Below are 169,446 nucleotides of genomic sequence, written 5' to 3' on the forward strand. Positions count from 1 at the left end.
GCTAATTATTTGGTCTGGTTCGAAATTGGTAGAACAGCATTTATTGATGCGCTTGGTCTATCATATGCAGCAATGGAAAAGGCGGGCGTGGTTTCTCCTGTTACCCATGTTGAAGTGGATTATAAGCAACCGATTCGTTATGGTGAAGCTGCTTTTGTAGAAACGTGGCTGGTAAGTTATGACGGTTTACGAACGACCTATGGCTATCAAGTCCTAAATAAAGCCGGAGAAGTGGCTGTTTCAGGTAAGTCAGATCATGTTGTTGTGAAAAAAGAGAATTTTCGCCCTATTTCTGTGCGACGCATGTTTCCAGAATGGCATCAAAGTTACTTTGATGCGCTAGGTGAAAAAGCATAATGGCTTTTGGTGTAGATAGACAAGAATTAATAAACTGGAAGAAACGTGTGAAGGCAGGAGAAATTGCGTTCCTTACCCACTATTGGCAAGATCCTCGTTTTCCTAACTGCACAAGTGTAACTAAAGTAGGGTGTGCAGATGTAAAAAGATTAATAAAGTGGGGAGAGAACTATCAATTGAAACAGGAATGGATTCATTTTGATCAAGATTATCCACACTATGATTTATTTGCGCCGCGCCAAGCTGAAATATTAAGAACAGAAGGGATAATTGATCAAATACAACGCTTTAATTTAATAGATGGTTATAAATCCTCATGCCAAATTAATAAGACTAACTAAGTTAGTCTTATTAATTGTTGTTCTTATTTTTCTTTTCTGGCACGGGATCAAATCCACCTGGGTGAAAGGGCTGGCATTTGAAGATACGAATCATCGTGAGCCATCCTCCTTTAATTGCACCAAATCGAGTAATAGCTTCTTTTCCATACTGTGAACAGGTCGGTTGAAATCGACAACTTGGCTGTTTATGCGGGCTAATGTATTTTCGATAGAAATTAATAAGAGCCAACAATAAGTGTTTCATTTTTAGTCCACCCGCTTATCAAAGCTAATTGATGCAAGTGCATCATGCAAATGAATGGATTCTTCATTCTGACAAGTAACTTTAAAAGCAACGATATCTTCAGATTCATATAGATCAGCTGCTACAAGTCTGACCATATCTTCAACAAAACGTGGATTTTCATAGGCTTGCTCCGTAACCATTTTTTCATCAGGTCTTTTTAAAACCGGGTGAATGCGGGCACTAGCATTGCTTTCCGCTGCTTCTAGTAATAATACTTTCCAATCAGAGTGTTGTTCATCAAAATCATCAGCGAGCTCAATCTCCATTTGTACTTGCCCACGTTGATTATGGGCACTATATTCACTAATTTCCTTTGAACATGGACAGAGTGTAGTAACGGTTCCAGTTAATCCGACTTTAATTTGATAGTAATGAGGTTCGGTAAAGTGTATGCTTACCATCAACTTGGCATGATTTAAGCCAGCTAAATCTGAATTGGGTCCACGGCGCTCATAAAACCATGGGACGTCCACTTTTAAAAACGCATCAGAGCTGTGTAGACGCTCTGCCAAATCTTTTGTAAATCTCTTCAGTAAATGGAGGTCCAATGTTAATTTCTCGTTATTATAATAGTCTTGTAATTGCTCAGTAAATCTGCTCATATTTGTTCCTTTACTATCTTGCTTGACAGATGAAGAGAATGTGAAAACACCAAGTGAACTTTGTTGATTTGGTTTGTATTTACTATTTATTTGAATCGGATGTTTCACGTTTGTTATACCAACTGCATCTAATTTAAATAAGAAGTCGTTTTGTGTGTTTTGTAAGTCTGGCATATCTTCTTTTTTTGTTGGTTTATTTTTTTCTCCAGGTTCAACTGAACCAAATAGACGATGTCTGTCTGTTTTATTAGGCAAATTTCGATAGTTTGATTGATGATTCGTCATGGATTATAAACCCCTTTCGCATCTTTATTAGTTCAAAGTATACTGAACTCTGTGTGATGATTCAATTTATTTAACTTATCTAAATACGTTAACAACAATCTTACTGCTTATCGCATTGTAAAAAGACTGTATCGAAACGTGGAATCAAAGAAATTCAAGCGTGTTTACGAATGGCTGGAGATTTTGTCGCGTTTTGGCATTTTACAACAAACTATCATGCTTATTATCCGACAAACCGTATAATAGGCCAATAAAAAAACACTTTAAGCTATGCTCAAAGTGAAAATAAATTAAATCCAAGGCACTTTAGGTTCTGATCTGTTCACTATTCGCTTAATATTTGGTATGTGACGATAGATAATAAATAAAGCTAAGATACTTGTTAAAATTAACGATCCGTAATCTTTTAATAAGAAGGAAGTGATGACAGCGATTATACTAGTCAGCATGGACGAGAGTGAAACATATTTGCTGATATATAAAACAATGAGAAATGTGATTAAAATTATTAAAAATAAAAGCGGATTAACACCTAAAATCATCCCCCCAGAAGTGGCAACGGCTTTTCCTCCTCTAAAGTTAGCAAATACAGGATACATATGACCAATAACAGCAAAAATCCCGATAACTAAAGCGCTCAACTCAGGTTGATTAAACAGGAAAGGTAAGCTAGCTGCCAATGTACCTTTTAATATGTCAGCAAATGTTACAACGATGCCCGCTTTTTTACCTAGTACACGAAAAGCATTAGTCGCGCCTAAATTTCCACTTCCATGTTCTCGTATGTCCTTTTGGAAAAAGACTTTTCCAACAATGAGTCCTGATGGAAACGACCCTAATAAATAAGCAATTAATATAAATAGTAGATATGTCCACATGTTATTTGTTCCTCATTTCTATTAAACGATATAGTCCAGTCGATTTATTTTAACATGAATTCAAATAATATTAAATATTTTTAGGACCAGGTTTTAATACAATGTTATTTGACCCGAGTCAATAAAAAAGCGTAAACTATAAAATAATGGACGAGATAATGAAGGGCGGAACATGATTATGAGTTATTCACATCCAAATCCGGAAAGATTGAAAGATATATTTAATCAAGCGAAGACTATTGCTGTTGTAGGGCTATCAGATCAATCGAATCGAGTGTCGTATCAAGTTAGCCAAGTGATGAAACAAGCTGGCTTTAAAATCATTCCCGTTAACCCTAATATTCAATCATCTCTTGGTGAAAAAGCTTATCATCACCTTTCTGAAATTCCAGGTCCTATTGATATTGTTAATGTATTTCGAAAATCGATATTTTTAAAGGACATAGCCGAAGAAGCTGTTGGAATTGGTGCTAATGTACTATGGGCGCAACAAGGTGTGGTTGATGAAGCTGTCTATGAATTGTATAATAAGGACTTGTTCGTTGTTATGGATTTATGTATTAAAGTAGCTTATCAATATAACAGCTGATGACTTTATAGAAGTATTACTAATCTGTTCTTAAAAGTTGGATCAATCGGGTTCTATTGACTAGCTTAGTTAAGTTAGGTACAAATGGAGACTATTTTAGCTATTTCACATTTAATAAACACATGCTATACTTACTAAATAACTATGACAAACGTAGGTTCGCTCTTGTTGGAATGTTGAGATATATGGAAGGGGCAAGATGAGTTTGACTAATCAAGATACGATGTATACAGATGATTCGATTCAAGTATTAGAAGGACTAGAAGCGGTTAGAAAACGTCCAGGTATGTATATAGGTTCAACAGACGCTAGAGGGCTACACCACCTGGTCTATGAAATTGTAGACAACGCTGTGGATGAAGCATTATCTGGCTTTGGTGAGAAAATAACTGTTATGATTCATAACGATAATAGTATTACTGTTACGGATGAAGCACGAGGAATGCCGATTGGGATGCATCAATCTGGAAAGTCTACACCAGAAGTTATCCTTACCGTTTTACATGCTGGTGGTAAATTTGGTCAAGGTGGTTATAAAACATCTGGTGGACTTCATGGTGTTGGCGCATCAGTCGTTAATGCGCTCTCAGAAGAATTAATCGTTACGATTCATCGTGATGGAAAAATAATGGAACAATCATTTTCAAATGGTGGTATAGCCACTGGTCCTTTGACGCAAATCGGTACCACTAAAAAAACGGGAACTTCTATTCATTTTAAACCTGATTCTCGGATTTTTTCTACCACAACTTTTCAATTTGATATCCTCTCTGAACGTTTAAGAGAAGCAGCTTTTTTGTTGAAAGGTTTAGAGATTACCTTAGTTGATGAAAGGCAAGGACTTAAAGAATCGTATAAATATCCTGATGGCTTAAAATCATTTGTTGATTATTTAAATGAAGAGAAAGATGTGTTACATGGTGTTGTTTCGTTCGAGGGTGATCAACAAGATATAGAAGTTGACTTTGCTTTCCAATTTAATGATGGCTATGCCGAAAGTATGCTATCCTTTGTTAATAACGTTCGGACCAAAGATGGTGGAACCCATGAATCGGGTGCTCGAACAGCAATTACCAGAGTATTTAATGAATATGCTAGAAAAAATAATTTGTTGAAGGATAAGGATAAAAATTTAGAAGGTAATGATATCCGAGAAGGTTTCACTGCAATTGTTTCGGTTCGAATTCCAGAAGAAAAGTTACAATTTGAAGGACAAACAAAGGGCAAATTAGGGACTTCTGAGGCAAGGTCAGCAGTTGATGCCGTTGTGTCAGAACACCTGGCTTATTTTCTTGAAGAAAATGCGGAAGTAGCCACAATGTTATTAAAGAAAGCAGTTAGGGCGAAAGAAGCACGAGAGGCGGCACGAAAAGCGCGTGAAGATGCTCGGACAGGTAAACAGAAAAGAAGAAAAGATGCTTTACTGAGTGGTAAGCTTACACCCGCCCAATCACGCAAACCCGATCGCAATGAACTCTATCTAGTTGAGGGTGACTCAGCAGGTGGATCAGCCAAACAAGGACGTGACCGTAAGTTTCAAGCGGTATTACCATTACGTGGTAAGGTAATTAATACAGAGAAAGCTAAGCTTGAAGATGTACTTAAAAATGAAGAAATCTCAACCATTATTCATACAATTGGTGCTGGCGTTGGCGGTGATTTTAATTTAGATGACGTTCAGTACAATAAAATTGTAATTATGACAGATGCTGATACGGATGGCGCTCATATTCAAGTTCTCTTGTTAACCTTTTTCTATCGATATATGCGTCCACTAATTGAGGCTGGAAAGATTTACATTGCTCTCCCTCCGCTTTACAAGGTTTCAAAAGGTAAAGGGAAAAATGAAAAAATTCGCTATGCTTGGAACGAAGAGGAGATGAAACAAGCGACTCAACAGTTGAAAAGCGGTTATATCTTGCAACGTTATAAAGGGCTCGGTGAGATGAATGCCGATCAGTTGTGGGAGACAACGATGAATCCAGAGACAAGAACGTTGATTCGTGTCACCATTGATGATTTAGCAAGAGCAGAACGAAGGGTAACAACATTAATGGGAGATAAAGTAGCGCCACGACGTAAATGGATTGAATCGCATGTTGCCTTTGGCCTTGATGAAGAGACGAATATCATTGACAATGAGAATATTCATGGTTAGTTTTGAGGAGGAAATACTTTGGCTTCACAAGAGAAATATTTAGATTTACCATTAGAAGAAGTAATTGGTGATCGATTTGGTCGCTATAGTAAATACATCATACAAGATCGCGCTTTACCTGATGCTCGAGATGGTTTGAAGCCGGTTCAACGTCGAATTCTTTATGCGATGCATGAAGAAAAGAATACACACGAAAAAGGTTTTCGTAAATCTGCAAAAACGGTTGGTACAGTAATAGGAAACTACCATCCACATGGTGATAGTTCTGTATATGAAGCAATGGTTCGTTTAAGTCAAGAATGGAAAGTGCGTAACGTCCTTGTTGAAATGCATGGTAATAATGGTAGTGTTGACGGAGATCCGCCAGCAGCAATGCGTTATACTGAGGCTCGACTTTCTGCGATTTCTAGTGAGTTATTACGTGATATTGACAAAGAAACGGTTGATTATATTCCGAATTTTGATGATACCATTAATGAACCTGTTGTCTTACCTGCACGATTTCCAAATTTACTTGTCAATGGTTCAACAGGTATTTCAGCTGGTTACGCAACAGATATTCCTCCACATAACTTAACTGAAGTGATTGATGCAGTGATTAAGAAAATTGATCAACCAGATGTCACGATTGATCAATTGCTCGGGATCATGAAGGGGCCGGACTTTCCAACAGGCGGTATTATTCAAGGCGAAGAGGGACTGAAACAGGCATACCGTACGGGTAAAGGTAAGGTGATTGTAAGAGGACGTGCAGAAATTGAATCAATTAGAGGAAATCGTGAACAAATTGTGATCGATGAAATTCCTTATGAAGTTAATAAGGCAGTATTGGTAAAGCGAATCGACGAATTAAAACTCGATCGCAAAGTTGAGGGAATTGCTGAAGTACGTGATGAAACAGATCGAACAGGGATGCGAATTGTTATTGAATTGCGTAAAGAAGCGGACAGTGAAGGGATTTTAAATTACTTATATAAACATACTGATTTACAAATTGCTTATCACTTTAACATGGTTGCAATTAAGGATAAAACGCCGACACAACTCAATTTAATACAATTATTAGATGCTTATATTAATCATCAAAAAGAGGTTGTTCTTAGACAATCGCATTATGATTTGAAGCGCGCTAATGACAGAGCACATATTCTGGAAGGGTTAATTAAGGCAATTTCTGTTTTAGATCAACTGATTACAACCATTCGAGCGAGTAAAGATAAAGCCGATGCGAAAAGCCGAATTGAAGAACAGTTTGGTTTCTCTGAAAAGCAAGCAGAAGCTATTGTGAATTTACAATTATATCGCTTAACAAATACCGATATCACATCATTAGAAAAAGAAGCTGATGAACTAAAACAAACAATTATCGAGCTGAGCAGTATTATTGCTGATCCGAAAAAATTAGCCCATGTAATAAAAAGCGATTTGCGTCAGATTAAGAAAAAATTCAACACGCCAAGACTGACCTCTATTGAAGCTGAAGTCGAAGAGTTAAAAATAAATCTCGAGGTCATGGTAGCTAGTGAAGATGTTCTCGTTTCTGTTACCTATGATGGCTATCTTAAACGAACAAGTTTACGATCATATGCTGCATCGAATGGTGAAGATTTAGCCATGAAAGATAATGATCGACTTGTTGGGCTTTTTGAAATAAACACAACGGATACCTTATTATTATTTACGAATAAGGGGCGATATATTTATGCGCCTGTGCACCTTTTACCTGATATTAGATGGAAGGATTTGGCTCAACATATTTCTAATGTAGTAGCGATTGATAACGGTGAAAAAATCATTAGAGCGATACCGATTCGTGATTTTAAAGCCCCGCAATATTTGATCTTCTTTACTCGAAATGGCATGGTTAAACGTAGTGAACTTAGTTTATATGAAGCACAGAGATATTCAAAGCCACTCGTCGCCATTAACTTAAAAGGCAATGATCAACTTGTTAATGTGTCCTTATCTAATGGGCTACAGGACGTATTTGTCGTCTGCAATAGAGGCTATGGATTGCGTTATAACGAGGCAGAAGTTTCGCCAGTGGGGCAACGCGCTGCTGGAGTGAAAGCAATGAATTTAAAAAAAGAAGAGTACGTGGTTAATGGATTTGTGATGGACGGTGATAAACAAGATGAAACTTACTTCACGCTTGTCACACAACGCGGAGCAATGAAACGCATGCAGATTACAGAGTTTGAACAATCGACACGCGCTAAACGCGGACAAATAATGTTAAGAGAACTAAAAGGTAAGCCTCATCGTGTAGTTGGATTTACTGAAGTATTTCCAGAAGAACGTGTAACTATTCTGACCGATAATGGTCAAGTGACGACCGTACATCCGATGGAATTAAGCATCAGTGATCGCTACAGTAATGGATCTTTTGTTTTAGATACAGATGAAATGGGAGAAGTAGCAACCATTTGGAAAGAAATTGTTTATCAAACACCATTTAAAACAGAATAACTTCAAACTAAATCAGTAAGGATAGATGATTATCCTTGCTGATTTTTAACATACTTACATAAAACGAACCTTCAATCAGTGGGCAGTCCCATTCTTTGACCAATAATTGTGAGTTGAGTGAATCAGAATGGTTAGCGGTGATAAATACTTAAAAACCAATTTAATAAGATTAGTATGCATAATGGTAATTGGTGAAATATTATTCAATGTTAAGCTAATTTTTTTACATGCAAATTAATTTTGTCCTATTCACGGGCATGCTATGCTGTGAATAGTTTGATAAAAAGGGGTTTTGTAACTTATGACTGACACACAATTATTTCGCCAAGCGATGGGGCAATTTTCCACGGGAATAACCGTAATCACGGCAAAAAATAATTTAAATAATGAGATACGAGGGATCACAGTTAACGCTTTTATGTCATTATCACTTGATCCGATGTTAATTGCTATCTCACTTCGTAATCAAGCTTCGATGATTAGTACCATACAACAAACCGACCACTTTGGCATTAGTATATTAGCTGAAAGTCAAAAAGACCTCTCAATGATTTTCGCCAATCAGAAGAAAAATAGTGAACCGGTTTCTTTTGATTATATTGAAAAGGTACCTGTTATTCCTGGTGCACTCGTGCATTTAATTTGTGAAAAAGAAAATCAAGTAGTTGCAGGTGACCATACGATATTTATTGCAAAAGTAAACCAGATTGACCTCAAACCAGGCAAGCCGCTTGTTTACTATGGTGGATCATATCATCGATTAACACCTGAAAATTAAAAACATGCCTCCTAAATGGACAGGAGGCATGTTTTTATAGTTTAATTAGCTCACTAATCTGATCAAAACCGCGTCCGATTGTTGTTGATTCGTGGCTATCGGAACCAGGTAAAAGTCTAATTCCCATGGCCTTAGCTTTATGTGCCACCTCAAGCTTTGGATAAATCGATAGACAATCTGGTTTGTATAATCCAGCCGTATTAAGATCAAGCGAATACTTTTTTTCTTTTATTTTATCCAGTGTTTCATCGAGTACTTGATTACTAAAAGAGATGGGGTATTGACCAATAAATTTTTCAATTAACGTTAAATGTCCAATCCTTTGTGGTTTATACACACCTAAATCGGCTTCTATTGATGAGATAATGGTTTGGTAATAGTGTTGATATACCTTCTCTATTGATTGAAATTGTCTAATGATTTTTCCGAATTCAGTCGCGCTGTAATCTAAGCAAACATAGTTATTGTCTTTTGTTCTTAACATATGTACTGAAAGAATGGAATCATCAATTTGACTACCGTATTGGTCAAGAAATGATTGAATGTCAACTTGATAGCCGTCAATATAATCAACTTCGAAACCTATATTAATTTTGATATCATCTTTATATTGTAGCTTTAGTTGTTCACCTTTTTTTAAATACATGTCTAAATCTGACCAAGCCATTGCGCTATCTTGGTTTGGAACCGGATCATGAAATGACATTGGCAGCGGGGCGTGCTCGGTAAAACTGATTTCAGACAATCCTAATTTGATTGCATTTAGAATATAGTGCTCCCATTGATCATTTGATCCGTGTGGACAATACGGCGTGTGTACATGAAAATCCCCATAAGCGATCATTGCATTTCCTCCTTGTCTATTTAATGATAAAGTTAAAATGATGAATTGAAAAGGATTTTTTGTTGACTTTATTAAAGATTGCATGTTATTGTAAGTACAATAAAACACTTTACTTAGATAAAGCGGTAGAGTGATAAAGAAACGGAAGTGATACGCGTGTTTTTACCTGCTGGAAGTCAAGATCAGATTGGTGAAAAATTGAATAATCAAGCACATGTTAATCAAATGTTTAGAACAGTTGTTCAACGCAGAGATTATAAAGCGATAGAAACCCCTGTCGTGGAATATGCAGAAACCTTTACCAATCCGCATGTTGGGATGGATTTTAGCAAACTATTAAAATGGTTTGACAGAGAAGGGGAAATCGAAGTTCTTAGACCAGATTGGACAACCGCAATTGCCAGAGCATTAATGAAGCAACATCGCTCACAATTAAAATGGTTTTATCAAGGATCTATTTTTCGACAAGATAAAAACGGGATTGAGAGTAGGCAAGCGGGGATCGAGATTATCAGAACAGATGCCCTACTTGGAGAAATGGAATCATTATTTACGGCGGTTGATTTTTTGTCTACTCTATCTATAGACAATTATATGATTGAATTGGGTCATACAGGGATATTTGAGTATTTAACGACACCACTTGAATTAGATGAAAAAGAAGAAGGTTTGCTAAGATCAGCGATGCATGATAAAAAGAAAGATGTTGTCTACCGTTTGGTCTTGGAGAAAGGACACGAAGAAATTGCCGAGCAACTAGTTACTTTAACACAAGCTTTTGGTGGAATAAGTGTATTAGACGATTACATGGAAAAATGGCAGGATGTTCATGAACTTAAGGAAATCGTCTGTTTGTTAAAAAAGTTATTTAATGCCTTAGAAGAGCTTGGAGATATTGATGTGACTGTAGACCTTGGTCGTGTTAGGCAACTCCCTTATTACAGTGGTACGATGTTTCGTGGCTATTTAACAAACTCTGGAGAGATTTGTTTTTCTGGTGGACGCTACGATAAGTTATATAAACAATTTAATCAAAATATTTCTGCGGTCGGTTTAGCCTTTGACGTTGATCAATTAGCGAAAATTATCGAACCACAATTAGAAGCCAAACGTCTTTGCATTGTAGCATCTCCAAACACGCATATTAAAGCAGAAAAAATGAGACGAGATTACCCGGAGTGTCGTGTTGATATTCAATATGAAGTGCCACAAGTAGGCGAATATGATCAAATCATCAACTTAGCAAATGAGGTGACAGGATGAAGCCGGTAATTGCATTAACTAAAGGACGTCTAGAAAAACAATTTTTAAGTTTTTTTGCTTCCTTAGGATATGATATTGATCCACTAACAGAGAAAGGGCGTAAATTACGTGTTGAGACCGATGAATTTGCTTTTATTTTTGCTAAAGGACCTGATGTTACTACATATGTTCAATATGGTATTGCTGACCTCGGTATTGTTGGTGGAGACATATTGGCCGAAATTCAACCTGATGTGTATGATCTCTTGCCACTCCCTTTCGGTCAGTGTCGTATGGCTGTAGCAACAGAAAAAGGGAAAAGCTGGTCAAATCAAAAAAAATATATTGCGAGTAAATATACAGCAATAACCAAAGCGTTTTTTAAAGATAAAGGAGAGTCGGTAGAAATTATAAAATTAGAAGGATCGGTAGAACTCGCTCCGATATTAGGTTTAGCAGATGCAATTGTGGATATTGTTGAAACCGGCACAACATTAAAAGAAAACGGTTTGGTTATCGATGAAGAATTTATGGAATTTAGTGCGCGGCTAATAGCTAATCGTTCATCATTAAAGATCAAACGGAAACAACTTAACCCAATCATTGAAAAACTACAGCAAAAGGAGAATGAATAAGTCATGATATCTACTTATCTTGCGTCTGAATTTGAAGCGATGTTGCACGCGCAAAAAAAACAAAGCAATCAGACCAGCGAAGCTTATCAAGTCGCAAAAGAAGTGATTGCTGAGGTTCAAGCAGATGGAGATCGTGCACTAGCGAAGTATGTAAAGAAGTTTGATGGCGTTATACCTGATCGTTATCTTGTTTCTAAACAGGAACGTGAACAAGCTTGGCAACAAGTTGATGACCAAACCATTCAAGCATTAAAAAATGCAGCTGAAAATATTAGGGCGTTTCATGCTAAGCAGATTAAACAATCAAAATTTATGCAAGATGAACTTGATATCGTTTCTGGTCAACTGTATCGAGCGATTGATAAAGTGGGCATTTATGTACCTGGTGGTACCGCTTGTTATCCATCATCAGTACTTATGAATGCCATACCTGCCGTGCTTGCAGGGGTGGAAGAGGTTATAATGGTTACACCAGCACGCCACGGCGCTGAGATCGCACCGATTTTATCTGTAGCCGCTGATATTGCCGGTGTAAGTTCAATCTATAAAATAGGTGGCATCCAAGCGGTTGCCGCATTGGCATATGGCACGGAGTCGATCCCTTCTGTTGATAAGATTGTCGGGCCTGGTAATGCTTATGTAGCGGCCGCTAAAGCACTTGTCTATGGCGATGTAGGTATTGATATGATTGCTGGACCATCGGAAGTGGCGGTTATTGCCGATCAGACTGCTAATCCAGCCCATGTGGCGGCAGATCTCATTGCACAAGCAGAACACGATACTAACGCACGTGCATTCTTATTCACACCTTCACAGCAATTAATTGACGAAACTAAAGCGGAGTTGAGTAAACAAACTGAACGACTACCAAGAGCTGAAATTGCTACGTCAGCCTTAAAAGCTAATGGTGCGCTTGTGATAGTCGAACATTTAGACGAAGCGTTTAGACTGTCTAACATGTTAGCACCTGAGCATTTAGAAATTCAAGTTGACCATGCGTTAGATTATTTGAAGTATGTTAAACATGCCGGGTCTGTTTTTTTAGGTCATTATACACCTGAATCATTGGGAGACTATTATGCTGGTCCTAATCATGTCTTGCCGACATCAGGAACGGCTAAATTTTCTTCTGGACTGTCTGTTGATGATTTCGTTAAAAAAACAACTTTTTTATATTACTCTAAAACCGCTTTGCAAAATGCTGCTCAGGATGTGATCACGATCGCTGAAGAAGAGCAATTAGCTGGACACGCTCGAGCGGTATCGCAACGATTAATGAACAAATGAGAAAAGAGGGACTAGCATGCGACACGCTAAAAAAATGAGACAAACCTTTGAAACGAAAATCGAAGTGAGCCTAAATTTAGATGATCCAAATGAAGTGAACATTGACACAGGCGTTGGCTTTTTCGATCATATGTTGACGTTATTTGCTAAACACGGGAGAATAGGATTGGTCGTTAAAGCAGATGGCGATTTGTACATTGATAGTCATCATACCGTTGAAGATGTTGGTATTGTTATCGGGCAATTAATCAAAGAAGCATTAGGTGATAAGCAACAAATTAATCGTTATGGGACGGCTTATGTACCGATGGATGAAGCTTTAGGGTTTGTATCGCTCGATATTAGTGGCCGGCCATACCTTGTTTTAGATGCTGATTTTAAAAATGATAAGCTTGGTAACTTTGATACGGAGCTTGTCCGCGAATTTTTACAAGCATTTATGGTTCATGGTGGCATAACCTTGCATGCCCGCGTCTTATATGGTATTAATACACATCATAAAATTGAAGCGATTTTTAAAGCATTAGGTCGAGCATTTGGAGAAGCGATAAAAATTAATCCAGAAATTGAAGGGATTAATTCAACAAAGGGGTTGCTTGAATGATTGCCATTATTGATTATGGTATGGGAAATGTTGCAAGTGTTCAAACTGCCTTTGAGAATTTAGGCTATCAAGTTGTGCTGACCGATGACCATGCGACATTACGTAAGGCTTCTCACATTATTTTACCCGGTGTTGGTTCTTTTCAAGCTGCAATGGATGAAATTGAAGCACGAGATTTGAAACAAATTCTAATTGAATTGGCGGAAACCAAACCATTTTTAGGTATTTGTTTAGGAATGCAACTTTTGTTTACTGAAGGTACTGAAGGAGGATTAACTAAAGGTCTTGACCTTATACCTGGAAGCGTTGATCGGATTGATACGACTCATTTATTACCGCATATTGGATGGAATCAACTGCAAGTGACTGATCTTGTTCCAAGCTTTAAAGCGTTTAATAATGAATTTGTTTATTTTGTCCATACATTTGCTGCTAACACCATGGCAAAATACATTGTTGCAACAGCGAACTATGGTGTAGAGGTTACCGCTATTGTTCGAAAAGGTAATGTATTCGGTATCCAATTCCATCCAGAAAAAAGTGCAACCATAGGTGGAGAAATATTGAAAACATTTTTAGAAGAGGTGAAGAAATGAAAATATTACCGGCGATTGATTTGATGGATGGTCAATGTGTCCGCCTTTACCAAGGTGACTTTAATCAATCAGAACAAGTAGCAAATGATCCGTTTGAGCAACTAGATAGCTTTATAAAAGACGGGGCGGAAATTGTTCATATCGTTGATTTGGATGGTGCAAGGAATAGTAATGAAAGACAAATTGAATTAATTGAGGCGCTTTGTTCACGATCAACAGTGCCGATTCAAGTTGGTGGGGGCATTCGTTCAATTGTAACTGTTGATCAACTAATAAAGGCCGGGGCTGAACGTTTAGTGGTAGGTACAGCCGCAATAGAAAATGTTAATTTTTTAAAAGAGGCTTTAGCTAAATACCCAGAAAACATTGTGGTTGGTATTGATGCCAAAAATGGTAAAGTGGCTACCCATGGGTGGGAAAACCTATCTGAACTTGATTATCTTGCATTTGCAAAGGAAATTGAGCAACTTGGTGTTCAAATCATCGTGTTTACAGATATATCAAAGGACGGAACCATGCAAGGTCCTAATTTAGAACAGTTACGCGCATTAAATGATGCAGTATCCTGTAAAGTCGTTGCTTCAGGTGGGATTAGTCACGATCAAGATATTAGGGATTTAGCCACGATTGGTATTGAGGAAGCTATTGTTGGAAAAGCCATTTATCAAGGTACGGTTACATTAAAAGGGGCACAAGCGTTATGATTGCTAAACGTATTATCCCATGTCTAGATGTCAAAGATGGAAAAGTGGTTAAAGGAACTAATTTTATTGGTTTAAGAGAACTTGGTGATCCAGTTGAAATGGCTAAGACATATTCTGAAGCAGGTGCTGATGAAATTGTCTTTCTTGATATATCAGCAACACATGAAGCAAGAGAAACGATTGTAGATATCGTTAAAGAAACCGCTCGAAATGTACATGTGCCTTTTACGGTAGGCGGTGGGGTGCGTTCAATAGATGATATGACGCGATTGTTACAAGCGGGTGCTGATAAAGTAGGTATTAATTCAGCAGCTGTAACTGACCCGCAATTAATTACAGCAGGAGCGACTCGTTTCGGTTCACAATGTATCGTCGTAGCTATTGATGCTAAGAAAGTAGCTGATCGGTGGCATGTAATGACACATGGTGGGCGAAAAGATACCGGTATTGATGCGGTAGAGTGGGCTCAAGAAGCAGAACAGCGTGGGGCGGGCGAAATTTTGTTAACTAGCGTCGATACAGATGGCGTGAAAAATGGTTTTGATCTGGCGTTAACAGAAGCTATCGTTAAAGTTGTTCGTATACCAGTGATTGCCTCAGGTGGTGTGGGGCATCCAGATCACTTTGCTGAAGTATTTGATGCAACAAACGTTTCAGCTGGTTTAGCAGCATCAATTTTTCATGAGAATACCTATACAATACAAGCGGTTAAAGCAGCCTGTAAAGCGAAAGGAGTGATCGTTCGTGAAGCCTGATTTCACAAAGGGACTTATTCCAGCGATTGTCGTTGATGCAGCTACGAAAATGGTATTGATGTTGGCTTATATGAACGAAACAGCATATGAAAAAACGTTACAAACACGAGAGACTTGGTTTTACTCTCGATCAAGACAGCAATTGTGGCATAAAGGGGCGACGTCTGGGAATACTCAGAAGGTTGTCTCAATAGTACTTGATTGTGATCAAGATACACTTCTTATTGAAGTAAATCCAAACGGTCCAGCATGTCATACAGGAGCCACTACGTGTTTCTTTAATGAAGTGCAAAACGATTCAAGGTCTAAAGATTTTGACCCGACCATTTTCGACAGAGTATTCCATGAAATTTTGACACGAAAGACAAGTCCTCAAGAAGGGTCTTATACCAATTATTTGTTTGATAAAGGTACTGATAAAATCGGCAAAAAAATTATTGAAGAAGCTGGCGAAGTCGTTATTGCTTCTAAGAATAATGCTAAAGAAGAATTAACCTTAGAAGTGAGTGATTTACTTTACCATACCTTTGTGATGTTAGCCGAGAAGGATGTTGATTTAGCTGATATAAAGGCAGAATTAACAAAAAGATTTAGTAAAAAAGGCAACAGTAAGGGTGATCGTCCAAGCATTGATCAGTGGTAACAACTTATTAGTTAACGATAATAATATTATGTAAACTAGAAAGTGTATTGAAATGGCGCGATAACCCTTAAGACATTGTTAAAGGATATGAAATTTAAAATCTCCAAACGAATTAAACCATCGTTTGGAGATTTTAAATTTGTTTATTACAGATAGCCGTCCGAAAAATGCCCACCTTAAAATAGAGAGTAGATAGGAGTTAACGGACGCTAATGATTCACTCAACGATCAATCAGTGGGGGGACAACAAAATCGCCCATTGATTGAAGTTTCGTTTTATGACCAATTTGTTTTAATAAACGCATCTCTACCTGACTTTGTACGGTCTTCTTTATAGTGCTGTGTGTTCGTTTTGTAGTAATCCTGATGGTAGTCTTCCGCTGGATAGAAAGGGCTAGCGGGGAGGATTTCTGTTACGATGGGTTTATTAAACCGCCCGCTTTCAGCAATAGCTTGCTTTGTTGCTTCAGCTAAGCGCTTTTGTTCTTCGTTATGATAAAAGATCGCTGTACGATATTGTGGACCCCGATCATGAAATTGACCATCTGGATCGGTTGGATCAATTTGTGGCCAATATAAATCTAAGATTTGTTGATAAGTTATTTTGTCCGGATCATAGGTTATTTGTACAGCTTCATAATGGCCAGTTTCACCCGTTTTTACTTGTTGATAAGTAGGATACTCTATATCTCCTCCGGTATATCCAGAAATTACAGCATCTACACCATCCCATTGGTCAAACGGTTTTACCATACACCAAAAGCAACCACCAGCAAAAGTAGCATAAGCTTTTGTCTTCATACTCATTTCCCCTTTTTTTAAAATTCTCTGTCTAATGTTGGGTGATGTTTACTAAAATAATTAATGACAAATTGATAAAATACTTTCTCAGATGGAGCTAAATCGCGATGCTTAGGGGTAATCATCCCTACACTTCTTTTTAAATCAGGACTGCTAATTGGAATTCTTACAGTGTAATTCGATTGATATTCAGCAATGGCACTTTCAGGCAAAACGGTAATACCTATACCTGCAGCCACCATCCCTTTAATCGCATCTAAATCTTCGCCTTGTGTAGTTACATGTGGCTCAAATCCAACTGAATAACAAGCATCAATAACAAGCTTCTCGAAAATATATCCCCTAGGGAATAAAACAAAATCTTCCTCTTTCAATTCTGTTAAATAAACACTTTTTCGTTTAGAAAGCCGATGGTTATTCGGTGTTAAAAGATACATCTTTTCGTGAAAGAGGATATCACCATTAATATGGGGATCATCTGTTATAACTGGACCAATAAATGCAATGTCGAGTTCTCTTTCCTTAATAGCTTCAATAAGAAAATGGTAAGCGCCTTGTCTTAATTGAAAATGGATATTAGGATAAGCGTTCTTGAACTCGGCTAAAAGATGGGGTAGTAAACTGCTCGCCAAACTAGTGGGAAAGCCAATCTTAATTGATCCCCGTTCAGGGTCGATATATTCGTCCATTTGTTTTTTGGCATAATCAATCGCCTTCATCGCTTCTTTAGCATGTGTTAAAAAAATCTTACCGATCGGTAACAATTTAACATTTCGGCCTTCTCTTTCAAAAAGTTGCACGCCTAGTTCATTTTCTAAATTGGCGATCTGTCGGCTAATTGCGGATTGAGCAACATGGAGATGCACAGCTGCTTCCGATACATGTTCTCGCTCTGCTACCTCGATAAAATATTTCAATTGCCTAAATTCCATCATCATTCCCCCAAAAGATTAATCTATATTTTAGATTATATTCATTATTATTATATATTGTATATATAAATCATAAAAACTACAATAGTAATAGACACAAAAATCTTATTTTTGGGGGCGTGTTTCATGAAATATAACCAAATGCCTGAAACGCAAGGGTTATATCAGTCGCAGTTTGAACGTGATAACTGCGGGATAGGCTTGTATGCCCATATTAAAGGCTTACGAACACATGATATTGTTAAAAAAGGTATTGAAATGTTAATTAAATTGGATCATCGTGGTGGTCAAGGTAGTGAACCGGATACAGGTGATGGCGCCGGTCTAATGGTACAACTACCAGATGCCTTCTTTAGAAAAGAACTTCCAAACTTCAATTTACCAGAGGAAGGTAAATATGGTGTTGGGATGGTGTTTTTTTCTCAAAATGATCCGAAGCAAAGGGAATGGGAAGAGCAAATTAACGCCTTAGTTAAAGCAGAAGGGCAAGAGGTGCTTGGATGGAGAACCGTGCCAACCGATTTCAGAAAAGTCGGAAAAAAAGCTCAAGCGTCAGCTCCTTTTGTTCGACAAGTTTTCGTCAAGGCGAATCAGGAGTTCACAGACACACTTGGTTTTGAGCGTAAGTTGTATTTGATTAGAAAACAAGCTGAAAAAATAGCCAGAGACAGTGAAGATGCATTTTATTTCCCTAGTTTTTCAAGTCAGACCATTGTTTATAAAGGTTTGTTAACCCCTGAGCAAGTGGATCGATTTTATTTGGATTTACAAGATCCTGCTTTTGTCTCAGCATTCTCACTGGTTCATTCACGATTCAGTACAAATACATTTCCGAGTTGGGAAAGAGCACATCCAAATCGATATTTAATCCATAATGGAGAAATAAATACATTACGTGGGAATATTAATTGGATGCGAGCGCGTGAAAAACAATTTGTTTCTGATGCTTTTGGTGATGATTTGGAGAAAGTTATCCCAATCTTAAATGCAGATGGCAGTGATTCATCTGTTTTAGATAATGCATTGGAGTTCTTTATTTTAGCCGGTCGTAAACCAGCTCATGCAGCAATGATGTTAATTCCAGAACCTTGGGAACAAAATCCTGAGATGTCTAATGAAAAGCGGGCCTTTTACAAATACCATAGTTGTTTAATGGAACAATGGGATGGTCCAACATCAATTACCTTTACTAATGGTAAACAAATTGGTGCTATTCTAGATCGAAATGGTTTGAGACCAGCCCGTTACTATGTAACAAAAGATGATTACATTATCTATTCTTCTGAGACCGGGGTTGTTGATGTTGATGAAGCAAATGTATTATTAAAAGATCGCTTAAGTCCTGGAAAGATGTTATTGGTTGATTTGGAAGAAGGTCGAATTGTTTCGGATCAAGAAATAAAAGATGACATCGTTAATGATGCACCTTATCAAAAATGGCTGGACGAACAAGTCATGACGCTGGACGGACCAAAAGTTGAATCCAACCCTAAGCAAATAAACCAATTGCTTGAGCGACAAGTCGCATTTGGATATACGACAGAGGATATCGAAAAGTATTTAAATCCATTGATTATTAATGGTAAAGATCCTATTGGTGCAATGGGTAATGACACACCGCTAGCGGTACTATCAAATCGAGCGCAATCCTTATTCAATTATTTCAAACAATTATTTGCTCAAGTAACCAATCCGCCAATTGATGCTTATCGAGAAAAGCTTGTGACGTCAACGTTAACATGGTTAGGTTCGGAAGGGGATATATTAAATCCATCTGAAAAAAACAGCCATCGGATTCGTTTAAAAACGCCGATTTTATCGAATGCACAGCATCAGGAACTCTTGAATAAAGAAAATGAAGGATTTATAGCCTCTGAGATAGATAGCCTATTCACAGACGATTTAGCTTTAGGATTAAAGCAATTGTATCAACAAGCAGAGACAGCTATTAATGATGGGGCAAATTTAATTGTATTGACAGATCGAAATATGGATGAAAAACAAACAGCTATACCTGCTTTACTAGCCATAAGTAGCTTACATCAATATCTCGTTAGACAAGGAATCCGTACAAAGGCAAGTATTATTGTAGAATCAGGTGAAGCTCGAGAAGTTCATCATTTTGCAGCCTTGATTGGTTACGGTGCTGATGCTATTACACCTTATCTTGTTTACGAGACTTACTTGTCGGAAATTTTGTCAGATAATCTGACATTCACGTATCAAGAAGCGGTTTCTCGCTATATTGATATCGTAACAGAGGGCGTTATTAAAGTGATGTCAAAAATGGGGATTTCAACAATCCAAAGCTATCGCGGTGCTCAAATATTTGAAGCGGTCGGCATTAGTCAAGCGGTTATCGATGAGCACTTTACTGGGACATCATCGCAAATCGACGGGATTGACTTAAAGACTATAGCAGTTGAAGCTAAAATGAGGCATGAACAAGGTTATCGTGATGAAGTGAATAAATCACTTGATTCAGGTAGCGACTTTCAATGGAGAAAAACAGGTGAACATCATGCCTATAACCCGTTAACCTTGCATAAACTTCAGTGGGCTACTCGCCGTGGAGATTACAGTCTATTTAAAGAATTTACACAAGCGGTCAACGATGAACAAATTGGCTTTTTGAGAAATTTATTTACTTTTAATAAAAGAGACGCCATTGACATTGATGAAGTAGAATCTGTTGACGCCATTGTGAAACGTTTTAAGACAGGGGCAATGTCATTTGGGTCGATCAGTCAAGAGGCTCACGAGGCTTTAGCCATTGCTATGAACCGATTAGGTGGCAAAAGTAATAGTGGGGAGGGTGGAGAAGACCCGCGTCGATTTGAACCGGATGAGAACGGCGAGCTTAGAAGGAGTGCTATTAAACAAATCGCATCAGCCCGCTTTGGCGTAGATAGTCATTATTTGGTGAATGCAGAGGAATTACAAATTAAGATGGCTCAAGGTGCTAAACCAGGTGAAGGTGGCCATTTACCAGGACAGAAAGTGTATCCGTGGGTCGCAAATGTACGAAATTCGACGACGGGTGTTGACTTGATTTCACCACCACCACATCATGATATATATTCTATTGAAGATTTGGCTCAGTTAATTCATGATTTAAAAAATGCCAATCGAGATGCCCGAATTAGTGTGAAATTAGTAGCTAAGGCTGGAGTTGGAACGATTGCTTCTGGTGTTGCCAAAGGAAATGCTGATGTTATCTCTGTTGTTGGTTATGATGGTGGAACGGGTGCTTCACCGAAAACGAGCATTAAACATGCAGGTTTGCCTTGGGAACTTGGTTTAGCTGAAGCACATCAAACCTTATTAATTAATGATTTGCGTGAGCGTGTTGTTTTAGAAACAGACGGAAAGCTCTTAACAGGGCGTGACGTTGTTTTAGCTACATTACTAGGTGCAGAAGAATATGGATTTGCCACCGCTCCGCTCGTCATTCTTGGGTGTGTAATGATGCGTGTTTGTCATCTTGATACTTGCCCTGTTGGTGTAGCAACACAAAACCCGGAACTACGCAAAAAGTTTACTGGCGATCCTGACCATGTCGTTAACTTTATGCGTTTTGTTGCACAAGAGGTTCGCGAAATCATGGCAGAACTAGGCTTTAAAACACTTGAAGAAATGGTAGGGCGTACAGATATATTAACCATTAATGACAAAGCTAAAAAGCATTGGAAAGCAAGCCAGTTAGATTTGGCTCGTATCGTTTACCAACCTAAAGGTGTATTTAAACTTAATAAGACAAATCAAGATCATAAAATAGACCAATCTTTGGATATGACTACACTATTACCTGCCGTTAAAGATGCGATTGCAACTGGTCAACCGGTGGAAGTGAATAGCAAGATTACAAATATTAATCGTGTGGTGGGAACGGTTATTGGCAGTGAAATCTCGAGAAAATATGGAGCAGAAGGTCTACCAGAAGATACTATTAAACTGAATTTCACAGGTTCTGCTGGTCAAAGCTTTGGTGCTTTTATACCTCGCGGAATGACACTGACTTTAGACGGTGATGCTAATGATTATGTAGGAAAAGGTCTTTCAGGTGGAAAAGTAATCGTTAAAGCACCTAAACAGGTCACATTTAATGCAAGTGACAATGTCATTGCTGGTAACGTATCGTTCTATGGTGCGACTAAAGGAGAAGCTTATATAAATGGCTATGCAGGCGAGCGATTCGCAGTAAGAAATAGTGGTGCGAAAATTGTAGTAGAGGGCGTTGGTGATCATGGGTGCGAATACATGACTGGTGGTCGTGTTGTCATACTCGGTGACGTAGGTAAAAACTTTGGTGCTGGGATGTCAGGTGGGATAGCCTATGTGTTTAGTGAAGATCATCAAGCTTTTAAATCCCAAGCTAATTCAGAATTAGTAGGATTTGAGTCAGTAACGGATCCAGATGAGATACTTGAGCTTAAAACGATGATTCAAAAACATCTGGCATATACAAATTCTAAACGTGCTCAGTACATTTTAACAAATTGGGATACAGCTGTAGAAAGGTTTATAAAGATTATTCCACATGATTATAAGCAAATTACAGCAAAAATTGATGCGTTAGTATCTGCAGGTTATACGGAAGAACAAGCAAAAATGAAGGCATTTCAGTTGAAGAAGGCTGATCAACTAGCTGATTATGTTGATGACCAAAAAGTTATTGCGCAATAGAAAGGAGACATGAATATGGGAAAAGCGACTGGGTTTATGGAAATTAAACGGGAGCAGGCAATCGAACGCGATCCGAAAAAGCGCACAAATGATTGGAAAGAATATTCTGCTCCTTTCTCTGATGAAATGATGCAACGCCAAGGTGCCCGCTGTATGGATTGTGCAACACCCTTTTGTCACATTGGGATGGAGATTGATGGGGCAACATCTGGCTGTCCCATTCATAACCTTATTCCTGAATGGAATGACTTAGTCTATAAAGGAAAGTGGAAAGAAGCGCTGGAACGTTTAATGAAGACAAATAATTTCCCGGAATTTACAGGACGTGTTTGTCCGGCGCCGTGCGAAGGATCTTGTACAGTAGCCATATCTGACCCAGCGGTAGCGATCAAAAATATTGAGCGGGCGATTATTGATAAAGGTTTTGAAATGGGCTGGATTAAACCGCGCATTCCAAAAGCCCGTACACAAAAAAGCGTGGCCATTATAGGTTCAGGTCCGGCTGGCCTTTCAGCAGCAGATCAATTGAATCAAGCTGGCCATAAAGTAACGGTTTATGAGCGCTCTGATCGTGCAGGTGGTTTGTTGATGTATGGTATTCCAAATATGAAGTTAGAAAAAGAGGTTGTCCAGCGACGTATTGACCTTCTTGAACAGGAAGGGGTATCATTTATCCTTAATACGGAAGTAGGCAAAGATATCTCGCCAGATCAGCTGAAAGAAGATTTTGATTCGGTTATTCTTTGTACGGGTTCACAGAAGCCTAGAGATTTACCGATTCCAGGTCGCGAACTAAAAGGCGTTCATTTTGCGATGGATTACTTGACACAAGCAACAAAAAATTTATTAGATAAAGAAGAAAATCCGGCATTAAATGCTCATGGTAAAGACGTTATTGTAATTGGCGGGGGAGATACGGGAGCCGATTGTGTGGCTACCGCACTACGCCAAGGTGCCAAATCTATTAATCAGTTTGCAATCAATCCACAATTGCCATTTAAGCGAGCCGAAGATAATCAATGGCCAGCTTATCCTAAAGTGTTTAGCTTAGAGTATGCTCATAAAGAAGCTAAAGAACAATTTGGGGAAGATATTCGTCATCATTCTATTCAAACCAAAGCCTTTATTACAGATGGTGAAGATGGCCTACAGGCATTGTATACGGTGGAGATGGGCAAAACAAGAGATGAGAACGGTATGTTTGTTTATGATGAAGTCGCAGGAACTGAAGAAGTTTGGCCGGCTCAACTTGTCATTATTGCTATTGGTTTTGAAGGTGCAGAAGAGCCTCTATTACATGCATTTGGTGTAGAAGCACAGCGAAATAAAATTGATGCAGCCTATGGTGATTTTAGAACAAATATTGAAGGTGTATTTGCTGCTGGAGATGCAAGGCGTGGCCAAAGTCTTATTGTTTGGGCAATTAATGAAGGAAGAGAAGTTGCCCATGCTGTCGATCATTATTTAATGGGGCAAACAACATTACCATCTGTCCATGCTGTATAACTGTGTAAGCAGATGCGAGGGTACAAGATAAGTTAATCAATAAATCTAATCTCCGAACAATCAAAAACACATTGTTTGGAGATTCTTTTTTAACACGTTTTTTGTTAATATTCACACGTCGATTAGGACAAGAGAAAGATCATCAAAGTTCCAGTCATCAGCAACTAAAACCGTTCATGTTGTCAGATGATAGCTAATGTATATCTTTTTTTCTCGAAAAATGACTTGTCAGTTTATATGTTTACATAATAAAATAGATATATTATTTAAAATTTGTTCGCAGAAATATATATTGAGGGGGAGAAGGATGGTTAACTATGATTTTACAGTAACCAAGGTGATGACAGAAAAGACAAAACCGGCAAGTGATCAATTAGCATTTGGCAAGCATTTTACCGATCATATGTTTGTTATCGATTATCACATTGATAAAGGTTGGTATGATGGCCGAATTGTGCCTTATCAACCACTAACATTAGATCCAGCTTCAATGGTCTTCCATTATGGACAAACCGTTTTTGAAGGCCTAAAGGCTTATGCTACACCTCAAGGTGATATTCAATTATTCAGGCCTGAAGAAAATATTTTACGTTTAAATCGTTCGAATGCGCGTATGTGTATCCCGGAAATTGAACCAGAATTAGCTCTAGCAGCAATCAAAAAACTGGTTCAGATAGAGAAAAATTGGGTGCCACGAGCTGAAGGGACTTCGTTATATATTCGACCATTTGTTATTGCTACTGAACCATACTTAGGTGTTGCTCCTTCTAAACAGTATAAGTTCATCATCATCTTGTCCCCAGTAGGTGCATACTATAAAGAGGGAATTAACCCGGTTAAGATAGCAGTAGAAAATCAATATATTCGAGCCATAGAAGGTGGAACCGGGGAGGCGAAGACCGCAGGAAATTATGCTGGTAGTTTAATCGCGCAAGAGAAAGTAGCTGACCATGGTTATGCCCAAGTTTTATGGTTAGATGGTCATGAAAAGAAATATATTGAAGAAGTCGGCAGTATGAACGTTTTTTTCAAAATTAATGGTGAAGTCATTACGCCTGCATTAAATGGAAGTATATTACCTGGTGTGACAAGGAAATCCGTTATTCAGTTACTTAAACATTGGAATATAGAAGTTTCAGAGCGTAGAATCGCTTTAGATGAAATTATACAAGCTTATCGACGTGGCGAATTGGAAGAAGCCTTTGGAGCGGGAACTGCAGCAGTTATTTCGCCAATTGGAATGTTAGCTTACAATGGTGAGGAAATGGCGATTAATGACCAGCAAACCGGACACCTTTCAAAAAAGTTATATGAAACGTTAACGGGCATTCAATATGGAAAAATAGACGATCCATTTGATTGGATTAAAGAAATATAAAAGTTGTCATCACATGGTGAAGAGTAGTTGATCAAAATCAACTACTCTTCATTGTGAAGTGAAGGATTGGTACTAATGATTGAAAACAGATTTATCATATTTTTCTTAATCAGCTACCCATTGTGGCTTTTTTTACGAAGAAGACATGTGATTAAACGCAAAAAAAGCATCGGATTAACAGAAGAAATTGTGTTACAAACTTTTGCTGTTTATATCTTGGCTGTTATTTATTTAACAATGGAGCCTTTTTACTTTCAATTACCTATTGTGGGGGAACGAGCTTTTTCATTTGATATGGATTTATTTTATCAATTGACGCATATGGCTGAGGGTTATCTGCATCTACAATTATTGTATACAGTTGGGAATATTTTATTATTTGTCCCCTTTGGTATGTTAGCTCCAATAGTATTCAAGAAAATGCGTCATCCTTTGCTTTTAATAAGCATGACTTTTTTATTTTCTTTAACGATTGAACTTAGTCAAGCTTTATTCACTTTAACTAGAACAGGCACTGTCGATGATTTATTCTTTAATACACTAGGTGGATTGTGTGGTTATTTTGTTTATTTATATGCAAGGTCAATCGGCAACCGAAAATGAAAGTTTTCTTTTAGGCATCAGTGAAAACAACAGCAATTGCTAAACTAGAATGTACAGATTTTTCTGATAAAAAACTTGACATTAGCTATTGGCTTATGGATAATAGAAACAAATTCATATCAGCAAAAATAATGATAAGGATCAAGTAGATGGATGATGTAAGAACAGAGATTGGAATGCACTGGCTGAAACGTTTCAACATAACCGCTCGCTATCGAAACCTGCCCTTTGAATTGTTAAGTGAAAACCTTGACCGCTCACCATAAGAGCGTTAACAAAAAAAACAAGAGGATATTTATCGTTTATCAAATCATGGTGGTACCGCGGAAAACTGCTTTTCGTCCATTACAGTATATGTGTAGTGGCTGAAAAGCAGTTTTTCTTATCTTCAATACAGTGTGTTGGTTAATGGAAAGTAGGTGTTAATGTGTCAAAAGAAAATCGTATGGTTGTTAAAATTGGGAGTAGCTCTTTAACAGAGAAAGACGGAACGTTAAGCTTATTAAAACTAAAATCCCATAGCGAAGCAATTGTGAAACTGATCAATCAGGGGACCGAAGTGATTTTAATCTCTTCAGGAGCTATATCAGCTGGTTTTAGAGACCTGGGGTATTCTAGTCGCCCTGTAACAGTGCAAGGAAAACAAGCTGCAGCAGCAGTTGGTCAAGGACTATTGATTGAAGCATATAACCACATATTTAAGTCGTATGGTTATGTATCTGCTCAGCTTCTGCTAACGCGAGATGTTTTCAAAGATGAAATGCAATTTTCTAATGTATATCAAACGATCACCGAGTTGTTGAAGCGCAGGATCATTCCGATTATTAATGAAAATGACTCTGTAGCCACTGACGAACTGACATTTGGTGATAATGATATGTTATCTGCATTAGTAAGTGGTCTGGTAAACGCAGATATGTTAGTAATGCTTACAGATATTGATGGAATTTATGATCAAAACCCTAATAAAGTTCCAGATGCCAAACGTTATCATCATTTGCCTCATATATCGGACCAATTAGTCGAACAGACCAGCCAGTACGCCGGTTCGAAAGTAGGTACAGGTGGGATGAAATCTAAGTTACTTGCTGCTCAAATGGCTACAACTTTAGGGGTTAACTGTTTTGTAGGGAATGGAGAAGGTGCAGGAAAACTTATGGCTATACAAGATGGTAAAGGGAGTGGAACCTATATTGGGGATAAGCATACGTCGCATGTTAGAAAGCATAAGCAATGGATTGCTTTTCACTCTGAAGTAAAAGGTCGGATTTTAGTTGATGATGGGGCTAAAGATGCACTATTATCTGAAGGTCGAAGTCTTTTAGCAGTAGGCGTTATTGCTATTGAAAATCAGTTTGAACAAGAAGATGTCGTTGAAATATATTATAACAAAGAAATGATTGGAAAGGGTCAGGTTAACTATACTGCCGATCAATTAAGGCGTGTTAAAGGGTTGAGTAGTAAAGAGGTAATGGAATTAACTGGATCTAACAAACCAGAAGTCATTCATAGGAATAAATTAATTATTACTGTTCAGGAGGTAGATGTATGAGTAATTTAGAAGAAATGGGATTAAAGGCGAAGCGGGCAAGTAACGATTTAGCTCAGGCATCAACTAAAGACAAAAATGAAGCACTTGCTTTAATAGCTGAGCAACTATTAGATTCACAAGGGCAAATCTTAAAAGCGAATGCAATTGACATCGATTTGGCAAAGAAAAATAAAATATCGGATGCAATTATTGATCGTATTCGCTTAACTGAAAGTAGAATTAAAGCTATTAGTGATGCGTTATTGCAACTTATTGAGTTACAAGATCCAATTGGTGAGCAATTAGAAGAATGGATACGTCCAAATGATTTAAAGATAAGAAAAGTAGCTGTTCCTATCGGCGTTATTGGAATTATATATGAAGCACGTCCAAATGTGACGGTTGATGCAGCCAGTCTATGTTTAAAAACAGGTAATGCTGTGATTTTACGTGGCAGTTCTTCAGCAATACAATCTAACCAGGCGATTGTTCAAGTGATTCGCAAAGCACTATCAAACTCGAATTTACCAACGGATAGTGTCCAATTAATTGAGGATACCGATCGGAAAACAGCAGAAAAAATGTTCCGTATGAATAAATATTTAGATGTACTCATTCCACGTGGCAGTAAAAAGTTGATTGATACGGTTGTTGCAAATGCTTCAGTTCCTGTTTTAGAAACGGGAGCCGGTAATTGTCACATGTATATCGATTATAATGCAGAAAAAGACATGGCAATCAACTTAGTCATTAATGCAAAAACGCAGCGACCTTCCGTATGTAATGCGATTGAAACTGTAATAGTACAGGAAGATTGGTTTGAAGTAAATGGTCATGCATTAATTCAAGCATTAAAACATGCTGGGGTAGAAATACATGGTGACTTAAATATTAAAGCATGTGACAACGCCATTATTGAAGCAGATGAAGAAGATTGGTATACAGAGTATTTAGATGATGTTGTTGCTATGAAAGTCGTCACTACGTTAGATGAAGCGATCGCACATATTAATCAATATGGTACGAAGCATTCTGAAGCCATTATTACAGAGGATGAGCAGCATGCTAGCCAATTTATGAATCAAGTAGATGCGGCATGTGTATATCATAATGCATCAACACGCTTTACAGATGGATTTGAATTTGGCTTTGGTGCTGAGATTGGTATAAGTACACAAAAATTGCACAGTCGAGGTCCAATGGGGTTAAAAGCTTTAACATCAACGAAATATCAATTATTTGGGACAGGTCAATTTAAACAGTAATTTTTTAATGAAAGATCTCGTTTTTTGCGTTACAATTAAACATGGATTTATTAAACTGTATAACGATAAAAGGAGCGATATTGTGAGTAAAACATTAATATTTGGACATAAAAATCCGGATACAGACACGATTACCTCAGCGATTGTATATGCGTATTTAAAAGGGCAATTAGGGGATCAAGTAGAGGCTGTTGCTTTAGGAGAAGTTAATAATGAAACGAAGTTTGCTCTCGATTACTTTAATGTTGAAGCACCTCGTATAGTGAACGAAGTGGCTAAAGAGACAAAAGAAGTTATTTTGGTTGATCATAATGAGAAGCAACAAAGTGTAGCTGATATCGATCAAGTCAAAGTTAAAGAAGTGATCGATCATCATCGCATCTCTAACTTTGAAACATCAGACCCGCTCTATTATCGAGCAGAACCAGTAGGGTGTACAGCGACCATTCTAAACAAATTATTTAAAGAGCACCACGTCCGTATTCCGAAAGATATGGCAGGGTTAATGCTTTCTGCGATTATTTCAGATTCATTACTTTTTAAGTCTCCGACGTGTACAAATGAAGATATTGAGGCAGCAAAGCAACTGGCCGAGCTTGCAGAGGTCGATTCGGAAATTTACGGTTTAGAGATGCTAAAGGCAGGCGCTGACTTAAGTGAGAAAACGGTTGAGGAATTATTAGCACTAGATGCTAAAGCGTTCGATATTGGCACAAATCACATAGAAGTAGCGCAAGTGAATACAGTCGATCCGGAAGAACTATTACAACAAGAAACTAGCATAAAAGATGCGATTACAGCGGTAATTGAACATCGCAAATTAAACTTGTTTGTTTTTGTCATCACTGATATTTTGGCTAACGATTCAACCATAATTGCAATAGGTGAAAAAGCAGATGCTATTAATCAGGCGTTTAATGTTGAACTTACTGATGATAAAGCAGAACTTAAAGGTGTTGTATCACGCAAAAAACAAATTATACCACAGTTAACAGATGCACTTTCTTAGATAAAATCTATGGCGTTAAGGGAGCGGGGTGCTATTGCCCTATTTAGGATTAATTATCGATAGCTAGCATATCTTAACTAGATAATAAATTTAAAATACTTTAACATAAAGTATTTTAAACTAAAGTAAAACTAGTCAGATATGCTTAAATGGCCCTTTGTGGCACCCGCTCTAATGACGGAGAAAAATTCATCTTAGTCTATTGTTTGTTGGATAGAATAAAATACTATTAATCTTAGCAAAGAAGGGATCCAGGACAATGAGTACGCAATTACAATCGATAGCTGTCAAAGACATTGTCATCGCCCATCAGATGATTAAAGATGTCGTAACAAAAACACCATTACAAAGAGATCCGATACTCTCTGAAAAATATCAGTGTAATGTTTATTTAAAACGTGAAGATTTACAAGTCGTCCGTTCTTTTAAAATACGGGGTGCTTATAATTTTATGCAGAGCTTGAGTAAAGACGAACTGAGAAATGGTGTCGTTTGTGCTAGTGCAGGCAACCATGCTCAAGGTGTCGCTTATTCATGCCAAGCATTAAAAGTAAAAGGAAAGATCTTTATGCCAACGACCACACCAAGGCAAAAAGTCAATCGTGTTGCCTTTTTTGGTGGAGACTACGTCGATATTGTTTTAACGGGCGACACATTTGATGATGCCTCTGATCAGTCAAAAAAATATTGCGAAGAGCACGAAATGGCATTTATTCATCCGTTTGATGATTACCGTACGATAGTTGGACAAGGAACTGTAGGCTTAGAAATATTGGAAACAATGGAGCAACCCATCTCACATATATTTATGTCAGTTGGTGGAGGTGGTCTGATTTCTGGTGTAGGGTCTTATATAAAAAGTATTAGTCCTGAAACCCAGGTGATCGGCGTAGAACCAGCAGGTGCAGCTTCAATGCAAGCCTCAATGAAAGAAAATAAGGTGGTTAAACTTGACCATGTTGATAAATTTGTCGATGGTGCAAGTGTCAAGCGAATTGGTGACCTAACCTTTGAAATAGCTAAACAAGTGGTCGATGGCTTTGCAACAATACCCGAAGGCAAAATATGTACAACGATGTTAAATCTCTATAATGAAAATGCTATAGTTGTTGAACCAGCTGGGGCGCTTCCAATTTCTGCATTAGATGATTACAAAGATCAAATAAAAGGGAAGAATGTTGTCGTTGTAGTAAGTGGTGGAAATAATGATATTGATCGTATGCAAGATATTAAAGAACGATCATTGATTTATGAAGGCTACAAGCATTATTTCATTGTTAGTTTTCCACAAAGAGCAGGTGCGCTGCGTGAATTTTTGATTAATGTATTGGGAGAGAATGATGATATTACAAGATTTGAGTACACTAAGAAGAACAATCGTGATCGTGGCCCCGTTTTAGTAGGGATTGAGTTACAAAACAAAGAAGATTATCGACCTTTAATTGATCGAATGGAGGAGAAAGGATTCTCTTATATTGAGATCAATAAAGATAAAGATTTATTTCAATTACTTATCTAATCATTGGTAATAAAGGGTAGAGAGGATTAGCGTCTTTCCTCTCTATCTTTTTCCTATTCTCACGCCATCAGTATTGAAAGGTAATAGCGTTATCAAGCTGTTGATTAAAGTTAGTTAGTGGGCTGACAAAGAAGCCTAAACATATAATATGGGGAGTGACACTGTTGAAAGTAAAGATGTTAATCCAAACACAGTATAAAAATGCTCTACTCCGTGCGGATAAAATTTATGTTGTACCTGATTCAACAGCGCAAAGATGGCATCAAAGCAAAATAGCTGTTATTGTGGATGAAGAACAAATACAATTAAATGATCGTATTTAGCAATTTGTTAAATGCCGCCTGAAATCGCTCGTGATCTGCTAGAAGAAAGGGTTTTGGTCCCTTGGTTCGTCCCCCTTGTTTTCTTAGTTGCGCATTGTGATAACGGGATGCTAATAGTTGGTTTATATTTTCAGCTGTGTATTGAAACCCTTTTGGGTGTATAACATAACATGACTTTTGTAATGCTAAAGAAGCTAAACCATAATCTTGTGTGACAAGGACATCACCTTTGTTAATCATACTTAATATCTTGTAATCAACCGCTTCTTTCTCACTATCCACGTATATTTCTTTTATCCACTCGTGGTATAGTCGATGTGAGAAGTGCGCATAGCTCTTAACTAAAATAATGGTTAATGGATAAGGTTCACATACCTTAATAATGTCTTCTGTCACTGGACAGGCATCTGCGTCAATATAAATAATCATTTTAACCTCCATTATTGTTATATAACAGTTTTAAGCTTATATTGTATTTTATCATAAAGAGTAAGGAGAATCCACATATGACGAAGATCCAACCCGGTCAAGTTATGACACTGACCGTTTTAAGAGAAATTGAAACGGGTTATGTATTAACCGATCATTCGAATGAGATACTACTCCATAAAAACGAAACCACACATGCATTAAAGGAATCAGAAGAAGTTGAAGTTTTTGTTTATCATGATAAACAAAAACAATTAATTGCAACAATGGTCCTTCCTAATGTGCGCTATGATCTATTTGATTGGGCCGAAGTGACCGAAATCAAAGAAGGGCTAGGCGTGTTTGTTAATATTGGTACAACAAAAGATGTCCTCGTATCAGTTGATGACTTACCATTGTTACGTACGGTTTGGCCTGAAATCGGCGACCAACTTTATGTGACATTAAAACAAGACAAAAAAGGACGATTATTAGCGGACCCTGTTTCAGAAGCGGATTTTGAGGGGAATTGGGACGTAGCACCTGAATCCATGTTAAATAATGATATTTCAGGGCGTGTCTTTCGATCTGGTAGAGAAGGGGCTGTCGTTATTACTGAAGAAGGCTATCGAGGGTTCATTCACCATACCCAACGTAAACAGGAGTTGCGTTTAGGAGAATGGGTAAAAGGACGGGTGATCAAGGTTAAAGCTGATGGTAGCTTAAATATATCATTAATCCCTAGAAAAAAAGATGCACAGGCATTGGATGCTGAGACTATTTTATCCCACCTAAAAGCACATCAAGGCGTGATGGATCTCGACAATCAATCTGATCCTGAAGCAATAAAAAGCACCTTTAACATAAGTAAATCCGCTTTCAAACGAGCACTTGGGAAATTATACAAAGAGCGATTGATTAAACAAGAAGATGGAAAAACGTATTTATTGGAAGGAAAGGATTAGTCCAAAAGTCCTTTTTCCGACTAGGGAAAAGGTGCTTTTTTTATAAAAATAAAAATTATTTCTTCCTATTAAATATAGCTATAAATCGATATGGCTGATTGACGCAAGCTAGTTAAAAAGATTTGAACAGCTGATCTATAAAAGATATAATAGGATTACTTGGAGCTTTTTAAATCTTTAGACTATGCTTGCTGTATGATTGGGGGTGCTAATGGAATGAGCTTGAAGACCATAGACGAAGTTAAAAGAATAGAACGTCAGGCTGAAGAGCTTGAACGCGACTATGAAGAGAAGCTACAAAAAATGAAACAAGAAACAAAAGAAACCATTGCAGAGATGGAAGAGAAAGTTGAAAGTGAGTTAGAAGCTTTCAAAAAGAAAGAATCTGCAACTAAAGATGAAAAGCTGCAGGCATTAAAGACGTCTTACCAAGAACAGTTAGAAAAAGACTTAAACCATCTTGAAACTAACTTTACAGATAAGAGCGATCAATTGATTAATGCAGTCATTGAGGAGGTAATGAGGAAGTATGGCAATAGCTAAGATGAAAAAACTGACACTCATATCTTTTCATGAAAAGAAAGATCAGTTGTTGCAGTCGATTCAAGCGTTGCAAAGGTTTGAAGTTGTTGATCTACCATCATCTGACTTAGGGGATTATCAAGTGTCTGCCTATGAGGTCGATAGCTTAGAAACCATTATTAAAAAATTTGAAACGCGAATTGACCAAGTGCAAGCTGTTCTGTCATTTATTCAGCCTCACTTGCCAAAAACATCAATGGTGAAGAAGTTAAAAGAGAAGAAAAAAGAATATTCTCTTGAAGAGCTTGAACAAGAAATTTTCAAATTTTCACCACATGAATTAGTTTCTAACCTTTTAAATAAACAACAACAACTTGAAAGTCTTGCTGAAGAGCAGAAACGTTTAATTGAAGAAGAAATGTTTTTGTCAAATTGGAAAAAGTTGAATTTCAAACAAGCTGATGTGCAACAAATGCAACACGTGACTGGAAGTGTCGGTACCGTACCACAAAATGTTCAAAATGCATACATTAATCAACTCAAAGAAAGTGAGCTTCTGTTCGCTGAAGAAGTTTATCAAAATAAAGATGAACATGGGGTAGCCATTTTCTATGACAAGCAAAATGAACAAGCAATTAAACAATTACTTAACGACAGTCATTTCGAAAATTTAACAGAAAGATTTAAACAAACACCAAGTGATCAGTTGACAGCCGTTCAACAGCAACAAAAAGAATTGAAAAAACGCAAATCCAATATTAAACGCGAGCTTGAACAAATGACTACTGAAGAGTGGCAATTAATGCTGACTGAAGAGTATTATGAAGCTAAACTTCAACGAGAACGCAGTAAATTATTACTTGTAGATGAAAAGCATTTGTTTATCATGGAAGGTTGGCTGGAAGAGGAAAAAGTTTCCTCTATCAAATTAGCTTTGACGGATAACTTTTCAGAAGATGATTTTGCTTTAATCGTTGATGATGTCAAAGAAGAAGAATATGATCAAGTTCCTATTGTTCTGAAGAATAATGGTTATGTTTCACCATTTGAAAGTATTACATCAATGTACAATCTACCTAAGTATAATGAGATTGATCCGACGCCATTTTTAGCACCGTTTTACTTGTTGTTTTTCGGTATGATGGCTGCTGACCTCGGCTATGGATTGTTACTGTGGGTGGCAACCTTTGTTGCATTAAATTACTTTAATTTTGATGGTGGAATGAAGAAAAATTTAAGATTTTTCCACTTGTTGTCGTATCCAACCATGCTTTGGGGAATACTATACGGGACTTTCTTTGGTGCTCCATTACCATTTATTATTCTATCAACAACAGATGATGTTATTACGATTTTAATCATCTCAGTGGTGTTGGGTGTCGTTCAAATATTCTTCGGCTTAGGTATTAATACATACCTTAAATGGAGAAGCCAAGATAAATATGGAGCCTTTGCTGATGGAATAGGTTGGATTGGTATATTTGCAGGCCTTATTCTCTTATTAGCAGGTAATATGCTGTTAGAGAATGAACTACTAGGTACAATCGGTGGGATTATCGCTGTTCTCAGTGCTTTAGGTATTATACTTGCTACAACATTAGGTACCGAAAACAAAGGACTTGGTATTGGCTTAGGTGTTTATAATCTATACGGTATTACAGGATATGTTGGTGATATTGTTAGTTATACACGTTTAATGGCTTTAGGTGTTTCAAGTGCAAGTATTGCTTTAGCATTTAATATGATTATCGGATTTATCCCTGTGTGGGGCAGGTTCACGGTTGGTATTCTTTTATTCCTTGTCCTTCATGCAGTCAATATTGGTTTAACGATGCTAAGTGCATATGTGCATGGCGCACGTTTAATCTTTGTTGAATTTTTTGGTAAATTCTATGAAGGTGGCGGAAAGGCACTAGCGCCACTAAAAGCATCTGAGAAATATATTCAATTAAAAAATCAAAAAGAATCATAAACGAGATGGAGGAATTACATTATGGAAAGCTGGTTACAATTTTTTATGGAAAATAACGGAGGATTTATCTTTGCTGCACTAGGTATTGGTGTTGCAGTTATTTTTGCAGGTATGGGTTCTGCTAAAGGTGTTGGGATGACAGGTGAAGCTGCGGCTTCATTAATCAAAGAACAACCTGAAAAATTTGGTAAGTCTTTAATTCTTCAATTATTACCGGGTACACAAGGTTTATACGGATTCGTTATCGGTTTCTTGATCTACTTAAACATGACACCAGATATGGCTTTAGCTGATGGTTTCTATATGTTTATGGCTGCACTACCTATTGCATTTACAGGTTTAACTGCGGGTGTAGCACAAGGGCGTGTATCAACTGCAGCTGTTCAAATCTTGGCAAAAAGAGAAGATCAAAACTCAAAAGGTATCATTTATTCAGCAATGGTTGAAACTTATGCAATCTTAGGGTTCGTTATCTCCTTCTTACTTGTTTTAGCATAAAATAAAAAATAGTGAGAGGATGGGGACTATGAAAGATTTACAAGCTTTGTCCACACAAATTTTGGCTAAAACCAAACAAGAAGGACAAGCCAAACTAGATGAGTACGAAAAAGTTGCTAATGACAAAATGGAAGAACAACGTCAAAAGCTTGTGGAAAGTCAAAAAAATCGTGAGGCGTCAATTGTGCGTCAAATGAAGAACGACTACGAACGAGAAGCACAGACATTAGCTAACACCCAAAGAAACACGGTCCTTGCCAAAAAACAGTCACTTCTAAATTCAGTATTTACTGAGGCTACGAATAAAATGGCGCAATGGGATGGCGAACAATTTTCTGTGTTCTTAAATGGTGTACTGTCTCAATTAGATGCGAGTAGTCAATGGACACTTGTTCCGGGTGAAAAATCAACTGACCTTTTTAAAACAAATCAAGTTCAGTCTGTAGTTAATGACTATTCATTTGTGACAGTGTCAAATGACGTCGTTAAACAAAAAGCTGGTTTCATTGTACAACAAGGTGGCATTGACTATAATTTCTGCTTTGATGTACTGGTAGCTGAGCTTAAAAAAGAATTTTCTCCACAACTTGCAACCTTAGCATTTAAAAGTAATGAATAAGGGGGGAGAATAAATGCAAGACACTCAATATAAGGGCGTCAATACACTGTTGCGTGTTTATGAAACAAGGCTTTTAACATCTGAAGATTACGAAAAGATGATTCGTGCTGAAGATTTAAAGGAAGCATTGGAAGTATTGAAAAGCACAGAATATCATATTAATGATTCTGAGATTCTAGAAGATAAAAATTTCGATGCGTTTCTTATGCATCGTCTAAAGGATATTTATGAGGAACTGTATAGTGTAACACCTGATTCTGAGTTGATCCAAATTTACACATTACGTTATTCATATCACAACTTAAAAGTATTGTTAAAGCAACGCTTTAAAGATTTAGAGCTTGAACATTTGCTAATTCCAATTGGCAAATATCCATTAACTACATTAAGAAATTTGGTTAATACGGAGCAATCTGAAGAGTTAAATCCAATTATGGTCGAAGCTGTACAAGAAGCAATTGCTGATTATGAGATATACGGCCGCATTGAAGCAGCTGATGTGTTTATGGATACGTATTACTATAAACATATGCGAGCGATAACCAACCGTCTGGATAATGATACGATTACACGGATGGCAGATGTCATGATTGATTTAGATAACCTATCAACTGTAGTAAGAAGTATTAACCAAGGTAAATCTCGGTCATTTTTGCATACGGTATTATCGAGTTCTGGGTCTATATCAAAACATGCAATTATTGAAGCAGCTGATCAAGGTGCAGTCAATGTCATGCAACAACTCTTTTTAGATAAACCATATGCTAAACAATTGGAAGCTGTACTAGCAGACTCAAAAGACAGTATAAATTCAATGGTGTTGGATAAAGTGATTGATGAAATCATTCATGAACTCATGGAGGAAGGTAAGTATCAACCGTTTGGTCCAATGCCTGTGATGGCTTTTATGTTTGCTATAGAAAAAGAAGTAACAAATATCCGTTTAATTCTTGTCGGAAAAGACAATCAAATCGAAGAAGAGATCATTAGAGAAAGGATGCGACCCATTTATGGCTCATAAAATTGCTGTAGTAGGAGATAAAGATTCGGTGCTTCCTTTTAAGATTCTTGGTTTTGATGTTTTTGCTGCTTCTACACCTCAAAAAGCGCGTGAAACAATTGATTCACTAGCTGATAAAGATTATGGTGTTATTTACTTAACAGAAGCAATGGCAAAGGAAATACCGGATACGATTAAACGTTATGATGCTGAAGTTCAACCAGCTATTATCTTAATACCGAACCATAAGGGTTCACTCAATATCGGTAAAGATCGTATTCAAGATAATGTAGAAAAAGCGGTTGGACAGAACATCTTATAATTAGGAGGGGACTTATTTGAAGAAAGGGAATATTATCAAAGTTTCCGGTCCTTTAGTAATGGCAGAGGCAATGGAACATGCGAATATCCAAGACCTTTGCTACGTAGGGGACATGAGATTAGTAGGTGAGATCATTGAAATGCGTAATGATGTTGCTTCAATCCAAGTATATGAAGAAACCTCTGGTTTAGGTCCAGGTGAACCTGTAGAGACAACGGGTGAGGCTCTGTCTGTTGAACTAGGACCTGGTATCGTTTCGCAGATGTTTGATGGGATTCAACGCCCACTTGATACATTTAAAGCGAAGACAGATAGTAACTTTTTAGTTAGAGGTGTAAATATTTCAGCGCTTGATCGTGATAAGAAATGGGCGTTTACAGCAACAAAAGCTGTCGGAGATCAAGTAGAAGCTGGTGACATTGTAGGTACAGTTCAAGAAACTAAAGTTATTGAACATCGTATTATGGTACCTCATGGTGTTAAAGGTACGATCAAATCCATCGAAAATGGCGAATTCGCCCTGAATGACGTGGTTTACACCATTGAAACTGAAGATGGTGTAAAAGAACAAACACTCTTGCAAAGATGGCCTGTTCGTCGTGGACGTCCATTTAAACGAAAGTTAAACCCAGATAAACCAATGCTAACCGGACAACGTGTCATTGACACCTTTTTCCCAATTACTAAAGGTGGAGCTGCAGCTGTCCCTGGGCCATTCGGTGCGGGTAAAACAGTTGTGCAACACCAAATAGCTAAATTTAGTGATGTGGATCTTGTGGTTTATGTTGGTTGTGGTGAACGTGGAAATGAAATGACAGACGTATTAAATGAATTCCCAGAATTGATTGATCCAAATACTGGGGAGTCTTTAATGGAACGTACGATTTTAATTGCCAATACATCAAACATGCCTGTTGCGGCCCGTGAAGCATCTATTTATACAGGGATTACAATTGCTGAGTATTTCCGTGATATGGGGTATAGTGTTGCAATCATGGCCGACTCGACATCCCGTTGGGCAGAAGCGCTCCGTGAAATGTCTGGTCGTTTAGAAGAAATGCCTGGTGATGAAGGTTATCCTGCATACTTAGGTAGCCGAATTGCTGAATATTACGAGCGTGCGGGTCGAACACTTTCAATTGGTTCAGAAGACCGTGAAGGAAGTATTACGGCAATTGGAGCGGTATCGCCTCCTGGTGGGGATACATCAGAGCCGGTTACGCAAAATACATTGCGTGTTGTAAAAGTGTATTGGGCGCTTGATTCATCACTTGCTCAAAAGCGCCACTTCCCGTCAGTAAACTGGTTAACATCCTATTCACTTTATTTAAGTGAAGTAGGTCAATTCATGAATGAAGAGTTGAAACAAGATTGGTCAAATATGGTGCAGCATGCCATGAATATTTTACAAGAGGAATCTGAATTACAGGAGATTGTTCGTCTTGTCGGTATTGAGTCATTATCAGAAAAAGACCGCATTACAATGGTTATTGCTCAATCATTGAGAGAAGATTACTTACAACAAAATGCATTCGATGATGTGGATACTTATACATCAAGACAGAAACAATTCTTAATGCTTGATTTAATCCTTTCACTCGAAACAGAGGCGAGAGAAGCGATGCGTTTGGGCGCTTACTTCAAAGAGATTATCGATGGAACAGAAGACTTACGCGATAAGATTGCTCGAGCGAAGTATATTTCTGAAGATAACCTAGATGAAATTAGTGCAATTAAACAAGAAATTAAAGATAAAGTACATGATATTGTTGCCGAGGGAGGTATGACGCAAAATGCTTAAGGAATACAAAACAGTTAGCGAAGTCGTTGGACCTCTGATGGCAGTCGAGCAAGTTGAAGGTGTTAAATTTGATGAGCTTGTTGAAGTTCAAATGCAGACCGGTGAAATTCGACATGGTCAAGTGTTAGAAGTTGAAGGCGACAAAGCGATGGTTCAGATTTTTGAAGGACCTAGTGGTATTAATATTAAGGATACAAAAGTACGATTCAGAGGGAAGCCTCTTTCACTTGATGTGTCTGAAGATATGGTCGGTCGTGTTTTCAACGGGATGGGTGAGCCGATTGATAATGGTCCTGAGATCATCCCAGAGTCAAGTTTAGATGTGAATGGCCAAGCGATTAATCCGATTGCACGTGATTATCCTGATGAGTTTATTCAAACGGGAATATCGGCTATTGACCACTTGAACACATTGGTTCGTGGACAAAAGTTGCCTGTGTTTTCTGGATCTGGTTTACCGCATAAAGAGTTAGCCGCTCAAATTGCTCGTCAAGCATCTGTATTAAATAGCGATGAAAAATTTGCGGTTGTTTTTGCAGCGATGGGGATTACCTTCGATGAAGCTGAGTATTTTATGGAAGATTTCCGTAAAACGGGCGCGATTGATCGCTCTGTTATGTTTATTAACTTGGCCAATGACCCTGCCATTGAACGTATTGCCACACCTAAAATGGCACTAACAACTGCTGAATACCTAGCCTTTGAAAAAGACATGCACGTCCTTGTTATTATGACAGACATGACTTATTATTGTGAGGCATTACGTGAAATTTCAGCAGCACGACGTGAAGTACCTGGACGTCGTGGTTATCCTGGTTATCTTTATACAAACTTATCTACACTTTATGAACGTGCAGGACGCTTAGTTGGTAAAAAAGGTTCAGTAACTCAAATTCCAATTTTGTCAATGCCAGAGGATGATATTACTCACCCAATACCTGATTTAACAGGTTATATTACTGAGGGACAAATTATCCTTTCCCGTGATTTAGATAAAGCTGGATATAAACCACCAATCAACGTGTTGCCGTCCTTATCGCGTTTGAAAGATAAAGGGACAGGTGAAGGTAAAACAAGAAAAGATCATGCACCAACCATGAACCAGTTATTTGCTGCTTATGCTAAAGGTAAAGAAGCTAAAGAACTTGCTGTGGTACTTGGTGAGTCTGCATTATCTAAAACAGATAAGTTATATGTTGAATTTACTGATCGATTTGAGAAAGAATATATTAATCAAGGTTTCTACAAAAATCGCTCAATTGAAGATACGTTAGAACTTGGCTGGCAATTACTTTCTATTTTACCGCGCACTGAATTAAAACGAATTAAGAGTGAATTGATCGAAGAGTATATGCCGGAAGGAGAGTGATCGGCCCATGGCGAGATTAAATGTCAAGCCAACACGGATGGAGCTATCTAACCTTAAAGACCGTTTAGCCATTTCTACTCGAGGTCATAAGCTGTTAAAGGACAAACAGGATGAGTTAATGCGTCAGTTCATTGACTTGATTCGTGAAAATAACAAGTTAAGAGATGAAGTGGAAAAAGAACTGACCGAAGCAATGCGTGCTTTTGTTGTTGCTAAGTCACTTTTGAATGAATCATTTATTGAAGAACTATTTGCTATACCTGATAAATCTGTTTCTTTAAATATTGAAGAAAAGAATATCATGAGTGTTATGGTTCCTGAAATGAATTTTTCTGTTAATGAAGATGAAAAAGAATCTGAGATGCAGTATGGTCTGCTAAATTCAAATAGTGAATTAGATGATTCCATTGATCGTATTAGCAATATTCTGCCAAAACTCTTAAAGCTTTCTGAAATCGAAAAAACGTGTCAGTTGATGGCTGATGAAATTGAGAAGACAAGAAGGCGTGTCAATGCACTTGAATACTTGAAGATTCCTCAATTGAAGGAAACGATTCACTATATTCAAATGAAGCTCGAAGAAAATGAGAGAGCAAGTATTACACGTATTATGAAAGTTAAAGATATGGGCACGTAAGTAAAAAGCTATTCGTTATATAACGGATAGCTTTTTTATATGTGAGGAAAGTAAAAATTTGGCTCTATACTGAATGTGGTGGTGTCCTCTATCGTGATAGTGTGCAAAAAAACACACTCATTCTCCCTCTCTTTGTTATCCTAAAGTTGTCGAGACAATAGAAAAAGAGAGGGGCTATGAGTGCGGATTCATATGAAATGGAGTAAGAAGTCATTGTGGAAGTCCCCTTATAAATTGTCAGGGAAAGGACGAGAAAAGGTTGAGAAGCTTTTACAAATGGATCCACGCTTAAAAGAAGCGTATGAGTTAAAGAACAAATTAGATGAATGGTTTAAGACAAGTGATGAGAAGACAGCTAGAAAAGGAATGGCGGCATGTCTAGAATGGAAGCGTGCTTCTAACATTAATGCATTTCACCGCGTAAGAAAAACGTTTATACGTTGGAAACAAGCGATCTTACAATCGTTCATGTATCCATTTAATAATGGTTATATCGAAGGCATAAACAATACGATAAAGGTTTTAAAGCGAGACTCTTGGCATCAAAAATTTTCAACGTTTGAAACATAAAATATTATGGCAACAAGAGGTTAAAAAGGCTCTCGTTTGAAATAGTACATAGCAGAGGAAATATGCGAGACTCCTGCGGAAAAACGGGCGACCGAGACCCCACAGCTGTCTTTGCGAGGAGGCTTGGGCGTTCGTCCGCGGAAAGCGAGTATATTTCCTCTGCGGCTTAGTAAGCTTTTAACAAAGATGAACGGTGGAGTGAACATTACACCACCACATTTGAGAGAGAACCAATTTTAATTAGGAAGATGGTTAGGTCTAAATACATAAAAAACTAACACATCGCTTGTACTTTAGCAAGATGCATTAGTTTTTTATTGTAGATTATCCGACTTTCTTAGTTTTAATCATGCGTAGCGCTTCTTTTACTATGCTATATTCTACTTCATTTAAAGGCACGAGTGGAAGACGTACGGTTCCGACATTAAAACCGTTTAAAGTTAAAGCTGCTTTTACAGCTGTTGGATTAGGAGCAATAAACAATGCCTTTATCAATGGTGCCAACTGTTGTTGAATCATATTCGCATGTTTAATATCTCCTCGATTATAGGTACTGATCATATCCTGCATCTGATCACCAGCGATATGTGATGTAACGGATACAGCCCCATGCCCACCGATAGATAGAATGGGTAATAATAAATCGTCATCACCACTATAAATATAAAAATCATCAGCTGTACTTGCAATCACTTGACTGATTGCATCTAAGTCCCCAGTAGCTTCTTTTATAGCTACAATATTATCAATCTCAGCTAGACGTAAAATCGTGTCTACATCTAGCTTTACAACCGTTCTGCCAGGTATATTATAAAGCATTACTGGGAGACAAGTCGATTGAGCGATCGCTCGAAAATGTTGAAACATACCTTCTTGAGACGGCTTGTTATAATATGGTGTAACGAGCATGACACCATCTGCTCCAAGCGTTTCTGCTTGTTGAGTCATAAAGATTGACGCTTGGGTGTTATTAGAACCAGTTCCAGCAATAACAGGAACGCGATGATTGACTTGTTTAATAACAAATTGAAGAAACTCGGCTTTCTCCTCTGATGTTAAAGTTGGTGATTCACCTGTTGTTCCATTAACAACAAAACCATCTGTTCCGTTTTCAAGTAAGTGCTCGATGAGCTGCGTAGTCAATTGATAGTTGATCGTCCCATTGTTGTTAAATGGTGTAACCAATGCAGTTAATAACCTTCCAAAATTCATAAAAATTCACCTCTTATTCGTATTTGAAACCGTCATGAACGAATGAGAGGCTACCTCAGAAAACCATCAATAAAGCACAAAAAACAGCGCACGAAAGCAATCGGCAGCTGCATCAATAAAATGACTCATCTATGATGCGTGAGATAGCCCTCCATATAGTTAACAACTATATGACAGTATAGTATTTGTTCAACCCTATACCAGCGAAATAAAGGATAAGCCTTATTTTACTTCGGCAAACAAGCCTTTTCATGATGTTCATCGATACTTACCTATCTCATCATCATGTACTAATCTTAATTTGCACCTCTATACCCACTTCAATAATTGATTGAAGTAAATGTGATTATACTATACCAAAAATGTCATGCACTGACAATAACGTTTATTCAAAAAATGATATTGAGTGAAATAAAGTCAAGCTTATCTATTTAGGGGAGAGGTAACGGCTGTAATGGCCTGATTCACGCAACGATCAATCAGTGGAAGAAGAACACAAAAACACACTTATTAAAAGAAGAATTTGTGCAATACTATTGACATAAATACTTTTTATGCATAAAATAACTATTAACTATTTTAATTGATGATTCGAACTATTCTGTCAATTATATAGGGAATACACATTTTACAATAAAGGTGGTGTCAAAGCATGGGAACGCAAAACAAGCAACAAGTGCAAATTGGTGATTGGGTTAAATTGCAATCGAGTAAAGGTGAACGTATTCATGGTTATGTTGAAAAGCACACAGGGAATAATCAGGTGTTACAACTTCGTGTCGTAACAAGTGATAATCATTTGCTGGCTGGTCATAGCATTCAAGTACAATTAGACAAACTTGAAAGAGAAACACCTTTTACACGCTATACACTAGCGGAACTAGAGCAATTGATCGACCTTGCCTTGTTAACAAATGACAAAGCATGGTTTGACGCATTATCTACACAATATAAACACTTACATTCGGAATTAACTGAAATCATAACTTAGGTTGTACAGCTTCACAGCATTAACTATAAAAATCATCATTTCCCGCTTAGTCAGGAGATGATGATTTTTTGTTGACTTAGAACCATTTTAATCGTGTTGAACATTGACAAGCCTGTTATTCTATGTTAAAAAATATATGTTAGCACTCAGTACTTTAAAGTGCTAATTCAATATTTTATTTTGAAAGGGAGATTGAAATGGCTAAACAGCAATTTGAAGCAGAATCAAAGCGTTTGTTAGATATGATGATTAATTCAATTTATTCTAAACGAGAAGTTTTTTTACGAGAATTAATTTCAAATGCAAGTGATGCAATTGATAAAATGTACTACCGTGCTTTAACCGATGAGTCTATTACATTTAATCAATCGGATTATTACATAAGAATCGACGTCGACAAAGAGAAGCGTCAGTTAACGGTTTCTGATACAGGTGTAGGGATGACCAAGGACGAATTAGAAAGCAACTTAGGTATTATTGCAAAAAGTGGTTCGTTAGCTTTTAAAAATGAGAATGAAATTAAAGATGGCCATGATATTATTGGACAATTTGGTGTCGGCTTCTATGCTGCTTTTATGGTGGCAGATGAAGTCTCTGTTAAATCAAAAGCACTGGGAGATAGCCAGGCTTATTTATGGCATTCTGAAGGTGCGGATGGGTATAGTATCGAATCATGCGATAAGGAAACGATCGGTACAGATATTACATTGACCATTAAACAAAGCGAAGATGACGATGACTTTGATCAGTTTCTTGATCCTCATCAACTTCAGACCATTGTTAAAAAATACTCTGATTTCATACGTTACCCTATTAAGATGGAAGTGTCAGAGCAAAGACTTAAAGAAGGTTCCGAAGATGATTATGAAACGGTGATTGAAGATAAAACGATTAATAGTATGGTTCCTATTTGGAAAAAGAATAAAGCTGAACTAACTGATGAAGATTATCATCAATTTTATAATGAAAAACATTATGGATTCGATCAACCACTAGAGTATATTCATGTAAGTGTCGACGGTAACGTTAGATATCAGGCCATTTTGTATATTCCTGAATCAGCTCCTTACAACTATTATTCTGCTGAATACGAAAAAGGATTGGAACTATATTCAAATGGTGTTTTAATTATGAATAAAGCCCCTGAATTACTACCTGATTATTTCAGCTTTGTGAAGGGCTTAGTTGATTCAGAAGATCTGTCGTTAAATATTTCTAGAGAGATGCTTCAACACGATCGACAATTAAAGTTAATTGAAAAAAATCTTGTTAAAAAGATTAAGCAAGAATTAACTAAAATGCTTCGTAATGAACGTGAAAAGTATGAGAAGTTTTATCAAGCATTTGGTCGCCAACTTAAATATGGAGTTTATAGTGATTTTGGGCAAAATAAAGAGACATTAAAAGATCTATTACTTTTTTATTCATCAACCGAAGAAAAATTAGTGACGCTAGCAGAATATGTAGAAAGAATGAAAGAAGAGCAGCCATTTATTTATTATGCTACTGGTGAAACTAATGCTCGAATCGAAAGATTACCACAAACAGAAATAGTTAAAGATAAAGGATATGAAATTTTATATTTCACAGACGATATTGACGAATTTGCGATTAAAATGCTTGCTGAATATGAAGGCAAGTCATTTAAATCTGTATCAAGTGGTGATCTTGGCTTAGAAGATGATGATAAAGATGAAGAACAATCTGTTTCAGAAACAGATCAAGCTATTTTTGATAAAATGAAAGATATACTTTCGAATAAAGTTAGTGATGTTCGTCGATCTAAACGATTGAAAACACATCCTGTTTGTTTAAGTAATGAAGGTGATATTTCAATTGAGATGGAGAAAGTTTTAAGTATGATGCCTGATAATCAAGGTATTCAAGCAGATAAAGTATTAGAAATTAATACAAACCATGAAATCTTCCAATCGGTTAAAGCTGCTTTTGAAACAGATCAAGATAAGGTTGAATCATATACCAATATTTTATATAACCAAGCTTTATTGATTGAAGGTTTACCAGTAGAGGACCCAATCAGCTACACAAATGATGTCTGGAAAGTTATGAAATAGGGCTTGACATTTATTGCCGTCATGTTATGGTGTAAATAGTGAAAAAATTAATAGAGCAATTACCACTAGGGGTGTCACCTTTGTAGTGACTGAGATTGAAGTAATGCTTCGAGACCCTTGGAACCTGATCTAGTTTAGGCTAGCGTAGGGAAGTGGCGGGTCACCTTGTTTGATCCTTGTTATATCACCACTTTTCTTACGTTTGTAGGGGGAGTGGTTTTTGTCATTTATGGGAGGAGAAGGACAATGAAATTTTCAGAAGAAATTAGACAGGAAGCCGATCCAATTTGGCAAGCTAGCTTTGATCATCCATTTGTACAAGGTGTTGGAGATGGAACTTTACCATTAGATCGCTTTCGGTATTACGTGATGCAGGATTCTTACTATCTATCCACCTTTGCTCGCGTTCAATCTTTAGGTGGGGCTATGGCAGATTCTTTAGAAGTCACCCATCGAATGGCTATTCACGCTCAAGGCACTTATGAAGCTGAGATGGCTTTACATCGTACCTTTTCAAAATTATTAAAGATTACCGAAGAAGAGCAAAAAACATTTAAGCCTGCACCCACGGCATATGCTTATAGTTCTCATATGTATCGTGCAGCGCAATTTGGTCACCTAGGGGATGTAATTGCTGCTATCTTGCCTTGTTATTGGCTCTATTATGAGATAGGGGAACAACTAAAAGATAAACAACCGAATGAACCGATTTATCAAGAATGGATTAAAACATATGGATCTGACTGGTTCAAAGAATTAGTAGAGGAGCAAATTAACCGATTAGATGAGATTGCTGAACATGTATCAACTGCTGATCGTCATCGAATGAAAGAGCATTTTATGATAAGTAGTCAATATGAATATTTGTTTTGGGAAATGGCGTATACGCTAGAAAAGTGGCCAATCGATTATTTGAACATTTAACAGGTTATGATTGATAAAAAACGAGTCAGTTAATAGATCTGACTCGTTTTTTAGTTAATCGAGTGCAGGTGCTTTAATGTGTAGAGGAGGTAGCACAATCCAACCTTTTTCTTTATTTAATCGTAATACTTTCGCACCCATTTGCGCTTTATTCATATGGAATTGGCCGAAAAGCGTGGCGATGTCTTCGCGTAAACATTGTCCCATGATCGTGCTGCAACTAATTAAACCTTGAGCAATGTTAGCTGAGATGGCTGCACTAATTTCTGGATCATTAAAACGAGCACCACTAGGGATGTCTTCAAGATCAGCATAAGCGCGTTCCGGTGGTGTAGGCGGCAAACTAACACCGTTAATTTTCAAAATTTCTTCGGTACTTTCAATTTCTTGTTGTAGACCACGGATAAGATCATCTAATAATTTGTACAAATCTTGATCACCAGTATGGTTGCTCAACGTTTGATAAGTAACATAGTTTCCTTTTGCAGCTAATAGGAAGGACCATATGCTAAATACCTCTCCATAATGTAATGGATCCTTCTTTGGATTCCCACGCATAATACCCATAAAAACACTCCTTATCGTTTATTCAAGCTTTATTCTTTTATAAACACGACTATTTTATACATTAAATTGCAAACAAGTATAAACATTATTTTCTATATAAAGATGTATAAATAAAGGATTGAATCACATACTAGTCATGGAGGTGTTGGTATGGAACATGTTAAATTAATCGTGATTAAATTTATTGCGTCATTTGTTCTCTTATATTTAGTTTTAGGCATTGGTTATGGTATGGCGGTGGGCTCCATCTTAGCCATTAACGTGGTTAGTCTTATTGCTTACTATATTGGAGATTTAGTTATCTTGAAGCGAACAAATAACTTAATAGCAGCACTGGCTGATTTTGCTATTGCATTTGCTGTTATTTATCTACTCGCTGATCTATTAACGGTTGGTGGTGACCCGTTAACAGCGTCTTTCCTTTCAGCGGTTGCTATTGGTATTTACGAATTGTTTTTTCATCCCTATGTGGCTGAAGTATTAGATTACCAAGATGACGAACCGGTGAATTTAACACAATATGATTATAGTATGGAGGCTTCAGATGAATTTGAACCCTACCTCAATGACTTTGATGATGAAGATATATGATAAAGTATAAAGCTAGATAGAAAGTGCCTAATCAACTCTAATATTAATAAATGAAAGCCATGGTTTAAACATACAAATCGTTTAAATCATGGCTTTTATATCGCACAAAATTTAATCGTTTTACTATACTAGTACTAGCAATAGCTTAGACATGATTGCGGTTATGCCTTTTGAAAGGAAGGTGGCCAACATGACGGTTTATGAATGTTTAGTCATCATGATTAGCTTTGCTACCCTAGTTTTTATTATATCAAATAAGAATAAGGGTGATTAAAAGCTCCTGAATCAATGAAACCTTCTCGTTAAGTACAGGAGTCTGATAAAAAAGGTATAATCACTATAAACATGATCTGCTATTGCATAAGGTCGTTTGACGATTATATGTTAAGCGGCCTTTTTTTATTGCATATTAAGTTTTAGGTAGAAAAACTTGTTGTTTTTAGATGGACTCTATTTATTACAGATAAGTGTTCTTAAAAAACGTCCGTCTCAAAATAGAGAGAAGGTTCTGTTTATTTGATTGACAATAAGCTAAACCCACTATAAGATTATATATATCAAAAAAGTATACTGAATCGATAAAATATATTATATAAGTATATCTAAAGGGGTGGTTTGTTGAAAGATTTATTTGAACTTTTTATAACGTTTGCTCGGATAGGTGGATTAACATTTGGTGGAGGCTATGCGATGCTCCCGATCTTACAAAGAGAGGTCGTGGAAATAAAAAAATGGGCAACAACTGAAGAATTAATGGACTATTATGCAATTGGGCAAACAACACCTGGTATTATAGCTGTTAATACAGCTACTTTTATTGGGCAAAGGCATCGAGGTACCTTAGGTGGGATCGCAGCGACTTTTGGCGTTATTTTTCCTTCACTTATCATTATTAGTATTATTGCCATGTTTATGAATAATATTGAAGATTCTATCGTTTTGCAAAATGCTTTTGCTGGCATTCGAGTTAGCGTCTATGTGCTAATTCTTAATGCAGTCATTAAGTTGTGGAAAAAATCAGTTGTTGATAAGACCGGTTTACTTATCTTTTTACTTATTTTCACTTTATCTATATTTACAAGTTTGTCTCCCGTCCTATTTGTTATTGGTGCAGGTGTTATCGGATTATTGACAAAAACACAAAGAGGTGAGCGATTAAAATGATTTACTTGCAATTATATTATGAGTTCTTACAAGTGGGTTTATTTGCTGTCGGAGGTGGTTTAGCTACATTACCTTTCTTATATGATATCTCAGATCGAACAGGTTGGTTTACTTATGAGCAATTGGCTGATATGATTGCGATTTCTGAATCAACGCCTGGTGCAATTGGTATTAATATGTCAACATATGCAGGGTACATGGCAGCTGGTATACCCGGTGGCATTGTCGCTTCGCTTGGTTTGATTACACCAGCAGTAATTATTATTGTTGTCGTTGCTCAATTTTTAAATAAATTCAAAGATAATCAGTATATTCAAGCTACCTTTCACGGTTTAAGACCAGCATCAACAGCACTTATTGCCTCAGCAGGTTTTGCGGTTGTTATGATTGATTTAGTTCATGTTGACTTATTTCGAATCACCGGATCGTTTATTGATTTGATCAATTGGCGAGCATTACTACTAGCGATTGTGTTGTTTTATTTGTCTAATCATGTTCGATTAATTAAAAATCTCCATCCGGTTGTGTTTATTGCTTTCGCTGCCGCTATAGGTATGATATTTAATTTTGCTGAGGTCGCACTATGAATATTAAACAATTGCAATATTTTATTGCCGTAGCAGAGAATGGTACCATATCTGCTGCAGCTAAAAAACTTGGTATCTCACAGCCGCCGTTAAGTGTACAATTGAAACAGTTAGAAGATAGCTTGCATGTTCAGTTGTTTGAACGAGGAGCACGCAAGGTGAAATTAACAGAGGCTGGAAAAATTCTGTACAAACGAGCAAATAGCATTGTTGCCCTTTCACGCATGACGATTCATGAACTTGATCATTTTCAAAATAATCAATCAGGTACGTTAAGAATAGGAACTATTTCATCGGTTGGTGCTTCTTTGTATCATAATAGATTACAAGTTTTTAATCGTATGTATCCTGACCTTACCTATGATTTACATGAGGGCAATACATACGAATTATTAGAAAAGCTAAATCGAGACGAAATTGATTTAGCTATCGTACGCACGCCATTTCAGGCTGATGATGTCATTTGTCACAACCTAAAAGAAGAGCCGATGCTTGCAGTGACAACCAAACATTATTTAATGGGTAAACATGGTAAGATCTCAATTAATCAATTGAAAGATCAACCACTTATTTACTATCGAAGAATGGAACATGTCATTACATCAGCTTTTCAAAAGCATGGACTTGAACCGGTTATCAAGTGTCTTAATGATGACGCACGAACGTCAATGATGTGGGCAGAAGCGGGGATTGGAATTGCATTAGTTCCTGAATCGATTGTTAAGCTTTACTGGCCTGATCACATCACTTCTTATCAAATTGACGAACCAGATCTTTTTACACAAGTAACAGCGATTAGAAAAAGAAATGCATCTTGTTCACCAATCGTTTCATCCTTTCTTGACTTATTTTAATGAATAAAATTGAGGTTTTTTATAAGAAACTATTTCCGATAGATTGAGTATTAATTATTGGTCGGATAAGGTTAATCGATTGGAATCAGATGTCGAATGATGGCTAATCTATTAAATTTTAATGACAAATCTTTTTAAGCTAATAGTGGCATTTGAATTTATGTTAAAATGAATCCATTATGAAAGGAGTGTGTTAGATTGTCTAATAAAAAACTTTATTATTATATATTCACATCATTGGTCGTATTATTAATCGCCGGTAGTGTCTATTTATTTATGTTTGACAAAGACGATGATCGGGTGTTAGAAGCAGAAGAGATTAAGGAACTGGTCTCAGATTATAGTTTAGGGCGTCATGATGATCAAGATGCTTCAATCACATCACATGAACTTATTGTGAATGACCAAGATGATAATGAACGTGTCTATCAATTACCAAAAGAGCGTTTTTTTGTTTCTATTGCTCCTTATGCCGACGAGACACATCCTTGTGCAGTGCATAGCCTGACAGGTTGCCAAGGTGAGCTTGTCAATCAAACATTTGACTTATCTATTGAGGACCAAAAAGGAGAGGTCATTGTTAATGACAAAGTCACTTCAATGGAGAATGGTTTCATCGATATATGGTTGCCACGTGATGAGACCTATCATGTTACGATAGCTAAGGATGGTAAAACCGTTGAGCAGGAAATCTCAACTTTCGAAGGTGACAATACATGTATAACAACCATGCAATTACAGTAAAACAAACTTTTTAAATGTAAGGGGGAGATAAGGTGGGAGAAAGTGATAGTAGAGCTGTTTACTATAGTTCCTTTACGTTCAAAGAAGCGGTGTACTTTATTGTAGCAACCAGTAAAGGTCTATGTTATGTTGGTTCGCCCAATCAACCAATTGATGAAATTATCATTTGGTTAAATAAACATTTGCCTGACTACGATTTGGTTGAAGACCATCAACATTTAACGAGATACAAGCAGGCGCTCATTAGGTATTTATCTGGAAACTTGTTAACATTTACGTTTGAAATTGATCCAATGGGTACGGCTTTTCAACAATCAGTTTGGCGTGCCCTGCAAGATATCCCCTATGGACATACGATGACCTATGGTGAAGTAGCTAAAATGATTAATCGTCCCACAGCGGTAAGGGCAGTAGGAAGAGCGATTGGAGCAAATCCACTGTTAATTGTTATACCTTGTCACAGGGTGATCAGAAAAGGTGGTCAATTATCAGGTTTTCGAGCTGGATTAGCTATGAAGAGGATGTTATTAACGCTAGAACAAACAGAGACAGCTTAGTTGCTATCTCTGTTTGTTATTTTAAAAAAAGTTTTATTTTATCAAAGACCGCTGTCTATAAAAGATCATTCTTAAACGAGAAAGCATATCTAATGTTTTGAGTTAAGCGCTTGAAGGTTCGTTTTTACCTCTTAATGAACATCTGTGTCCAATGATAACCTTCTTCAATAAATCCTACTCCAATATGCGTGAAATCTTCGTTTAAAATATTGGCACGATGTCCTTCACTGTTCATCCAAGCTTGAACAACATCGTCAGGTGTCTGTTGACCTTTCGCAATATTTTCTCCAGCCGCTAGATAACTTATATCAAATGCTTGCATCATATCAAAGGGTGATCCATAAGTTGGGCTGTGATGAGAAAAATAATTATTAACTGCCATGTCATTCGATTTCTCTCGGGCAACTGAACTAAGTGATTGATCTACAACGAGTGGATCTAGGCCTTGATCTGTCCGTTCTTGATTTGTCAGCTCTATTATTTCCTCTTCAAAAGCCTCTAATTCACTTGCGTCTTGTTCTACATCTTCATCTACCGATGCTTTTTTCTTATCATTAGATTGATTAGAATCAGAGTGTTCTTGTTTGTCTTCATCAACAACAACGACTTCATTTTCCTGTAGATCATTAAAATAAATGTGAAACGATTCTTTCCAATTATTTAACTGATCAAAATCACTATAGCTCAAATGATTTGATTGAGATGCTACGACTGGGTTCTGTGAAAACCCTAGTATTACTATTGTTGCTACAATAACTCCTGCAATTTTTCTTAACATATGCTACACTCCTTTATATTTTGATTCGATTACATCATAGCATGGCATTTTTGTAACACAGATTGAATATTTTACCATATAGCTATTTCTGTACCAAAAGTCATGGTTTTTATATGAAAATAGTTATAGTTAAGTTCTATTTATAAAGAGAAAATATATGTATTTTCCTATTGACGGTTTTTAAAATCATGGGTTTGTGTAATATAATGTCATAACATGTAACAGAAAAGTTGTCGTTTTGAGTAACTGCATATGAAAAATATGTAAAAAACCGTTTGTTTATGTTATTATAATATATATATTTGTTCAAGGAATGATGAAATGAAAGTAGTTAGGAATCCTCAAGACGTACATAATCCTGTTGCAGCCTATGTTCATCAAATTGAAGTAACCGGACCTCAACAGTGGCTAACTTTATCTGGCCAATTAGGTATGGCTGCCGATGGTCGCTTGCCTGAAGATCCGATTGAGCAACTTCAGATAGCGCTTGATAATATAAAGAAAAACTTACGTGCTGCCAATATGGAGATTACAGATTTAACTAAACTTGTCTTTTACTTAGTAGGGGATATTGATACAGATAAGAGAAGGGAAGTTGTTAGTCAGTTCTTGGGTGATCATATACCTTGTACAACGATGTTGTATGTTGTCGCTTTAGCTGCTCCAAACTTCAAAGTTGAAATTGATGCATGGGCTTGTCGAGATATTTAAATAGTCATCAGCTCATTCAAGATTAGGTATGAAGTTTTCAATTATGCTAAGAATAGAAACAGGATAATTGAAAAGCTATGGAATGGATGGAAATGATGAAAGATAAAAAATTAGATTTACTTGCACTTGCGTCAATCCCGTTAGTTATGACATTAGGGAATTCGATGCTAATCCCAGTTTTGCCAATCATTGAGAAAGAGTTGGATATATCGAGTTTTCAATCCAGTCTCATTATTACGGTTTACTCTGTAGTTGCCATTTTTCTGATTCCTATTGCCGGTTATTTATCAGATAAGGTTGGTCGTAAAAAAGTTATGATACCAAGTATAATAATTACAGGTATAGGAGGTGCCGTATCGGCTATTGCAGCTTGGTTGATGGCATCCCCTTACATCGTTATACTTATTGGACGATTTTTACAAGGAATCGGGGCGGCAGGGGCATTTCCTGTTGTTATACCAACTGTTGGTGATATGTATAAAGATGAAAAAGATGTCAGTGTGGGCTTAGGTATTATTGAAACGTCAAACACATTTGGTAAAGTCCTAAGTCCAATTATTGGTGCATTACTGGCCATGGTGATTTGGTATTTACCCTTTATTTTTATTCCGGCTTTTTCTTTCATTGCTGTATTACTTGTGTTATTTTTAGTTAAAGCACCAAAGGATAATAAGGCGGAGCAACAGACTTTTGCAACTTTTATCAACTCATTAAAAGCTGTTTTAAAAACAAATGGACGTTGGTTGGTCGCTACATTTATTATCGGATGTATCAACATGTTTGTCTTATTTGGTGTATTATTTCATTTTTCATCATTACTTGAATCACAATATAAGATAGAAGGTGTCTATAAAGGTTTATTATTGGCCATTCCATTGTTATCGCTCTGTATAGCATCGTATGTGACAGGGAAAAAGATTGGTGAAAATAAGGTTATAATGAAGTGGTTAATTTTGATTGGAAATCTCGCATCTACTGTACCGTTGCTGTTTATTACTAATGAACAAATTAGTATTGTTTTCATTACGGTACTTTTATCTATAGCCGGATTAGGTATTGGTTTGTCTCTACCGTGTTTAGATGCATTGATTACTGAAGGGGTAGAAAAAGATATACGAGGAACAGTGACCTCATTATATAGTAGTATGCGCTTTCTAGGAGTGGCTGCAGGGCCTCCCATTATTGCACTAATCATGAAACAGATTCACATGCTATATATTATACTTGCTTCACTTAGCGCACTTGCGGTAGTGATTACTTTTTTTGCAATAAAGCCTACAAAAGATGATGATAAGAACATTAAATAAACACCCCAAAAGTTAGAATAACAAATCTAGCTTTTGAGGTGTTTATTTATCACAGATAACCATTCGTAAAACACTCACCTCAAAATAGAGAACAAAGGTAAAGGAGGAAGGAAAGAAGGGGAGTTATTTTGTTCAATTTAATCGAGATGTATTAAGCAGGACCTACGGTGACAGAAATAGTTCTTTAACATAAAATTGGTAAACATATTCAAACATTAGCCGATATAAAAATAAAATAAGGAAATGATCCTGAAAGGAGATCCCATGAATATCAGAGACAAGGTAAAGCTTTCATTTTATTCAGACCAATTGTTGAAATCGGCTACCATGAATAGACCAGTAAAGGCAAAAGTTTCACAGGCACAAGTCGTCAAACATAATGACAGCCTTTCCATAAGCAAACAAGCTGAAGCTGCCCAAAAAAACGCAGTGTCATTACGGTCGCAAATGAACGGTGTTCAATTTGAAATTTACAATCTTTATATGGACAGGCAACGTCTGAACAACCAGATCAACGAGGCGTTGAGTGAAAGTGGCATTTCCCTTTCTCAACATGAAAATCTAACGTTACATGTCGACGGAAATAATAGCATTCGCGTTGAAGGAATTGAAGATGAGCAAAAACGAGCACAGATCGAAGCCGTTTTAAATGACGACGATAAACGATTCGGTGCGCGCCTTTTAAGCCACGCGGAGTTGGTCGGTGAACAAAACGGAATACCATTGGACAGAGAGGCGTACGAAAAATGGCATGTAAATGCGTTTTTGAAAACAGTTGCTGGACTGTCATTATCAGATGTCAGCTTGAATGAAATCGGAGAGATTACAGGTGGAAATGAACGGCTTGAGCGAGTGATTGAAGCGTCCATTGATCCGAAAAGCGACTTAGCGAATAGTTTTCAAAGTATGTTGAAAAAGTTGAAAAATGTCCTATTAAAAGGGCCCGACACCATAGCAGATAGATCGGCTTCTTTCGGCTACTCTGGTGGTACGCTTGTCGACCTCAATGTTTCAAAAGGATTCTCCACAGGCCAGTTAAACGAATGGTTGAATGATTCATTTCTTAAAGAAGTCTTGTTTGAGCAAGGGTTATAATTAATAATTTATTTAAGAAATCTTAAGGAGTACGCTTTTTTGTGCATCGATTTAAACATAACTCTACATGTGTTTAAGGAGACGTTTATTATTAACAGGAAGATCAAGAAACAGTTATCAAATACCTACATTTATTTAATTTGAGATATAACTAGATACCCCTGCCTATATTGATTTTCTATCTTAACGACGATCCGAAGTGAACTTTGTACATTGTCATGAAAGTGATCATCTCAAATTTCAACCGGAGGCGATAAATTGGATGCTTTATTCTTGTTCAACGCCAAGTATTATTGACATATCAAGTATTTAATGGTATAATAAGTAAAAATATTGGAGGAGTGATAGAATTAGAAATGTAATGCTTTTGTTTTCCATGTTAGCCTTTCTTTGTATTACCATACTTCCTAGTGCTCAAGTTTTAGCAGCAAACTCTTTGTCGGAAAAAACTGAAAATTCAGAAGTGACTGATCTTTTTGTTGAATTTATTGATCTGATGTTTGAACATGAAGATAATATCTTAGTAACAGACATATTTGGTTCTAATGTGACGCAATGGTTTAAAGAAGATGCCAATATAATGTTACAGCAAGATGATTATCAAAGTATTCATGAATTGGTAATTCAAAATAACTGGATAATAGGCTACTCTGAAACAGAAAATTTAACTAAAAAAAATGATTTTAGTGTGATGAATGATATTAGAAGTAGATCGGTTAGTTATAATTTTTATGGTTATGGTACTAATAGTACAACGACTAATTCTTTTCCAAAAGAATGGGTAGTTACACTTAGTGGGACATTTAGTTATAACATCAACACATATAGAATTACATCAGCTCCGGAACCTAATCTTACAATTCGAACCGCAAACTGGGGAGCCTCATTTAGTCCGTTTTTAGAAAATGTATCAACTTCAAGTTCGATTTCAGGATCTACAGTAAACCATTCGGCTAGTTATAAAATGGGTGGTACTTTAGCACTTCCGATTGGTTCTATACCAATTGGTCATCCACTTGATTATGGAAGACACCATCACACAATTACTCATGGGATAAACTAGGTGGTATTAAAAGATGCAAGTTATTTTAGATATAATTCAGAAAAAAAACTTTCAAATTATAGTTACAATACTAATTTCGGTTACCTTTATTACTTACGTATTCATTGATAAGCGCGCTCATATGTACTCTCGTATGTTAGCAGGGCAAACGCTAATTACTGAAGACAATATAGCAAGATTTACACAGTTGAGAGATGCAACTTCGATTATTGAGCTCATTCTCTTGATGTTGTTTGTACTACCAATTATCATATTTTTTTTAGCAAAAGGAGATAAGAGGGACTTGATATCTCTAGTTGTTAAAAGTTCATTATTGCTCGGCATTCATATACTGCTGGCGTATGTCATATCAGAGATAATAGATGTACCCTCAGGAAACTTGTTAACCCCATTACTGCCGCCGTTTTCATTTCTAATGACAGTGTGGCTTATACTGTGTATCTTGGGGATAGTGAACTTTTTTAAAAAGATTAGAGTAAATCATTAGCCGTCAGAAGAACCATTTTTCATTAGTAGAAATGGTTCTTCATTTTGATATACATTGTTTAGACGCATAAAAGGGATAGAAAAGAAGATATGTCGAATGTGACTTTATGTATGATATAGTAGTATGCGTTATGTTAGCGTTATAGTGGTGATATTATTGTTAGCATAAACTATTTTAATTATCGAAAGTAAATCCGCATTCTTTAAAGGCATCGCTTATTGGTGAATAATTTAATTTTTCTTTAGCCTTTTGAATGTCCAACCTTTTATATTTATTATTTGAAATTGCATTAATAATTTCAAAAGTATTTCCAATATCGATTGAAATGCACTTATCAACTAATTGAACAAGGTCCTCAGGGCTTAGATATGCACTCATATCTCTAGCATTTAAACTTTTATTATATTTCTTCACTTCATCAAACGCACCTATTCTTAATGCTATAAAGGGAATATGATATTCATAAGAAAAATAAGAGGCTAGAGATTCACAGAAAACTTTACTGACGCCATATAAATTTTTGGGTCGAACGGGGTCGTTTTCGCTTAATTGCACATCTACGGGATATGCTTCAATAGTTTGAGCGCTGCTTGCAAATATAACTTTTTTAACTTTATTATCTACAGCTGCTTTAAATACGTTGTATGTTCCTTTTATATTGCTTTCTAATATTGATTCGAAATTCTGTTCAGGATTAGGATTTCCTGCTAAGTGAATAACAACATCTATACCTGAAAACAATGATTTACAAGCCTGAGCATCATTTATATCTAATTCTTCAATTAGAAAATTATTATTCAATTTTGTTAGCTTTTTCTTGTCTATATCTGTTAACGTTAGTGAATATTTATCTTTCAATCCATATGTCAAAGAGCTTCCTATTGCTCCAGCAGCACCCGTTAGTAAAATTTCCACTCAAATCATCTCCCATCATGCATGTTATACATTCAATATACAGGGAATAATGTAAATTTACAATTTAGTTGACTTTAAGGGCTTGATCGTTGATTCCATTCGACTAGGATTTCTTAAAGTCTGCAGCTGATCAAAGCTGGCAGACGAGTTTATCTTAAAGTAGCTAGCTATCATGTTTATCAATGTAAGTTCTACGCTGTCTTTGAGACTAGTGTGGTCTAGGCAATGGATTTGAACTAGATGTTCGACCCAATACACTTATTTATGGGGTACCACCAACATTTTGACATAAAACCCACGTTAATACATTTTATGGAATTAAAGATACGGCATTCCTTTTCTAAAGGGAGCCGTCTTTTTATATGCACTTAAAATCTCAAAAAGAAGAACACAGTATAGGTTACAATATAAATGTACGAATTAGCACAAATTATCAAAAAATTCTTTTGTTTAAATTATAAAATGAATATACAGAGGTGTTGAGGAATGGATTACTTTGAAAGAATACAAAAATCGATTGAATACATTGAAAGGAACTTACAAGACGAATTGAATATTACTGAAGTTTCCTCAAAATCTTGTTTTTCAGTTTTTCATTTTCAGCGACTTTTCCAAGCAATTACGGGATTTTCTGTGCAGCAGTACATAAGAGACAGAAGACTTTCTGAAGCTGCGAAATTACTGAAGGAAACGGAAAAGAACATATTAGAAATAGCAATATCTTTTCAATATGGTTCCCAAGAAGCATTTACGCGCGCTTTTGTAAATTGTTTTGGTATAACCCCAGCTAAATATCGAAAAGAAGAAACTATTATAAGCCAGCAAATCAAAATTAACTTTTTGGATTATAAAAATAGAATGAAAGGAGATATAAGTATGAACAAACCTGAAATAACCTTACTGAACAAGAAACATATTATCGGTTACGAGTACAAAACAAATTTAAATAACGAAAAATATTTTGCAGAAGTTCCGGGATTTTATATTGATTTTGGAAGAAATGAATATTATCAGCGAATTCCTAAGAAAATTACACCTAATATGTCATACGGTATATCAACTAACTTTCATGATGATGGTCATTTTTCGTTTATTGTTGGTGAAGAAGTTCAAGAATCTAATACAGAATTAGAAAATGGTTTTGTGAATTTTGAAATTCCAGGGGGTAAATATGCTGAATTCAAAGTCAACGGCACCACTGATTTAGTTCAAAACACTAGAAGATACATCTATGGGACATGGCTACCTAATTCTAATTATGAAAGAAAAGATGGACCAGATTTTGAAGTTACAGATGTCTTAAATTCAACATTTCCAAATGAAATGAAAATGAAGATTTACATACCCATTAAGGAATAGCCTAAGGAGAGAATAGCATGAATTTAGAAATGGTTTTTGGAAATTTTCCAATATTGGAATCAGAGAATCTAGTATTAAGAAAGATTGAAGAAGTACACTTACAGGAAGTATATACGATCTACGACAACGACAAAATATTTGAATATTGTGGGATCATTCCTAAACATAACGTACAAACGGTAAGTAAGATGATTGGCCATTTTGATAGGGATTTCCATAAAAAAAGTAGAGTTAAATGGGGTATCTTTCAGAAGAATCAAAGTAATAAATTGGTGGGAATTATAGAAGCTATGGATTTTAACCAAAAAGTGGATATGGTGTCTATTGGTTACTTTTTGACAGAAGACGATTGGGGAAAGGGCATTGCAACTGAATCCGTTCGTAAGCTAGTAAAATTTTTATTTGAAGAAGTTAATGTAAACAGAATTCAAGCAGAGGTCATGCCTGCAAACGAGGTTTCAAAGAAGGTCCTCTTAAAAAACGGTTTTATAAAAGAAGGATTGTTAAGACAAGCTTCTTTATGGTCTGGTAAAGGAGTAATTGATTTAGAAATATACGGCATCCTTAGAGAAGACTATATACATTTAAAGTAAAATAATACATCTATGTTAATTTTTAATCCGTTCTCTTCTGAACGGGTTTCTATGTTAAATAAAATAGAAGATTTTTTGCTATTGTATCTCAAGATCTACCAAGCACTTAATTGAACTAGCAGAAACATTTGAGGAAAGAAAGGTTAATTTCATTTCTATAAGGGACAGTATTGATACATCGACTGCAATGGGGCGTTTTTTCTTTCGTACAATGGCAAGTATTGATGAATTAGAGAGGGACATCATCAGTGAACGTACGAAAGCAGGTTTACAATCTGCTAGAAGTAGAGGTAGGAAAGGCGGAAGGCCAACTAAGGAATAAACTCTTTAAGACCCTTAAACCGATAAATTCTTGTGCCGGTACCCTTAAAGTAAGGTTTACCGGTTTTTTTATAGTAAAAAATGTATTAGTGTGGGTTTTACGTCAAAATGTTGGAGGTATCCCTTTATTGAATAGATCTAATATAAACTAGCTTTTATGATGTGAGCTATACATACGGCGTGAAGTCATTTTGTCGTTCAAAAAGAAATAGCAAAGAGCGTGTGTAAGAGGCGGTGAGAACGATGATTATGAATGTTAATAGTTATAATCAAATCAAACAAAGCAGTAGGTCAGGTGAGAAGTCAATCAAAGATGGAGAACAGAATATAGTTTAGTCAAATTTAATATTCTAGTTTACATAATATATATTATCGGAAGTTATGAGTGAATATAGATCATTCATCTCATTAAAGAAGTATACTTATGATAGTGAGACAGAATAAAAAATTAGATATGATAATCGATAAATGCTCTTATTAAATGATTAAATGCTTCTGCTTTTTTGGGCGGAATTTGGTGTGTCCCGTCTTCTACATAAGCTAATTGAATAAACGTATTCTCTTGATAATACCTTCGATAATAATGTGTAAAGTCCGTGACATTGCCATAGATAAATAAGCTTTTACAGTTTATTTTATTGATATAATGTCTAATATCTACCCGATGTGTGCTCAAATAATATTGATACCATTTATTTGGGTTTGATTGATGAATGTGCTTTAATAGTTTCTTTCGATCACTATCATTTGTTGTATTACTAGCTGCTAGCCTATTTGATAAGAAATTTCTGGAAACCCGTAATGTAAACATACCTGCTAAATATATAAGATGTAACGCTGAAGTTTTAACGTTTGGATAGCCTCCAGCAATGATTAATGCTTCGATTCGATCTGGATAGTGACAAGCAAAGATTTGTCCAACTACGCCTCCAGCTGAGTATGCACATATAATAACTTTGTTAATGTCTTCTTTATCCAAGATGGCTTCAATCTCTTTACAATATTGATCGATAATATGTAGCCGATACTGAGCTGTGGATTGCCCGTGTCCACTAAAATCAGGCATAATTAATTGATAGTATTTAGCTAATGATAATTGTGTTTGAAAAACAATTCGGCCTAAACCTGGAGGATGAATGAAAAGTATCGGTAAACCTTCACCAATTACTTCATAATAGATTTCATTTTGTTCAAACTTGACGGTTTTCATAGTACCCTCCCCTTTACTATTTTGGTTTGCCCTTGTTTCTTTACCTTTATACAAAATAATACAGTAAAAAAGTAAAAGATTAGAGGTTAACCCTCTAATCTTTTACTTTTGTTTCCGCATCATATCATAATATTTTAAAGGTTGATCAACTTTTATTTTTGTGGTCATCATCGCATGTTTGGCCCGATCTATCGATTCACCTTGTTCATCCCATAACTCAGTGATGGTTTGTTTAAAATGATAGAAATGGGGTCCGAAAAATTCAACTTCATCACCGACACCAAAGCTATTTCGCTGTTGAATTGTTGCAATTTGTGTCTGTTGATCATAGTCAAGTACTAAACCAGCAAAATCATATTTAGGGATCCGATCTGGTTTGCCGAATAATTGATCCTTATCTGTCGGTTCATTATAATAAAAAGCTGTTGATAAGGAACGCTGTGCAGCTTTCCATATTTCATCAATCCACGCTGGATCAATTTGATAATGATCCGGATCTTCAAAATATGTATCAATGATTTTTCGATATACATTTACGACTGTTGCAACATAGTGGATGCTTTTCATGCGCCCCTCAATTTTTAGTGAATCAACACCAGCCTCAATTAAGTCCGGTAAGTGTTCAACCATGCTTAAATCTTGGGCACTCATTGTATATTTCTCATCTGCTTGCTCTGATAAAGAGATGTCATCATCGTTACCATCTTCAAATAAATCATACTTCCAACGACAAGATTGAGCACATCCTCCGCGATTCGCGTCACGCGATGTCATATGATTGGAAAGTACACACCGTCCAGAGTAAGAAATGCACATCGCACCATGGATAAATGCTTCAATTTCAATATCTACTTTTTCCTTCATTTCCCGAATTTCTTCAACAGATACTTCACGTGCTAAGACCACGCGTGGAATCCCTTCATTTTTCCAAAATTGTGCTGTTCTCCAATTGGCAATGGATGCTTGTGTACTAATGTGTATTTCTAAATCTGGTGCAGCTTCACGACAAGATTGAATCAGTGCAGGATCGGCAGCAATAACAGCTGAGACACCAACTTCATAGAGGTTTTTAAAATACTCATGTGCCCCCTCTAAGTTTTCATTATGAGCAATAATATTAGTGGCAACATATACTTTTGCTCCGTACTTATTTGCAAACGCAACACCTTCACGCATTTCATCAAAGGTGAAATTCCCCGCCTTAGAACGGAGCCCAAATTGTCTTCCGCCAATGTAAACAGCGTCAGCTCCATAGTGAATTGCAAATTTTAATTTTTCAAGATTACCTGCGGGTGCAAGCAATTCTGGTTTTTGTCTTGTTGTCATAACCCATACACCTCTTGTTAATATATCTGTTCTTTAAAGTAAAAACCGGTATTCATCGCGCGTTGCTCAGGTTGAATATCTTCAATAGCCTGTCTCCACCCTGACTTCTTTATTTGGTAATGGCGGGGATTGTTTAAGTAGGTATCAATAGCTTCTCGGTAAATAGAAACAATTTTTTCATTATAAGATTTTGTCTTTAATATGCCATTAATCAGTAAGCCATCAATTTCTGCTTCTAGTATTTGATCTAGATATTCAATCATCACTAAATCTTCGTTACTCATAATATGGGTACCATTCCCATCTTCAAAGATCGGATAGTGTGTATCATCTTTCTTATCTTCTTTAATAAAACGCATTTGCTCGGGATTATAGTCCTCTTTTATATGATTGTAATAATTACGGATCAGTTTACGTTTTGATTGAAAAATACACGTCATACCATGTACTTGTATTTCTATTGGAAATGCAACCTTTTGTTTTATTTCAATAACGGCATCAAGTGATAATTCATTTGATAGTGTCGCACGTTTTAGCCCGCGTTGATGCCAAAAATTTAAAGTCTGATAATTTGTTGATAATGTAGCTGGATTCCATGTTAAAGGGAGCGTTAAATTGAGCTCGTCTAGTAGCTGAAAAATCGCTTGATCGCCAGCAATAATACCATCTACTCCAAATGTTTCAAGCGTCTTTAAATAATCGGGTAGTTGTTTTAAGTGGTCATTATGAAAAATAGCGTTAACCATGATATAGATGCGCTTTCCTTCTAAATGCAGCCAATCTGTCGCCGATTTCACTTGATCTAAAGTAAAATCACCACAAACACGATTTCCAAATTGTTGATTCCCTAATACAATAGCATCTGCACCAGCTTTTGTTAAAGCTTTAACTTCGTCTAAATCTTTTGCAGTGGCTTGGAGTTCAGGTTTATATAAACACATCATTGTTCACCTCAAAAAAATACAGTCTAATGTTTATTATGAAGCAAATAATCAAAAAAGCAGTGATAAAAATCACAGTTTTTTATACTTTATAATATATTTTCTAACTAAAGCGATCCCTAACGTCTTGATAGCTTGGATAACTTTCGACTGACTGAGCAGATTTAATCGCGTTGATGATCGCTTTTTCAACTACAGTAGTAGCCAACATGGAAATTACATTTAAATCTACTTCTTCCTCGTTACTGCTTAAAGTAAATAACGTATCACCATCGACAAAGCTGTGTGACGGTCGCATCGTTCTTGCTAGACCATCATGAGCTACACTAGCTATTTTATTCATTTGTGCTTTCGTAGCTTTGGCATTAGTCATAACGACACCAATCGTCGTATTGCCAGAAAAACGATTAGTCGATTGAGTCATTTGATTGCATAACTGTTGCTCACTATCCAAAAACATGTGTTGCCCCCTATCATAAGCACCTGCCAATACTTTTCCTGTTGTTGGATTAATAATATCGCCAAAGCTATTAACAGCAATTAATGCTGCTATCTTAACCCCACTTAACTCTACTGCATAGTACCCTATCCCACCTTTCATTGCATAATCAGGTCCACAACATTTACCTACAGTTGCACCTAATCCGGCACCGACATTCCCAACTAACCCTTTTGCTGTCCCTGCATTTAAGCAGGCTTGATAACCCAACTCGGCGTCTGGGCGCACGGAAGGATTACCGATCATTAAGTCAAAAAGAACTGCACCAGGAACAATAGGGATATGGGCAGCTGGTGTGCTAAATCCAATTTGTTTCTTTTCTAAATAACGCATGATACCTGTAGCAACATCCAAGCCATACGCACTTCCGCCTGTCAAAAAGATGGCGTGCACCTTGTCTATTAGATTCTCTGATTTCAGTAAATCTGTTTCGCGCGTCCCTGGTGATCCGCCGCGTACATCAACGCCTGCGATAGCCCCATTAGGAGCGAGAACAACTGAGCACCCTGTTAAACCGTTTGGATAGGTTGCATGGCCGATTTGAAAATGTGGAAAGGCTGACGGTGTAATTTCTTTTAACAAAGTGATGTCCTCCTTATGTTGGTTTAGTATAATATGAACGAGGGAACGAAATATATAGATAATGAATAAAGGAGTGATGTGATATGTCCCGTTTACGCGCTCATATGATTGTTTCGGGTAGAGTTCAAGGGGTTGGTTTTCGATATACCACGCAAATGAAAGCGAAGGAAATAGGCGTGTGCGGTTGGGTGAAAAATTTACCTGATGATACGGTTGAAATTGAAGGTGAAGGTGAAGTTGATAAATTATATCAGTTTATTGATGCGATCAAAGCTGGGCCAAGCCCATCTGCTCAAGTTGAAGATGTTGATCTGAATATTTACGAAGAACTTAAAGCGTACCAGTCCTTTGATGTCGTTTACTGATTTTGCTATTAAAATGAAAAAAGTCGTGTATTTATTAAACAAATATACACGACTTTCTTATTCATTACAGATAACTATCGGTAAAACGTCCACTGATTAAAGGACATTTTATTTTTCTTCAAAAAAACGACGGTTTAATGCAATGTATTCATGCTCTTCTTCTGGAACTTCATCCTCCATAAAAATAGCTTCAACAGGACAAACCGCTTCACAAGCACCACAGTCAATACAAATATCAGGATCAATATAAAACATATCGTCTCCCTCTTCTATACAATCAACAGGGCATACCTCTTCACATTCCCCAGCCTTTTCTCCAATACATGGAGATGTTATAACAAACGCCACTCTAAATGCCTCCCTCAAAAATAGTGTAAATGCTTTTACCAAATATGTTGAAGTTGATAAAAGTCTTGCTCATGTTCAATAATGAAAATATCAGGATTTTTTAATAATCGCCATTGTGTAAAACCATAGCCCTCCTCAAACTGAGAGAGCAGGAGCATAAGTAAGTTACCGTGAGTCACCATCGCAATTTGTTGATGATTTGGATCTTCCATTGCTTCTTTAATGACTTGAAGCCCACGTTGTAATGCATCATTGGATGACTCGCCACCAGGTAGTCGATAATCCATATCTTTAAATGATGTCTCAACAACATCAAACCAATCATCAACAGGCTGATCACTTAAGATACGTTCTTGTAATCGAGAGTCTGTTTCAATATCAATCTCATTTTGTCTTGCATAAGGCTTTATTGTTTCGACAGCTCTCATATATGGGCTGGAAATAATTCTATCCAATTTTAATCCCTTTGAATTTAAGAATTCAGCTAATCGTCTTGCTTGATTAACGCCGTTATTCGTCAAAGGAGAATCTTTATGTTGACCTTCTGCTTGACAATGTCGAATAAGAATGAGCTTTTTCATTGGATCATCTCCTGATTAGGCTAAGAGTCAATAGGGTTACCTACCATATAAAGCTGATATTAGGGCAATTATTATTTGAATTCCTCAGTAAAATATGTTTTTCGGAATCCACCAATACGATTTGAATTATCAATAATAAAATAAAACTCGTCTGTCTCATTTTTTACATCATATACCTTCTCTGGTGTTAGCATATTATTAACAACAAATTTTTTAGCATTCGTGTGAACACATTTTATTTGTTTAATGGTTTCATTTTCTTCCCAGTATTTATGGATCAAGGTAATTCTTCCTCCCTTTTCCTTTCCTATTAAACTTATCTTATATTTTAGCACGTTTCTACAAAAAAAATAACCATTGTATATAAAAAAGTTCAATTCATGTTATATAGAAGGTTTATTAGTTAATACGAAGGTTAAAATAATCATTTTCACCTTCACGTTCTTTTGTATTATGACTGATTAAACAACTGCTTATATGCACCATAACCTTCAGCTTCTAATTCATGTTTTGGAATAAATCTTAGAGCGGCTGAGTTAATGCAATAACGCGTGCCACCAAATTCAGTAGGACCATCATCGAATACATGTCCTAAATGACTATCTGCACCTTTACTTCTTACTTCAATACGTCTCATGCCATGAGAGGTGTCAAGGGATTCTTCAATTTCATTACGATTTATGGGTTTCGTAAAGCTTGGCCATCCACAACCAGCATCATATTTATCTAATGAAGAAAATAAAGGTTCTCCACTAACAATATCTACATAAATCCCTTCGTCTTCAGTTGCATAGTAATCATTCTGAAACGGTTTTTCTGTACCGTTTTCTTGGGTCACGTGGTATTGAAGTGATGTTAACTTGGATTTTAATTCTTCCTTAGAATAGGAAGGTTTCCAATGGTTTTTGATGAAAGCTTCTCTACCAGAACCTTGTTTATATAAGCGGTAATGAAAGCTGTTTTTTTGATAATAATTTTGATGTTTCTCTTCTGCTCGATAAAACGTTTTTGCCGGTAAAATTTCAGTTACAATAGGCTTATCGAACTTATTTGATTTACTTAATGCATGTTTAGACGCTTCGGCTATTTCTCTTTGTTCGCTATTGTGATAAAAAATGGCTGATTTATATGATGAGCCTCTATCGTTAAATTGTCCACCTCTATCAGTTGGATCGATTTGTTTCCAAAAAAGATCGACTAATTTTTCATAGGGGAATATATTAGGATCATAGGTGATTTGTACAGCTTCGTAATGCCCCGTTGTATCTGAACAAACTTCTTCATAAGTTGGATTGTCTTTATGTCCGCCAGTATAGCCAGAGACAACAGATATAATACCTGGTTGTTGATCGAAAGGCTCCACCATACACCAAAAACAACCTCCTGCGAATGTAGCTAGCGCTTGATCTGAATGTACCAAATGAATATCTCCTCACTTATTTAGTATATCCTCTATTTTAAATGCGATTACAATGATTATCAAATATAGAGCTTCGGTTTATTATATTCAGTTTGATTTTGGTCTGCTAATGTTTCAATGCGATATAGATTTTTTGAATGATTACTTGTTTCTCTGATTTGGTCATTGGATTCTATCTTCACCTGGTGTTCTTGTTGTTGATTGTCATCTTCAACTGCTAAGATATCTGATAAATCACTTGGCTCGTCATCTTCTTTTTTCGCTTCATCAGTAGACGAGTCAGTTGCATCGTCGTCACTTTCATTAAATTCCTTCATCAGTGCTAGCATACCAGGTAAATTCTTTAACAATGGACCATATTGTTGAAGTGTTGGTGTGAAAGAGTGAGCCATTTTTAAAACATTCTGCAATTGATCAAGCGTTTGTGTTAAATTACCACCTGCGGGGATGAATTTTTGAAGTAGACCCGTAAGCCCTGTTTTAGGTGCGGCTTGAGCCGCCATATAAGGTTGTTGGATATTTGGCATATTAGACATCCAAGGAGCGGCTTGGAAGGTTTGATTAAAAGGATAACCACTTGTATAGTTGGAAGGCATTTGCTTCATTTTATTCCCCTCTTTTCTCTGCTTCTTACTTAATAGCTTACGCTGGGCAGATAAAATTGTGATTCAAGATCAACAAAATGGCAAGATTATTTATAATGCTAAAGTGTGGTGTTCGAGAGCCATATTTACAGAAATGCGCAACACCTATTAACCCGACTGATAATCACAGCTTGATCACAAAAAATCGGCGATAATAGCTTGTCTCAAAATAGACAGTAGTGATTTTCTATTTTAAGTCGGGAGTACGTTGAAATACAAAAAGTACACCCCTCTTTAGTAGACAGATAATCTTTATGTTTCAATCTGTCTACCTAAAGGGATGTACATCATTTACTCACCAAGTTGGTTTACTAAACCATTTGGTATCTATCGTTTTTCTTACTGTGCTTCGGTACTGCGAATCACTATGCTTTAATCTTCTTTGGTGTTTTGCTTATAGTTTTTCGCTAAGTCATCTGCTTCGCTACTTCCAAAAGTATTTAAAGGTTTATTTAACATTTCTTCAGTTTGCTTCGCTTCTTCATTTTTTTGCTTTTGCTTATGCTTCCACCATTTGAATAAAATAAAGATAAGCGCCACGATAGCAATAAGTATCCAAACGGTAATCCATGGTGAGCGCGTTACTTCCATTATTCGATCAGCTGTCTGCTGGAATGAACGACTGAAAAATTCTGCATCTGTCAAATTATCATCAAAGTAATAGCGATTAACATAATCAAGCAAGATAGCTGCTGCTTCGTTATCAATAACACTTCTTGCTTGTGATCCCACCACATAGTAAGTCATATATTCGTTTGCTCGAGGCTCAAAGAATATCAATAATAAATGCGCTTCATCTGTGAATAATTGGTCATATAAATCATGGCTATATTCTTCTATTTCTGTTTCTGACGGGTTTTTACTTCCATCTATTTCATCAACTATGTAAACATGTGGTTGAACGCCTGTCTCATTATAAAAATGACGGAGCCCATCGATCATTACCGTGTGATTGTCAATCCAACCTACATTGTCGGTGTAGTAGTCTGTTTCGTCTACAGATCCGTCTGGTAGAGCTTCTCTTTCTACAGTGGATTGCTGTACATTACTTGAAAAAAGGTTACTAGAAAAACCATTATTGAAATTCAAGAAAAAATTAGGGATAGGTGAAAAAACCATTAATCCTAATAGAATAAAAATAATAATAATAGCAAAACCACAACCTGATCCACCACACCCAGGTGCGCCATAATAACCTCTACGTCGCCATGGTCGACGATAAAAAGGTCTGCCATAGAATCCGCCTGTTCTCGGTCGATAGCCACCACCTCTAGGTCTGTTTGCAGAAGGCTGAGCACCTCCTCTTTTCTTACCTGGTCCAAACGAGTTGCCAACACGACTTCGACCGCCGCTTCCTCGGCCGCCACCGAAAGCACCGCCCCGTTTACCAGAACCTCCGCCTCCTCGACCGCCGGAAGCACCGCCTCGTTTACCAGAACCTCCACCTCTTCCCATATCTCTGTCACTCCTTAATTTTGTAATAGTTCTTTGCATTTTTAAAATCTAGCATAGGAAATTTAGTATGTCAATGATTAGAAAGTATGGTGAGTTTATGTTTAGATGTAGTGTAATAATAAAAATACCCTTTTGATTAAACAATTAAAATCAAAAGGGTAAAAGAAATGGATCGATTGAATTGAGGTGGGACATATCTAACGCTCATGTCTTGATTCACTTAAAGACCAATCAGTGGGAACGCCCATTGGTTGAAGGCGTGTTATATTTCCTGGGTAACCGCAATGTAATGGATAATCTGACAATCGATGCATTTAATTGACACTGTATAATGAATCGAGTTGATAGATGCAAAAAGTTCGATTGTCTCGCCAGGTTAGTTCTATTATTCTTCCGAAGCCAATTTGATCAGAATCTTTGTGTCTTCTAATTTCAATCTGGTCCTGGATCGGATATAATCGATAACCATCAATTGACATTTTAAATAGATTATTTTGATCTTCAACGCGTTCTTCTTGGCCTTCAGTAACTAAAGTCCATTCTAAGGTTAAAGGCATAGTCATTGGTAAGCACTCCCTTCTTAAATTAGTATATCGCCAAGTAAAAAATATTAACTTATAAGCTAAAGTTAGCAGTTGAACCTTGCGGTGTAACGTTAATTTGTAGTTTAGCATATATTTCTTCTTTAAGTTGAGGTACATGAGAAATAATACCTAATACACGATTAGAATGTTGTAAGGTTTTTAGCGTTTCGATCGCTTGCTCTAATGAAATTTCATCCAATGTGCCGAAACCTTCATCAATAAACAACGTATCAAGCTGTACCCCACCAGCATGTGCTTGGACGACATCAGCCATCCCTAGCGCTAAACTTAACGAAGCTTTAAAACCTTCACCACCTGATAATGTCTTTACTGAGCGCTTTTTACCTGTTTGCTGATCAAGCACCTCGATATCAAGACCGCTTTGAGCTCCGCGTTTGGCTAATTGATCACTTCTTAATAATTGATAACGGTGCTCACTGAGTTGATCAAATCTTAAATTTGCTTGTAATAAAATTTCATCTAGGAAAGACGTTAACACATAGCGCTCAAAAGATAACTTTAGATGATTGTCACCCCTAGCTAAATCTGATAATGCCGTCACATCAACGAAATCTTGTTGAAGTTTGTTATAGGCTTTTAATTGCTTGTTCGTATGATGATAAATTTTCTTATCATGTTCTAACTGATACTCTTGCTGTTCTAATTCGCGAATGAGTTGTTCGTACTCTTGTTGAATGACATCCGCTTTGTCTTGCCACTCCTGGAGATTTGGCCTTTGTTTGTCTCTTAATTGAGTAGTTAATTGCTCTGATCTTACCGCTACATTATTCACTTGGTCTTGATAGCTTTGAATTCGATCGGTTAGCTCTTGTTGCTGTGCTGCTGAGATTTTGGCTTCTTGGTACGTTTGCAAATCTTCAAATGATGTCTCCGCTCGTTTTTCATGGAATGTTTTGCTAGCTTCATTATAATAATCTTTTAATTTTTCTGTAAAGGATAAAATCGATGTGAAATGGACACGCTCCGTTTCAATCCGATTACTTAAGTCAGTAAGTTCCTGTTCTTGCTCATTATACCGCATTAGCCATTGTTCTAAATGTTTTTTTTCACTTTCTAGGTGATCAGCCCATTCTTGATAAGTCAAATCAGTATCTGGTAAGTCTTTCTGGTAAATAACACGTTGACCATGTAAATGCGTGATTTGATCACTTTTGTGCTGTAGTTGATAGCTAATTTTTTCAAGCTCTGCTTCGATAGCTTTTAGTTGGTCTTTAAGTTGATCCTTCTTTGTTTTATAATCTTGAATCTTCTGTTGTTCTTGTTTTAATGCTTGCTCACGATTGAGAAGTTGTTGGTATTCTGTTTGATAATTGTTTTCCACTTCGTTAATTCGCCCATTATTTAACAAGTCAAAAGGTATATCTAATTTACTTGCCAATTCTTCTACAAGATGCAACTGTGTTTGTCGACTTGCTTTCGCTTCAATCAATTGGTCACGTGTATCTGCTAGTTTTAGTTCTATCTCATCAATTTTTGAGACATAAAAGGATTTATCTGCTTGATTTAATGCCTGTACATGATCATTAGCTTTATTTGGGTGTGTCGTTGAGCCACATACTGGACAAGGAGATCCAGCAGATAAATATTTTGCTAATTGTGTGGCTTGATATTGGATGTTGTTATTTTCATGTTGTTGTAATTGTTGTTTTATTTTAAGTAACTGTTGATCTAACTCTTTATAATTTGACTCAACTGTATGATAAGTCTCGCTGGTTTCATTCCATGTCTGAAAGGCTTTTTGTAGTTTTTTAGCCTGCTTGTGTTTTTCCTCCAGCTCATTCATTTTTATTTTTAATTGATAAGTTTGGGTCGACCACTGATTTTCAAGTTTTAACTCCATTTCTATGCGTTCAAGTTGTTTTTGTTTGGTTAGCATATGATCTTTTTTGTCATTATATTCTTGCGCTATGATCTCTTTATCTTTGTTTGCTTGGCTTATCGCTTGATCAAATTGAAGAACTTGCTCCCAAGCTTGACGTTTCATTTCGAGTTTCTCTTGTGTTTTAAATTGTGTCGCATTCACTTCATATAATGGTTCTAACTCAGCTAATTGCTCTTGCTGCTCAGAAAACTGTTGTTTTAGTAAGTCAAGTTCTTTTACTTTCTGATCTTTTATTTGCTTTTGCTCTAGCCATTCTTGATAGCGCCTTTGTAAATCTGCTTCATAAGGTTCAAGTGATTTGGCTTGGACTGCTTTTGCTAACTTGTTTTGCTGTTCTTGAATGATTGGCTGTTGTTTTTCAAGCACTTGTTTCTCTTCTAATAGTTGATCGTATGTATGAAATAGATCGGCTAATTGTTCGGCTTGTCTTAATTGAGATTGTGCAACTGCTAAGTTTTTTTGTCTTTGTATTTGTTGTTGTTGTTTATCATCAATCCTTGCTGATGATCTAGCTATTTTATTTTCCAGTGCTTCAATGTAGTTGTTCCTTGTCCAATTTTCTCTTTGTTGTTCCGTTTCCAACCACTCAACTTGTTCAAATCCATGGTCAATATCATGATTAAGCCTCTCAAGTTTTGATTTTACTTGTGTTGCCTTTTCTTTTAATTGATCAATGATATCCCGATAAAAATAAGTGTGGAATATTTTTTGCAAGATCTTCTCACGCTCATTACTATTTTCAGTAATTAATTTTCTGAATTCTCCTTGAGGTATCATAATCATTTTTAAAAATTGATTATAATCAAGACCGAGCATCATTTCAATTGTTTCGTTTACTTCTTTCACTTTACTATAAAGGAGCTGCTGTTCCCCATTTTTAAGTTGGTATAAACTAGCTATGGCAGGCTCTTCACGTGTACCATCCCCTCGTTCTTTAGGCCGTTCTTGCTTTGGTCGACGAATAATTAAATATTCATTTCCCTTCAATTCAAAAGAAAAGCTCACTTCAGTTGGCTCTAATAAGTCAGCAAAGTCACTACGTAACGTATCATGATCACGATCACTGCCACTAGCTCTGCCGTATAAGGCAAAGCAAATCGCATCGAAAATCGTTGTTTTTCCAGCTCCAGTAGGACCAGTGATCAGAAAAATAGATTCTTTACCTAGTTGCTTGAAATCCAATATTTGTTGACTTCGATAGGGTCCAAATGCTGTCATCGTTAAAGTTAAAGCCCGCATATTATTGTCTCCTTTTTTGCAACATGAGTTGTTCGATGATCTCATTAATCATCTTTTCTCTTGCTTCAGGTATCGCTTCACCTTTGATTTCTTTATAAAAATTATGAAACAATTCTTGATGTGATAAATGCTGTTTTTCTTTAACCTGTAGAAGTTGCTCTAGACGCTGATTCGATTGTTTAACTTTTCTTTCTAACCTTAAAATATTAGGGAATTTTTTTCTTAATTGACTTACGGGATCAAGGACTTGTCCGTCATCTAATAAACAAATTTGGACATAGTCGTCACTCGGTTTATAATATGCATCGGAGATAAGCTGTTCGAAATAGCCTTCTATTATGCGCATCTCTCTCCTTGGTGTTAGCGGCACCCTCGTTATTTTCGTTTGCTTATCCGCTACGAGATCAATGATTGTCACCGATTTTTGTTGGCGCGCTTCGGAAAATGAATATTTCAATAAGGACCCACTATATTGAACGGTATCTCGCTTTACTCTTTGGGGCTGATGAAGGTGACCAAGTGCAACATAATCGAAAGCATTAAAAATATCAACATCAACGTAGGGGTTACCACCAATCATGGATAAACGATCCTCTGATTCTGACGCCATCCCTCCTGCTAAAAAAGCATGGGCAATACAAACATGGCGCTCTTGTTTATTTAAGCGAGCTTCAATTGATTGGACAATAACGGCCATTGCATCTTGATGTGATTGTATTTTATGATTAGGAAAAAGTGCTTTAATATCAGCAGGTTCAAAATATGGGATCAAATAAAAGTTAACCGGCCCCTGTTGATCTGTGAAAGTCAAATGTTCTACGGGTAATGTTATTTTCGATTCAATAAAGAGTTGATTTTTCCGAAATAATCGACTTCCAAAATGCAAGCGATCAGGACTGTCATGATTTCCAGATGTGACAAGCACAGGTGTTGAGTAGTCTGTTATTAATCTAGTAAAAGTTTGATCCAATAGATCTACGGCTTCTTTTGGCGGTATCGAACGATCATATATATCGCCTGCAATAATAATTACATCAGGTTTTTGATCATTAATAATTTCAAAAAATTGGTCTAGTATATAACTTTGATCTTCCGTCATATAGACGTTATTTACAAGTTTACCTAGGTGCCAATCGGCAGTATGCAATATTCTCATATGTTTGATCCTCCAATCTACTGCGTCCTATTCCCTATCCAACTTTCAATCAATGCGAATTTGTGTTTCTCGCGCTGATGACGAGTTGAGTGAATTAGGACATTAGTACCCGCTCATTCCGTCTAAAGAGATGAGCGCTGCCCTATATTTTTAGCTGGCTTTATGGACGGTTATCTATGATAAAAGTAATGAAGACTCTAGCAAAGCTAGAGTCTATTATCGTGTTTCTAAATAGTCATCCCACAATTGATCAAATATATTAACGGCATTTGTAAAAGGGATGTTCCATTCTAAGTAACGGCTAATCTCATCATAGGAAGAGCTGTGTTTTGGAAAGTCATGATCGTGAAAGATCCACTCAGCTAATTTTTGTTCATCTGTTTGTTGCTTGGTACCTCGATAACGCATGATATACTGATGAAAAGATTGCATAATAAAACTCCTTTATACTAACGGCGATCGTATTGTAGGAAATAGTAATCATAAGGGTTTTCTTTATTTTTTATTCCTTTTTCTTTGGTCGTTAGCGTCCAATCGGCTAAATCATATGCTGGGAAAAATGTATCACCCTCAAATGTATCGTCAATATAGGTAATATAGAGGCGGTCAGCATAAGGGAGAAAAAACTTATAAATCTCTCCCCCTCCAATAATAATCACTTCATTATCACCATTATGCTGTAAACGTTCAAGTAATGCATTGATATCATGATAAACCTCACAACCAGTTGCTTGAAAATGTTTATCACGTGTTAAGACAATATTATGTCGGTTAGGAAGTGGTTTGCCAAATGACTCAAACGTTTTTCTCCCCATAATAATTGTTTTACCCGTTGTCATTGCTTTGAAGTAACCTAAGTCATTCGGGATATCCCAAGGCATCCAGTTGTCTTCACCAATTAATCGGTTTTGATCGTGTGCAGCAATCATTGAAATCAAAAATATCCCTCCATTATACAGCAATAGGCGCTTTTATTGCTGGATGTGATTGATAGTTGTCTATGCTTATATCTGCTAACTCAATATCAAATATTGAAGAAAGTTTGTCGTTAATAGTTAGTGTTGGTAATGGAAAACAGTCACGTGTAAGTTGGGTCTTCACTTGGTCAACATGGTTTTGATAAATATGAGCATCACCTAACGTATGAACAAACTCACCCACAGCTAATCCACACTCATGTGCAATCAAATGCGTAAGTAACGCATAACTAGCAATGTTAAATGGAACCCCTAGAAAGACATCTGCACTACGCTGATAAAGCTGACATGACAATTTACCATCTGCCACATAAAATTGAAAAAGTGCGTGACATGGTGGCAACGCCATATTTTTCGGGACATCTTCTGGATTCCATGCCGAGACAATATGGCGACGTGAATCAGGATGATGTTTTATTGATTCAATAACATTAGCTATTTGATCAATGGTTTCTCCTTTTGATGATTGCCATGCTCGCCATTGCTTACCATAAACGGGACCAAGCTCACCATATTTTTTAGCAAAATCATTATTATTAATAATTTGTTGTTTGAATTTCTCCATTTCAAGTTGATATTGAGCATTGAATTCTGGATCAACCAAACTTCTATTACCAAAATCAGTCATATCTGGCCCTTGATAATCACTACTTTCCATCCAACGTTTAAACGCCCACTCATTCCATATGTTGTTATTGTTTTTCAGTAAATATTGAATGTTAGTGTCACCGCGAAGAAACCAGATAAGCTCAGATGCAATTAATTTAAAATTAACTTTTTTTGTTGTTAGTAATGGAAATCCTTTTGATAAATCAAAACGCATTTGTGCACCAAAAATCGAGTATGTACCAGTATTTGTACGGTCGTTCTTCTTATAACCTTCATTTAAGATTGACTGACATAAATTTAAATATTCTTGTTCACTATTTGACATTGGATCACTCTCCACTTTATAACTTATTTCCTGTTTAATATTACAGAATAATAACAACAGGTTCAATACACATTTATTGATTATTTAGTGAATACACTTTTAAAAACAACATTATAATGATAAGGAGGCGTTTGATTGTTAGCTCAAGCAGATATTACTCATCTTGTTAAGCAGTCAGTTGCCTATGGTTATATTGCCAGTCAACCCTTTACTTTTTATGTCGATGCTTATCCACTTTTGCAAAATCAATGGTTAATAACCGAAAAAGAAGAATTTATTGCATTTGGTGATCATAGTCCAACTATACGTATTATACAACAAAAGTTAAATAACCTAAATTATTTTGATGAGACCATTGATGGTGAATTTGGTTTATTTACAGAGTATGCATTGAAAAAATTTCAAATTGATCACAATATCGATTCGAATGGTGCGTTGAATACAGAAACACTAGAGTCCATTATGAAAGCGGAGCGACGTCATTACCTCGACCAGTTGACAGCTATCGATCATCCATTACAATATGGTGAAAAAAGTGAAGAAATTAAAGCGTTGCAAAAAGCCCTCTCTTATTTTGGCTATTACAGTGATGAGCTAGATAGTATTTATGGGCCGATTACAGAAGAAGCTTTGTTACAAGCGCAACGAGCGTTTGGGCTACCAGAAACCCCACATGTAACAACTGAGTTTGTAAATAACATGGAAGAAGAAACAGAAATACAAGTACTTGAGACACCAAACGATCAACAAGAAGAGGAAAAAGAAGATGTCGCACAATCGATCGAAAAAGATCAAACCAATACACAGGTAGAATCGATTATACAAACAGCTAAATCTCAAATTGGATCTCGCTATCAATGGGGTGGTACTTCCCCTTCCGGTTTCGATTGTAGTGGTTTTATTCAATTTGCTTTTGACCAACACGATGTGACACTACCAAGAACAGTATCAGACATGTGGCATCGAACGATTAAGGTTGATCAACCCTCAATTGGTGATCTTGTCTTTTTTGAGACATATAAGAAGGGTCCCTCCCATGCCGGGATATATTTAGGTAACAATCAGTTTATCCATGCAAGTGAATCGCAAGGGGTCTCTATTACTGAATTGACAAAAGAATATTGGCAATCGAGGTATTTAGGCAGTCGTCGTGTTTCACTAAACTAATTTTAATTAATGTCTGGCCACTCTTTTAAAAATTGTTGATAAAACAATTCAAGAAATTGATGACGTTCTGTCGCTAATTGCTTCGCATAGGTTGTGTGCAATTGATCTTTAATCTTAAATAATTTGTGATCAAAATGTTCAATAGTGGACTGACCATTCGTACCATAGAGTGGTCGTCCTCTTGAAGCGCCAAAACTAAACGCACGTGCTACCCCGATAGCTCCAATAGCATCTAAACGATCAGCATCTTGAACGATTTGACCGATCTTACTAGTTGGCAGAACACCTTTACTAAAAGACACCGTGTCAATGGCCTCGATGACAGCTTGGATCTGCTTATCTGATAATTTAATCTTACTTAATAGGTTGGTTAACGCTTTTTTATTTTTTGCTACATCATCTGTCAATTTGTGATCAATCAGGTCATGTACCCAACCAGCTACTTCACAAAGATGTACATCACTTGCTTCTTTTTCTGCAATTTTACGAGATAATTGTGCAACACGATGCATATGTTCATAATCATGTCCACTAACGTCATGACTAAATGTTTCAAAGACATAGTGTTTAATTTCATGTAATTGTTTTTCGATAATTTCCATATTCCCCACCTTTTCAGAAACGCTTTAATTATAGTGTTCATTGATGAATTGAGAAGCTGCAAGGCTTGACGCCTTTTGAAAAATGCGCTATCATTTACTTAAGCAAAGAAGATGTTTGGATCTATATGCAAGTAGCCTTAATTGAAGTGATGCAGGTACGATCCTACACTTCTCATGAGGCTACTTTTTTCATTTTCATCTTGTTTGTATTTTAATCACGTTTTATTGTGAATATCTAGGAGGATTATGTACAAATGCAAAACGGTATTGTAAAATGGTTTAATGCAGAGAAAGGTTACGGCTTCATCCAATTAGAAGAAGGCGATGACGTCTTCGTACATTATTCTGCAATCCAAGAAGAAGGCTTTAAGACTTTGGAAGAAGGTCAAGCAGTCACATTTGAAATTATTGAAGGTGACCGAGGACCACAAGCTACTAACGTTGAGAAAAAATAATCATTCAAACGGTGACGGTTGTGTCACCGTTTTTTATCACAAATAAACGTCCGTCTTAAAATAGAGCGTTGAGCAAACTTGTTTAGGTCGAAGTTAACGGACGATAATATCCTGATCCACTCAGCTAACAAGCGGTGGAAAACGCCTAACGATTGAACGTTCGTTTTATACAAAAAAGTATGATTTATTATCTCATTAACAAACAACATAAACATAAATAAAAGGAAGTGGAAGTGTTGTTAACAGTTTATATTGATGGTGCTACAGCAGGTTATCCAGGTCCCAGTGGGACAAGTTTCATTATTAAAAATAAGGATAATTGTCAGCAAGGGTACACCTATATTGGAATAACTACGAATCATGAGGCGGAATTTAAAGCATTGATCAACGCTTTGCAATACTGTCACCTTCATTATCCTGACCAAATTTTATCTATCCGTTCAGATTCCAAGCTAGTCGTTGATGCTGTTGAGAGAGGCTATGTTAAAAATAAGCAATTTCAACCATTATTACAGAAGGCACAGCCCCTTATCGATTCATTTCCACATTGCTTTATCAAATGGATACCGGATAATCAAAATAAGCAAGCGGATCACTTGGCCAAACTTGCCATTCAAACAAAAGAAGAAGCAGTTACTGAATGCCTTTCGCTTTAAATAGTTGACGAGCATCAGTCCAAGTGGTAATGCGATGCTCTTTTAATAATTCTAGCAAACTAATGTAAAAGGATCGGTCAAAATGAAACTGTAATCTAAGTGTCGCTTCCAATGCAGCTTTAGTAATTTCTTCGTTAGCATCGGTATATTTTTTTCCAAAGTAAATAAACCTCACTTGTTCATCTGTTAATTTAAACCCCTTGTCCCACAAACTTTCAATATAGTCAGCTAGTGTTTGGCTAAGACGCATATAGATCCCTTCTTCCCACTACCCGTATCTTTTCGATGTTCCTTTCACTCTATTATAGTATAGTCTAGGATAAAATAAAAGTACAAAAAGAACATTTGTTCTATCGGGATGGGATGGTACACTTGCTAATTTTGAAGGCTTTGAAGTGTAGAAGTCAATTTGAAGAAAGCTGTCCTAATTAAAAGACAGCTTCTAATCGATTTATCCTCTATATTAAACAATGCTTGCACTAATGACCTTCCAACATAACAACAGGTATAGTTGTAGTTTTCGACCAGGTACTTAGAAATTAAAATTTGTAGATCGTTTTGTATTTATCAGTTAAATAGTTAATTAGATAATCCGGGTTTAGCCCCTCGCCTGTTACATCGTTTATAATTTCAAGTGGCTTTTTCATTTTACCGTGTCGATGCACGTGTTCAGTCATCCATGCTTTTATTGGCTCAAAATCTCCAGATTTAATAATTGCTTCTATGTCTATGTCTTGCTTTAGCTTATGATTGAGTTGTGCCGCATACATATAACCCAGTGCGTAGGTAGGAAAGTAACCAAAATCTCCAGCAGCCCAATGTATATCCTGTAAAACCCCTTGTTGATCGTTCGTTGGTTTTATCCCTAAGTAGTCTTCCATTTTCTGATTCCAAGCTTCTGGAAGGTCCTTGGTATCTAGATCACCATTAATTAAAGCTTTTTCGAGTTCGTAACGTATAATAATATGTAAGGAATAAGTTAGTTCATCTGCTTCAATACGAATATAACTCGGTTTAACTTCATTGATTGCTTTGAAAAATGATTCAAACGGTATCGATTGAAATGAGACTGGGGCTATTTTTCTAAATAAATCAAAATGATTTTCCCAAAAATGCCGACTTCGTCCGACAAAATTCTCCCAAAATAGCGATTGCGATTCATGAATTCCCATTGAGGTTGCGTTGGCTAAAATAGTTTGATAAAGGTCTGGATCAAAATTTTGTTCATAAAGCGCATGCCCACCTTCGTGAATGGTTCCAAATATAGCCGTTCTAAAATCATTTTCATCATAGCGTGTGGTTACTCGAACATCTTTAGGGTTTATACCAATTGCAAAAGGATGAATCGTTTCATCTAGTCTTCCTGCATCAAAATCATACCCCATTTTATCAAGGATCGCTAAACTGAATTGTTCTTGGTCGGTTTTAGGAAAATGGTGTAACAATTGGCTTGCATCGACTTCTATTTTTGATTCAGCAATATTTTTAACAAGGTCACTTAATGCATGTTTAAGTTTATCGAATACCTTATCTAAAATGCTGGTTGTTAAGCCAGGTTCATAATTATTAAGTAGTCCATCATATTTGTTTGCATGATAACCCCAGTAAGTAGCAAATTTTTTGTTGTAATTCACTAATTCTTCCAAATAAGGCTGGAGTAATGCAAAATTATTTTCTGATCTTGCCTCTTGCCAAACCGTTTCTGATTTTGAGCGTAGCGTTACGTATGCTTTGAATTCTTCAACTGGTATTTTACTGCTTTTATTATATTCCTCTTCACATACCTCTACAGCTTTTTCGATTATTGGGTCTTTCGTTACCCCTTTTAACTGATCAATCAATGCTTTCATTTGATCTGATGTGTTTAGTTGATGTATTTTTTCTGAAAGTAGCCCGATAACCTGTGCACGTTGCTCCATCCCTTTTTTAGGGATTTTGGTTCTCAAATCCCAATGGATTAGTGCCAGTGCTTCAGTATACCCTTTAATCTCCTTCATCAACTCAATAAACTGATTTTCCACTGATGTCATCACAACACACTCCTTCATAAATTTCGTTGGTTAATGGCTAAGCATTTAGACATGAATAAGAATAAATTAACATATTAATGTTGATCCTTAATATGTTTGCCAAAGTACTGATAATAGTCTACTTTAATAAAACCATTGAAAAGCTTTCTTTTCTTCGTCGCCTGCTTACCGAATAACACCTCAAAATCTTCATGTGATGTTAATATATAGTTGCTCCAGCTCGTGTTTTGATGCATGGATTGTCCGAGCTCACGGTACATTTGTTCAACTTCTGATTGTTGGTTCAAACGTTCACCATATGGTGGATTAGTAATCAAATAACCATTATTTTGTTTAGGAAAAAAGTCAGCTGCTTTCATCTGTTTCCATGTGATCAAATCAGCAAGCCCCGCCTCCATGGCATTTTGCTTGGCTATTTGGATCAATTTAGGATTTAAATCACTACCCGTAATGGTTAATGGTTGATCATAGTTGGCCAGTTGTTCCGCTTCTTGAAATGCTTGATCCCATGCTTCGTTAGAAATCAAGTGCCAATTTTCACTAGCAAATTCACGATTGAATCCTGGTGCAATATTTTGACCGATTAAAGCAGCTTCAATTAAAATCGTACCTGATCCGCAAAACAAGTCAACAAGTGGATATTCTGATTTCCAGTTGGTTAACTGGACAAGAGCAGCAGCTAATGTTTCTTTCAACGGCGCTTCTCCTTGTCCAACACGATAGCCACGCTTATGTAATCCAGATCCAGATGTATCTATCGTTAAAGTAACACGATCCTTAAGAATAGCTACTTCAATTCGATATAACGCCCCTGTCTCAGGCATCTTACTAGCAACTCCATGTTTTTGTTTTAATTTATCGACTACGGCTTTTTTTACAATAGCTTGACAATCAGGCACACTGTAAAGCTTTGACTTGACGGATTTTCCTATAACGGGGAATTGACCATCTTCTGGTATGAATAGATGCCAATCAAGTGCTTTTGTTTGTTCAAACAATTGATCAAACGTTGTTGCGGCAAATTCACCAACAATTAATTTAACGCGATCAGCTGTGCGTAACCATAAATTGCACCGTGGGATGGCGTCGGGAGTTGCTGTAAAAATCACCTTGCCATTATCGACTTGAGTAGTTTCATATCCCAAAGCTCGTACTTCGTTTGCTACTACGGATTCTAACCCCATGGCTGCGGTTGCTAATAGCTTTACAGTTGATTCAGTCATTTTTTCACTCCTTATCATGGGATTTAATACTTGGGTAATATAAACGTTGTTAACATAAATAACCTTCCTAAAGACAGAATTGCCTTCGGAAGGTTTGATCATACATCTTAACCAATGAATGTTTTATAAGCCATGTTCTGTACTAAAGTACTACAAATGGTGGTTAGCCTCGTACCTTAGTCGTAATCATCTATCTGCTGTTTATCGATAAACAGCCCTTATTTCGGTTGATTTCCCTACTCAAAGATGCCCCTACCAAAATTTGGGTTGCTCACTCGCGGGGTTTACCTCGTTCCACTCAAATTGTTTCCAATTTGACTACGTCACTGTGGCACTTTCAAGGTATTCGAAACATATCAAAAATGACTTAGCTTCTTTTCCTGCCGTAAGTTGATTAAATCAACTCCCTTGATTTATGAATTCATCAAGCACGAACACTACAAGCATCTCAGCTTGTGTGAGCATGGACTTTCCTCTACAAATTGAAGTTTGCAGCGATTACAAAAACATTCATTATTATATTGATGTTATTAAACTCTAATGGTTAGTATAGCATATAATAACCATATTATCATCCATCAAAGTTTACCAGTTCAACGATCAGGCATCTGTATATTTTTTACCGAAAACTGCTTTTTCTAGATTAGATAGTCTTTTTAAGATGTCATAATTAACTTGATGATTAGACGTTTGTGCTCGCGATCTAGGTTGCTCTTTTTGTACTTTTAATCTTTCATTTTCTTGAGCTAATTGCTCAATTTTCTTGTTGAAAAATTCATAGTCCTGAATAATTTTATCAAGAAATTCATCTACTTCTTCTTGATTATAGCCCCTCATCGATGTTTTAAATTGTTTATCTAAAATGTCTTTTGTTTGCAATATGCTATTTTGCAATTCTGTCATTATTTTTCACCTCATATTTAGCAACACTTAATATGTATTTTTTCAAATTTTGTGCCAAATGTCAATCCGTAAGTGGTTTATAACATCGCTTAATAATGATTCATTGAAGCATTGTCTATTATTACGAAGAAGCGCTAAAATGATTGTTTGGCTTCATTTACAAGCATCATTTGTTTGTAAAACAGAACAAATCTCAATGTCAGATCTGTTTGAAAATTGATATTTTAATCCATGACTCATGGTATTAATATTATTATGTAGGATTGATAATTAGAAGATCAAATTTTGATTTGTATTTTTTAAAATGCTGCCTGGTGACGAATTTCAATTGTTTTTATCACAGAAAAGGTCTACTGATTGAATGGTTGTTTTATCTTTTCGGCTATATCCTGTTGACAGTGCTAAGTATAGGACATTTTAAAATCATGTTACTGTTCTGGATTAATTTCTTGCCATTGCCTCACAATCTCCTCTAAGTCAAATGGTGTAATATAATAAATCGAAAAGTTCTGTTCAACAACTTGCTCTTTTGCTTTATTAAGAAAATAGTGCACACTTCCGGGGTATTGTTCATCAGTTAAAATTAAACAGCAGTCGCTTTTATTAAGTAACCAATGATCCTTAGCCGTATATTGATAAGCCCCTTTATATTTACCTTTGTATATTACATCGTAAAAGTCAGCCTGTTCGATTATTTGTTGATAATCTTGTTGATCTGATTCACTCCAGCGGTCTTGCTGGTTCTCAAATGGCGGTATAATAGCATATTTAATCGGATAATCCTTGGAAAGCTCTTGAACTACTTGACAAGCCCAAATCTCCACGCCTATCTGTCCGGAGGTAAGTATCCACTCCCCCCCATTTTCTACAAAAGCTGTAATCGATTGTTTTAAGGCGTACTTAATGATATCGACACGTATATCTTGGCTCGTCCTAATATTTAATTCATACGATTTATATCCTGTAATGGTCATGACTTTTTCCACTGTATCCAATCCTTTATGACAATAATTAAATTTATCACAGATAACCATCTGTATAGTATCCGCCTAAAAATAGAGAAGGACATTCATCTATTTATGCGTGAGCTAACGAACGCTAATCTCCTGATTCATGTAACGAGCAATTAGCGGGCAAAGAATGAAACGCCCACTGATTGAAAATTCCTTTTATTACTAGAATGATTCATACGCTATTGGCCAAAATGAAAAGGCTGGTTATCCAGCCCTTCCATTTAATCAAATTAGCGCCAACGATTATATCTTGGAGGCCAATTTGGTCCACCATAAACATTTGTTTGATTCACAGTTTGCCCCCATGAAGTTGATTGTGGATAAAAATGTGTATTTTGAATCGTATGATGATTCATAACAGAAGTATGCGTTGGGTGTACATAATTAACTTGACTTTGACTGCATGTGTTCACATGATGGTGTTTTGTAGGGCAAACGATTGTTTCAACCGGTCCGGTATGACAACATGGTCTTCTTCGCATAGTGATCCCCTTTCCTATTTATGATTCATATTAGCTTATGAACAAATATCTAAGAGGTGGCGGGCATCTGACCATGGTTTTAATATTTTTTTGCTAAAGTATCTATTATCATTTGACAAACGTAGTCAATCGCCTGATGTAATTCCATATATCGTTTCTGTTTAATGTCAATGTAATAACTGTGTAATATAATAAGTTCAAAATTTTCCCTTGTTGATTGTACTTGTTGTGGGTGGACAGCAATCTCTCTATCCTTAACTGCTTTAAGTGCAAGTTCTTCCCACTTTCCAATTAATTCGAATAGGGGTTCCGTTTCGTTCTTTACCATATTAAAGAAATCTCTATCTTTTTTGTTGTCAGGTTTATCATTTGTTAAATACCTTTGTTTTAACTGAAGACGTGCTTGTTGGACTTTATCTGTTAAATTGAATAGCATACGTTGTTTCACCTCTTTAAAACCTTACCATGTGGTGGTGTTTTGGTAAACAGCTAAGCTCTTCTTAGACGCCAATTTTGTGTAGAACAACGCTTGTTTTTTAAATTGATATGACGCCTTTTTAAAATTTTCAACTGATCTTGATAGATGAAAAGTTTTTTCGCATAGTTTTGGTGGCGCGTACAGATTTGATAATTACATTCCCAAGTGATTTTCTTTTCAATTTTAATTAATTGTGTATTTAAATGAAATAACTGTTCTTGAAATTTCTCAATATTCTTTTGTGCTGTCATAAGACCATCTCCTTTAAATTTTCTATATATTAATTTTATACATGATCGATTAAATCCTGTGCGCTAGACAAAAGTAGTGTCGGATGAACAAAACTTCTTAATTTTCGTCTATTAAAATATTAGAATAGCTAATTTTGCACTTATAGATTTTCTAAGAGTTGTTTATAATAGTTGTAGGGTGATAGGAAGGCTTCAGCTTATATTAAGATACAAATCAAGCTTTTCGTTTATCTTTTTAGTTCTCAAATCAGTCTGTAATCTGGTATGATACAGTCATGCAGGAGGGAATTAATGTGATGAAGTATCCAAATGGTCAAAAACGTGCAGTTAGAGTAAATAAAACAAAAGCAGAGCGCCAACGGAATTTTAGCAATCGTGGTATGACGTTAGAAGAGGACATAAATCAAACAAATCTTTATTATTTAGCGCATCAAGTTTGTGTAGTGCATAAGAAACCGACACCTGTTCAAATCGTTAAGGTAGACTACCCTAAACGTAGCGCAGCTGTTATTAAGGAAGGTTATTTCAAACAACCCTCTACAACTGACTACAATGGCGTTTACCGTGGGCGATATATTGACTTTGAAGCTAAAGAAACAAATAACAAAACGTCATTCCCACTTAACAACTTTCATAATCATCAGATTGAGCATATGAAAGCCGTTGAACAACATGGAGGTATTGCTTTTGTTATTATTCGATTTGCAGCACATGACCAAACTTTTCTATTTACTGCAATGAAACTTTTCCCGTTATGGGAACGTCAATTTAATAATAAAGGTAGAAAGTCAATCTCTTATCAAGAGATTGTAGAAGAAGGTATTGAAATACCTAAGGGCTATCCTGCTATCATTGACTACATTAAAGTCATTGATCAAGTGTTTTTTTAAGAATGGAGGAAGATGACAATGGCAGAACAAGGCCAGTCACGTACTGCAAGACGACAACAACAAAAGAAATTGAAAAAAAATAAATCTTCAATTTGGAAGAAAATCGGTCTATCATTATTAGCAGTTACTTTAGTTGCTTTAATTGGAACGGGCGCTGTATTTGGCTATTATATTATATCAGCACCTGACTTAGATCATGACTTACTAGGGGCACCAGCCTCAACAAGAGTGTACGATACAAATGGAGAGCTTTTTGCTGAACTTGGTCAAGAAAGACGTACAACAATTAGCTATGATGACCTTCCAGATATAATGATTGATGCGGTCTTAGCAACAGAAGACAATCGTTTTTTTGACCATTCAGGGGTTGATCTTCGTCGAAGTGCTGCCGCAATTTTAGCAAACTTCTCCCGTGGTTTCGGAGCTGAAGGTGGTAGTACCATTACACAGCAAGTCGTTAAAAGTTCGCTTTTATCTCCTGATCAAACGATGGAGCGTAAAATTCAAGAACAATGGTTAGCATTACAAGTAGAACGTGCTTATGAAAAAGAAGAAATTTTAGAAATGTATTTAAATAAAATTTATTATGGTGCTGGATCTTATGGTGTAGCAACAGCAGCTGAAACTTATTTTGGGATTACAGATTTAGATGAATTGACCTTAGCCCAAGCTGCATTATTAGCAGGTTTGCCTCAGCGGCCTTCAGCATATGATCCAACTGTAAATCCTGATCTTGCTCAAGAAAGAATGAATACGGTATTAGGCTTAATGGTTCGACATGATAAGATCACGGAAGAGGAAGCAGATGAAGCAGCTTCGGAAAATGTGGAAGACATGTTAAATATAACCGAATCAGAAGGTACGCCTTATCATGCCTTCTTAGATCAAGTAAGGATTGAAATCGAAGAGAAGTTAGATGTGGATATGTACAATGACGGACTTGAAATTCACACCACACTTGATCCAGATGCTCAAGAACATGTTGAATATGTGTTATCGGATCAAAGTCCGGTAAGCTTTCCTGATGATGAGCTTCAATCTGGTTTAACTGTTGTGGATACACAAACTGGTGCGATCAGAGCGATTGGTGGTGGACGTAATCGTGAAGTTGGCGGTTTTAATATGGCAATTCAAGCGAAGCGGCAACCAGGATCAGCCATTAAACCAGTTCTTGATTATGGACCAGCTATTGAGCATTTAAATTGGTCTACACACCAACAAATTAATAATGACGCACCTTATGAAACACAAGGTGGAAATATTGGGAATTGGAACAATGAATATCAAGGCTATGTTAGTGCGCGTTATGCGATGCAACAGTCTTTAAATGTCCCTGCCGTCAAAACTTTAGAAGAAGTGGGAATAGCTCAAGCAACTGAATTTGCTGAAGGGATTGGTGTCCCTATCCCTGAAGATGGTCTTAATATTCGTGACGGTATTGGTGGTTCAACGTTAAGCATGTCATCATTAGATATGGCTGGAGCTTATTCGGCATTTGGTAATGGTGGTATTTATAATGAGCCTTATGCGGTTACTGAAGTTGTTTTTAGCGATGGAAATACACAAACACTTAAATCGGATCCTGTTGCAGCAATGTCAGACGCTACGGCATATATGATCACTGATATGCTAAAGACTGTAGTTAACAGTGGAACAGGTACCACTGCAAATGTTTCCGGTTTACCAATGGCGGGAAAAACGGGGTCAACTAATGATTATGTTGACGTTTGGTTTGCTGGCTATACGACTAATTATACTATAGCGGTATGGAGTGGTTATCAAGATGATGCGACCCGGGCAGTTACCCAAACGAGAATATCTCAAGAAATTTTCCGTCATGTAATGAGCGAGATATCTGTTGGAATTGACACTGCTGATTTTGAAATGCCAAACTCAGTTGTTCGTGTCGATGTCGAGCGGGGTTCAAATCCAGCTAGGCTACCTAGCCAATATACCCCCGATTCTCAAATTGTTTCTGAATTATTTAAACGTGGCCATGAGCCTACTGAACAATCAGAAACCTTTGAGCGCCTTGATCCAGTCAGTGGTTTAAACGCTCAATTTAACGAAGAGCAAAATCAAATTGAAGTAAGCTGGTCTGATTCTAATGATCAAGATGTTCGTTTTAACATTGCCTATGGCACAAATGGATCGACCAATAATGAATCTTCGACTTCTGATACTTCATTTACGATTCAAAGTGTTGAGCGTGGTGCAGTTTACACAATCGAGGTAACGGCAGTAAGTGATGAAAATAGTGATCTTCAAAGTGAATCAAGGCGGGTAGAAATTAGGATTCCTGATCAAGAGACAGACGATGAGCCTGATGAACCTGATGAACCTGATGAAAGCGAGGAGCCAGATCAGCCTGAGGATAATGGTGATGATCAAGTAGATGATCCACCAGTCTCTGATGATTCTGATCAAGACCCTGACGAAGATTCTGATCAAGATCCCAATAACGGGAATGGCGGACAAGAAGATAATGATGAAAATCAAGATTAGTATCAAGAGGTCGGGACAAAACTAGCCTCAATGGGCAAAAAGGTTCAATTTACGAAAAAACCGTAAATTGAACCTTTTTATTTGTACAATGGATTGTTTGATATTAATTTATAATTATTCGTTTTAAAAAAGGAATCCAGTCTCGATTAAATTTCTTTTTTAGTTTACTTTGTTTACTTTATAGCCAATAAACCATTCTGTTAGTATTTATAAATATGCTTTCAATCATGATTCTTTTTGTAAAGCTCAAGAACTTCAACTTTAGCATATAATTTTTCTAATTCTTCATACAAAGCATCTAATTGGATATAAGCGTGATACTGACTTAAATTAGATGCAATATAATGAACACGCTCTCCAATATTAATAGGTTTATGTTCAAGACAATCTAGCGTTTGATATAGAGTGTCTTTTGACCAGGCCTGTTTATTCAAATCATATAAAGCATCTGTAAAAAGATTTAAGGATGTAGCCATAGGACGCATTGCTTCTTGGTAACGCTTATTATGAAATAAACCTGATAATTTGGGAGATTGTGCTTTCCATGTTTCAATCCAGTCTTCTTTTTTCATATACTTCTTCTCCCCTTTTGTTTCATGCGCTTTTTGCCTTCACGACAAATATCTAACAATTTACAGTTTTCACAGTTTGGATTTCTTGCTTTACAATGGTAACGCCCGAAAAAAATCATCCGATGATGGGTGTCGCTCCATGCTTGTTTTGGTACTTTACGCATTAATGTTTTCTCGACTTCTAACGGGCTATCCTTCCACTTGCATATCCCTAAACGTTTAGATACGCGCTCCACGTGTGTGTCGACGGCAATGGCAGGTTGGCCAAATGCAACTGATGTTACAACATTTGCTGTTTTTCTACCTACTCCAGCTAAAGTCTCTAATTCCTCCTTTGTCTCTGGTACAACACCATTAAAGTCATCGATTAGTGAACGGGATAACTTTTGAATATTTTTTGCTTTGTTACGGTAGAGACCGATTGAGCGAATATCATTTTGCAATTCCTCTAAAGGAACTGATAAGTAGTCTTCTGGCGTTTTATACTTTTTAAATAAATCTTTCGTTACTTTATTGACGAGTTGATCGGTACATTGAGCTGAGAGTGCCACGGCAATAACAAGTTCAAACGGATTCTCATGGACCAATTCGCATGCTGCATCAGGATACATCTCTTCCATTACAGCTAAGACGTCATATATTTGTTTTTTGTTTAACATTACTAGACCGCCCCCCTCTATTCATCTTCCTCTAACCAATTATAGTATACAGATGTATCCCGTTTGGTTGGTCTACTGCTTTCAGTTGATCGTTTGCTGTTGTGAAAGGCCTTTGATTCGGCTCTTGCATCGCTAACCGTACGAATGCCTTTACGTTTCCATTCACGTAATATACGATCAATATATTTAAAATTAAGTTTACTCATTAATACAGATTCTCTTAACGCGGCTTTAATAAGTGAAGGCTCAAACACCTCTTCATCCAGCCATATGTTGATCGTTTCAATTTCAAATGGTGACAAGGGACGTCCAAATTCTTGTTCAAATAATATAAAGATATTCATGGAAGATTGCTTTTCATCGTTTTTTGGTTCAGTTTTTTTACTGTATAGTAATTCCCACAATGGTTCTAATGAATAGCATTCATCAACAACGCCTTGATTATCTTTTGTCTCAATAATAGTTAAGAGATTTTTTTGCATAAGCTGTCTTAACAGTTGACTACATGTTTGTTCATCGAAAGTTGATAATTCAGCAATTTCAAAAGGCGTGGGAAAATACTTCCCCCTAAGAAAAGCATGGTGAATATGTAAAATAACAATTAGTTCTTGCTCGGTTATAGATAGCGTATGATATTGACTAAGTAACCGGGAAGGTAGTGTTATTTGCTCGCTTAAAAATAATTGATAATTTTGATGTTTTTTCATCTCAGTCACCCCTGTTATTATTCTAACATATATATTGATCGTTAGAGATAGAAAGAGCCCTCGATGCTATTCGAGGGCTTTTATTACACAGCTAACCGTCTATAAAACGGTTGTACAATAAATGACGTTGGTGAGTAAAAAAAGCACTAACGTCATTTTTCAGTTCTATGTTTCAAGTGATCGTTTTGATCTTCATTTCAACATCGTTAAAGGATAACCGAATGATGCTTGAACCGCAGAGGAAAAAGATTCGCTTTCCGCAGGCACGGCTTCAGCTAACTTGGAAAAGAAGATCACTTTGCCAAGTTGATCTTCAGACCATGCTGTTCCTGCAGGAGTCTCGCCTATTCCCTCTGCTCAGCGCCTTTCAGCCTTAGAGATTTGGTTTGAGAATGGTGTCATCATTTAAATATCGACATTGTTTTATTTATGATCGCTTATTTGGTCAACGATTAGAGGCATTTATTGCACAAGAAATATTAGCCTGCGATTCCAGCTTATTAGTTATCAATCAGTGGAAGAAGAACACAAACGCCACTGAGTTCAAGTTCGTTTTATGGAAATATCAATTTCTCTCGCTATCAACAGGTAGAAGGTCCTGGTAGTTAGGGAAGACTTCAGATTTTGTCAATCCCCTTCACCCATCTACTATGGATATAATCGATTTAATAATCTTGGAAATGGAATCGTCTCACGAACATGTTCAACACCGGCAAACCAAGCAACTGTTCGTTCAAGGCCCAGCCCAAAACCTGAATGAGGAACACTACCATATTGTCTTAATTCTAAATACCATTGATAAGCGTCACCAGATAGTTGATGTTCTTGATAGCGTTGTTTCATCAGTTCTAAGTCATCAATACGCTGTGATCCACCAATAATTTCACCATAGCCTTCAGGCGCAATTAAATCAGCACATAATACAACTTCTGGACGCTTTGGATCTGGTTTCATATAAAATGCTTTTATGTTAGCTGGGTAGTGGGTAATAAATACTGGTTTATCGAAACTTTCTGCAATAGCTGTTTCATGAGGTGCACCAAAATCTTCTCCCCATTCAATATCATCAAAACCTTTTTCCTTTAGTAAAACAATAGCTTCATCATATGTAATACGAGGAAATGGTGCTTGTATTTTTTCTAGCTTTGCAATATCTCGGTCAAGTGTTGTTAGCTCAAGTTTGCAATTTGTTAAAACAGCTTTTGCTAAATAGCTTACATAAGCTTCTTGGATAGCTAAACTTTCGTCATGATCGGTAAAGGCCATTTCAGGTTCAATCATCCAGAATTCAATCAGGTGTCGACGTGTTTTTGATTTTTCTGCCCGGAACGTTGGGCCAAAGGAGAACACTTTTCCAAAAGCCATAGCAGCCGCTTCCATATATAATTGGCCACTTTGAGATAAATAGGCTTCTTCATCAAAATACTGTGTATGAAATAATTCTGTTGTTCCTTCAGCTGCTGATCCAGTTAAAATAGGTGGATCTATTTTTATGTAATCATTGTCGTTAAAGAATTGATAGGTTGCTCGAATGATTTCATTACGAATTTTCATCACTGCATGTTGACGTTTTGAACGCAACCATAAATGTCGATGATCCATTAGAAATTCAGTTCCATGTTCTTTAGGCGTTATCGGAAAATCAACGGATTCATGAATCATTTCTAGTGCACTCACTTGCATTTCAAATCCAAATGGTGACCGTGCGTCTTCTACGATAGTACCAGTTACCCATATCGAGGATTCTTGTGTTAATGCTTTCGCTTGGCTGAATACCTCTTCATCTACTTCCGCTTTAACGACGACACCTTGAATAAAACCTGTTCCATCACGTAATTGTAGGAAAGCAATTTTCCCGCTAGAGCGTTTATTGGCAAGCCAGGCACCAATGGTTACTTCCTTGCCCACATAGTTTTTTACTTTATTTATCGTTGTCTTCAATGATAACCCTCCAAAGCTCTCTTTTATATTTGTTGGTGTTTGTTAATAAAATGTTGAATCCGATCAATGGCTTTCTCTAATTGATCAAGTTCAATAGCATAAGATAATCTGACATTATTCGGGGCGCCAAATCCGCTACCTGGTACAAGTGCCACTTTTTCTTCTTCTAATATCGCAGTCACCCACGCTTCAATAGAATCGAATCCCGTTTTTTTCATTGCTTCTGATACATTCGGAAATAGGTAGAAGGCGCCCATTGGTTTAAGGCAACTTATTCCTGGTACTTGAGTAAGTAACTCATACGTACGGTCGAGTCTAGTCTTAAAAGCTTGTTTCATCTTAATAATTTCATCATCACTCGCTTGATAGGCTGCAAGTGCACCATACTGAGCTATTGTTGTCGGATTAGATGTTGAATGCGAAATAAGATTACTCATTGCTTTAATAATTGTCTTACTCCCAACGGCGTACCCAATACGCCAGCCTGTCATAGCATGTGATTTTGATACACCATTAATAATTACTGTCTGTTCCTTTAATTGACTTGAAAGTTGACTAATGGATATATGCTCTTGGTCAGTATAAGTTAATTTTTCATAAATTTCATCAGAAACAATTAATAAGTTATGTTTAAGACATACGTCACCAATTGCTTTCAATTCTTCTTTTGTATACATCATACCTGTTGGATTACTAGGCGAATTAATAATAACTGCTTTTGTCTTGGAAGTAATTGCTTCATCTAATTGTTTTGCTGTTAATTTAAAATGATTTTTTTCTTCTCCAGTCACAAAAACGGGTTTTCCTTCTGCTAATTTAATCTGCTCGGGATAGCTTACCCAATATGGAGCTGGGACAATGACTTCATCCCCCTTATTAAGTAAAACCTGAAATAATGTAAATAATGCATGCTTTGCTCCTGTTGTCACGACAACTTGATCAGGTTGATAGGAAAGTTGGTGATCACGGTACATTTTATTTGTAATCGCTTCTTTTAGCTCTAGTATCCCCCCTGCTGGTGTATATCGCGTTAGTCCCGTGTTCATCGCGTGTTCAGCCGCGTTAATAATAAAATTTGGTGTATTGAAGTCTGGCTCACCAGCACCTAACCCTATGACATCATGGCCAGCTTGCTTAAGCGCCTTTGCTTTTGCCGTTATTGCCAAGGTTGAGGATGGCGTTAATGTTTGTACTCGATTTGCTAGTTGCATGTTATCACCTTTCTTTCAGTTAATGGTTTGCAAATGATATACCACTATCATACTCTCCATTATCTAAGCGATAGTAATCATAGCTTAGTCTACCTGATTCATCAAGATAGACAATCTCCAAAAGAGGGGTTTCATGACGTAACCCTATTTGGGTATGGTATACATCTTGGTAAACAGTTTGGTTGCGCCATTCGTCTAAAATGTGATCAATTTCAATCCAATCTTGTTTATAGTAAGTTATCAATTCAGCATCTTCGTCAATCTGATCAACAAAAATGACTAGATCTTCATCCGAAGTTGATGTCGCTTCTACAACATGAAAATACCTTGCCCCGTGATAGCGCGAAATGTCGTCAATCGAAGCAATCTCTAGTTGTTGCTCAACACGTTCCCTTGTATCAGAAAAGCCTTTTGTTCTTTCCATATTAACGCTTTGATACAAATAAACTGAAAAACCAATTATAAGTAGGATAGCAAGGATAAATAGAAATAAGACGACTTTTAGCCAACTAAGTTCGATAAATGGTGAAGACTGCCGTCTCATTGTCCACCTCATCTAATGCTAAGCCAAACATTAAATCGTCATCTTTAAGTGTTCGGTTTAAGCTATCAACTATTTTATATAGTTCAGGATTGTGTTGTAATCTTACGGTTGATAGCGTTTCAATTTGTTCTTTTCTCATTTTATCCCAGCCTTTTCTATCGAATAATCCATATCGCACAACGATATATGGGAATCCTGTATACATTATAACAGGTTTTTAGTCAAAATTAATATGATGCTTCACATTTTTTGTATGAAATTGTACCTCTATATCATAATCGGAATCTTTAAAGATGGCAATAAGAGAGCCAATATCTTCTAAAAAATACGGTTCAATCCAGTGTTCTTCAAGATAATATAATAATTCGTTGTTTGCTTCATTTTGTGCAGAAGTGAAAAAAATGGCTGCATCTGGATTGATTTTTGTTAATATATTTCGATCCGGCAAAAATGTTTCGCCAAAATGTGCGGTTTTAACAATTTGAAAATCATACTTGTCAAGATTTGTTAAATCTTTTTCAGTGATGCTCGTTCTCCCCATAAAAAGAATTGCTTGATTATTATATGTGAGCACGTTGGTTGAAGCGCGCGGTTGATTTGAAACAGCCAAAACATGAAAGGTTAACCCATCACCTAAGTGAATGCTTGCAGGCTCTTTACTCAATGTTAATTGCGTCCTTTGATAATGCGATGTTTCATTAATATCTATTATTTGTCTAACGTCAAAATTGTTAATGATCAAGTCTTTATTCGCGCGATATCTTTGATCTTCATCTGTTATGATGAGATGATTAATGGTATCAACCTCTAATGTTTCCAATAATTTAATTAAATAAATTCCACTTGCTTTTGATCCGGTATTAATTAGAGTATATTGCTGATTGGTTCCTTGTACTAGTGTTGCTTCCCCATCTGGAAGGTCAAGGAAATACACAACTATTTCTGACTGATTAGAGAAAGATACAAGTATGGACATTGTGAGTAAGAGTAGCCCAAATAGCCAAGCTATCTTCATTTTAACACCACCTAAATAATGTTTGGTTATTATCCCACAATATGAAGGTGTTACTAAACCCAATTATTGGCTATCTCTAATAGTTCATTTGTTCTCCGGTGAAAAGTAGGCACGTTCGCAATCGAATTTAGAAATGTCTGTCCATAATGTTTTGTCATAATACGATCATCACAGATAAATATTATTCCTTTATCCGTGTGAGAACGTATGAGACGACCGAAACCTTGTTTGAACCGAAGAACGGCATTAGGCAGTGACAAGGATAGAAATGGATTTTCCCCACTTGCTTCTATGTCTGAATATTTTGCTTTAAATACAGGATGGTTGGGATTATCGAATGGTAATCTAACCATAACTACACACGTTAAATCACTACCAGGTATATCTAACCCCTCCCAAAAAGCGTTCGTGCCAAATAATATTGCTTGATTAAAGCTTTGAAAGTTTTTCTTTAATCGTTCATGACTTCCACTTGAAATGCCTTGCGCAATTAGGACATAATCATCATTAAATAACTCTTTTAACAGATAATACGCTTTTTTTAACATATCATATGAATTAAATAAAATTAACATACGCCCTCGGGTGATTTCTGCCAAAGTAAAGATAGCCTCACAGCTTGCTTCAATAAAAGGGTCCATTTCCTTATAGCGGGCTAGAGGAAAATCGTTTGGGATCAGCACTTTTACTTGACTTTGATAAGCATATGGTGATGGAATCTTTCGTTCGACTATAACATCACAATCTAGGCCGATTTGCTTTTTGAAAAATTCGAATTGATCATCTGTAGTGATTGAAGCACTCGTTAGAATAACACTATTTGTCTCCTTAAATAAAGTTGATCTTAACAATTGGTTAATTTGTAATGGCTCTTGGTATAAATAAACAGCATTTTTAGCACCATAAGATTCGATTTCAATCCATTTTACACTTTGATCATCCTCATTTGGTGTAAAAAATCGTTTTAATCTATCTTTCATTTCTTTTAGATCGTTCGCATGATGGTCAATTAACAATTTTTCTTGTTGGGTCGTTTGAATCTCGTTCAATTGGTTTAACAGATCATTAATGAACAGGATTAATCGATTTGCCATTTCTTCTGTTGTTTGCCAATCTGCTTGATAGGGATGCTCAATTACACATTGATAACGTCCAACATCGTTTTTATTAATCTCCCTGCTTCTACGGGCGTTTACATAATGATAAATATACCTGAAAAACATATCATTTTCTTCTAAAAGTGTTGTAATGAGTTGATTTGTTTTATGATTTAAATGATGATTATGTAGCCCTTTTAGCATGTGGCTAAGTGAGATAATCCTCTTTTGGAAGCTAAGATAATTGATTTGCATCCCCGCTTTATTAGCAAATACACGTTCTAATTGATGAGCTTCATCTATAATAATTTTATGGATACCATGAATGGGTGACCGTTTCCGAATAGTATAATCTGCTAATAACGCATGGTTAATAATGATTAAGTCAGCTTGTTGGCTTTGTTGAAGCGCAAACGCATAAAATGATTCACCATGATTGTTTACCTTTACTTGTAAAGCGTGTTCAGTGGCAACCGAAACCTGCTTAAAGAAGTGATCCCCACCTGAAGGCAACTGTAATTCAGCGATATCCCCTGTTTCAGTTTCTGTCAACCAAACGGTAATCATTGCTTTAATTAATACTTCGTCATAATTTCTGTAGGGTTGTTCTTGTAAGGCTTTTTTAAATAGAGATAAACTTAAATAGTGTTGTTTACCCTTTAATATAGTTGCTCGAAAAGAAAAAGGTAATACATTCCTTAGGCGTGGTATCTCTTCTTGCAATAATTGTTTTTGGAGCTGGGTTAAGTGTGTACTTACCATAATTTGCTCATGCTGGTGCTTTGCTTGATAAAGAGCTGCGATAAGATAAGCCATCGATTTGCCAATCCCGGTACCAGCTTCAATAATTCCATGTTGATGACTTTGGAAAGCATGGTAGATATACTCAATCATTTCTCGCTGACCGGGGCGATCTTCATATTTTTCAAAGGCTTTTTTAAAGGGGGTATTATCCTGAAAAAGCATGTCTAATAACTCGCCAAATGGTAGATCAGTTTCTCTGGATTGTTGTTGTGCTGAGACCATCGGTTTAATAGCCAAACCAAAGGGATAGTCATAAGATCGATTAATCTGTTCTTGGCATTTTGCCTTTTCTTCTTTTTCAATCAATATATCGCTTAAGTTACTTTTTAAATAAGGTTCTAATTGCCGTAATTGTTTAATTGTCGTTGATGGTAAGCTATCTAATTTTACAAATAGTTGATCAAGCAGTTTAGCAGTTACGTATGCATCAGACAAGGCTCTATGGGGATCATTGTGCTCAAGCTTTAACCATTGAGATAGATGGGCTAATTTAAAACTTGTTGCTTTGGGAAATAACACTCGACTTAACTCTACTGTGTCGATAATAGGTTGTTTAAGTGGCGAATAACCAGCATTTTTTAATTCAACATTTAAAAAACCTAAGTCAAATGGTACATTGTGTGCCACAAAATAGACGTTTTCAAAAAAAGCAATAATATCACCAGCAACCTCTTCAAAGCTAGGCTTATCAATAATCATTTCATTGGTTATTCCGGTCAAATGTGAAATAAAGCGAGAGATATGCTTATTCGGGTTGATTAATTGATTGTATTGGTTAATAATTTCTCCATCTTGATAAATGACAATCCCAATTTCAATAATGCGATCCCCTTTGTTAGGCGTATTTCCTGTTGTCTCTAAATCTATAACTGCAAATTTATTCATAAATATCATCCTTATCTTTTTGTGCTAGATAAAACGATGTTCATTTATCACAGCTAACCGTCCGTAAACACCCACTTCAAAATAATGAATAGAGTAATTGGTTAGGGTGCTGTCCTAATTCATTCAACTAACAATCCGTGCGTGGATAAGATCGTAGACTAAAACCGCCACGTCCTGTGGCAACGTCTGCATGACCTACACCCTGTGCCCCTCCGCCCGCGGATTGAAGTTTTTTTAAAAATAGATAAACACTTACCGCTACGAGGTAAGTGTTTATCTATTTATACACGGTTAGAGGCGGCTCTTGTTCTAGTATTTCAACAATGTTATTTTGATCATCCATTAGTGCCACCCTAGGTTTAAACGACAATAATTCATCATCAGAAACCGCTGCATAAGAAACAACAATAATGATGTCATCAACTTGAACGTGTCTAGCTGCTGCTCCGTTTAGACAAACCATTTTACTTCCACGTTCACCAGAAATAACATATGTTTCTAATCGGGCACCGTTATTATTATTAACAATCTGAACTTTTTCATGAGGTAATATATCGACTGCCTCAAGGATATCCGGATCAATCGTAATACTGCCAACATAATTTAAGTTCGCTTCTGTTACACGAGCGCGATGTAATTTCGCTTTCATCATTGTTCGGTACATGTAAGCCACCCCCTCTTTATTTAATACAGGGAATCGACGGGTTCACCTCTACTATCAATAATAATATTATCAATTAAGCGTGCATGACTAAACTGCACGGCTAATGCAATAATTATTGTTCGATCACATTCGCTGACTATTTCTAGTTCTGGAAAGGATAGTATCTCCACATAATCGATTTGTCCTGAAGTTTTTTTGTTAATATGATCTTTAACTTCATTCACTATATTAACAGGATTTTTTTCCCCGTCAATGATTTTATTTCTGGCCAATTGTAAAGCTTGATGCAATTGAGGTGCTTCCTCCCTCTCATGGTCAAGAAGATTCGTATTACGACTACTTTTAGCCAAACCATCGTCATCTCGAACTGTTGCAACCATTTTTAGTGAAATTGGGAAATTAAAATCTTTAATTAATAAGTCTACAATAGCTACTTGTTGGGCATCTTTACTACCCAAATAGACATAATTTGGTTCGATGATATGAAAAAGCTTGGTTAATACCGTAAGTACACCCCCGAAATGCCCCGGTCTCGATCGATCACAAAGTACACCTATTCTCTTTTCTGCAACCATGGTCACACCCATAGTTGAAGGATACATTTGATCAGCACTTGGAATAAAAAGGTAATCAACTTGTTTATTTTCAAGAAAATTTTCATCTTTTTGTTGATTTCTTGGATAGTTGTCGAAATCTTCATTTACCCCGAATTGAAGAGGATTGACAAAGATACTTACAATAATAATATCCGCATCTTCATAGGCGTGGTCGATTAAAGCCCCATGACCTTCATGTAAATACCCCATGGTAGGGACGAACCCTATCGATTGACCTGTTTTTTTAATCTGCTGAATCTCATCTTGCATTTCTTTAATCGAACGAATCGTTTTCATTATATATTCACCTACTTTTTTTCCTCAGGTAAACCAACCGTTGATTCTGTCAAATAACTGTGCTTACCTTCTGGAAATTGCGCTGTTTTAACATCTTCTATAAATGAAGTTAACGCTTTATGACCGATAGTGTTGAAGTTTGCATATGTTTTAACAAAGCGTGGGAAACGATCGACACCATATTGTAGAAGGTCGTGGTAAACAAGAACTTGACCGTCACAATCAATCCCCGCTCCTATCCCGATGGTGGGAATTGATAACTTATTAGTGATAAGGTGGGATAATGTTTTAGGTACACCTTCTAAGACACAAGCGATTACCCCGCTGTTTTCAAGGGCTTGTGCCTGTTTAACAATCCTTTCGGCACTCTCTTGATCCTTTCCTTGTACTTTAAAACCTCCAAATACATTAACCAATTGTGGTGTTAAACCAACATGGCCAATCACTGGAATTCCAGCATGTGTTAAACGATGAACCAATTCATAAATCTCATCAGTCCCACCTTCTACTTTGATCGCTTGAGCCCCCGTTTCTTGGTACAGACGTTTGGCATTTTCTAAAGATCTTTCCATTGAAATATGATAAGACATAAAAGGCATATCAACGACAATAAATGTATTAGGCGCACCTCTACGTGCGGCTTTGCCATGATGAATCATGTCTTCCATTGTGACGTTAATGGTTGACTCGTACCCGAGCACAACCATCCCTAAAGAATCACCTACCAAAATAATATCTGCTTTGGCTTGTTCAACTGATTTAGCAGACGGATAGTCATAAGCAGTGACCATCGTTATCTTATCACTGTCCTGTTTCATTTTTAAGAAATCTAATCTTGTCTTCAAGTATAGAACCTCCTAAAACCATTCTATTTCAGCAGAGTATAGTTTTTTCGTTTTATGACCATGCACATCTTCAATGATTAGTGCCCCATCATCGGCAATGCCTATCATTTTACCTTGACTCCTTTGCTTTCCGCTACGATAAGTCAATATTTCACCAAGTTTATAGGCGTAGCTCTCCCATTTGCTCTTAATCATTTTAAAGCCATCGGTTAAATAGTTTTGATAATAAGTCTCAAACCTCATTAAAAGATCTCGAATAATTTCTTGTTTATGAAATTCTTGGTTAGCTACTGTAGCTAATGATGTAGCAATATTCCCCAGACCACTTGGAAAATCTGATTGATTTTGATTAACATTTAATCCGATCCCAATTACCAGGTAATGGATTTGATCTTGTTCAGCTTGCATTTCTGTTAATATACCGGCAATTTTCTTTTCATTAATTAACAAATCATTCGGCCATTTGATCGACGGTTCTACATTTGTTAATGATTTTATTGTATCAGCTAAACAAATTGCGGTTAATAAAGTTAACTGAGGCGCCTCTGATGGCAATAATTTTGGACGCAAAATAAAGCTTAGCCATATCCCCTTAGCATTATCAGAATCCCAGTTGCGATCAAGACGTCCTTTTCCTTTTGTTTGTCGATCTGATACAATAACAAGCCCCTCTTGCGCCCCAACTTGTGCTTTTTGATTAGCTAAGCGTTGAGTAGAATCTATCTCTTCGTAATGTTCTAATGTTTTTCCCAACCAATTTGTATTTAACCCCCAATAGATCGTGTTTTCGCTAACTTTGTCGGGCTGCGAAATCAACCGATAGCCCTTATTAGGTACCGCTTCAAATTGATAACCATCACTTTTTAATTGCTTAATTTGTTTCCAAATGGCTGTTCGTGATATGTCCAATTGCTCTGACAACCATTGACCTGATACAAAGGTATGCATGTGCGCTGATAATAGTTGTATTAATTTTTCTCGGGAGGATGACACTTTAGGACCCACTCCTTTATTTCTTTAATCTGATTAGTTACTTTTGCTTCAACAACTGCCCTTTCAATGTCTTTAAGGTAATCATGAATCCAAGGTCCTCTTTCTCGTAGAGGATACCATTTTATAAGGTCACTTCCACTAATTTTTATATCTTTTTGATTTGCGATCGGAATTGATCTTCGTAGCACCTGGACACGCTTCCTATCAATACATTCATATGCTAGCGCCTCGATTAACCGGATAAAACGTTGCTCCAGATTTTCAGGCAATTGATAAATTAACCAATTACTCCATCCTTCTCCTTCAAATAAATTAACTAAATAGCTAAGATGTTTAGCATTATTAAGCGCTCGATTGGACAAACGATAGGCCTTAGTCCATGTTGTTATCGATGGACTCTGCGGTGATGTTCTATTTAAAAAAACAATAACATCAATTAAATGTTTAAAAGGCTTGTTAATGCTTTTAAGTTTATCAACAATATCCGAGTGATCCTGAAAAATAGGTAGATGGGAAAATAAATGCACATCGAAACAACACTTCAGTCCATAGTCAACATAGTCACCATTGAATAGTTTAGTTAATTCGACTGTCACGCGTTCTATGGATAGTTTTTCAACCATATTAATCAAACGTTTGATTGCTGTATAGGTGTACTCATCAAATCGAAAATTTAATTGGCTGGCAAATCTGAGTGCTCGTAAGATTCGTAATGGATCTTCTGTAAAGCGTTGGTTTGGAGACCCTACAGCTCTAATTGTATATTGATCTAAATCATGTTTACCTTTATAAGGATCAATTAAATGATCGGTACTTGTTAATGCCATTGCATTAATTGTAAAATCACGTCTTGAGAGATCAATATCAATGGAATCAACGAAGCTGACGTGATCAGGACGACGATAATCAGAATAGCCAGATTCAGATCTAAAAGTTGTTACCTCAAAAGATTCCCCCTTATATCTGACGATCACTGTTCCGTGCTTAATACCAACGGGGATTACTTTTTCAAAAATAGCTTGAATTTGATAAGGCGTGGCAGATGTTGCTATATCAATATCGTTTATTTGATGGCCTAGAAAATGATCACGCACAGCGCCACCAACGATATAAGCCTGGTACCCTTTATCTGTTATAATATTGATGAGTTCTTTTGCTTTTTTAAAATGATCAACCTGCATCTTTTAATCCTCATCCTCAAGTATTCGTTGATAAATCTGTTCATACTTAGCGATAATTACTGACGGTGTGAAATGTGCTTGCACAGATGATAAGGCCTGTTTAGCAAAACGTTGGTGCATCTCTTGATTCGTTAATAACTCTAGCGCAATTTCACTTGCTTTTTTCGTATCACCTAAAGGAACAATAAAGCCATTATTATTATCTTTAATCACTTCGGGAATACCACCAACATCTGTTCCAATACAAGGCACTTGGCACGCCATTGCTTCTATCAATACAAGTCCGAAGCTTTCCTTTTCCGACATTAGTAGATTTAAATCAGCAATTGAGAAAAGATCAGCCATATTTTGTTGATTTCCTAGAAAAAGAACACGATCCTTTATCTTTAATTGATCGACAAGTTCAACCATTGCATTATATTCTGGTCCGTCCCCTACTAATAATAACTTTACAGCTAATTGCTTTGAGATTTCTGCGAATGTAATGATCACATCCTCGATGCGTTTTACTTTTCTGAAATTTGAAACATGTACGATTATTTTTTCTGATTCGTTTATTTGAAAAGCTTTTTTCAATTTCTTTTGATACGAACGATAATAATCATTCGTATCAATAAAATTGTAAACAACATCGATTGCTTTGTTAACATTAATAATTTGATATGTTTCTTCTGCGAGACTTGTTGATACTGATGTTACAGCATCAGATTGTTCAATACCATAACGAATCATTTTTGTTAGGCTTTTATCAATACCTAAGACCGTAATATCTGTACCATGTAATGTCGTAACGACTTTAACATGATGGTTAGCCATTTGTTTTGCTAGGATGGCACAGATCGCATGAGGCATTGCATAGTGAACATGCAAAATATCAAGTTGTTCTCGATCAATTACTTCAGCCATTTTGTTAGCTAAAGCCAAGTCGTGCGGTGGATATTGAAAGACCGGATAATGACTAATTTCCACTTGGTGATAAAATATGCGAGCTGAGACATGATCGAGTCGAAAAGGCATATCTGTCGTAATAAAATGGACTTCATGCCCTTTATTGGCAAGTTGCTTACCTAGCTCTGTTGCGACGATGCCAGAGCCACCAATAGAAGGATAACAAGTGATACCAATTTTTAAAGCTTTCATCATTCTGTCTCTTCTTTAATTAAATCTCGCCATGCAAAAAAATTGGCATCAAGTGCTCTTATCATAATTTCAGCACCAGCAAGGTTTGTCACTAGTGGAATTTGGTGAACATCACATAAACGCATTAACGCACTAATATCTGGTTCATGAGGTTGAGCTGTTAATGGATCTCTAAAAAAGATGACTAAATCCATGCTATCTTCAGCAATTTTGGCACCGATTTGTTGATCTCCACCTATAGGACCAGATTGAAAACGATGAATAGGTAAATCTGTAGCTTCACTTATTTTTTGTCCTGTTGTCCCGGTAGCAAAGAGTTCATGTTTCTCTAAAATATGTTGATAGGACTTCGCAAACTCAATAATAGATTCCTTTTTCTTATCGTGTGCAATCAGGGAAATTTTCATTAGTCTCCAACTCCTTCGGCGATTATTCATTTGTTTTACTTAGTCTAACATTAAATGCTCTAGACCATATACTAATTCTTTCATATTTATGACATGATCAATAGCAAATTTAATACCAGACATAAAAGATTCTCGATGAAAGGAATCATGTTGAATTTTAAGATTCTCACCAGGTCCAGCAAAAATAACTTCTTGGTGGGCAACTAATCCTGGTAAACGAACACTGTGAATCCGCATGCCATCAACGTTTGCTCCCCTAGCCCCAGTAATTGTTTCTTCTTCTTCTAGATGCCCTTGCGCTTTGGATTGGCGATTTTCCTGAATCAGCTCTGCTGTTTTAACAGCCGTTCCGGAGGGAGCATCCAATTTTTGATCATGATGCTTTTCAATAATTTCAATATCAGGGAAATATTTAGCAGCTAATTTTGAGAATTGCATCATTAATACAGCACCCATTGCAAAATTAGGTGCAATAACGGCCCCTATACCTTTGTCTTTTGCTAAAGTCGTTAATTCTTCTAACTCTTTAGGCGTAAAACCCGTTGTTCCAACTACCGGTCTCACACCATGAATAAGCGCAGATTTAGTGTGTTTGAACCCTACTTTGGGACTTGTTAAATCAACTAAGACATCAGCATTAACTTCATCTAGACAGAGATCAATATCATTATAGAATTTCGCGTCGAAATTAGGTAAGCCTTCTACTTCATTGACTCTTTTTCCAGTGTGTTTCATATCAATACATGCCACCAAATTTAATTCAGCATGTTTTTTAATCATTCTGAGCGCTTCACTCCCCATTTTACCACTTGCACCTGCTACGACTACATTAATTTTACTCATTATATTCACGCTCCGTTTCTTTTTTTGTCCAACGATCTTTATCTCTTGTTTCAATTTTGGTCATCGCCTGATCAAAAGCATCTGAAAGATCAATATCAAGGGAATTTGCAAACGAAAGTATGACAAACAATAAATCACCTAATTCATTCTCAATGGTATTTTTGTCTTCTGATTTTTTTTTAGGCTTTTCCCCATAGAGATGATTTACTTCTCGTGCAAGTTCTCCAATTTCTTCAGTAAATCGTGCCATCATCGCTAAAGGACTAAAGTAACCTTCCTTAAATTGTGATATATATGTATCAACACGTTGTTGCATAGATTGAATGCTTTCAGCGCGGCTTGTTGACATGTTTGTCCCTCTCTCTCTTATAATAAAGTCTTTTTTATTATGGTAGCGAAAACAACATCGTTTGACAAATTTCTTAACTTATTATCCATTATAAGCTTTTCTAAAATATTGTACAAAAAAAGACACCGCCTGACAATCAGGCCGTGTTTAAAGGGGTGTACAATACATAACATAGGTGAGCTGAAAAAATATTTAAATGAGGTTGGGACAAAAGTAAAAGACGTAAGATCAGTTGCGAATGATCCGTTTGTTTTGTGAATGGATTATTCGTCTTTATTATATTAAAACGAATGATACCAAATAGCTGAGGAAATATGCGACACTCTAGCGGGAACAGCACGAGCTGAAGATCCATTCAGTAAAGCGCTTTTGGCTTTACTGAATTAGCTGAAGCCGTGCCCGCAGAAAGGGAGTATATTTCCTCTGCGGGTATGTGATAAACCTACACATTCTAACACCATTCGTATTTGGAAAGCATATTTTTGTTATGTCCCGGCCTCATTCATCATAGATAAGCCTCCTTATAACGCCGACCTACAAATAGCGCGTCTTGCTTAGCTATTTAGACGGAAGCTAACGGAGGCTAATGTCTTGATTCACTCAACGGTCAATTAGCAGCAGAAGAGCGAAAACGTTCACTGATTGAAGGTTCGCTTTATCCACCCAGCTATCTATAAATTGGATCACCATTACGTGTAAAAAAAGAATATTTATTCTATTTAATTTCAATTTTTTTAGGCTTGGATGCTTGATTGGTTCTTTTATTCGCTCGATACATTCTAAAAATAACATATCCTAAACAAATAATGATTAAAACGCTCATAATGACTAATGATTTTACCAACTGAATAGAATGAAATTGATTGATTTGAGCTAAAGTAAAATTTAACGAGAGCTGATAAGAAAGCAGAATAAGCCCAAGCATATCATCGGCCTCCTACCTTTTTACTGTAGCCTATGCTAATTCTTTGAACTTGGTGTCTGATTTTGATTTTTTTCTAATTGTTAAATAGTAAGTTAATCCAATCGAAGCTATGCTTAACCAAAAAGTGAAATAACCAATTTCATTCATGTATATATCTAAAGAACGATAACGTGGCATCATACCAAATATATAATCAATAAAATCATTATGTATTGTCCACAAACCAGCGACAACAAGATGCTTTAATTTAATCTTGTAATGGGAAGCATATAAAAGGCCTTGAATAGCCATTGCCCCATGTGAAATAATAAGCATGTAAGCCTCAGGAGCTAAGGAGCCATCAGTGAAATAGGTTAAAATATTCATTACCACTGCCCATATGCCATACTTAAATAGCGTAACGATTGCTAGGGCTTCAATATAAGGAACATGTTTACCAAAAATATAGAAACCTAAAAATATAGTAAAGAACAAACTAGCTGTTGGACTGTCTGGAACAAATATTAAAAAAATAGCAGGTGTATTGGCAAGTTGATTGCCATACCATATATAACCATATATTGTGCCGATTAAATTAATGAAAAATAAAGCAGTTAAAAATAAACGATGTCTAAGTATGATGTGGATATATGACAATGATAAAACCCTTCCTAAATTGTTTTCTGGATCTCTTGTTTTATTGTATTTATCAATTATAGCTCAAAACTTTCACACTCGATAGCACATCATTCTATTTACAGGTCATTTCGTAAACATTGAATGAACCGAATGATAAGGGATTTTATCAGTTATCATCCGGCTTTTTCTTTTCTATATTTATTTTGCTTGACGGAGATCAATGATCATCAATACTAAATAAGGGATCTGTGTCATAAGCGTCATTTAATTGTTCGAGTGCCATTGTATATTTGTTAAAGTTCTCTTTATCATGATGATCAAGCGCTTGATCTATTTTTTTCAATAATTGATTTTTCCTAGCCTTGAATAGTGTGTAATTTAGAAATTCACTTGCTAACATTTTCTCTCTTTTCGTTATAAAAAAATCATCAGGTAAAAACGGATTATCTTCTAAAACTGCGCTATATTCAGCGCTTTGGTGAGCATTTTCAAAAGAAAGCTGTATATATATTGGATCTTGCCTATTTAACCTTATGTCATGAAAAGATTTCTCTGCATCGGTTGTGACAATATGATCTTTATAAAAACGAAATGGAACATCGTTTGAACATTGAGCAGAGATAATGATGCCCCGAGGACAAAAACGTGCTTCTCTTATAAAATGAACATTTGCCAATAAACTCTCGTGGTTGGTTAAGTAATTTAAGATCCAAACGCTCTCTCTTTTTTTTAACTTATAATGTTCTAAAAACCAAAGAATAAATGCCTTTTTGTCGTGCGTGGATACAGACGTATTCAACAAGCTTCCCTCCCGATCATTCCTTAGGAAAGTTATTATGACACGACTCAACTATTAAGACGTATCAGGTAATTCTCAATTTCACTATCACTGGGCTCAATGGCTAGATAACAATTAAATATACGAATCGCTGCTTCCTTTCTCCCCTCCTCGACTAAAAAGTAACCATATGCTTTAAGGAAATCACTATCTTCTTTAAAATCGTCATAGGCTTCTTGATATGCATGAAGTGCTAAATCGTATTGCTCTTCTTCTACATATGCTTTAGCTAATTCCCATTTATAATAACCATCTTGCTCTCCTTGATCTATAATATGAGAAAGCAGATCAATTATTGCTTGAAAATCATCATCAGATCGATAATTTTCAACTAAGAATAAGACCGCTTCTTTATATCCAGGATCAATAGCTACGGCCTCTCTTGCTAAACGATAGCTAGATTCATTATTTCCGGAACGACGCGCTAAAGCTGCTCCAGTTAAGAGTAGCTCTTTATTTAGTGGATCAAACTTCAAACCATCTTGTACGGTTTGATAACCTTGATCAACTAACCCTTCTTCATCGTACGCATGAGCTAAATAACTATAAACAGAAGCATATTCTTTGTCACGTTCAATAAGCTCCTCCCAAACCTTGATAGCTATATCTAATCGCTTAGCTTGATATGCAATAAATCCGTATCGGAAAAGCGTGTCTTCATCTTCTTTCTCTGCCTTTTGGTAAAAGGATAATGATTGTTCAAATTCGCCAATAGCTGCTAGTGATTCAGCAAGCCTTAAGGAGATATCAATTTCAGCGATACTTGATTGCGTTTGGTGCACCTTCTGGTAATGTGTAACCGCTTTTTGATATTCTCCTAATGAAAAGGCTAATTCTGCTCTGGCAAAATCGATTAACGGTTCATGAGGAGCCGATTGTTTGGCTTCAATGAGCTTTTGCTCTGCTACTTCAAACAACCCTTGCGTCTGATACAGATCAGCAGAGGCCAGAAGTGCAGGCAGATAATGATCGCTAGATGGCTCGATTTGTTCCAGAAGACTTAATGCTTTATCATCTTGCTCCAAATCAATATATATTTCGGCGAGTGTTAAATGGAGCTCTGTTTCGTGTGGATATGCTTCTCTTAATGGCTCTAATACATTTTTTGCATCTTCTTGTAAGCCGAGTTCTAAAAATAAATCAGCTATAGTAAATTTCTCGTCATCACTAGCTTGTGGTAAGTATTGATCTAATATACGAATTGCTTTTTCAACGTTATTTTGTTCAATTAAATGAATGGCTTGATAAATAGTTTCCATCTGTGTAACAACCTTTCAACTCTTGCTTGAATTAGCTTAATCATATCGAAAAAAAATAAATTATTCAACGATAAACAATCTTTATTTAAACAAAAAATGGTTCTCTGTCAAATGTGGTGGTGTAATATTCACTCCACCATTCATCTTTGTTAAAAGCTTGCTAAGCCGCAGAGGGAAATATACTCGCTTTCCGCGGACGAACGCCCAAGCCTCCTCGCAAAGACAGCTGTGGGGTCTCGGTCGCCCGTTTTTCCGCAGGAGTCTCGCATATTTCCTCTGCTATGTACTATTTCAAACGAGAGCCTTTTTAACCTCTTGTTGCCATAATATTTTATGTTTCAAACGTTGAAAATTTTTGATGCCAAGAGTCTCGCTTTAAAACCTTTATCGTATTGTTTATGCCTTCGATATAACCATTATTAAATGGATACATGAACGATTGTAAGATCGCTTGTTTCCAACGTATAAACGTTTTTCTTACGCGGTGAAATGCATTAATGTTAGAAGCACGCTTCCATTCTAGACATGCCGCCATTCCTTTTCTAGCTGTCTTCTCATCACTTGTCTTAAACTATTCATCTAATTTGTTCTTTAACTCATACGCTTCTTTTAAGCGTGGATCCATTTGTAAAAGCTTCTCAACCTTTTCTCGTCCTTTCCCTGACAATTTATAGGGGGACTTCCACAATGACTTCTTACTCCGTTTCATATGAATCCGCACTCATAGCCCCTCTCTTTTTCTATTGTCTCGACAACTTTAGGATAACAAAGAGAGGGAGAATGAGTGTGTTTTTTTGCACACTATCACGATAGAGGACACCACCACATTCAGTATAGCGCCCAAAAAATCACCTTTCTATAAAAAAGAAAGAAGAACACCTTGTCTGCTGAAACAAGATGTTCTATCACATGTTAGGTTATTTTTTTTAAGTCTTCAAAAAAACGAGGATATGATACGTTAATTGCTTCTGCGTCTATTAATGTAATGTTACCTTCACAGATGAGTGAGGCAATAACAATCATCATTCCGATTCTATGGTCACCGTATGAATTGAGTTGTGTTCCCTTTAAAGACGCGCCACCTTCAATAATCATCCCATCATTTGTGGGCTTAACATTAGCACCCAAAGCGGTTAATGTTTGAACAACACTGTCGATTCGGTCTGTTTCTTTATATCTTAGTTCTTCTGCATCTCGAATAATTGTTTTTCCTTTTGCTTGCGTAGCAAGTAGTGCGATAATTGGCAACTCATCAATCATTCTTGGTATGATATCACCACTTATATCAGCACCGTGAATCTGAGAGTGTTTGATCGTTATTGAACCGATAACTTCACCGCCAACATGTGCTGTCTCTTTAATTTCAATGTTAACGTTCATGGCCGCTAATGCATCTAATATGCCCGTTCGCGTGTGGTTTAAGCCAACCTCTTTAATGGTTATTTCACTGTTAGGGACAAGTAAAGCCGCAACGATGAAAAAAGCAGCTGATGAAATATCACCGGGTACTTGAATCTTAGCTGCTGTTAATTGTTGCTTACCAACTAATGTTATTTCATTACCATTCACTCTGATATTGCCACCGAATGCAGTCAACATATTTTCTGTGTGATCACGTGTCTTGGTTGATTCAATAATGGTTGTCTTTCCTTCCGCCAATAGACCTGCTAATAGAACCCCTGATTTCACTTGCGCACTTTTTACTTGTGGTCGAAATGTGATGCCTTTTAGCGATTGACCCCGGACAGCCATTGGGAGGTATTTTCCCATTTCACGACCATCTAGTTTAGCTCCCATTTGTTCTAATGGCTTAGCAATTCGATCCATTGGGCGTTTAGTTAGAGATTGATCACCATATAAAGTCGTGTGAAAAGGCAAACCTGCGAGTACACCTAATAGTAATCGAGCTGTTGTTCCTGAATTACCTAGGTTTATGGGTAATAAAGGTTCAGTCAGACCATCAATACCCTTACTTCTAATTGTTACCTTTTGGTGCTGTTGTTCTATATCAACACCCATTAACTGAAAAGCTTTAATGGTTGCTAAGCAATCTTCACCGTCAAGAAAATTTGTAATGATTGTTGTACCTTTAGCTAAAGAGCCGAATATGATAGCTCGGTGAGAAATAGATTTATCACCAGGTACAGCCAATTCCCCACTTAAAGGCGAATGTATTGGTTCTAATGTTAATGGTTTCAATGCAATCCCTCCCTTAATCTTGTAACATTGTTTCATAACCATTTCTAATCAGTAAGCGATGACTATTTATTTGGTCTTCTTTTGTTACAAAGCTTAATCTTAGAACACCTGTGATGCCTTCTCTAATTTCCAAAATTTCAATGTTTTTTATACTGATCTCCTGCTCAGCTAATAATGAGACGACTTTTAGTAAAGCGCCGGGTTGATCAAATATATCAACATACAAATCATAAAATCCAGGTAAGGCTCCTTTTTTTAAATGATCCAAGCCATCTCGATATTCACGGGCTTGTTCTAAATAATGATACATTGATACTTTGTCATTGCGATCTAAAAGTTCTTTTAAATCTGTCATTTCATTAATCCAGTCTACTAGCAATGCAGACAGGATGCTTTTATTTTGAAAAAAAATATCTTGCCACATGGTCGGATTACTAGAAGCAATTCTAGTAATGTCACGAAAACCTCCTGCTGCAAGGGTTGGTATTTTATCATGTTTATTTTGCCAACGTTTGGCTTGATGAACAAGAGATGATGCGATTAGATGAGGAAAATGTGAGATTACACTTGTCATTTCATCATGCTCTTTTGCATCTAAATGTAAAAATTTCGAACGTGTAGCTGTTAAAAGGCCCTTTAGTACCTTAATTGCTTCTGTATCCGCCTTTTGAGTAGGTGTGACAATATAGATTGCATTTTCAAAAAGGTGGGCTTTAGCGGCTTCGATCCCTTTTTTATGTGATCCTGCCATTGGATGCCCACCAATAAATGTGACAAAGGGATTATCTATTAATTCAGCTGTTTGCATCACATTTCCTTTGACAGAAGCAACATCAGTAATAATAACCGGTTTAGTGAAGTGCAAGTCCTTTATCACCTTTAATAAATCGATTGTTTTTGTAACAGGAGCAGCTAGTATACAGAAATCGACAGTCGTCACTGCTTCTTCGAATGAAGTTGCAACTTCGTCAATGATTGCTTGATTCAAAGCATATTTTAGGGTTTTTTTATTCACATCATAACCGATGATGTGGTGATTACCTTGTTCACGAATTGTTAAAGCAAGAGACCCTCCTATTAGCCCCAGTCCTGCTACCAAAATTTTCTTAGTCAAACTTATTCAACTCCTACATGTGTATCCAAAAAACTTTTTATTTCAGTTTGTAACACTTTCATATCGTCTTCTGTTCCAATGGTAATACGTACAGCATTAGGATGTCCCAGTGCTTCACCTGATCGGACAATAAAACCTCTTGTCAATAAATACTCAAATAATCTATCACCTGAACACGGAAGCTTAACGAATATAAAATTTGTTTCTGAGTCATAATATTCCAAACCGATCTCATCAAAAAAATTCATCATCATAATCTTGCTTTTTGTGGTTTCTTTTAATGATTGTTTAAGAAAATCTTTATCTTGATAAGCTATGGCAGCTGCTTTCTGAGCAATTTGGGTAACGTTAAAAGGACCTCTAGCTATATTAAGCACTTCGCTAATAGCTAGGTTTGCAATACCGTATCCAACACGTAAACTTGCTAGACCAAAAGCTTTTGAAAAAGTTCTTAATATGATTAGATTAGGGTATTGATCCAATAAACTTAATGTGTCTGGAGCTTCAGGTGATGTGATGTATTCAAAATAAGCTTCATCAACCACTACTAATACATCGGATCGACATTGATCAAAAAAACTTTTTAATGATTGATCGTTAATTAAACAACCAGTAGGATTATTAGGTGAGCAGAGCCATACAATCCTAGTATGCGAATCAATAGTATCCAACATTCCTTGAAGGTCATGATAACCGTTAATTACGGGAATTTCTTTCACCTCTGCTCCTTGGATAAGCGCATTATGCTTGTATTGTGAAAAGCTTGGCGTTGCCATTATCGTGTTCGTTCCCGGTTCTAGATAAACTTGACAAATCATTGTAATGATCTCGTCTGACCCGCAACCAAACACAAGCTGATCTGGATCAACTGATAGGTCTTGACTTATCAATTGTCTTAATTCTGTTGCATAGCCATCTGGATAGATTTCGAAATGATTAGCAAATGTTTTAATGGTCTGATCTACCTGCTTTGAATAACCGAATGGGTTTTCATTAGAGGCTAATTTAACGATTTTATTTAATCCATAAGCTTTTTTAACATCTTCTATTTGTTTACCTGGTTTGTATGGTGACATCGATTCAAAGACTTTCTTTGCTTTCAAAATATGTTCCCCCTCATTATTTCAATAAATCTGGTCTAAGCTTTTTTGCTTGGTGTTGATATACATGTATAATTTCTTCTTGCTTAAGTGATGTGTTGATCGTCATCATTATACGAATACAATACGGTAGACCATTTGGTACATCAATTTCTTGCATACACATCACAGGTACATACTCCCACCCACTAAGTTCTCTTATCGGTTTAGCAGGAAATGCGGCATTTAAATCTTGTGTTACTGATACGAATACAGATGCAACATCATCTGCGCTAATATTATTTTCTTTGATCATTGCTTGCGTTAATTCTCGTGTATGGCTAATGATCTCAGATTCATTATTGGAGGAAACAGTTGTTGCGCCTCGAACACCTCTAATCAATTGTTCATCAGCTCCCTTAAAAAGTCTTCAAGCCAAATCGTTATATTTTGGTCATCAATTTTTTCAATAGAAGGTTGACCTAACCCCTTTAATAAGATCATTTGAATACTTTGTTTCTTAGCTTTCTTGTCTTTTTTCATTCTTGAAATGAGTCGAGAAACAGATAGCTTAGGTAATGTTAATGGATAGTGATTTCGTGTTAGCCAGTGCAATACTTCGTTATAGGGCAAGCTAACCTTATAATAATGTTCACTTACTCGAATAGCAAATAACATACCAATCGCTACCGCTTCACCGTGAGTAAGGGTTCCATAGCCTAATTCCGATTCTAAAGCATGGCCTAGCGTATGACCAAAGTTTAAAAATTGTCTCACATTTGATTCGCGCTCATCTTGCTCAACAATCTTTGCTTTAACCGTAATCCCTTTTAAAAGATCTTTCATTAACTGTTCTTCACTTAAATGTTCATTTAAATGTGCATTCTTAATATCTTGCCAAAATGGATCGTTATGAATAATACTATGCTTAGCAATTTCTGCATAACCAGAACGAACTTCCGTCTGCGGAATCGTATGTAGTGTTTCAACATCATAAACAACAGCTTGTGGGGGATAAAAGCTTCCAATTAAATTCTTACCTTCTGGATGGTTGATGGCTACTTTTCCTCCGACACTACTATCATGAGCTAAGATCGTGGTTGGCATCTGAACAAAGTCTATTCCACGCATAAATGTAGCTGCTACAAAACCAGCTAAGTCGCCAATCATGCCACCGCCTAAAGCTATAATAAGCCCATGACGATCTAAACCAGATTGAATGGCTTCTGTCATAATATCAAAATAAAATCGAATGCTTTTTGAACCTTCCCCAGCAGGTACAATGGTGTAACCAACCTTTTGCTCATCACCATTGAGGCTTTGAATAACATCATTTAAATAAAGTGTTTCAACATTGCTATCTGTGATAATAAATATACTACTATACGCTTTATTTAAGTAACGATTAACTTGATGCCTAAGCCCTGTTCCAACAAAAACCTGATAACTATTTGTACTTGTTTGAACCGATATACTCTCCATTAAAAACACCTTACTTCTTCTCGGTATTGCTCGATAGATGCTTTTAATTTAGGGAATTGATCATGCGGGAATTGTTCTAATAAAGCATTGGCAATTTCAAAAGCGACAACGTGTTCCATAACAACGGCTGCAGCAGGAACGGCACATGAATCTGAACGCTCAATACTCGCATTAAACACTTCTTTCGATTCAATATCCACACTTTGTAAAGGCTTGTATAGTGTAGGAATTGGCTTCATCACACCTTTAACGACAATAGGCATACCTGAAGTCATTCCGCCTTCAAATCCACCTAAATGATTAGTCCGTCGCTTAAACCCTTGTTGTTCTGACCAAATAATCTCATCATGAACTTCACTACCATTACGACGAGCCGCTTCAAAGCCAATACCAAATTCTACTCCTTTAAAAGCATTAATGCTCTGGACAGCAAAGGCAATTCGAGCATCTAATTTACGATCGTAATGAACATAAGAGCCGATACCTGGAGGCATCCCTTCAATGTAAACTTGGCAAACACCACCAATAGAATCACCTTCTTTTTTGGCTTGATCAATGGCATCCATCATTTTCTGGCCAGCCTCGCTATCGAGTGCCCGAACTGGCGATTCTTCAGAAATTTTTATTTTATCTTGAATCGTCAAATTTTCAGGTTCATTCGCTTTAATGCCCGCAATTTCAGTGACATAACCGATAATGTTAATATCTAAATGTTTTAATAATGTCTTAGCAACTGCACCCGCTGCAACTCTTGCTGCAGTTTCTCGAGCTGAAGAGCGTTCTAATATATTACGCATATCGCGGTGACCATATTTAATCGCCCCATTTAAATCTGCATGTCCTGGCCTTGGTCGTGTAACCGTTCGTCTTATTTCTTTATCAAGATCTATGGGGTCTTCTCCCATAATATCTTGCCAATGTTTAAAATCATCATTTTTAACTATCATTGCAATAGGTGAACCCAATGTATATCCATGGCGTACACCGCCAGCAATGTCCACTAAGTCCTTTTCAATTTGCATCCTTTTACCACGTCCATGTCCTTTTTGTCGACGCAACAACGATTCATTAATATCATTAGTGGTTAAAGGCATTAAAGCAGGTACACCTTCTACGATGGTTGTTAATTGTTTACCGTGTGATTCTCCAGCCGTTAAATAGCGCATATCGCTTCCCCCTGATTAGTTAAGTTTTTAATAAATATAACACAACTAGCCGTTTCTGTGGACACCTAATAGATAGATTATTCTTTTTTTTCAAACTTTTCTTTAATGTTTTCTTTTTCTTAAGTATGTATGAGTAAAAAAGAAACGTCCATGCCCTATGTTCATGTACGTCTCTTTTATTACAGATAACCGTCGGTAAAACACCCATCTCAAAATAGAAAAAAGAGATCCATCTATTTAGATGGGTGTTAACGGACGCATGTCCTAATCCACTGAGCTAACAATCAGTGGGTGAAGAACGAAAACGCCCACGGATTGAAGGTTCGCTTTATGTTAATCATTTTTTTGATAGAAAAAAGTATCTAGCACTCTAAAATTATAGCTTTCTGGACTAAATATTTGTTCGGTACTACCGACAAAGAAGACACCATTATTATTTAATGAACGGCTAAACTTATGATAAATTTCAGTTTTGGCCTCTTCTGTAAAATAGATAAGCACATTTCGGCAGACAATCAAATCAAATCCAGAGGGATAAGGATCAGATAATAAATTATGTTTTTTGAAAGTAATCGCTTTTTTAAATCTAGCATCAATAGTATATAGTGAATTTTCATAAGTAAAATACTTGTCTTTTAATGATTTTGGGACTTCCTTTAGAGCGCGCTCAGTATATATCCCCTTTTGAGCACGTTCCAATATTTTATCATCAATGTCGGTTGCTAATATGGAAACTTTACTTAAATCAATATGCTCACTTAACATCATTGCAATCGTGTATGGCTCGTCACCAGTTGAACATGCTGCACTCCATACTTTTAAATGGGATTGCCTTTTTAATAATTCCGGTAATATCTTTTTTTCTAACACTTTCCATCTAGCAGAATTTCGGAAAAATTCAGATACATTAATTGTCATTTTGTCCAAAAATTCAGATAAAAGCTCTTGATCACTAGCTAATGCGTTGAAATATGACGAAAAATCTTTAAACCCCTTTTTATCGCGCAATGAAGTTAAACGTCGCTTCATTTGTACTTCTTTGTATAGATTTAAATCAATTCCTGTCTTTTCTTTAATTGACTTGGTAAATGTTTGATAATCAGACATATGCTCTTCCCCTCCACTCACTAACGCTACCTACAACTTATATATCGGTGAATATGTATATAATTAAACGATCTGCGAATTATTTTTTTTTCTGAGATAGGCAACCATTTGCATTAATAGTTGCTTTTCAGGTTGATTAGGCAATTGTTTTAAACGTTCGACAGCTTTATCTAAGTACCAATGACTGAATACGAGAGCTTCATTAACAGCATTTGTTTGTTTAATTCGATTAACGACATCATTAGAAATATCAGATGATTTTGACTGTCCTTGTTTAAAAAAGTATTGGACATGATCATAAACCTTTTTATCCCTCATGGCAAGTAATGTTGGCAAAGTCAGGTAGCCTTCGATTAAATCTTGCCCTTGTGGTTTTCCAGTCTGTTCTTGAGTATCAGTGAAATCACTAATATCATCAGTAATTTGATAAGCCATTCCTAGGAAATAACCGAACCAATACAAGTTATTATTGACAGTTTTGGGTGACTGAGCTGCTATTGCCCCTATTTGACAGCAAGTTGCAATGAGTCTGGCTGTCTTATCACGTATTTTACGTAAATAGTTTTTTAACGATATATCGATGATATAACGTTTGTGCAATTGATTCAATTCTCCAATGGATAACTGTGTAACCGTACTAGCTAGTAGTTGATGTATTTGCATTACTTCTATATCTGCTGTTAACTCGAGGGCTAATGCAAATAAATAATCGCCTGTATAGGTAGCGAATAATTTGCTATATTGAAAATGTACAGTGGATCTACTCCTTCTAATCACAGCATGATCAATAATATCATCATGAATTAAACTAGCCATATGAATCAATTCTAAAATAGTCGCTAATTTATATGTTTCTACTGCCTTTCGTTCACCGAAATAACTTGCAGTTAAACATAGTAAGGGGCGAATTCTTTTGCCACCAGCTTCTAATAAATCGAGAGAGACATCCTTTATTAGATGATCACTTTCGGATAAAGCGTCGTGCAACTGTTTGTTGACGCAATCTACATCCATCTGCAAATATGAATATTGTTTAGGTAAATGCATATCATCATCCCATACTCAAATCTATAATTTCTCTAATATCAATTGCGTCCCTCACGTTGTTTTTAACTGACACACCGTAAAAACGCATTAATGATACTTGAATTGGTGCAATAAGTCCCTTTAAGGCATCTGGTATCTTAATAACGAGCATATCCTTGTCTGACGTTGTTTTTCTTAAATGCTCTTGAATACGTTTGTGATATAAAGAAAGAGACTGATCAGTGCTATTATTAATTGATGTTTCTACTTTTTCGGAGGTTAAAGAAAGATGTAATGCTAGCGTTTCAATAAATGTCTCTAAAAAAGTCAAGTTGAAAAATTTTATTAAACAATAGACCAATGCCATATCAATTTCAATCCTTTTGCTTAACAATGTAATGACATCTTGACACGGATTATTTAACACAGCTAGATGAGCTTTCGTGGTATTAGTATCTTTAATTGCTTTGGCTAACGTTTTTAGTAGCTTAATTTCTTGATGATCCGCAAGTAGTTTATAATGTTGACTACTTAAAAGATCGCCATGCAAAATTAATTTAGAATTGTTTTCTAGATTTTGATTCGAGACACGATCGTGAATGTCAAGGGATAGCTGTAAAAGAGCTACGGCTGCTATGCAATCTATTTTTTTAGTTTGTCCCCAATTGGATTGTCCGATTAGTTGAATAAAAATAGATAACCTTGGATTGGATCTCCAATAATTTTCATCTACAATAACCGTATTCTTTTGATTGGTGAGTTGTTTTAATTTATCAATAACCAGATCTTTTAGTTCCACAATGGCAATTTCCTCCATATTGATGGTATACTAACAGTTATTATGGACAACTTTGACTGCTTTTATACTTCTTGTATTAATCTGTATTCATCTCTCCATATCGAGATTGCACCTTTGCTTCACCTTTAATTTTTATAGCTGAAGTATGAGCAGTAAACTGAACGACAAGCAACTCGCCTTTATCTAGTTTTTCAGCATGATGAAATTTTGTAGCTTCACCTCTAGTTAGACCTATCACTTGAACACCATCTTCTAAAGCTTTAATAATAAAAAAATCAGATTCCATTTTTCTCACCTTTTAATTTTTTTTTACCTTTCAAAAAGGTATGTTTATTACAGATAACACCCGTAAAACGGTGCTGGTTGAAGGTTAGTTTTATGTATAAGAAAAAGGGTGCAATGACTGCACCCTTTTTTTGCCCTATGTAAAACATTATTTAACGATATCTTTAAGGGCTTTACCTGGTTTGAAAGCAGGCACTTTGCTAGCTGGGATCTCGATCTCAGCTCCAGTTTGTGGATTGCGTCCTTTACGAGCAGCACGCTCACGTACCTCAAAGTTACCAAAACCAATTAATTGTACTTTCTCACCATCTTTTAGTGAATCCATGATAGATTCAAAAACTGCATCAACAGCTTTTGTTGCATCTTTTTTAGAAAGTTCACTTTTCTCAGCAACTGCATTAATTAGATCTGTCTTGTTCATGATATTCACCTCCTCCCGCATTTAAATTCATGAAGCATACGAACTTAAATGGTTTTACTCCATTTGTTCACAAGTTTTCTCAATCCTATACTTCTGATCATCAATTTAAATGATGACAAAGCTTATAATAAACGACTTTCCCTGCAAATTCAACAAAAATCACAATAATTATTAAAATTGTTCAAATTACCTAATCATAAAATACCATTTTTAGATTTCAAGAAAGCTACAGAATGGACATGATTAACTAGGGATATCGCTTTTTCATCACTAGAATCGTATCACATAGGCTGTATTTATGCAACTTTATCACAATTAAAAACCACAATAAGTAATATATATCCATTATGTGTAATTATTCTTTTAAATCATTTTAGAAATTTATTAAGTCATAGGTTCTAGTTCTAAAATATCATAAAATGTTTTATCACAGATACTCGACCAAAAACGCCTGCAGATTGAAGGTTTGTTTTTTTAAGTCTTAGTCTTATCAATTAAAATTATGCTTGATATAAGGTTCATCCGTTTGTACCTATAGGTAAGCATAGCATGACAATTTATTAGGCATAACTACACGATATTAATCCAAGCTTTCAGCGAAGTGAAACGGTATAGTAAGTATATCCTTCGGTGTTGGTGTTCGTCAATTTTGTTCTGTTTTCTGTGACTTGAAAAATAAAAACGACTTGTGATCACAAGTCGTTAGAGTATTATAGCTATTAGCCCACCTGACCCTTCGTTAACGATGCGTTCAAGTGTTTCTCTTAATTTATACTGTGCATTTTCCGGCATTAAGGTTAGTTTTCCCTGAATTCCTTCACGAACAATCGAGCTTAAAGATCGACCAAAGATATCCGATTGCCAAATGGAAAGTGGATCATCCTCGAAATCCTGCATCAAATAACGTACGAGCTCTTCACTTTGCTTTTCAGTTCCAATAATTGGGGAGAATTCTGATTCTACATCTACTTTAATCATATGAATAGATGGTGCAATGGCTTTTAATCTCACACCGAAGCGTGTCCCTTGCCGGATAATTTCAGGTTCATCAAGTGTCATGTCACTAATTGAAGGAGCAGCAACGCCATATCCTGTTTGTTTTACCATATTAAGTCCATCTGCTATTTGGTCGTATTCACGTTTGGCCTGAGCAAAATCTTGCATAAGCTCAAGCAAATGATCTTTACCACGAATTTCTTCGCCAACGATTTCTTTAAGCACTTGATCGTACAAGTAACTTGGTGCATCTAGATCAATTTCTGCAATCCCCTCACCCATTTCAATTCCATTAATTTGCGCACGTTCAATGTGATCATATGCATCAAAGTAACCGACAACACGATCGACATCACGTAATCGCTTAATATCTTGAACGGTTTCTTGAATCGCTTCGTGATAACTCAGGCGAAGCCAATGGTCATCTTTTAACACCATTACCCAGCTTGGTAAATTAACATTAACTTCAAGTACAGGAAACTCGAACAATGCTTCTCTTAATACATTGTAGATATCATCTTCTTGCATACTCTCTACACTCATTGCAAGTACAGGAATATCGTATTGTTCATTTAACGATTGACGTAAAAGCTCCGTATCTTGGTCATAAGGCTTTGTTGAATTAATAACCATAATAAATGGTTTCCCAACTTCTTTTAATTCCTCTACAATTCGTTCCTCTGCTTCTACATAATCATTTCTTGGTATGTCGCCAATTGTCCCATCTGTTGTGACAACGACGCCTATCGTTGAATGCTCCTGTATCACCTTTCGTGTTCCAATTTCTGCAGCTTCATGAAATGGAATTGGCTCTTCATACCACGGGGTATGAATCATTCGTGGACCATTTTCGTCTTCAAAGCCCTGTGCCCCCTTGACGGTATAACCTACGCAATCAACTAATCTGACATTAACGTCAATACCTTCATCAACTTGAAGATGTACAGCTTGATTAGGAACAAACTTTGGTTCTGTTGTCATAATTGTTTTTCCTGCTGCACTTTGTGGTAACTCATCTTGCGCTCTTGCCCGATCTCCTTCATCTTCAATATTTGGCAAAACAACCTTCTCCATGAACTTCTTAATAAACGTTGACTTCCCTGTTCGTACTGCTCCGACCACACCTAAATAAATATCTCCGTTCGTTCGTTTTGAAATATCTTTAAAAATGTCTACCTTTTCCACATAATCCCCTCCCGATCTCCTTCAACGTCGTAAAGTACGATGCTCTGACATTAAAAGTCTATGACGTTGTCCCACTATATTATGACTGTTGATTAAATAATATTTTTACTATTTAACATCCTCAATTTATGTAAGAATAAAATAATTAGAACATTTAGAGGAAAACCGTTCGATTAAGAAGTATTAAAAAGCCGAGTTAGAAGGGGCGCTCTAACTCGGCGTGACTAAAATTAATACCCAGGGCAACTTTACGTGAATACTTGTGCATAATAGTTTATGCATTAAAAGTGGTTTGGTATAAACATATGCCTACTTGTATTATTTTTTAAATAGTTGTCCTAATGTATTAATATCTTTTGGGAATTGATTTTTTGTAATAGATTGTACCAGTTTATCTTCTTTTTCTTTTGATATAGGTTTATTAGCTAATTGACTCAGTTGTTTTACAAGATTTCTAACTGTTGTTTCATTTGAAAAATCAGCACTCTGAACTGACTGTGCAACTTTAAAGATTTCATCAGGTTTGATATTGGCCTTATTTTGAATATGATCAAATAATCCTTTTTGAAAATCGTTCACCTAGTCTCCTCCTTGTTAAGCATTGTCAAGATACTATATGCAAGAGGAGTCTGTGCTGTTCATCTGTTAATCATTATAATGTTGTTTTAACATAGCATGTACTTCGTCTGTTTCTGGGCGTCTTGTCCTAGTCATAAGCTGATCAACCACTTCTCTAGGATTTGCCTGTTCAAATAAAATTTGATATATACCAGAGGTAATCGGCATATCAATTCCTTTTTCTTTAGCAAGGTGATATGCTGCTTGAGCTGTACGTACACCTTCTACAACCATGCCCATTTCCTCTAAAATCTCATCTAACGATTGCCCCTGTGCTAACATATTACCTGCGTTCCAATTACGGCTATGGACACTTGTACATGTAACGATCAGATCTCCTACACCTGTTAAACCAACAAAGGTAAGTGGGTCTGCTCCCATAGCCGTGCCTAGCCTTGCAATTTCAGCCAATCCTCTCGTCACAAGGGCTGCTTTTGCATTATCACCGTAGCCAAGGCCATCAGATATGCCTGCACCTAATGCTATAATATTTTTCAATGAACCACCAAGTTCAACGCCAATAATATCATTATTCGTATAGACGCGAAATCGATCATTCATAAATAAGTTTTGTGCATGCTTAGCTGCATGTTTAGATTTTGATGAAGCTGTAACAGTTGTGGGTTGACCAATGCTAACTTCTTCTGCATGACTTGGACCTGATAATACGACAATCTCATCATATATCTCCTTAGGAAGCTCCTCTTCCATCATTTCAGAAACACGTTTAAAGCTATCAGGCTCAATACCTTTGGTACCGTGAATAATTGTCACAGGTCGATTTAAGCATTTTTTCACCTGTTGGCAGACAGAACGAATTGCCTTAGTCGGTAACACAAAAACCACAGCCGTAACATCATCGAGGGCCTGCTCTAAGTGATGATATGCCATAATACTTTTCGCTAATTTAACATCTTTTAAATAAGCTTTATTTTGATGTGATAAATTGATTTCATTTGCATGGTCTTCAAGATGTGTCCAAAGTCTTACCTCATGTCCATTATCATCTAAAACCATCGCTAATGCTGTTCCCCAACTACCGGCTCCCAATACTGCGATTTTCTCCATTTATTTCACACTCCTAACTACGTCTTCTAGCATATATTTTAATTGGCGTTCCTTCAAATCCAAAGGCATCTCTAATCCTATTTTCTAAAAAACGCTCGTATGAAAAGTGTAACAGTTCAGGATCATTTACAAACACGACAAATGTTGGCGGTTGAACAGCAACTTGTGTTGTATAGAGAATCTTTAAACGTTTGCCATGGCGAGTTGGTGTCGGATTCATCGCGACAGCATCCATGACCACATCATTTAAAATGTTTGTTTCTACACGTTTTGTGTGATTTTCACTTGCTAATCGAACTTGTGGAATTAAAGTATGTAGCCTTTTCTTTGTTAAAGCTGACAAAAATACGATATTAGCATATTCCAAAAAAGGGAAGTGTGCTCTGATTTTTTCTTCAAAATTTTTCATTGCTTTCTCATCAGCATCAATGGTATCCCATTTGTTAACAACAATAATGACTGCTTTTCCTGCTTCATGAGCATACCCGGCAATCTTCTTGTCCTGCTCGATAATTCCTGATTCAGCATCAACTAATGTCAAAACGACATCAGACCGTTCAATTGCTTTTAGCGCACGCAATATGCTGTATCGTTCTGTTGCTTCATAAATCTTCCCTCTTTTTCGCATACCTGCTGTGTCAATAATTACGTAATCTTGCTGATCTTTTTTAAAAGGGGTATCTATTGCATCACGTGTCGTACCCGCAATATCACTTACAATCACACGCTCTTGTTGCAAAATTGCGTTAACGAGTGACGATTTCCCTACATTAGGTCGGCCGATTAAGCTAAAATAAATTGTATCTTTATCATCAATTTGATCATTAAGTGTCTCGAAATAACTAACGACTTTATCAAGCATATCACCTAACCCTAAACCATGTGTTCCTGATATTGGAAAAGGCTCTCCAAACCCAAGGCTATAGAATTCATAAATTTCTTCTCTCATTTCTGGGTTATCAACTTTATTTACAGCTAATACGACAGGCTTGTTCGATTTATAAAGTATTTTTGCTACTTCTTCATCAGCCGCAGTAATACCTTCACGCCCATTAACAATAAAAATAATCACATCAGCTTCGTTAATAGCAACATCTGCCTGTTCTCGCATTTGAACAAGTAAAGGCTCATCTCCTAGCTCAATCCCGCCTGTATCTATTAAATTAAATTGTGTGGTTAACCACTCTGCTTGTGCATATATCCGGTCTCTTGTTACCCCCGGTGTGTCCTCTACAATTGAAATACGTTCACCAACTAAACGATTAAATATCGTTGATTTGCCTACATTAGGTCGGCCGACGATGGCTACAACAGATTTTCGCATGAAAGGTTCATCCTTTCTATGATTTACTTATTAAATGACATATAATAACGTCACTAACTTTTATAGTTTAGCAAAAGTATGCTTGTTAAACAATGATCTAACCAAAAATCTTACTTCTTTTGTAATGATGGATCAGCTGATGAAATATGATGATAAGCAGCATACTTATGTATAGTGCAACAAAAAACATAGGCTCTCCTAAGATAATATCCCAACCAATGACTCGAACATGGTAAGCAAACATAATTTCACCAGTTAATAATGATGTAGTGTAAAGTAACAATTTTGTTATTAAGTTGCGTTCAATAAATATAACCATCAACATCAAAACAAGATGGATCAATAAATAGGTATTAAGAAACAGCCAAATAGGGCTTGTAATTAATATATACCGAAGGCCGGTGTAGGCTAACATGATACAAATCAGACTTATCCAGTGCTTGATTCTGAAACGATATTTAAAAATGAACATCCATAATAGAAAAAAACTATAAGTATAAGGTAGCGTACCAACAAAATAACCAAATTCAATTTGAAAATGGATAAAAATGATATTGAATAAAAGTATAACCTTTATTAACTGATTGATTTTATGTTGCTCCAACCCAAAAAAAATAAAATAAACCACGCTTAACCAACTTACCCAGTAATAAGCCATTATTGATCACCTCTAGCTATCATTATGGCTTTAACAGGCTCAATATAAACAAGTGTCTCAGATTTTTAAGATATTGTATCTTTTTTAATCAAGATGATAAAAATGTAAGTGGAAGACGCAGACTACAGGAACACATTTTTTTGATGGGATGAGTAGTCGTAGTCTCAGCACGAATCCAAAGCTCCGCTAGTAAAGAAAATCATGTTAGCTTATTAGGCCGTGCCCACGGAAAGCGATCGTCTGGAACTGAAGTGAACATGTTAATAGCACACAAGACTCAATTATCACTAAAAAATATACCAATAGGGGATAGTTTTTCAGCAACCTCTAGCCAGGGGTTTCAAAGACCATAATAAAATAACATGTAGCTATAAACAGCTACATGTTAGTCATTTTAATTAATCTTTAAATTTATCTAACTGATCACCTATCATATCACTTAAGGAAAAGCCTGCGTCATCATCTTCTTTTTCATATGATTTCAGTTCTTGTTGGTTCTTTTCTACTTCAAGTTCTTTAATGCTTAAAGAAATTCGTTTTTCGCCTTGATTTACATCCAATACTTTAACATTCACTCTCTGTCCAACTTCAAGCACTTCTTGAGGTGTACCAATATGATCAGTTGAAATTTGGGAAATATGAACTAAGCCTTCAACTTGCGGTAAAATTTCAACGAATGCTCCAAAATGAACCAAGCGTTTAACTGTCCCTTCTACAACATCACCTTGGGAAATTTGTTGTTCGACTTGTTCCCATGGACCTGGTAAAGTTGCTTTAACTGATAAAGATACCCGCTCAGACTCAGGGTCAACCGCAAGCACTTTAACCTTGATGTCATCTCCCTCATTTACGACATCACTTGCGTGCTCAACATGGTCATGAGATAGTTGAGATATATGAACTAAACCATCAATACCACCTAAATCAACAAACACACCAAAATCAGTAATTCTTGCTACTTTTCCTTCAACAACTTGTCCTTCTTCAAGACTTTGTAATCGTTGCTCTTTTTCAACAGTTTGCTCAGCCTCAATTACCGCTCGATGAGAGAGAATGACGCGATTTTTGGAGCGATCGAGTTCAACAACTTTTAATGTTAATGTACGATCTTGGTATTCGGAGAAGTCATCAACAAAATAGGTTTCAACCAAAGAAGCGGGTATAAACCCTCTAACGCCTACATCAACAACCAATCCACCCTTAACAATTTCTTTAACGGTCGCTTCAAAAACTTCTCCAGACTGCAATTTAGCATCTAAATCGTTCCATGCTTGCTCTGTGTCCACTGCACGTTTAGATAAAATGATTTCGTCATCATCCATTTTTTTAATTTTCAATGTTAACTCATCATCCAATGAGACAACTTCACGCGTTGTTTCAATATGGAGACTTGATAACTCACTAATTGGAACAATCCCATCGGTTTTCCAACCAATATCAACTAATACTTGATTGTCTTCTACTTTGACCACTTTACCCGTGACAAGTTCACCCTCCGCTAATTCTTTGAAATCTGATACTTCTTTATTCATTTCATCCATAAAAAAAGCCTCCTTCAATTTGCGACAAGAAATAAACTATCCTTTTTCTAACTTCTAACATTTCCACACATTTGTCAAGTCAAATAAATTATTTTTAAGAATTATTTTCTAACAACGATTGAATGTTACTCATAATCTTTTCAGTTACAGTTTTTGCAGACACTTTGTCTTCACGCAACTTGTTCATTTCAATTGGCGGACCATAGACGATTTTTAATCTTTTACCTATTTTATAGGGGCCAATTACCGCACATGGTATAACAGTTGCTTCAGATCTTAATGCAAAAAAACCTATACCAGAGAGACCTTCTCCTAATTTACCCGTTTTACTCCTCGTGCCTTCCGGAAACAGTCCTAGTGTTTTTCCGTTTTTAAGCAGGGATAATGCTTGCCTTAGTGCTTGCCGATCACTCATGCCACGTTTAATAGGAAAGGCATTCAAATGTGTCATAAGCTTAGCTAACCACGGCTTTTCAAACAATTCCTCTTTGGCTAAAAAATGTACATCGCGCGTGGCTGTTATTCCTACCATTGGGGGGTCTAAATTAGATATATGATTAGAACATATAATTACTGGTCCCTCTTTAGGAATATTCTCTTTACCAACCACTTCCATGCGATATAAAGGCTTTAAAATAAGCCAAACAATATTTTTAGCTAGATGATAGAAAGTCAATTTAACGCTCTCCCTTTGTCTTAATGGTATCAAGAATTTTTTTCGTTACTTGATCAATATTTAATGCTGTTGTATCAATAACAATGGCATCTTTTGCTTGTGTTAGTGGCGACACCTCACGTTCTGAATCAAACTTATCCCGATTGGAAATTTCCAATTTCAATTGTTCTAAGTCTGTCGTAAAACCCTTTGCTTTATTTTCTGCAAATCTACGTTTCGCACGTTCATCCACAGATGCCTTAAGAAAAAATTTCACTTCTGCATCAGGAATAACATGTGTACCTATGTCTCTTCCGTCCATAACAACGCCTCGTTCGGCTGCTAACTGTCTTTGCCGATCCACCATCTCCTCTCTAACCATACGATGTTTAGCGACTTGAGATACATGATTGGTTACGTGTTGGTTACGAATACTCTCTGTTACATCTTGATCATCTATGTATACTTTTTGTCCTGTTTCTGATTGGATAAGTTTTATCGTGGACGTAAGAAGCAATTGATATAGTTGCTTCTCATTATTTGTATCTACACCTTGATCTAAAGCAATATAGGTAAGTGCTCGATACATAGCCCCAGTATCAATATAGATATAGTTTAACGCATGAGCTACTTTTTTAGCTACAGTACTTTTACCAGCAGCTGCTGGTCCATCGATGGCAATTGCCAATTTGTCTTTTGTCATGCCTTTCTTCCTCTCGATCTAATATCAAATAATTGTCAAATATTGAGTTGTTTACGCCGTTGTTTTAATTGCCTGTCAAAACAAAACTGTATAATGCGTTGCCTATCATTTTCATTTATATTGACGAATTTCATTGACAATAGTTGTTTGTCGTTATGACTTTCAACGCGAATTGTTTCTGCCTCTGTTACAATGTAATCAATTTGACGCTCACCAGAGAATAAGACCAATGTTAATTCTAAGGAAGTACCTGGATTATAATCATAATCGATTGGTAAAACGACCGCAATTCCACCCCCACTAATATCTTTGGTAACCGTTACTAATGGTTTTGAAGGTGTATTAGGGTTTAATATTGAAACATCTAAATTCACGGGTACTCGTACGTATTCCCGACGTTGAACCTTTTCCATTTTACTCTGATCAAATGCTAAAATCAACATTGGGATATTGTCTTTTTTTCGTTCTTTTACTTCTGTAGTAAATTTATAAATCACGTCGTTCTCATCTACAAAATATCCAGAAAAGTAACTTCCTACAGGTATCACTTCTGTTCGTCCTGTTTCAACATTAACAGGTTGGTCAATATAGCATTTTAAGCCCTTTAGTTCAACAATTCGACAACGATAACGTCGAATACTACTGTCTTGTTGCTCTTGTTCCAAAATCAACTGCGTACCAATTTTCATCTTAATCATTCCCTTAGCATTAAAATCTTAATAATTACATTATTGCAAAAATCTTTGCTAAAGTACAAGATAATAATGTAAAAAAGACGAATGAACGTCATTAAATCATTCATTCGTCTTAACTTTATTTCATATGCTGTTGTCAAATTCTTTTCACTTACTAAGAAGTTCCGCTAGTCGCATTTTTATAGATTTGCTAGCTTTTTATCACAGCGAGTCGTTCTTATAAATACCCGCTACAAGAGTTCATCTGTTTTACGCGAAAGTTAACCACACTAATGTCTAAGTCGTTCAACTATTCAGCGAGAAAAGAATACTTCCACTGATTGAAGCTGTTTTATTAGGATTGTCCCCATTTGGATTCAACATCTTGCAATCGCTCAACCAACACTTCTTCTCCTGTTGCGGCATTAATAAAGATACGATACGTATCATGATTAAGCGTCCCGAAAAATGCATATGATAACACTTCTTCACCCTCAACATCTTCTACCACAGCAAGATGTTGATCTTCAATATTTAACCCATGATTGACTTTATCTTCAGCTTCTTCTAATGAAAGCTTAGGTTCATCTAAATCTCGATTTCGATGATTACGATAAAAATCTGTTGCATTATATCCGATAATATCTCCATTATCTAGAGCAACTTTCACTAAGATTTTGTCTGGGTAAATCCAAATATCTTCTTGAGCACCAACAAATTGGAAAAATCCTGTTTGATCATATTGACTAGATTGAAGTAGAATAACATCTTCGAACCCTTGTTCTTTCAAAAGTTTCTCTGCTTCTATTTGTGCTTCATTTAAACCTAAGTTAGTATCAGTCAGTGGTCGATCAAGCATGTAAGACAAGATATGACCGCCTTTTTCAGTGATTTCTACATATCCATGTTCTTCATTATACGTGAAAGATCCACTATACATCGGTAATTGTGCGCCATCACCACTTTTTTCAAGATTAATATCGAGGTCATTACTTAAATCAAACTGCGTTGCAATTTCATTAATAGCAGTTTGTTCTGATATCTCTTCACCTTCTAAAAAGCTAAAGTGGTCATGCTGTCGTGGAAATGAAGATGATAAATTCTGGAAGTGTGTCTCACTAAATCCCGATGCACGGTTTTCTACAGCTGTAAAACCATCTAGAATTAAATTAGGATCCACCTCTCCTTCAGATGCAAGTGCTAATTCTACATCCACCCATCTCAGTTGTTGACCCAGAACTTCATGTTGTACCGTCCGTAACTCTTTTCTGATGTCATCAGAAGCATCATAAAGAGCGGAAAGCTTTTCTATTTCCTTATCTGACAAAGGATCATGTTCTAGATCTCGAACGGCAACATCATATGTGAAATCGCCTACTTCTGATAAGAATCCCTCTGTTTTACTAAATGGCAATAAGACAAGTGGTAATTGACTAACATCTGTTTGTGCTTGTGATGTCAAACGCCATATGTCTAACAGCTGTGGAGACAATTGCTCTTTTGAATTTAAAGCTAATGTTGTTCCAATTTTGTCATGTAATAAATCAAGATGATAAGTTAAATCATGAAATGCCCGCTGATAATTGTTTTCTGCATGGATCATCATTGATTCTTTTTGACCTGATTGTTGAAAACCCCAGGTTGCTGATACGATCAATCCTATAGACAGTAAAGTGATAGTAATCCACTTCGCCATTAAAATCCCTCCAGTATATTACATACAAAAAATATGTTTACCAATTCTTTTAATTTGTGGTCGTGACCAAATCCAAGTTGATGTGGCAGTGTCTGGGTTAAAATAGTAAATCGCTTCCCCTGATGGGTCCCAACCATTAATTGCATCAAGCACAGCGCGTCTAGCTGTATCATCCGGATCCATATATATTTGGCCATCAGCAACAGCGGTAAAAGCTAATGGTTCAAAGATTACACTGGATACAGTGTTAGGAAAGGTCGAACTTTGAATACGATTTAATATGACTGCTGCAACTGCTACCTGGCCTTCGTACGGTTCACCTCTTGCTTCACCGTAAACAGCTTGAGCCATTAGTTGTATATCATTCTGAGAATACCCATTTGGTACATTAACGGAGGTTGGTTCAATTGGTTCACTATCTTGTTCTGGCTCAGGTTGCTCAGCTTCAGGCTCTGGCTCTGGTTCAGGTGTTTCTTGTTCAGGTTCAGGCTCTGGCTCTGGCTCTGGTTCTGCCCCAGGTTGAGGGTCTGGTACTTGTTGTTCTGGTTCTGCACCAGGCTCAGGTGCTTGCTGTTCTGGTTTCGGATCTGTTTTTTTTTGCTCTGGTTGCTCTTGAGCGGGAGGTTGTTCGTGTTTTACTTGATCCTCTTTGTTCATTCCACCGTAGTGAGTGAATGTTCGTCCCGCTTTTAAGTTTTCTCTAACAAATTCCTTGTCATAATCAGTTGCCCTTTCAAGCATATCTTTCACTTTATCACCTGCTAAACCATCTACCGTCATCCCGAATTCATGTTGAAAGTTACGTAAAGCCCAATATGTCCCCCAATCAAACACACCATCTATTTGACCATGGTAAAAGCCAATATATTGAAGTCGGGCTTGTAACTCAACGACATCCTCTCCAGTTGCTCCATGTTGGATCACTTGTGGGCTAAAGGCATAGACTTCTTGATTAGGATGGATACTTGTAATAGTGAAGATAAAACTTAAAAGCAAACATTTTATTAATGTGGTTTTCATTTACTCGCCTCCTAAAACGGATTGAATATAGATTGTTGCTAACTAGTTTTTTATAAAAGCTTTATTTTATACACAAAATACAGACATCTAAAAAAACGAACCTTCAATCAGCCGACGAAGATCTACAGGAGGTGGCGGTCTTAGTCTACGATCTTACCTCCCACTGAGGAACACAAGCTAACGTCTTCGCGTCCTGCGAAAACGCTTGTGTGACCAACATCCTGTTGGCCCGAGTGAATCAGGACATAGCGTCCGCTCTCACATACTTAAATAGATTTAACTCTGTTTTCAATTTTGAAGTGAATATTATCTTTGATAAAAATTCATCGGTGCGTCTATGTTTCAAAATTGAATTGAATATCATATAATAAGCAAAAGATCTTTTTTTAATTATTTAAGGATAAGGTTCTGTTAAAGAGGATATTAAGATTGCAGATTGAGTAAAAATAACTAATAATGATTTTTTGTGTAATGTGATTTATTTTTTGTGAAAGTGAAAAGGGGGTAATTGACGTGCGACTAGAAAGGTTATCATCCAATCAGTTTAAAATTTTTTTAACTTTTGATGATCTCGTTGAAAGAGGACTCACAGAAGATGTGATGTGGAAAGATCTCCCTGCAATGCAAGCTCTATTTCATGACATGATGTTTGAAGCAAGTGATGAATTAGATTTTGAATTATCAGGTATATTATCGGTCCAAGTATACTTATTACAAGCACAAGGCATGTTAATTATCGTGACTCAGGAATATTTTGATACTGATGATGATTATATCGAAATGCAAGTTACGCTAGATGAAAGTGATGCTCTACTTTACGTCTTTGACGATTTTGACGATATTATTCAACTGGCTTATACACTAGAGCGATTAAATATTGATGAAGGATCAATTTATTACTATGAGGGACATTACTATGTTTATTTTTCTGACGATATCTTAGCCAAACATCATCAAGAAGACTTAATTGCGTTATTATCTGAATACTCCGAGGCTAGTGTGGTCGCACCTGCAAGAATAATTGAATATGGTAAACCGATTATGATCGAGCAAGCTATGCACCTTATTCGACAGAAATTTAGATGCTAAGACAAATTGTTAACTTGTTTGGTTGACGTGCATGATCGACGACGCTTTCCTTGTCCTGTGAGAATAGCACGAGCTAAAATTCCACTGTGTGAAATGTTCTTATTCACGCAGTGGAATAATAGACTAAACCCGTCGCGTCGTGCAACAACATCTAAATGACCCACATCCTGTAGGCCCGAGGCCGTGCTCCCTTGTGCTTGGGAGAGTGCAAGCGAAGTATTTTGCTAAAGCGTTATCTGTACTCAGATTATTAATGTTCGGATTTTACCTTTCTAATGCCTTTTTTGTTCCGGGCTCGAGTTTATCTTTCTAATATTGTTTTGATTTGTTCCCATTGATAACCTGCTTCTAACAAGGCAAGTAATTTTATTCTAGCTTTTTGACCTGACAATCGCTTCGCAAACCACACACCTTTTTCTTCTAGATCTTTGCCCCCACCCTGATAACCATAAGTGGGTTGTACCACACCTTTAAAACTTCGTGATACCAAAACAACGGGAATACTATTTTCAATTAACTGTTCGATTTCACTAACCATACAAGGCGGTAAGTTTCCTTGCCCGAATCCTTCTATGACTAATCCGTCTAGCGGCAATTGACAAACAGCTTTAATAAATGCTTGTTCCATGCCGGCATATGCTTTAATCAAAGGTACCGTTTTAGTAATGACAGTGAATTTTATGGGTTCAAATCGAATCCATTTATGATAAAAATAAACTTCTTGTTTGGTTAAAATACCAATCGGACCAAACTGTGGACTTTGAAAAGTAGCTACATTACTGGTTGAAGTTTTAGTCACATAGGCCGCTGAGTGAATTTCATCATTCATGACAACTAAAACGCCCTTTTGTGTTGCTTCCTCATCACTCGCTACCCTAATAGCACTAATTAGGTTATATAGGCCATCTGAACCAATCTCATTGCTTGATCGCATGGCTCCAGTAATGACAACAGGTATGGTGCTGTTTAAGTACAAATCTAAAAAATAGGCAGTTTCTTCTAGCGTATCCGTACCATGGGTAAGTACAATACCATCATATTTATCCTTCTTTACTTGATCCTCTATATGTTGTCCCAGTATTAACATATGGTTTAGTGTTATGTGTGGTGAAGGAAGATCAAAGACTTGGATCTCATCTACATCTGCAATCGCTTGTAACTGATTTATATGTTCAGTTAACGGATGGTGGTCTACAGGTGTTACTGAGCCGGTTACTTCGTTTTCAACCATAGCAATTGTTCCGCCCGTATGCATAATAAGAATTTTTTTCATGTGGTCGATCCTTTCTATAATCAAGACTTTTTTAAAAGTATAGCATGAGTGGAATAACTAACCCAGTGATAACTTTGAGATGATCAAACAATCCTTCAATCAGTGGGCGTTTTACGAGGTTATTTGTAATAAAAAATTAAGACTTATCACCTAAACGCTTCTGTGACAGTCTTAATTTTACTCGATTACAGACAAGTGTGATTTATTATTCGTTGATGATTAGGAAAAGGATGCTTTGTAGCTCAACACTTAAATCTTATTAGGAATCAAATTTTAACTTAAAGACGCAATTAATCGACCCTGCTCGGTAAGAATAGCGAGCGATTTTCGTCTAATAATTCGTCAGTTGAAATATATAAGTTATTGATTCGTTTTATTAAAGGAAGATATTGATCATTTTCATAAAACATTTCAATGATTGATTGTAATGAATCGTTAACTTGCGTTTGATAATAGCGTCCAATTATTTCTGTTTGCTGATCATCGTCATCATTTAGTTGAAACCGTCTTGTCACTTCATCTGACAGCTGATCACCACGTGAAATGATTTGCACCGTTTCTCCCACTTGATTTGCCTCTGCGTCAGGAGAACTATTTAATTGAATAAAATAACTCCCCCAATAATTGAATGTCAAAATAAGCACGACAATAATTATAAATAAAATCGCAAATAATCGAATAAGTGCATAACTGACTTTCCATTTTACTCTTGATGATTTCTCATCATGAACTTCACTTCGAGGTGGTAGGTTCAAAACATCAATATCCTCTTGATCGTGAACGTCTTCTTGTTCTTCAGTAGCGAATGACTTCTCGTTATTTTTAATAGCATTCATTTGTTCTCTTAACAAATATGCTTGATCTTCTTTTGATTTTCCCATTTGACATCCCCCCCTGAAAGAAAACGCAATTATTTTAAAATTAACATCCGCTCTTCTTTTAGCGTATGTATTAACTTTTCTTATACTCGGAACTTTAAATTTTGAGCTTGTTATTTTCCATTTCTTTAATTAAAATTTTATGCTTTCCGCATGTATAAACCTAGACCAAAATCAATAAGAAAATGTAAAACAATCACCGTTAAGATATTCCCCGTTAATTCCATAATCAAACTTAACCCAAGACTTAAACAGATAATATTTAATAACAATAAGGGTTGCTTTAGATAACGTGTATGCAAAATTACAAAAGTCAACATCGATACAACAATGCCAAATTGACTTTGAATAACAAGCCGAAATAACCATTCTTCAGCGATAGCAATCCAAGCAGTCATCAATAATAATTCAAATAGAGTCAGATTTTTAAATATTTTTTTATTCACACCGTGATCATCTAAATATGTGTTAGGTAAATAGTGATACAATAACAAATCAATTGTTAAAATAATGACAGCTGGTATAACTGAGAAATAAACAAGTTCCTTCCAATCAAACGCAATAAATTCAGAAAATTTAACGCCTTTATAACGATAAAAGATGGTAATAAGTCCTGCACATCCGGTTATGATCATTTGCGTGAAATAGACAGCTTGTCTTAACTGTTTTGCTGATAACTGTTTTACAATCTCACGAGAACAGTTCATGGCTACTCGTCCTCATAAAATGGCATCATAACCGATTTTAATTGAGATAGATAATCATTTACACGTTGGTGATTATTCGATTGTAGGGGCTGCCATTGAGACAGATCAAAACCGCAATGATCACAACATTGGTATTTTGCTGGGGAAATTTGCGATTGGAATTTTGAATAAAGCCGTTGTCTTCGACATCCACTAGTTGTTAACCAGTTTAACAATTCATTTAACTTGTGTTTTTTATATCGGCTCCGTTCGTTAATTTTATTAATAATGGCTATCTTTGCTTCATAAAGTGATGAATGACTCACTATATATTTATTATACTTCAAAATTCCGTAAGCTTCTAAAAAATTTTTAATAAAACGTAAATGAACTTCTGAAAAATTATAACTTAGGGCCCATTCGTTTGGATCTACTTCTACGGTTAGTTCGTTCTGTGATAATGATTCAATTTCCGACCAGAGCATTTTAATAGATTCTAAAGAAGGTAATTCACTCTCGATTAAACGCTGAGGAATTTGATGATCATTTGGTGATACTAATGTAATACTGACGCTTTCTAATTGATCACGCCCAGCTCTACCCATTTCTTGAATGAACGATTCTAGTTGTGTGGGTATGTGATAGTGAATGATTAAACGTATATCTGATTTATTGATCCCCATACCAAATGCACTTGTACAACAAATGACATCAAGTTGATTTTCCATAAATTGTTGTTGTATTAACAGTCGATCACTTGTATCAAGATCTCCATGATAATAAGCTACATTTAGTTGATCAAATCGCTGAGTAATAATCAATGCGACACGCTCTGTCTCTTTTTTACTTGAAAAGTAAATCATGGTGGGTACATTATAGTGTTCTAATACCGATATAATGTATTGATCCTTTTCATGATGATGATCTACCTGTTTGACAAGTAGCGTTATATTGTCTCGATCAATTGGATAAATATGTTTGTTGAATGGCACGGATGATAATTGAGTGATGATATCTTTTTGGACATCCGGTGTGGCAGTAGCAGTTAGAGCTAGGATAGTTGGATAGTTTAGGTGATCGATTACATTATTTAATTTTAAATAATCAGGGCGAAATTCGTGTCCCCACTGTGAAATACAATGTGCTTCATCAATGACAAATAGTGAAATATCAATAAGTACCAATTTTCTTAATACATTTTGATTTTGAAGCATCTCGGGTGATAAAAATACAAGTTTATACTTATGTAGATTTCGCATAATTGTTAAACGTTCTTGTTCGGTGTTAAAGCTATTTAATGAAGTAACATATGAATACCCACGTTGCTTCATTTGTTTAACTTGATCCTCCATTAAAGAAAGTAAAGGTGTAACAACAATGACAACTCCCTTTAATAATAAAGCTGGTAACTGATAGCATATTGATTTACCTGCCCCCGTAGGTAACGTCGCTAAAACGTGCTGGCCATCCATGACATCACTAATAATCTCTTTTTGTCCTTTACGAAATGTTTTATAACCAAAATAACGATCCAAAGAAATTTCCAGATTTTCCAAACTCCCACTCCTAGTTAACCTTTATTTGATAGCGTGCCATCACCAATCTTATTTGAAAGTAGTTGAACTCATCATTTAAATAAGCTTTAATCAACGATAATTTACGATTATCATTGAGTTGAATAGCTTTTGCAATTTTATTGAACTCTGTGTCACTAATATAAGTTTCAATATTTAATTCAGGTAAAGCATAAGCCATTTCTACAACATGATCTTCGATTGTACTCCTTTTTAATTGCCTTACGGTCACAACATCATCAATAGTAAGTCCTTTACACATCAACTGATAGGTTTTTCGTGCAGAATTAGTCATAAAGTGTTGATTAACTAAGCTAAGTTGATCATTGACAAAACTTAATAAGATTGGTGGCCGCCGGTCCTCAATATACTGTAAAAAACGATGATAAGTTAATGTTAACATCATTTTTATATCATGTTCAGATGCATTATTTTTCCTTGCTAATTGCTGAACAGATAAGCCAACTTGCTGATAACCTGTTAGGCGATCTACAAATAATTGAGCGGATGAATGATCAATCGATTTTAAAAAAGCTTTTGTACTCTCGTGAAGATCAACTAAAAAAGATTCTAAGTCATTTTGAGCCATTTGATAATGTCTCTTAACCCACTGTTTTTCGGCATCATCGTCAACAATAGTCATAAATGTCCTACGATCCATCACTACATTCGAATACGTTTGAACAGTTAAAGAAAATCTTTTAATAAAAACATCCACTATTTTTGCATATCTTACTCCATCAAAATATTCAATTTGAAAGTGTCCTTGATGATTTATTAAAAATTGTTTTCCCACTTCTGTCACATAAACATAGTTATTCCTATCAAATGCAATCCAGCCGCTTTGTAATAATTGATTCGTAACTTGATCAAATTGGGATCTTCGTAATTTACTATAAATAGAAAAAAATCCTGTTAATTGATACAGATTCGCATCTTGGATCGTTTGGGCTGCTCTTTTACCTTGTAATATATGATAAATTGAAGCAATACTGCGCTGACACTTTAATCGTTCAACACAGAACAAAATGATAAAGGTAAACATAATTTACACTCATTTCATAGTAATCTCTTTTATATTTTATCAATCTTGTTATATTATTGCTATTATTGATTATTAATAAGATACCATTTAGAATAGAGGAAGTTAATTGATTAGGGAGGTTGAAAATAGCGATGAGCTATTATACGTGTGTTGATAAAGAAACTTGCATTGCTTGCGGTGCGTGTGGAGCACATGCTCCAGAAATATATGATTATGATGATGAAGGGATAGCTTATGGTTTGCTAGATCAAAATCAAGGCGAAATTGCTATTCCAAATATATTGGTCGATGACATGTTTGCCGCATTTGAAAGTTGTCCAACGGGGTCAATAAAAGTGGAAGAAACGCCATTTACTCAAAAACACACTAAAATTAACAAAGTTTAATATCCCTTCTCACTTTAATCAAGCTCTGAAACTGAACATGCTTGAACTTTAAATAAGTCGACCTGTTAAACAAATCTCTAAACAATTGAGCTTCAGCTTGTTTAGAGATTTGTTTCTTAAAATGAGCTTCATCCAGCATTCAATGTAATATAACGGGGTTTACCGCGTCAGGAACTGAAAGTGGATGATTTAGATTAAAGTTGCCGATCTCTGAATCAATGCCCTCTATTGTAATATCCACTTCATTAAAATCAAAGCTTTTAGCTGTCATCAAAATTGATTCGATCATTTCTTTTGTAGAAGTATTATTTCCAAATTCAGCATGTGATTCAAAGAAAATTTTCAATTGATTAGCATCTGCAGCATCTACTTCAAAAATTACATCGATAGGGATTGTTGCATAGATATTTTGCTCCTCTTGTGCCTGTTGCATTTCAACAAGGGCTTCATCTATTGTATAAAACCGATCTCCAGATAGTGTCACCTCTAGGGGAATAAGTAAACGCTCCCGATCTCCATCCTGATATAATTTATAAGCTAAATGTTCCATCTTTCTTATTTCTAATTCTTTCATTTCGCCAAATGGGCCCAAGTTTATATAGTCCTGTGATTCAGTACTTAGAGTCAAGGTCGTTGCCGGATAATCACCAAACATAAAATTAATACTCGATTGAAAAATATGTGCTTGAGTCGATCCTTGTGGAAATTCGTAATCGTCATTAACAGTCATGTGAATCGTCTGATTTTGATTAGCAAACTCGAACTGTATCTCTTCAAAAGGAAAAAGTCTTACACCAAGTGCACGTTCATCTATAAACGTATGGATGCGATTGTAATAGTCATTTGGATCTCCTGTTGAAGATGTAGATACTAAGGAAATCGGAATCACATAGCGTCCTTCTCTATCTGAGACAGCAATCGTAAATATTGGAAATTGATTATACTCATCATGATAATAAATTAATTCACCAGCAGGTACCTCGTCTTCAAGGGTTTCAAACCCTTGAATGTTATCTTCAAAGCCCTCCATCTCATCTTCCTCGTCTTCCTCTGACTCTATGATCTTCATTTGTTGATCTTGGCGCTCCATTTCATTATTGTGTGTTGTCATAGGTGTGTCAGATAATTGATCATTTTGAAACCATTGAGGCTGCACCATAATAATAATTAAAAATATTAAAGTTGCCGAAGCAATCGAAGGAATGATCCATTTAAATTTAGAATGGCGCTGACTAGCTTGTTTTTTATTTAACTGGCTTTCTATAGACTGATAAAGGGTTGTTTTACTCTGCTCATCTCTTATATTTGGAAATTCTTTCAATTTTTGAATGATCTGCTTTTCCCTTTTATCTTGATCCATCACTGCTTCACCCCTTTTATTCTTCAGCAACCAATTGTTGAAGTTTCTTAATCGCTCGGTGTTGGGTTGTTTTCACTTTGCTCTCTGACCATTCAAGTATTTGAGCAGTCTCTTGAATCGTCAATGATTGGATATAACGTAGGATAAGCACATTTCTTTGATCTAAAGTACACTGATCCAAAAGTCGATATATCATTCTCATCTCATCATTCAATTCTGCAATTTCTTCAGGCAAGGGGTCCTGATCTTTTAGTCTCCCTATTTCTTGATCTTTGTTAAAGAAATGGGCCAATTTATTTTGTTGTCGATGCTGTTTACGAAAATAGTCCAGTGCGGTATGTCGTGCAATAGAAAAAAGCCAAGTCTTTTCACTACTATCACCACGAAAACTATCATATGATTTCAATACTTTGATATAGACATCTTGCACAATATCTTCTGTCGCCTCACGATTTTTAACTAAGTAAAAAACATATTGAAATAAGTCAGTATGATACTGGTCATAAAGCGAATCAAATGTGGTCTTCACAAAATAAGACCCCCTGTCTTCAATTTATTAGTCGACATGCTTACAAAAAAGTTACACGATTATAATATACTATACGTTTTCAAACAAACGCTTCATTGGTTTGAATAAAATCACAATGAAAATAACATTACTTATCGCATGATTTAAATCGAAAGTTAGTCCAGCTAAATAATAAGGCAAAAACCTATTTGTTATCAACAAATTAACGAAAGCAAAAACTATACCATAAAAGAAACCAGCAAAAACACCAATTATTACTAAAATAGGTAATGGTTTTCTTATGTTTATTTTTTTAAGTAAGGATGATAAAAAACCGATCATTCCCCAAGCAAACATTTGCCAAATTGACCATAATCCAATACCCAATACAAGATTAGATAAATAAGTCGATACTATGGCTAATAATATGCCAGATAAAGGACCAAGAAAGTAAGAAGCGATAATAATAATCGCTGTCGTTGGTTGGAAATTAGGAATGAACTGAAAAGCAATTCTCCCGACAGCACTTATGGCAGCTATGATGGAAATAAGAGTTAATCTATGTAAATCAACTCGCATCACTCTTCCCATTCATGTAAATCAAAGTTAACTTCATCCCCATCAGAAAGCTCATACTCCCCTGCTCCTACAAATACTTCTTCCTGATTCACTTCATAAAACCAATAAAAATCATCATATTGTTCTACACCTTCAATTGCTGTAATAAATCCCTCAGACGACGCTTCAACTTCGTAATGCTCTTTTAGTACATCTAATAAAATCGCACTATCTTCCACCTCTAACTGGTCTTGGTTTAGAATTTCTTCTTGATTGTTAGTTGAAATCAATATTTCAATATCAATGGCTTCTCCCTCAATTTGATTGTCAGCCTGACATCCCGCCAATAATAAAGTTAAACAAAACATTCCAATTATTTTTTTCATCGCTAAATCTCCTCTCCAATTTAACTTGGAGAATTAAACGTCTATATTCTATTTTTGACAACGCCCAATCCTCGAAGCATGTATTAAAATATATTGGTAGGTCTCCTGACTTATAGCATGCTACTTTGAATCCTTTCCAGAATCAAATTCCAGTGGTCTTGTTCATTTCGTAACTATTTACAGTTGCGAGGACAGTTTTGGACTCTCACCAAATTCCCTGTTATGCACCAATATATTATAGATTATTTTTTGGTAAACTAAATTTAAAAGTCGTTCCTATTTCTAACTTGCTTTGCACGGATATTTGTCCGCCATGCGCTTCAACAATTTGCTTAGCAATAGCCAGGCCTAAACCCGTGCCTTTTTTGTTCAATTGTGTTCGTGATCTCGATTTGTCAGCTTTGTAAAAACGTTCAAAGACAAAAGGTAAATCTTGTTCTGGTATACCTGAACCTGTATCATGAAGTTCGAAAATAAGCTTTTCATCATCCTCCACTAAGATTAGTTTAATCATCCCATCTTCAGGTGTATGTCTAATCGCATTATCGATTAAATTTGTTAATACTTGTTCTAATCGATCCTTATCAAACGGCATTTCCTCAATCGTTGCATTATTCTTCAATACGAATGAGATACCGTTATTGGTACATTTGATTTTAAACTTTCTTCTAATTCTTGCTAAAAATTCAGAGATGGCGTGGGTATTAATCGTTAAATCCATTTGTCCTGACTTAAGTTTAGCTAAATCCAATAGTTCATTAACAAGACGTCCCATTCTCAATGACTCATCTAAAATGATTTGTGCTAATTCTATTTGTTCTTCTCGCGATCCCGAAACCCCGTCAATAATAGCTTCACTGTATCCTTGCATCAAAGATAGCGGTGTTCTTAGTTCATGCGAAATGTTTGCGAGAAATGATTCTCTAAGTTGGTCAAGTTGTTTCTGTTCTGTCACATCTCGAACAATAGATACAACACCTCGAATGCTTTGTTCTTCATATAAGGGTGCTATTACCATCAGCCAATCTCGTCCTTGAATTTTCAAGTGATAGCTCTGGGAAATGCTTTTTTTAATCACATCTTGAATAAAGTTGTATAATTGATCTGGAACCTGTCTGGTTGATGCCTGATTTTCCTGGTAAAGAAAATCAGAAATAAATTGATCAGCTTGCGGGTTCGAGATAATTATTTCACCATCAAGATTTAACGTGAGGACACCATCATGCATAGAACGAAGTATGTTAGATAAGATTTCTTTTTCTTGCTTTAATGCATTCAGCTGATAACTTAGCTGCCTACCCATTCGATTAAATGCCATTGCTAATTCACCGATCTCATCAGGATTATCCATCGGTAACTTTAAACTAAAATCACCTTTCGCATAATTAAGAGCTGTCTTTCTCATTCGAGACAAAGGTTCAGAAAGACGTCTTGACAACACATAACTGAACGCACTGAAAACGATTAATAGCAATAATCCAATTATGAACAGCATCTGTTCAATTTTAGCAAGGGTTTGTGCAATAGCACCTAAAGATCGGTATGCCATTATAGTTGATTGAGGGCTAAAATGACCGACAATTAATAATTCGGCATCATGTGTTTGGATGTGATTGCTATGTATTTGATTAATTCCACTAACTTCATTTATAAAGGTAAGCCATTCACTTTCATTGGCAACTTGGCTATTGTTATTGATCATAATAATACCATATTCGTGATCTCGAATCACATCATTGTGATCGTTAGTCGAATGACTTATAAATTTATCGAGGTTCTTAACTGTTAATGCAAGCTCGTTTTCAACTTGATTAATTAAGTGCGCATTAAATCGGTGATAGATAACAAAACTCATAGAAGTATAACATATGATAAATAAAAGCATAAACAAAAACCAATATTTAACAACAATACTTCGCCAAAGCATTAGAGATCGTCCACTTCGAATTTATAGCCTACACCCCAAACGGTTACAATCATCTGTGCAGCATCCTCCGACACTTTCGTTAATTTTTCTCTTAACCGTTTAATATGGGTATCAACTGTACGTAAATCACCAAAAAATTCATATTTCCAAACTTCCTTAAGTAACTGTTCTCTATCATATACGCGGTCTTGATTGCTTGCTAGAAAATAAAGAAGTTCATATTCTTTAGGTGTTAATGTAATTTCAACATCATTTGCCGTTACACGATGGGCGTCATTATCAATCGTTAAATGATCAAAAGCTAAAACATTTTTAACCGGTTTATTATCTTGTACAGCGCTCTTTAAATGATGCGAACGTCGTAGTAATGCTTTTACCCGAAGAACAACCTCTCTCGGGCTAAAAGGTTTTACAACATAATCATCTGCTCCAGCTTCAAAACCCTCAATCCGATTTGCTTCTTCTCCTTTTGCTGTCAACATTAGAATCGGTGTGGTTTGCTGCTCTCGAATCGTTTTACATACTTCAATACCATCAATACCCGGTAACATTAAATCTAGAATAATTAACGCAAAAGATTGTTCCTGTGCATAAGTTATCCCATCATTACCGTTATCCGCCTCTATAATGTGAAAGCCATCTCGTTCTAAATACATGGATAGCAAACGTCGAATCCGGTCTTCATCCTCAATAATTAATATTGTTTGTTCGTTTTCCATCCCAGATACCCCTTTCTTTGACACCAACTTACATTCCCCACCCGCAATCAAGTCTATTTCAACATTTTTTGCATAAAAGAAATAGAGCAACACAATTTATTTATTTTTTAATGCTTCTGCTCTTAATTGTTTAACTTCATGAGGAGTAAGCTCACGATAGTCTCCTGATTGCAAACCGTTTAAATTTAAAAAACCATAACGTTCTCTTTTTAATTTTTGCACAGGTAAATTAATTGCTTCAAACATACGCCTAACTTGTCGGTTTTTACCTTCATGCAAGGTCACTTCAACAATTGACGTTTTCTTTTGTTGATCAACCGACTGTATGAAGATATTAACAGCCTTCAACCGTTCTCCATTAGATTGAACACCTTTCTTTAGTTGACTCAGTGCAGTTTTAGTTGGGATCCCCTCAAGTTTAGCTATATATACTTTGTCAATTTGGTGGCTTGGGTGCATAAGTAACTGTGCCAATTCACCATCATTTGTTAATAAAATTAAACCTGACGTGTCATAATCTAAGCGTCCTACTGGATATACACGTTCATCGATATCAGGGATAAGATCAGTAACTACTTTTCGCCCTTTATCATCTTTTACACTTGAGATAACTCCCCTCGGTTTGTATATGAGGTAATAAACAGGTTTCTCTTTTGTTATAGGCACATGATCCACTTCAATCTTGTCATCCTTTGTCACTTTAACGCCTAGCGTTGTAACCGTTGTACCATTTACTTTAACTCTTCCTTGTTCAATTAATTTTTCAGCTTTTCTCCTAGAAGTAATTCCACTATGAGCAATTACTTTTTGGAGTCTTTCTTCATTTGTAGACATCCGATCACCAATTTTCACTTTAATTATTTTAACATCTCTTATTTTGCCAGAAATTATAGTATAACACAACTTGATTTCTTTACATGGACCTTAACCAAACAGAATAGATACAATTATAATTGCTGTTATTATACCAATTAGATCAGCTAATAGTCCAACCTTTAAGGCATCTCCCATTTTTTTAATACCGACAGAACCAAAATATATCGTGATAATGTAAAATGTCGTATCGGTACTCCCTTGCATTGTTGAAGCCAGACGCCCAACAAAAGAATCTGGTCCGTACGTTTTCAATAGATCAGATGTAATGGCTAAGGCCGCCGTCCCAGAAATAGGGCGGGTAAGCGCCAGCGGAATAATTTCACTTGGGACGTGCAAAAATGTTAAAAGTGGTTGTAATAACTGCACAAATGCATCAAGTGCTCCCGAACTTCTAAATATTGAAACAGATACGAGCATACCTAACAAATAAGGAAGTAAAGAGATGGCCATAGATAGTCCCTCCTTACCTCCTTCAACAAACAAATCATAGGTTGGTAACTTTTTAAATGTCGCTACACTGAGCACAACAAGTACAAACATTGGAATAAACAGCAAGCTTATATTCGAAATCACACTCATCATCTTTTTTTGTTCACCCTTTTAAAATAGAATAAGCGATCGATAAGAATCGCAGCAGAAGTTGATAAACAAGTTGCAATTAACGTCGCTAATACAATTTCAGTCGGACTATGTGATAAATATTGCATTCTTAGTGCTATTACAGTTGTTGGAATTAAAGTTAAACTTGATGTATTTATCACTAAGAACGTGATCATTGACCGTGTTGCTTCATCATTTTCGGATAGCCCCTTCATCCCTTGCATTGCTTTAAGTCCTAATGGTGTTGCTGCATTCCCTAAGCCAAATAAGTTGGCAATAAAGTTAGATGTAATATAACCGATCACTTGATGATCTTTCGGTATGTCAGGGAATAGTCTTGCAATAAAAGGTTTAAAAGCACGACTTAATTGTTTTAGAATATTTGCTTCTTCAGCTATTTTCATGATGCCTAACCAAAACACTAATACACTAGCGAGTCCAATGATCAATTGTATCGCTTCTTGGGCACTTGAAAAAATTGCTTCATTAACATCAGCAATTGTTCCGTTAAATAAACCATATATAATACCAATACAAGCTAAACCAGCCCAAATAAGGTGTACCATCATGGTAAACCTACCATCTTCTTAAATAACATTCTGGTTTGCTCTAAAGTCGTATATCGTTGTTCAATGTGTGATGGAAATGTGGCAGAGGCTTGATCTTCAACTTGTTCAAATCCCCATTCGTATAAACGCATATGATCTTGCCAGTCATCAGGGTCATTAATCGTTACAACGATTAATTGTTTGTTTTCTTTTTCAGCAACTGAGACAAGCGTTCTTCCTGCTGCTTTTGTATAACCCGTCTTTCCCCCAATCGTTGGCGGATAATAAGAGGTTAACAGTTTATTTTTATTTCCCCATGCATACGTGCGATTCTCGGATTGAAACGATTTAGCACCTGTTATTTCAGCAAACCTGTCATTTTCCATCGCATACCGCATTAAGTTCGCCATATCCTTGGCCGTTGAATGGTGGTTGTCCGCATCAAGCCCATGCGGATTAGTAAAAGATGTGTCATTCATACCGAGCCATTTCGCTTTTTCATTCATTAAAAAAACGAAACCATCAACACTTTCTCCCACATGCTCTGCAATGGCCACCGCAGCATCATTCCCTGATCTAAGCATTAAACCATAAACAAGATCTTTTAATAAGATCCGTTCATTCTCAATTAAGTAAATTGACGATCCTTCTGTTAATACAGCATCTTTACTTACTTTTACATATTCATCTAATTGGCCATATTCAATTGCAATGAGCGCTGTCATTATTTTTGTAATACTTGCAATTAATTGTGGCTGCTCTGTATTTTTTTGATAAAGAATTTCACCGGTTGCTTGATCCAATAAAACGGCTTGTTCCGCAGAGACGAACGGCTTAGCTTGTACTTGTAACGGGATTGAAAATGCAACAACAATTAAAACTATAATCGCAGTAAACTTTTTTATCATTGTATTTTGCATAATACACCTTCTTTATCGTCGCAATTTATTGTTTTCTCTAAACAATTTATGTGAGAAAATTCAAGTTATGCGCTGATTGAAGTGATTATCAAAACTTACGCCTGTGTATTTTATTAGAGAAGCTTTCGGGGTTAATTATTTTTCTGCAAACTTGAAATTGTCGCTCTAAATTATGTATTAAAATTTTTCATCACAGATAACGAAGGGGAATTTAGGCGGGAGACAACGGACGCTAATGTCCTGATACCCTTCACTAGCCATCAGTGGGCAAGATTAAACACGCCTACTGATTGAGGATTCGTTGCTAACGTATGAAAGTTAGCACATAACATCAAAAAGAGCTTCTCTATATTGAGAAGCTCCCTACTCTTCTTGCTCTTTGTTTTTTAATTGATTAAAAAATAAATCTGCCTCTTCCGTTATTTCATCATCGATCGATTGTTCAGTTAAAGGCGGTAACTCTTCAATTGATTTTAATCCAAAATAAGTTAGAAATTCTAGTGTCGTGCCAAACATCATTGGTCTGCCTACAGTATCTCTTCTACCCATTTCTTCAATAAAACCACGTGATAATAGAGTTTGAATCGGTCGGTCACTTTTGACCCCCCTAATATCTTCGACTTCAGTCCTCGTAATCGGTTGATTATACGCTATAATCGCTAATGTTTCGAGGCTGGCTTGTGAAAGTTTAGATGTATGTGAATCTGTCATTAACTTTTTAAAATATTCAGCATGTTCAGACTTAGAAGACAGAAAATAATGGCTTTCAGATTCAAGTATTTGAATTCCTCTATAGACACTTTCATAATCATACTTTAATTCATTAATAAGATGATCAACTGTATCTTTATCTGTTTCTAGAATATTCGCTATTTGCTTGATTGTTAATCCATCTGAACCCGATACAAATAATAATCCTTCTATAATGGCTTTATAATGATTTATGTCCAATCTTTATCCTCTCCATCTATGTATTATTAAAGAATCAAAGGTGCGCTCTTGCTCACAAAATATCAATTTATCCTTCATTAATTCAAGCACAGCCATAAATGTTATCACCATATGGCTTTTGGAAGGGTAAGGAAAAAGTTGATCAAACGGTATACCTTGCTTAGCTGTTTCGATTTGAGATAATACTTCTTCCATTCGCTGTTTAATTGGAATTTCTATCTTTTCAATCGTTGTCGTCATCGGTCGATTCCATTTTTTTCGATCAAAAACATTCTGCATAGCAGATAACATGTCATAAACCGTAACTGCCCCTTTTTTAGGTTTTGAGACCAACTTTTTATCCTCTGTCCATTTTTGTGGAGGTCGTGTAAAGCTTTCTTTCTCTTCACCCTCCAACTCCTGAAGCGTCTGAGCTGCTTCCTTATATTTTCGGTATTCGATTAACCGAGCAATTAATTCGTCTCGTGGATCTTCACCCTCATAATTATCATCCGCTTCAATTTCTTGGTTCGGTAAGAGCATCGCACTCTTTATAGCTAATAGCGTCGCAGCCATAACCAAGTACTCACTGGCTATATTTAATTCCAGTTGTTGCATCGTATGAATGTACTGCATATATTGCTCTGAAATTTTAGCAACAGGAATATTGTAGATGTCTATTTCATAACGATTGATAAGATGTAACAAGAGATCGAGTGGCCCTTCGAAACCTTCTACACTAACACTATAAGATTCTAACATATGTCAAGCCCCTTCAATATCATTCCTCAACTTTCAGTCAGCTAGAAGAGGATCAAAGACCTCCACTGATTGAAGATTCGTTTTATTATAACATATTGATTTTATAACTTACCATCTTATCTCTACTTTAATTACATAATTTAGCTATAGGAAGTTAAAGACAAATAGCTTAACATAGTATATTGTCATCATCATAATAAAAAAGCACTACAATAATTACTGTAGTGCTTCAAAGCGATATTTTCCACTATTCACATTTCTTAAGAAAGTCTTCAGTCAAATCGTTAGGTTTGACTTGATAATTGTCTTGATAACTAGAACGAACGGCATCAATCATTTTGTGACCAATTCCCAAATCTCGATGTGATGGATTGACAGAAATATGTTGTACAACCACCTTTTGTGAGGGTTCATCAATATAAATACCAATAGCACCTAATACATCTTCTTCTTCTTTCCATAAATAAAGTTGCCAAGCGTCATTTTCTTCATAAGCTTTCATCGTTTGTTGTAATTTCTTAACATCTTTTTCTTCAGGCATAAAAGACAACAGACCCATTGCAATCTTTTCCATCGATTTTTTGAATCTTATTAACATATTAACCCCTTACTAGACCTTGATGAGGTCTATAACTTTATTGTGAATAGAAAATATTAATCGAATAACAGCGTAAACATGTATGGTATGATTCTGATCATGCCACTTCTACGGCTCTGTCCGCATTCTTGTCGGTTTAAACGTCTTTAACAACAACCTTTTCCATAACATCACCTTGCTGAATACGTAGTACAGTTTCCATTCCTTCAGTAACTTGCCCGAAAACAGTGTGCACGCCATCTAAATGTGGCTGGGGTTCATGAACAAGGAAAAACTGACTGCCTCCTGTGTCTTTTCCAGCATGTGCCATTGATAAAGAACCAGCGACGTGCTTGTGCGGATTCCCTTCTGTTTCACATTTTATGGTATAACCAGGTCCACCCGCTCCAGTCCCCGTAGGATCGCCGCCTTGTGCAACAAATCCAGGAATGACACGGTGAAAAGTAACCCCATCATAAAATCCTTCATTCGCAAGCTTTTCGAAGTTAGCAACAGTGTTCGGCGCAGCCTCTTCATATAACTCAATTTTAATTTCTTCACCATTTTCAAAAGTAATTATTGCTTGTTTTGCCATATTAACATCCTCCATTTATTCATATGATAGATCATTTCGAATGAGATCTTGATAAGATTCTCTTTGCATAACAAGTTGATCATGACCATTTTCTATAAAAACAACTGCCGCTTTAGGAAATCGATTATAGTGACTTGACATTGAATAGCCATAAGCACCTGTACTAAACACTGCTAGTATATCACCGGCTTCCACTTCTGGCAACAAAATATCCCATATTAGCATATCACCTGATTCACAACATTTCCCCGCAATAGAAGCTTTATACGTTTTGGCGTGATTAACTTTGTTAGCTATAGTCGCTTCGTATTTTGCATGATAGAGAGCGGGTCTAATGTTATCAGTCATCCCTCCATCGATAGAAACATAGTTGCGAACGCCAGGTATTTCTTTTTTTGAACCTATTTGATATAGTGTTATTGCTGTATTCCCTACGATCGCTCGACCGGGTTCAATCCAAATTTCCGGGAATTGCATTCCATGTTGTTTTGTTTGATTTGTTATTTCATCCACAAGCGCTGTAACGTATTGATCTAAAGCTAAAGGCTGGTCTTCTTCGGTATATTGAATACCAAATCCACCACCCAGATTTAATACTTTAGGCTGATAGTTATCATGCTCTTTCCATTGCGCTAATGCATCAAAGAGTCGACGCACAGCCATAATAAACCCATCGGTTTCAAAGATTTGCGAGCCAATATGACAGTGTAAACCTTTCATTTGAATCCTTTTATTCTGATTAACTAGCTTGAATGCTTCTTCGGCTTGCCCATTAGTTAGATCAAAACCAAATTTTGAATCTTCGTTTCCCGTCAATATATAATCGTGTGTGTGTGCTTCAATTCCAGGAGTAACACGTAATAATACGTCAATTTCTTGATCATGTATAGTTAATAAATGATCAAGTAATTTGATTTCATGAAAATTATCTACCACAATACATCCTATTTTATTTTTTATTGCCATTTCTAATTCGGCTATACTTTTATTATTGCCATGCATGTGGATTTTATCAACAGGAAAGTTGGCTTCTAACGCTGTATAAAGTTCTCCTTGAGAGACGACATCTAAGCTTAGCCCTTCTTGTTTGGCTACTTGTAACATAGCTATAGAAGAAAATGCCTTACTAGCATATGCAACCTGAGCAGTTACTCCGAGATCCTTAAAACCGTTAACAAAAGCTCGGGCATTTGCTCTGATCTTGTCAACGTCATAAACAAATAATGGTGTTCCATATTTTTCAGCTAAATAAGTTGTATCAATACCTCCAATGGTAAGATGACCCTTCTCATTTATTGTCTCGTGTCCAATCACCATTTCCCCCCCCTTTTTTTATCTAACCACTAAACATTCAAAAATGAACATCCCTTCAAGTAAGATTTAAATTCAAATCATCAAACTTAAGTAAGGGATGCTGATTTAAGATATGATTATGCTTCTATAAGAATAGAATTAATTTACCATAAGTACTTGGACTAATCAACTGGTAAGTCAAATCATCAACGTTTCTGTTTAGGGTGAGTTATACTTGGGCGTGTTTCAGTAGCAGGTACACTATATCTAATGAGTATTTGAAGTAGCGCCTTCAGATTAAACGGGATAAAAGGCCATAAATAAGGTGTATTTAATGATTTAATTTTAGCCAACGCTAATATATATAGCGTTGTTCCAGCAACGAAGCCAGGTAATCCAAAGACCGCCGTTGTAATAACAATCGCTAATCGAGCTAATTTATTTGCGACACTTAGTTCATAACTTGGTGTTGCATAGGAACCGATCGCTGCTAAGGCAACATACAATATGACTTCTGGTGAAAAAAGACCAACATCAATAGCAATTTCCCCAATTAATACGGCAGCAATTAACCCCATCGCGGTTGATAACGGAGCAGGTGTGTGTATAGCTGCCATACGTAAAAATTCAATACCTACATCTGCAAATATAATCTGTAAAAACAAAGGAATATTTCCTTCCTCATTAGGGCCAATAAACTGAAGCATTTCAGGTAATAATTGTTCTTCAATCGATAATAAATACCAGAAAGGCAGTAGGAAAATTGAAATTAATATACCAAAAAATCTTACCCACCTTACAAATGTTCCAACTGCCGGAGATTGTCTATATTCCTCAGCATGTTGCAAATGATGAAAGAACGTCGTCGGTGTAATGATCATACTTGGCGAGGTGTCAACCATAATAAGAATATGGCCTTCAAACAAATGATTTGAAGCCACATCTGGACGCTCAGTATACCTCACTAAAGGAAACGGATTAAGTCCTTGATGAACAATGAATTCTTCTAAGGATTTATCAGCCATTGATAAACCATCTGTTTTCACCATTTCTAATTCTTTTTTAATCAACTTCACTAGTTTGGGATCAGCTAAATCCTTGATATACGCCAAACAAATATCTGTTTGAGAACGTTCACCAACTTTTATAATTTCATGACGTAAACGTGGATCACGTACTCGCCTTCTCGTTAATGCTGTATTTTCAATAATATTTTCTGTATAACCATCTCTCGAACCTCTTACAACTCTCTCGGTATCCGGCTCTTCTGGACTTCGACCTGGGTAGGTCCTCACGTCAACAATCATGGCTTGATCGTAACCTTCAATGAAAACAGCAATGAGCCCAGACAATACATCAGTAATGATTTTATCTAATTGATCAGTCTCTTCAAATTGCTGATGAACAAGACGGTTTTTCACTATAGCTGGTAACTGTTCAGCTTCATGTTCATTGTCATTAATAGCAATTAAAACTTTTAATAACTCAACAATAATAAGAGAATCACAAAGACCATTAACATAGTATAAGTGCACTTTCTGTTTTAATAAAATAATTTCTCGAAAGTCCACATCAAACGACTCACCCACTCCCACATGTTCACGCATATAGTCTTCTACTTTTTTGATTTGTCCCAACTTGAAGGGTGCGTCCTTACGTTTAATCATGCTGTACACATCCTTTATCTTTGACTATACTTAGTATAGATAAAATGATTTTAACTATACTTTAAAATCAAATAAAGGTGCGTTAAGTGTTGACGCACCTTTAGATTTACAGCTAATGACTAATTTGATCTTTCATATACATTAAAATTTTCTTTTCAAGCCGAGAGACTTGAACTTGAGAAATACCTAACCGCTCAGCCACTTCAGACTGTGTTTTATCTTGATAATAACGCAAGTAAACAATCAGCTGTTCTCTTTTACCTAAGTTTTTAAGCACTTCTTCAATTAATAATTTATCAAACCATTTCTCTTCATCTTCTGCCAACTGATCAAGTAAGGTGATTGGATCTCCTTCATTTTCATATACCGTTTCATGAATAGAATGGGGTTGTTTAACTGCTTCTTCAGCATGGATGACCTCTTCAGGCGTTATTTCAAGCGAACACGCGAGTTCAGAAATCGTCGGGGACCTACCGAATGCTTTTGATAGTAATTCTTTTTCTCTCCTTATTTTATGACCGAGTTCTTTAAGAGAACGGCTAACTTTAATTGAACCATCATCTCTAATAAAGCGCTGAATTTCACCAATTATCATTGGAACAGCATAGGTTGAAAACTTGACTTGGTAAGTCAAATCAAATTTATCGATAGACTTAAGCAATCCGATACAGCCGATTTGAAAAAGATCTTCTTGATCGTAGCCTCGATTTAAAAAACGCTGAACAACCGACCAAACAAGACGAATGTTACGTTCAACTAGAATATCCTTTGCATCTTGATCACCCGTTTGGCTTTTTTTTATATAATACTTAACTTCCTCATTAGTCAAAGGTTTTTGCTTCTTTACTTGATTCATGGACATCTTCATTCGCTCCCATTACGGGAATAGGAATGTGTCAGTTGAAATGTTTTTTCAAGTGTCACCTTAGTCCCTTGACTAGGAGCAGATTCAACAGTCACTTTATCCATAAAATTTTCCATAATGGTAAATCCCATTCCGGAGCGCTCTAATTCTGGCTTTGAGGTATAAAGCGGTTGGATGGCTTTATCAACATTCTCAATACCTACTCCCAAATCTTCTATGACAATTTTTACATTTTGATCATTTATTTCGCAACTTAGATACACATCAAACGCATCTGATTGGTCATAGCCGTGTATAATGGCATTCGTAACAGCTTCAGAAACAACTGTTTTGACCTCGGTTAGTTCATCTAATGTCGGATCAAGTGGAGCAAGGAAAGAAGCAATCACAACACGGGCGAAGGCCTCGTTTTCACTTTTGCTTTTAAATGAAACTTGCATTGTGTTATTCATGAAGCCACCCCCAAATATACAAATGCTTCCTTTTCACTTTGTTCTAAGCGCATAATTTTAAACAATCCAGATAACTCAAATAGTCGCTTAACTGAAGGTGAAATTGAACAAATAACCATTTCACCATGGCGTTGCTTAACTTCTTTGTAACGCCCTAAAATCACCCCTAATCCAGAACTATCCATGAAATTTAACTCTTCTAAATTCAAGATCATGTGCTTGACTCGTTTACTTGTTATTTCTAATTGCCAAGCATCCTTTAACGTATTAGCTTCATGGTGATCAAGTTCTCCAATTAAACGCACTAATAGAACATCATCTTTTACCACAAATTCTTTTTTAAGCATAGTCGATTTCCTCCCTTATTATTTTGAAAAGAAAAGCCCTCTTTTCCTCTCAGAATATAATTTCATTTGCCTTTTTGTTTTCGCTATATGAAATGCAAATACCTCTATGTCGACAAAACTAGTAAAAACTTGTGTTTTTTTTCATCATATTACGCTTGTCCCAATTCTAAAATTTGCTTTGCTGAATCTTTCATCAATTGCCAGAAACTTGCCCGTTCAACCCCTTCCTTACTAATCAATGCAATTTCATCAACAAGTTCTTCATCCCAATACAACATAAGAGAACCGAGAATCTCTCCTGCTTTTAACGGGGCCATTACGTCCTCCTTGATCTTCACTTTAACCTCTAGTTGATCAAGGTTTCCCCCCTTCTTAGTTACGATTGAAACCGCATCATCAGTTACGAGAGCAATACTAGATTCTTTCCCTTTTAGAACATCTAAATCTTGTACAGCTTCATGTCTATCGTAAATTTTGTGATGTTCAAATTGTGAAAAACCATAATCGAGTAGTCGAGTGATATTAGCATTACGTTCTTTAGGGCTCTCTGCCCCCATTACTACTGCGATTAAACGCATATTATTTTTCTCAGCTGTTGCTGTAAGGCAATATTTTGCTTCTTGGGTAAACCCTGTTTTGAGTCCATCAACCCCTGGATAAAATTTAATTAAGCGATTGGTATTAACCAGCCAAAATTCGTCCTCTGTCCCTTTTCTTAAATAATCTTCATAGATTGATGTATAATCCGTAATAAAATCATATTTCAACAGTTCTCTTGCTATCATAGCCATATCTAAAGCTGATGAATAATGTTCTTTAGCTGGTAATCCTGTTGTGTTTTTGAAATGTGTATGCTTTAAATCTAGTTGCTCAACTTTTTCATTCATAGCTTTTACAAAGGCTGCTTCGCTGCCATGTAAGTGTTCAGCTAACGCTACACTAGCATCGTTGGCTGATCCAACAGCAATAGCCTTTAATAAATCATCAACTGACATTTCTTCATGTTCTTCTAAGAAAACTTGCGAGCCGCCCATTGACGCTGCATACTCACTAATGCGAACCATTTCTTCTAAGTCTAGTTTATCCTGATCGATCGCTTCAGCGATTAATAATAAAGTCATCATTTTTGTCATACTTGCTGGTGGAAGCGACTCGTTACTGTTATCTTGATAGAGAATTTCACCTGTATTACGTTCAATTAAAACAACACTCTTGGCATTTAAATCTAATACCTGATCACTTTCTTGAGCAGATAGATTTAATGGATAAATCAGCAACATGATAGATCCGAGTACCGTGGCTATTTTTTTCATTGTCTAAACCTCCTATTTTGTAAGTACTTTCATTTTTACCATCCTCAGCAGTTTTTATAACAAAAAAAGACATAAAGAATTTAATTCTTTATGTCTCTTGTTAAGCACGAGGATGGTGCTTACTATAAATATCTTTTAATCTTTTCTTCGATACATGGGTATAGATTTGTGTAGTTGAAATATCAGCATGGCCTAACATCTCTTGTACGGCTCGCAAATCAGCTCCATTTTCTAGTAAGTGGGTTGCAAATGAATGTCGTAACATATGGGGGGTCAGATTTTTTTCAATTTGCTTATCTTTCGCTACAGTTTTTAATATTTTCCAAAACCCCTGTCTTGATAGAGCTCGACCATGATGGTTAACAAATATTTGATCAATAGCTTTGCCCTTAATTAAATAAGGACGTCCGTCTTCAAGGTAATGTTCAATTGATTCCTTAGCCAAATCGCCAAGTGGAACGATCCTTTCTTTAGCGCCTTTTCCAAAGCAGCGGACGAACCCCATCATTAAATGAAGATCACTAACAGTTAATTGGATCAACTCAGAGACACGTAAACCCGTAGCGTATAAAGTTTCAATCATTGCTTTATTCCTTATTGAAAGTGGGTCATTTGCTTCGATCTTTAATAATTGCTCGACATCTTCTGAAGATAGCACTTTAGGTAGTGATCGCTTTTTGGAAGGTGTTTCAATATGTATACTTGGATCAGTGGCAAGTACATGATCTTGCAACAAAAATCGATGAAATAAACGAATTGAAGACAACGTTCTAGCAATGGTAGCGTCTGAAGCACCGTTATCCTTCATATCATAGAGGAAATTCGTTATTGATGTACGCTCGATGTCATCCCACTGGTCAATTAGTGCTTTAGTATTCAAAAATTTAATATATTTTTTCAAATCGCGCCGGTAGGCTTCTAAAGTATTACTAGATAAGCCACGTTCAATTTGAATATAATGGATAAAGTCTTCTAATTCTAGTTGCATAATCAATCTCCTAAATGATCGAGTGTAAAATATGTTTTAAATAAACTAACTTCTTCTGCGGCTCGCTCTGGTGTTAATTCTCTAATCCGCTGTTGATACTCATTTCTCATAACCACTACACCATATGAAAAAATGAAGATAGCAGTAATGAAAATAATAAATAGCTTGGTAACATCTATCATGATTACCTTTAGTTTACCCATCTACTAGTCTCCTTTCAACTATTTATTTTTGTCATTACCACTTTTGACAAAAAAAATTCCTCTTATACCTATACCCATAACATATTACTTAAAAAAATAGCACTAATGGGTTTTACCCACCAGCGCTACTTGTTTTGTTAGCAAATAGGAGGAGACAACAATACTCATCCCTAACACATAAGATCATTTAAAGAGAAAAGTCGTCCTTTTCTTGACAATTTTTGCATATACCATGAAAGGTAAGACGGTGATCCTTTACTTTGAATCCCCAGTCACGCTCGACGATTTTTTCTACATCCTCTAATAAATCTTCTACAATTTCTTCCACCGTTCCACATTCCATGCATACTAGATGATGATGGAAATGTGTTGCTCCCTCTTTTCTTAAATCATAACGCGACACACCATCACCAAAATTTATTTTATCAACAATTTTTAACTCAGATAATAATTCGAGCGTTCTGTAAACGGTCGCTAAACCAATTTCAGGTGCTTTTTCCTTAACTAGCAAATAAACATCTTCAGCACTAAGATGATCTTCTTCACGCTCTAACAAAACGCGCACGGTAGCTTCACGTTGCGGAGTCAGCTTATAACTTTGTGAATGTAAGTGCTTTTTTATACGTTCAATTCGATGTTCCATAACGGAAACCTCCCTCACTTTCTCAATTATAATCAGAGAGTGAAAAAGTGTCAATTAAAATTATTATAATTAAAAAATAACCTTCATTTATTTAATTAATAATTATTATAATGTAATATAGTTTGTTGCCTGCTCAATCAAATAAGTCGTGACATAAGATTCGATTAAAGCAGCAATAGCAGAGAGAAAACAAAAGCCTATAAATATAAGGCAATATTGAACAAAAGGTTGAAAAGTGAACCGAGATAATCGCCTTGCTAATAACCGCTTTAATAATTGTGAAGAAAAAATCATTGCAATTGCCCCAGCCAACAAATACACGGGAATAACAATAAGATTTTGTGGTAAAATGGCAGCAGTACTTAACAATAAACCTCTGATGCCATATTGATTAACAAAAAAACCAACAGAGAAACCTATAAAAGTACCTTTGACAAAAATCATGATCCAAATGGCGGGTAAGCCAATAATAGACAAACCTAACAAAAAGAAAATCAATAAATATTGAACATGTGTTAGCAAGGCCGTTTTAAAAAGTTCATGACTTGAAGCAAGTGCACGATCTATTTGACTTATATATTGATTGAAGTAGAAAAGCAAATCTTGCTTTTGAGAAAAATGCATGGTAATGACAATAATCGCTCCAAATATTAACCCCATTAAAAATAAAATGCAAATAAAAAAATAGCTTAAATGGTGATTTTGCAAATGCTTAAAAAATTCTCTGTTATATGTTGACCGCATGCTTTTCGCCTCCATTATAGTAAAACAAGATAAAATATTAGCTTTCTTATTTTAAATCTATAAAGAAACTTATGACGAAATAAGCAAAAATAGAACAATGTTATATTATTCTATTAATGAACCGTATTTCCCGCCACCTCCCTTTAGAATCTTAGTCTCTCCTGCACGTATCGCCATCAATTGCTTTGTAATCCGTGGACCGACAAGTTTTTGTAAGTCAGCCTCTTCTATATAATGAAGAATACACATTTCTGTTCCAAAATGGTTTAAAAGCTTTTCATAGGTCTTTTTGCCAAGACCATTTATATAATCAAGCGGCACATGATAATAGTATGGTGGACGTTCAGTTGAAGCTGTTATAGAATTAGCTATCTCTTCAATGCGTTCTGAAACCCCTTTGATTTTTTTAGCTTGACCACAGTGGCAACATCGATCATTATCAAAGTTTTGACTCAAGCAATTTCTGCAGACTGACTGATAGTATTTACCCAACTTCGGGTGCATACCATAGTTTGCAGAGATATCTCTACCATGTTTTTTTTCGAATGCTAATTTTAATTCAGTAAAATCATTACTTTTCAGTTTGAAAATTTGATATTCTCTTGCTATTTTTTTTAATGAGTGAGCATCTGAATTCGTTAGGTATGTAAATCGATGTAATTCATTTATTCGATCAGCCATAAATGAATCTGCACTCAATCCCAATTCAATCGCATCTATTAAGTGTGGATCAAACACTTCTGTCAAAGTTTTATTCACACCTTTTCCGTACAAACTCTTAAATGGTGTAAAAACATGTGCAGGGACAAATAAACCACTATGTGCTTTAACCCCCTTTTGGAATGTTTGAGCAGATAAGTAAACGCGCTGTGAACTAAGTGTTATGTTAGTTACAAAAGGCGATAGCCATTCTGTGAATTGTTTAATTTTCTCTAAAGTTGGAAAATAACAAAGCACATGAATAGGACCGTTGCAATTGCTATCGTAAATCTCCAGTTCAGTACCTAATATCAACGTTAGGTCACCGAATTGAATACCTCCGCCTTCTTTCTCAAAAGCGCGTTTATTTTTAATGTGCTGTTTAAGTTCGTCTTGGATTGAAGGCGCATGACAGTCAATTATCCCTATCATATCTAGTCCTTTTCTCTCCCTAGCTTCTTTAATAATACCGAGCAAAGTAAGGTTTTTAGATCCAGTAATTTTAATGGGTTTATTAAATTGATCACGTCCAATATGTATATGCAAATCAGCAAAATAGTGATTTAAAGTCATCGAACCACCTTACTGTAAATGACGTAGTTGTAAGTATTGGATTGCAAATGCAGTTTTCACATCATGAATGCGCCCTGATTCTTGGAATGCTATCAACTCACTTAAGTTATACTCATGTACTTCTACGAATTCATCTTCATCAAGCTCCCGCTTTTCTTCCATGATTTTCAATTTGTCAGTATAATAAATATGTAGCAACTCATCAGCAAAGCCGGGTGAAGTATAGAAAGACGTCACATATTCAAGATGTCCAGATGTATAACCGGTTTCTTCTTCTAATTCTCTTCGTGCAGTGACTGCGTGGTTCTCTTCGGGTTCAAGCTTACCAGCTGGGATTTCTAATATGCTCTTTTCTAGTGGTTTTCGATATTGTTCAACCATGACTAATTTTTTTTCTTTAGTTACGGCAATAATAGCTACTGCACCAGGGTGTCTAACTAGCTCTCGCTTGCTTTCCTTACCATTTGGCAATAAAACGTCATCAACCGTCACATTAATGATTTTACCTTTAAAAATCTCTTCTGTTTTAATCGTTTTCTCTTCAAATTTTTTCATCAACTTTTACCACCTTTTTGTTTTGATTTAACACATGCTGATTTGAGTTTATTGGATTTAACAGCTAGTCCGTGTAAATCCGGGTACTAAACCTGTTAATTAAATAATGTCTTCAATCGAAAACATTTGATCAAAATCACTGATCTATAGGCTAAAGTTAGCTTTGTGTAACTAAAGGATAATTTCCCCAACCTCAGCTGTACCCTTTACTGCTGACACATTGACAATCGGAAGAATCAAAGGATAACAGTAAACAGTGCTTGGCTTCTGCTTAAGGATTTGGTCCTTCCTGTCACCTACCTATCGACGATTCATTTCGTTTGTTTAACTCCCCTTCTGTAGATTATCATTCCTATTAAACACAGCTTCGTATCAATCAGCATATATATATATACTTTATATTATGCTACGATTTTAATAAGACCGCAAATTTAAGGATGTGATTACCATTTCATTACTGATTATTGCTCATAGAGGAGCAAGTTTTGACCAACCAGAAAATAGCTTTTCCGCTTTTAAGTTAGCCAATCAATTGGGGGCTGATGGAATCGAAACTGATGTTCATCTTACTAAAGATAACATTCCAGTACTCATTCATGATGAGACAATCGATCGAGTAACTTCTAATAATGGATATGTTCATCAATATACTTATAAAGACTTAAAAAAACTAGATATAGGTTCATGGTTTGACCCACGGTATCATGGAGAAAGAATACTAAGTTTAAATGAATTATTAGAATGGATGACTACCACTAACTTATTATTGAACTTAGAATTAAAAACCAATAAAATAGCGTACGAGGGCATAGAAAAAATTGTATCTCAACAAATTGATCAATTTAATCTAAGCGATCGTGTTATCTTTTCAAGCTTTAACAAAGCATCACTTGAAATGTTAAAAGCAATAAATAAGAATAATAAAGTTGCCTTGTTAACTTCGCACTTAAATAGACCCATAATGAAAGAATTAACAGAGCTTAAAGCAAATGGTTTACATTTAAAATATCGTCATATAAATCGCCGGATTGTTAAGACACTGCATGATAATCATCTATATATTGCGCCTTATACAGTCAATCATCCTAATCATCTAAGAAGGTGTTTTCAATTAAATTGTGATATGATCATAACAGATAGACCTGATTTGGCCGTTAAAAAAAGAGCACTATATTTACAAAGTTTGGAGGCATATAAATGAATGTGAAATTATTTGAGCCCGTCTCTTTTCGAGATGTAACTTTTAAAAATCGGATTGTGATGGCGCCTATGTGTATGTATGCGGTTGAAAAGCAAGATGGTGTAGTCACACCATTTCATATCACTCATTACGAAACAAGAGCGATCGGACAAACAGGATTGATCATCGTTGAAGCTACAGCTGTGCAACCGGAAGGGCGAATTTCACTCAATGACTTAGGTATTTGGAGTGATGAGCATATTAGCGGGCTTAGCTATTTAAATAAACGTATTCATGCACATCAAGCTAAAAGTTGCATTCAATTGGGGCATGCGGGTCGCAAAGCAAGCACAAACACGCCTGCAATGGCTCCTAGTGTTGGGGGAATAGATCAGCATGATGATCACACCGTGACCATGACAGTTGAGGATATTGAACAAACGATAAATGCTTTTCGCATAGGTGCATTACGGGCTAAGCAAGCGGGTTTTGATGTGATTGAAATTCATGCAGCACACGGCTATTTAATTAATCAATTCCTCTCTCCTCTTACTAATCAACGTAACGATAAGTACGGTGGCAATAGAGATAATCGCTATCGTTTGTTAGAGGAGGTTATTGAGGCTATACAATTGGTATGGAGTGGCCCATTATTTGTCCGTATTTCAGCAGATGAATATCATAAAGATGATAATCAAATAGATGATATGATTTATTTTAGTCAAAAGATGAAAAAGCAAGGTGTTGATTTAGTTGATGTAAGTACAGGTGGTGTGATACAGACAGATATAGATGTTTATCCAGGTTATCAAATTCCACAAGCAGAGGTAATAAAGCAACGCGTAGATATCCCAACAACTGCAGTTGGGCTCATCACTGAAGCTGAACAGGCTGAAGAAATCCTTAAGAATAAACGTGCCGATTTAGTTTGTCTTGCACGCGTATTGTTAAGGGAACCATACTGGCCACACCAAGCAGCTATTAAACTTGGTTATAATCTTAATGCCCCTATACCCTATAAAAGAGGTTGGATGACGTGAAATTAACTTTCTTAGGAACAGGTGCTGGTTTACCTTCCCGACAGCGTAATGTAAGTGCAATCGCCCTAGATTTAATGCAGGAACAAGGTGCGATTTGGTTGTTTGATTGCGGAGAAGCTACACAGCACCAGATTCTTCGTACAAGTATTAAACCGAGAAAGATCGAGAAAATATTCATTACCCATTTACATGGCGACCATATCTACGGTCTCCCTGGTTTATTAAGTAGTCGCTCGTTTCAAGACGGAAAAACACCCGTGTCCATTTATGGGCCCAAAGGGATTAAACAATTTATAAATATAAGCTTGGAAATTAGTTGTACCAAATTGAACTATCCATTACATGTGATTGAAGTTGCAGACGATTTTTATTTAGATACAGGCCAGTTTATTATTGATGCCATTGCTTTAGAACATGGCATTCATGGTTTTGGTTATCGGATTATGGAAAAAAACCAGCATGGTGCTCTCCAAGTGGACAAGCTTAAAGATTACGGTATAGAACCAGGTCCAATTTATCAGCAAATTAAGGCCAATTCGAGCACCATTCTTCCAGATGGTAGAGAAATCAAACGCGAAGATGTAGTCGGTCCTGATAAAAAAGGAAGAAAAATAGTAATCATGGGAGACACTAGAAATCCACTGCAATTTTCGAATTTTGTTACAGGAAGCGATTTGCTTGTCCATGAGGCAACCTTTCAATCAACGGATCACCAGTTAGCCTACAAATATTATCATAGTACAAATACAGAAGTAGCTAAATTAGCTAAGGCTAATGATGTGAAAAAATTGGTTCTCACCCACATTTCTTCTCGATATCAAGGTGAAGAACTCAAAACTTTTAGGAGAGATACCCAAGTTTATTTTGAAAATACGGTTATTGCGGAGGATTTCATGGAAATAGAAATAAGCCAAGGCTAGTGATTATCAGCTAGCTTTGACTTATTTTCTAAAATCATCTAAGAAATCTTTTTGAAAACTTGTTCTTGGTTGGTCTTTATCAACACTTGAGGTGAACGATTGAAATGGATTTTTCCCGTATTTTGTTGTTAACTGTTCAACAACTTCATGTAAAGCCTCGTTTCCAGCCTGTTCTTGGTAGCGGAACAAATCTAACTGTTCAGCAACTTGTGATTTTTCAATTAAACCTTGAACGGTCACACCTAATAAACGAATCGGTTCTCCATTCCAATGTAATTCAAATAAATCAGTGGCGACAGAAAATATGTCTGTCTCGCTAGATAAATAAGTAGATTTTGTTATACTTCGAGTTATCGTCTTGCGATTATAATACCGAATCATGATTTGCACCGTTTGTCCGACAACTTCTTTTCGCGCTAACCGTGTCGCCACTTTCCTTGATAATTTCCTTAGTAACATTGTTAGTGTCGAGTCATCAACAGTATCTTCTCTTAAGGTTTCTGAGTTTCCAATGCTTTTAAAATCATAGATTGCATCAGGATCGACTGGACTCGTGTCTTCACCTTTAGCACGTTGCTGTAGTCTTTCACCGTTTATTCCCAAAATACGTTTGAGCTCAAACGTATTAGCATCAACTAAATCGCCAATTTTATGGATACCTACATTTTGTAATTTATCCGCTGTCTTCTGTCCAACCCCATACATTTCTTCAATGGCTAAAGGCCATAGTTTGGTTTTTAAATCTCGTTTCCTTAAAACCGTCAGTCCCATAGGCTTTTGCATATCAGATGCCATCTTTGCTAAAAATTTATTCGGTGCAATTCCAATACTACAAGGTAAATCTAAATCATTCTTAATCCTAAACTGCAACCCTTTTGCAATATCTAATGGTGAACCTAAATGATGGCAATGACTAACATCCATATAACCCTCATCAATTGAAACAGGTTGAACATACGGCGTGATCTCTGCCATCATCTTAAACATTTCACTTGATGCTTTCCGATAACGCTCAAAATTTGGACGCATGACCAACAGTTCTGGACATAATCGTTTTGCCTGCCAAAGCGGCATCGTCGTTTTAACCCCTTTAGCACGTGCCTCATAACTGCTCGTTACAATAATCCCGCGACGTTCTTCAGGGTTTCCCGCAATAGCAAGTGGCTTTCCTTTTAATTTAGGATTGTAGGCCATTTCAACTGAGGCATAAAAACTATTCATATCAAGGTGAAAAATGACTCGCCCGTTTTTCGGATACCACTTCGACATAAAATCGCTTCCTTTACTTGAGAACATTTGTTCTTTTGGTTATTATACCACATCAAACATATTTATAAAACGAACCTGCAATCAGTGAATGGGTACTCTTCTCCAACTAATTGGTAGATTAGTGACTCAGTATATTAGTGTCGGTTAGCGCGTGTAATACGAACGGTTATCTGCGATAAAAAAGATGGATCGTTATAATTGATTGACTTGATCAATTATAGCAAGAACAAGTTCAGTAAGTTTACAAAGTTCAGCAATAGACATGCGCTCAGCAGTCGTATGTATATTTTCATATCCAACAGCTAAATTAACAGTTGGAATCCCGTAACTGGATATGACATTTGCGTCACTCCCGCCACCACTTTGTGTTAAAGTTGCTGATCTATTAATCGCCTTGACTGCTTGCTGGGCAACTTTTACGACAGAGTCCTCAGGATACTGCTTATAACCTGAATACATCACTTTTGAAAAGAGCTCTACTTCTCCACCTAGCTTTTCTGCCGCTTCTTGAAATCCGTGTTTCATTCTTTCTACTTGCTGATTTACTTTATCTTTGTCTAATGATCGGGCTTCAGCAAATACTTCGACATAATCACAGACAATATTTGTTTTCTGCCCACCTTCAAAACGACCAATATTAGCTGTTGTTTCTTGATCGATTCTCCCTAAAGGCATATTAGCAATTGCTTTTGATGCAATTGTAATAGCAGAGACCCCTTTTTCAGGAGCGACTCCTGCATGGGCTGCTTTCCCTTTTACTTTAGCTAATAACTTAATTTGAGTAGGTGCGGCAACAACAATTTCTCCAACTTTTCCATCACTATCTAAAGCATAGCCGAATTCAGCATTCAATAATGAAGGATCCAAGGCTCTTGCCCCAACTAAGCCAGATTCTTCACCTACTGTAATGACAAATTGAATAGGTCCGTGGTTTGATTGTTGTTCATTTAAACAGCGTATGGCTTCAATCATTGCAGCAATACCCGCTTTATCATCTGCACCCAATATAGTCGTTCCATCTGATGTGATCCAATCCCCTTTGATTTCTGGCTCAATTCCCTTACCTGGTACGACTGTATCCATATGTGAGGTGAAGTAAATCGGTTTAATCGATGCGTTCCCTGGTAAGGTACAGATTAAGTTCCCCGCTCCATGACCTGTTTCTAATTGAGATTGATCTTCAATAACCGTTAAACCTAATTCAATAAATAATGTTTTTAATACTGTTGCTATTTCCCTCTCTTCTTTCGTTTCTGAATCAATTTGAATAAGCTCTATAAATGTATTAATTAAACGCTCTTTATTTATCACTTTCTATGCCTTCTTCCATAATTGTAGTTTCTTTAACGTTAGCGCACTATTTTTTGATTGTCAATTAATTAAAAATAGACGAAACGCTTGTCAGCTTAACTAAATAAAGCTAAAATAGGGGTGAGATTTCCCTTGTTAAAGGAGGTATTAGCATGGCTAAAACAAAAAAACAAAAGCAAGATCAAAATCTGAAATCACGCAAACCTTCAAAGCGTGAACGTCGCAATAAGATGATTGTTTACATTATGATTATAGCGATGATCGGCTCTATTTTCACAACAGGATTAGCGGTTATTTTATAAAACAAATCTTCAATCAGTGGATTAGGACATTAGCGTCCGTTAGCTCCCGTCTAAATAGAGTTGCTCTTTTGAGACGGGCGTTTTATAAATGGCTGTCTGTGATAAACTTTAAACTAAAATGGTCTCCCGTAAACGATTAAAATCGATTTGGGAGGCCATTTTTAAGTGCGCTATTAGAACATAAGAAAATTAGTAGTGTAATTTAACACAGGATAAAATCTTTTGCTTGTACCTGGACGCTTCACTCATTTTAAATCTGTTAATGTTCGATTCTTAATCAGTAAATAATGTTCTACTTCGAATAACAATTGAAACAAATTCGCTCTTACCTCAAATTCTTTCCTTGTTTGCGGCAATTGGTCTTGTTCAAAATAGTCGCGCATTTGCTTGAGTTGCTGTAAGTGGTAATTTACAGCATTGTCTGGATAGATCGCATCAGCCATATCTTCAAATAAATCCGCTATCTTATGAGATTGTTCTACCGTAACATCTAATGGTTTAATAATTGAGAACATGCGTTCAAGCGAATCCAGTTGTACCTCTCGCATCGAGAAATAGCGCTGTTGCCGATAAGCATTTTGGCCAAATGTATTCTCTATGTCACGCTGAACTAATTCTTTAGCTCCGATGAGATGTTTCTTTGTATTTGCAATAAGATCATCTGTTAACGTCTGTTTTTCTCCCTTTAAATACGCAGAGATATCACGAAATAACAACTGATAATTTGCTTCTACTTCTCTTTTAACTTTCATTAGTTTTACATCTAAGCTAGGCATATATAAATTTAAAATTAACGCTGAACCAATTCCAATAAGCATAATTGCTACTTCATTGATAATCAGTGGCCAAGTAACGGCCCGATCACCGTAAAAATGAAATAAGATTACAAGACTCGTCACAATGCCTGGAGCTATATGTAATGCATTGGTTATTGGAATAAATAATAATAGCAATAAACCAATAGTTAATGGATGATAGCCGATAAATTCAAAAATAAGATAAGCAAATACAATAGATAATAATCCAGCTGCAATTCGATGCCATGCTGTTAAAAAAGATTGTTTTCGAGTAGGCTGAATACACAATACAGCGATAATACCAGCTGAGCCATAATGATCAAGTTGTAGCCATTCGGCAATTAAAACTGCCATAGGGGCTGCAATAGCTGTTTTTAATGTACGATAACCAATTTTCAATACTTTCATTCCTTTCTTAATTAACTGACTTGAGCAATGTATATATTTACATATTAACGGTGATGATAAAACTATACAACAATTTAATGATGGGAGGAATAAAGTTGCAACAGTTATATTATGCTGATGTGCATCGTCATTTAGCTAATAACCTTAAACAAATTCAGCAACAACACCAATTCGAACATTTAACCATTTACGAAAAAAATATTGAGAATGAAATATTACATCTTGGCTATGAAATAAAACGCAAGCAAACTACTTTTAGAATTTATTTGCGTTATCTTAAATTAGAACAACAGTCTTTACTACCATTTACACCTGTTTGGACATGCGAAAAGATTGAAGATAATCACCTAACAAAAAGGGGGTATGATAGCTTTTTAGAAGCATTATTATCAATCAATAAACAAACCTACCCGTCAGATAAAAAACAGAGTTCATAGGAAAATGAGGCTGGGACACAACAAAAATATGCTC

176 protein-coding genes, 1 other RNA gene, 4 pseudogenes and 3 riboswitches (1 of these 184 only partly in view) are annotated in these 169,446 nt (G+C 36.3%); of the genes and pseudogenes, 65 read left to right on the plus strand and 116 right to left on the minus strand.

Annotated features, from left to right (window positions below; translation table 11 throughout):
• Together B494_RS0109055 and B494_RS0109060 are read left to right on the plus strand one after the other, a co-directional pair.
• A protein-coding gene (locus B494_RS0109055; RefSeq protein WP_017472076.1) for an acyl-CoA thioesterase crosses the window boundary here: on the plus strand, positions 1 to 357 show its 3' portion. 69 nt of this gene lie to the left of the window's left edge; the window shows 357 of its 426 coding nt (coding positions 70-426); its start codon lies beyond the left edge, outside the window; its stop codon occupies positions 355 to 357.
• Positions 357 to 698: a hypothetical protein gene (locus B494_RS0109060; protein ID WP_017472077.1), complete on the plus strand. Its 342-nt coding sequence runs from the start codon at positions 357 to 359 to the stop codon at positions 696 to 698. Before B494_RS0109055 ends, B494_RS0109060 begins: the two co-directional genes overlap by 1 nt.
• Positions 699 to 708: 10 nt before the next feature.
• Here B494_RS0109060 and yidD read toward each other — a convergent pair whose 3' ends face one another.
• The 3 genes from yidD to plsY all read right to left on the minus strand — a co-directional run bounded on the left by yidD (position 709) and on the right by plsY (position 2,749).
• A complete protein-coding gene (yidD, locus tag B494_RS0109065) occupies positions 709 to 942 on the minus strand; it encodes a membrane protein insertion efficiency factor YidD (RefSeq protein ID WP_017472078.1) in 234 nt (77 codons plus the stop codon).
• A 2-nt stretch (positions 943 to 944) separates the two neighbouring features.
• Complete coding sequence (gene folE2 / locus B494_RS0109070) at positions 945 to 1,871, minus strand: GTP cyclohydrolase FolE2 (protein WP_017472079.1); 927 nt, start codon at positions 1,869 to 1,871, stop codon at positions 945 to 947.
• Between the two features lie 290 nt (positions 1,872 to 2,161).
• Positions 2,162 to 2,749 (minus strand): glycerol-3-phosphate 1-O-acyltransferase PlsY, encoded by a 588-nt coding sequence (gene plsY / locus B494_RS0109075; protein WP_017472080.1) that lies wholly within the window; start codon positions 2,747 to 2,749, stop codon positions 2,162 to 2,164.
• A 178-nt stretch (positions 2,750 to 2,927) separates the two neighbouring features.
• Between plsY and B494_RS0109080 the strand changes: the two genes are divergently transcribed.
• The 4 genes from B494_RS0109080 (at position 2,928) to B494_RS0109095 (ending at position 8,743) form a co-directional block, all read left to right on the plus strand.
• Positions 2,928 to 3,338 carry a CoA-binding protein gene (locus tag B494_RS0109080; protein ID WP_026065210.1) on the plus strand — a complete coding sequence of 137 codons (411 nt, stop codon included), beginning with the start codon at positions 2,928 to 2,930 and terminating at the stop codon, positions 3,336 to 3,338.
• Positions 3,339 to 3,537: 199 nt separating this feature from the next.
• Positions 3,538 to 5,496, plus strand: a complete 1,959-nt coding sequence (gene parE / locus B494_RS0109085; RefSeq protein ID WP_017472082.1) for a DNA topoisomerase IV subunit B — start codon at positions 3,538 to 3,540, stop codon at positions 5,494 to 5,496.
• 18 nt (positions 5,497 to 5,514) lie between these two features.
• Positions 5,515 to 7,965, plus strand: a complete 2,451-nt coding sequence (gene parC, locus B494_RS0109090) for a DNA topoisomerase IV subunit A (RefSeq protein WP_017472083.1) — start codon at positions 5,515 to 5,517, stop codon at positions 7,963 to 7,965.
• Positions 7,966 to 8,266: 301 nt separating this feature from the next.
• On the plus strand, positions 8,267 to 8,743 hold the full coding sequence (locus tag B494_RS0109095) for a flavin reductase family protein (protein WP_017472084.1): 477 nt from the start codon (positions 8,267 to 8,269) through the stop codon (positions 8,741 to 8,743).
• Positions 8,744 to 8,777: 34 nt separating this feature from the next.
• Here the strand turns inward: B494_RS0109095 and hisJ are convergent, their stop codons facing one another.
• Positions 8,778 to 9,587, minus strand: a complete 810-nt coding sequence (gene hisJ / locus B494_RS0109100; RefSeq protein WP_017472085.1) for a histidinol-phosphatase HisJ — start codon at positions 9,585 to 9,587, stop codon at positions 8,778 to 8,780.
• Between the two features lie 156 nt (positions 9,588 to 9,743).
• Here hisJ and B494_RS0109105 point away from each other — a divergent pair, with 156 nt between their 5' ends.
• Genes B494_RS0109105 through hisIE form a run of 8 tightly spaced genes read left to right on the plus strand, consistent with a single transcriptional unit; the run spans position 9,744 to position 16,053 of the window.
• Positions 9,744 to 10,850 (plus strand): ATP phosphoribosyltransferase regulatory subunit, encoded by a 1,107-nt coding sequence (locus B494_RS0109105; RefSeq protein WP_017472086.1) that lies wholly within the window; start codon positions 9,744 to 9,746, stop codon positions 10,848 to 10,850.
• Positions 10,847 to 11,464: an ATP phosphoribosyltransferase gene (hisG, locus tag B494_RS0109110; protein WP_017472087.1), complete on the plus strand. Its 618-nt coding sequence runs from the start codon at positions 10,847 to 10,849 to the stop codon at positions 11,462 to 11,464. Before B494_RS0109105 ends, hisG begins: the two co-directional genes overlap by 4 nt.
• Before the next feature lie 3 nt (positions 11,465 to 11,467).
• Positions 11,468 to 12,751 (plus strand): histidinol dehydrogenase, encoded by a 1,284-nt coding sequence (gene hisD / locus B494_RS0109115; RefSeq protein WP_017472088.1) that lies wholly within the window; start codon positions 11,468 to 11,470, stop codon positions 12,749 to 12,751.
• Between the two features lie 16 nt (positions 12,752 to 12,767).
• Entirely contained in the window at positions 12,768 to 13,355 is a 588-nt protein-coding gene (gene hisB / locus B494_RS0109120; RefSeq protein WP_017472089.1) for an imidazoleglycerol-phosphate dehydratase HisB, read from the plus strand.
• A complete protein-coding gene (hisH, locus tag B494_RS0109125; RefSeq protein ID WP_017472090.1) occupies positions 13,352 to 13,951 on the plus strand; it encodes an imidazole glycerol phosphate synthase subunit HisH in 600 nt (199 codons plus the stop codon). Before hisB ends, hisH begins: the two co-directional genes overlap by 4 nt.
• Positions 13,948 to 14,655 (plus strand): 1-(5-phosphoribosyl)-5-[(5-phosphoribosylamino)methylideneamino]imidazole-4-carboxamide isomerase, encoded by a 708-nt coding sequence (gene hisA / locus B494_RS0109130; RefSeq protein ID WP_017472091.1) that lies wholly within the window; start codon positions 13,948 to 13,950, stop codon positions 14,653 to 14,655. The genes hisH and hisA overlap by 4 nt, the downstream gene beginning before the upstream one ends.
• Positions 14,652 to 15,410 (plus strand): imidazole glycerol phosphate synthase subunit HisF, encoded by a 759-nt coding sequence (gene hisF, locus B494_RS0109135; protein ID WP_017472092.1) that lies wholly within the window; start codon positions 14,652 to 14,654, stop codon positions 15,408 to 15,410. The genes hisA and hisF overlap by 4 nt, the downstream gene beginning before the upstream one ends.
• Positions 15,400 to 16,053: a bifunctional phosphoribosyl-AMP cyclohydrolase/phosphoribosyl-ATP diphosphatase HisIE gene (gene hisIE / locus B494_RS0109140; protein ID WP_017472093.1), complete on the plus strand. Its 654-nt coding sequence runs from the start codon at positions 15,400 to 15,402 to the stop codon at positions 16,051 to 16,053. Before hisF ends, hisIE begins: the two co-directional genes overlap by 11 nt.
• Positions 16,054 to 16,329: 276 nt before the next feature.
• Here the strand turns inward: hisIE and msrA (B494_RS0109145) are convergent, their stop codons facing one another.
• Both msrA (B494_RS0109145) and gltC read right to left on the minus strand, forming a co-directional pair.
• A complete protein-coding gene (gene msrA / locus B494_RS0109145; protein WP_017472094.1) occupies positions 16,330 to 16,854 on the minus strand; it encodes a peptide-methionine (S)-S-oxide reductase MsrA in 525 nt (174 codons plus the stop codon).
• Positions 16,855 to 16,871: 17 nt separating this feature from the next.
• Positions 16,872 to 17,786 carry a glutamate biosynthesis transcriptional regulator GltC gene (gene gltC, locus B494_RS0109150; RefSeq protein ID WP_017472095.1) on the minus strand — a complete coding sequence of 305 codons (915 nt, stop codon included), beginning with the start codon at positions 17,784 to 17,786 and terminating at the stop codon, positions 16,872 to 16,874.
• 126 nt (positions 17,787 to 17,912) lie between these two features.
• Here gltC and gltB point away from each other — a divergent pair, with 126 nt between their 5' ends.
• The 9 genes from gltB (at position 17,913) to B494_RS21155 (ending at position 31,606) form a co-directional block, all read left to right on the plus strand.
• A complete protein-coding gene (gene gltB / locus B494_RS0109155; RefSeq protein WP_017472096.1) occupies positions 17,913 to 22,472 on the plus strand; it encodes a glutamate synthase large subunit in 4,560 nt (1,519 codons plus the stop codon).
• A 15-nt stretch (positions 22,473 to 22,487) separates the two neighbouring features.
• On the plus strand, positions 22,488 to 23,978 hold the full coding sequence (locus tag B494_RS0109160) for a glutamate synthase subunit beta (protein WP_017472097.1): 1,491 nt from the start codon (positions 22,488 to 22,490) through the stop codon (positions 23,976 to 23,978).
• Positions 23,979 to 24,285: 307 nt separating this feature from the next.
• Positions 24,286 to 25,356: a branched-chain amino acid aminotransferase gene (locus B494_RS0109165; protein ID WP_017472098.1), complete on the plus strand. Its 1,071-nt coding sequence runs from the start codon at positions 24,286 to 24,288 to the stop codon at positions 25,354 to 25,356.
• 75 nt (positions 25,357 to 25,431) lie between these two features.
• Positions 25,432 to 25,959 carry a VanZ family protein gene (locus tag B494_RS20145; protein ID WP_017472099.1) on the plus strand — a complete coding sequence of 176 codons (528 nt, stop codon included), beginning with the start codon at positions 25,432 to 25,434 and terminating at the stop codon, positions 25,957 to 25,959.
• Positions 25,960 to 26,386: 427 nt separating this feature from the next.
• Positions 26,387 to 27,511: a glutamate 5-kinase gene (proB, locus tag B494_RS0109175; RefSeq protein ID WP_017472100.1), complete on the plus strand. Its 1,125-nt coding sequence runs from the start codon at positions 26,387 to 26,389 to the stop codon at positions 27,509 to 27,511.
• On the plus strand, positions 27,508 to 28,755 hold the full coding sequence (locus B494_RS0109180) for a glutamate-5-semialdehyde dehydrogenase (protein WP_017472101.1): 1,248 nt from the start codon (positions 27,508 to 27,510) through the stop codon (positions 28,753 to 28,755). Before proB ends, B494_RS0109180 begins: the two co-directional genes overlap by 4 nt.
• Before the next feature lie 82 nt (positions 28,756 to 28,837).
• Positions 28,838 to 29,764, plus strand: a complete 927-nt coding sequence (locus B494_RS0109185) for a manganese-dependent inorganic pyrophosphatase (protein ID WP_017472102.1) — start codon at positions 28,838 to 28,840, stop codon at positions 29,762 to 29,764.
• Between the two features lie 259 nt (positions 29,765 to 30,023).
• Positions 30,024 to 31,283, plus strand: coding sequence for a threonine ammonia-lyase IlvA (gene ilvA / locus B494_RS0109190; protein WP_017472103.1), 1,260 nt, complete (start codon positions 30,024 to 30,026; stop codon positions 31,281 to 31,283).
• A gap of 164 nt (positions 31,284 to 31,447) precedes the next feature.
• Positions 31,448 to 31,606 (plus strand): hypothetical protein, encoded by a 159-nt coding sequence (locus tag B494_RS21155; protein WP_017472104.1) that lies wholly within the window; start codon positions 31,448 to 31,450, stop codon positions 31,604 to 31,606.
• Here the strand turns inward: B494_RS21155 and B494_RS0109200 are convergent.
• Positions 31,589 to 32,035 carry a YaiI/YqxD family protein gene (locus B494_RS0109200; protein WP_017472105.1) on the minus strand — a complete coding sequence of 149 codons (447 nt, stop codon included), beginning with the start codon at positions 32,033 to 32,035 and terminating at the stop codon, positions 31,589 to 31,591. The genes B494_RS21155 and B494_RS0109200 overlap by 18 nt on opposite strands.
• Before the next feature lie 77 nt (positions 32,036 to 32,112).
• On the opposite strand from B494_RS0109200, the gene B494_RS0109205 reads away from it, so the two are divergent.
• From B494_RS0109205 to B494_RS19900, 11 genes and pseudogenes are all read left to right on the plus strand, one after another.
• Positions 32,113 to 32,979 (plus strand): CvfB family protein, encoded by an 867-nt coding sequence (locus B494_RS0109205; protein ID WP_017472106.1) that lies wholly within the window; start codon positions 32,113 to 32,115, stop codon positions 32,977 to 32,979.
• Between the two features lie 216 nt (positions 32,980 to 33,195).
• A complete protein-coding gene (locus B494_RS0109210) occupies positions 33,196 to 33,522 on the plus strand; it encodes a hypothetical protein (RefSeq protein WP_017472107.1) in 327 nt (108 codons plus the stop codon).
• A complete protein-coding gene (locus B494_RS0109215; RefSeq protein WP_017472108.1) occupies positions 33,509 to 35,473 on the plus strand; it encodes a V-type ATP synthase subunit I in 1,965 nt (654 codons plus the stop codon). Before B494_RS0109210 ends, B494_RS0109215 begins: the two co-directional genes overlap by 14 nt.
• Positions 35,474 to 35,494: 21 nt before the next feature.
• Entirely contained in the window at positions 35,495 to 35,971 is a 477-nt protein-coding gene (locus B494_RS0109220; RefSeq protein WP_017472109.1) for a V-type ATP synthase subunit K, read from the plus strand.
• Between the two features lie 28 nt (positions 35,972 to 35,999).
• Entirely contained in the window at positions 36,000 to 36,590 is a 591-nt protein-coding gene (locus B494_RS0109225; RefSeq protein WP_017472110.1) for a V-type ATP synthase subunit E, read from the plus strand.
• Between the two features lie 13 nt (positions 36,591 to 36,603).
• Positions 36,604 to 37,611, plus strand: coding sequence for a V-type ATPase subunit (locus B494_RS0109230; protein ID WP_017472111.1), 1,008 nt, complete (start codon positions 36,604 to 36,606; stop codon positions 37,609 to 37,611).
• Positions 37,601 to 37,912 carry a V-type ATP synthase subunit F gene (locus B494_RS0109235; RefSeq protein WP_017472112.1) on the plus strand — a complete coding sequence of 104 codons (312 nt, stop codon included), beginning with the start codon at positions 37,601 to 37,603 and terminating at the stop codon, positions 37,910 to 37,912. Before B494_RS0109230 ends, B494_RS0109235 begins: the two co-directional genes overlap by 11 nt.
• Before the next feature lie 16 nt (positions 37,913 to 37,928).
• Positions 37,929 to 39,713 (plus strand): V-type ATP synthase subunit A, encoded by a 1,785-nt coding sequence (locus B494_RS0109240; RefSeq protein ID WP_017472113.1) that lies wholly within the window; start codon positions 37,929 to 37,931, stop codon positions 39,711 to 39,713.
• Positions 39,706 to 41,082 carry a V-type ATP synthase subunit B gene (locus B494_RS0109245; RefSeq protein ID WP_017472114.1) on the plus strand — a complete coding sequence of 459 codons (1,377 nt, stop codon included), beginning with the start codon at positions 39,706 to 39,708 and terminating at the stop codon, positions 41,080 to 41,082. Before B494_RS0109240 ends, B494_RS0109245 begins: the two co-directional genes overlap by 8 nt.
• Before the next feature lie 7 nt (positions 41,083 to 41,089).
• Positions 41,090 to 41,719: a V-type ATP synthase subunit D gene (locus B494_RS0109250; protein WP_017472115.1), complete on the plus strand. Its 630-nt coding sequence runs from the start codon at positions 41,090 to 41,092 to the stop codon at positions 41,717 to 41,719.
• 183 nt (positions 41,720 to 41,902) lie between these two features.
• Positions 41,903 to 42,329 (plus strand): annotated as a pseudogene (locus B494_RS19900) (ISL3 family transposase); the annotation flags it as partial.
• Positions 42,330 to 42,613: 284 nt separating this feature from the next.
• Here the strand turns inward: B494_RS19900 and dapA are convergent.
• On the minus strand, positions 42,614 to 43,501 hold the full coding sequence (dapA, locus tag B494_RS0109260; protein WP_017472116.1) for a 4-hydroxy-tetrahydrodipicolinate synthase: 888 nt from the start codon (positions 43,499 to 43,501) through the stop codon (positions 42,614 to 42,616).
• A gap of 136 nt (positions 43,502 to 43,637) precedes the next feature.
• A riboswitch (Lysine riboswitch) is annotated at positions 43,638 to 43,821 on the minus strand.
• Positions 43,822 to 44,153: 332 nt separating this feature from the next.
• Between dapA and B494_RS0109265 the strand changes: the two genes are divergently transcribed.
• The 3 genes from B494_RS0109265 (at position 44,154) to tenA (ending at position 47,491) form a co-directional block, all read left to right on the plus strand.
• Positions 44,154 to 44,492: an IDEAL domain-containing protein gene (locus B494_RS0109265; RefSeq protein WP_017472117.1), complete on the plus strand. Its 339-nt coding sequence runs from the start codon at positions 44,154 to 44,156 to the stop codon at positions 44,490 to 44,492.
• Between the two features lie 197 nt (positions 44,493 to 44,689).
• Positions 44,690 to 46,567: a molecular chaperone HtpG gene (gene htpG / locus B494_RS0109270; protein ID WP_017472118.1), complete on the plus strand. Its 1,878-nt coding sequence runs from the start codon at positions 44,690 to 44,692 to the stop codon at positions 46,565 to 46,567.
• A gap of 57 nt (positions 46,568 to 46,624) precedes the next feature.
• Positions 46,625 to 46,735, plus strand: a riboswitch (TPP riboswitch).
• 78 nt (positions 46,736 to 46,813) lie between these two features.
• Complete coding sequence (tenA, locus tag B494_RS0109275; protein ID WP_017472119.1) at positions 46,814 to 47,491, plus strand: thiaminase II; 678 nt, start codon at positions 46,814 to 46,816, stop codon at positions 47,489 to 47,491.
• A 54-nt stretch (positions 47,492 to 47,545) separates the two neighbouring features.
• Here the strand turns inward: tenA and B494_RS0109280 are convergent, their stop codons facing one another.
• A complete protein-coding gene (locus B494_RS0109280; protein ID WP_017472120.1) occupies positions 47,546 to 48,058 on the minus strand; it encodes a DUF3231 family protein in 513 nt (170 codons plus the stop codon).
• A 150-nt stretch (positions 48,059 to 48,208) separates the two neighbouring features.
• Between B494_RS0109280 and B494_RS0109285 the strand changes: the two genes are divergently transcribed.
• The 6 genes from B494_RS0109285 to B494_RS0109310 all read left to right on the plus strand — a co-directional run bounded on the left by B494_RS0109285 (position 48,209) and on the right by B494_RS0109310 (position 52,555).
• A complete protein-coding gene (locus B494_RS0109285) occupies positions 48,209 to 48,649 on the plus strand; it encodes a YndM family protein (protein ID WP_017472121.1) in 441 nt (146 codons plus the stop codon).
• Positions 48,650 to 49,267: 618 nt separating this feature from the next.
• On the plus strand, positions 49,268 to 49,813 hold the full coding sequence (locus B494_RS0109290) for a chromate transporter (RefSeq protein ID WP_017472122.1): 546 nt from the start codon (positions 49,268 to 49,270) through the stop codon (positions 49,811 to 49,813).
• Positions 49,810 to 50,400 carry a chromate transporter gene (locus tag B494_RS0109295; RefSeq protein WP_017472123.1) on the plus strand — a complete coding sequence of 197 codons (591 nt, stop codon included), beginning with the start codon at positions 49,810 to 49,812 and terminating at the stop codon, positions 50,398 to 50,400. The genes B494_RS0109290 and B494_RS0109295 overlap by 4 nt, the downstream gene beginning before the upstream one ends.
• Positions 50,397 to 51,254: a LysR family transcriptional regulator gene (locus B494_RS0109300; RefSeq protein WP_017472124.1), complete on the plus strand. Its 858-nt coding sequence runs from the start codon at positions 50,397 to 50,399 to the stop codon at positions 51,252 to 51,254. Before B494_RS0109295 ends, B494_RS0109300 begins: the two co-directional genes overlap by 4 nt.
• 198 nt (positions 51,255 to 51,452) lie before the next feature.
• On the plus strand, positions 51,453 to 51,998 hold the full coding sequence (locus tag B494_RS0109305; RefSeq protein ID WP_017472125.1) for a CueP family metal-binding protein: 546 nt from the start codon (positions 51,453 to 51,455) through the stop codon (positions 51,996 to 51,998).
• Positions 51,999 to 52,030: 32 nt separating this feature from the next.
• Positions 52,031 to 52,555: a methylated-DNA--[protein]-cysteine S-methyltransferase gene (locus tag B494_RS0109310; RefSeq protein WP_017472126.1), complete on the plus strand. Its 525-nt coding sequence runs from the start codon at positions 52,031 to 52,033 to the stop codon at positions 52,553 to 52,555.
• 124 nt (positions 52,556 to 52,679) lie between these two features.
• Here the strand turns inward: B494_RS0109310 and B494_RS19180 are convergent, their stop codons facing one another.
• Complete coding sequence (locus B494_RS19180) at positions 52,680 to 53,333, minus strand: CAP domain-containing protein (RefSeq protein WP_017472127.1); 654 nt, start codon at positions 53,331 to 53,333, stop codon at positions 52,680 to 52,682.
• Positions 53,334 to 53,654: 321 nt separating this feature from the next.
• Between B494_RS19180 and B494_RS0109320 the strand changes: the two genes are divergently transcribed.
• From B494_RS0109320 to B494_RS0109340, 5 genes are all read left to right on the plus strand, one after another.
• Positions 53,655 to 54,044 carry a RidA family protein gene (locus B494_RS0109320; protein WP_017472128.1) on the plus strand — a complete coding sequence of 130 codons (390 nt, stop codon included), beginning with the start codon at positions 53,655 to 53,657 and terminating at the stop codon, positions 54,042 to 54,044.
• A 95-nt stretch (positions 54,045 to 54,139) separates the two neighbouring features.
• Positions 54,140 to 55,351, plus strand: coding sequence for a bacillibactin exporter BcbE (locus tag B494_RS0109325; protein WP_033193601.1), 1,212 nt, complete (start codon positions 54,140 to 54,142; stop codon positions 55,349 to 55,351).
• Between the two features lie 264 nt (positions 55,352 to 55,615).
• Entirely contained in the window at positions 55,616 to 56,446 is an 831-nt protein-coding gene (locus B494_RS0109330) for a DUF4885 family protein (protein ID WP_017472130.1), read from the plus strand.
• Between the two features lie 367 nt (positions 56,447 to 56,813).
• Positions 56,814 to 57,509, plus strand: a complete 696-nt coding sequence (locus B494_RS0109335; RefSeq protein ID WP_144032207.1) for a hypothetical protein — start codon at positions 56,814 to 56,816, stop codon at positions 57,507 to 57,509.
• 13 nt (positions 57,510 to 57,522) lie between these two features.
• Complete coding sequence (locus tag B494_RS0109340) at positions 57,523 to 57,996, plus strand: hypothetical protein (protein WP_017472132.1); 474 nt, start codon at positions 57,523 to 57,525, stop codon at positions 57,994 to 57,996.
• 174 nt (positions 57,997 to 58,170) lie between these two features.
• On the opposite strand, the gene B494_RS0109345 is transcribed toward B494_RS0109340, so the two are convergent.
• Complete coding sequence (locus B494_RS0109345; protein ID WP_017472133.1) at positions 58,171 to 58,911, minus strand: NAD-dependent epimerase/dehydratase family protein; 741 nt, start codon at positions 58,909 to 58,911, stop codon at positions 58,171 to 58,173.
• A gap of 58 nt (positions 58,912 to 58,969) precedes the next feature.
• On the opposite strand from B494_RS0109345, the pseudogene B494_RS21430 reads away from it, so the two are divergent.
• The 4 genes and pseudogenes from B494_RS21430 to B494_RS20520 form a co-directional block, all read left to right on the plus strand.
• Positions 58,970 to 59,146 (plus strand): annotated as a pseudogene (locus tag B494_RS21430) (IS1380 family transposase); the annotation flags it as partial.
• 251 nt (positions 59,147 to 59,397) lie between these two features.
• Positions 59,398 to 60,270 (plus strand): AraC family transcriptional regulator, encoded by an 873-nt coding sequence (locus B494_RS0109350; protein WP_017472134.1) that lies wholly within the window; start codon positions 59,398 to 59,400, stop codon positions 60,268 to 60,270.
• 17 nt (positions 60,271 to 60,287) lie between these two features.
• On the plus strand, positions 60,288 to 60,863 hold the full coding sequence (locus B494_RS0109355; protein WP_017472135.1) for a GNAT family N-acetyltransferase: 576 nt from the start codon (positions 60,288 to 60,290) through the stop codon (positions 60,861 to 60,863).
• Between the two features lie 85 nt (positions 60,864 to 60,948).
• Positions 60,949 to 61,182: pseudogene (locus B494_RS20520) on the plus strand (recombinase family protein); the annotation flags it as partial.
• A gap of 450 nt (positions 61,183 to 61,632) precedes the next feature.
• On the opposite strand, the gene B494_RS0109370 reads toward B494_RS20520, so the two are convergent.
• The 4 genes from B494_RS0109370 to B494_RS0109385 form a co-directional block, all read right to left on the minus strand.
• Entirely contained in the window at positions 61,633 to 62,394 is a 762-nt protein-coding gene (locus tag B494_RS0109370) for an alpha/beta fold hydrolase (protein WP_017472138.1), read from the minus strand.
• 102 nt (positions 62,395 to 62,496) lie between these two features.
• A complete protein-coding gene (locus B494_RS0109375; RefSeq protein ID WP_017472139.1) occupies positions 62,497 to 63,720 on the minus strand; it encodes a peptidase U32 family protein in 1,224 nt (407 codons plus the stop codon).
• A 17-nt stretch (positions 63,721 to 63,737) separates the two neighbouring features.
• On the minus strand, positions 63,738 to 64,661 hold the full coding sequence (locus B494_RS0109380) for a peptidase U32 family protein (protein WP_017472140.1): 924 nt from the start codon (positions 64,659 to 64,661) through the stop codon (positions 63,738 to 63,740).
• 103 nt (positions 64,662 to 64,764) lie between these two features.
• A complete protein-coding gene (locus B494_RS0109385) occupies positions 64,765 to 65,742 on the minus strand; it encodes a P1 family peptidase (protein ID WP_017472141.1) in 978 nt (325 codons plus the stop codon).
• Positions 65,743 to 65,825: 83 nt separating this feature from the next.
• Here B494_RS0109385 and B494_RS0109390 point away from each other — a divergent pair, with 83 nt between their 5' ends.
• The gene (locus tag B494_RS0109390; RefSeq protein ID WP_017472142.1) at positions 65,826 to 66,107 is read left to right on the plus strand and encodes an acylphosphatase; all 282 of its coding nucleotides are present in this window, start codon (positions 65,826 to 65,828) and stop codon (positions 66,105 to 66,107) included.
• Between the two features lie 108 nt (positions 66,108 to 66,215).
• Here B494_RS0109390 and B494_RS0109395 read toward each other — a convergent pair whose 3' ends face one another.
• From B494_RS0109395 to B494_RS0109455, 12 genes are all read right to left on the minus strand, one after another.
• Positions 66,216 to 66,455 (minus strand): indolepyruvate ferredoxin oxidoreductase subunit alpha, encoded by a 240-nt coding sequence (locus B494_RS0109395; RefSeq protein ID WP_017472143.1) that lies wholly within the window; start codon positions 66,453 to 66,455, stop codon positions 66,216 to 66,218.
• Between the two features lie 35 nt (positions 66,456 to 66,490).
• The gene (locus B494_RS0109400; RefSeq protein WP_017472144.1) at positions 66,491 to 67,036 is read right to left on the minus strand and encodes a histidine phosphatase family protein; all 546 of its coding nucleotides are present in this window, start codon (positions 67,034 to 67,036) and stop codon (positions 66,491 to 66,493) included.
• Between the two features lie 71 nt (positions 67,037 to 67,107).
• The gene (locus B494_RS0109405; protein WP_017472145.1) at positions 67,108 to 67,317 is read right to left on the minus strand and encodes a DUF6501 family protein; all 210 of its coding nucleotides are present in this window, start codon (positions 67,315 to 67,317) and stop codon (positions 67,108 to 67,110) included.
• A gap of 170 nt (positions 67,318 to 67,487) precedes the next feature.
• On the minus strand, positions 67,488 to 68,456 hold the full coding sequence (gene msrA, locus B494_RS0109410) for a peptide-methionine (S)-S-oxide reductase MsrA (RefSeq protein WP_017472146.1): 969 nt from the start codon (positions 68,454 to 68,456) through the stop codon (positions 67,488 to 67,490).
• A gap of 59 nt (positions 68,457 to 68,515) precedes the next feature.
• Positions 68,516 to 69,061 carry a VrrA/YqfQ family protein gene (vrrA, locus tag B494_RS20150; protein WP_017472147.1) on the minus strand — a complete coding sequence of 182 codons (546 nt, stop codon included), beginning with the start codon at positions 69,059 to 69,061 and terminating at the stop codon, positions 68,516 to 68,518.
• 411 nt (positions 69,062 to 69,472) lie between these two features.
• Positions 69,473 to 70,555, minus strand: a complete 1,083-nt coding sequence (locus B494_RS0109420; protein ID WP_017472148.1) for a TPM domain-containing protein — start codon at positions 70,553 to 70,555, stop codon at positions 69,473 to 69,475.
• Between the two features lie 314 nt (positions 70,556 to 70,869).
• The gene (locus tag B494_RS0109430) at positions 70,870 to 71,118 is read right to left on the minus strand and encodes a DUF2584 family protein (RefSeq protein WP_017472149.1); all 249 of its coding nucleotides are present in this window, start codon (positions 71,116 to 71,118) and stop codon (positions 70,870 to 70,872) included.
• Between the two features lie 52 nt (positions 71,119 to 71,170).
• Positions 71,171 to 74,281, minus strand: coding sequence for an AAA family ATPase (locus tag B494_RS0109435; RefSeq protein WP_017472150.1), 3,111 nt, complete (start codon positions 74,279 to 74,281; stop codon positions 71,171 to 71,173).
• A 1-nt stretch (position 74,282) separates the two neighbouring features.
• Positions 74,283 to 75,437: an exonuclease SbcCD subunit D gene (locus tag B494_RS0109440; protein WP_017472151.1), complete on the minus strand. Its 1,155-nt coding sequence runs from the start codon at positions 75,435 to 75,437 to the stop codon at positions 74,283 to 74,285.
• A 216-nt stretch (positions 75,438 to 75,653) separates the two neighbouring features.
• Positions 75,654 to 75,869: a YozE family protein gene (locus tag B494_RS0109445; protein WP_017472152.1), complete on the minus strand. Its 216-nt coding sequence runs from the start codon at positions 75,867 to 75,869 to the stop codon at positions 75,654 to 75,656.
• Positions 75,870 to 75,886: 17 nt separating this feature from the next.
• Complete coding sequence (locus B494_RS0109450; protein WP_017472153.1) at positions 75,887 to 76,375, minus strand: dihydrofolate reductase; 489 nt, start codon at positions 76,373 to 76,375, stop codon at positions 75,887 to 75,889.
• Between the two features lie 13 nt (positions 76,376 to 76,388).
• The gene (locus B494_RS0109455) at positions 76,389 to 77,348 is read right to left on the minus strand and encodes a thymidylate synthase (protein ID WP_017472154.1); all 960 of its coding nucleotides are present in this window, start codon (positions 77,346 to 77,348) and stop codon (positions 76,389 to 76,391) included.
• A 135-nt stretch (positions 77,349 to 77,483) separates the two neighbouring features.
• Here B494_RS0109455 and B494_RS0109460 point away from each other — a divergent pair, with 135 nt between their 5' ends.
• On the plus strand, positions 77,484 to 78,515 hold the full coding sequence (locus B494_RS0109460; RefSeq protein WP_017472155.1) for a C40 family peptidase: 1,032 nt from the start codon (positions 77,484 to 77,486) through the stop codon (positions 78,513 to 78,515).
• Positions 78,516 to 78,517: 2 nt separating this feature from the next.
• Here the strand turns inward: B494_RS0109460 and B494_RS0109465 are convergent, their stop codons facing one another.
• Positions 78,518 to 79,117 carry an HD domain-containing protein gene (locus B494_RS0109465; protein ID WP_017472156.1) on the minus strand — a complete coding sequence of 200 codons (600 nt, stop codon included), beginning with the start codon at positions 79,115 to 79,117 and terminating at the stop codon, positions 78,518 to 78,520.
• A 254-nt stretch (positions 79,118 to 79,371) separates the two neighbouring features.
• Here B494_RS0109465 and B494_RS0109470 point away from each other — a divergent pair, with 254 nt between their 5' ends.
• On the plus strand, positions 79,372 to 79,572 hold the full coding sequence (locus B494_RS0109470; RefSeq protein ID WP_017472157.1) for a cold-shock protein: 201 nt from the start codon (positions 79,372 to 79,374) through the stop codon (positions 79,570 to 79,572).
• 233 nt (positions 79,573 to 79,805) lie between these two features.
• Positions 79,806 to 80,228, plus strand: coding sequence for a ribonuclease HI family protein (locus B494_RS0109475; RefSeq protein WP_420884342.1), 423 nt, complete (start codon positions 79,806 to 79,808; stop codon positions 80,226 to 80,228).
• Here B494_RS0109475 and B494_RS0109480 read toward each other — a convergent pair.
• The 9 genes from B494_RS0109480 to B494_RS0109520 all read right to left on the minus strand — a co-directional run bounded on the left by B494_RS0109480 (position 80,206) and on the right by B494_RS0109520 (position 86,608).
• Entirely contained in the window at positions 80,206 to 80,478 is a 273-nt protein-coding gene (locus tag B494_RS0109480; RefSeq protein ID WP_017472159.1) for a DUF6123 family protein, read from the minus strand. The genes B494_RS0109475 and B494_RS0109480 overlap by 23 nt on opposite strands.
• Positions 80,479 to 80,767: 289 nt before the next feature.
• Complete coding sequence (locus B494_RS0109485) at positions 80,768 to 82,258, minus strand: carboxypeptidase M32 (protein ID WP_017472160.1); 1,491 nt, start codon at positions 82,256 to 82,258, stop codon at positions 80,768 to 80,770.
• Between the two features lie 74 nt (positions 82,259 to 82,332).
• Positions 82,333 to 83,481 carry a THUMP domain-containing class I SAM-dependent RNA methyltransferase gene (locus tag B494_RS0109490; RefSeq protein ID WP_017472161.1) on the minus strand — a complete coding sequence of 383 codons (1,149 nt, stop codon included), beginning with the start codon at positions 83,479 to 83,481 and terminating at the stop codon, positions 82,333 to 82,335.
• Between the two features lie 121 nt (positions 83,482 to 83,602).
• Positions 83,603 to 83,991, minus strand: an RNA gene (gene rnpB, locus B494_RS20535) — RNase P RNA component class B.
• A gap of 90 nt (positions 83,992 to 84,081) precedes the next feature.
• Positions 84,082 to 84,384, minus strand: a complete 303-nt coding sequence (gene gpsB / locus B494_RS0109495) for a cell division regulator GpsB (protein WP_017472162.1) — start codon at positions 84,382 to 84,384, stop codon at positions 84,082 to 84,084.
• A gap of 428 nt (positions 84,385 to 84,812) precedes the next feature.
• On the minus strand, positions 84,813 to 85,370 hold the full coding sequence (locus B494_RS0109505) for an SLOG family protein (protein WP_241211409.1): 558 nt from the start codon (positions 85,368 to 85,370) through the stop codon (positions 84,813 to 84,815).
• 257 nt (positions 85,371 to 85,627) lie between these two features.
• Positions 85,628 to 85,879 carry a CotD family spore coat protein gene (locus B494_RS0109510; protein WP_017472164.1) on the minus strand — a complete coding sequence of 84 codons (252 nt, stop codon included), beginning with the start codon at positions 85,877 to 85,879 and terminating at the stop codon, positions 85,628 to 85,630.
• Positions 85,880 to 85,958: 79 nt separating this feature from the next.
• On the minus strand, positions 85,959 to 86,315 hold the full coding sequence (locus B494_RS0109515) for a DUF1798 family protein (protein ID WP_017472165.1): 357 nt from the start codon (positions 86,313 to 86,315) through the stop codon (positions 85,959 to 85,961).
• Positions 86,316 to 86,368: 53 nt separating this feature from the next.
• Positions 86,369 to 86,608 (minus strand): hypothetical protein, encoded by a 240-nt coding sequence (locus B494_RS0109520; RefSeq protein WP_017472166.1) that lies wholly within the window; start codon positions 86,606 to 86,608, stop codon positions 86,369 to 86,371.
• Positions 86,609 to 86,904: 296 nt separating this feature from the next.
• On the opposite strand from B494_RS0109520, the gene recU reads away from it, so the two are divergent.
• Both recU and B494_RS0109530 read left to right on the plus strand, forming a co-directional pair.
• A complete protein-coding gene (gene recU, locus B494_RS0109525; protein WP_033193607.1) occupies positions 86,905 to 87,498 on the plus strand; it encodes a Holliday junction resolvase RecU in 594 nt (197 codons plus the stop codon).
• An 18-nt stretch (positions 87,499 to 87,516) separates the two neighbouring features.
• Positions 87,517 to 90,003 carry a transglycosylase domain-containing protein gene (locus tag B494_RS0109530; RefSeq protein ID WP_017472168.1) on the plus strand — a complete coding sequence of 829 codons (2,487 nt, stop codon included), beginning with the start codon at positions 87,517 to 87,519 and terminating at the stop codon, positions 90,001 to 90,003.
• Positions 90,004 to 90,224: 221 nt separating this feature from the next.
• Here the strand turns inward: B494_RS0109530 and B494_RS19195 are convergent, their stop codons facing one another.
• The 45 genes and pseudogenes from B494_RS19195 to sleB form a co-directional block, all read right to left on the minus strand.
• Positions 90,225 to 90,575: a YpoC family protein gene (locus tag B494_RS19195; RefSeq protein WP_017472169.1), complete on the minus strand. Its 351-nt coding sequence runs from the start codon at positions 90,573 to 90,575 to the stop codon at positions 90,225 to 90,227.
• On the minus strand, positions 90,572 to 91,234 hold the full coding sequence (nth, locus tag B494_RS0109540; RefSeq protein ID WP_017472170.1) for an endonuclease III: 663 nt from the start codon (positions 91,232 to 91,234) through the stop codon (positions 90,572 to 90,574). Before nth ends, B494_RS19195 begins: the two co-directional genes overlap by 4 nt.
• 17 nt (positions 91,235 to 91,251) lie before the next feature.
• Positions 91,252 to 91,941 carry a DnaD domain-containing protein gene (locus B494_RS0109545; RefSeq protein ID WP_017472171.1) on the minus strand — a complete coding sequence of 230 codons (690 nt, stop codon included), beginning with the start codon at positions 91,939 to 91,941 and terminating at the stop codon, positions 91,252 to 91,254.
• 648 nt (positions 91,942 to 92,589) lie between these two features.
• Entirely contained in the window at positions 92,590 to 93,882 is a 1,293-nt protein-coding gene (gene asnS / locus B494_RS0109550; RefSeq protein ID WP_017472172.1) for an asparagine--tRNA ligase, read from the minus strand.
• A 23-nt stretch (positions 93,883 to 93,905) separates the two neighbouring features.
• A complete protein-coding gene (locus B494_RS0109555; RefSeq protein WP_017472173.1) occupies positions 93,906 to 95,093 on the minus strand; it encodes a pyridoxal phosphate-dependent aminotransferase in 1,188 nt (395 codons plus the stop codon).
• 19 nt (positions 95,094 to 95,112) lie between these two features.
• A complete protein-coding gene (locus B494_RS0109560) occupies positions 95,113 to 95,637 on the minus strand; it encodes a hypothetical protein (protein ID WP_017472174.1) in 525 nt (174 codons plus the stop codon).
• A complete protein-coding gene (locus tag B494_RS19200) occupies positions 95,603 to 95,776 on the minus strand; it encodes a YpmA family protein (RefSeq protein WP_017472175.1) in 174 nt (57 codons plus the stop codon). The genes B494_RS0109560 and B494_RS19200 overlap by 35 nt, the downstream gene beginning before the upstream one ends.
• A gap of 78 nt (positions 95,777 to 95,854) precedes the next feature.
• Positions 95,855 to 96,652, minus strand: a complete 798-nt coding sequence (locus tag B494_RS0109570) for a ComEC/Rec2 family competence protein (protein ID WP_017472176.1) — start codon at positions 96,650 to 96,652, stop codon at positions 95,855 to 95,857.
• Positions 96,653 to 96,705: 53 nt separating this feature from the next.
• The gene (gene dinG / locus B494_RS0109575; RefSeq protein WP_017472177.1) at positions 96,706 to 99,438 is read right to left on the minus strand and encodes an ATP-dependent DNA helicase DinG; all 2,733 of its coding nucleotides are present in this window, start codon (positions 99,436 to 99,438) and stop codon (positions 96,706 to 96,708) included.
• Positions 99,439 to 99,715: 277 nt separating this feature from the next.
• Positions 99,716 to 100,102: an aspartate 1-decarboxylase gene (panD, locus tag B494_RS0109580; protein WP_017472178.1), complete on the minus strand. Its 387-nt coding sequence runs from the start codon at positions 100,100 to 100,102 to the stop codon at positions 99,716 to 99,718.
• Positions 100,103 to 100,122: 20 nt separating this feature from the next.
• A complete protein-coding gene (gene panC, locus B494_RS0109585; protein ID WP_017472179.1) occupies positions 100,123 to 100,995 on the minus strand; it encodes a pantoate--beta-alanine ligase in 873 nt (290 codons plus the stop codon).
• Between the two features lie 11 nt (positions 100,996 to 101,006).
• A complete protein-coding gene (gene panB / locus B494_RS0109590; protein WP_017472180.1) occupies positions 101,007 to 101,840 on the minus strand; it encodes a 3-methyl-2-oxobutanoate hydroxymethyltransferase in 834 nt (277 codons plus the stop codon).
• 12 nt (positions 101,841 to 101,852) lie between these two features.
• The gene (locus tag B494_RS0109595; protein WP_017472181.1) at positions 101,853 to 102,833 is read right to left on the minus strand and encodes a biotin--[acetyl-CoA-carboxylase] ligase; all 981 of its coding nucleotides are present in this window, start codon (positions 102,831 to 102,833) and stop codon (positions 101,853 to 101,855) included.
• Positions 102,809 to 104,014 (minus strand): CCA tRNA nucleotidyltransferase, encoded by a 1,206-nt coding sequence (locus tag B494_RS0109600; RefSeq protein ID WP_017472182.1) that lies wholly within the window; start codon positions 104,012 to 104,014, stop codon positions 102,809 to 102,811. The genes B494_RS0109595 and B494_RS0109600 overlap by 25 nt, the downstream gene beginning before the upstream one ends.
• Positions 104,015 to 104,017: 3 nt before the next feature.
• The gene (gene bshA, locus B494_RS0109605; RefSeq protein ID WP_017472183.1) at positions 104,018 to 105,154 is read right to left on the minus strand and encodes an N-acetyl-alpha-D-glucosaminyl L-malate synthase BshA; all 1,137 of its coding nucleotides are present in this window, start codon (positions 105,152 to 105,154) and stop codon (positions 104,018 to 104,020) included.
• Positions 105,154 to 105,561 carry a methylglyoxal synthase gene (gene mgsA / locus B494_RS0109610; protein WP_017472184.1) on the minus strand — a complete coding sequence of 136 codons (408 nt, stop codon included), beginning with the start codon at positions 105,559 to 105,561 and terminating at the stop codon, positions 105,154 to 105,156. The genes bshA and mgsA overlap by 1 nt, the downstream gene beginning before the upstream one ends.
• Positions 105,562 to 105,600: 39 nt before the next feature.
• Positions 105,601 to 106,404, minus strand: coding sequence for a 4-hydroxy-tetrahydrodipicolinate reductase (gene dapB / locus B494_RS0109615; protein WP_017472185.1), 804 nt, complete (start codon positions 106,402 to 106,404; stop codon positions 105,601 to 105,603).
• Positions 106,397 to 106,753: a nucleotide pyrophosphohydrolase gene (locus B494_RS0109620; protein ID WP_017472186.1), complete on the minus strand. Its 357-nt coding sequence runs from the start codon at positions 106,751 to 106,753 to the stop codon at positions 106,397 to 106,399. The genes dapB and B494_RS0109620 overlap by 8 nt, the downstream gene beginning before the upstream one ends.
• A 715-nt stretch (positions 106,754 to 107,468) precedes the next feature.
• Positions 107,469 to 107,678 carry a hypothetical protein gene (locus B494_RS0109625; protein ID WP_017472187.1) on the minus strand — a complete coding sequence of 70 codons (210 nt, stop codon included), beginning with the start codon at positions 107,676 to 107,678 and terminating at the stop codon, positions 107,469 to 107,471.
• 30 nt (positions 107,679 to 107,708) lie between these two features.
• Positions 107,709 to 108,314: a lipoprotein heptaprenylglyceryl N-acetyltransferase LhaT gene (gene lhaT, locus B494_RS0109630; RefSeq protein ID WP_017472188.1), complete on the minus strand. Its 606-nt coding sequence runs from the start codon at positions 108,312 to 108,314 to the stop codon at positions 107,709 to 107,711.
• 199 nt (positions 108,315 to 108,513) lie between these two features.
• Entirely contained in the window at positions 108,514 to 109,095 is a 582-nt protein-coding gene (locus B494_RS0109635; RefSeq protein ID WP_017472189.1) for a ReoY family proteolytic degradation factor, read from the minus strand.
• Between the two features lie 47 nt (positions 109,096 to 109,142).
• Positions 109,143 to 110,393: a tetratricopeptide repeat protein gene (locus tag B494_RS0109640; RefSeq protein WP_017472190.1), complete on the minus strand. Its 1,251-nt coding sequence runs from the start codon at positions 110,391 to 110,393 to the stop codon at positions 109,143 to 109,145.
• A 291-nt stretch (positions 110,394 to 110,684) separates the two neighbouring features.
• Positions 110,685 to 111,111, minus strand: a pseudogene (locus B494_RS21435) (ISL3 family transposase); the annotation flags it as partial.
• Positions 111,112 to 111,305: 194 nt separating this feature from the next.
• Positions 111,306 to 112,592, minus strand: a complete 1,287-nt coding sequence (gene aroA / locus B494_RS0109655) for a 3-phosphoshikimate 1-carboxyvinyltransferase (RefSeq protein WP_017472193.1) — start codon at positions 112,590 to 112,592, stop codon at positions 111,306 to 111,308.
• A 13-nt stretch (positions 112,593 to 112,605) separates the two neighbouring features.
• Positions 112,606 to 113,706, minus strand: a complete 1,101-nt coding sequence (locus B494_RS0109660) for a prephenate dehydrogenase (RefSeq protein ID WP_017472194.1) — start codon at positions 113,704 to 113,706, stop codon at positions 112,606 to 112,608.
• Positions 113,707 to 113,708: 2 nt separating this feature from the next.
• On the minus strand, positions 113,709 to 114,809 hold the full coding sequence (gene hisC, locus B494_RS0109665; RefSeq protein WP_017472195.1) for a histidinol-phosphate transaminase: 1,101 nt from the start codon (positions 114,807 to 114,809) through the stop codon (positions 113,709 to 113,711).
• Positions 114,810 to 114,825: 16 nt separating this feature from the next.
• Complete coding sequence (gene aroH / locus B494_RS0109670) at positions 114,826 to 115,188, minus strand: chorismate mutase (protein WP_017472196.1); 363 nt, start codon at positions 115,186 to 115,188, stop codon at positions 114,826 to 114,828.
• Complete coding sequence (aroB, locus tag B494_RS0109675; protein ID WP_017472197.1) at positions 115,185 to 116,267, minus strand: 3-dehydroquinate synthase; 1,083 nt, start codon at positions 116,265 to 116,267, stop codon at positions 115,185 to 115,187. Before aroB ends, aroH begins: the two co-directional genes overlap by 4 nt.
• Positions 116,267 to 117,433 (minus strand): chorismate synthase, encoded by a 1,167-nt coding sequence (gene aroC / locus B494_RS0109680; protein ID WP_017472198.1) that lies wholly within the window; start codon positions 117,431 to 117,433, stop codon positions 116,267 to 116,269. The genes aroB and aroC overlap by 1 nt, the downstream gene beginning before the upstream one ends.
• 333 nt (positions 117,434 to 117,766) lie before the next feature.
• Complete coding sequence (locus B494_RS0109685; protein ID WP_017472199.1) at positions 117,767 to 118,540, minus strand: CheR family methyltransferase; 774 nt, start codon at positions 118,538 to 118,540, stop codon at positions 117,767 to 117,769.
• Between the two features lie 63 nt (positions 118,541 to 118,603).
• A complete protein-coding gene (locus B494_RS0109690; protein WP_017472200.1) occupies positions 118,604 to 119,587 on the minus strand; it encodes a polyprenyl synthetase family protein in 984 nt (327 codons plus the stop codon).
• A gap of 4 nt (positions 119,588 to 119,591) precedes the next feature.
• Entirely contained in the window at positions 119,592 to 120,365 is a 774-nt protein-coding gene (locus tag B494_RS0109695; protein ID WP_017472201.1) for a heptaprenyl diphosphate synthase component 1, read from the minus strand.
• A gap of 76 nt (positions 120,366 to 120,441) precedes the next feature.
• Complete coding sequence (gene mtrB, locus B494_RS0109700) at positions 120,442 to 120,651, minus strand: trp RNA-binding attenuation protein MtrB (RefSeq protein ID WP_017472202.1); 210 nt, start codon at positions 120,649 to 120,651, stop codon at positions 120,442 to 120,444.
• 147 nt (positions 120,652 to 120,798) lie between these two features.
• On the minus strand, positions 120,799 to 121,071 hold the full coding sequence (locus tag B494_RS0109710) for an HU family DNA-binding protein (protein ID WP_026065213.1): 273 nt from the start codon (positions 121,069 to 121,071) through the stop codon (positions 120,799 to 120,801).
• A 702-nt stretch (positions 121,072 to 121,773) separates the two neighbouring features.
• Positions 121,774 to 123,252 (minus strand): stage IV sporulation protein A, encoded by a 1,479-nt coding sequence (spoIVA, locus tag B494_RS0109715; protein WP_017472205.1) that lies wholly within the window; start codon positions 123,250 to 123,252, stop codon positions 121,774 to 121,776.
• Between the two features lie 318 nt (positions 123,253 to 123,570).
• Entirely contained in the window at positions 123,571 to 123,831 is a 261-nt protein-coding gene (locus B494_RS0109720) for a stage VI sporulation protein F (RefSeq protein WP_017472206.1), read from the minus strand.
• A gap of 66 nt (positions 123,832 to 123,897) precedes the next feature.
• Positions 123,898 to 124,938 (minus strand): NAD(P)H-dependent glycerol-3-phosphate dehydrogenase, encoded by a 1,041-nt coding sequence (locus B494_RS0109725; protein ID WP_017472207.1) that lies wholly within the window; start codon positions 124,936 to 124,938, stop codon positions 123,898 to 123,900.
• Between the two features lie 13 nt (positions 124,939 to 124,951).
• On the minus strand, positions 124,952 to 126,262 hold the full coding sequence (gene der, locus B494_RS0109730) for a ribosome biogenesis GTPase Der (RefSeq protein ID WP_017472208.1): 1,311 nt from the start codon (positions 126,260 to 126,262) through the stop codon (positions 124,952 to 124,954).
• Positions 126,263 to 126,359: 97 nt separating this feature from the next.
• Positions 126,360 to 126,920, minus strand: a complete 561-nt coding sequence (locus B494_RS0109735) for a YphA family membrane protein (protein WP_017472209.1) — start codon at positions 126,918 to 126,920, stop codon at positions 126,360 to 126,362.
• Between the two features lie 398 nt (positions 126,921 to 127,318).
• Positions 127,319 to 128,461, minus strand: coding sequence for a 30S ribosomal protein S1 (gene rpsA, locus B494_RS0109740; protein WP_017472210.1), 1,143 nt, complete (start codon positions 128,459 to 128,461; stop codon positions 127,319 to 127,321).
• A gap of 94 nt (positions 128,462 to 128,555) precedes the next feature.
• On the minus strand, positions 128,556 to 129,137 hold the full coding sequence (locus B494_RS0109745) for a lysophospholipid acyltransferase family protein (RefSeq protein ID WP_017472211.1): 582 nt from the start codon (positions 129,135 to 129,137) through the stop codon (positions 128,556 to 128,558).
• Between the two features lies 1 nt (position 129,138).
• Complete coding sequence (cmk, locus tag B494_RS0109750; protein WP_017472212.1) at positions 129,139 to 129,819, minus strand: (d)CMP kinase; 681 nt, start codon at positions 129,817 to 129,819, stop codon at positions 129,139 to 129,141.
• Positions 129,820 to 129,854: 35 nt separating this feature from the next.
• Positions 129,855 to 130,508, minus strand: coding sequence for a flagellar brake protein (locus B494_RS0109755; protein ID WP_017472213.1), 654 nt, complete (start codon positions 130,506 to 130,508; stop codon positions 129,855 to 129,857).
• A 340-nt stretch (positions 130,509 to 130,848) separates the two neighbouring features.
• Positions 130,849 to 132,189: a germination protein YpeB gene (gene ypeB / locus B494_RS0109760; protein ID WP_017472214.1), complete on the minus strand. Its 1,341-nt coding sequence runs from the start codon at positions 132,187 to 132,189 to the stop codon at positions 130,849 to 130,851.
• Between the two features lie 18 nt (positions 132,190 to 132,207).
• Entirely contained in the window at positions 132,208 to 133,209 is a 1,002-nt protein-coding gene (gene sleB, locus B494_RS0109765; protein WP_017472215.1) for a spore cortex-lytic enzyme, read from the minus strand.
• A 513-nt stretch (positions 133,210 to 133,722) separates the two neighbouring features.
• Between sleB and B494_RS0109770 the strand changes: the two genes are divergently transcribed.
• Positions 133,723 to 134,298, plus strand: coding sequence for a genetic competence negative regulator (locus B494_RS0109770; protein ID WP_017472216.1), 576 nt, complete (start codon positions 133,723 to 133,725; stop codon positions 134,296 to 134,298).
• Positions 134,299 to 134,599: 301 nt separating this feature from the next.
• On the opposite strand, the gene B494_RS0109775 is transcribed toward B494_RS0109770, so the two are convergent.
• The 5 genes from B494_RS0109775 to B494_RS0109795 all read right to left on the minus strand — a co-directional run bounded on the left by B494_RS0109775 (position 134,600) and on the right by B494_RS0109795 (position 139,754).
• Positions 134,600 to 135,571 (minus strand): asparaginase, encoded by a 972-nt coding sequence (locus tag B494_RS0109775; protein WP_017472217.1) that lies wholly within the window; start codon positions 135,569 to 135,571, stop codon positions 134,600 to 134,602.
• Positions 135,572 to 135,861: 290 nt separating this feature from the next.
• Entirely contained in the window at positions 135,862 to 136,452 is a 591-nt protein-coding gene (locus B494_RS0109780) for a hypothetical protein (RefSeq protein ID WP_017472218.1), read from the minus strand.
• Positions 136,453 to 136,589: 137 nt separating this feature from the next.
• On the minus strand, positions 136,590 to 137,156 hold the full coding sequence (locus B494_RS0109785) for a CPBP family intramembrane glutamic endopeptidase (protein WP_017472219.1): 567 nt from the start codon (positions 137,154 to 137,156) through the stop codon (positions 136,590 to 136,592).
• A 2-nt stretch (positions 137,157 to 137,158) separates the two neighbouring features.
• A complete protein-coding gene (locus B494_RS0109790; protein ID WP_017472220.1) occupies positions 137,159 to 138,691 on the minus strand; it encodes a RecQ family ATP-dependent DNA helicase in 1,533 nt (510 codons plus the stop codon).
• A gap of 10 nt (positions 138,692 to 138,701) precedes the next feature.
• Positions 138,702 to 139,754 carry a YpbB family protein gene (locus tag B494_RS0109795; protein ID WP_017472221.1) on the minus strand — a complete coding sequence of 351 codons (1,053 nt, stop codon included), beginning with the start codon at positions 139,752 to 139,754 and terminating at the stop codon, positions 138,702 to 138,704.
• 131 nt (positions 139,755 to 139,885) lie between these two features.
• Between B494_RS0109795 and B494_RS0109800 the strand changes: the two genes are divergently transcribed.
• Positions 139,886 to 140,140, plus strand: a complete 255-nt coding sequence (locus tag B494_RS0109800; protein ID WP_017472222.1) for a ferredoxin — start codon at positions 139,886 to 139,888, stop codon at positions 140,138 to 140,140.
• A 139-nt stretch (positions 140,141 to 140,279) separates the two neighbouring features.
• Here the strand turns inward: B494_RS0109800 and B494_RS0109805 are convergent, their stop codons facing one another.
• The 26 genes from B494_RS0109805 to B494_RS0109930 form a co-directional block, all read right to left on the minus strand.
• Positions 140,280 to 141,500, minus strand: coding sequence for a hypothetical protein (locus tag B494_RS0109805; protein ID WP_017472223.1), 1,221 nt, complete (start codon positions 141,498 to 141,500; stop codon positions 140,280 to 140,282).
• Between the two features lie 16 nt (positions 141,501 to 141,516).
• The gene (locus B494_RS0109810) at positions 141,517 to 142,029 is read right to left on the minus strand and encodes an RNA polymerase sigma factor SigX (RefSeq protein WP_017472224.1); all 513 of its coding nucleotides are present in this window, start codon (positions 142,027 to 142,029) and stop codon (positions 141,517 to 141,519) included.
• 69 nt (positions 142,030 to 142,098) lie between these two features.
• Positions 142,099 to 142,587 (minus strand): ECF transporter S component, encoded by a 489-nt coding sequence (locus B494_RS0109815; RefSeq protein WP_017472225.1) that lies wholly within the window; start codon positions 142,585 to 142,587, stop codon positions 142,099 to 142,101.
• Complete coding sequence (locus B494_RS19210; RefSeq protein ID WP_017472226.1) at positions 142,587 to 142,952, minus strand: DUF4430 domain-containing protein; 366 nt, start codon at positions 142,950 to 142,952, stop codon at positions 142,587 to 142,589. Before B494_RS19210 ends, B494_RS0109815 begins: the two co-directional genes overlap by 1 nt.
• A 78-nt stretch (positions 142,953 to 143,030) precedes the next feature.
• Positions 143,031 to 143,199: riboswitch (cobalamin riboswitch) on the minus strand.
• A complete protein-coding gene (locus B494_RS0109825) occupies positions 143,188 to 144,879 on the minus strand; it encodes a HAMP domain-containing sensor histidine kinase (RefSeq protein WP_017472227.1) in 1,692 nt (563 codons plus the stop codon). Its footprint overlaps the riboswitch before it by 12 nt.
• The gene (locus tag B494_RS0109830) at positions 144,879 to 145,598 is read right to left on the minus strand and encodes a response regulator transcription factor (protein WP_017472228.1); all 720 of its coding nucleotides are present in this window, start codon (positions 145,596 to 145,598) and stop codon (positions 144,879 to 144,881) included. Before B494_RS0109830 ends, B494_RS0109825 begins: the two co-directional genes overlap by 1 nt.
• 96 nt (positions 145,599 to 145,694) lie before the next feature.
• Positions 145,695 to 146,432 carry a pseudouridine synthase gene (locus B494_RS0109835; protein ID WP_026065214.1) on the minus strand — a complete coding sequence of 246 codons (738 nt, stop codon included), beginning with the start codon at positions 146,430 to 146,432 and terminating at the stop codon, positions 145,695 to 145,697.
• 90 nt (positions 146,433 to 146,522) lie between these two features.
• Positions 146,523 to 147,053: a spore maturation protein gene (locus B494_RS0109840; protein WP_026065215.1), complete on the minus strand. Its 531-nt coding sequence runs from the start codon at positions 147,051 to 147,053 to the stop codon at positions 146,523 to 146,525.
• Positions 147,053 to 147,640 (minus strand): nucleoside recognition domain-containing protein, encoded by a 588-nt coding sequence (locus tag B494_RS0109845; RefSeq protein WP_026065216.1) that lies wholly within the window; start codon positions 147,638 to 147,640, stop codon positions 147,053 to 147,055. The genes B494_RS0109840 and B494_RS0109845 overlap by 1 nt, the downstream gene beginning before the upstream one ends.
• Entirely contained in the window at positions 147,640 to 148,542 is a 903-nt protein-coding gene (locus tag B494_RS19215; protein ID WP_017472232.1) for a D-alanyl-D-alanine carboxypeptidase family protein, read from the minus strand. The genes B494_RS0109845 and B494_RS19215 overlap by 1 nt, the downstream gene beginning before the upstream one ends.
• A gap of 363 nt (positions 148,543 to 148,905) precedes the next feature.
• Positions 148,906 to 149,493 (minus strand): SMC-Scp complex subunit ScpB, encoded by a 588-nt coding sequence (gene scpB / locus B494_RS0109855; protein WP_017472233.1) that lies wholly within the window; start codon positions 149,491 to 149,493, stop codon positions 148,906 to 148,908.
• A 3-nt stretch (positions 149,494 to 149,496) separates the two neighbouring features.
• A complete protein-coding gene (locus B494_RS0109860) occupies positions 149,497 to 150,234 on the minus strand; it encodes a segregation/condensation protein A (protein ID WP_017472234.1) in 738 nt (245 codons plus the stop codon).
• Between the two features lie 247 nt (positions 150,235 to 150,481).
• Complete coding sequence (locus tag B494_RS0109865) at positions 150,482 to 150,832, minus strand: GNAT family N-acetyltransferase (RefSeq protein WP_017472235.1); 351 nt, start codon at positions 150,830 to 150,832, stop codon at positions 150,482 to 150,484.
• Between the two features lie 136 nt (positions 150,833 to 150,968).
• Positions 150,969 to 151,406 (minus strand): peptidylprolyl isomerase, encoded by a 438-nt coding sequence (locus B494_RS0109870; protein ID WP_017472236.1) that lies wholly within the window; start codon positions 151,404 to 151,406, stop codon positions 150,969 to 150,971.
• Between the two features lie 15 nt (positions 151,407 to 151,421).
• Positions 151,422 to 152,723 (minus strand): diaminopimelate decarboxylase, encoded by a 1,302-nt coding sequence (gene lysA / locus B494_RS0109875; protein WP_017472237.1) that lies wholly within the window; start codon positions 152,721 to 152,723, stop codon positions 151,422 to 151,424.
• A 182-nt stretch (positions 152,724 to 152,905) separates the two neighbouring features.
• On the minus strand, positions 152,906 to 154,366 hold the full coding sequence (locus B494_RS0109880) for a spore germination protein (RefSeq protein ID WP_017472238.1): 1,461 nt from the start codon (positions 154,364 to 154,366) through the stop codon (positions 152,906 to 152,908).
• Positions 154,367 to 154,478: 112 nt separating this feature from the next.
• On the minus strand, positions 154,479 to 155,228 hold the full coding sequence (sigF, locus tag B494_RS0109885) for an RNA polymerase sporulation sigma factor SigF (RefSeq protein ID WP_017472239.1): 750 nt from the start codon (positions 155,226 to 155,228) through the stop codon (positions 154,479 to 154,481).
• Between the two features lie 2 nt (positions 155,229 to 155,230).
• Positions 155,231 to 155,683: an anti-sigma F factor gene (gene spoIIAB / locus B494_RS0109890; protein WP_017472240.1), complete on the minus strand. Its 453-nt coding sequence runs from the start codon at positions 155,681 to 155,683 to the stop codon at positions 155,231 to 155,233.
• Positions 155,680 to 156,030 (minus strand): anti-sigma F factor antagonist, encoded by a 351-nt coding sequence (gene spoIIAA / locus B494_RS0109895; RefSeq protein ID WP_017472241.1) that lies wholly within the window; start codon positions 156,028 to 156,030, stop codon positions 155,680 to 155,682. Before spoIIAA ends, spoIIAB begins: the two co-directional genes overlap by 4 nt.
• A gap of 149 nt (positions 156,031 to 156,179) precedes the next feature.
• The gene (locus B494_RS0109900) at positions 156,180 to 157,343 is read right to left on the minus strand and encodes a D-alanyl-D-alanine carboxypeptidase family protein (protein ID WP_017472242.1); all 1,164 of its coding nucleotides are present in this window, start codon (positions 157,341 to 157,343) and stop codon (positions 156,180 to 156,182) included.
• Between the two features lie 100 nt (positions 157,344 to 157,443).
• Entirely contained in the window at positions 157,444 to 158,334 is an 891-nt protein-coding gene (xerD, locus tag B494_RS0109905) for a site-specific tyrosine recombinase XerD (protein ID WP_033193611.1), read from the minus strand.
• Positions 158,334 to 158,534 (minus strand): hypothetical protein, encoded by a 201-nt coding sequence (locus B494_RS0109910; RefSeq protein ID WP_017472244.1) that lies wholly within the window; start codon positions 158,532 to 158,534, stop codon positions 158,334 to 158,336. Before B494_RS0109910 ends, xerD begins: the two co-directional genes overlap by 1 nt.
• Before the next feature lie 187 nt (positions 158,535 to 158,721).
• Entirely contained in the window at positions 158,722 to 159,177 is a 456-nt protein-coding gene (gene fur, locus B494_RS0109915; protein WP_017472245.1) for a ferric iron uptake transcriptional regulator, read from the minus strand.
• Positions 159,178 to 159,282: 105 nt separating this feature from the next.
• Positions 159,283 to 159,921: a stage II sporulation protein M gene (gene spoIIM / locus B494_RS0109920; protein WP_017472246.1), complete on the minus strand. Its 639-nt coding sequence runs from the start codon at positions 159,919 to 159,921 to the stop codon at positions 159,283 to 159,285.
• Between the two features lie 105 nt (positions 159,922 to 160,026).
• Complete coding sequence (locus B494_RS0109925; protein ID WP_017472247.1) at positions 160,027 to 161,193, minus strand: endonuclease Q family protein; 1,167 nt, start codon at positions 161,191 to 161,193, stop codon at positions 160,027 to 160,029.
• A gap of 9 nt (positions 161,194 to 161,202) precedes the next feature.
• Complete coding sequence (locus B494_RS0109930; RefSeq protein ID WP_017472248.1) at positions 161,203 to 161,748, minus strand: NUDIX hydrolase; 546 nt, start codon at positions 161,746 to 161,748, stop codon at positions 161,203 to 161,205.
• A 439-nt stretch (positions 161,749 to 162,187) separates the two neighbouring features.
• Here B494_RS0109930 and B494_RS0109935 point away from each other — a divergent pair, with 439 nt between their 5' ends.
• Genes B494_RS0109935 through rnz form a run of 3 tightly spaced genes read left to right on the plus strand, consistent with a single transcriptional unit; the run spans position 162,188 to position 164,888 of the window.
• Positions 162,188 to 162,949 (plus strand): glycerophosphodiester phosphodiesterase family protein, encoded by a 762-nt coding sequence (locus B494_RS0109935; protein WP_017472249.1) that lies wholly within the window; start codon positions 162,188 to 162,190, stop codon positions 162,947 to 162,949.
• Positions 162,946 to 163,968: an NADPH dehydrogenase NamA gene (gene namA / locus B494_RS0109940; protein WP_017472250.1), complete on the plus strand. Its 1,023-nt coding sequence runs from the start codon at positions 162,946 to 162,948 to the stop codon at positions 163,966 to 163,968. The genes B494_RS0109935 and namA overlap by 4 nt, the downstream gene beginning before the upstream one ends.
• Positions 163,965 to 164,888 (plus strand): ribonuclease Z, encoded by a 924-nt coding sequence (gene rnz, locus B494_RS0109945; RefSeq protein ID WP_017472251.1) that lies wholly within the window; start codon positions 163,965 to 163,967, stop codon positions 164,886 to 164,888. Before namA ends, rnz begins: the two co-directional genes overlap by 4 nt.
• Before the next feature lie 21 nt (positions 164,889 to 164,909).
• On the opposite strand, the gene B494_RS0109950 is transcribed toward rnz, so the two are convergent.
• Complete coding sequence (locus B494_RS0109950) at positions 164,910 to 166,157, minus strand: DNA polymerase IV (protein ID WP_017472252.1); 1,248 nt, start codon at positions 166,155 to 166,157, stop codon at positions 164,910 to 164,912.
• Positions 166,158 to 166,349: 192 nt separating this feature from the next.
• Positions 166,350 to 167,468 (minus strand): M20/M25/M40 family metallo-hydrolase, encoded by a 1,119-nt coding sequence (locus B494_RS0109955; RefSeq protein WP_017472253.1) that lies wholly within the window; start codon positions 167,466 to 167,468, stop codon positions 166,350 to 166,352.
• Between the two features lie 152 nt (positions 167,469 to 167,620).
• Here B494_RS0109955 and B494_RS20540 point away from each other — a divergent pair, with 152 nt between their 5' ends.
• Positions 167,621 to 167,770 carry a DUF4044 domain-containing protein gene (locus B494_RS20540; protein WP_017472254.1) on the plus strand — a complete coding sequence of 50 codons (150 nt, stop codon included), beginning with the start codon at positions 167,621 to 167,623 and terminating at the stop codon, positions 167,768 to 167,770.
• Positions 167,771 to 168,015: 245 nt separating this feature from the next.
• Here the strand turns inward: B494_RS20540 and B494_RS0109965 are convergent, their stop codons facing one another.
• Entirely contained in the window at positions 168,016 to 168,966 is a 951-nt protein-coding gene (locus B494_RS0109965; protein WP_017472255.1) for an aromatic acid exporter family protein, read from the minus strand.
• Between the two features lie 104 nt (positions 168,967 to 169,070).
• On the opposite strand from B494_RS0109965, the gene B494_RS0109970 reads away from it, so the two are divergent.
• Complete coding sequence (locus B494_RS0109970; protein ID WP_017472256.1) at positions 169,071 to 169,412, plus strand: DUF5634 family protein; 342 nt, start codon at positions 169,071 to 169,073, stop codon at positions 169,410 to 169,412.
• The last annotated feature ends 34 nt before the right edge of the window (positions 169,413 to 169,446 follow it).

Origin of the sequence: Amphibacillus jilinensis Y1, assembly GCF_000306965.1 — a bacterium.
In the GTDB taxonomy this organism is placed as follows: Bacteria; Bacillota; Bacilli; order Bacillales; family Amphibacillaceae; genus Amphibacillus_C; species Amphibacillus_C jilinensis.

Excerpts from the sequence above, each read along its gene's own strand:
- B494_RS0109060 (WP_017472077.1), top strand. The coding sequence starts at position 357 with ATGGCTTTTGGTGTAGATAGACAAGAATTAATAAACTGGAAGAAACGT.
- yidD (WP_017472078.1), bottom strand. The coding sequence starts at position 942 with ATGAAACACTTATTGTTGGCTCTTATTAATTTCTATCGAAAATACATT.
- folE2 (WP_017472079.1), bottom strand. The coding sequence starts at position 1,871 with ATGACGAATCATCAATCAAACTATCGAAATTTGCCTAATAAAACAGAC.
- plsY (WP_017472080.1), bottom strand. The coding sequence starts at position 2,749 with ATGTGGACATATCTACTATTTATATTAATTGCTTATTTATTAGGGTCG.
- B494_RS0109080 (WP_026065210.1), top strand. The coding sequence starts at position 2,928 with ATGAGTTATTCACATCCAAATCCGGAAAGATTGAAAGATATATTTAAT.
- parE (WP_017472082.1), top strand. The coding sequence starts at position 3,538 with ATGAGTTTGACTAATCAAGATACGATGTATACAGATGATTCGATTCAA.
- B494_RS0109095 (WP_017472084.1), top strand. The coding sequence starts at position 8,267 with ATGACTGACACACAATTATTTCGCCAAGCGATGGGGCAATTTTCCACG.
- hisJ (WP_017472085.1), bottom strand. The coding sequence starts at position 9,587 with ATGATCGCTTATGGGGATTTTCATGTACACACGCCGTATTGTCCACAC.
- hisG (WP_017472087.1), top strand. The coding sequence starts at position 10,847 with ATGAAGCCGGTAATTGCATTAACTAAAGGACGTCTAGAAAAACAATTT.
- hisD (WP_017472088.1), top strand. The coding sequence starts at position 11,468 with ATGATATCTACTTATCTTGCGTCTGAATTTGAAGCGATGTTGCACGCG.
- hisB (WP_017472089.1), top strand. The coding sequence starts at position 12,768 with ATGCGACACGCTAAAAAAATGAGACAAACCTTTGAAACGAAAATCGAA.
- hisH (WP_017472090.1), top strand. The coding sequence starts at position 13,352 with ATGATTGCCATTATTGATTATGGTATGGGAAATGTTGCAAGTGTTCAA.
- hisA (WP_017472091.1), top strand. The coding sequence starts at position 13,948 with ATGAAAATATTACCGGCGATTGATTTGATGGATGGTCAATGTGTCCGC.
- hisF (WP_017472092.1), top strand. The coding sequence starts at position 14,652 with ATGATTGCTAAACGTATTATCCCATGTCTAGATGTCAAAGATGGAAAA.
- msrA (WP_017472094.1), bottom strand. The coding sequence starts at position 16,854 with ATGAAGACAAAAGCTTATGCTACTTTTGCTGGTGGTTGCTTTTGGTGT.
- gltC (WP_017472095.1), bottom strand. The coding sequence starts at position 17,786 with ATGGAATTTAGGCAATTGAAATATTTTATCGAGGTAGCAGAGCGAGAA.
- gltB (WP_017472096.1), top strand. The coding sequence starts at position 17,913 with ATGAAATATAACCAAATGCCTGAAACGCAAGGGTTATATCAGTCGCAG.
- B494_RS0109160 (WP_017472097.1), top strand. The coding sequence starts at position 22,488 with ATGGGAAAAGCGACTGGGTTTATGGAAATTAAACGGGAGCAGGCAATC.
- B494_RS0109165 (WP_017472098.1), top strand. The coding sequence starts at position 24,286 with ATGGTTAACTATGATTTTACAGTAACCAAGGTGATGACAGAAAAGACA.
- B494_RS20145 (WP_017472099.1), top strand. The coding sequence starts at position 25,432 with ATGATTGAAAACAGATTTATCATATTTTTCTTAATCAGCTACCCATTG.
- B494_RS0109180 (WP_017472101.1), top strand. The coding sequence starts at position 27,508 with ATGAGTAATTTAGAAGAAATGGGATTAAAGGCGAAGCGGGCAAGTAAC.
- ilvA (WP_017472103.1), top strand. The coding sequence starts at position 30,024 with ATGAGTACGCAATTACAATCGATAGCTGTCAAAGACATTGTCATCGCC.
- B494_RS0109200 (WP_017472105.1), bottom strand. The coding sequence starts at position 32,035 with ATGATTATTTATATTGACGCAGATGCCTGTCCAGTGACAGAAGACATT.
- B494_RS0109205 (WP_017472106.1), top strand. The coding sequence starts at position 32,113 with ATGACGAAGATCCAACCCGGTCAAGTTATGACACTGACCGTTTTAAGA.
- B494_RS0109210 (WP_017472107.1), top strand. The coding sequence starts at position 33,196 with ATGAGCTTGAAGACCATAGACGAAGTTAAAAGAATAGAACGTCAGGCT.
- B494_RS0109215 (WP_017472108.1), top strand. The coding sequence starts at position 33,509 with ATGGCAATAGCTAAGATGAAAAAACTGACACTCATATCTTTTCATGAA.
- B494_RS0109220 (WP_017472109.1), top strand. The coding sequence starts at position 35,495 with ATGGAAAGCTGGTTACAATTTTTTATGGAAAATAACGGAGGATTTATC.
- B494_RS0109225 (WP_017472110.1), top strand. The coding sequence starts at position 36,000 with ATGAAAGATTTACAAGCTTTGTCCACACAAATTTTGGCTAAAACCAAA.
- B494_RS0109230 (WP_017472111.1), top strand. The coding sequence starts at position 36,604 with ATGCAAGACACTCAATATAAGGGCGTCAATACACTGTTGCGTGTTTAT.
- B494_RS0109235 (WP_017472112.1), top strand. The coding sequence starts at position 37,601 with ATGGCTCATAAAATTGCTGTAGTAGGAGATAAAGATTCGGTGCTTCCT.
- B494_RS0109245 (WP_017472114.1), top strand. The coding sequence starts at position 39,706 with ATGCTTAAGGAATACAAAACAGTTAGCGAAGTCGTTGGACCTCTGATG.
- B494_RS0109250 (WP_017472115.1), top strand. The coding sequence starts at position 41,090 with ATGGCGAGATTAAATGTCAAGCCAACACGGATGGAGCTATCTAACCTT.
- dapA (WP_017472116.1), bottom strand. The coding sequence starts at position 43,501 with ATGAATTTTGGAAGGTTATTAACTGCATTGGTTACACCATTTAACAAC.
- B494_RS0109265 (WP_017472117.1), top strand. The coding sequence starts at position 44,154 with ATGGGAACGCAAAACAAGCAACAAGTGCAAATTGGTGATTGGGTTAAA.
- htpG (WP_017472118.1), top strand. The coding sequence starts at position 44,690 with ATGGCTAAACAGCAATTTGAAGCAGAATCAAAGCGTTTGTTAGATATG.
- tenA (WP_017472119.1), top strand. The coding sequence starts at position 46,814 with ATGAAATTTTCAGAAGAAATTAGACAGGAAGCCGATCCAATTTGGCAA.
- B494_RS0109280 (WP_017472120.1), bottom strand. The coding sequence starts at position 48,058 with ATGGGTATTATGCGTGGGAATCCAAAGAAGGATCCATTACATTATGGA.
- B494_RS0109285 (WP_017472121.1), top strand. The coding sequence starts at position 48,209 with ATGGAACATGTTAAATTAATCGTGATTAAATTTATTGCGTCATTTGTT.
- B494_RS0109295 (WP_017472123.1), top strand. The coding sequence starts at position 49,810 with ATGATTTACTTGCAATTATATTATGAGTTCTTACAAGTGGGTTTATTT.
- B494_RS0109300 (WP_017472124.1), top strand. The coding sequence starts at position 50,397 with ATGAATATTAAACAATTGCAATATTTTATTGCCGTAGCAGAGAATGGT.
- B494_RS19180 (WP_017472127.1), bottom strand. The coding sequence starts at position 53,333 with ATGTTAAGAAAAATTGCAGGAGTTATTGTAGCAACAATAGTAATACTA.
- B494_RS0109320 (WP_017472128.1), top strand. The coding sequence starts at position 53,655 with ATGAAAGTAGTTAGGAATCCTCAAGACGTACATAATCCTGTTGCAGCC.
- B494_RS0109325 (WP_033193601.1), top strand. The coding sequence starts at position 54,140 with ATGAAAGATAAAAAATTAGATTTACTTGCACTTGCGTCAATCCCGTTA.
- B494_RS0109330 (WP_017472130.1), top strand. The coding sequence starts at position 55,616 with ATGAATATCAGAGACAAGGTAAAGCTTTCATTTTATTCAGACCAATTG.
- B494_RS0109340 (WP_017472132.1), top strand. The coding sequence starts at position 57,523 with ATGCAAGTTATTTTAGATATAATTCAGAAAAAAAACTTTCAAATTATA.
- B494_RS0109350 (WP_017472134.1), top strand. The coding sequence starts at position 59,398 with ATGGATTACTTTGAAAGAATACAAAAATCGATTGAATACATTGAAAGG.
- B494_RS0109355 (WP_017472135.1), top strand. The coding sequence starts at position 60,288 with ATGAATTTAGAAATGGTTTTTGGAAATTTTCCAATATTGGAATCAGAG.
- B494_RS0109370 (WP_017472138.1), bottom strand. The coding sequence starts at position 62,394 with ATGAAAACCGTCAAGTTTGAACAAAATGAAATCTATTATGAAGTAATT.
- B494_RS0109375 (WP_017472139.1), bottom strand. The coding sequence starts at position 63,720 with ATGACAACAAGACAAAAACCAGAATTGCTTGCACCCGCAGGTAATCTT.
- B494_RS0109380 (WP_017472140.1), bottom strand. The coding sequence starts at position 64,661 with ATGTGTTTATATAAACCTGAACTCCAAGCCACTGCAAAAGATTTAGAC.
- B494_RS0109390 (WP_017472142.1), top strand. The coding sequence starts at position 65,826 with ATGTCCCGTTTACGCGCTCATATGATTGTTTCGGGTAGAGTTCAAGGG.
- B494_RS0109400 (WP_017472144.1), bottom strand. The coding sequence starts at position 67,036 with ATGAAAAAGCTCATTCTTATTCGACATTGTCAAGCAGAAGGTCAACAT.
- vrrA (WP_017472147.1), bottom strand. The coding sequence starts at position 69,061 with ATGAAGCAAATGCCTTCCAACTATACAAGTGGTTATCCTTTTAATCAA.
- B494_RS0109420 (WP_017472148.1), bottom strand. The coding sequence starts at position 70,555 with ATGGGAAGAGGTGGAGGTTCTGGTAAACGAGGCGGTGCTTCCGGCGGT.
- B494_RS0109430 (WP_017472149.1), bottom strand. The coding sequence starts at position 71,118 with ATGACTATGCCTTTAACCTTAGAATGGACTTTAGTTACTGAAGGCCAA.
- B494_RS0109435 (WP_017472150.1), bottom strand. The coding sequence starts at position 74,281 with ATGCGGGCTTTAACTTTAACGATGACAGCATTTGGACCCTATCGAAGT.
- B494_RS0109440 (WP_017472151.1), bottom strand. The coding sequence starts at position 75,437 with ATGAGAATATTGCATACTGCCGATTGGCACCTAGGTAAACTTGTAAAT.
- B494_RS0109445 (WP_017472152.1), bottom strand. The coding sequence starts at position 75,869 with ATGCAATCTTTTCATCAGTATATCATGCGTTATCGAGGTACCAAGCAA.
- B494_RS0109455 (WP_017472154.1), bottom strand. The coding sequence starts at position 77,348 with ATGTCAAATAGTGAACAAGAATATTTAAATTTATGTCAGTCAATCTTA.
- B494_RS0109465 (WP_017472156.1), bottom strand. The coding sequence starts at position 79,117 with ATGGAAATTATCGAAAAACAATTACATGAAATTAAACACTATGTCTTT.
- B494_RS0109470 (WP_017472157.1), top strand. The coding sequence starts at position 79,372 with ATGCAAAACGGTATTGTAAAATGGTTTAATGCAGAGAAAGGTTACGGC.
- B494_RS0109480 (WP_017472159.1), bottom strand. The coding sequence starts at position 80,478 with ATGCGTCTTAGCCAAACACTAGCTGACTATATTGAAAGTTTGTGGGAC.
- B494_RS0109485 (WP_017472160.1), bottom strand. The coding sequence starts at position 82,258 with ATGACATCAGTGGAAAATCAGTTTATTGAGTTGATGAAGGAGATTAAA.
- B494_RS0109490 (WP_017472161.1), bottom strand. The coding sequence starts at position 83,481 with ATGACTGAATCAACTGTAAAGCTATTAGCAACCGCAGCCATGGGGTTA.
- gpsB (WP_017472162.1), bottom strand. The coding sequence starts at position 84,384 with ATGACAGAATTGCAAAATAGCATATTGCAAACAAAAGACATTTTAGAT.
- B494_RS0109510 (WP_017472164.1), bottom strand. The coding sequence starts at position 85,879 with ATGCGAAGAAGACCATGTTGTCATACCGGACCGGTTGAAACAATCGTT.
- B494_RS0109515 (WP_017472165.1), bottom strand. The coding sequence starts at position 86,315 with ATGCTATTCAATTTAACAGATAAAGTCCAACAAGCACGTCTTCAGTTA.
- B494_RS0109520 (WP_017472166.1), bottom strand. The coding sequence starts at position 86,608 with ATGACAGCACAAAAGAATATTGAGAAATTTCAAGAACAGTTATTTCAT.
- recU (WP_033193607.1), top strand. The coding sequence starts at position 86,905 with ATGAAGTATCCAAATGGTCAAAAACGTGCAGTTAGAGTAAATAAAACA.
- B494_RS0109530 (WP_017472168.1), top strand. The coding sequence starts at position 87,517 with ATGGCAGAACAAGGCCAGTCACGTACTGCAAGACGACAACAACAAAAG.
- B494_RS19195 (WP_017472169.1), bottom strand. The coding sequence starts at position 90,575 with ATGAAAAAAGAAGACTGGATTGAAACATGGAAAGCACAATCTCCCAAA.
- nth (WP_017472170.1), bottom strand. The coding sequence starts at position 91,234 with ATGTTAAACAAAAAACAAATATATGACGTCTTAGCTGTAATGGAAGAG.
- B494_RS0109545 (WP_017472171.1), bottom strand. The coding sequence starts at position 91,941 with ATGAAAAAACATCAAAATTATCAATTATTTTTAAGCGAGCAAATAACA.
- B494_RS0109555 (WP_017472173.1), bottom strand. The coding sequence starts at position 95,093 with ATGCAACTAGCAAATCGAGTACAAACATTAACGCCATCCTCAACCTTG.
- B494_RS0109560 (WP_017472174.1), bottom strand. The coding sequence starts at position 95,637 with ATGAGACGGCAGTCTTCACCATTTATCGAACTTAGTTGGCTAAAAGTC.
- B494_RS19200 (WP_017472175.1), bottom strand. The coding sequence starts at position 95,776 with ATGAGAAAAGAACAAATTGAAACGCTATCAACCGTAAGATTACAACAC.
- B494_RS0109570 (WP_017472176.1), bottom strand. The coding sequence starts at position 96,652 with ATGAAGATAGCTTGGCTATTTGGGCTACTCTTACTCACAATGTCCATA.
- dinG (WP_017472177.1), bottom strand. The coding sequence starts at position 99,438 with ATGAATAAATTTGCAGTTATAGATTTAGAGACAACAGGAAATACGCCT.
- panD (WP_017472178.1), bottom strand. The coding sequence starts at position 100,102 with ATGTACCGAACAATGATGAAAGCGAAATTACATCGCGCTCGTGTAACA.
- panC (WP_017472179.1), bottom strand. The coding sequence starts at position 100,995 with ATGAAAACGATTCGTTCGATTAAAGAAATGCAAGATGAGATTCAGCAG.
- B494_RS0109600 (WP_017472182.1), bottom strand. The coding sequence starts at position 104,014 with ATGCAGGTTGATCATTTTAAAAAAGCAAAAGAACTCATCAATATTATA.
- bshA (WP_017472183.1), bottom strand. The coding sequence starts at position 105,154 with ATGAAAGCTTTAAAAATTGGTATCACTTGTTATCCTTCTATTGGTGGC.
- mgsA (WP_017472184.1), bottom strand. The coding sequence starts at position 105,561 with ATGAAAATTTCCCTGATTGCACACGATAAGAAAAAGGAATCTATTATT.
- dapB (WP_017472185.1), bottom strand. The coding sequence starts at position 106,404 with ATGAGTAAAATTAATGTAGTCGTAGCAGGTGCAAGTGGTAAAATGGGG.
- B494_RS0109620 (WP_017472186.1), bottom strand. The coding sequence starts at position 106,753 with ATGTCAACAAGCCGCGCTGAAAGCATTCAATCTATGCAACAACGTGTT.
- B494_RS0109625 (WP_017472187.1), bottom strand. The coding sequence starts at position 107,678 with ATGCTTGGGCTTATTCTGCTTTCTTATCAGCTCTCGTTAAATTTTACT.
- B494_RS0109640 (WP_017472190.1), bottom strand. The coding sequence starts at position 110,393 with ATGGAAACTATTTATCAAGCCATTCATTTAATTGAACAAAATAACGTT.
- aroB (WP_017472197.1), bottom strand. The coding sequence starts at position 116,267 with ATGGAGAGTATATCGGTTCAAACAAGTACAAATAGTTATCAGGTTTTT.
- aroC (WP_017472198.1), bottom strand. The coding sequence starts at position 117,433 with ATGCGCTATTTAACGGCTGGAGAATCACACGGTAAACAATTAACAACC.
- B494_RS0109685 (WP_017472199.1), bottom strand. The coding sequence starts at position 118,540 with ATGTCTGATTATCAAACATTTACCAAGTCAATTAAAGAAAAGACAGGA.
- B494_RS0109690 (WP_017472200.1), bottom strand. The coding sequence starts at position 119,587 with ATGCATTTACCTAAACAATATTCATATTTGCAGATGGATGTAGATTGC.
- mtrB (WP_017472202.1), bottom strand. The coding sequence starts at position 120,651 with ATGGAATCTGATTTTTTTATTATTAAAGCTTTAGAAGATGGTGTTCAA.
- B494_RS0109710 (WP_026065213.1), bottom strand. The coding sequence starts at position 121,071 with ATGAACAAGACAGATCTAATTAATGCAGTTGCTGAGAAAAGTGAACTT.
- B494_RS0109725 (WP_017472207.1), bottom strand. The coding sequence starts at position 124,938 with ATGGAGAAAATCGCAGTATTGGGAGCCGGTAGTTGGGGAACAGCATTA.
- der (WP_017472208.1), bottom strand. The coding sequence starts at position 126,262 with ATGCGAAAATCTGTTGTAGCCATCGTCGGCCGACCTAATGTAGGCAAA.
- B494_RS0109735 (WP_017472209.1), bottom strand. The coding sequence starts at position 126,920 with ATGGCTTATTACTGGGTAAGTTGGTTAAGCGTGGTTTATTTTATTTTT.
- rpsA (WP_017472210.1), bottom strand. The coding sequence starts at position 128,461 with ATGGATGAAATGAATAAAGAAGTATCAGATTTCAAAGAATTAGCGGAG.
- cmk (WP_017472212.1), bottom strand. The coding sequence starts at position 129,819 with ATGACAAAAGACAAATTGGCAATTGCCATCGATGGACCAGCAGCTGCT.
- B494_RS0109755 (WP_017472213.1), bottom strand. The coding sequence starts at position 130,508 with ATGAAAATTGGTACGCAGTTGATTTTGGAACAAGAGCAACAAGACAGT.
- ypeB (WP_017472214.1), bottom strand. The coding sequence starts at position 132,189 with ATGGCGAAGTGGATTACTATCACTTTACTGTCTATAGGATTGATCGTA.
- sleB (WP_017472215.1), bottom strand. The coding sequence starts at position 133,209 with ATGAAAACCACATTAATAAAATGTTTGCTTTTAAGTTTTATCTTCACT.
- B494_RS0109775 (WP_017472217.1), bottom strand. The coding sequence starts at position 135,571 with ATGAAAAAAATTCTTATTATGCATACGGGCGGAACAATTGCTATGGTT.
- B494_RS0109780 (WP_017472218.1), bottom strand. The coding sequence starts at position 136,452 with ATGGGAAAATCAAAAGAAGATCAAGCATATTTGTTAAGAGAACAAATG.
- B494_RS0109785 (WP_017472219.1), bottom strand. The coding sequence starts at position 137,156 with ATGAACTGTTCTCGTGAGATTGTAAAACAGTTATCAGCAAAACAGTTA.
- B494_RS0109795 (WP_017472221.1), bottom strand. The coding sequence starts at position 139,754 with ATGTTTACCTTTATCATTTTGTTCTGTGTTGAACGATTAAAGTGTCAG.
- B494_RS0109800 (WP_017472222.1), top strand. The coding sequence starts at position 139,886 with ATGAGCTATTATACGTGTGTTGATAAAGAAACTTGCATTGCTTGCGGT.
- B494_RS0109805 (WP_017472223.1), bottom strand. The coding sequence starts at position 141,500 with ATGGATCAAGATAAAAGGGAAAAGCAGATCATTCAAAAATTGAAAGAA.
- B494_RS0109815 (WP_017472225.1), bottom strand. The coding sequence starts at position 142,587 with ATGCGAGTTGATTTACATAGATTAACTCTTATTTCCATCATAGCTGCC.
- B494_RS19210 (WP_017472226.1), bottom strand. The coding sequence starts at position 142,952 with ATGAAAAAAATAATTGGAATGTTTTGTTTAACTTTATTATTGGCGGGA.
- B494_RS0109825 (WP_017472227.1), bottom strand. The coding sequence starts at position 144,879 with ATGCTTTGGCGAAGTATTGTTGTTAAATATTGGTTTTTGTTTATGCTT.
- B494_RS0109830 (WP_017472228.1), bottom strand. The coding sequence starts at position 145,598 with ATGGAAAACGAACAAACAATATTAATTATTGAGGATGAAGACCGGATT.
- B494_RS0109835 (WP_026065214.1), bottom strand. The coding sequence starts at position 146,432 with ATGTCTACAAATGAAGAAAGACTCCAAAAAGTAATTGCTCATAGTGGA.
- B494_RS0109840 (WP_026065215.1), bottom strand. The coding sequence starts at position 147,053 with ATGAGTGTGATTTCGAATATAAGCTTGCTGTTTATTCCAATGTTTGTA.
- B494_RS0109845 (WP_026065216.1), bottom strand. The coding sequence starts at position 147,640 with ATGGTACACCTTATTTGGGCTGGTTTAGCTTGTATTGGTATTATATAT.
- B494_RS19215 (WP_017472232.1), bottom strand. The coding sequence starts at position 148,542 with ATGCAAAATACAATGATAAAAAAGTTTACTGCGATTATAGTTTTAATT.
- B494_RS0109860 (WP_017472234.1), bottom strand. The coding sequence starts at position 150,234 with ATGTTAGAATCTTATAGTGTTAGTGTAGAAGGTTTCGAAGGGCCACTC.
- B494_RS0109865 (WP_017472235.1), bottom strand. The coding sequence starts at position 150,832 with ATGTTAATAAGATTCAAAAAATCGATGGAAAAGATTGCAATGGGTCTG.
- B494_RS0109870 (WP_017472236.1), bottom strand. The coding sequence starts at position 151,406 with ATGGCAAAACAAGCAATAATTACTTTTGAAAATGGTGAAGAAATTAAA.
- lysA (WP_017472237.1), bottom strand. The coding sequence starts at position 152,723 with ATGGTGATTGGACACGAGACAATAAATGAGAAGGGTCATCTTACCATT.
- B494_RS0109880 (WP_017472238.1), bottom strand. The coding sequence starts at position 154,366 with ATGATTAAACGTAAGGACGCACCCTTCAAGTTGGGACAAATCAAAAAA.
- sigF (WP_017472239.1), bottom strand. The coding sequence starts at position 155,228 with ATGTCCATGAATCAAGTAAAGAAGCAAAAACCTTTGACTAATGAGGAA.
- spoIIAB (WP_017472240.1), bottom strand. The coding sequence starts at position 155,683 with ATGAATAACACAATGCAAGTTTCATTTAAAAGCAAAAGTGAAAACGAG.
- spoIIAA (WP_017472241.1), bottom strand. The coding sequence starts at position 156,030 with ATGCTTAAAAAAGAATTTGTGGTAAAAGATGATGTTCTATTAGTGCGT.
- B494_RS0109900 (WP_017472242.1), bottom strand. The coding sequence starts at position 157,343 with ATGAAAAAAATAGCCACGGTACTCGGATCTATCATGTTGCTGATTTAT.
- B494_RS0109910 (WP_017472244.1), bottom strand. The coding sequence starts at position 158,534 with ATGGGTAAACTAAAGGTAATCATGATAGATGTTACCAAGCTATTTATT.
- fur (WP_017472245.1), bottom strand. The coding sequence starts at position 159,177 with ATGGAACATCGAATTGAACGTATAAAAAAGCACTTACATTCACAAAGT.
- spoIIM (WP_017472246.1), bottom strand. The coding sequence starts at position 159,921 with ATGCGGTCAACATATAACAGAGAATTTTTTAAGCATTTGCAAAATCAC.
- B494_RS0109925 (WP_017472247.1), bottom strand. The coding sequence starts at position 161,193 with ATGACTTTAAATCACTATTTTGCTGATTTGCATATACATATTGGACGT.
- B494_RS0109930 (WP_017472248.1), bottom strand. The coding sequence starts at position 161,748 with ATGAAAAAATTTGAAGAGAAAACGATTAAAACAGAAGAGATTTTTAAA.
- namA (WP_017472250.1), top strand. The coding sequence starts at position 162,946 with ATGAATGTGAAATTATTTGAGCCCGTCTCTTTTCGAGATGTAACTTTT.
- B494_RS0109950 (WP_017472252.1), bottom strand. The coding sequence starts at position 166,157 with ATGTCGAAGTGGTATCCGAAAAACGGGCGAGTCATTTTTCACCTTGAT.
- B494_RS20540 (WP_017472254.1), top strand. The coding sequence starts at position 167,621 with ATGGCTAAAACAAAAAAACAAAAGCAAGATCAAAATCTGAAATCACGC.